The 230,686-nt window shown below is 60.1% G+C and carries 196 protein-coding genes (2 of these 196 running past the window's edge); 104 read left to right on the top strand and 92 right to left on the bottom strand.

Translation table 11 applies throughout. From position 1 onward, the window contains the following. Nucleotides 1-760, top strand: partial view of an ROK family protein gene (locus tag ACL2XG_RS07355; RefSeq protein WP_413722473.1) — the 3' portion only. 251 nt of this gene lie to the left of the window's left edge; only the last 760 of its 1,011 coding nucleotides appear in the window; its start codon lies beyond the left edge, outside the window; it ends in the stop codon at nucleotides 758-760. Here the strand turns inward: ACL2XG_RS07355 and ACL2XG_RS07350 are convergent. The 9 genes from ACL2XG_RS07350 to fdnG all read right to left on the bottom strand — a co-directional run bounded on the left by ACL2XG_RS07350 (nucleotide 727) and on the right by fdnG (nucleotide 14,575). Continuing rightward, nucleotides 727-1,575, bottom strand: a complete 849-nt coding sequence (locus ACL2XG_RS07350) for a glycosyltransferase family 8 protein (RefSeq protein WP_413722474.1) — start codon at nucleotides 1,573-1,575, stop codon at nucleotides 727-729. The two genes, ACL2XG_RS07355 and ACL2XG_RS07350, sit on opposite strands and share 34 nt — an antisense overlap. 27 nt (nucleotides 1,576-1,602) lie before the next feature. After that, nucleotides 1,603-2,991 (bottom strand): D-arabinono-1,4-lactone oxidase, encoded by a 1,389-nt coding sequence (locus tag ACL2XG_RS07345; protein WP_410015674.1) that lies wholly within the window; start codon nucleotides 2,989-2,991, stop codon nucleotides 1,603-1,605. 75 nt (nucleotides 2,992-3,066) lie between these two features. Then, the gene (locus ACL2XG_RS07340) at nucleotides 3,067-5,247 is read right to left on the bottom strand and encodes an ATP-dependent helicase (protein WP_413722475.1); all 2,181 of its coding nucleotides are present in this window, start codon (nucleotides 5,245-5,247) and stop codon (nucleotides 3,067-3,069) included. Then, nucleotides 5,231-6,508 carry a citrate synthase gene (locus ACL2XG_RS07335; RefSeq protein WP_413722476.1) on the bottom strand — a complete coding sequence of 426 codons (1,278 nt, stop codon included), beginning with the start codon at nucleotides 6,506-6,508 and terminating at the stop codon, nucleotides 5,231-5,233. The genes ACL2XG_RS07340 and ACL2XG_RS07335 overlap by 17 nt, the downstream gene beginning before the upstream one ends. A 286-nt stretch (nucleotides 6,509-6,794) precedes the next feature. Continuing rightward, a complete protein-coding gene (locus ACL2XG_RS07330) occupies nucleotides 6,795-8,843 on the bottom strand; it encodes an NAD(+) synthase (RefSeq protein WP_413722477.1) in 2,049 nt (682 codons plus the stop codon). Nucleotides 8,844-9,041: 198 nt separating this feature from the next. Further along, complete coding sequence (gene fdhE, locus ACL2XG_RS07325) at nucleotides 9,042-9,956, bottom strand: formate dehydrogenase accessory protein FdhE (protein WP_410015670.1); 915 nt, start codon at nucleotides 9,954-9,956, stop codon at nucleotides 9,042-9,044. Beyond that, nucleotides 9,956-10,609 carry a formate dehydrogenase cytochrome b556 subunit gene (gene fdoI / locus ACL2XG_RS07320; RefSeq protein WP_413722478.1) on the bottom strand — a complete coding sequence of 218 codons (654 nt, stop codon included), beginning with the start codon at nucleotides 10,607-10,609 and terminating at the stop codon, nucleotides 9,956-9,958. The genes fdhE and fdoI overlap by 1 nt, the downstream gene beginning before the upstream one ends. Next, nucleotides 10,606-11,517 carry a formate dehydrogenase subunit beta gene (fdxH, locus tag ACL2XG_RS07315; RefSeq protein ID WP_410015668.1) on the bottom strand — a complete coding sequence of 304 codons (912 nt, stop codon included), beginning with the start codon at nucleotides 11,515-11,517 and terminating at the stop codon, nucleotides 10,606-10,608. Before fdxH ends, fdoI begins: the two co-directional genes overlap by 4 nt. A gap of 10 nt (nucleotides 11,518-11,527) precedes the next feature. Further along, nucleotides 11,528-14,575 carry a formate dehydrogenase-N subunit alpha gene (gene fdnG / locus ACL2XG_RS07310; RefSeq protein WP_413722479.1) on the bottom strand — a complete coding sequence of 1,016 codons (3,048 nt, stop codon included), beginning with the start codon at nucleotides 14,573-14,575 and terminating at the stop codon, nucleotides 11,528-11,530. Nucleotides 14,576-14,902: 327 nt separating this feature from the next. Between fdnG and ACL2XG_RS07305 the strand changes: the two genes are divergently transcribed. Then, nucleotides 14,903-15,781 carry an NAD(P)-dependent oxidoreductase gene (locus ACL2XG_RS07305; protein WP_413722480.1) on the top strand — a complete coding sequence of 293 codons (879 nt, stop codon included), beginning with the start codon at nucleotides 14,903-14,905 and terminating at the stop codon, nucleotides 15,779-15,781. A 62-nt stretch (nucleotides 15,782-15,843) separates the two neighbouring features. Here ACL2XG_RS07305 and ACL2XG_RS07300 read toward each other — a convergent pair whose 3' ends face one another. Further along, entirely contained in the window at nucleotides 15,844-17,088 is a 1,245-nt protein-coding gene (locus tag ACL2XG_RS07300) for an MFS transporter (protein WP_413722481.1), read from the bottom strand. A 160-nt stretch (nucleotides 17,089-17,248) separates the two neighbouring features. Between ACL2XG_RS07300 and ACL2XG_RS07295 the strand changes: the two genes are divergently transcribed. From ACL2XG_RS07295 to ACL2XG_RS07255, 9 genes are all read left to right on the top strand, one after another. Then, nucleotides 17,249-17,821 (top strand): TetR/AcrR family transcriptional regulator, encoded by a 573-nt coding sequence (locus ACL2XG_RS07295; RefSeq protein ID WP_413722482.1) that lies wholly within the window; start codon nucleotides 17,249-17,251, stop codon nucleotides 17,819-17,821. Nucleotides 17,822-17,990: 169 nt separating this feature from the next. Then, nucleotides 17,991-20,141, top strand: a complete 2,151-nt coding sequence (locus ACL2XG_RS07290) for a carbon starvation CstA family protein (RefSeq protein ID WP_410015663.1) — start codon at nucleotides 17,991-17,993, stop codon at nucleotides 20,139-20,141. 68 nt (nucleotides 20,142-20,209) lie between these two features. Continuing rightward, entirely contained in the window at nucleotides 20,210-20,413 is a 204-nt protein-coding gene (locus tag ACL2XG_RS07285) for a YbdD/YjiX family protein (RefSeq protein WP_331120216.1), read from the top strand. 17 nt (nucleotides 20,414-20,430) lie between these two features. After that, nucleotides 20,431-21,390, top strand: coding sequence for a GTPase (yjiA, locus tag ACL2XG_RS07280; RefSeq protein WP_413722483.1), 960 nt, complete (start codon nucleotides 20,431-20,433; stop codon nucleotides 21,388-21,390). Between the two features lie 329 nt (nucleotides 21,391-21,719). Beyond that, complete coding sequence (gene otnK, locus ACL2XG_RS07275; protein WP_413722484.1) at nucleotides 21,720-22,979, top strand: 3-oxo-tetronate kinase; 1,260 nt, start codon at nucleotides 21,720-21,722, stop codon at nucleotides 22,977-22,979. Next, nucleotides 22,976-23,614, top strand: a complete 639-nt coding sequence (locus ACL2XG_RS07270; protein ID WP_410015660.1) for an aldolase — start codon at nucleotides 22,976-22,978, stop codon at nucleotides 23,612-23,614. The genes otnK and ACL2XG_RS07270 overlap by 4 nt, the downstream gene beginning before the upstream one ends. A 14-nt stretch (nucleotides 23,615-23,628) precedes the next feature. Continuing rightward, nucleotides 23,629-24,399 carry a DeoR/GlpR family DNA-binding transcription regulator gene (locus ACL2XG_RS07265; RefSeq protein ID WP_410015659.1) on the top strand — a complete coding sequence of 257 codons (771 nt, stop codon included), beginning with the start codon at nucleotides 23,629-23,631 and terminating at the stop codon, nucleotides 24,397-24,399. 129 nt (nucleotides 24,400-24,528) lie between these two features. Then, complete coding sequence (locus ACL2XG_RS07260; protein WP_413722485.1) at nucleotides 24,529-25,884, top strand: gluconate:H+ symporter; 1,356 nt, start codon at nucleotides 24,529-24,531, stop codon at nucleotides 25,882-25,884. A gap of 32 nt (nucleotides 25,885-25,916) precedes the next feature. Then, complete coding sequence (locus ACL2XG_RS07255; protein WP_413722486.1) at nucleotides 25,917-27,287, top strand: hypothetical protein; 1,371 nt, start codon at nucleotides 25,917-25,919, stop codon at nucleotides 27,285-27,287. Between the two features lie 79 nt (nucleotides 27,288-27,366). On the opposite strand, the gene ACL2XG_RS07250 is transcribed toward ACL2XG_RS07255, so the two are convergent. Continuing rightward, entirely contained in the window at nucleotides 27,367-27,933 is a 567-nt protein-coding gene (locus tag ACL2XG_RS07250) for a flavin reductase family protein (RefSeq protein WP_413722487.1), read from the bottom strand. A gap of 161 nt (nucleotides 27,934-28,094) precedes the next feature. Here ACL2XG_RS07250 and ACL2XG_RS07245 point away from each other — a divergent pair, with 161 nt between their 5' ends. From ACL2XG_RS07245 to ACL2XG_RS07225, 5 genes are all read left to right on the top strand, one after another. Beyond that, on the top strand, nucleotides 28,095-28,526 hold the full coding sequence (locus ACL2XG_RS07245) for an Rrf2 family transcriptional regulator (protein WP_410015655.1): 432 nt from the start codon (nucleotides 28,095-28,097) through the stop codon (nucleotides 28,524-28,526). Nucleotides 28,527-28,721: 195 nt separating this feature from the next. After that, nucleotides 28,722-30,374, top strand: a complete 1,653-nt coding sequence (gene hcp, locus ACL2XG_RS07240) for a hydroxylamine reductase (RefSeq protein ID WP_413722488.1) — start codon at nucleotides 28,722-28,724, stop codon at nucleotides 30,372-30,374. A 23-nt stretch (nucleotides 30,375-30,397) separates the two neighbouring features. After that, the gene (gene hcr, locus ACL2XG_RS07235) at nucleotides 30,398-31,387 is read left to right on the top strand and encodes an NADH oxidoreductase (RefSeq protein WP_413722489.1); all 990 of its coding nucleotides are present in this window, start codon (nucleotides 30,398-30,400) and stop codon (nucleotides 31,385-31,387) included. 1,696 nt (nucleotides 31,388-33,083) lie between these two features. After that, on the top strand, nucleotides 33,084-33,950 hold the full coding sequence (locus ACL2XG_RS07230) for a carbohydrate kinase family protein (RefSeq protein WP_410015652.1): 867 nt from the start codon (nucleotides 33,084-33,086) through the stop codon (nucleotides 33,948-33,950). A 146-nt stretch (nucleotides 33,951-34,096) separates the two neighbouring features. After that, nucleotides 34,097-34,633 carry a macro domain-containing protein gene (locus tag ACL2XG_RS07225; protein WP_413722490.1) on the top strand — a complete coding sequence of 179 codons (537 nt, stop codon included), beginning with the start codon at nucleotides 34,097-34,099 and terminating at the stop codon, nucleotides 34,631-34,633. A gap of 117 nt (nucleotides 34,634-34,750) precedes the next feature. Here ACL2XG_RS07225 and yiaK read toward each other — a convergent pair whose 3' ends face one another. Both yiaK and ACL2XG_RS07215 read right to left on the bottom strand, forming a co-directional pair. Next, on the bottom strand, nucleotides 34,751-35,767 hold the full coding sequence (gene yiaK, locus ACL2XG_RS07220) for a 3-dehydro-L-gulonate 2-dehydrogenase (protein ID WP_413722491.1): 1,017 nt from the start codon (nucleotides 35,765-35,767) through the stop codon (nucleotides 34,751-34,753). Between the two features lie 310 nt (nucleotides 35,768-36,077). Then, nucleotides 36,078-37,178 (bottom strand): NAD(P)/FAD-dependent oxidoreductase, encoded by a 1,101-nt coding sequence (locus ACL2XG_RS07215; RefSeq protein ID WP_413722492.1) that lies wholly within the window; start codon nucleotides 37,176-37,178, stop codon nucleotides 36,078-36,080. 337 nt (nucleotides 37,179-37,515) lie between these two features. Between ACL2XG_RS07215 and rpiB the strand changes: the two genes are divergently transcribed. Both rpiB and ACL2XG_RS07205 read left to right on the top strand, forming a co-directional pair. Next, nucleotides 37,516-37,989, top strand: coding sequence for a ribose 5-phosphate isomerase B (gene rpiB, locus ACL2XG_RS07210; RefSeq protein WP_410015648.1), 474 nt, complete (start codon nucleotides 37,516-37,518; stop codon nucleotides 37,987-37,989). 83 nt (nucleotides 37,990-38,072) lie between these two features. Further along, on the top strand, nucleotides 38,073-39,869 hold the full coding sequence (locus tag ACL2XG_RS07205; protein ID WP_413723421.1) for a thiamine pyrophosphate-requiring protein: 1,797 nt from the start codon (nucleotides 38,073-38,075) through the stop codon (nucleotides 39,867-39,869). 60 nt (nucleotides 39,870-39,929) lie between these two features. Here the strand turns inward: ACL2XG_RS07205 and ACL2XG_RS07200 are convergent, their stop codons facing one another. Next, nucleotides 39,930-40,421, bottom strand: coding sequence for a DUF1456 family protein (locus ACL2XG_RS07200; RefSeq protein ID WP_410015647.1), 492 nt, complete (start codon nucleotides 40,419-40,421; stop codon nucleotides 39,930-39,932). A 186-nt stretch (nucleotides 40,422-40,607) separates the two neighbouring features. Continuing rightward, a complete protein-coding gene (locus ACL2XG_RS07195; protein ID WP_410015646.1) occupies nucleotides 40,608-42,071 on the bottom strand; it encodes an AMP nucleosidase in 1,464 nt (487 codons plus the stop codon). A gap of 211 nt (nucleotides 42,072-42,282) precedes the next feature. On the opposite strand from ACL2XG_RS07195, the gene mltB reads away from it, so the two are divergent. Next, a complete protein-coding gene (mltB, locus tag ACL2XG_RS07190; RefSeq protein WP_413722493.1) occupies nucleotides 42,283-43,389 on the top strand; it encodes a lytic murein transglycosylase B in 1,107 nt (368 codons plus the stop codon). 24 nt (nucleotides 43,390-43,413) lie between these two features. Here the strand turns inward: mltB and ACL2XG_RS07185 are convergent, their stop codons facing one another. Further along, complete coding sequence (locus ACL2XG_RS07185) at nucleotides 43,414-44,247, bottom strand: oxidoreductase (protein WP_413722494.1); 834 nt, start codon at nucleotides 44,245-44,247, stop codon at nucleotides 43,414-43,416. Nucleotides 44,248-44,463: 216 nt separating this feature from the next. Here ACL2XG_RS07185 and ACL2XG_RS07180 point away from each other — a divergent pair, with 216 nt between their 5' ends. Next, nucleotides 44,464-45,420, top strand: a complete 957-nt coding sequence (locus ACL2XG_RS07180; RefSeq protein ID WP_413722495.1) for an AraC family transcriptional regulator N-terminal domain-containing protein — start codon at nucleotides 44,464-44,466, stop codon at nucleotides 45,418-45,420. Nucleotides 45,421-45,469: 49 nt separating this feature from the next. Here the strand turns inward: ACL2XG_RS07180 and ACL2XG_RS07175 are convergent, their stop codons facing one another. The 9 genes from ACL2XG_RS07175 to ACL2XG_RS07135 form a co-directional block, all read right to left on the bottom strand. Continuing rightward, on the bottom strand, nucleotides 45,470-47,203 hold the full coding sequence (locus ACL2XG_RS07175; RefSeq protein WP_413722496.1) for a nitrilase-related carbon-nitrogen hydrolase: 1,734 nt from the start codon (nucleotides 47,201-47,203) through the stop codon (nucleotides 45,470-45,472). Nucleotides 47,204-47,248: 45 nt separating this feature from the next. Continuing rightward, entirely contained in the window at nucleotides 47,249-47,884 is a 636-nt protein-coding gene (locus tag ACL2XG_RS07170) for an ANTAR domain-containing response regulator (RefSeq protein ID WP_413722497.1), read from the bottom strand. Then, nucleotides 47,874-49,040, bottom strand: coding sequence for a transporter substrate-binding domain-containing protein (locus ACL2XG_RS07165; protein ID WP_410015640.1), 1,167 nt, complete (start codon nucleotides 49,038-49,040; stop codon nucleotides 47,874-47,876). Before ACL2XG_RS07165 ends, ACL2XG_RS07170 begins: the two co-directional genes overlap by 11 nt. An 88-nt stretch (nucleotides 49,041-49,128) precedes the next feature. Further along, entirely contained in the window at nucleotides 49,129-50,115 is a 987-nt protein-coding gene (locus tag ACL2XG_RS07160; protein ID WP_410015639.1) for an acetamidase/formamidase family protein, read from the bottom strand. Nucleotides 50,116-50,164: 49 nt separating this feature from the next. Then, a complete protein-coding gene (locus ACL2XG_RS07155) occupies nucleotides 50,165-50,884 on the bottom strand; it encodes an ABC transporter ATP-binding protein (RefSeq protein WP_410015638.1) in 720 nt (239 codons plus the stop codon). Then, nucleotides 50,881-51,630 (bottom strand): ABC transporter ATP-binding protein, encoded by a 750-nt coding sequence (locus tag ACL2XG_RS07150; RefSeq protein WP_410016575.1) that lies wholly within the window; start codon nucleotides 51,628-51,630, stop codon nucleotides 50,881-50,883. Before ACL2XG_RS07150 ends, ACL2XG_RS07155 begins: the two co-directional genes overlap by 4 nt. Next, nucleotides 51,620-52,615: an ABC transporter permease subunit gene (locus ACL2XG_RS07145; protein WP_410016574.1), complete on the bottom strand. Its 996-nt coding sequence runs from the start codon at nucleotides 52,613-52,615 to the stop codon at nucleotides 51,620-51,622. The genes ACL2XG_RS07150 and ACL2XG_RS07145 overlap by 11 nt, the downstream gene beginning before the upstream one ends. Before the next feature lie 78 nt (nucleotides 52,616-52,693). Further along, the gene (locus ACL2XG_RS07140) at nucleotides 52,694-53,563 is read right to left on the bottom strand and encodes an ABC transporter permease subunit (RefSeq protein ID WP_410015637.1); all 870 of its coding nucleotides are present in this window, start codon (nucleotides 53,561-53,563) and stop codon (nucleotides 52,694-52,696) included. A gap of 78 nt (nucleotides 53,564-53,641) precedes the next feature. Continuing rightward, complete coding sequence (locus ACL2XG_RS07135; RefSeq protein ID WP_410015636.1) at nucleotides 53,642-54,886, bottom strand: urea ABC transporter substrate-binding protein; 1,245 nt, start codon at nucleotides 54,884-54,886, stop codon at nucleotides 53,642-53,644. A 533-nt stretch (nucleotides 54,887-55,419) separates the two neighbouring features. Between ACL2XG_RS07135 and pqqU the strand changes: the two genes are divergently transcribed. The 5 genes from pqqU (at nucleotide 55,420) to amyA (ending at nucleotide 65,098) form a co-directional block, all read left to right on the top strand. Next, nucleotides 55,420-57,606 carry a TonB-dependent receptor PqqU gene (pqqU, locus tag ACL2XG_RS07130; RefSeq protein ID WP_413722498.1) on the top strand — a complete coding sequence of 729 codons (2,187 nt, stop codon included), beginning with the start codon at nucleotides 55,420-55,422 and terminating at the stop codon, nucleotides 57,604-57,606. An 80-nt stretch (nucleotides 57,607-57,686) separates the two neighbouring features. After that, nucleotides 57,687-60,077 carry a glucose/quinate/shikimate family membrane-bound PQQ-dependent dehydrogenase gene (locus ACL2XG_RS07125; RefSeq protein WP_413722499.1) on the top strand — a complete coding sequence of 797 codons (2,391 nt, stop codon included), beginning with the start codon at nucleotides 57,687-57,689 and terminating at the stop codon, nucleotides 60,075-60,077. Between the two features lie 315 nt (nucleotides 60,078-60,392). Next, nucleotides 60,393-61,985: a methyl-accepting chemotaxis protein gene (locus tag ACL2XG_RS07120; RefSeq protein ID WP_413722500.1), complete on the top strand. Its 1,593-nt coding sequence runs from the start codon at nucleotides 60,393-60,395 to the stop codon at nucleotides 61,983-61,985. Between the two features lie 288 nt (nucleotides 61,986-62,273). Then, nucleotides 62,274-63,536: an MFS transporter gene (locus ACL2XG_RS07115; protein ID WP_410015632.1), complete on the top strand. Its 1,263-nt coding sequence runs from the start codon at nucleotides 62,274-62,276 to the stop codon at nucleotides 63,534-63,536. Nucleotides 63,537-63,616: 80 nt separating this feature from the next. Then, on the top strand, nucleotides 63,617-65,098 hold the full coding sequence (amyA, locus tag ACL2XG_RS07110) for an alpha-amylase (RefSeq protein WP_410015631.1): 1,482 nt from the start codon (nucleotides 63,617-63,619) through the stop codon (nucleotides 65,096-65,098). A gap of 56 nt (nucleotides 65,099-65,154) precedes the next feature. Here the strand turns inward: amyA and ACL2XG_RS07105 are convergent, their stop codons facing one another. The 10 genes from ACL2XG_RS07105 to ACL2XG_RS07060 all read right to left on the bottom strand — a co-directional run bounded on the left by ACL2XG_RS07105 (nucleotide 65,155) and on the right by ACL2XG_RS07060 (nucleotide 76,709). Beyond that, nucleotides 65,155-66,510 carry an MmgE/PrpD family protein gene (locus tag ACL2XG_RS07105; RefSeq protein WP_410015630.1) on the bottom strand — a complete coding sequence of 452 codons (1,356 nt, stop codon included), beginning with the start codon at nucleotides 66,508-66,510 and terminating at the stop codon, nucleotides 65,155-65,157. Further along, entirely contained in the window at nucleotides 66,507-67,457 is a 951-nt protein-coding gene (locus tag ACL2XG_RS07100) for a serine hydrolase domain-containing protein (protein WP_413722501.1), read from the bottom strand. Before ACL2XG_RS07100 ends, ACL2XG_RS07105 begins: the two co-directional genes overlap by 4 nt. A 19-nt stretch (nucleotides 67,458-67,476) precedes the next feature. Then, nucleotides 67,477-68,214 (bottom strand): ABC transporter ATP-binding protein, encoded by a 738-nt coding sequence (locus ACL2XG_RS07095; RefSeq protein ID WP_413723422.1) that lies wholly within the window; start codon nucleotides 68,212-68,214, stop codon nucleotides 67,477-67,479. Between the two features lie 80 nt (nucleotides 68,215-68,294). Beyond that, nucleotides 68,295-69,161 carry an ABC transporter ATP-binding protein gene (locus tag ACL2XG_RS07090; protein WP_410015628.1) on the bottom strand — a complete coding sequence of 289 codons (867 nt, stop codon included), beginning with the start codon at nucleotides 69,159-69,161 and terminating at the stop codon, nucleotides 68,295-68,297. Next, a complete protein-coding gene (locus tag ACL2XG_RS07085) occupies nucleotides 69,154-70,089 on the bottom strand; it encodes an ABC transporter permease (RefSeq protein ID WP_410015627.1) in 936 nt (311 codons plus the stop codon). Before ACL2XG_RS07085 ends, ACL2XG_RS07090 begins: the two co-directional genes overlap by 8 nt. Further along, entirely contained in the window at nucleotides 70,086-71,171 is a 1,086-nt protein-coding gene (locus ACL2XG_RS07080) for an ABC transporter permease (RefSeq protein WP_410015626.1), read from the bottom strand. The genes ACL2XG_RS07085 and ACL2XG_RS07080 overlap by 4 nt, the downstream gene beginning before the upstream one ends. 38 nt (nucleotides 71,172-71,209) lie before the next feature. Next, complete coding sequence (locus tag ACL2XG_RS07075; RefSeq protein WP_410015625.1) at nucleotides 71,210-72,820, bottom strand: ABC transporter substrate-binding protein; 1,611 nt, start codon at nucleotides 72,818-72,820, stop codon at nucleotides 71,210-71,212. Between the two features lie 80 nt (nucleotides 72,821-72,900). Further along, the gene (locus tag ACL2XG_RS07070; protein WP_413722502.1) at nucleotides 72,901-74,343 is read right to left on the bottom strand and encodes an amidohydrolase; all 1,443 of its coding nucleotides are present in this window, start codon (nucleotides 74,341-74,343) and stop codon (nucleotides 72,901-72,903) included. A gap of 290 nt (nucleotides 74,344-74,633) precedes the next feature. Beyond that, the gene (locus ACL2XG_RS07065) at nucleotides 74,634-75,569 is read right to left on the bottom strand and encodes a LysR family transcriptional regulator (RefSeq protein WP_410015623.1); all 936 of its coding nucleotides are present in this window, start codon (nucleotides 75,567-75,569) and stop codon (nucleotides 74,634-74,636) included. Nucleotides 75,570-75,815: 246 nt separating this feature from the next. Continuing rightward, on the bottom strand, nucleotides 75,816-76,709 hold the full coding sequence (locus tag ACL2XG_RS07060) for a LysR substrate-binding domain-containing protein (RefSeq protein WP_413722503.1): 894 nt from the start codon (nucleotides 76,707-76,709) through the stop codon (nucleotides 75,816-75,818). Between the two features lie 366 nt (nucleotides 76,710-77,075). Here ACL2XG_RS07060 and ACL2XG_RS07055 point away from each other — a divergent pair, with 366 nt between their 5' ends. Further along, the gene (locus ACL2XG_RS07055; RefSeq protein WP_413722504.1) at nucleotides 77,076-78,065 is read left to right on the top strand and encodes an aldo/keto reductase; all 990 of its coding nucleotides are present in this window, start codon (nucleotides 77,076-77,078) and stop codon (nucleotides 78,063-78,065) included. A gap of 65 nt (nucleotides 78,066-78,130) precedes the next feature. Here ACL2XG_RS07055 and ACL2XG_RS07050 read toward each other — a convergent pair whose 3' ends face one another. The 7 genes from ACL2XG_RS07050 to ACL2XG_RS07020 are packed head-to-tail and all read right to left on the bottom strand — an operon-like array spanning nucleotide 78,131 to nucleotide 85,912. Next, nucleotides 78,131-79,732 carry a gamma-glutamyltransferase family protein gene (locus ACL2XG_RS07050; RefSeq protein ID WP_413722505.1) on the bottom strand — a complete coding sequence of 534 codons (1,602 nt, stop codon included), beginning with the start codon at nucleotides 79,730-79,732 and terminating at the stop codon, nucleotides 78,131-78,133. An 18-nt stretch (nucleotides 79,733-79,750) separates the two neighbouring features. Continuing rightward, a complete protein-coding gene (locus tag ACL2XG_RS07045; RefSeq protein ID WP_413722506.1) occupies nucleotides 79,751-80,626 on the bottom strand; it encodes an ABC transporter permease in 876 nt (291 codons plus the stop codon). A gap of 1 nt (nucleotide 80,627) precedes the next feature. Continuing rightward, nucleotides 80,628-81,572 (bottom strand): ABC transporter permease, encoded by a 945-nt coding sequence (locus ACL2XG_RS07040; RefSeq protein ID WP_413723423.1) that lies wholly within the window; start codon nucleotides 81,570-81,572, stop codon nucleotides 80,628-80,630. A 24-nt stretch (nucleotides 81,573-81,596) separates the two neighbouring features. After that, nucleotides 81,597-83,114, bottom strand: coding sequence for an ABC transporter substrate-binding protein (locus ACL2XG_RS07035; RefSeq protein WP_410015618.1), 1,518 nt, complete (start codon nucleotides 83,112-83,114; stop codon nucleotides 81,597-81,599). Between the two features lie 22 nt (nucleotides 83,115-83,136). Beyond that, nucleotides 83,137-84,201 carry an ABC transporter ATP-binding protein gene (locus ACL2XG_RS07030; protein WP_410015617.1) on the bottom strand — a complete coding sequence of 355 codons (1,065 nt, stop codon included), beginning with the start codon at nucleotides 84,199-84,201 and terminating at the stop codon, nucleotides 83,137-83,139. Next, nucleotides 84,198-85,211 carry an ABC transporter ATP-binding protein gene (locus ACL2XG_RS07025; protein ID WP_413723424.1) on the bottom strand — a complete coding sequence of 338 codons (1,014 nt, stop codon included), beginning with the start codon at nucleotides 85,209-85,211 and terminating at the stop codon, nucleotides 84,198-84,200. The genes ACL2XG_RS07030 and ACL2XG_RS07025 overlap by 4 nt, the downstream gene beginning before the upstream one ends. Continuing rightward, entirely contained in the window at nucleotides 85,208-85,912 is a 705-nt protein-coding gene (locus tag ACL2XG_RS07020; RefSeq protein WP_410015616.1) for a FadR/GntR family transcriptional regulator, read from the bottom strand. Before ACL2XG_RS07020 ends, ACL2XG_RS07025 begins: the two co-directional genes overlap by 4 nt. On the opposite strand from ACL2XG_RS07020, the gene ACL2XG_RS07015 reads away from it, so the two are divergent. Then, entirely contained in the window at nucleotides 85,911-86,225 is a 315-nt protein-coding gene (locus tag ACL2XG_RS07015; RefSeq protein ID WP_413722507.1) for a hypothetical protein, read from the top strand. The genes ACL2XG_RS07020 and ACL2XG_RS07015 overlap by 2 nt on opposite strands. A gap of 38 nt (nucleotides 86,226-86,263) precedes the next feature. On the opposite strand, the gene ACL2XG_RS07010 is transcribed toward ACL2XG_RS07015, so the two are convergent. After that, on the bottom strand, nucleotides 86,264-87,352 hold the full coding sequence (locus ACL2XG_RS07010) for an NADH:flavin oxidoreductase/NADH oxidase (protein ID WP_413722508.1): 1,089 nt from the start codon (nucleotides 87,350-87,352) through the stop codon (nucleotides 86,264-86,266). 109 nt (nucleotides 87,353-87,461) lie between these two features. On the opposite strand from ACL2XG_RS07010, the gene ACL2XG_RS07005 reads away from it, so the two are divergent. The 8 genes from ACL2XG_RS07005 to ACL2XG_RS06970 all read left to right on the top strand — a co-directional run bounded on the left by ACL2XG_RS07005 (nucleotide 87,462) and on the right by ACL2XG_RS06970 (nucleotide 93,075). Then, nucleotides 87,462-87,761 (top strand): ArsR/SmtB family transcription factor, encoded by a 300-nt coding sequence (locus ACL2XG_RS07005; protein WP_410015614.1) that lies wholly within the window; start codon nucleotides 87,462-87,464, stop codon nucleotides 87,759-87,761. 189 nt (nucleotides 87,762-87,950) lie between these two features. After that, the gene (locus ACL2XG_RS07000; RefSeq protein WP_410015613.1) at nucleotides 87,951-88,700 is read left to right on the top strand and encodes a FadR/GntR family transcriptional regulator; all 750 of its coding nucleotides are present in this window, start codon (nucleotides 87,951-87,953) and stop codon (nucleotides 88,698-88,700) included. Between the two features lie 25 nt (nucleotides 88,701-88,725). Next, nucleotides 88,726-89,172: an RpiB/LacA/LacB family sugar-phosphate isomerase gene (locus tag ACL2XG_RS06995; RefSeq protein ID WP_410015612.1), complete on the top strand. Its 447-nt coding sequence runs from the start codon at nucleotides 88,726-88,728 to the stop codon at nucleotides 89,170-89,172. A gap of 19 nt (nucleotides 89,173-89,191) precedes the next feature. Beyond that, on the top strand, nucleotides 89,192-90,106 hold the full coding sequence (locus ACL2XG_RS06990) for an NAD(P)-dependent oxidoreductase (RefSeq protein ID WP_413722509.1): 915 nt from the start codon (nucleotides 89,192-89,194) through the stop codon (nucleotides 90,104-90,106). A gap of 10 nt (nucleotides 90,107-90,116) precedes the next feature. Further along, on the top strand, nucleotides 90,117-90,794 hold the full coding sequence (locus ACL2XG_RS06985) for an amino acid ABC transporter permease (RefSeq protein WP_410015610.1): 678 nt from the start codon (nucleotides 90,117-90,119) through the stop codon (nucleotides 90,792-90,794). Nucleotides 90,795-90,804: 10 nt separating this feature from the next. Beyond that, nucleotides 90,805-91,491 carry an amino acid ABC transporter permease gene (locus ACL2XG_RS06980; RefSeq protein WP_413722510.1) on the top strand — a complete coding sequence of 229 codons (687 nt, stop codon included), beginning with the start codon at nucleotides 90,805-90,807 and terminating at the stop codon, nucleotides 91,489-91,491. Between the two features lie 18 nt (nucleotides 91,492-91,509). Further along, nucleotides 91,510-92,235 (top strand): amino acid ABC transporter ATP-binding protein, encoded by a 726-nt coding sequence (locus ACL2XG_RS06975; protein ID WP_410015608.1) that lies wholly within the window; start codon nucleotides 91,510-91,512, stop codon nucleotides 92,233-92,235. A 48-nt stretch (nucleotides 92,236-92,283) separates the two neighbouring features. Beyond that, complete coding sequence (locus ACL2XG_RS06970) at nucleotides 92,284-93,075, top strand: transporter substrate-binding domain-containing protein (protein WP_413723588.1); 792 nt, start codon at nucleotides 92,284-92,286, stop codon at nucleotides 93,073-93,075. Here ACL2XG_RS06970 and lldD read toward each other — a convergent pair. From lldD to ACL2XG_RS06910, 12 genes are all read right to left on the bottom strand, one after another. Continuing rightward, nucleotides 93,065-94,210 (bottom strand): FMN-dependent L-lactate dehydrogenase LldD, encoded by a 1,146-nt coding sequence (gene lldD, locus ACL2XG_RS06965; RefSeq protein ID WP_413722511.1) that lies wholly within the window; start codon nucleotides 94,208-94,210, stop codon nucleotides 93,065-93,067. The genes ACL2XG_RS06970 and lldD overlap by 11 nt on opposite strands. Next, entirely contained in the window at nucleotides 94,207-95,004 is a 798-nt protein-coding gene (gene lldR / locus ACL2XG_RS06960) for a transcriptional regulator LldR (protein ID WP_413722512.1), read from the bottom strand. The genes lldD and lldR overlap by 4 nt, the downstream gene beginning before the upstream one ends. Then, a complete protein-coding gene (lldP, locus tag ACL2XG_RS06955; protein ID WP_410015604.1) occupies nucleotides 95,001-96,650 on the bottom strand; it encodes an L-lactate permease in 1,650 nt (549 codons plus the stop codon). The genes lldR and lldP overlap by 4 nt, the downstream gene beginning before the upstream one ends. A gap of 494 nt (nucleotides 96,651-97,144) precedes the next feature. After that, nucleotides 97,145-98,872 (bottom strand): non-ribosomal peptide synthetase, encoded by a 1,728-nt coding sequence (locus ACL2XG_RS06950; RefSeq protein WP_410015603.1) that lies wholly within the window; start codon nucleotides 98,870-98,872, stop codon nucleotides 97,145-97,147. 583 nt (nucleotides 98,873-99,455) lie between these two features. Further along, nucleotides 99,456-100,409 carry an ABC transporter substrate-binding protein gene (locus ACL2XG_RS06945; RefSeq protein ID WP_410015601.1) on the bottom strand — a complete coding sequence of 318 codons (954 nt, stop codon included), beginning with the start codon at nucleotides 100,407-100,409 and terminating at the stop codon, nucleotides 99,456-99,458. 180 nt (nucleotides 100,410-100,589) lie between these two features. Next, nucleotides 100,590-101,642 carry an ABC transporter permease gene (locus ACL2XG_RS06940; protein WP_413722513.1) on the bottom strand — a complete coding sequence of 351 codons (1,053 nt, stop codon included), beginning with the start codon at nucleotides 101,640-101,642 and terminating at the stop codon, nucleotides 100,590-100,592. Then, nucleotides 101,639-102,409 (bottom strand): ATP-binding cassette domain-containing protein, encoded by a 771-nt coding sequence (locus ACL2XG_RS06935; protein ID WP_413722514.1) that lies wholly within the window; start codon nucleotides 102,407-102,409, stop codon nucleotides 101,639-101,641. The genes ACL2XG_RS06940 and ACL2XG_RS06935 overlap by 4 nt, the downstream gene beginning before the upstream one ends. Next, on the bottom strand, nucleotides 102,390-102,713 hold the full coding sequence (locus tag ACL2XG_RS06930) for a hypothetical protein (protein ID WP_413722515.1): 324 nt from the start codon (nucleotides 102,711-102,713) through the stop codon (nucleotides 102,390-102,392). The genes ACL2XG_RS06935 and ACL2XG_RS06930 overlap by 20 nt, the downstream gene beginning before the upstream one ends. Nucleotides 102,714-102,722: 9 nt before the next feature. After that, a complete protein-coding gene (locus tag ACL2XG_RS06925) occupies nucleotides 102,723-103,460 on the bottom strand; it encodes a hypothetical protein (RefSeq protein WP_410015597.1) in 738 nt (245 codons plus the stop codon). Continuing rightward, nucleotides 103,457-104,308, bottom strand: coding sequence for a BtpA/SgcQ family protein (locus ACL2XG_RS06920; RefSeq protein WP_413722516.1), 852 nt, complete (start codon nucleotides 104,306-104,308; stop codon nucleotides 103,457-103,459). The genes ACL2XG_RS06925 and ACL2XG_RS06920 overlap by 4 nt, the downstream gene beginning before the upstream one ends. Before the next feature lies 1 nt (nucleotide 104,309). Beyond that, nucleotides 104,310-105,242 (bottom strand): carbohydrate kinase family protein, encoded by a 933-nt coding sequence (locus ACL2XG_RS06915; RefSeq protein ID WP_413722517.1) that lies wholly within the window; start codon nucleotides 105,240-105,242, stop codon nucleotides 104,310-104,312. Further along, on the bottom strand, nucleotides 105,239-105,994 hold the full coding sequence (locus tag ACL2XG_RS06910) for a GntR family transcriptional regulator (RefSeq protein ID WP_413722518.1): 756 nt from the start codon (nucleotides 105,992-105,994) through the stop codon (nucleotides 105,239-105,241). The genes ACL2XG_RS06915 and ACL2XG_RS06910 overlap by 4 nt, the downstream gene beginning before the upstream one ends. Nucleotides 105,995-106,384: 390 nt before the next feature. Between ACL2XG_RS06910 and ACL2XG_RS06905 the strand changes: the two genes are divergently transcribed. After that, nucleotides 106,385-107,548 (top strand): mandelate racemase/muconate lactonizing enzyme family protein, encoded by a 1,164-nt coding sequence (locus tag ACL2XG_RS06905; RefSeq protein ID WP_413722519.1) that lies wholly within the window; start codon nucleotides 106,385-106,387, stop codon nucleotides 107,546-107,548. Nucleotides 107,549-107,608: 60 nt separating this feature from the next. On the opposite strand, the gene ACL2XG_RS06900 is transcribed toward ACL2XG_RS06905, so the two are convergent. Continuing rightward, on the bottom strand, nucleotides 107,609-108,541 hold the full coding sequence (locus ACL2XG_RS06900) for a LysR family transcriptional regulator (RefSeq protein ID WP_413722520.1): 933 nt from the start codon (nucleotides 108,539-108,541) through the stop codon (nucleotides 107,609-107,611). 138 nt (nucleotides 108,542-108,679) lie between these two features. Between ACL2XG_RS06900 and ACL2XG_RS06895 the strand changes: the two genes are divergently transcribed. The 7 genes from ACL2XG_RS06895 (at nucleotide 108,680) to ACL2XG_RS06865 (ending at nucleotide 113,934) form a co-directional block, all read left to right on the top strand. Continuing rightward, complete coding sequence (locus ACL2XG_RS06895) at nucleotides 108,680-109,531, top strand: MurR/RpiR family transcriptional regulator (RefSeq protein WP_410015591.1); 852 nt, start codon at nucleotides 108,680-108,682, stop codon at nucleotides 109,529-109,531. 260 nt (nucleotides 109,532-109,791) lie between these two features. Continuing rightward, nucleotides 109,792-110,631 (top strand): transporter substrate-binding domain-containing protein, encoded by an 840-nt coding sequence (locus ACL2XG_RS06890; protein ID WP_413722521.1) that lies wholly within the window; start codon nucleotides 109,792-109,794, stop codon nucleotides 110,629-110,631. A gap of 3 nt (nucleotides 110,632-110,634) precedes the next feature. Further along, a complete protein-coding gene (locus ACL2XG_RS06885; RefSeq protein ID WP_410015589.1) occupies nucleotides 110,635-111,249 on the top strand; it encodes a DUF1989 domain-containing protein in 615 nt (204 codons plus the stop codon). A gap of 1 nt (nucleotide 111,250) precedes the next feature. Next, nucleotides 111,251-111,904, top strand: a complete 654-nt coding sequence (locus ACL2XG_RS06880; protein ID WP_410015588.1) for an urea carboxylase-associated family protein — start codon at nucleotides 111,251-111,253, stop codon at nucleotides 111,902-111,904. A gap of 7 nt (nucleotides 111,905-111,911) precedes the next feature. Continuing rightward, nucleotides 111,912-112,562: an amino acid ABC transporter permease gene (locus ACL2XG_RS06875; RefSeq protein ID WP_410015587.1), complete on the top strand. Its 651-nt coding sequence runs from the start codon at nucleotides 111,912-111,914 to the stop codon at nucleotides 112,560-112,562. Further along, complete coding sequence (locus ACL2XG_RS06870; RefSeq protein WP_410015586.1) at nucleotides 112,562-113,227, top strand: amino acid ABC transporter permease; 666 nt, start codon at nucleotides 112,562-112,564, stop codon at nucleotides 113,225-113,227. The genes ACL2XG_RS06875 and ACL2XG_RS06870 overlap by 1 nt, the downstream gene beginning before the upstream one ends. 14 nt (nucleotides 113,228-113,241) lie before the next feature. Further along, on the top strand, nucleotides 113,242-113,934 hold the full coding sequence (locus tag ACL2XG_RS06865) for a DUF1989 domain-containing protein (protein WP_413722522.1): 693 nt from the start codon (nucleotides 113,242-113,244) through the stop codon (nucleotides 113,932-113,934). A 60-nt stretch (nucleotides 113,935-113,994) separates the two neighbouring features. Here ACL2XG_RS06865 and ACL2XG_RS06860 read toward each other — a convergent pair whose 3' ends face one another. After that, a complete protein-coding gene (locus ACL2XG_RS06860; protein ID WP_413722523.1) occupies nucleotides 113,995-114,957 on the bottom strand; it encodes a LysR family transcriptional regulator in 963 nt (320 codons plus the stop codon). Nucleotides 114,958-115,314: 357 nt separating this feature from the next. Here ACL2XG_RS06860 and ACL2XG_RS06855 point away from each other — a divergent pair, with 357 nt between their 5' ends. From ACL2XG_RS06855 to ACL2XG_RS06825, 7 genes are all read left to right on the top strand, one after another. Further along, nucleotides 115,315-116,280 (top strand): agmatinase, encoded by a 966-nt coding sequence (locus tag ACL2XG_RS06855; RefSeq protein WP_410015583.1) that lies wholly within the window; start codon nucleotides 115,315-115,317, stop codon nucleotides 116,278-116,280. A gap of 33 nt (nucleotides 116,281-116,313) precedes the next feature. Continuing rightward, a complete protein-coding gene (locus tag ACL2XG_RS06850) occupies nucleotides 116,314-117,168 on the top strand; it encodes a transporter substrate-binding domain-containing protein (RefSeq protein WP_413722524.1) in 855 nt (284 codons plus the stop codon). Between the two features lie 31 nt (nucleotides 117,169-117,199). Next, nucleotides 117,200-117,859, top strand: coding sequence for an amino acid ABC transporter permease (locus tag ACL2XG_RS06845; protein WP_410015581.1), 660 nt, complete (start codon nucleotides 117,200-117,202; stop codon nucleotides 117,857-117,859). A gap of 3 nt (nucleotides 117,860-117,862) precedes the next feature. Continuing rightward, nucleotides 117,863-118,585: an amino acid ABC transporter permease gene (locus tag ACL2XG_RS06840; protein ID WP_410015580.1), complete on the top strand. Its 723-nt coding sequence runs from the start codon at nucleotides 117,863-117,865 to the stop codon at nucleotides 118,583-118,585. Beyond that, complete coding sequence (locus ACL2XG_RS06835; RefSeq protein ID WP_410015579.1) at nucleotides 118,582-119,382, top strand: amino acid ABC transporter ATP-binding protein; 801 nt, start codon at nucleotides 118,582-118,584, stop codon at nucleotides 119,380-119,382. Before ACL2XG_RS06840 ends, ACL2XG_RS06835 begins: the two co-directional genes overlap by 4 nt. A gap of 4 nt (nucleotides 119,383-119,386) precedes the next feature. Next, the gene (locus tag ACL2XG_RS06830; protein WP_410015578.1) at nucleotides 119,387-120,361 is read left to right on the top strand and encodes an arginase family protein; all 975 of its coding nucleotides are present in this window, start codon (nucleotides 119,387-119,389) and stop codon (nucleotides 120,359-120,361) included. A gap of 114 nt (nucleotides 120,362-120,475) precedes the next feature. Next, nucleotides 120,476-121,717: a pyridoxal phosphate-dependent aminotransferase gene (locus ACL2XG_RS06825; RefSeq protein WP_413722525.1), complete on the top strand. Its 1,242-nt coding sequence runs from the start codon at nucleotides 120,476-120,478 to the stop codon at nucleotides 121,715-121,717. Between the two features lie 179 nt (nucleotides 121,718-121,896). Here ACL2XG_RS06825 and cadR read toward each other — a convergent pair whose 3' ends face one another. After that, nucleotides 121,897-122,328, bottom strand: a complete 432-nt coding sequence (cadR, locus tag ACL2XG_RS06820; RefSeq protein WP_410015576.1) for a Cd(II)/Pb(II)-responsive transcriptional regulator — start codon at nucleotides 122,326-122,328, stop codon at nucleotides 121,897-121,899. Nucleotides 122,329-122,413: 85 nt separating this feature from the next. Between cadR and ACL2XG_RS06815 the strand changes: the two genes are divergently transcribed. Beyond that, nucleotides 122,414-124,669 (top strand): heavy metal translocating P-type ATPase, encoded by a 2,256-nt coding sequence (locus tag ACL2XG_RS06815; protein ID WP_413722526.1) that lies wholly within the window; start codon nucleotides 122,414-122,416, stop codon nucleotides 124,667-124,669. A 38-nt stretch (nucleotides 124,670-124,707) separates the two neighbouring features. On the opposite strand, the gene ACL2XG_RS06810 is transcribed toward ACL2XG_RS06815, so the two are convergent. Further along, nucleotides 124,708-125,940, bottom strand: coding sequence for an ROK family transcriptional regulator (locus ACL2XG_RS06810; RefSeq protein WP_413722527.1), 1,233 nt, complete (start codon nucleotides 125,938-125,940; stop codon nucleotides 124,708-124,710). Between the two features lie 112 nt (nucleotides 125,941-126,052). Between ACL2XG_RS06810 and ACL2XG_RS06805 the strand changes: the two genes are divergently transcribed. From ACL2XG_RS06805 to ACL2XG_RS06790, 4 genes are all read left to right on the top strand, one after another. Then, complete coding sequence (locus tag ACL2XG_RS06805; protein WP_413722528.1) at nucleotides 126,053-129,370, top strand: DUF5107 domain-containing protein; 3,318 nt, start codon at nucleotides 126,053-126,055, stop codon at nucleotides 129,368-129,370. A 10-nt stretch (nucleotides 129,371-129,380) separates the two neighbouring features. After that, complete coding sequence (locus ACL2XG_RS06800) at nucleotides 129,381-130,811, top strand: sugar porter family MFS transporter (protein ID WP_413722529.1); 1,431 nt, start codon at nucleotides 129,381-129,383, stop codon at nucleotides 130,809-130,811. Next, nucleotides 130,789-131,670: an aldose 1-epimerase gene (locus ACL2XG_RS06795; RefSeq protein ID WP_413722530.1), complete on the top strand. Its 882-nt coding sequence runs from the start codon at nucleotides 130,789-130,791 to the stop codon at nucleotides 131,668-131,670. Before ACL2XG_RS06800 ends, ACL2XG_RS06795 begins: the two co-directional genes overlap by 23 nt. Before the next feature lie 147 nt (nucleotides 131,671-131,817). Continuing rightward, nucleotides 131,818-133,200, top strand: coding sequence for an MFS transporter (locus ACL2XG_RS06790; RefSeq protein ID WP_413723425.1), 1,383 nt, complete (start codon nucleotides 131,818-131,820; stop codon nucleotides 133,198-133,200). Nucleotides 133,201-133,346: 146 nt separating this feature from the next. Here ACL2XG_RS06790 and araC read toward each other — a convergent pair whose 3' ends face one another. From araC to ACL2XG_RS06775, 3 genes are all read right to left on the bottom strand, one after another. Further along, a complete protein-coding gene (araC, locus tag ACL2XG_RS06785; RefSeq protein WP_413723426.1) occupies nucleotides 133,347-134,216 on the bottom strand; it encodes an arabinose operon transcriptional regulator AraC in 870 nt (289 codons plus the stop codon). 83 nt (nucleotides 134,217-134,299) lie between these two features. Next, nucleotides 134,300-135,673, bottom strand: a complete 1,374-nt coding sequence (locus ACL2XG_RS06780) for an MFS transporter (RefSeq protein WP_413722531.1) — start codon at nucleotides 135,671-135,673, stop codon at nucleotides 134,300-134,302. Beyond that, on the bottom strand, nucleotides 135,673-137,709 hold the full coding sequence (locus ACL2XG_RS06775) for a beta-galactosidase (protein ID WP_413722532.1): 2,037 nt from the start codon (nucleotides 137,707-137,709) through the stop codon (nucleotides 135,673-135,675). Before ACL2XG_RS06775 ends, ACL2XG_RS06780 begins: the two co-directional genes overlap by 1 nt. A gap of 467 nt (nucleotides 137,710-138,176) precedes the next feature. On the opposite strand from ACL2XG_RS06775, the gene ACL2XG_RS06770 reads away from it, so the two are divergent. After that, entirely contained in the window at nucleotides 138,177-142,913 is a 4,737-nt protein-coding gene (locus tag ACL2XG_RS06770; protein ID WP_413722533.1) for an ATP-dependent helicase, read from the top strand. A 123-nt stretch (nucleotides 142,914-143,036) separates the two neighbouring features. Here the strand turns inward: ACL2XG_RS06770 and ACL2XG_RS06765 are convergent, their stop codons facing one another. The 3 genes from ACL2XG_RS06765 to ACL2XG_RS06755 all read right to left on the bottom strand — a co-directional run bounded on the left by ACL2XG_RS06765 (nucleotide 143,037) and on the right by ACL2XG_RS06755 (nucleotide 145,153). Further along, nucleotides 143,037-143,687 carry an HAD-IA family hydrolase gene (locus ACL2XG_RS06765; RefSeq protein WP_413722534.1) on the bottom strand — a complete coding sequence of 217 codons (651 nt, stop codon included), beginning with the start codon at nucleotides 143,685-143,687 and terminating at the stop codon, nucleotides 143,037-143,039. A gap of 466 nt (nucleotides 143,688-144,153) precedes the next feature. Continuing rightward, nucleotides 144,154-144,891 carry an SDR family oxidoreductase gene (locus ACL2XG_RS06760; RefSeq protein ID WP_410015566.1) on the bottom strand — a complete coding sequence of 246 codons (738 nt, stop codon included), beginning with the start codon at nucleotides 144,889-144,891 and terminating at the stop codon, nucleotides 144,154-144,156. Between the two features lie 16 nt (nucleotides 144,892-144,907). Continuing rightward, nucleotides 144,908-145,153, bottom strand: coding sequence for an Atu4866 domain-containing protein (locus ACL2XG_RS06755; RefSeq protein ID WP_410015565.1), 246 nt, complete (start codon nucleotides 145,151-145,153; stop codon nucleotides 144,908-144,910). Nucleotides 145,154-145,343: 190 nt separating this feature from the next. Between ACL2XG_RS06755 and ACL2XG_RS06750 the strand changes: the two genes are divergently transcribed. The 11 genes from ACL2XG_RS06750 (at nucleotide 145,344) to ACL2XG_RS06700 (ending at nucleotide 156,566) form a co-directional block, all read left to right on the top strand. Beyond that, a complete protein-coding gene (locus ACL2XG_RS06750; RefSeq protein WP_413722535.1) occupies nucleotides 145,344-146,288 on the top strand; it encodes an AraC family transcriptional regulator in 945 nt (314 codons plus the stop codon). A gap of 166 nt (nucleotides 146,289-146,454) precedes the next feature. Next, the gene (locus ACL2XG_RS06745) at nucleotides 146,455-147,303 is read left to right on the top strand and encodes a VOC family protein (protein ID WP_413722536.1); all 849 of its coding nucleotides are present in this window, start codon (nucleotides 146,455-146,457) and stop codon (nucleotides 147,301-147,303) included. 27 nt (nucleotides 147,304-147,330) lie between these two features. After that, nucleotides 147,331-148,344 carry a zinc-binding dehydrogenase gene (locus ACL2XG_RS06740; protein ID WP_413722537.1) on the top strand — a complete coding sequence of 338 codons (1,014 nt, stop codon included), beginning with the start codon at nucleotides 147,331-147,333 and terminating at the stop codon, nucleotides 148,342-148,344. Next, nucleotides 148,341-148,778, top strand: coding sequence for a PaaI family thioesterase (locus ACL2XG_RS06735; RefSeq protein WP_410015561.1), 438 nt, complete (start codon nucleotides 148,341-148,343; stop codon nucleotides 148,776-148,778). Before ACL2XG_RS06740 ends, ACL2XG_RS06735 begins: the two co-directional genes overlap by 4 nt. Then, nucleotides 148,775-150,418 carry an ABC transporter substrate-binding protein gene (locus tag ACL2XG_RS06730; RefSeq protein ID WP_413722538.1) on the top strand — a complete coding sequence of 548 codons (1,644 nt, stop codon included), beginning with the start codon at nucleotides 148,775-148,777 and terminating at the stop codon, nucleotides 150,416-150,418. Before ACL2XG_RS06735 ends, ACL2XG_RS06730 begins: the two co-directional genes overlap by 4 nt. A 4-nt stretch (nucleotides 150,419-150,422) precedes the next feature. Further along, entirely contained in the window at nucleotides 150,423-151,388 is a 966-nt protein-coding gene (locus ACL2XG_RS06725; RefSeq protein WP_413722539.1) for an ABC transporter permease, read from the top strand. A 3-nt stretch (nucleotides 151,389-151,391) separates the two neighbouring features. Beyond that, complete coding sequence (locus ACL2XG_RS06720; RefSeq protein ID WP_413722540.1) at nucleotides 151,392-152,267, top strand: ABC transporter permease; 876 nt, start codon at nucleotides 151,392-151,394, stop codon at nucleotides 152,265-152,267. Then, nucleotides 152,264-153,277: an ABC transporter ATP-binding protein gene (locus ACL2XG_RS06715; RefSeq protein WP_413722541.1), complete on the top strand. Its 1,014-nt coding sequence runs from the start codon at nucleotides 152,264-152,266 to the stop codon at nucleotides 153,275-153,277. The genes ACL2XG_RS06720 and ACL2XG_RS06715 overlap by 4 nt, the downstream gene beginning before the upstream one ends. Beyond that, a complete protein-coding gene (locus ACL2XG_RS06710) occupies nucleotides 153,277-154,257 on the top strand; it encodes an ABC transporter ATP-binding protein (RefSeq protein WP_413722542.1) in 981 nt (326 codons plus the stop codon). The genes ACL2XG_RS06715 and ACL2XG_RS06710 overlap by 1 nt, the downstream gene beginning before the upstream one ends. Before the next feature lie 10 nt (nucleotides 154,258-154,267). Beyond that, a complete protein-coding gene (locus ACL2XG_RS06705) occupies nucleotides 154,268-155,824 on the top strand; it encodes a class I adenylate-forming enzyme family protein (protein WP_410015555.1) in 1,557 nt (518 codons plus the stop codon). Beyond that, on the top strand, nucleotides 155,817-156,566 hold the full coding sequence (locus tag ACL2XG_RS06700) for an SDR family oxidoreductase (RefSeq protein ID WP_413722543.1): 750 nt from the start codon (nucleotides 155,817-155,819) through the stop codon (nucleotides 156,564-156,566). The genes ACL2XG_RS06705 and ACL2XG_RS06700 overlap by 8 nt, the downstream gene beginning before the upstream one ends. A 54-nt stretch (nucleotides 156,567-156,620) precedes the next feature. Here ACL2XG_RS06700 and ACL2XG_RS06695 read toward each other — a convergent pair whose 3' ends face one another. Beyond that, the gene (locus ACL2XG_RS06695) at nucleotides 156,621-157,772 is read right to left on the bottom strand and encodes an amidohydrolase (RefSeq protein WP_410015553.1); all 1,152 of its coding nucleotides are present in this window, start codon (nucleotides 157,770-157,772) and stop codon (nucleotides 156,621-156,623) included. 375 nt (nucleotides 157,773-158,147) lie between these two features. Between ACL2XG_RS06695 and ACL2XG_RS06690 the strand changes: the two genes are divergently transcribed. From ACL2XG_RS06690 to ACL2XG_RS06630, 13 genes are all read left to right on the top strand, one after another. Further along, on the top strand, nucleotides 158,148-159,044 hold the full coding sequence (locus ACL2XG_RS06690; protein ID WP_413722544.1) for a LysR family transcriptional regulator: 897 nt from the start codon (nucleotides 158,148-158,150) through the stop codon (nucleotides 159,042-159,044). Between the two features lie 449 nt (nucleotides 159,045-159,493). Next, nucleotides 159,494-160,489: an enoyl-CoA hydratase/isomerase family protein gene (locus ACL2XG_RS06685; protein WP_413722545.1), complete on the top strand. Its 996-nt coding sequence runs from the start codon at nucleotides 159,494-159,496 to the stop codon at nucleotides 160,487-160,489. Between the two features lie 198 nt (nucleotides 160,490-160,687). After that, on the top strand, nucleotides 160,688-161,527 hold the full coding sequence (locus tag ACL2XG_RS06680) for a 3-keto-5-aminohexanoate cleavage protein (RefSeq protein WP_413722546.1): 840 nt from the start codon (nucleotides 160,688-160,690) through the stop codon (nucleotides 161,525-161,527). Between the two features lie 58 nt (nucleotides 161,528-161,585). Beyond that, complete coding sequence (locus ACL2XG_RS06675; protein ID WP_410015549.1) at nucleotides 161,586-162,755, top strand: thiolase family protein; 1,170 nt, start codon at nucleotides 161,586-161,588, stop codon at nucleotides 162,753-162,755. Nucleotides 162,756-162,757: 2 nt separating this feature from the next. Continuing rightward, on the top strand, nucleotides 162,758-163,423 hold the full coding sequence (locus tag ACL2XG_RS06670) for a 3-oxoacid CoA-transferase subunit A (protein WP_410015548.1): 666 nt from the start codon (nucleotides 162,758-162,760) through the stop codon (nucleotides 163,421-163,423). Continuing rightward, nucleotides 163,420-164,064, top strand: a complete 645-nt coding sequence (locus ACL2XG_RS06665; protein ID WP_413722547.1) for a CoA-transferase — start codon at nucleotides 163,420-163,422, stop codon at nucleotides 164,062-164,064. Before ACL2XG_RS06670 ends, ACL2XG_RS06665 begins: the two co-directional genes overlap by 4 nt. Before the next feature lie 170 nt (nucleotides 164,065-164,234). Next, nucleotides 164,235-165,593, top strand: coding sequence for an MFS transporter (locus tag ACL2XG_RS06660; protein ID WP_413722548.1), 1,359 nt, complete (start codon nucleotides 164,235-164,237; stop codon nucleotides 165,591-165,593). A 201-nt stretch (nucleotides 165,594-165,794) separates the two neighbouring features. Then, nucleotides 165,795-166,973 carry an acetyl-CoA C-acetyltransferase gene (locus ACL2XG_RS06655; protein WP_413722549.1) on the top strand — a complete coding sequence of 393 codons (1,179 nt, stop codon included), beginning with the start codon at nucleotides 165,795-165,797 and terminating at the stop codon, nucleotides 166,971-166,973. A 342-nt stretch (nucleotides 166,974-167,315) separates the two neighbouring features. Then, on the top strand, nucleotides 167,316-169,226 hold the full coding sequence (locus ACL2XG_RS06650; protein ID WP_413722550.1) for an FAD-dependent oxidoreductase: 1,911 nt from the start codon (nucleotides 167,316-167,318) through the stop codon (nucleotides 169,224-169,226). Nucleotides 169,227-169,378: 152 nt separating this feature from the next. Then, nucleotides 169,379-170,065 carry a 4Fe-4S dicluster domain-containing protein gene (locus ACL2XG_RS06645; RefSeq protein ID WP_410015543.1) on the top strand — a complete coding sequence of 229 codons (687 nt, stop codon included), beginning with the start codon at nucleotides 169,379-169,381 and terminating at the stop codon, nucleotides 170,063-170,065. Beyond that, entirely contained in the window at nucleotides 170,062-171,000 is a 939-nt protein-coding gene (gene nrfD / locus ACL2XG_RS06640) for a cytochrome c nitrite reductase subunit NrfD (RefSeq protein WP_413722551.1), read from the top strand. Before ACL2XG_RS06645 ends, nrfD begins: the two co-directional genes overlap by 4 nt. Beyond that, nucleotides 171,001-172,386, top strand: coding sequence for an MFS transporter (locus ACL2XG_RS06635; protein ID WP_413722552.1), 1,386 nt, complete (start codon nucleotides 171,001-171,003; stop codon nucleotides 172,384-172,386). A gap of 250 nt (nucleotides 172,387-172,636) precedes the next feature. Then, nucleotides 172,637-173,983: a carbohydrate porin gene (locus ACL2XG_RS06630; protein WP_410015540.1), complete on the top strand. Its 1,347-nt coding sequence runs from the start codon at nucleotides 172,637-172,639 to the stop codon at nucleotides 173,981-173,983. A gap of 61 nt (nucleotides 173,984-174,044) precedes the next feature. Here the strand turns inward: ACL2XG_RS06630 and ACL2XG_RS06625 are convergent, their stop codons facing one another. Then, on the bottom strand, nucleotides 174,045-175,538 hold the full coding sequence (locus ACL2XG_RS06625; protein WP_413722553.1) for a sigma-54 interaction domain-containing protein: 1,494 nt from the start codon (nucleotides 175,536-175,538) through the stop codon (nucleotides 174,045-174,047). Between the two features lie 312 nt (nucleotides 175,539-175,850). Then, nucleotides 175,851-177,017, bottom strand: coding sequence for a metallophosphoesterase (locus tag ACL2XG_RS06620; RefSeq protein ID WP_410015538.1), 1,167 nt, complete (start codon nucleotides 177,015-177,017; stop codon nucleotides 175,851-175,853). A gap of 351 nt (nucleotides 177,018-177,368) precedes the next feature. On the opposite strand from ACL2XG_RS06620, the gene ACL2XG_RS06615 reads away from it, so the two are divergent. The 10 genes from ACL2XG_RS06615 to ACL2XG_RS06570 all read left to right on the top strand — a co-directional run bounded on the left by ACL2XG_RS06615 (nucleotide 177,369) and on the right by ACL2XG_RS06570 (nucleotide 187,476). Then, nucleotides 177,369-179,975, top strand: coding sequence for a sigma 54-interacting transcriptional regulator (locus ACL2XG_RS06615; RefSeq protein WP_413722554.1), 2,607 nt, complete (start codon nucleotides 177,369-177,371; stop codon nucleotides 179,973-179,975). Between the two features lie 191 nt (nucleotides 179,976-180,166). Next, a complete protein-coding gene (locus tag ACL2XG_RS06610; RefSeq protein WP_410015536.1) occupies nucleotides 180,167-180,646 on the top strand; it encodes a PTS sugar transporter subunit IIA in 480 nt (159 codons plus the stop codon). Continuing rightward, nucleotides 180,643-181,818: a glycoside hydrolase family 88 protein gene (locus ACL2XG_RS06605; RefSeq protein WP_410015535.1), complete on the top strand. Its 1,176-nt coding sequence runs from the start codon at nucleotides 180,643-180,645 to the stop codon at nucleotides 181,816-181,818. Before ACL2XG_RS06610 ends, ACL2XG_RS06605 begins: the two co-directional genes overlap by 4 nt. A gap of 24 nt (nucleotides 181,819-181,842) precedes the next feature. After that, entirely contained in the window at nucleotides 181,843-182,334 is a 492-nt protein-coding gene (locus ACL2XG_RS06600) for a PTS system mannose/fructose/N-acetylgalactosamine-transporter subunit IIB (RefSeq protein ID WP_410015534.1), read from the top strand. Nucleotides 182,335-182,348: 14 nt separating this feature from the next. Next, nucleotides 182,349-183,152 (top strand): PTS mannose/fructose/sorbose/N-acetylgalactosamine transporter subunit IIC, encoded by an 804-nt coding sequence (locus ACL2XG_RS06595; protein WP_410015533.1) that lies wholly within the window; start codon nucleotides 182,349-182,351, stop codon nucleotides 183,150-183,152. After that, a complete protein-coding gene (locus tag ACL2XG_RS06590; protein WP_410015532.1) occupies nucleotides 183,145-183,984 on the top strand; it encodes a PTS system mannose/fructose/sorbose family transporter subunit IID in 840 nt (279 codons plus the stop codon). The genes ACL2XG_RS06595 and ACL2XG_RS06590 overlap by 8 nt, the downstream gene beginning before the upstream one ends. A 49-nt stretch (nucleotides 183,985-184,033) precedes the next feature. Then, a complete protein-coding gene (locus ACL2XG_RS06585) occupies nucleotides 184,034-184,993 on the top strand; it encodes a hydroxyacid dehydrogenase (protein WP_413722555.1) in 960 nt (319 codons plus the stop codon). Beyond that, entirely contained in the window at nucleotides 184,972-185,838 is an 867-nt protein-coding gene (locus tag ACL2XG_RS06580; protein WP_413722556.1) for a Cof-type HAD-IIB family hydrolase, read from the top strand. Before ACL2XG_RS06585 ends, ACL2XG_RS06580 begins: the two co-directional genes overlap by 22 nt. Before the next feature lie 329 nt (nucleotides 185,839-186,167). After that, on the top strand, nucleotides 186,168-186,866 hold the full coding sequence (locus ACL2XG_RS06575) for an oligogalacturonate-specific porin KdgM family protein (protein WP_413722557.1): 699 nt from the start codon (nucleotides 186,168-186,170) through the stop codon (nucleotides 186,864-186,866). 34 nt (nucleotides 186,867-186,900) lie between these two features. Further along, entirely contained in the window at nucleotides 186,901-187,476 is a 576-nt protein-coding gene (locus ACL2XG_RS06570) for a DJ-1/PfpI family protein (RefSeq protein ID WP_413722558.1), read from the top strand. Between the two features lie 31 nt (nucleotides 187,477-187,507). On the opposite strand, the gene ACL2XG_RS06565 is transcribed toward ACL2XG_RS06570, so the two are convergent. The 7 genes from ACL2XG_RS06565 to ACL2XG_RS06535 all read right to left on the bottom strand — a co-directional run bounded on the left by ACL2XG_RS06565 (nucleotide 187,508) and on the right by ACL2XG_RS06535 (nucleotide 194,519). Further along, the gene (locus ACL2XG_RS06565) at nucleotides 187,508-189,028 is read right to left on the bottom strand and encodes a glycoside hydrolase 43 family protein (protein WP_413722559.1); all 1,521 of its coding nucleotides are present in this window, start codon (nucleotides 189,026-189,028) and stop codon (nucleotides 187,508-187,510) included. A gap of 148 nt (nucleotides 189,029-189,176) precedes the next feature. Next, nucleotides 189,177-190,019: a VOC family protein gene (locus tag ACL2XG_RS06560; RefSeq protein WP_413722560.1), complete on the bottom strand. Its 843-nt coding sequence runs from the start codon at nucleotides 190,017-190,019 to the stop codon at nucleotides 189,177-189,179. 65 nt (nucleotides 190,020-190,084) lie between these two features. After that, nucleotides 190,085-190,804 carry an ABC transporter ATP-binding protein gene (locus ACL2XG_RS06555; RefSeq protein ID WP_413722561.1) on the bottom strand — a complete coding sequence of 240 codons (720 nt, stop codon included), beginning with the start codon at nucleotides 190,802-190,804 and terminating at the stop codon, nucleotides 190,085-190,087. Beyond that, a complete protein-coding gene (locus ACL2XG_RS06550; protein ID WP_413722562.1) occupies nucleotides 190,801-191,580 on the bottom strand; it encodes an ABC transporter ATP-binding protein in 780 nt (259 codons plus the stop codon). Before ACL2XG_RS06550 ends, ACL2XG_RS06555 begins: the two co-directional genes overlap by 4 nt. Beyond that, on the bottom strand, nucleotides 191,577-192,464 hold the full coding sequence (locus tag ACL2XG_RS06545; RefSeq protein WP_410015523.1) for a branched-chain amino acid ABC transporter permease: 888 nt from the start codon (nucleotides 192,462-192,464) through the stop codon (nucleotides 191,577-191,579). The genes ACL2XG_RS06550 and ACL2XG_RS06545 overlap by 4 nt, the downstream gene beginning before the upstream one ends. Further along, nucleotides 192,457-193,350, bottom strand: coding sequence for a branched-chain amino acid ABC transporter permease (locus tag ACL2XG_RS06540; protein WP_410015522.1), 894 nt, complete (start codon nucleotides 193,348-193,350; stop codon nucleotides 192,457-192,459). The genes ACL2XG_RS06545 and ACL2XG_RS06540 overlap by 8 nt, the downstream gene beginning before the upstream one ends. Nucleotides 193,351-193,400: 50 nt before the next feature. Beyond that, the gene (locus ACL2XG_RS06535) at nucleotides 193,401-194,519 is read right to left on the bottom strand and encodes an ABC transporter substrate-binding protein (RefSeq protein ID WP_410015521.1); all 1,119 of its coding nucleotides are present in this window, start codon (nucleotides 194,517-194,519) and stop codon (nucleotides 193,401-193,403) included. A 517-nt stretch (nucleotides 194,520-195,036) separates the two neighbouring features. On the opposite strand from ACL2XG_RS06535, the gene ACL2XG_RS06530 reads away from it, so the two are divergent. From ACL2XG_RS06530 to ACL2XG_RS06520, 3 genes are read left to right on the top strand one after another with little or no spacing between them, the layout of a single operon-like run. After that, nucleotides 195,037-195,750: a GntR family transcriptional regulator gene (locus tag ACL2XG_RS06530; RefSeq protein WP_410015520.1), complete on the top strand. Its 714-nt coding sequence runs from the start codon at nucleotides 195,037-195,039 to the stop codon at nucleotides 195,748-195,750. Nucleotides 195,751-195,809: 59 nt separating this feature from the next. Next, a complete protein-coding gene (locus ACL2XG_RS06525) occupies nucleotides 195,810-196,967 on the top strand; it encodes a M20 aminoacylase family protein (protein WP_410015519.1) in 1,158 nt (385 codons plus the stop codon). A 34-nt stretch (nucleotides 196,968-197,001) separates the two neighbouring features. Continuing rightward, nucleotides 197,002-197,802 (top strand): pyrroline-5-carboxylate reductase family protein, encoded by an 801-nt coding sequence (locus ACL2XG_RS06520; RefSeq protein WP_410015518.1) that lies wholly within the window; start codon nucleotides 197,002-197,004, stop codon nucleotides 197,800-197,802. 56 nt (nucleotides 197,803-197,858) lie between these two features. On the opposite strand, the gene fhuE is transcribed toward ACL2XG_RS06520, so the two are convergent. Beyond that, the gene (fhuE, locus tag ACL2XG_RS06515) at nucleotides 197,859-200,075 is read right to left on the bottom strand and encodes a ferric-rhodotorulic acid/ferric-coprogen receptor FhuE (RefSeq protein ID WP_413722563.1); all 2,217 of its coding nucleotides are present in this window, start codon (nucleotides 200,073-200,075) and stop codon (nucleotides 197,859-197,861) included. Between the two features lie 325 nt (nucleotides 200,076-200,400). Between fhuE and ACL2XG_RS06510 the strand changes: the two genes are divergently transcribed. Next, nucleotides 200,401-201,495 carry a hypothetical protein gene (locus tag ACL2XG_RS06510; protein WP_413722564.1) on the top strand — a complete coding sequence of 365 codons (1,095 nt, stop codon included), beginning with the start codon at nucleotides 200,401-200,403 and terminating at the stop codon, nucleotides 201,493-201,495. Nucleotides 201,496-201,585: 90 nt separating this feature from the next. Here the strand turns inward: ACL2XG_RS06510 and ACL2XG_RS06505 are convergent, their stop codons facing one another. The 13 genes from ACL2XG_RS06505 to ACL2XG_RS06445 all read right to left on the bottom strand — a co-directional run bounded on the left by ACL2XG_RS06505 (nucleotide 201,586) and on the right by ACL2XG_RS06445 (nucleotide 216,027). Next, nucleotides 201,586-203,166 carry a rhodanese-like domain-containing protein gene (locus tag ACL2XG_RS06505; RefSeq protein WP_413722565.1) on the bottom strand — a complete coding sequence of 527 codons (1,581 nt, stop codon included), beginning with the start codon at nucleotides 203,164-203,166 and terminating at the stop codon, nucleotides 201,586-201,588. A gap of 46 nt (nucleotides 203,167-203,212) precedes the next feature. Then, nucleotides 203,213-204,415, bottom strand: a complete 1,203-nt coding sequence (locus ACL2XG_RS06500; protein ID WP_413722566.1) for an acyl-CoA dehydrogenase family protein — start codon at nucleotides 204,413-204,415, stop codon at nucleotides 203,213-203,215. 1 nt (nucleotide 204,416) lies between these two features. Further along, nucleotides 204,417-206,066 (bottom strand): ABC transporter substrate-binding protein, encoded by a 1,650-nt coding sequence (locus ACL2XG_RS06495; protein WP_410015513.1) that lies wholly within the window; start codon nucleotides 206,064-206,066, stop codon nucleotides 204,417-204,419. 19 nt (nucleotides 206,067-206,085) lie between these two features. After that, nucleotides 206,086-207,354 carry an acyl-CoA dehydrogenase family protein gene (locus ACL2XG_RS06490; RefSeq protein WP_413722567.1) on the bottom strand — a complete coding sequence of 423 codons (1,269 nt, stop codon included), beginning with the start codon at nucleotides 207,352-207,354 and terminating at the stop codon, nucleotides 206,086-206,088. Continuing rightward, on the bottom strand, nucleotides 207,351-208,358 hold the full coding sequence (locus tag ACL2XG_RS06485; RefSeq protein WP_413722568.1) for an ABC transporter ATP-binding protein: 1,008 nt from the start codon (nucleotides 208,356-208,358) through the stop codon (nucleotides 207,351-207,353). The genes ACL2XG_RS06490 and ACL2XG_RS06485 overlap by 4 nt, the downstream gene beginning before the upstream one ends. Then, nucleotides 208,355-209,167 carry an ATP-binding cassette domain-containing protein gene (locus ACL2XG_RS06480; RefSeq protein ID WP_410015510.1) on the bottom strand — a complete coding sequence of 271 codons (813 nt, stop codon included), beginning with the start codon at nucleotides 209,165-209,167 and terminating at the stop codon, nucleotides 208,355-208,357. The genes ACL2XG_RS06485 and ACL2XG_RS06480 overlap by 4 nt, the downstream gene beginning before the upstream one ends. Further along, a complete protein-coding gene (locus tag ACL2XG_RS06475) occupies nucleotides 209,167-210,015 on the bottom strand; it encodes an ABC transporter permease (protein WP_413722569.1) in 849 nt (282 codons plus the stop codon). Before ACL2XG_RS06475 ends, ACL2XG_RS06480 begins: the two co-directional genes overlap by 1 nt. Beyond that, nucleotides 210,012-210,998, bottom strand: coding sequence for an ABC transporter permease (locus tag ACL2XG_RS06470; protein ID WP_410015508.1), 987 nt, complete (start codon nucleotides 210,996-210,998; stop codon nucleotides 210,012-210,014). The genes ACL2XG_RS06475 and ACL2XG_RS06470 overlap by 4 nt, the downstream gene beginning before the upstream one ends. 15 nt (nucleotides 210,999-211,013) lie before the next feature. Then, on the bottom strand, nucleotides 211,014-212,189 hold the full coding sequence (locus tag ACL2XG_RS06465) for an LLM class flavin-dependent oxidoreductase (RefSeq protein ID WP_410015507.1): 1,176 nt from the start codon (nucleotides 212,187-212,189) through the stop codon (nucleotides 211,014-211,016). 243 nt (nucleotides 212,190-212,432) lie between these two features. Beyond that, nucleotides 212,433-213,317 (bottom strand): LysR substrate-binding domain-containing protein, encoded by an 885-nt coding sequence (locus ACL2XG_RS06460; protein WP_410015506.1) that lies wholly within the window; start codon nucleotides 213,315-213,317, stop codon nucleotides 212,433-212,435. Between the two features lie 87 nt (nucleotides 213,318-213,404). Continuing rightward, on the bottom strand, nucleotides 213,405-213,833 hold the full coding sequence (locus ACL2XG_RS06455; RefSeq protein WP_413722570.1) for an SDR family NAD(P)-dependent oxidoreductase: 429 nt from the start codon (nucleotides 213,831-213,833) through the stop codon (nucleotides 213,405-213,407). 147 nt (nucleotides 213,834-213,980) lie between these two features. Then, nucleotides 213,981-214,466: an NAD(P)-binding domain-containing protein gene (locus tag ACL2XG_RS06450; RefSeq protein WP_413722571.1), complete on the bottom strand. Its 486-nt coding sequence runs from the start codon at nucleotides 214,464-214,466 to the stop codon at nucleotides 213,981-213,983. 103 nt (nucleotides 214,467-214,569) lie between these two features. Next, complete coding sequence (locus tag ACL2XG_RS06445; protein WP_413722572.1) at nucleotides 214,570-216,027, bottom strand: efflux transporter outer membrane subunit; 1,458 nt, start codon at nucleotides 216,025-216,027, stop codon at nucleotides 214,570-214,572. An 89-nt stretch (nucleotides 216,028-216,116) separates the two neighbouring features. Here ACL2XG_RS06445 and ACL2XG_RS06440 point away from each other — a divergent pair, with 89 nt between their 5' ends. The 3 genes from ACL2XG_RS06440 to ACL2XG_RS06430 all read left to right on the top strand — a co-directional run bounded on the left by ACL2XG_RS06440 (nucleotide 216,117) and on the right by ACL2XG_RS06430 (nucleotide 221,002). After that, nucleotides 216,117-216,731, top strand: a complete 615-nt coding sequence (locus ACL2XG_RS06440) for a TetR/AcrR family transcriptional regulator (protein WP_410015502.1) — start codon at nucleotides 216,117-216,119, stop codon at nucleotides 216,729-216,731. Between the two features lie 75 nt (nucleotides 216,732-216,806). After that, on the top strand, nucleotides 216,807-217,916 hold the full coding sequence (locus tag ACL2XG_RS06435) for an efflux RND transporter periplasmic adaptor subunit (protein WP_413722573.1): 1,110 nt from the start codon (nucleotides 216,807-216,809) through the stop codon (nucleotides 217,914-217,916). Then, nucleotides 217,913-221,002, top strand: coding sequence for an efflux RND transporter permease subunit (locus tag ACL2XG_RS06430; protein WP_413722574.1), 3,090 nt, complete (start codon nucleotides 217,913-217,915; stop codon nucleotides 221,000-221,002). The genes ACL2XG_RS06435 and ACL2XG_RS06430 overlap by 4 nt, the downstream gene beginning before the upstream one ends. Nucleotides 221,003-221,247: 245 nt before the next feature. On the opposite strand, the gene ACL2XG_RS06425 is transcribed toward ACL2XG_RS06430, so the two are convergent. The 3 genes from ACL2XG_RS06425 to ACL2XG_RS06415 are packed head-to-tail and all read right to left on the bottom strand — an operon-like array spanning nucleotide 221,248 to nucleotide 224,939. Beyond that, nucleotides 221,248-222,453, bottom strand: a complete 1,206-nt coding sequence (locus ACL2XG_RS06425; RefSeq protein ID WP_413722575.1) for an aminotransferase class I/II-fold pyridoxal phosphate-dependent enzyme — start codon at nucleotides 222,451-222,453, stop codon at nucleotides 221,248-221,250. Nucleotides 222,454-222,503: 50 nt separating this feature from the next. Further along, nucleotides 222,504-223,811: an LLM class flavin-dependent oxidoreductase gene (locus tag ACL2XG_RS06420; protein ID WP_410015498.1), complete on the bottom strand. Its 1,308-nt coding sequence runs from the start codon at nucleotides 223,809-223,811 to the stop codon at nucleotides 222,504-222,506. A 51-nt stretch (nucleotides 223,812-223,862) separates the two neighbouring features. Further along, the gene (locus ACL2XG_RS06415; RefSeq protein ID WP_410015497.1) at nucleotides 223,863-224,939 is read right to left on the bottom strand and encodes an iron-containing alcohol dehydrogenase family protein; all 1,077 of its coding nucleotides are present in this window, start codon (nucleotides 224,937-224,939) and stop codon (nucleotides 223,863-223,865) included. 167 nt (nucleotides 224,940-225,106) lie between these two features. Here ACL2XG_RS06415 and ACL2XG_RS06410 point away from each other — a divergent pair, with 167 nt between their 5' ends. The 7 genes from ACL2XG_RS06410 to ACL2XG_RS06380 all read left to right on the top strand — a co-directional run. Then, a complete protein-coding gene (locus ACL2XG_RS06410) occupies nucleotides 225,107-225,901 on the top strand; it encodes an amino acid ABC transporter substrate-binding protein (protein ID WP_410015496.1) in 795 nt (264 codons plus the stop codon). A 162-nt stretch (nucleotides 225,902-226,063) separates the two neighbouring features. Further along, entirely contained in the window at nucleotides 226,064-227,446 is a 1,383-nt protein-coding gene (purB, locus tag ACL2XG_RS06405) for an adenylosuccinate lyase (RefSeq protein WP_410015495.1), read from the top strand. Further along, nucleotides 227,443-227,985 (top strand): GNAT family N-acetyltransferase, encoded by a 543-nt coding sequence (locus ACL2XG_RS06400; RefSeq protein WP_410015494.1) that lies wholly within the window; start codon nucleotides 227,443-227,445, stop codon nucleotides 227,983-227,985. Before purB ends, ACL2XG_RS06400 begins: the two co-directional genes overlap by 4 nt. Further along, the gene (locus ACL2XG_RS06395; RefSeq protein WP_413722576.1) at nucleotides 227,982-228,782 is read left to right on the top strand and encodes an amino acid ABC transporter substrate-binding protein; all 801 of its coding nucleotides are present in this window, start codon (nucleotides 227,982-227,984) and stop codon (nucleotides 228,780-228,782) included. The genes ACL2XG_RS06400 and ACL2XG_RS06395 overlap by 4 nt, the downstream gene beginning before the upstream one ends. 63 nt (nucleotides 228,783-228,845) lie before the next feature. Then, nucleotides 228,846-229,517, top strand: coding sequence for an amino acid ABC transporter permease (locus ACL2XG_RS06390; protein ID WP_162364154.1), 672 nt, complete (start codon nucleotides 228,846-228,848; stop codon nucleotides 229,515-229,517). Nucleotides 229,518-229,526: 9 nt separating this feature from the next. Continuing rightward, a complete protein-coding gene (locus tag ACL2XG_RS06385; RefSeq protein ID WP_410015492.1) occupies nucleotides 229,527-230,288 on the top strand; it encodes an amino acid ABC transporter ATP-binding protein in 762 nt (253 codons plus the stop codon). Nucleotides 230,289-230,401: 113 nt separating this feature from the next. After that, on the top strand, nucleotides 230,402-230,686 hold the beginning of the coding sequence (locus ACL2XG_RS06380) for an amidohydrolase (RefSeq protein ID WP_410015491.1). 867 nt of this gene lie beyond the right edge of the window; only the first 285 of its 1,152 coding nucleotides appear in the window; it begins with the start codon at nucleotides 230,402-230,404; its stop codon lies off the right edge, out of view.

Genomic DNA, 230,686 nt, shown 5'->3' with positions numbered 1-230,686 from the left:
TGTGTTCAGCCTCGCGGTGGCGGGGGAGCATGGTCATTACGTCTACGGCTATACGCTGACCACGGCTATCGGCACCCTCGTCGCCGGCGGCCGTGAAACGCTGCCCAGCGCCGATACCGCCAGCGTTATCGCCTTTATCCACGGCAAAACGGCGCAATACAACGTGCGCGCCATAGGTATCGGCCTGCCCGGCGTGATAGTGGACGGGCGGGTGCTGACCTGCGATATCTCCGCCTTCGAGGATGTGGCGCTGCGCGATATCCTGGCGGCCAGGTTCGCCGCCTTTATCCGCATCGGCAACGATATGAATTTTACCGCCTACGGTTTTTATAAAAACCGGCGCCTGAGCAAAGACCAGCCCCTCGCGTACCTGATGTTTCCGGAAAAACACTGCCCCGGCTGCGGCATTATCGTCGGCGGCAAGGCGCTCGAAGGCGCCACGCAGTTTGCCGGCGAAATTGCCCATTTGCCCTGCCTCAACCGCCCCGGCGCCGGGCGGGCACTGGCGCGCACCGTGGCCGATACGGTTATTTCACTGATTTCCATTATTAACCCCGGCACCATCGCCGTGACCGGCGCGGGACTCGGGCCGCAGATGACGGCCGATATTTTTCGCCTGTGCCGGGAAACCATCCCCAGGCAGCATGTGCCGGACATCATCTACCGCGAAAGCATGGATGACGACTATCTCCGGGGCATCGCCGAAATGACCCTGGAAAGCGCCAATTACCAGCGACTGTTCGGCGCAAGCCGGCGATAGGTCATCCACCAACGCTCGATAAGGGGATAATACGGATCGTGCCGGGCGTCAGGCTGATCCGGGGCGTATTGCCAGGGTTTGTCCAAGATAAAATGCAGGTTTTTGACCTGCGGCATCCGCCACATGGCCGCGTGGTGAACCGATAGCGTTTTCAGGGCGTTATAGCCGTACGGCAGCGCCAGCCAGCGGCCCTGGAAATACGCGTTGAGCAAATCCTGCTCGGGAAAGGGATACGCGGCGAGATCGGTAATGGCGGCCACCTGGCCGGCCAGTTCGTCATAGGTTTTTTCCCCAGGCGTCAATACGATAATACCCGAATTAAAATACGGCGAAAAATCAGCGGGCAGCGCGGCGGGGTTGGCGCTGTAGGTATAATAACAGTTTGCGGGCACCCAGCTTTTGGGATAGGTGGCAATATGGTTGGGATTGCAGCGGCAGGCGTGGCAGGCGGCGATCCCGCCCGCCGGCAGGGGGATATCGAACAGCTCGTCCATGTTTTTCAGCGCCAGCATATCGGCGTCGAGCAGCACCAGCCGGCTGAACCCGGTCAGGCGCCAGGCGCACAGCTTGCTCCATACCTCGGCGAAACGGGCGTAGGCGTAGCCGCCGGCCACCCCGTCCCGCGGGCGGAGCGGGGTAACGGCGCGCACATCGCAGCCCTCGGCCGTCAGGTCGTCACGGATCTGTTGGCCAATCCCGGCGGTCACCATGACCACCAGCGGATAACGCGTATGCGTGTCCTGTAATGATTGATGCAGCGTCCTGACCCCGGCCAGGTAAGCGGGATCGGTCAATAAGGTTATCCAGGCTTTCATCGTCGTTCCTCGGGCCATATCACGCGGTCATGACGTGAAGAGATCCGCGATAAGCGCGTTAGTGAATTTTCCGTGCGGATCGAGGGCGGCTTTCACCTGGCGGAACTGTTCCCAGCGCGGATAGCGCTCGCGCCACTGATAAAGGGCGGGATGGTAATATTTTCCCCAATGCGGCCGTCCCCCTTCGTTTGCCAGCAATTTCTCCACTTCATTGAGAAAATGCACGCCGTCCCGCGACAGGGTGCCGTCCTCGGCGTAATACACCACAAAACCAAAAAAGCAGGTGGCTTCGCCATGTGCGGGACTGAGCCATGCGCTCGAGGGACCGGTACAGCGCAGGATCACCGGGTAATGCATATGGGGGTGCGTTTGCCGGTACCAGCGTTTTATCTTCTGGATCACCTCGCCCGCGCGGCGAAACGGGATGCCGATTTCAATATTGATTTGCGGTGTAGCGATACCGCGACAAAACAGCTGGTAGACATCGCCGGTAATGTCGGAAAAATCCTTGAAACGCGCCACGGTTTTAAACGGCGTGCCGTCCCGGCCGCGGATTTTGGTATCGGTACGCATATGGCCCAGCGTGCGCTCCACCGTGGCGTTCATCGATTGATCGCCGGCGGAGAGCGACAGGGTGCGGCAGCCGTTTTCCCGGTAGCGTTTTCCCTCGGCGTCATTGGCCTCGCGGGCGGACCAGACGTGGACTTTGTCCTCCTCGGGAAACCACCACGCCTTGCTGAGCGGATAGCCTTCATTCCAATCGTACAGCAGGGATTCAAGCTCGCCGGCGCCGCAGGCGCTTTTGAAACAGGTGAACAGCGTCGCCGGTATCGTGCGCAGCGTGACTTCGGTCACCACGCCCAGGGCGCCAAGCGCCAGTTGCGCGGCGCCGAAATAAGGGTGATCGCGATCAAAGCCGGCGATGCTGCCGTCGGCCAGCACCATGCGGATATGCAGCGCCTCATCGGCGATGGAGCTTTGCCCCAGTCCTTGCCCATGGGTGCCGGTGGCCATGGCGCCGGCCAGGGTTTGCAGGGCAATAACGCCGGGGGAGGAGGGCAGCATGCGGCCCATCGCCGTCAGGGTTTGATAAACCTGCTGCAGCGTGGTGGCCGCGGCGAAAGTGACCGTATCCGCGGTCGAGTGGATAAGCCCCTGCATTTGGCCGGCATCCAGCAGCATATCCTGCGGCCCGTCGGCGCGCAGCAGGCTGCCGGTGGACAGCCGGCTGCCCATGATCCTGATTTTACCGCGCGCATCGGCGACCAGCGTCTGCAGTTCCGCTTCGCTCCCCGGCCGGCGTACGTTCGCGCGCGGGCCTAGCGTGGCGTTTTGCGCCCAGTTCCAGACCTGCCGATCGCTCGCTACCGGTTGAGTGTGTCTTGGGGGAAATTGTTCTTCGGCGTAGTCCAACATTGCACTCCTTTTGCAATAAAAATCTATTTCATTATTCAGTGTAGCCCAGACCCTCTGGCCCGGCTTGCGCCGGCGTTATTCCAGCCGGATCAGCGGCGCGCCGAACTGGATGCTGCGCTCGGTGGGCAGTCCGTCGAATTTAATGGAATAGGCGCTTTCATACCCGTCCACCGCGATAACAGTGCCGCAGCCGAAGACGCCATGGGACACCCGATCACCCGCCCGAAAGCGGGACGCGCCGGCGGCGGGCAACGCCGCGTCCGCGGTCATCACATTGTGTCCGCCGCTCATCAGCGCCTGATCCAGCGGAACATCAAACGCCACGTTCTCGCTGCCGGCATCAAAGATAAACCGCGACGGATATTTGAAAATACCGTCATTGGCCACCCCTTCAGAGTCGCTCAGATACAGCCCGTCCATGGCGCGGGTCATGGCGACATAGGCCAGGCGGCGCTCCTCCTCCATCTCTTGCGCGGAGCTTATCTTGCGCCCGGGAAATACCCCTTCGTTCAGGCCGCAGACAAACACATACGGGAATTCCATACCCTTGGCGCCGTGAATGGTCATCAGCTTTACCGCGTCGGTCTTGCTTTCATTATCCAGACTGGTAAACAGCGCAATCCGCGCCAGGAAGTCCTCGAGCGTCGCCTCTTCGTCTTCGCCTGCGGCCTGCACCGCGCGTTTAAGCTCCGCCACGTTATCCAGCCGCTCCTGATCGCCCTGCAGGCGCAGGAAAGCCTCATAGCCGCTCAAATCCAGCAGCGTCTGCAGGGTATTGCCCAGCGACCACCCCGCGCGCTGCGCCCGTACCTGTTCGATGGCGGCCACATATTGCCTGACCCCGGTGCCCGTCAACAGCGCCGTGTCCAGGTTTTCCTTCAGCGCCTGGTACAGGGACAGGCTGCGGGCCTCGGCATAGGCGGCCAGCGTTTCCAGTCGTTTTTTACCGAATTTGCGCGCCGGCACGTTTACGGTGCGCAGAAAGGCCACGTCGTCGCCGGCGGTCACCATACGCAGATAGCAGATCACATCCTTGATTTCACGCCGGCCATAAAACTCGATACCGCTGAATATTTTGTAGGGCAGGCCGCGGTCGATAAACCGTTCCTCCAGGGCGCGCGTCAGGTAATGGGCGCGGTACAGGACGGCGATATGATTTGGCGGCACGCCGGTATTGCGCAGCCGGGTAATTTCGCCGGCTATCCATTCCGCTTCCAGCTTATCGCTTTTGGCATGAAAATACCGCGGCCGCCAGCCGCCGGGCTTCACCGCGCGCAGCGTCTTGGGAAACCTGACTTCATTCTTTTCAATCAGGCAGTTGGAGGCGGCCAGGATTTCCGGGGTGGAGCGATAGTTGGTGCCGAGCGCGATGGTTTCCGCCCCCGGATACGCCTTGTCGAAATCCAGGAACAGGCGCAGATGGGAACCGCGCCAGGAATAGATGGTCTGGTCGGGATCGCCGACGATAAACAGGTTGCCGTGCCTGCCCGCCAGCAGCCTGGCCAGCTTGTACTGCCGTTTACTGACATCCTGGAACTCGTCCACCATGACGTACTGCATCCGGTTTTGCCATTTTTGCCGCACGGCGGGAAATGTCTCCAGGATCCAGGTGGCGAAATTAATCAGATCGTTAAAATCGCAGCCAAAGCATTTCTTCTGCTCATACAGGTAGCGCAGGAAGATTTCCTCGTCGCGATCCCGGGCATCGGCAAAGCGCGCCTTCAGCTGTTCGTTGTTGAGCTGATAGATATCGTCGATATAGGTGGTGGCATACAGTTTTTTGGCTTCCAGCACCTCGTCCAGGGTGCGTTTCACGGTGGTGTCGCGCAGCGTCAGTCCCATATCGGCGAAAATCTTCAGCAGGATCTGCTTCAGGTCTTCCATGTCGAGGATAATAAAGTTGCGCGGATAGTTGAGCAGATGGATATCTTCTTTCAGCAGCTGTACGCAGAAGGCGTGGAAGGTGCAGATAGTGCCGAGATCCCGATCGCCCAGCACAGCGCGCACCCGCCGCTTCATCTCATTGGCCGCCCGGTTGGTGAAGGTCACGCACATGATATTCCTGGGCGCGATGCCAAGCGTCGAGACCAGGTAGCAGTAACGTTCCGTCAGGGTGCGGGTTTTGCCGGTGCCGGCGCCGGCGATGACCCGCAACGCGCCTTCGGTGGTGACCACCGCCTGGCGCTGTTCTGGATTCAGGGTAGCGAGGGCGCCGGCCACGGACGGCGCGTCGCCGGCGTCAGAGTTTGGAGACAAATTCACGGCGTTCCTCACCGGTATAGACCTGGCGTGGCCGGCAGGTTTTCAGCGGTTGGCTGTGCATTTCATTCCAATGAGCAATCCAGCCGGTGGTGCGTCCTACGGCGGTAATCACCGTAAACATGGACGACGGCAGCCCCATGGCCTTGAGGATCAGGGCGGTATAGAAATCCGCGCTGGGGTAAAGTTTGTTTTCCAGGAAAAAGGCATCGGTCAGCGCGATGTGCTCCAGCTCCATGGCCACCTGCAGCAGGTTGTCCTCCATGCCCAGCGCGTTGAGCACTTCATGACAGGTTTTGCGCAGGATGGCGGCCCGGGGATCGAAATGGTGATAGATGGAATTGCCGAAGCCCATCAGGCGAAAGGAGTCGTGGCGATCTTTCGCCCGGTTGACAAACGCCGGGATGCGGTCGACGGTGCTTATCTCCTCGAGCATGCGCATACAGGCTTCGTTCGCGCCGCCGTGCAGCGGTCCCCACATGGACGCCAGGGCCGCGGCGATGCAGGCGAAAGGATTGGCGCCGGAGGATCCCGCCGTTCTGACCGTGGTGGTGGACGGGCACTGGCCATGGTCGGCATGCAAAATCAGGATGCGGTTCATGGCCCGCTCAAGCACGGGATTCACCTCGTACTTTTCCGCCGGGATGGCGAACAGCATATGCAGGAAGTTACCGGTGTACGACAGCGCGTTGCGCGGATAGACCGACGGCTGCTCAATGGAATATTTATAACACATGGCCGCCACGGTGGGCATTTTCGACAGCAGCCGCAGCGCCGCCAGTTCCCGGTCCTCGGGCTTGCCCACATCCAGCGCATCGTGATAGAACGCCGCCAGCGCGCCCACCACCGCGCACATCAGCGCCATGGGATGCGAATCGCGGCGAAAGCCGCTCAGCATACGGGTCATCTGCTGATGAATCATGGTATGGCGCGTGATGGACTCGGTAAAGCGGTCATATTCGTCCCTGGACGGCGCCTGGCCGTGCAGCAGGATATAACAGACCTCGGGAAACGTGCAGTGCTCGGCCAACTGGTCGACCGGAAAACCCCGGTGCAGCAGGATGCTGTTGCGCGCATCGATATAGGTGATGGCCGACTCGCAGCCGGCGGTATTCACGAAACCCGGGTCGTAGGTGTAGAGATCTTCCTGGCGAAACGGGCTGATATCCAGGGCCGCGGGGCCATACGAACCGGCATTGAAATCCAGTTCGATGGAACGTTGCGCGTCAAGCGCGAGGGTGGCTTTGTTCTCGGTCATGTTTAAGTCTCCAGCCTGGATCTAATGGAAAAAAATAAATGCGATGCGCGCCCGTATACCAGCAGGGTCTAATGATTTCACATTACTCGCGTGGCGCGGACTTGACCAGAGCGGAGATAAGCGTAGCTGAATTAACGCATGGCGTCGCGTGAATGAGAAGGACGGCGCAAACCGGCGCCGACATGTTTTTATGCCGGCATAAGCCGGCATCGTGTTCAGGCGGATCCCCGTCGCTGACATGGCGGAAGATTGCCGGCCGTCAGTTGAGCCAAATCTTCTGGTCGTCTTATTGCTCCGGCACTTGCGCCTCCAGCTCCTCAATCCAAATTCGGGCGTTGCCGTCCGATGGCGCGCGCCAGTCGCCGCGCGGCGACAGGCTGCCCCCGGCGGTGACTTTCGGTCCGTTGGGCGAGGCCGAGCGCTTAAACTGGCTCAGGGTGAAAAAGCGCACCAGGAATACTTTCAGCCAGCGCCGTATTTCCGCCAGCGGATAGGCGCGGCGTTTCTCCTGCGGGAAACCCGGCGGCCAATCGCCGGCGGCGGCATCCCCCCAGGCGTGCAGCGCCAGAAAGGCGATTTTTGACGGCCGGAAGCCGTAGCGCAGGGTATAAAACAGGCTGAAATCCTGCAGATCGTAAGGGCCGATAAGGGATTCAGTGCTTTGCAACTCGCCGGCGTCGTCGGCGGGCACCAGCTCCGGCGAGATTTCCGTCGCCAGAATGGCCTCAAGCGTGGCCATGACCGGCGCCTCGAACTGGCCGGACGAGATAACCCAGCGAATCAGATGCTGGATCAGGGTTTTGGGCACGCCGGCGTTGACATGGTAATGGGACATCTGGTCGCCGACGCCGTAGGTGCACCAGCCGAGCGCCATTTCGGACAGGTCGCCGGTGCCCACCACCATGCCGTTTTCGTGATTGGCCAGGCGGAACAGGTAATCGGTGCGCAAACCCGCCTGTACGTTCTCAAATGTCACATCATAGACCTTTTCGCCCCGGGCAAAGGGATGGCCCAGATCCTCAAGCATGCGCTGCGCGGCGGGGCGGATATCGATTTCACGGTGGGTGACGCCGAGCGCGTTGATAAGGCTTGCGGCGTTGTTATGCGTGCCGGCGCTGGTACCGAAGCCGGGCAGGGCGCAGGCGATGATATTTTCGCGCGGCAGCCCGAGCCGGTCCGCCGCCCTGGCGATCACAATCAGCGCCTGGGTGGAATCCAGACCGCCGGAGACGCCGATCACCAGCCGTTTAATGCCGGTGGCGGTGATGCGCTGCGCCAGGGCGGCGACCTGGATGTTATAGGCCTCGTAACAGTCCTGGGCCAGCCGTTCCCGATCGGCGGGCACGAAGGGAAAACGCTCCACCCGCCGCTCGAAGCCGATATCGCGGGCGACGGGCGCCAGGTCGAATGAAATCCGCCGGAACGCGCCGACCCGCGCTTCGTGGGTACGGCGGTTATCGTCAAAGGTGCCCATGCGCATTCGTTCCTGGCGCAGCAAATCCAGATCGATATCCGCCACCGCGCTTTGCCCTGCCACGGCGAAGCGTTCGGTTTCCGCCAGCAGGCTGCCGTTTTCATAGATCACGCACTGGCCGTCCCACGCCACTTCGGTGGTGGATTCGCCGGTGCCCGCCGCGGCATACAAATAGGCGGCGAGACAGCGCATGGATTGTGAACGGCACAGCTGGCGGCGGGTATCCGCGCGCCCGATGGTGATCGGGCTGCCGGACAGATTGGCCAGCACGGTGGCGCCGGCCAGCGCCGCTTCGGCGCTCGGCGGGATCGGCACCCAGAAATCCTCGCAAATCTCCACGTGCAGCACGAAGCCGGGCACATCCCGCGCGCTGAATAGCAAATCGGGACCGAAAGGCACCTCCTGGCCGGCCAATGACAGGGTGCCGCGCGCCATATCCCCCGGCGCGCACTGCCGCCGTTCATAAAATTCCCGGTAGGTGGGCAGGTAGGATTTAGGCACCACCCCCAGCAGGCGGCCGCGGTGCAGCACCAGCGCGGTGTTATAGACGCGCCCGGCGTGGCGCAGCGGCGCGCCCACCACCAGCACCGGCGTCAGGCCGGCGGTAGCCGCGAGCAGTTCCGCCACCGCACGCTCCACCGCGTCCAGCAACACATCCTGCAACAGCAGGTCTTCAATGGAATAACCGCACAGTGATAATTCGGGGAAAATGGCCAGCGCCACGCCCCGGGCGTCAAGCCCATTGGCGGTCTCGGCTATGGCGCGGGCGTTGACCGACGGCTCGGTAAGGGCGCAGGGCAGGGTGCAGGCCGCCACGCGGGCAAAACCATGCTGGTAGAGGGAATGGAAGTTGTTTGACATAAGCGGCTCTTCTCACGTTGGACTGACGGTCATCGCAGAATAAACCCACTATAGCAGAAGGAGACGCCGGTTCGGCAACACCCGGCTGATTGCCCCGGCGCGCCAATTATTGTCGTCATGCGGTATCAAGGCGTCCGTCCCGTAAAGAACAGACACCCCGCGCGCGGCGCTAAAGCAACACGCGGGACGGGAGGCGTTTTAGCCGGCGGGGAATAAAAACGGATTAATGCCGCTGCGGCTAAAGCCTTTTTCTTCCAGTTTGGCATCCAGGATAACCGAGGCCAGATCGTCGGCCAGGCTTTCGGCGCAGGCCTCCTTATCCTGGCGGATCACTTTCAGGTAGCTGCGGCAATGACCGCAGCTTTCCGCGGTTACCGCCGCCTGGGTAGCGTCCAGCGACCAGTAGGCCAGGTCGTCGGTCTGCTCGCAGCTGCTGCACACCGCCCGCACCAGATGCCATTCGCTTTCGCACAATGCGCAGTGCAGGTAGCGCAGGCCGGGTACGCCGCCTTTGCCATGGATGACGCTTGCCGCCGGTGCGGTGCCGCAGAGCGGGCAATATTGCCGCCGGCCGCCGTCGGCCACGGCCTGGCCGCCGATCCGCCCGGCCAGCTGCGCCCAGTACAGCGACAGGGCCGCCCATACGAATGGCGCGCGGGCGCTGTCCGCCCGGGCAAAATCCCCGCTCAGCAGTGCCTGCGCCTCGGCCTCCAGCATACTGTCGGGCAGCGACGACAGAGTGTCCAGCGCCTGGCGCACGGCGGGCGCGGCGTCGGGCAGCAGCAGCGCGATGAGCGCCCGCAGCATGTCGCGCCACTGCGGCGTGCGCGCAAACGTCGCCGCATCCAGCGCAAGCGCGCCTTCAGCCGCAGCGGGCGGATTAACCCCGTCCGCCAGCGGCCGGGTCTCGAGCACCCGAAGCTGCGCCCGCGCCACGCCGGCGGCAAAACGCAGGTAATCACCGAACGGGTGATCCGCCGCCAACTGCAGCAGCCGATCGGCGCGCTGTTGATACAGACGCGGCAGGTCGGCCGCCAGCAGCGGCCTGATCGCCGATGTGGCGGCTATCTGGCGGGCGGATAAGCGGTGTTCGGGCACGATATGGATTGCCATCAGCGCCCCTCCTTGCGGCTGGCCGCCGCCAGGGCGTTTTTTTCCTGCAGCTCGCGATACCAGCGCGGATGGTGTTTTTTCGCCCAGGCCGCCGGCACCCAGCCCTCCACCATAGCGGTAATGGTGCCCTTGACCCACAGGGCGGCATAGATATGCACCATAATCACCATAATCAATCCCACCGCCGCCAGCGAATGCACCAGCAGGGCGGCGCGGATAAGCGGGATGGGGAAATACCCGGCAAACCAGGGCCGCCAGATCATCACGCCGCTTACCAGCAACAGCGCCAGGCTGATAATCGCCGCCCAAAACACGCATTTCTGGCCGAAATTATACCGCCCGGTGTCGCCGACTTCCTGGTTAAGGGCGATTTTATGAATGTTCTTTGCCCAGTAGATATCATCGCGATTGATCAGGTTATGCCGCCAGTAACGCAGGAACATCAGCATAAAGGCGCAAAACATCACCACCCCGGCAAACGGATGCAGGATCCTGGCCAACTGCGGCGTGCCGAAGATATTCATCAGCCAATTGAACGAGGGGAAAAAAAAGCCCAGGCCGCTGAGCGAGACCAGGACAAAGCAGAACGCCACGATCCAGTGATTGATCCGCTCCGGCGCGCTGTAGCGCACAATCCGCTGTTGCTGTTTCATTTTCGTGGCTCCTGTTCGTGATCAGGTTCGTCATGCTGATGGTTATCGTCATCTTCGGCGCGGTTCGGCCCCACCCCGACATAATGGAATACCGTGGCGGCGAAAATGGCGGCGAAGCCGACGGCGGCCAGCGGTTTCCATACCCCTTTCCAGAAGGTGACCGCGGGACTGATGGCCGGGTTGTCCGGCAGGCCGTGGTAAAGCTGCGGCCGGTCCGCGTGATGCAGCACATACATGACGTGGGTGCCGCCGACCCCGGCCGGATCATACAGGCCGGCATGATGAAAACCGCGGGTATTCAGCTCGGCCACCCGTTCCGCCGCCAGGGTGGTCATATCCTCTTTGCTGCCGAAATGGATGGCGCCGGTGGGGCAGGTCTTGACGCAGGCCGGCTCCTGGCCCACCGCCACGCGGTCAACGCACAGCGTGCATTTGTAGGCGCGGTTGTCCTGCTGATTGATACGCGGCACGTTGAACGGACAGCCGGCGATACAGTAGCCGCAGCCGATGCAGTGCTCGGACTGGAAATCCACGATGCCGTTGGCGTACTGGATGATAGCCCCTTCCGCCGGGCAGGCCTTCAGGCAGCCCGGGTCGGCGCAGTGCATGCAGCCGTCCTTGCGGATCAGCCATTCCAGCCGGCCGTCCTGTTCCACCTCGGAAAAGCGCATCACCGTCCAGGATTTTGCGCTCAGGTCGAGGGGATTGTCGTAGACGCCGACGTTGATGCCCACCTCGTCGCGCAGATCGTTCCATTCCGAACAGGCCACCTGGCAGGCTTTGCAGCCGATGCAGGTGGTGACGTCGATAAGCTTGGCCACCGGATCCTGGAAATCCCGCGCGCGCGGCGCGGGGGTTAAGCCGTTGGTGGCGGATTTACGGATAATATCCTGTGATTGCATTGCCATGTCCTATCCCCTATACCTTTTCCACATTGACCAGAAAGGCCTTATATTCCGGCGTCTGCGAATTGGCTTCGCCGACGTGGGGCGTTAGGGTATTGGCAAGGAATCCCTTTTTGGTGGTGCCCTCATAGCCCCAGTGACAGGGGATGCCGATGGTATCGATTTCCCGGCCGTCCACCAGCAGGGTGCGGATCCGTTTGGTCACCACCGCTTTGGCCTTGATAAAGCCGCGCTTGGAGGTAATCTTGACGCTGTCGCCGGCCTTGATGCCCTTGCTGGCCGCCAGCTTCTCGCCGATTTCGATAAATTGCTCCGGCTGGACGATGGCGTTGAGGCGCGCATGCTTGGTCCAGTGGCGGAACAGCTCGGTAATGGAATAGGTGGTGGCGACATACGGAAAATCGGCGGCCACGCCCAGGCGCAGGCGATCGGCGGCGAACAGGCGCGCCGCCGGGTTCATTATCACCGCGGCGTGCAGCGGATTGGTGCCGATGGGCGATTCCGCCGGTTCATAGTGTTCCGGGAAGGGGCCGTCCACCAGCTTATCGATGGCGTACAAACGGCCCATGCCCTCGGCCTGCATGATAAAAGGACCCACGCCGCTGCCCGGCGCGGCGTTGCCGTAGTCGGGAATATCAATCCCGGTCCAGCGGGCGCCGTCCCAGTGGATCAGTTCCCGTTTCGGATCCCACGGCTTGCCCTGGGCATCGGCCGAGGCGCGGTTATACAAAATGCGGCGATTTTGCGGCCATGCCCAGGCCCAGCCGGGCGTGCAGCCCAGCCCCGACGGATCGCTGTTATCGCGCCGCGCCATCTGGTTGCCCTGCTCGGTCCAGCTGCCGGCGAAAATCCAGCAGAAACTGGCGGTGGATCCGTCATCGCGCAGCTGCGAGAAATCGGCCAGCTGCTGGCCTTTTTTCAGGATAACCGTACCTTGGTCGTCCTTCAGATCCGCCAGCGCGCGGCCGTTGCTTTCGCGGGCCAGTTCCTCCGGCGTCGGGTCAGCGGGATCGTGATAATCCCAGGCCATATTCATCAGCGGCGCCGGATTGGCTCCGCCCTCGCGGGCGTACATCGCGCGCAGGCGCAGGAAAATCCCCGCCAGGATCACCCCGTCGTTACGGGCTTCTCCCGGCGGCTCGGCGCCTTTGAAATGCCATTGCAGCCAGCGCCCGGAGTTGACGATGGTGCCGTTCTCCTCGGCAAAACAGCTGGAGGGAAGCCGGAACACCTCGGTCTGGATGGCGGCCGGATCGACGTCGTTAAATTCGCCGTGGTGCTGCCAGAAACTGGAGGTTTCCGTCGCCAGGGGATCGATGATGACCAGGTATTTCAGTTTCGACAGCGCGCCGGAGGCTTTATTTTTATCGGCAAACGCCGCCACCGGATTAAAGCCCTGGGCGATATAACCGTTGACCTTGCCCTCGCTCATCATCTGCGTAAAGTTAAGGGCGTCGTAGCTTTGATCCCATTTCGGCAGCCAGTCGAAACCCCAGTCGTTGTCTTTGGTGGCGTTGGCGCCGTAAAAGCTTTTCATCAGGCTGACAAAAAACTTCGGCGTGTTTTTCCAGTAATTCACCTGATCCGGCAGCAGGGCCTTGGGCGTCGCCTGCGCCAGGTAGTCGGCGAGGGTGGTCTGTTTTTCCGAGGGCAGGTCCATATAACCGGGCAGGCGCAGGGACAGCAGGCCGAGATCGGTATACCCCTGGATATTGGAATGGCCGCGCAGCGCGTTGACGCCGCCGCCGGCCATGCCGATATTGCCCAGCAGCAGTTGAATCATGCCGGCGGTGCGGATAATCTGCGCGCCGGTGGTGTGTTGGGTCCAGCCCAGCGCGTACAGGATGGTGGCGGTTTTGTCCGGCGCGCTGGTTTCACCCAGAATGTGGCAAATCTTCAGGAAATCCGCCTGCGGAGTGCCGCAGATGCGCGCTACCATTGCGGGGGTGTAGCGGCTGACGTGCTCTTTAAGCATATTCCAGACGCAACGCGGATCGGTTAAGGTGGCGTCGCGCCGGGCAAAGCCGTTGTCATCCAGCTGGTACTGCCAGGAGGATTTATCATAGCGGTGCTTGTCGGCGTCGTAGCCGCTGAACAGGCCGTCGTCAAAACGGTACGCTTCGCCCACCAGCAGGCTGGCGTTGGTATAGGCTTTCACATACTCCATCTGAACTTTATTATTGCTCAGCAGATAGTTGATTACCCCCAGCAGGAAGGCGATATCGGCGCCGGCGCGGATGGGCGCGTAAAAATCGGCCACCGAGGCGGTGCGGTTAAAGCGCGGATCGACCACAACCACCTGGGCATGGTTCTTGGTTTTGGCTTCCATCACCCATTTAAAGCCGACCGGATGGGCCTCGGCCGGGTTGCCGCCCATCACCAGCACCACGTCGGCGTTTTTAATATCCACCCAGTTATTGGTCATGGCCCCCCGGCCGAAGGTCGGCGACAGGGCGGAGACGGTAGGGGCATGGCACAGCCGGGCCTGGGTATCAATGGCCAGCATGCCGAGCGCGCGGGTGATGCGCTGGTCAAGCATGCCGGTTTCATTGCTGGCGGCGGACGAGCACAGCATGCCGGTGGTCACCCAGCGGTTCACCGTCACCCCGGCGGCGTTTTTCTCGACGAAGTTGGCGTCCCGATCGGCCTTCATCAGGCGGGCGATGCGCTCGTAGGCGTCCTCCCAGCTGATGCGCTGCCAGGTATTCGAACCGGGCGCGCGGTATTCGGGATATTTCAGCCGCTGGTCGCTGTGGATAAAATCCACCAGGCCGGCGCCCTTGGGGCACAGCGATCCCCGGCTCACGGGATGGTCCGGGTCGCCCTCGATATGGAAAATCGCGGCTTTGGCGTTTTTGGCGCCGTCGCCCAGGCTATACATTAATATACCGCAGCCCACGGAACAGTAGGTGCAGTTATTCCGGGTTTCGTGCGCGCGCAATAACTTATATTGACGGGTCTCCGCCAGCGCGATATCCGGCGCAAAACCCAATGCGGCGGCGGTGGTGCCCGCCATTCCGCCCGCGCAGATTTTAAAGAATTGCCGTCTGCTGAATTGCATGAACGCTCCTGAATACGACATGTATCACATTATAATTCCGTGAAACAAAACCCGGATTTACAGTGACGGGCCGGGTTATGCACTGCGCTTAGAGAGAGTGCTTTACGCCTTATTTTTTGTGTGGGTATTATCATTCAAATTAACGGGGTTGCAAATGCTTTTCACGGTTGTTAAAGGAAATATTAAATTGTTATTGGCGGGAAAATAACCACCGCGCCGGTCCTCCCGCCGGACGTCCCGCCATGACCGTCGCGGCGCCGCCGTTTTTGCCGATAAGCGCTAACCTTGGTAAAGTTATGCTAAATCGCAGACAAAAGGATCGTTAACATGAACACGCTTCCCGTCGTTGCCGTGCTCGGCCTGGGCGCCATGGGCCATGCTTTTGCGGCCAATCTGGTTAAGAAAAACTTTACCGTCCGCGGCTGGAACCGCACCCCCGGGCGCGGCGAGGATCTGGCGGCAGCGGGCATGACGCTGTGCGATTGCGCGCGGGAGGCGGCCAGGAACGCCGACGTGGTTATCGTGATGCTTACGGACGCGGTGGCCACCGAAGCGGTGATCACCGGCGGGGACGGGATACTCGCCGCTCTGAAAGCGGGCGCGGTACTGGCGCAGATGGGCACCATCGGCGTCGAGTCCACCGACCAGCTTTACCGGGCCGTCACCGCGGCGCGTCCGGACGTGGTGTTTATCGACGCGCCGGTATCCGGCACCAAGGCCCCGGCCGAAAACGCGCAGATCACCGTGCTGGCCGGCGGCGATCGCGCGCGCGCCGCCGCCGTCGAGCCGGTATTCGCCGCCATCGCCAGGGGCACGCAATGGCTGGGGGCCGCCGGCGCCGGCGCGCGCATGAAACTGGTGGTCAACGCCTGGCTGATTGCCATGATGCAGGGCGTGGCGGAGAGCGTCGATCTGGCGCAGGCGCTGGGATTTTCACCGGATAATTTCTGGGATGCGCTGGAAGGCGGCCCGCTGGCGGCGCCCTATGTGAAAAACAAACTCGCGATGATCAAGGCCGACGACTATACGCCGCAAATGCAGCTGTCGCTGGCGCTCAAGGACGCCAATCTGGCCCTTGACGCCGCGGGGAACCGCGCCATGCCAGGCCTGCGCACTATCGCCGGCGTATGGCGCCAGGCGGTGGACGCGGGTCTTGGCGCCCAGGATATCGCGGTGGTGTACCGTTATCTGGGCACGAAAAAATAGCCCTTGCCGTCCTGCCGCCGGCAGGCGCCGGGACAAGGGCGCGCCGGTGGACGCGGGCGCAATCAGCTGTTTGCGGGGCACGACGGCCGCGCCATGATCCGGCTGCGCCGCCGGATGGCCAGCGCCAGCGCCATCGCCGCCAGCGATAAGGCGATGATGACCGTCCCGTAAATATTGGCCGTCGCCAGCAGGCCGGCGCGGCGCACCAGGAAGCCGGCGGCAATGGCCGGCAGGCTGTTGGCGAGATAGCATTCCACATAAAACGCGGCCATCAGTCCGGCCCGCTCGGCGGGGGCGGCCTGCGCCATCACCGTGCGCAGCGCGCCGAGAAAACCCGCGCCGAACCCCACGCCGGCGATAACCGATCCGGCCAGCAGCACCGATGCCATGCCATGGTTGGCCCCCAGCAGGATCGCCAGCACGCCCGCCACCAGCATCACGGCGCCCGCCAGCAACGAGGCGAAAGGGGTACGGCCACGGGCCGCCATAATCGCCGCGGCGCCGCTGAGCGTCAGCGCCGCCACCGCCAGTCCGCCCAACCAGACCGACGTAGAGTGGGTAACCTTGGCGATCAGAGACGGCATCAGCGACAGATAAAAACCGCCCAGCATCCAGATGGCGACATTGACCGGCGTTACCGCCAGCAGGGCGCCGCGCGCCTGCGCGGGAATAACCACGCTGGGCCGCAGCGAGGCCCAGGCCCCATGACGGCGCACGGCGGTTTCAGGCGTGCCCCAGGTCAGCGCCGCTTCGGCCGCGAAGACCAGCAGCAGCAGGGCATAGACCAGATGCAGCGGCGCGGGCGCGAACTGAAGCAGCGCGCAGGCGCCCAGCGCCCCCAGGGCCATGCCGGTCATCGGCGCAATGCTATTGGTCAACGCGCCGCGCTCATGATGCAGGTCCAGCAGCGCCGCGCCCAGGGCCGCCGACGCCAGTCCGGTGGCCAATCCCTGCAACGCCCGCGCGACGATAAGCCAGACGGGGCCGGCGGCGCCGAGGAACACCCCCATGGCCGACAGCTCCAGCAGCAGCGCCAGGCTGATGACCGGACGCCGGCCGATATAGTCGGACAGGGCGCCGGCGCTCAGCAGCGACGCCAGCAGGGCCAGGGCATAGGCGCTGTAGATAGTGGTCAGCAGCATCGGCGAGAATGCCCACGAGACCTGGTAAAGCCGGTAGAGCGGGGTAGGGGCGCTGGACGCGGCGTAAAAGGTTATCAGCGTGGCGGTATGTACCGCCGCGGCTAAATCAGGCTGGAAACGGCCCGGGACGGTGTGGTTTGACGCGGTAACGGTTGATTTGGGCATGGCGGTGCTCGTATAATAAACGCAAATTATTAGCTTTTATACATCCTAGAGGATACTCGGCACTAACGCAAATATTTTGCGTTAGTGCCGGGCGGCAGTACCCTGCGGCGCGCCTGGGACGCCGGCGGTCATCCTCTGGCAGGAACAGGAGTCATCAGCCATGGCTGACAAAAGCGGTGTCCGTCCCGGCGGCCGCAGCGCCCGCATACAGGCGGCGGTGCACCGGGCGGTACGGGAATTACAGCAACAGGAAGGGCCAGGCGAACTGACGGTGCCGGCCATCGCCGCCCGCGCCGGCGTGACGCCGTCCACCCTCTACCGGCGTTGGGGCGATCTGGCGCAATTATTATCCGATGTCGCGCTGGCGCGGGTGCGTCCCGATGGCGAGCCGCGTGATACGGGGTCGTATCGGGGAGATCTGCGCGCGTGGCTGGAACAATACATCGATGAATTGGCCTCCGAGACCGGCCGGGCCATGATGCGCGATATCCTCGGCTGCGCCGCGCCGGGCAACGCCGGGAAATGCGCGGAATTTATCCGCCAGCAGCTCGATGTTATCCGCGACCGCGCCCTGGCGCGCGGCGAGGCGATTGTGGATAGCGATACCTTGATTGACCTGGTGGTGGCGCCGGTGGTTTATCGCCTGCTGTTTTCGCTATCAGCGCCTTCCGTTGAACATGCCCTGGCGCTGATGGACCATACGCTGGGCGCCGCCCCCAGGCGCGTCGGGTGACTTTTCGCCGGCTCCGGGCGACCGCGCCGGGGGCTAAGCCCGACCGTTCGCCGGGCTATTTAACCGTTCGCCCGCGTATATGACCGCTTAATAATAATTTGCCTCTTTTTTCATCCATTCTGGCCTAGAGTACGCGCACATGTACCCTATAACAGAAGACCGCATCGAGATGAAAAATAATATCCTCAAGCATATCCCCTGGCTTATCATCGGCATTATCGGGGCCTGCTGCCTGGCCGTCGTGGCGTTGCGCCGGGGCGAGCATGTCAGCGCCCTGTGGATCGTGGTGTCGTCCGTGGCCGTTTATCTGGTGGCTTACCGCTACTACAGCCTGTATATCGCCACCCGGGTGATGGGGCTGGATCCCACCCGTTCGACGCCGGCGGTGGTCAATAACGACGGCCTGAACTACGTGCCGACCAACAGGAACGTCCTGTTCGGCCATCATTTCGCCGCCATTGCCGGCGCCGGTCCGCTGGTCGGACCGGTACTGGCCGCCCAGGTGGGCTACCTGCCGGGCACCATGTGGCTGCTGGCCGGGGTGGTTATCGCCGGCGCCGTGCAGGACTTTATGGTGCTGTTTATGTCCTCGCGCCGCAACGGCGTGTCGCTGGGCGAGATGATCAAGGAGGAAATGGGCCCGGTCCCCGGCACCATCGCCCTGTTCGGCTGTTTCCTGATTATGATTATTATCCTGGCGGTGCTGGCCCTGATCGTGGTGAAAGCGCTGGCCGAAAGCCCGTGGGGCGTGTTTACCGTCTGCTCGACGGTGCCCATCGCCCTGTTCATGGGCATTTATATGCGCTTCCTGCGCCCCGGACGGGTGGGCGAAGTGTCGGTTATCGGCGTGGTGGGGCTGCTGCTGGCCATTTGGTTTGGCGGCGTGATTGCCCACGACCCGTACTGGGGACCGGCGCTGACCTTTAAAGACACCACCATTACCTACACCCTGATTGGCTATGCCTTTGTTTCCGCCCTGCTGCCGGTATGGCTTATCCTGGCGCCGCGCGACTACCTGGCCACCTTCCTGAAAATCGGCGTGATTATCGGCCTGGCGGTGGGGATTGTCATCATCAATCCCGACCTGAAGATGCCGGCGATGACCCAGTTTATCGACGGCACCGGCCCGGTATGGAAAGGCGCGCTGTTCCCCTTCCTGTTTATTACCATCGCCTGCGGCGCCGTATCCGGTTTCCATGCCCTGATCGCCTCCGGTACCACGCCCAAGCTGCTGGCCAGCGAAAGCGATACCCGTTTTATCGGCTATGGCGCGATGTTGATGGAATCATTTGTCGCCATCATGGCGCTGGTGGCCGCGTCGATTATCGAACCCGGCCTGTACTTCGCCATGAACACCCCGCCGGCGGCGCTGGGCATCACCATGCCCGACCTGCATCGCCTCGGCACCTCGGACGCGCCGCTGATCCTGTCCTCGCTGCGCGATGTAACCACCCATGCGGCCGCCACCGTTAGCTCCTGGGGTTTTGTTATCTCCCCAGAGCAAATCATGCAAACCGCGCAGGATATCGGCGAGCCTTCGGTGCTTAACCGCGCAGGCGGCGCCCCGACGCTGGCGGTGGGCATTGCCCATGTCTTTAATAAGATCATCCCGGGCGCCGATATGGGCTTCTGGTATCATTTCGGCATTCTGTTCGAGGCCCTGTTTATCCTGACGGCGCTGGATGCCGGCACGCGTTCCGGCCGCTTTATGCTGCAGGACCTGCTGGGCAATTTTGTCCCGTTCCTGAAAAAAACCGACTCGCTGCTGGCCGGCATGGTGGGCACCGCGGGCTGCGTGGGCCTGTGGGGCTATCTGCTGTACCAGGGCGTGGTCGATCCGCTGGGCGGGGTAAAAAGCCTGTGGCCGCTGTTCGGCATCTCCAACCAGATGCTGGCCGCCGTCGCGCTGGTATTGGGCACCGTGGTGCTTATCAAGATGAAACGCACCCGCTATATCTGGGTAACGGTGGTGCCGGCGGTTTGGTTGCTGATCTGCACCACCTGGGCGCTGGGGCTTAAGCTGTTCAGCCAGAATCCGCAGCTCGAAGGGTTCCTGTACCAGGCCAGCCTGTACAAGCGCCGCATCGCCGAGCAGGGCGCCGGGCTAACGGAACAACAGATTAGCAACATGCATCACATAGTCGTCAATAACTACACCAATGCCGGCTTAAGCGTCCTGTTCCTGATTGTTGTCTACAGCATAATCTTCTATGGTATTAAAACGGCGCTGAAAGCCCGCGGCAACGCCGCGCGCACGGATAAGGAAACGGCGTATGTCGCCGTGCCGGAAGGGGGTATCATCACCTCAAGCAGCCACTGATACGGCATCATAAGCCCTGTCCCGCATAACCGGTGGTTATGCGGGCGTTTTTACACTGGAGATACCGCATGTTTGGAAATTTGGGTCAGGCAGGTAAGTATTTGGGACAGGCTGCCCGGATGTTGGTCGGTATTCCGGATTATGATTATTATGTCCAGCATATGAAGACCAATCATCCCGATCAGCCGGTCATGGACTACGAAGCGTTTTTCCGCGATCGTCAGGAAGCGCGCTACGGCGGTAACGGCAAGGGCGGTTTTCGCTGCTGTTGACACACGAGGATTCGAGCATGGACCAGCCGCTGCCGGCCACCATCCTGACCGGCTTTTTCGGCGCGGGGAAAACCACCCTGCTGCGCCATATACTGCATGCCGACCATGGCGAAAAGATCGCCGTGATAGAAAATGAATTCGGCGAAGTCCCCATCGACAATACCCTCCTGGGCGATCGCGCCACCCGCATTACCACCTTAAGCAACGGCTGTATTTGCTGCTCCAGCGCCAACGAGCTGGCGGATGCCCTGCTGGATTTACTGGCGGGCATCGATCGCGGCGAGGTCGATTTTACCCGCCTGGTGATTGAATGTACCGGCATGGCCGACCCGGGACCGGTGATCCAGACCTTTTTTTCCCATCCGGTTATCAGCGAGCGTTTCCTGCTTGACGGCGTGATCGCCCTGGTGGACGCGGTGCATGCCGACGGACAGCTGAACGAGTTCGCCCTGGCCCAGGCCCAGGTGGGATTTGCCGATCGCATCCTGCTCACCAAAACCGATATCGCCGGCGAGAGCGGCGATTTGATTGCGCGCCTGCAGCATATCAACGCCCGCGCGCCCGTGTACCGGGTGGTCAACGGCGAGATAGGGCTGGATCGGCTGTTTAACGTCGAGGGTTTTATCCTGAATGATAACCTGACCGTGGCCCGGCCGCGTTACCGGCCGCTTATCGAGCCGCAAAACGCCATCCGCTCCATCGTGGTGAACCTGGCGCGGCCGCTGGCGCTGCAGACGGTATCGGACATTATGGAAGGCCTGCTGGCGACTTATGCCGATAATCTATTACGCTATAAAGGCATTTTAGCCATCGAAGGCGACCCCCGGCGCCTGCTGTTCCAGGGGGTACAACGCCTGTATAACGCCGATTGGGACCGGGAATGGCGCGATGACGAGCAGCCGGCCAGCGTGCTGGTGTTTATCGGCGTCGGACTGCCGGAGTCCGAGATCCGGGACGCTTTCGCCGCGTTCAGGTAAGCCGGCGTTTAACGTGCAGGGTAAGAGTATTGCCGCCTGGCCATCGCCTCAGGCCCGCCCGTGAACCGGGCGGGCCTGATTGTTTTAAGGACCAGGCCTGGACAGCTGGGGCGCCGCACGGCAGGGGGATAAAAGGCGCTGTTCCGGCTGATGCGAAGATTCACACATTGTTGTGAAAAGCGGATAAATGATTAAATATACTATTATCAATTAGTTAATTCCAATTAAGCGCTATAATTCCGTTACGCTTTTGTGATGGCCATCATCTCAATGTGAAGCCAATACGTACAAAATTTCACACATGTTCACAACAACCCGGATGACAGGAAATGACGTTATCGTTAGGCGTTATTGCTGATGATTTTACCGGCGCCACCGACATCGCGAGTTTTATCGCGCTAGCCGGCTGGCGCGTGGTCCAGCTTAACGGTATCCCGCAGCAGCCGCTGCCGCTGGAAGACGTTGACGCGGTGGTGATTTCCCTGAAGACCCGCTCCTGCCCGGCGCCGGAAGCCATAAGCCAGTCGCTGGCGGCGTGCCGGTGGTTGCGGGTACAGGATTGCCGGAAGATCTACTTTAAATATTGCTCCACCTTCGATTCCACGCCGCACGGCAATATCGGCCCGGTTACCGATTCCCTGCTGGCCGAGACCGGGGCTGCGCTTGCCATCCTGTGCCCGGCGCTGCCGGTCAACGGCCGCACCGTGATCCACGGCTATCTGTTTGTCAACGGGCGGCTGCTGAACGAATCCGGCATGCAAAACCATCCCCTCACGCCGATGACCGACGCCAATCTGTTAAGGGTGATGGACGCCCAGGCCGCGGGTAAAACCGGGCTGCTCCCGCTCGCGACGCTGCGCCGGGGGACCCGGGCCGTGCGGGAGCGCCTGGAGGAACTGCGGCGCGAGGGGCGGCGCTATCTCGTTGCCGATGTGCTCGACGACGCTGATTTAACGCTTCTGGCGCAAAGCCTGCCGGACGACCTGCTGCTGACCGGTGGTTCGGGCCTGGCCGGCGCATTGGCCGCGCTTTCGCCCCGCCACCGCGACAGCGCGGCGGCGCAGGCCGTGCCGCCGGCCACGGGACGCGCCGTGGTGCTGTCGGGCAGTTGCTCGCGCATGACCAATGCGCAGGTTGAGCACTATCGCCGTCAGGCGCCCGCCCGGGCGATCGACGTCACACGCTGCCTGGAGAACGGCGCGCTGTATGCGCGGGAGCTGGCGCAATGGGTGATGGATCAACCCCCCCGGCCGGCGCCCATGCTGTTCGCCACCCAGGCCGCCGACGTGGTCAGGGCGGTACAGGCCCGCTACGGCGTCGCCGCCACCGGCGCCGCCATCGAACGATTGTTTGCCGATATCGCGCTGTCCCTGTTTCAGCAGGGTTTTAGTAAATTTATTATTGCCGGCGGCGAGACCTCCAGCCTTATCACGCAACGGCTCTGCGTGAGCGGCTTTGCCATTGGCCGGACTATCGCCCCCGGCGTGCCCTGGGTCAGGGATATCGAGCGGCCTTTATGGCTGGCGCTGAAGTCCGGCAATTTTGGCGAGACAGATTTTTTTAACCAGGCACAGGAGCTTTATCAATGACGGAAGCCGAATTACGCGCACAAATGGCGACGCTGGCCCATTCCATGTTTATGCGCGGCTACAGCAGCGGCGGGGCGGGAAATCTCAGCTGCCGCCTGCCCGACGGCGGTTTCCTGGTGACGCCCACCAACTCCAGCTTCGGCGCCCTGGACCCGGCGACGCTCAGCAAACTCAACGCCGCGGGAGAACATATCGCGGGCGCCAGGCCGTCCAAGGAGTCGGTAATGCACCTGAATTTCTACCGGCGACGCCCCGATATCGGCGGCGTGGTGCATCTGCATTCGCCCGCGCTGACCGCGCTGTCCTGTATGCCCGGCCTGAACGCCGAGAACTGCCTGCCGCCGATAACGCCCTATTACGTCATGCGCGTCGGCAAGCTGCCGCTGGTGCCGTATTTCCGCCCCGGGCATCCCGGCCTTGCCGAGGCGATTGGCGATCTCGCTCCGACGCATAACGCCATGCTGCTGGCTAACCACGGGCCGGTAATCGGCGGCGCCGGCCTGCTGGAAGCGGTGTTCAACGCGGAAGAACTTGAGGACACGGCGCGTCTGTATATTACACTGCTACCTTATGGCATGGTGACATTAACAGGTGAACAAGTTGCAGAGCTGGAACGGACCTTTAAAAAAGCCTAACGCGGGGCGTCGCGATGTTGCCCGATGAACGCCGTAATTTTATCTACAGCCACCTGCATCAATATGCCAGGGTGACCATCGGCGATCTGGCCAAATTGCTGGATGTGTCCCATATGACCATTCGCCGCGACGTGCAGTTTATGGAGAACGAGGGCAAGGTGACGGTGATAAGCGGCGGGGTTAAACTCAACGAGGCGCTGAAACAGGAACTGCCCTATGTGGAAAAAGCGTTATTGCATCACCGCAGCAAACGCCATATTGGCGCGGTGGCGGAAATACTGGTTGAGTCGGGGCAGGTTATATATCTGGACGCGGGTACCACCACCTTTGAAATTGCCCGCTGTATCGCGGCGAAATTAAAAAAGATAACCATTATTACTAATGATTTCACAATTAGTGATTTTTTAATGAAAATGCCGCACGTCAATTTATTTCATACCGGCGGCCAGGTGGATATGCGCAATCGATCCTGCGTCGGCAATAGCGCCGCGCAGTTTATTCGCGGCCTGAATATCGATATTGCGTTTATCAGCACCAGTTCCTGGGATATTGAACACGGCCTGTCCACGCCCGACGAAGGCAAAGCCCAGGTCAAGCAGGCGGTGCTGGCCTCCGCCAGGCGCAATATCCTGGTGACCGACAGCAGTAAATACGGCAAATATGGCATGTTCCATATATGCCCACTGGCGCAGCTGACCGATATTATTTATGACGATCAGCTGCCCGATGACATTGAAAACCGATTACGGCAGCTGCCGATCCGGTTACATAAAGCCATTAGTTAGGAGCATGCCGGAAAGCCTATGGGAAAAAGTCATATACCGTTAAGCCAATAATTTATAACACACCGCGCCAATCATTCTTGGGCGATTAAAAAATAATAATGATCTGTACTCTATCTGTCCGGAGGGGATATGCAATTCGATATTTCGCAATTTTTTGCTTTAATCAGCGCCATTGCCTTGTTAATTGTCCTTATTACCTATTTTAAATTTCATCCTTTTTTAGCCCTGATAATCACCGCCGGATTTTTAGGACTGGCGGCGGGCCTTAGCCCGACGGCCACGATCAAAAGCTTCGAAAAAGGCTTCGGCGGCGTATTGGGATCCACCGGGCTGGTGGTCGGGCTCGGCACCATGCTGGGCGGATTATTGCTGGAATCGGGCGGGGCGGACAAAATCGCCAATACCTTTATCCGCCTGGGGCCGGTGCGCGCCATACCGGCCACTATCTGCGTCGCGGCGTTAATCATCGGCCTGCCTCATCTGTTCGACGTCAGTTTCGTGATGCTGGTGCCGCTGGTGTACGCCATTGCCCGTCGCACCCATAGCCAGCTGCTGCGCATCGGCATTCCCATGGCCGCCGGTTTGTACGTGGCGCACGGTCTGTTGTTGCCGCACCCGGCGCCGACGCTGGCCATGACCACCTATCATGCCGATGCGGGCATGGCGATGTTTTTCGGCCTGATTATCGCGGTGCCCATGGCGGCCTTGTCCGGCCCGGTATTCACCCATTTCGCCATGAAATACTTTCCGGAGCTGGGGCGCCAGAGCTTCGGCGCCGGGGACGCGCAGGAAGAACAGCAGGCCGGCAAAACCACCCGCAGCCCGTCGTTCTGGCTGGCGATGCTGACCATTCTGCTGCCGCCGCTGTTAATGATGACGCGCTCGCTGTGCATCGGCTTTATCAGCAAGGAGAATCCGCTGTATGAAGCGGTTAACGCCATCGGCGACCCGATTGTTTCGCTGTTGATCGCAGTGCTGTTCGCCCTCTACGCCCTGGGGATACGCAGCGGTTTCACCATGGCGCAGTTGCAGAAGATGCTCGGCAAGTGCCTCGGCCCCTGCGCGGTGATTATCCTTATCCTGGGCGCCGGCGGCGGCCTGAAAGAGATGCTGCTGGCCACCCATGTCAGCACCCTGATCGCCGATTGGGCGGTACACTGGAATATTTCGCCGCTGATCCTGGCCTGGCTGGTGGCGGCGCTCATCCGCATCGCCATCGGCTCCGCGACGGTTGCGGTGGTCACCACCGCCGGGATTATCGCGCCGCTGGCCGCCAACAGCGGCGTCAACCTGGAACTGCTGGTCTTGGCCACCAGCACCGGCGGCCTGATGCTGTCGCACGTTAACGACTCTGGTTTCTGGCTGTTCAAAGAATATTTTCATCTCACCGTGGGCGAGACGCTGAAAAGCTGGACGTTGCTGGTTTCCTTCCAATCGGCGCTGGGACTGGCGTTTGTCCTGCTGCTTAACCTGATTGTCGGCTAACGCCGCCCTACATTTAATCCGAGGTAAGCGTAATGAACTACGAACTGTTATTTGACGAACTGAAAGGGCGCCGTATCCGGCTGGCCATTACCGGCGCCTGCGGCGGTTTCGGCCGCTCGCTGCTGGTCCAGTGCCGCAATATTCCGGCCATCGATATCGTGGCGCTGTGCGATATCAATACCCAGGGCACGCGGGATCTGCTCGGCGATCTGCGCTACCGCCATGATAAAAACCGGCTGTGCGGCACGCCGGCTGAAGCCGCGGCGGCCCAGGCCGCCGGGGAAACCGCCATTATCAGCGACTTCGCTCTGCTGGACGCCCTGGATCTGGATATGGTGGTCGAATCCACCGGTAAACCGGATATCAGCGTCAGCATCGCCGTCAGCGCGTTAAAACGCGGCGTCCACGTGGGTATGGTCAGTAAGGAAACCGATTCGGTCGCCGGCCCCTGGCTTAATCAACTGGCGCTTAAACACCACGCGGTCTATACCACGGTGGACGGCGATCAGCCCAGCAACCTGATTGGCCTGGTCACCTGGGCCAGGGTGCTGGGGCTTGAAATTATCGCCGCCGGCAAGTCCAGCGAATATGACTATATCTACCATCCGGCCACCGGCAGGCTGGATTATACCAGCACCCAGGTGGACGCCGCCGCGCTGGCCGATCTGTGGCAGCTGGATGAACAGGATATCAAAGGCACGCTGCGCCGGCGGGCCGAGGCCTTGGCGATGCTGCCGCAAAGCGCCACCCCCGACTATTGCGAAATGAACGTGGTGGCCAATTCCATCGGGTTCGTGCCCGCTACGCCGGCGCTGAATTATCCCCTTTGCCATATCGGCGAGCTGGCCGATATCTTTATCCCCGAGGAAGACGGCGGTATTTTGACCCGGACCGGCGTGGTGGATGTATTCAACTGTCTGCGGCGTGATGACGAGGTCAGCTTTGGCGGCGGGGTGTTTATCATCGTGCGCTGCCAGGACCCGGAGACCTGGCGCATGCTGGCGGATAAAGGTCATGTGGTCAGCAAGAATCTGAAGTACGCCTGTATTTACCTGCCGTACCATATTATGGGGCTGGAGTCGCCGCACAGCCTGTTTTCGGCCGTTCTGCACCGCCGGGCGTCCGGCGGCGTTAACCAGCAGGTCCATGCGGTAATGGCGGGCTTCGCCGAGCGTCCGCTGAAAAAAGGCGAAACCCTGAGCATGGGCGGCCACCATCACTCCATTGAGCATGTCAGCGCCCGCCTGCTGGCCAGGGCGGATGCCAAAGGCGTCGCGCCGTTCTACCTGCTGGCCAATAAAACCCTGACGGCGGATGTGGCCCAGGGGGAGCTTATCCCGCTGTCCGCGCTGCCGGCGGATGATTCGCTGCTATACCAGGCCTGGCAGCAGACCGGCCTGTGATTCCACGGCCGGCTGACAAGAACGCACGCCCGGGAAACCGGGCTTTTTTGGTTATGGCGTACACCCGCCCCGGCGGCCGTCAGGGGTATAACATATCCGGACGGAACAGCCCGCGCCGGCTGATAACCTTGCCGGCCACCATAAACACGCCGTCGCCGGTATAGTGCAAGGTTTCCGGGTGCTTTGGCGTCGCCGCGGCGTGCGCCTTGACTATCTCGAAAATAAAAAAATGATACCGGTCCACCATGGCGTCGTCATGCAGGCGGCATTCAAAATGCGCGTGGCATTCGCGGATAAGCGGCGCCTTCACCCGGCGCGCGGGCGCCGCCGTCAGGCCGAAATGGCTGAATTTATCAATATCCGCCCCGCTGGTATTGCCGATGCCCACGACGGTATCGGTCAGGGCGGTGGTGGGCAGGTTGATCACGCACTCGCCGCTTTGGCGGATCAGGTCAAAGCTATGATTGCCGCCGGAAATCATACAGCCGACCAGCGAGGGGGAGAATTCCAGCACCACGTGCCAGCCCAGGGTCATGATATTGGTTTTGCCCTGCCAGGCGGAGGTAATCAGGACAATGGGCCCTGGTTCCAGATAATATCGCGCCCGGCTGACCGGGAAATCGCTTTTACGGGGAAATGCGGTCATGTCAGCTCCTGTAGCAGTTTTGTTTGCGCCTGCTCTAAGGGTAACAGCTGATGGGCGGGAGGAAGAGATACTGTACCGCCGCTCACGGGACAGGGCATAAAAGGAGGCGATCCGGCGTGCCGATGTGATACCCTTTTATCCATTACATCGCAGGTACCGTTATGAAACTCACGCGTTATACCGATTATGCCGTCAGGGTGATTATTTATCTTGGCGCCCATCAGGGCCAATTGTCGTCCATTGCCGAAATTTCGCGCCAATACGCGATTTCGCATAATAACCTGATGAAAGTGGTGCAGGATCTGGCCCGGCTGGGTTATATCGACACCCTGCGCGGGCGCAACGGCGGCATCCGGCTGGGCCGCGCGCCGCAGGATATCAATATCGGCGCGCTGATCCGCCACACGGAGAAAGGCGACGCCCTTATCGACTGCGCCAACTGCGTTGTCGCGCCGGCTTGCGGCCTGCCGGGGGTGCTGGCCCGGGCCACCAATGCCTTTTACGCCGTGCTGGACGGCTATACCCTGGCGGACTTATTAAGCCGGCGGGGGCAAATCGAAGAACTGTTCACCCTGATCGATATCGAAGGCTAAACACGCTGCCATAATCTTATTTACCGTTAAAACAAGCGGTTGCTTCATCCCTGCGCCGTATCGTCTTTTTCCCGCGCCGCCAAATATTGCGTTATATCAAACAAGTGGTGGATAGCGGCAAAAGCCCTGTCATTCCCGTCCCTCCGCGTTTAACCTTAAACATGCATTTAAAATGAATAATATAAGGAAGCGATCATGTTTTGTGTGCAATGTGAACAAACCATCCGTACCCCGGCCGGCAACGGCTGCTCCTATAGCCAGGGTATGTGCGGCAAAACGGCGGAAACCTCGGATCTGCAGGATCTGCTGGTGGCCGCGCTGCAGGGCCTGTCCGCCTGGGCGGTCGCCGCGCGCGGGCTGGGGATTATCGTCCATCGCATAGACAGTTTTGCGCCGCGCGCCTTTTTTTCCACGCTGACCAATGTCAATTTCGACTCGCCGCGCATCGTGGCCTATATCCAGCAAACCCTGGCTCTGCGTGATGAGCTGAAAGCCCGCTGCCTGCGGGTTGAACCGACGGTTAACCCCGGGCATCCGCTGGCGGAACTGCAATGCCCCTCGCTGACGCTTGCCGATTTGCAGGCGCAGGCGCAGCGTTTCGCCCTGAATACGGATAAGGACGCGGTAGGCGAGGATATTCACGGCCTGCGTTTGCTGTGCCTCTACGGGCTGAAAGGCGCGGCGGCCTATATGGAACACGCCCATGTGCTGGGCCAGTACGATGAGGATATTTACCGCCAGTATCATGACATCATGGCGTGGCTGGGTACCCGGCCGGCCGATATGGGCGAGCTGCTGGCGCAGTCGATGCAGATCGGCAAAATGAACTTTGCCGTAATGGCCATTCTCGATCGCGGCGAGACCCAGGCCTACGGCAACCCCGTACCCACCAGCGTTAACGTGCGCCCTGTGGCGGGTAAAGCCATCCTGATTTCAGGCCATGACCTGAAGGATTTGCGCCTGCTGCTGGAGCAAACCGCGGGGCAGGGCATCAATATTTACACCCACGGGGAAATGCTGCCCGCCCACGGCTATCCGGAATTGAAAAAGTTCGCCCACCTGGCCGGCAATTACGGCAGCGGGTGGCAAAACCAGCAAACGGAATTCGCCCGTTTCCCGGGGCCGGTGGTGATGACGTCCAATTGTATTATCGATCCGAGCGTCGGCCACTATAACGACCGCATCTGGACGCGCAGCATTGTCGGCTGGCCGGGCGTTAAACATCTGGACGGCGAGGATTTCGCCCCGGTGATCGCCCAGGCCCAACAGATGGCCGGTTTTCCCTATGATGAAATCGAACACCTGATTACCGTCGGCTTTGGCCGCCAGACGCTGCTGGATGCGGCCGATACCGTTATCGACCTGGTGGCGCGCAAAAAACTGCGCCATGTGTTCCTGGTCGGCGGATGCGACGGCAGCCGCGATGAGCGCAGCTACTATACCGATTTTGCGCGCGACGTTCCCGATGACTGCCTGATCATGACGCTGGCCTGCGGCAAGTACCGCTTCAATAAGCTGGATTTCGGCACCCTTGAGGGCCTGCCGCGCCTGCTGGACGTCGGCCAGTGCAACGACGCCTACGCCGCCATTATGCTGGCGGTAAAACTGGCGGAAAAACTGGGCTGCGGAGTGAACGATCTGCCGCTGAGCCTGGTGCTGTCCTGGTTCGAGCAAAAGGCGATCGTTATCCTGCTGACCCTGCTTTCGCTGGGCGTCAAAAATATCTATACCGGACCGACGGCGCCCGGTTTCCTGACGGAAAACCTGATGGCGGTGCTTAACGAGCAGTTCGGCATGCGCTCGATTACCACCGCGACCCAGGATCTGCACACTATCCTGGCCGCCTGAGCCGGACATAAGGAGAGGCTTTCATGACGACGCCGTCATCGCTGTGCCCGTACCGCATGCAGGTACATCATATCATCCAGGAAACGCCCGATGTCTGGACGCTGGCGCTGATAAACCACGATTTTTATCCCTACCAGCCGGGACAGTACGCCCTGGTCGCCATCAACGACAGCGAGGAAGTGCGCGCCTACACGCTGTCCTCCGCGCCCGGCGCCAGCCGGTTTATCACCCTGACCGTGCGCAGGCTGGCGGACGGCGCGGGTTCAGGCTGGCTGACGCAGGACGTCAAGCCCGGCGATAACCTGTGGCTGTCGGCGGCGCAGGGCGATTTCAGCTGCCTGCGCCATGTCGATAACCGCTACCTGTTCCTGGCGGCGGGCTGTGGCGTCACCCCAATCCTGTCCATGTGCCGCTGGCTGGCGGCCAATCGCCCGCAAGCGGATGTGCGGGTTATCTACTGCGTCCGTTCGCCGCGGGATATCATCGCCGCGTCCACCTGGACGGCGTTAGGGAAATGGCTGCGGCTGACGGTGTTCGCCGAGCAGGGCGCCGCCGGAGATATCCTGCCCGGCCGGCTGGCGCGCGACGCGCTGCGCGAACTGGCGCCGGATATCGCCGCGCGTACGGTAATGGCCTGCGGCCCCGCGCCCTGGATGGCGCAGCAGGAGGCGGTCGCGCTGGCGCTGGGCGCAGGCCGCTTCCTGCAGGAGCGTTTTCATACGTCGCCTGCCGACGCCGGCGCGGGCGGTGGAGCCCGGCTGAAGATCACTCATCCCCGCCCCCTGCAAACGGTGGACGCGCCGGTGGGCGTGTCGCTGCTGGCGGCGCTGGAGTCCAACGGCATTAGGGTAAACGCCGCCTGCCGCGCCGGGGTGTGCGGCTGCTGCAAAACCCATATCGCGCAGGGGGACTACCGTACCACCAGCACCATGACGCTCAGCGAACAGGACATCGCCGCCGGCTATGTCCTGGCGTGCAGCTGCTATCCGCGGGGCGATATCGTTATTGCCTGAGTAACCGTCTTGCCGGGCCACGGTTTTGTCCGGTCATGGCCCCATTATTTTTGTTTTAGGGCTGCGGCGCGGGCAGCGTGCCATGGGCAAATGGCCAGGCATTGACTCCTGCATTTACATGTAAAGCGGCTGACTTGGCGGGGGGCGCCGGCGGCTTGCGTGGGGCTTATATTGTCGTGGGGAAGGTTTCGCTTGCCGTGCGTGAGGGTGCCATGCGTTAGGGTGCGCCAGGGCATATGTCGCCTTGGGGAAGATTTCGCTTGCGGTTTGCGGGGAGGCTTATGTTGCCTCGGGGAAGGTTTCGCTTGCGGCTTGCGGGGCGGCTTATGTTGCCTCGGGGGAAGGTTTCGCTTGCCGTGCGTGAGGTGTTCATAGGTATTGCCGGGCGCCGGCAAGCGACAATGAGGCCGTACCGCGACGGCCTCCTTGACCTCCGCGCGTCCGGCAGATCGTGCGCCGCTGCGCGGTTCCCGGCATCACCCATCCCGGCTTTTGGACCGCACGGGACGCGCTCCCGGCGCGGCCCTTAGCTTTCGCCGCTTCCGGCGGCTCATCCAGCCGCGATGGGCGCCGCCGGCGCACTCTATGCCGGCACCACGTCAACACCATCGCCTGTGAGCAAAACAGCGGTGTAAGGTACTTAGCGGTATGCACTCACCGGGAAAAACAGCGCTATAAATTTGGCCAATTTGGTATAAGTCTCGCAGCCTGCTAGCTATAGCTCACTGCCGCACGTTTATGCCTCACGCCTGTCTACAGGGTGGTATGACTATAATTGCCGGCAGCATGAAATACCGACTTCCTGACTTCCTAACTCAATGACTTAATGACTGCTGGCTGTGCGAATGCCGTCTGCATTGCATTACCATATGAATGCTGACGGCATGTAAAATGGTATGTATGACTTGCCTGTTGCTGTGCCTTTTGCATCCCGCGAAGATTAGCCGTTTCTTTGTCTACTATACCTTCGTCACTTTCGTCCTCCACTTAGCCCACAGCGGCGCCGATGCCCTATGCATCACATCGCTGACCGCGACCTATGTCCCGGCATAAAGCGCGCTGACGGCGCCTGTGCCCCCAGCATGAGCCGCCGGGAGCGGCGAAAGGCCCGGTTGCGCCGGGAGCGCTAACCGGGCCGGTGCATAACGGGGGAACTGGCGGCGGAAGGCATCGCGCAGCGACGCGCGACCTGCCGGGCGCGCGGAGGTCAAGGAGGCCGTCGCGGTACGGCCTCTTTGTCGCTTGCCGGCGCCCGGCAATACATATGAACACCTCACGCACGGCAAGCGAAACCTTCACCGTGGCAACATAAACCCTATCCCAAGCCAAAGCACGGCAAGCGAAACCTTCACCGTGGCAACATAAACCCTACCACAAGCCAAAGCCCTCAAGCGAAACCTTCCCCAAGGCGACATAAACCCTGCCCCAAGCCAAAGCACCGCAAACGACACCCCCGCCGCGGCAATGTCGCCCGCCCCCGGAACCACCATTCCCCTTTACGGCATGGCATCGCGCCATGATGGTTAAAAATACCGGCCCGGATGGGCAGGGGCGCGCCGGCGATCGTAAACGGTTTTGTTGCCATCATGTTGCGGAAAGTTATCAGTTTGCGAGGCACATCGCCTAACCGACCGGCTTCAGCGGCTATGCTTAGGTGAAAATCCGCTATGGATTGAAAACCGCAACGGAACAGAACATGAAAATAATCGCCCTGGGAGAATTGCTGTGGGATTGTTTTCCCGGCGGCCGCGAAATCGGCGGCGCCGCGGGAAACTTTGTCTATCACGCCACACAGGCAGGCGCCGACGCCCGGCTGATTTCCGCCGTGGGGCGGGACAAGGCGGGCGATGCGCTGGTGAGCGAACTGGCGGCGCGCGGCGTTCCCGGCCATATACAGCGCAGCGCCCGTTATCCCACCGGCACGGTGGAGGTGACGCTGGACAGGCGCGGCGTGCCGCACTACGACATTATCGGCCCGGTGGCCTGGGACGATATCCAATCGGACGTCACGCTCTTCAACCATCTGCGCACCGCGGATGTATTGTATTTCGGCAGCCTGGTGCAGCGCTACGGCCCCAACCAGCGGCTGCTGCGCCAGTTGCTGGGGCTGCTGTCGCCACAGGCGAAAATCCTGGTGGACATCAACCTGCGCGCCGGCCATTACCAGCCGCCCACCCTCGGTTTTTGCCTGCGTCACGCCCACCTGCTAAAGCTTAATGACGAGGAACTGCCGGTCATTGCCGCCCTGTTCGGCCTGCCGCGCGACCCCGAGGGGTTCTATCAGCATTTGCGGCGCCATGAACAGCTCGAGATGCTGATATATACCCGCGGCGATAAGGGCAGCCTGCTGCTGCGCGGCGATGACAGCCACCGTCATCCCGGCCTGAAAGTCACGCCGGTGGACACGGTCGGCGCCGGCGATGCCTTTACCGCCGTTGCCGCCGTCATGGCGCTGCGAGGCGCGCCGCTGGCGGACATTAACCAGGCGGCCAACACAGTGGCGGCATATGTCTGCACCAGACCGGGCGCCATGCCGACGATGCCCGCCCATTCCGGCGGGTAGGGCGCGCGCCGCAGTGTTATGGCGGTTATGCGCATGAAAAGCCGGGATCCCGTCGGAATGAGTTAAAATAGCAGCGTAGTTAAGGACGTGCAGGCTATTGGCTTGGGCGAAATAAGCCGCCGGCGCTATTGTAAGGATTCCAAACCATGATAAATAAAATTCACCTGTTGCAAGGCGATATCACCACAATCCCCGCGGACGCCATTGTTAACGCCGCCAATTCTTCCCTGCTCGGCGGTGGCGGCGTGGATGGCGCCATACACCGCGCCGGCGGGCCCGCGATCCTGGACGAATGTCGTGACATCAGAAACCGGCAGGGCGGTTGTAAGACCGGCTGCGCCGTGATTACCGGCGCGGGTAATTTGCCGGCAACGTATGTGATCCACGCGGTTGGCCCGCACTGGAGCGATGGTAAACACCAGGAAGCGGAATTATTGAAACATACCTACCTGAGCTGTTTTGCACTTATCGAACAATACCCGATCAAAACCGTTTCATTCCCCAATATCAGCACCGGCGTCTATCACTTCCCCAAGCGGTTAGCCGCTGAGATTTCGTTAGAGGCTACCGCCGCCTGGTTAGATACTTATCCGGTGATCGAAGCTATTCATCTCGTGTGTTTTGACCCGGAAAATTTCACCCTCTACAGTGATTTACTAAAAAATAAATATACTGATAATTAATCATTTTATAAGCGGCTGGTTGTCCTTGGCGCTGCTCATGTCCAGCCTCTCGTCGACCGCGGACGGTAGCGCAACGCCGGATTTTTTAAGGCGTAATATGACCCGTCATCATGACGGTTACCGTTGCGCCAGTTGCTGCACCTCAGCCCATACGCTGTCATCCGCGGGGATGCCGTTGGCGGTGAAATACGCCCGGTTTTTCATCGACGTTTCCCCTGGAAAGAACACCTCACGCTGATTTTCCGCCGGTTCCGACGTCTTGACGTACTGGGCGACGCTTGCAGCCATATTTTCGCTGAATTCCCTGCCGCCGAAATGGGTGGGATCAAATACCATAAAGACCTGGCTCGCGCCGGTGCAACTCCCTTGCTGAATGTTATCGATCTCATTGGTTGGCGCGCCCGCCGTCAGGAAAGCCGCCATCGTGTCCAGCAGCACCGCCATACCGGAGCCTTTCCAGTAACCGGTGGGCAGAATACGCATTGACTCTTCCACCGGCCCCGGTTCATCGGTGAGATTGCCGTCTTTATCAAATCCCCCCGGAAAAGGCAGTTTTTCCCCTTTCAGGCGCGTCACCTGCAGCTTGCCATAGGAATACTGCGACATCGCCATATCAAGGACCAGGGCGCCTTCTTTCATCGGCACCGCCATGACGAAGGGATTGTTGCCGAGACGTGGTTTCTTCGCCCCCCACGCGGGCATGCAGGATTCGGTATTGGTCCAGCACATTGCCGCATACCCATTCTCAGCGGCTTTCCAGCCATAGGTGCCGCCGCGCATCCAGTGCGTCGTGTTGCGTAGGCCCACAATGCCGGCGCCATGCTCGGCGGCCAGCGCCATCGCTCGTTCAACTGCAAACAGGGCGTTGGTGATGCCGATACCGCGCTGTCCGTCGTAAATTTCGATACTGCCGAGGGATTTGACTTTTTCAGGCGCGGCGTGGATATCAACCCACCCCTTGTTGACATAATCGATAAAACGCGCGACGCGGTTAAGGCCATGCGAAAAAATACCGTCACAGCTGGCTTGCGTATGAACCTGAGCGCAGGTATCCGCCTGTACTTCATTTAAACCGGCATTCAGGAACGCCTGTTTAACGGTGTGTTTCATTTCGTCAAATGTCACCAGTGGCATAGCATCTCCTGTTAACAACGAATCGGTTTCCAAGGCATGCCTGAGGGCTGCCCGTAAAGCTCAAATTACGTGCGCCGGTACTACCATACAAGTATGTGAAAGTAAAAATCAGCATGGCATCACAAAATTAATCGTCTATTGCATGGATTGCAGACGTGACCCTACCGGGGATTGATAGCCTTATTTCTTATAACGTCTGTAGCGAAAACAACAGGACGGCCCATCAGGCAGCAAGCGCCGGCGCTGTCGATAGGCGACAAACATGGCGGCCTGCTTTATCATTTCAGCTCAGCGTGAGGGCCAGCAAGGGCTATGGGGACTGGAATCTGCCGGGCCGGAACGGCGCCAGCATGGGGTGCAATTCACCGGTGGCGATTTCCCGGCCGAGCAGTTCGCCGATAATCAATGCCAGCGTGGCGCCTGAATGGGTAAAGGCGACATAGCACCCCGGGGCTTGCTCAAGCTCGCCGAGTACCGGGAAACCATCGGCGGGAACAGGTTTCCAGCCGGCTTTATAACCGGCAAGCTTAAGCGGTGAACCGGTATTCAGCACGTGATCACCCTCGGCTAACAGCTGTTGCAGGACATCGTCCGGCACGGTGCAAACCCCATGCTCATCTTCTTTGATATCATCGGTACACCAGCCGTGTTCCACCGCCAGCGTATTGCCGGGATTGGGCCGCATGGCCACCCTGGGGGTATTCAGCACCACGGCGGGGCGACTGTCCGCAGGCTGGGTAATGGCAAGCATCGATAACACCGACCCATCCGGCAGAGAGATGCCCATACCGGCCAACACCTGGACGGTGGAGGGGCCGCAGGCCAGCAAGACTTTGTCGCACGCATAGTCGCCTTTGCGCGCTGAGGTGACGCCGTTTGCCACCCCCCGCGCATCGATCAGCGGCACGGTTTTGCCCGCATCTTCGATAATGGCGCCACCACGTTCGCTAAATTCCGCCGCCATATGGGCAATCAGATCGGGCAGGCTGACCCAGCCTTCCCCGGCATTATAAATGCCATGGGTTTTGACCGCGCCGGGGACGATGGCGGCATCGAGCCGGTTAAGATCATCAGCCTGAATAAGCACGGAATCATAGCCGCGCCGTTGCTCAATCGCATGCCATGCCAGCACTTCATCTTCATCAGACCAGAATATCCCGCCATCGAATTTTAGCCAGTCTACCGCGGGATTGCTGCGGTACAGGGTGCGGTAGCGATCGATTCCCGCCATCCTGAGCCGGTAATAATGGTCAGGCCAGGGGCCCGCGGCGTTTAACCAGGAAAGTGAACGGCCCGAAGCGCCGGAAGCCAGCTTTTTTTCCGTCAATAAGCTGACCTGCATCCCGGCGCGCGCCAGGTGCAGCGCGCATGACATCCCGATCACTCCGCCACCGATAACGGCTATTTTCATTCTTACCTCCCTCCGGATGAGCCACTATGCATTCCCCTTAACCATAGCCGTAAAAAACCGCGCGCCGGTAATAACCTAAACTTATCCCGGAGGCAACGCTGGGCAAAATGACGGGTTAAATTCACGGAATAGTTTATTTTGAAAAGAATGATAACGGTATCTCCAAGGGAGGTTTTTAAAATGGCTGATTTATATGAATATAATAATTATCTTACTTATTTGACTGTTCTCACAAAATAAAAATATCACATAAATTAAAATTTTTGTAAAGTTTTCCGGCTGTGCCTTCCTCCAGCGCAGCGCGGCTGCGAACACCGTTTTAACCCAGAGGCGAAAAATGAAAATAGCGATTGGCTGTGATCACGTCGGGCTGATTCTCAAGCCGGATATCATTGAATTCCTGCAATCGGCATCGATTGAAGTGATTGATAAAGGAACGCATTCCTCCGATCGCACCGATTACCCCTTATATGCCGAACGGGTCGCCGGCGCCGTGCTGTCAAACGAGGCGGACCTGGGCATCCTGATCTGCGGCACGGGCATCGGCATTTCCATCGCGGCGAATAAAATCGACGGCATCCGCGCGGTGGCATGCAGCGAACCGTATTCCGCCAAACTGTCGCGTGAACATAACAATACCAATATCCTGGCTTTCGGCTCGCGTGTCGTTGGCAGCGAGCTGGCGAAGATGATCGTCGGGCAATGGCTGGCGGCGGAATTTGAGGGCGGGCGCCATCAACGGCGGATTGATTTGATTAAGAGCCTGGAGCGGGGCGCATCGCTGGATAAAAATGACCGCCACGACGGTTAGGAAAAACAGCGGCGCTTAATCACTCACGGCAGGGTCGTCTATCCTTAACAGTTCAGCGGCACATTCTGAACGCGAGGATTATGATGACCCAGTTAACCAGCGATTTTTTTGTCGAACGCCTGCAGGCATGGGGCGTGACGCGCATATATGGCTACCCTGGCGACGGTATCAACGGTGTGCTCGGCGCATTGCAGCGCGCCGGGAAAAACGGCCGGGGCATCGAATTTATCCAGGTGCGCCATGAGGAGATGGCCGCCTTTATGGCCTGCGCCCATGCCAAGTTTACCGGAGAGCTTGGCGTCTGCCTGTCCACCGGCGGCCCAGGCGCCACCCATCTGCTTACCGGGCTGTACGACGCCAAAATGGATCATATGCCGGTGCTGGCCATTTCCGGCCAGGCGGAAGCCACCGCCCGGGGTGCAAATTATCAGCAGGAGCTGAACCTCGATCGTGTTTTTGCCGATGTGGGCAATTTTGTGCAGGAAGCCGCTACCTCCGCTCAGCTGCGCCACCTGGTCGATCGCGGCGTGCGCATCGCCGTGGCCCAGAACGGTGTTACGGTGCTGATTTTACCGAAAGACGTACAGGACGAACCCTGGCAGGAGCCGCGGCAGGCGCACGGTTTTACCCGTTCCGGCCCCGGCTACCAGCGCCCGCGCGTCGTGCCTTATCCGGCTGATTTACAGCGCGCGGCCGACGTGCTGAACGCGGGCAAAAAAGTGGCGATCCTGATTGGCGCCGGCGCGCGCGCCGCCGCCGTGGAGGTGGTACAGGCCGCTAATCTTCTGGGCGCCGGGGTGGCGAAAGCCCTGCTCGGCAAGGACGTGCTGCCGGACGATGCGCCCTTCGTCACCGGCGCGATTGGGCTGCTTGGCACCAAACCGTCATGGGATATGATGCAGCAGTGCGATACGCTGCTGATGATAGGCACCGGTTTCCCCTGGGCGGAGTTCCTGCCCGGTGACGGCCAGGCGCGCGCGGTGCAAATTGATATCGACCCGTCCATGCTTGGGCTGCGTTATCCCGTGGAGGTAAACCTGCACGGCGATGCGGTGGAAACGTTGCACGCCCTGCTGCCGCTATTGACGCACAAAGCGGATCGCGGCTGGCAGGAAGATATTGCCCGTAATATCAAACAATGGTGGCAGACCCTGGAAGAACGCGCCATGGCCAAGGCTAACCCCGTCAATCCCCAGCGCGTGGTGTGGGAAATGTCGCCTTTATTACCCGATAACGCCATCGTCACCTCCGACTCGGGCTCCTGCGCCAACTGGTATGCCCGCGATTATCGGGTCAAGCAGGGACAGCGCTCCTCGCTGTCCGGGGGCCTTGCCTGCATGGGCGCCGCGGTGCCTTATGCCATCGCGGCGAAATTCGCCCATCCGGCGCGACCGGTGGTGGCCCTGATCGGGGATGGCGCGATGCAGATGAACAATATGGCCGAGCTGATTACCATCCAGAAATATTGGCAGGGCTGGCAGGATCCCCGGCTGGTGATTTGCGTCTTCAATAATGAGGATTTAAACCAGGTGACCTGGGAACAACGGGTGATGGAGGGCAATCCACGCTATCCGGCCACGCAGTCGGTGCCCAACGTCGGTTATGCGCAGTTCGCCGAGTCGCTGGGACTGAAAGGCCTGTATGTCGACGATCCCGACGCCCTGGCGCCGGCCTGGGCGGCGGCACTGGCCGCCGACCGGCCGGTGGTGCTGGAAGTGAAAACCGACCCCGAGGTGGCGCCGCTGCCGCCGCATATCACCTGGCAGCAGGCCAAGGCCTTTATGTCCTCGCTGGCAAAGGGCGATCGCGGCGCGGGGCAGGTGATTGCCGATACGGCGCATCAAATCTTCGACGGCATCCTGCCGGGTAAAAAAGCCTAGCGCCGGTGGCGTGGCGCTGCGGCAACGCCGCCGTCAAGGGTCCGGCAGGCAGCGTTGCCGCTAGGTGCCGGCGCCCGGCGCGGCCGCTCCGCTTTTACGCAGCCGGGCGGCCAGTCCTTTTAGGAAATAGCGCAGGAACTGGTCGCCGCACAAACGGAAATTTTTATGATCCGGCGCGCGCAGCATGGCGGTCAGCTCCGGTTGGGAAACCTTAAAATCCTGTGACTGCAGGATATCCCGGATATCGTCGGTCTTCAGCGCAAAGGCGACGCGCAGCTTTTTCAGGATAATATTATTATTGATTTTCCGTTCAATTTTCGGCGCCGGCCGGCTGTCGTCCTTGCCGCGTTTATGGATAATCAGGCCATGGAGAAAATACCCCATCACCACATCCGGACAGGGCAGGTAGCCCGGTTCGTCTTCTTTTTTCACAAACGCCGCGATTTCCTGCGGCGTAATCACTGTGTCCGCCAGGGCCAGAATGGCCAATAAGTGGTCATTATGCAGGTTCAGCATATAGCGCACGCTGCGCAGCACATCGTTGTTCATCATTACCGGATTTTTCCCGCGCTCCAAGGTGTATGGCCGGCAGTATAAAGGTATCCGCCGGCGAACGCGAAATTGTTGCGTCCGGCATGCCGGACGCCGGGAAAGCGCCCACCGCGACGTGTGTGACAATGTCACTTAAGCGGCGGGCGAGGTGGGGCGCCGGGCGGGGTGATTGTTACACCGTCACTACTAGCGAAACGGCGGTTCGTTAAAGGTGCGCAGCTTGCGTGAGTGCAGGCGATCGCCCTCGGCGCGCAGCTGTTCGATGGCGCAAATGCCGATTTGCAGATGCTCGGATATGGCGCCCTCATAGAAGCGGTTCGCCTGCCCCGGCAGCTTGATTTCGCCGTGCAGGGGTTTGTCGGACACGCACAGTAAGGTGCCGTAGGGCACCCGGAAGCGATAGCCCTGGGCGGCGATGGTGGCGCTTTCCATATCCACCGCGACCGCCCGGCTGAGATTAAAGCGCAGCGCCGAGGCGGAATAGCGCAGTTCCCAGTTGCGGTCATCGGTAGTCACCACCGTGCCGGTGCGCAAACGCTGCTTCACTTCTTCGCCCGGCATGCCGCTGACCATCTTGGTGGCGTCGTAGAGCGCGCGCTGCACTTCGGCGATGCTGGGGATGGGAATATCGGGGGGCAGCACCGCGTCCAGCACATGATCGTCGCGCAGGTACGCGTGGGCCAAGACGTAATCGCCGATGGTCTGGCTTTCGCGCAGGCCGCCGCAGTGGCCGATCATCAGCCAGGCATGCGGGCGTAGCACCGCCAGGTGATCGCAGATGGTTTTGGCGTTGGACGGGCCGACGCCGATATTGACAAGCGTAATCCCCCGGCCCTGGCGCGAGATCAGATGATACGCCGGCATTTGATGGTTTTTCCAGGCCAGGTCCGATACCGCCTGCTCGGGGTTGGCCGTATCGGCGGTGACAAAGGTGCCGCCGGCGCAGGACAGCGCCTCGTAGGGGCTGTCCGGATCGGCAATCTGGCTGCAGCCCCAGCGCACGAACTCATCGACATAACGCGTGTAATTGGTAAACAGCACAAAGGGCTGGAAATGCTCCACCGGCGTGCCGGTATAGTGCCGCAGGCGCGCCAGGGAAAAATCGGTGCGCAGCGCGTCGAAGTGGGACAGCGGATAGACATTGCCGGAGGTGAACAGCCCATCGGCGGTTTCATCGCCGATTTGCGCCAGCTCGGTGGTGGGGAAATGCTGCGCTATTCCGGCGCTCATCGAGCGGTCCAGGGCCAGGTCCGATCCGTCGATAACATACGGAAAGGGAATTTCCAGCCGCGACGGCACCACATCGATGGTGGCGGCATATTCCCCCGCCAGCAGCGCCAGTTGCTCCGCCAGATAGCGACGAAACAGCGCGGGACGGGTAATGGTGGTGCTGTAGCAGCCGGGATGGGTAAAGCGGCCGAAGGCCCGGGCCTTAGGATTGCCGGGCGTCACGCCGTCCCAGGTGACGCGCAGTTCGGGATAGCTGAACGCCCCCCCGGCGCGCGCCTGGGCGTCGGGCAATCGGCCCTGGGCGATATAGGCCTTGATGGCCTCGCGCAGCGCCGTCACCGCGCCGTCATACAGTTCATCGAGTTTATCAAGCGCCTGGGAGGCAGTGAGGTTTTTTCCTGCATCGTTATTGTTCACCATGACTCCTTTAGTTTCCAAATGCCCGCTCGGGAGCAATATTGTCCATCATAGCATCGCATGGCATTATTGCAGACCGTCGCGGCAGGAAGAAAAACGTAACGGAAAACGCATTTGCCCCTTTCATACGCCCGGGATTATTTTTCTGTTTGTTCGCGCCAGGCAATGGCTTACCATAGACACCAACTTAATTAGCGTGGTTTATGGATCTCCGATGCGTTACCTGGCGACACTGCTTCCCCTGCTCGCTTTACTTTCCGCCTGTAGCAGCAAGCCGAAGCCGGCGGAAAATCTTCCTATCGGCAGCCCCGCCCAAGGCGGATTCCTGCTGCGGCCGGAGCATACCGGCCCGCTCCTGGCCGGGGATTTTGCGTCTAACCCGGCCACCGAGGCTTTTATCGATAAAATGGTGCGCGAGCACGGCTTCGATCGCCAGCAGTTGCATGATGTCCTGGCGCAGACCCAGCGCCTTGACTGGGTGCTGCGGCTGATGGATCGCCAGGCGCCGGTCGGCCTGCCGCCGTCGGGCCCGAACGGCGCCTGGCTGCGCTACCGCAGTAAGTTCATTACCCCCGACAATGTGCAAAACGGCGTGGCGTTCTGGAACCAGTATAGCGATGCCCTGGAGCGTGCCCGCCAGGTCTACGGCGTGCCGCCGGAAATTATCGTCGGCATCATCGGCGTGGAGACCCGCTGGGGCCGGGTCATGGGCAAGACGCGCATTATCGACGCCCTGGCCACCCTGGCCTTTGCCTATCCGCGCCGCGCCGATTATTTTGCCTCCGAGCTGGAAACGTTTCTGCTGATGTCCCGCAGCGAAGGGGACGACCCGCTGGCGCTGCGCGGGTCCTATGCGGGCGCCATGGGCTACGGGCAGTTTATGCCCTCGTCGTTTAAAAGCTATGCGGTTGATTTTGACGGCGACGGCCATATCAACCTGTGGGATCCCGTGGACGCCATCGGCAGCGTCGCCAACTATTTCAAGGCCCACGGCTGGGTCGAGGGCGGCGCGGTGGCGGTGCCCGCCAGCGGCCAGGCGCCGTTCCTCGACCAGGGTTTCCAGACCCGTTATCCGGTAGCCACCCTGGCGGCCACCGGCCTGAGCCCGCAGGGATCCCTCGGCGGTTATCAGGAAGCCAGCCTGCTGCGCCTGGATTTCGGTACCCAATATCAATACTGGTATGGACTGCCCAATTTTTACACCATTACCCGCTACAACCACAGCACCCATTACGCCATGGCGGTATGGCAACTGGGTGAGGCGGTCGGGCGGGCGCGCCAGGGCGGCGCGGGCCCTCTGGTCACCCTGTCGTCCAGATAACCACCGCGTTGGCCAGGGGATGCGCTAGCCGTCCGTCGACCGCGTCACGTTTTCCCAGTCGTCGATCTGCGCCGCATAATCCTTAAGCTTGGCGCGCACCAGGGCCAGCGCGTCGCTGCCCAGCAGCAGATGCGCCGGCGGCCTGGCGCTGGCGATCAGCGCCAGGATGACATCGGCCGCTTTCAGCGGGTCCCCCAACTGGCGCCCGCTTTTCTCTTCCCGCGCCTTGCGCATGGGATCGAACAGCCCATCGTAATCGGCAATGCTCCTGGGCGAACGCACCATGGAGCGGCCGGCCCAATCGGTACGGAACGAACCGGGCGCCACGGCGGTGACCGCGATGGAAAACGGCGCCAGCTCTTTGCCGAGCGTCTCTGAAATCCCTTCCAGCGCAAACTTGCTGCCGCAATAGTAGGCAATGCCCGGCATGGTGATAAAACCGCCCATGGAGGTGATATTGATAAGGTGCCCGGCGCGCCGTTTACGCATATACGGCAGCACCGCCTTGATCATGGCGACGGCGCCGAACACGTTTACGTCGAACTGGCGGCGCATTTCCTCCAGCGGCGATTCCTCCAGGATGCCTTCATGGCCGTAACCCGCGTTGTTGACCAGCACGTCGATGGGGCCGACGGCGGATTCAATGTCATCCACCACGCGGTTAACCGCGGCAACATCCGTGACATCCAGGATGCGGCCCACGGCATGCGCCGGATCCCGCGCGATAAATTCCCGCCTGGCCGCGTCACCGCGCACGGTCCCGACGACGCGATGACCCGCCGCCATGGCCCGCCCGGCCAAGGCATGACCGAAGCCGCTGCTGACGCCGGTAATAAAAATTGTTTTTACATCACTCATAGCCTGCTCCCCTGATTGGATATTCAATCCGGCCGGCGCGGCAAGGATCATCGTCCCGAACCGGGAGAGGTCTTAACCGGCGCCGCCGGTGATTTGCATAGTAATAGGATTGGCAGCGAATGGAGATGCCCTTTAGTCGGCATATGTTGCCTGAAACTATAAATATGCTATTTTCTCAGGCTAGGGTATTCAATCAGCGCAGAGCGGACGGCGCCCATGACAATTGACCATTTTGCCGCGAATGACCGCCAGGATCGCATCGTGGCGTTACTGGCTAAACTTGCGCCCGCGGAGGGCTATACGCAGTCGCCGTTGCCGGATGTGCGTTTCCTGCGTTCCGACCGGCCGCTTAGCCGGGTGCCGGTGCTGTACGATCCGGGTATTGTTATCGTCTGCCAGGGCAGAAAGCGGGGATACCTTGGCGACAGGATCTACTGCTATGACGCCCGGCACTACCTGGCGGTGGCGGTGCCGGTGCCGTTTACCATGGAAACGGACGCCAGCGCGCAGGAGCCGCTGCTGGCCATCTATATGCACCTGAATTTTACCGTCGCCGCCGACCTGATGCTGCAGATTGACCAGCTGAAGACGGACGCCGGACCCCCGGCCAAACCGGAAAGCCTGATGTCGACGCCGATGGACGGCAAACTGCGCGACGCCGTGCTGCGCCTGCTGGAAGCCATGGACGATCGGATAGAGGCGGAAATCCTCGGTCCGGCGCTGATGCGGGAAATCTATTTCCGGGTGTTGAGCGGGCCGCAGGGCGGGGCGCTGCGATCGGCGCTGGCGATGCGCGGACAGTTCGGCAAGATTGCCCGGGCGATCCGCCGCATTCACGCCACCTTTAACCGGCAGTTAACGGTTGAGCAGTTGGCGAATGAAGCGGGCATGAGCGTGCCGGGGTTTTTTTCCCACTTCAGGGCGGTGACCCATACCTCGCCGAAGCAATACCAGAAATCCTTGCGCCTCCATCAGGCCCGCCTGCTGATGGTGCGCAACAATATGACCGCGGCGGCGGCATGTGTCGAGGTAGGCTACGAAAGCGCATCGCAGTTCAGCCGGGAATTCAAACGGCTGTTCGGCCTGAGTCCGGTGGACGAGGTCCGGCGCATGAAAACGCATTTTGCCGTGCCGCCGGCGCAGCCCGCCGGACTCTATATCTCGTCCCATTAATAGTAAGGGCTGACATCCTGCCGGCGGCGCAGGATTTTTCCCCACGGCGTTACTTGATCAACCCCAGATAATGGTGGGGTTGGCGCATCGCCACCAGGTCCTTGCGGCGCGTGACGTTGGTGGGATAAGCGCCGCCGGCGGCCGACGCGGTATCGATGGTTTGCGTCGCCGTTCCCTGTTCCCGCCACATCACGCGCTCCTGCCTGGGAAAGACGAAGGTTTCGGGTTGGAATACGCCGCTGAAGCCTCCCGCGTCGCCGGCCTCGTTAATGCTGTTGGCAAACGCGAGATAGACATTATTTTCACCGGCGCGGGTGCGCAGCAGATGCCAGTGGAGCGGATCTGCGCCGGTGGGGATCGGGTAATTTTGCCGCACCCGGCTGCCGGGATGCGCGCCGGTAAAGCCGTCTTTCAGCGCGGCCGAGCAGGCAATGATATCGCAGCCCATCAGCGCCAGGATCCTGCCCGGCTCCGGCAGCAGCGCGTCATTGCCCAGCAGCAGGCCGATACGGCCCAGGGGGGTGTCGAACGCCCGCCAGTCATCGCCGGCGTTGGCCCATGCGCGGTCCTCGGCGGACAGGTGCATCTGGCGGTAGCTGCCCACCATGCCCGCGGGACCGAGCAGAAGCTGGGTGTTGTAGCAGCCGTTGTCGTCCCGCTCCGCCATGCCGATCACCAGATGTACCCGCAGGGTCATCGCCAGGCGGATCAGCGCGCCGACCGCCGCATCGTCGAGCGGCAGCGCGCCGGCGCCGCCCGCCAGCGGCCCGGTCAGCGCACGCTGCGGGAAGACCACCAGTTCGCTGCCATGCCGCTCCGCCGCCTCCCGCGCCATGGCGCTGATGCAAGCCAGGTTGTCGGCCACCCGGGCGCCCGGTGAGAACTGGGCCACGCTGATGCGGCTGGTCTTACCGGCAGGCAGGGGACGGTGGCCGTACAGCCCGAAAAAATCCTGCGGATTCCACAGGAAGCTGTCGCTGAGCAATTGATGATAACAATCGGGGCGGCGCTGGCTGAACACCGGCTCGCCCAGCACCCGGCGCTCACGGCTGCGCGCCGGGTCTATTTCCCCCAGCGCGATGCCGTCGCCGTAATCCACCACCGCCGCAATGCGCCCGTCCGGTTCGATAAGGCAGCTGCCGCCGCTGAACTGCACGCCGCGCTCCAGTCCCCAGCGGTTGCTCTCCAGCAGATAGCAACTGTTTTCCATGGCGCGGCTGATCCAGTAAGGGGCCGGGGCGCGCTCCGCCAGCCAGTTGCTGATATGGCAGATAATATCGGCGCCGTCCAGGGCCAGCAGGCGCGCGGTTTCGGGAAAATGAATATCCATGCACACCAGCATGCCGATGCGGCCAAGGGGCGTATCGAAGACCTGATGCCCGCGATCGCCCGCCGCCGCCCACTTCGGTTCGGAAATATAGGGATGGCTTTTACGGTGGGTGCCGACGATCCCGTCCGGACCGATAAGCACCGCGCTGTTGTAATAAAGCGTGGTTTCCTCATCCACCTCCGGCATGCCCAGCACGATATAACACCGGTAGCGCGCCGCCAGCGCGGCGAACCGCGCCGTCGTGGCGCCCGGTACGGATTCCACCAGCGGCGCTATCTCCCGCCGGTCATACCAGCAGTAGCCGGTAGTGGCCATTTCCGGCGTGGTAATCAGCCGGGCGCCCCGTTGCGCGGCCTCTTCCACCAGTGCGAGCAGGCGTTGGATATTGTCTTCTTTGCACGCAAGCGTCGGCTCAAACTGAACGGCGGCGGCAAGATAAGGGTGTGCAGGCATGGTTATCCTCTTCATCAGTCAGTGTGTCGCCGTCATGACGGCGTGTTATTTCCGGCCGCCGGGCGTGCCGGGCGTCGTCCAGGAAAAGATATCGTTGGCCTGGATCAGGGCGCGGGCCATCTCTTCCACGGTGATGCGTTTATCCATGGCCTGATGGCGCAGGATCTCATACGCCTGCTCCTCGCCGATGCCGTGCATGCGCATCAAAATACCCTTGGCCTCGCCGACCTGGCGCAGGCCCAGCACTTTTTTCTCCAGGCGCTCGATACGGTCGGACATCTGCCGCCGCCGATGGGCGTGATGCAGCGCGAACACCATGGCCGAGAGCAGGCCGGTGGCGCGCACCGGCGTGGTGAGCGTGGTGCCGGCGCCCAGCCGCAGCGCGGTATCGATAAAAGTGGGGTTTTCGTACTCGATCACCGATATCAGCGCGTGTTTGCCCAGGTCCAGCCACGGCACTTCCGGCTCCGGCAGATCGGATCGCAGCGCCAGGAAAATCAGGTCGGTATCCGCGGGCAGGTGTTCCGGCACCGGCCAGAAGGCGCGCACCTTGAAACCCATGCGGCGCAGGTGATTGGTCAGGGTTTCGCCGTCCTCGTTATCCGGATGCAGCACCGTACAGCGGATGCCGCGGCTTAATAACAAGGCGTCCGCGCTGGTGCGCGACGTATTAAGGCGCATTGGGCGGCTCCATTTTCGTCTGTTTGGTGATCCAGTCGCCCTGGATCTGATGCGTCATATACGGGTCGGGCGCCACCCGGCGACGCGACTCCTGGAGAATGGTGAACTGGCCGGCCGCGTTCGCCTGGCCGATACGCGGGTAAAGGCTGGTGTGCTGGTTGAGCGGATCGATGCGCACGCGTCCCTGGGGGGCGTCGTATTCGCAGCCGCGCAGCGCCGGCATCAGGCGCGACAGCCGATCGCTGCGGCATTCCCTGGCCGCGCGCGCGAAAAGATGGACCTGGCTGTAGGACGCTTCCCAGTTCATATCGGTGGGAATATCCTCTCCGAACTTGGCGTGGAAACGGCGCAGCGCCGCGGTATTCGCCGCGCTCTCCACGCTTTGGAAATAGGTGGCCGAGGTAAAATGGCCGACGCCGAGCGCCGCGCCCATGATGGCGATTTCAGTTTCAGAGGTGTTCAGGCTGCCGATGGGCATGCGTTCGGGGTCGATGCCCGCGGCATGATAAGCCTGGTAAAGAAAAGGCACCGTCTGGCCGACCACGGTACTGAAGATAAAATCCGGCCGCTTGTGTTTTATCTCCGCCATGATGGGCGGAAAGGCGTCGTAACTGGCGTCCATCGGCAGATAGCGCTCGCCCACCACCGCGCCGTCCGGCCGCTGCAATATCAGCTCCTGCATATTGCGGTTGCATTCGTAGGGGTAGACATAACGCGAGCCAATCATATAAACCCGCGCGCCAAAACGGCTGGCCAGGTAGTCCGCCAGCTGCACGCAGTTCTGGTTGGGGGCGGCCCCGCCGTAAATGATATTCTCGGAAAATTCGAACCCCTCATAGAACTGCGGATAGAACAGCAGACGCTGGTATTTCTCCACGACCGGCGACATGGCTTTACGGCTGCTGGATGTGTAGCCGCCGAAAATCACGTTGACGTTGTGTTCGACAATCAGCTGCTCGGCCAACTGGCGGAACCGGCTGTCCTGCGAGTGGGGATCGAGATGGATGGCATTCAGCATCCGGCCGTGGATCCCCCCCTGCTGGTTGACTTCTTCGATGGCAAGCGTGGCGCCGCGCATTTGCGACTGCTCCTGCGCCGCCGTCACCCCGAGGGTGGAGTAGAGTAAGCCAATATTAATCGGTGTTGCTGAACCCATGTGCACCTGCTTGTTGGCCGGGACGGAACCCGGTGGAAAGGGTCGGAAGCCGTATCCCGGCACGCGCCCGCGCCGGGACGTAAAGAAACTACGCCAGCAGATGTTTATCGAGCATGGCGCCCACGGTGTATTTCGGATCCACCATATTGCCCAGGCGGACTTTGCCGCACTGGCTGAGCAGCATATAGGCGTCCCACTGCTCGAAGCCGAAATCTTCCACCAGCCAATAGATAAGGTCGCGATAGGCGATGCGGGTGGCGTCTTCCAGCGGGCGGGCGCTGCCGATGCTCATGATCGAGGTGGCATTTTCCATGCGCGGCCACGCCAGCCGCCAGCCTTTGATAAGATCGACCCGGATGGTGGTTACCGAGGCGTATTCCACCGCGGTGCCGCAGATTTCGCCGTCGCCCTGACAGGCGTGGGCATCGCCGATAAACAGGCGTCCGCCCGGCGAGCGTACCGGCAGATAGGTAATGCTGCCCGGACCGATATCCGGCACATCCATATTGCCGCCATGATTATCCGGCGTCAGCGAGTTGATGGAGTCGATTTCAGGCGAAACGCTCAGCGTGCCGATATGCGGTTTATAGGGCAGGGTGTGGCGTTGGCTCCAGTAGACTTTTTCCCCGTCGAGCTTAATCATGCGCACTTTTTCCGGCAGGGGATCGTTGAGCATGGCGGTAAGATCGGTGCCGGTCAGCCCGCCGAAATGCGGGATCATGGCGCAGATGCCATACGGGTTGGCGCCGCGCGGCAGCATGGATTCGATATGCACCGCCAGCACATCGCCTTTCTCCGCCCCGCTGACCATGATCGGGCCGTTTTGCGGATTCAGAAACGGCATCTTCAGCAGCTGGCTGGGGATATCCTGCTCCGAGCTGATGGCGCCCTCAAAGGCATCGCGCGTATCGACAATCACACGATCGCCCGGTTCTATGGTCAGCACCGGCGTGGAATAAGGTCCGATAGTGTAGTGAAATTCTTTCTGCATCTCTTCCGTCAGATGATGCGTGACGGGCGTGCGGCCGGAACCGACGCCGCGTTGGTACATAATTGAATCGTCAAGCCATTTCATCAGGTCGTCCTCTTCTCAATCATAATGGGCCCGGCGCGGGCCGTCGGGGTTAAAGCGCCAGGTGGCGCCGCATGATCTGGTCATCGCAGAGCTGGGCTTTATCCAGCGTGTCGACCACCCGGCCTTTATCCATCACGCAACAGCGCCGGGCCGCCCGCTGGATCATGGCGATATCCTGTTCCACCAGGATCACCGCCACCCGCAGCTCCTGCGCGATGCGCAGCAGCGTGTCGGCGATGATATGGACAATCGAGGGCTGTACGCCCTCGGAAGGCTCGTCGAGCAGCAGCACTTTCGGCGCGCCGACCAGGGCGCGCGCAATCGCCAACTGCTGCTGCTCGCCGCCGCTCATGGTGCCCGCTTTCTGCCGCAGCCGCTGGCGCAGGATCGGAAAGTAATCCAGCACCTGCTCCAGCAGGCCATCGGCCAGCTCGCGGTGCTCGCGCACGAACTGCATGCCGACGCGCAGATTTTCCGCCACCGTCAGGCCGGCGAAAACCTCGCGCCCCTGCGGCACATAGCCGATGCCCAGCCTGGCCCGACGCTGGGGGGCGGCGGCGGTGATATCCGTTTCCCCCAGGAATATGCTGCCCTGGCTGAGCGGCATCAGCCCTATCAGCGCGCGCATCAGCGTCGTTTTACCCACGCCATTGCGCCCGATAATGCCCAGCACCTCCGCCGGGTAAAGCGATAAACTCGCACCGTTCAACACCAGGCTGCCGCCGTAGCCGCCGCTGACCTGGTTGACTTGCAAAAGGACGTCATTCATCCGGCTTTCCCCAAATAGATATCCGCGACATCGTCGCGCGCCAGCACCGCCGCGGCGTCGCCGTCGGCGAACACCCTGCCGCCGTGCAGCACGGTCACCCGCGAGGCAATCTGGCGCACAAAGGTCATATCATGTTCCACCACCATCAGCGTCAGCCCGTCCCGCTGCATCTGCTTGATCAGTTCGCCGGTAAGATAGGTCTCCTCGATCGAGAGACCGGCCACCGGTTCATCCAGCATCAGCAGGCGCGGTTGCAGCGACACCGCCATGGCGATTTCCAGCCACTGCTTTTTGCCGTGGGAAAGATTACCCGCCGTCTGGCGGACTTCGGCGGTCAGCTTGAACCGCTCCAGCAGTTCGTCAACGCCGGCGGCATTCGGGCGCGCCTCCGGGCGCAGATGGCTTAGCGACAATTGCAGATGCTGCGCCACGGTAAGGTCGGCGAAGATGCCGGGAATCTGGAACTTAATACTCATTCCCATGCGTATGCGCTGGAAGGGGGCCAGCTTATCCAGGCGCCGCCGGAGAAAATGAATCTCGCCGTCGCTTGGGGCGTGCTCGCCGGTCAGCAGTTTAAAAAAGGTGCTTTTACCGGCGCCGTTCGGCCCGATAACACAGCGCACCTCGCCCTGGCGGATTTGCATATCCACGCCGTCGATGACCCGGATGCCGCCGAAGCGTTTGCTTAATCCCCGGCTTTCCAGGATGGGTTCCCGATCCGTTTGGTCCGCCCTATCAAGACTCATCATGCGTCTCCTTATCTCTGCCGGCGGCGCGCGTGATTTTCCCGCCCAGCCAGGGCAGCAGGCCGTTTGGCGCCGCCAGGACCACAAACAGCAGAATGGCGCCCAGCAAAATCATCGCGTATTCGCTGCCGTAGATGGCCAGCCATTGGGACAGCCATACCAACAGGGCGGTTATCACCACGGTGCCGAAAATATTCCTGCGCCCGGCGGTCGCCACCCAGATAACCGGCATGGCGGCCGCGGTCAGACCCATCGAAGAGGGGGTGATATACGACCCCCACAAGGTATAAAGCGCGCCGGACAGCCCCGACAACACGCCGCCCAGCACAAACACCAGCAGCTGATAGCGGCGGATGTCTATCCCCAGCATTTCCGCCCGCCGCGGATTCTCGCGGATCGACGCCAGCGTCAGGCCGAAGTTTGAGCGCAGCAGCCCGCGCACCGCGGCATACACCGCGGCCAGCAACAGGACCACCAGATAATAAAAGGCATTGTCCTCCAGCGGGAACGACGCGCCGTCAAACCACGGCAGCGCCAGCGGCGGCATGCCGGACATGCCGTTGAAGCCGTTGAGCCGCGCGGTGCCGATAGCCCATTGCGGCCCCGCGGTCTGCGACATAAAGGTTTCCATGACCAGCGTAAACGACAGGGTGACGATGCCGATAAAAATGCCGGTCACGCCGCCGTAAAACATCAGGTAGCCCAGCGCCGCCGCGACGGCGGCGGCCACCGCCAGCGCCACCGCCAGCCCCGCCCAGGTGGAGAGGGCGCCGTCGCCGAAATTTAGCGTCATGACGCCGTAGGTATAGCCGGCCAGTCCGAAGAACGCCGTCTGGCCGAAGGAGAGGATGCCCGCGTGGCCCCACATGGCGGCAAGGCCAATGGCGCAGAATGTCCACAGCAGGAAATAGGAAAAGTCACCGACGGTGGCGCCGTCGACCACCAGCGGCAGCGCTAATGCCGCCGCCAGCACCAGCAGGGCAATCGTTGCGCGCCGGCCGCAAGCCGGTCTTGTCGCGGCGTCGGCCGCGGGGGAGCGGGATAATAAGGTCAAGGTCAGCTCCTATCGGTTGCGGGTAAACAGGCTGCCGACGCCGTTGGGCAGCAGGCGGATAACCAGTACGGCGGTAACCAGCAGGCCGATTTGCCCGGCGAGCTGCCCGTACCATGAATTCAGGCCGGTTTGAATGGCCCCCAGCGCCACCGCTGCAGGAATGGTGCCAACCAGCACATTGGCCCCGCCCACCACCACCGATACGAACGCCTGCACGATAAAGCTGCTGCCCATGGTCGGGACGGCGGTCAGCGTCGGCGCGTAAATCGCCCCGGCCAGGCCGGCCAGGCCCGCGCCCAGGGCAAAGGTCAGCGTATAGATGCGGTCGGTTTCCAGTCCCAGGCAGGAGGCCATGCGGGCATTCTGGATCGTGGCCCGGGCGCAGACGCCGTAATTGGTATGGAAGAACAGGGCGTAGAGCAACAGCAGCACCGCGATGGCGATCAGCGGCAAAATGGCGCGGTAGGTGGCAAAGGAATAGTCGCCGAGCGTAAAGGAGCCGAGCGGGGTGGACAGCCCCTCGAGGGACGGGCCGGCGATCAGCAGCATGGCCTGCTGCACGATCAGGCTGATGGCCCAGGTCGCCACCACCGAATCATGTAGCCGGCCGTAAAGATGGCGCACCACCAGGCGCTCTATTACGCCGCCGGCAAACGCGGCCGCCAGCGTGCCGAGCAGCATCGATACCGGCAGGGGCAGACCGGCCTTGGTCATCAAGATGGTGACATAGGCCCCGCACATGATGAACTCGCCATGCGCGAGGTTAATCACCCCCATCATGCCGAAAATCACCGCCAGCCCCAGCGCCGCCAGCACCAGATAAGCAAAGTTATCGCCGAACTGATAAATCATTGAATAGATAAACGAGAGCGTGAACATCCGCTGGCCATCCTCATCAATAGGAATAACGTCGGGGAAGGCCGCGTCCCGCGGCGATTTCCCCGTTACAGTCCCGCGTTACGCCTTGGGCGGATTGGACGGGGTGTACTGGCTGGCGTCGGGTTTCACCGGCAGGTTGCAGCCCGCGTCCCCCAGCCAGTAAGGCTTGATATCGTTCCATACCTTCGGGATTTCGATGGAGTGATCGGCCTTCACATGCGCCAGGTAGATGGTATGGCTCAGATGGTGGCTCTTTGGATCGATGCAGACTTTGCCGGAAGGACCGTCGGTACAAATATCGCCGCTTTCCAGCGCCTTGCGCACCGCCGTCATATCGGTGCCGCCGGCTTTTTCCACCGCGGCCTTGTAGAGGTAAACGGCATCGTAGGCGTTGGCGGCCTCCTGATTGATATAAGGCTCGTTCGGGTATTTGGCGTGGAAGCGTTTTTTGAAATCGTTACTGGCGGGGCTGTCGACTTCCTCGATATAGTTGGCGGTGACATACATATCCTTCAGCGCCGGCGCTTTAAACCTCTTGTGTTCGTAAGCCTGGCCGACGTTCACCGAGCTGCCCATCGGCAGGTTGAGTTTGGCGGCCGCCGCCTGCTCGTAATAGGAGGATTGGTTGGCGCCGACCAGCAGCGTCATCACAAAGTCCGGCTTGGCTTTCTGGATGTTCTGGATGGTCTGGCCGAACTGCGATACGCTCAGCGGAATAAACTCTTCGCCCACCATGGTGCCGCCGTTTTCCTTAACGATCTTGCGCACCCATTCGGCGGAGATCTGCCCGAAATTATAGTCCGCCGCGATGGTGTACACTTTTTTGCCGTACTTCTCCATCATCCAGGGGATCAGGGTCGAGAACTGCTGTTCAGGCACCGCGCCGGTGACGAAGACGTTGCTGTCGCATACGCCGCCCTCGTACTGGTTGTTGTACCAGTAGAGCTGTTTTTCGCGGTCCATGATCGGCCTGATGGCTTCACGCGAGGCGCTGGAGAACGCGCCGAAAATCACATCCACCTTGTCGTTTTTAATCAGGCGGCGCGCCATTTGCTGAAAGCGCGTATTGTCCGATTGGGTGTCATATTTCACCAGTTCAACCGGGCGTCCCATGATACCGCCCTTGGCGTTGATTTCTTCCACCGCCAGCTCCGTGGCGTGGATCTTAGGAATAACGGGCAGGGCGAAGTTGCCCGACGCGTCTTCCAGCAAGCCGATTTTAATCGCTTTTTCCGCGGCGCCCGCCACACCCGGGCAGGTTATGGCCAATGCGGCCGCCAAGGCGAGTGAAAGCGTAGCGTAGTGACATTTCATTCTGGACATAGTTACCCCGGGCGTTGAAGGTCTGAAAAAAAAGCAAAAAAAAACCCAGCAACGTCACATGACATTGCAGGGCTCTATTGCCATAACCACAAGCCGACATCGTTGGCGTTCTTGCGGATAAGTCAGGCTCACTATAAGAAGGAAAATATGGCGTTGTCAACGCCGTTTTTTCAATAAAAAACAAGGGGTAAAATTATCTCTCCCTGCACCGCGACAGGGATGGCGCTGCACGGAAACCGCGCATTTTTCTCCCTATGTCCCGGCGCGCCTAACCTACTGGCGCCACAGGTAAAACCCGCCGCCGCCGCCAGGACGGCGCGCCGCGGTCGCCGCGGGCGCGGGCGGGGATGTTAATACCTTGCACCGTTATGGCGATTTTTGCTCCCGGACGCCGGCCCGCCGCCGGCTTAAGCCGGCCACAGGCGGCAAGCATTAACATTTCCTCAACATCTTTACATAGCTTGACACTAAGGCAAAATGGTAAAGTCGCTCTATACTTTTGACCTATAAACTTTTCTTACCGAATCACGCCATTGAACACGAAAACATCCGCGCTGCTCCTGACACCATTGTTTCTGTTACCGCCGGCGGCGGTATGTTTTGCGCAAGCCGCCGGCACCGGGACACCGGCTGGCGCCCCGAACGGCGGCGCGACCGCCGATCCGCCGTCCTCGACGCTGATGGTGGTGAAACCGCGCAGCGGCCTTTCCGAGCTGTATACCCCGGCGGCGGTCAGCGTCGTCGACGGCCAGGATTTGCGCAACGGCAGCCCTCAGGTAAACCTGTCGGAAGGACTGGGCAGCGTGCCCGGCCTGCAAATCCAAAACCGGCAAAACTATGCGCAGGATCTGCAGCTGTCGGTGCGCGGCTTCGGCAGCCGTTCGATGTACGGCGTGCGCGGGGTGCGGATTTATGTGGACGGCATTCCGGCCACCATGCCGGACGGGCAGGGACAGACCTCGAATATCGATCTTAACTCGGTGGATAAGGTGGAGGTGCTGCGCGGCCCGTATTCGGCGCTGTATGGCAACGCATCCGGCGGCGTGGTGAATATCGATACCCAGACCGGCGCCCAGCCGGCGACGCTTGAGGCCGGCACCTACTACGGCAGCTACGGCACCTGGCGCAACAGCGTCAAGGCCACCGGCGCCACCGGCGACGGCACCCAGGCCGGGGACGTGAACTACGCGGTATCCGCCTCGCGCTTTACCACCCACGGCTTTCGCGATCACAGCGCCACGCAGAAAAATCTGGGCAACGCCAAGGTGGGCGTGCGCCTGGATGACGTCAGCACGCTGACGCTGATGTTTAACAGCGTGTCCGTGGACGCCGGCGATCCGGGCGGCCTGACGGCGGACGAATGGCATGACAACCCGCGCCAGTCGCCGCGCGCGGACCAGTACAACACCCGCAAGACCCTGGACCAGACCCAGGCGGGGCTGCGCTATCAGCGCGAGATGGGCGCCAATGACCAATTGACCATGCTGGCGTACCATGGCGAGCGCCATACCACCCAGTACCAGTCCATTCCCCTGTCGGCGCAGCTCAACCCCAACCATGCCGGCGGCGTTATCGTGCTGGAGCGTAAATACCAGGGCATAGATACGCGCTGGCGCCACCAGGATAACCTGGGGCCGGTACCGGTCACGCTTACCGGCGGGCTGGATTATGAAACCATGACCGAGCGGCGCCAGGGGTTCGAAAACTATCTTGCCCGGGACGACGGCATCACCTACGGGGAAAAGGGCGCCCTGCGGCGCAACGAGAAAAACCGTATGTGGAATCTCGATCCCTACCTGCAAACCACCTGGAACCTGACCCCGCGCTGGACGCTGGATGCCGGGCTGCGCTACAGCACGGTCAGCTTTGATTCCCGCGATTACTACATCACCGGCGCCAACGGCGACGACAGCGGCAGCGCCCGCTATCATCGCCTGCTGCCGATGGGCTCGCTGAATTATGCCGTCAACCCCGCCTGGAACCTGTATTTCTCTGCCGGGCGCGGTTTTGAAACGCCCACCATTAATGAACTCTCCTACCGCCCCGACGGCCAGCCGGGCCTGAACACCGCGCTAAAGCCCGCCACCAGCGATACGTTTGAACTGGGCAGTAAGACGCGTATCGGCTACGGCTTGCTGACCGCCGCCGTGTTCCAGACCAATACCGACCACGAACTGGTGGTCGCCGAGAGCACCGGCGGGCGCACCAGCTACGCCAATGCCGGCAAAACCCGCCGCCGCGGCCTGGAGCTGGCGCTGGATCAGCAGTTTGCGCTGGACTGGCGGCTGAAAATGGCATGGACGCTGCTGGACGCCACCTACCGCAACGCCACCTGCGCGTCCGACGGCTGCACGCCGGATGAACGGGTGCCGGCGGGCAATCGCCTGCCGGGCATCGCCCGCAATATGGGTTATGCCGCGCTGGAATGGCGGCCCGAGGCGGGGTGGCATGCGGGGGCCGAGGTGCGTTATATGAGCGCTATCCAGGCCGATGACCAGAACAGCGCCCAGGCGCCGTCCTATACGGTCGCCAGCCTGAATACCGGCTACCGGGTGAACTGGCGTAAATGGTCGCTGGATGTGTTTGGCCGGGTGGATAACCTGTTCGATCGCCGCTACGTCGGCTCGGTGATCGTCAATGAAGGCAACGGGCGCTATTTCGAGCCGGCCGAGGGCCGCAACTGGGGCGGCGGCGCGACCCTAAGCTACGTTTTTGAATAATCATGGCATAACAAGAGCTATTTGACCTATCTAGCTTAATCTTTACATCATCGACATGACATTTTGGTAAGGTGCATCCTATGCAAAAACAGACAGTGTTATCACGGACACTCGTCATACTGACGGCATTATTCGCCGCGCTGAGCGGCCTCTACCTGCTGATCGGCGGCGTTTGGCTGGCCACGCTTCACGGCTCGCCGTATTACATCATCGCCGGCCTGGCGATGCTGCTTACCGCCTGGCTGCTGTACCGGCGCCGCCCCGCGGCGCTGTTGCTGTACGCCATTTTCCTGCTCGGCACCACGGTTTGGGCGCTCTGGGAGGTCGGCACCGATTTCTGGGCGCTGACGCCGCGCCTGGACGTGACGTTCTTTTTCGGCCTGTGGATCGCGCTGCCCTTTATCTACCGCCGCCTGGCGGCCAGGGACGCGCTGGCGCGCGGCTCCCTGCTGGCCTCGCTGCTGATTACCGTGCTGGTGCTGGTCTACGCGGTCTTTAACGACCCGCAGGAAATCAACGGTACCCTGAGCGCCGACCAGACGGCGTCCTCCGCCCAAAGCGCCAACGGTATCGCCAACGGCGACTGGCCCGCCTATGGCCGCACCCAGGAAGGGACGCGCTATTCGCCGCTCAACCAGATCAATGATAAAAACGTCGGCCAGCTGAAGGAGGCCTGGACGTTTCGCACCGGGGATATGAAAACCGCCGCCGATCCGGCGGAGCTGACCGATGAAGTGACGCCGATTAAAATCGGCGATCTGCTTTACCTGTGTACGCCGCACCAGAAGCTGTTTGCCCTGGACGCCGCCACCGGCAAAGAGAGATGGCGCTTCGACCCGCAGTTGAAAACCGATCCGTCGTTCCAGCATGTCACCTGCCGCGGCGTGTCCTACCATGAAACGCCGGATGCGGCGCAGGCCAACGCCGCGGGCCAGCCGCCGGCGCTTTGCGCCCGCCGCATCTTGCTGCCGGTCAACGACGGCCATCTGTATGCGCTGGATGCCCAGAGCGGCAAACTCTGTCCGGATTTCGCCGACAACGGCAAGCTGAACCTGCAAAACAATATGCCGTTTCCCAAAGCCGGCGGCTACGAGCCTACCTCGCCGCCGATCGTCACCGGTAATGTGATCGTGATTGCCGGCGCGGTGACCGATAACTATTCCACCCGCGAGCCGTCAGGGGTGATCCGCGGTTTTGACGTTAACAGCGGCAAGCTGCTGTGGGCGTTCGATCCCGGCAGCAAGGACCCCAACATCATTCCGGAAGGCGCGCAGCTCTATACCCCGAACTCGCCCAATTCCTGGGCCCCGGCCGCCTATGACGCCAAGCTGGATTTAGTCTATCTGCCGATTGGCGTCGCCACGCCCGATATCTGGGGCGGCAACCGTACGCCGGAAATGGAGCGGTTTGCCAGCGGCCTGCTGGCGCTGAACGCCACCACCGGCAAACTGGCCTGGTTCTACCAGACCGTGCATCACGATCTGTGGGATATGGACGTGCCGGCGCAGCCGACCCTGGCGGATATCACCGATGAAGGCGGCAATAAGATACCGGTAATTTATGTGCCGGCGAAAACCGGCAATATTTTTGTGCTGGACCGCCGTACCGGCAAAACGGTGGTGCCGGCGCCGGAAACCCCGGTGCCGCAGGGCCCGGCCAAAGGCGATCGCCTGTCGCCCACCCAGCCGTTCTCGGAATTGACCTACCGTCCCAAGCAAAACCTGAGCGGCAAGGATATGTGGGGCGCCACCATCTACGATCAGCTGATCTGCCGCGTGATGTTTCACCAGCTGCGCTATGAGGGGCCGTTTACGCCGCCTTCCGAGCAGGGCACCCTGGTGTTCCCCGGCAACCTCGGCATGTTTGAATGGGGCGGTATTTCGGTTGATACCGACCGTCAGATTGCCGTCGCCAACCCGATGGCGCTGCCCTTCGTCTCGAAGCTTATCCCGCGCGGTCCGGGCAATCCGATGGAGCCGGATGAGGCCAAGGGGGGGACGGGTTCCGAAGTCGGCATCCAGCCGCAATACGGCGTTCCCTACGGCGTGACGCTGAACCCCTTCCTCTCGCCGCTGGGTTTCCCCTGCAAACAGCCGGCGTGGGGATATATCTCCGCCCTGGACCTGAAGACCAATGAGGTTGTCTGGAAAAAACGCATCGGCACCGTACGCGACAGCTCGCCGCTGCCGCTGCCGTTCAAAATGGGCATGCCGATGCTGGGCGGCCCTATTTCCACCGCCGGCAATGTCGCCTTTATCGCCGCCACGGCGGATAACTACCTGCGCGCGTTTAACGTGGCCAATGGCCAGGCGCTATGGGAAGCGCGCCTGCCGGCGGGCGGCCAGGCCACGCCGATGACCTATGAGGCCAACGGCAGGCAGTACGTGGTGATAGCCGCCGGCGGCCACGGTTCATTCGGCACCAAGCTTGGCGATTATCTTATCGCCTATGCCTTGCCGGACGCGAAATAATATCCTCCGGGGGCCGGCTATTATATTAATAGCCGGCCCCCGCGCCGCAATGGCCCGTCATCGCTAAATAATGGTGGACCCCTGAGTATATTCTTAATAAACCCCGCCGCCGCTTTCATTATTTCCCGCCAGCGCAAGGCTATTATTTATTGCCGCAATGTTATTGATTTGTAATAATAAATATTAAAACCATTATTTAATGCCGCGTTAAGGATAAATAAGCCCATCGGCTGAAATAATAATAAAGTTTTTGCACCTCGGGCCGATTGAGCTGAAGCCCCCGCGTCTATTTATCCGCCTATTAATGAGGTGCAGATGAGAATTAACAATCCCGTTACTCTCAGTGAGTATAAGATTGACAGTGAAACAACATTACAATCCGCAACCGATCTCCAAGGTACTATTTTTTATGCCAATGCGGCGTTTGTCAGCGCGTCTGGATACCACTATCAGGATTTAGTTAATCAGCCTCATAATATTGTCCGCCACCCCGATATGCCGCCTGCGGCGTTTGCCGATATGTGGCATACGCTGCGGGCGGGGCATTCCTGGTCGGCGCTGGTCAAAAACCGCCGTAAGAACGGCGACTTCTATTGGGTACGCGCCAATGCGACGCCGACGGGCCATAACGGCCAGACCACGGGGTATCTCTCGGTGCGCATCGCCCCGACCGCCGAGGAGGTCAGACAGGCGTCGGCCTTATATCAGGATATGAATTCCGGCAGGGCCGGTCGCCGCCGCCTGGCGCTGTACCGGGGACTGCTGGTGCGCACCGGTTGGCTCGCGCCGCTGTCGCTGCTGCAAAAAATGCCCTTGCGCTGGCGTTTGCGCCTTGCGCTGTTGATGGCCGCCGCGCTGCCCGCGGTGGGCGCCGGCGTGTTCGCGCTCGGACCGGCGGCGCTTGGCGCCGTCACCCTGGGCGGATTGGCGGTGACCTCCGGCTGGCTGCACCGGCAGGTGGGAAAACCCATAGCCGTCATCCTGGCGCAGGCGCAAAGACTGTCGTCCTGCCAGAGAGGGGAATATGTCTATTTCAACCGGGTCGATGAAATCGGCTACCTGCTGCGCAGCGTTAACCAGATGGGCCTGAACCTGCGCTCCCTGACGGACGACGTCAGCGGCCAGATCAAGGATATCAGCAACGCCAGCGGTGAAATCGCCGCGGGGAACCGGCAGCTGAAAGTGCGTACGGAGCAGGCGGGCGATAACCTGCAGCAGATTATCAGCGCCACCGAGCAGCTGATGGCGAGCGTCGGCAACAGCGCCGACAGCGTTAATGAAACCCGGTCGCTGGCGGCAATGAGCAGCAGCGCCGCCGAAGAGGGCCGGGAAAGGATGACCGAGGTCATCAGTACCATGGGCGCCATCAGCGATTCCAGCCGCCGCATCGTGGATATTATCGCCGTTATCGAAGGGATTGCGTTCCAGACCAATATCCTGGCGCTTAACGCCGCGGTGGAAGCGGCCCGCGCTGGCGAGCAGGGCCGCGGGTTTGCGGTGGTGGCCGGCGAGGTCCGCCTGCTGGCGCAGCGATCGTCCTTGGCGGCCAGGGAAATCAAGGATCTGATTGAAACCAGCGTGGAGCGGATAACGGACGGGAGCAAACTGGTGCAAAACGCCGGCGACACCATGGATAATATCGTCCAGCAGGCGGGCCAGGTGGCGAGCCTTATCGGCGAGATCAGCACCTCCTCGCAAGAACAGACCATGGCCCTGACCCTGATAAGCCAGTCCATCGGCCAATTGGACCAGACCACGCAGCAAAACGCGGCCATGGTGGAGCAATATGCCCAATCCGCTGAAGAATTGTCCCATAGCACGGTACGCCTGGCGGCGGCGGTAAACGTCTATCGCCCCCATCAGGAACCGCGCGCGGCGTCGCCTTCCCTTGCGCGCGGCGGGTCCTGACGCCGCCGTTTTCCGCGCCGGCGCGGCGGCGGCCGGGCCACCGGCGCTGTTGCTAACCGCTTGATTAATTCGCCGCCGCCAGCGATATTGTTAGCGGTGGCGGCGGGTCTTCCCGCCGCCGCCACGTTTGGCGTTGCCGCTTTCGGTAGCGTCGCTATTGCGCCGGGCAAATTTATAACGCTGTTTTAGCAAACAATCGCTTATTAAACTCCCCGCATTAACCGGCCCGGCCGGGGGCATGTCCTTCGGCCGGATCAGTCTGTTCATTACCGGATAACAGGATTGGCCATGCATTCTTCCGCTTCCGCCAGCTCGGACTCGCTGCTGCGGCATCCGTCTTTTGTCGCATTCTGGCTGGCCCGCACCGGCTCCGCCTTCGGTTTCCAGATGCTGTCCATCGTGGTGAGCTGGCAAATCTATACCATGACCGGACGCGCGTTTGACCTCGGCCTGATTGGCCTGGCGCAGTTCCTGCCGTCGGTGCTGCTGGCGCTGCCCGCCGGCCATGCTGCCGACCAGTTCGATCGCCGGCGCATCGTATTATTCGGCCAGATAACCGAATGGCTGGCCATTGCCGCGCTGGCGGCGCTGACCCTGATGCATTATGCCAATGAGCTGGCTATCCTGGGCCTGGTGTTTTTTATCGCCGTGGCCAAAACCATGGAGGCGCCGGCACTGCAGTCGATGCTGCCGGCGCTGGTGCCGCCGTCGATGCTGGCGCGCGCCATGGCCGCCAATGCCGCCTCCGGCGAGGCCGCGATGATGGTGGGTCCGGCGCTGGGCGGTTTTCTTTATGTCGCCGGGGCCGGTACGGTGTATATCGCCATCGGCGCGCTGTACCTGGTGTCGATCTGGATGGTCGCCCGCCTGCGCTACGAGCAGGCGCCGCCCAAACGCGTACCGGCCAGTTTCGCCACCCTTTTCGCCGGGGTGCGCTTTATCCGCGCCCGCCCCGATGTGCTGGGGGTGATCTCGCTGGACCTGTTCGCCGTGCTGCTGGGCGGCGCCACCGCGCTGCTGCCGATTTTCGCCAAGGATATCCTGCATACCGGCCCCTGGGGGCTTGGGCTGCTGCGCGGCGCGCCGGCGCTGGGCGCGCTGCTGGTCGGTTTCTGGCTGAGCCGCCGGGCGCTTGAGCGGAACGTGGGCATGATCATGTTCCTGTCGGTGGCCGGGTTCGGTATCGCGACCCTGGTGTTTGCGCTGTCCACCGCGCTCTGGCTGTCGCTGCTGGCCTTGTTCGCCCTCGGCGGCTTCGATATGGTGAGCATGGTGATTCGCGGCGCGCTGGTCCAGCTGGATACCCCCGACGCCATGCGCGGCCGGGTCAGCGCGGTCAATTCGATATTTATCAATACCTCCAACCAACTGGGCGAATTCGAGTCCGGCCTGTTGGCGGCATGGCTGGGCGCGGTGCCGGCCGCGGCCCTGGGCGGTATCGGCACCCTGGTGGTGGTGGGACTGTGGATGGCCTGGTTCCCCAATCTGCGCCGGCGCCAGCGGCTGCATAACGAGGAAAGGATGCAGGAAGGGGCCGCCGATACCCTGTAGCGGGCGGGCGGAAAAATAAGTGCGGTGGTCGCCCGGGTTTCTTCCATACTGTCTTTATCCTGTTAATGATGGAGTCCCGGATGCACAACCCGACGCTGATGCAGTTTTTTCATTGGTATTATCCCGCCGGCGGTACCCTGTGGCATGAAGCCGCCGAACGGGCGGGCTGGCTGGCGGACATCGGCATCAGCCTGGTATGGCTGCCCCCGGCCTATAAAGCGGATACCGGCGCGCAGTCCGTCGGTTACGATACCTATGATTTGTTTGATCTGGGCGAGTTCGATCAAAAGGGCGGGCGGGCCACCAAATATGGCGACAAAGCGGCGCTGCTGGCGGCCATCGCGGCGCTGAAATCCCATCATATCGGCGTACTGCTTGACGTGGTGCTGAACCATAAAATGGGCGCCGACGAGCAGGAACGCATTCAGGTCAATCGCGTTGAAATCGAGGACCGGGAAGAAATAGAAGACCAGGCGATAGATGCCACCGCCTGGACCCGTTTCACCTTTCCCGCCCGGCAGGGCCAATATTCTCAGTTCGTTTGGGATCATAAGTGCTTTAGCGGCATCGACCTGATAGAGGATCCCGCGGAAAAAGGCATTTTCAAAATCGTCAATGACTATACCCGCGACGGCTGGAACGAAGAGGTGGACGACGAACTGGGTAATTACGATTATCTGATGGGCGCCAATATCGAATTCCGCAATCCGGCCGTCACGGCCGAACTGGCCCACTGGGGCCGGTGGGTGATGAATGAAACCCATTGCGACGGTTTTCGCCTGGATGCGGTCAAACATATCCCCGCCTGGTTTTACCGCGACTGGATCGACCAAATCCAGGCCGATGCCGCGCAGCCAATGCTGGTTATCGCCGAGTACTGGTCGCATAAAACGGCGATCTTGCTGCAGTATCTGGAGCAGGTGGCGGGGAAAACCATGCTGTTCGACGCGCCGCTGCAAATGAACTTCCATCATGCCTCGACGCAGGGCGCGGAATTTGATTTGCGGCAGGTGTTCAGCGATACCCTGGTGGCCGCCGACCCGGCCCATGCCGTCACCCTGGTGGACAATCACGATACCCAGCCGCTGCAAGCGCTGGAGGCGCCGGTGGCGCCCTGGTTCAAACCGCTGGCCTATGCGCTGATACTGCTGCGCGAGCAGGGCGTGCCGACGGTGTTTTATCCCGATCTGTTCGGCGCGTCCTATGAGGATAAAGACCAGGAGGGCAATGTCCGCGCCATCGAGCTGCCGGCGATCCCGGGGCTGGAGGCGTTAATCCGCGCGCGGCAGTTGTACGCGCACGGCCGGCAGACCGACTATTTCGACGATGCGCACTGCGTGGCCTTTCACCGCCACGGCACCGGCGAGCGGCCGGGCTGCGTGGTGATCATGTCCAACAGCGGCGAGGGCGAAAAACGCCTGCGGCTTGGCGCTGATTTTGCCCATGGGCGCCTGCGGGATTACCTCGGGCAGCATGAGGCGACGGTGACGCTGGATGAGACCGGCGCCGGTATCTTCAGATGCCGCGCCGCCGGCGTCAGCGTTTGGGTTGATGCGGGCTAAGCGGCTATCGGGTCCGCGGAAAACCGCGCTGTCATAGGGCGCATGGCGCCGCATCGTTATCCCATCATCAGCGCCTCCAGCGCGCCGAGATCCCTGGCGTTCCCCAGGTTTTTCAGCCCGTCGAACAGGGCGGCCGCGTGATCCAGGTCCGTGCAGCAGTCGATAAATTTTTGCCTGCGCTCGCCTTCGCTAAAAGGTTCCGCGTTGCTGCCTTTCGCCAGGCGGCGCTCAGCTTCCAGGCGGCGTCCGTCGCGCAGGGTGAGGGTAACGCGGTGCGGCAGCTTGTCGCCGGCCGGGACAGCGGCCTCTTGCTGCGCGCTGTAGGCGCGCATGCTGACGCGGGCCAGGCGCGCCGGATCGCTTTGCCGCGCTACCCGTGCGGGGGTAAAATCCTGTACGCTCAGCGCGCCGTGGCGCAGCCAGGTATCGACGCAATAGTGCATTGAGAAACGCGCCTGCATCTCATTTTCCGGTACGGTATAGGCCAGGTTGCGCCGGTTGGCGATGCCGACCAGCGTTTCTACCGAGACCACGTCGGCGTCGGTAAAATCATGGGCCTCCCGCAGGTCGGACAGCGTATCGACAATCATATGCGTCGAGCCGCAGCAGGGATGGCGCTTGGGCATTACCCCCACGCCGTCAATACTGTGCAGCCGGGTGCCGAGGATGGCCGGGATGTCCCAGCCGGCGGGCGCGGCGCCGCCGAACATTTCACCAAATCCCTGCGGCGCCTCGAGGATATCGATTCTGCCGCGCATGCCCTGTTGCGCCAATACGGCCGCGTCCACCGCGTTGCGGGCCGCCCAGCCCGCATGCAGCGGTTTGATGGGCGTGCCGAACTGGCCTTTGATGCCCGACGCAAAACTGACGGCGTTGCTTAAGGCGCGGGCAATGCCGTCCTGGTCCAGGCCCATCAGCCAGGCGACGCCCGCCGCCGTGCCGATGCAGCCGACCGTCGACGTGCCGTGCCAGCCGGCGGTGTAGTGCGCAGGCCCCACTCCCGCGCCGATAAACGCCTGCGCCTGCAGGCCGATCAGATAGGCGTCGATCAGTTGCCCGCCGCCGGCGTCGAGTTCATCCGCCACCGCCAGCAGCGCCGGCACCAGTACCGCCGAGGCGTGACTCATGCCCGGCCCGAAGTTGTCGTCATAGTCGATGGCGTGTGCCGACGTGCCGTTGATAAACGCGGCAATCGCCGCCGGGGCGCGGCCGCCGCCGATCACGCGCGCCCGGCCGCCGTGGCGCAGGTACATCTCGCCCGCCGCCCGCACGGCGAGCGCGGAAAAATCGCGCCGCCCGGCATAAAGACAGGCCAGCGTGTCGACAATCGCCAGGCGCGCCCGCTCCCGCGCCGTGTCGCTGAACCCGGTCTGGGCGCGGCTCCAGGCGGCAATGGCTTCAATCACGTTCATGTTTGTTCTCCCGAAAGTGCGGCCAGGAACGCCAGCACCGCATTGATTAACTGGCCGAATTGGAAACGGTTGACCTCGCGCCCCGCGATGTCGGTATTCACACGGTGGACCACCACGGCGTCCAGGGCGGGCAGTATCAGGCAGTAATGTCCCCCCGCGCCGTAGGCGAAATAGCTGCCGCTTGGGAGTAGGCATCCGGGCAATGCCACGCCGTCACGGGCCAGCCACCACATATAGCCGTAGGCACCGCGATCGCCGGCGTGGGAATAGGGCAGCAGGCTCTGGCGCACCCATTGCGCCGGGATAATCTGTTTGCCCCGCCAGTGGCCCTGTTGCAGAAACAATTGGCCGAAACGGGCCAGATCGCGGGTCGACAGGCGAAACGGATAGGCCGCGTGTCGCGAATGCGCTCCCGGTTCCATCCAGCCGTCCTGCGGCCTGAAGTCGGCCATACCGATCGGTTGGGCTATCTGCTCGAAAAACGCCCGGTGGATATCCATGCCGGCCAGCTGTCGGTAAGCGCTGCCCAGGGCGTTGAAATCCCAATTGTTATAACTCCACCGGCAGCCCGGCGGCTGGCTGTGGCGCGGGGGTTTGATCCGCGTCATCCACGGTGTTTCATAGTTGGCCGGGTGGTAGATACCCGATCGCGCCGTCAGCAGGTCATAAAGCGTGGCGCTGCGCTCAACGTCGCTCAGGGCGTTTATATCGTTGATATCGAGGGCGGCCAGCGTCAGCGATAAGTCGAAGCCGCCGCGCGCTACCTGGATGCCGATAAGCGCGCTGAGAAAGCTTTTGCGCATGGAATGGCAAAGAAAGCGCCGCCGCATGTCGCCATATTCCAGCAGGCTAACGCCGCCGCGCAGGATCAGCAGCGCGTCGCTGTCCAGGCTGTCGCAGCGCAGCAGCAGGGCGTCCCTGGCCTGATTTGCGTGAGTCGTCGTCATAATAACCGGCTCCTGGGCGCTAAAGGCTGCTGGCGGCGAGAAACTGCCGGGTGTAGGGCTCGGTCGCCTTGGCGCCCCGGATATCGTCGGCAGTCATCTCCTCGATCAGTTTGCCCTGGTGCATGATGGCCACCCGATCGCATAAATGGGCCACCACCGCCAGATTATGCGTGACCATCAAATAGGTCAGGTTGCGCTCGCGGCGCAGGGTTTTCAGCAGGTTGAGGATTTCCGCCTGCACCGACACATCCAGCGCCGATGTCGGCTCGTCCAGCAATAACACCTGCGGCTCGATAATCAGCGCCCGGGCCAGCGCCACGCGCTGCCGCTGGCCGCCTGAGAGCTGGTGCGGATAGCGATAGCGAAAGGCGTCGCCGAGGCCCAGGGCATGGAGCACGTCGGAGATACGCGCCTCGCGCCGATCCATGCCGTGAATCACCAGCGGCTCCAGCAGGGTGTGATACACCATCTTGCGTGGGTGCAAAGACGCGTAGGGATCCTGGAATACCATCTGGATCCGGCGGTAAAACGCCTTGTCGCGCACCGGATGCTGCTCGCGGTTCTGGTAGAGGATGGCGCCGGTATAATGGGCGTTCTGGCCGGTCAGTGCGCGCAACAGGGTGGATTTGCCGCAGCCGGATTCACCGATCAGGCCGTAGCTTTCGCCGCGCGCGATGCTGAAGGAAACGCCGTCCATCACCTGCTTGCGCAGGCGCCCCTTGCCGAAGGCGATGCCTAAATCGACGGTTTCGATCATCCGCTCGGCGGCAGGCGGCGGGGTATAGTCCTGCGCCTGGGCCGGCGCCGGGCGGGAAGGGTCGTTTATCGCGCAGGTCATCAGCATTGTTCTCCATAGCGATACACCGGGCCGGTCAGCCATGCCGGATCGCGCGCCGGGATCGCCAGCATATCCACCGGATGGCGCAGATCGGGCTGGCTGGCAAGCAGCGCCCGGGTATAGGGGTGCCGGGCGTTATGCAATTGATCGGCGGCGATTTCCTCCAGAATGCGCCCGCCGTACATGACCAGCGCCCGGTCACAGAACTTTTCCACCAGGCCCAGGTCGTGGGTAATAAACAACAGGCCGGTTTTACGCCTCTCCAGCAGGGCGTCAAGCACCCCCAGCACCTGCTGGCGCACGGTGACGTCCAGCGCCGATGTCGGCTCGTCGGCGATGATCAGATCCGGTTCGGGTATCAGCATCATGGCAATCATGATGCGCTGGCCCATGCCGCCGGAAATCTCATGCGGATAAAGCCTGAAAACCCGCTGCGGATCGCGGATGTTCACCGCGTCCAGCATCAGCAGCGTCTTGGCCCGCGCCTCGTGTTCGCCGACGTTAAAGTGGGTACGGTAGGCCTCGTTGATCTGCTGCCCGACGCGCATCAGCGGATTAAGTGAAAATTTAGGATCCTGCATTATCATCGAAATGCGTTTACCGCGGATTTTGCGCATCCCACGCTCGCCGGTAAGCAGGAGGTCGGTATCGCCCAGCCGCATTTTTTCGGCGCTGACGCGGGCGCCCCGCGGCGTGAGTTTCAGCAGTGCGCGCCCGGTCAGCGATTTACCGGAGCCGGATTCACCGACCAGGGCCACTTTTTCGCGGCCGATGGCGAACGAAATATCGCGTACGGCGTGGTGTTCCCGATGAGGGTCTTTAAACACCACGTTGAGGTGGCGCACTTCCAGCAGGGTATCAGTCATGGCGCAGATCCAGAACGTCGCGCAGGCCGTCGCCGAAGAGGTTAAAGGCCAGGCTGGTGAGAAGAATCGACAGGCCGGGAATGGCGGCAATCGTCCAGTTGGTCATCATGAACTGTCGCCCCGAAGACAGCATCGCCCCCCACTCGGGACTGGGCGCCTGCGCGCCTAGCCCCAGAAAACCAAGGCTTGCGGCAGTGAGGATAATCCCCGCCATGTTCAGCGTCAGGCGTACCACTACCGACGGCAGGCACATGGGGATGATATGGCGCAGGATAATGCGCATCTGCGATGCGCCCTGCAGGCGCACGGCGGCGACGTAATCCATTTTGCGGATCGACAGCGCTTCCGCGCGCGCCAGCCGGGCGATGGGCGGCCAGGCGGAGAGCGAAATGGCGATGATGGCGTTTTCGATGCCGGGTCCGAGCGCGGCGACAAACCCCAGCGCCAGGATAAGGCTCGGGAAGGCCAGGAAGATATCCACGATGCGCATCAAGAGGGTATCGGCCCAGCCGCCGAGGGTGCCGGCGATGGTGCCGACCAGCAGGCCTATCGGTCCGACGATCAGCGCCGACAGGAAGGTGATGTACAGCGTAATGCGCGCGCCGTAGATCAGGCGGCTGTAGATATCGCGCCCGAGTTCGTCAGTGCCGAGCCAGTAGCCGGCGCCGGGCGCGGCAAGGCGCAGCTGCAGGTTTTGCGCGTAGATATTATGGGTCGCCAGCCAGGGGGCGAACAGCGCGGCGACGGTAATGATCATCATCACCGCCAGGCCGAACAGCGCCGGGGTATTGCGGCAAAAACGGCGCCATTGATTGAGGCTCTGCTGCATACGCGCCTGCCAGGGCGTCGCGGGGACGGGGGCGTCCAGCCAGGCGCGCAGCGCGCGGCGCGACTGCCGGGTCAGCCGGGGTTTAGCCGAATCGGTCATGATTGCTCCTGACGGGTGCGCGGGTCGAAAATGCGGTAAAGCAGATCGCAAAGCAGGTTAATCCCCACGAAGATACTGCCGATCAACAGTGAACAGCCGACCACCGCGTTCATATCGCCGGCCAGCATGGCGTTGGTCAGATACCGGCCGAAACCGGGCCAGGCGAAGACGGTTTCGGTCAGCACCGCGCCTTCGAGCAAAAAGGCGTAGGAGAGCGCCACCACCGTCACCACCTGCACCGCCACGTTGCGAAACGCATGGACCCATACGCTGCGCGCCCATGACAGCCCCTTGACGCGGGCGGTGATGACATATTCCTGCGACAGTTGTTCAATCATAAAGCTGCGGGTCATGCGGCTGATGTAGGACAGGCCGCTGAGGCCGAGGATCGACGCCGGCAGGATCAGATGACTGAATACGTTGCCCAGCGCCGCCCAGTTGCCGGCAAGCAGGGTGTCCACCAGATAGAACCCGGTCACGCTCTTCACGTCGAATTCATAGATAAAGTCGATGCGCCCCGGCCCGCCGATCCAGCCGAGCGTGGCGTAGAACAGCACCAGTCCCATCAGCCCCAGCCAGAAATTCGGCGCGGAATGGCCGAGCAGGCCGATAAAACGGATGCAGTGATCAAACCAGGTATTGCGGTACATGGCGCTGAACACGCCGGCCGGAATACCCAGGCAGGTGCCGATGATCGCCCCCAGGCTCGCCAGCTCCAGGGTGGCGGGAAATACCCGGCCGATATCCTCGATGACCGGGCGTCCGGTGGTCAGGGCGTTGCCGAAATCCAGCCTGGCGACGTGTTGCAGATACAGTAAAAATTGCTGCCACAGCGGTTTATCCAGCCCCAGCAGGCGATACATTTTTTGGTAGGCTTCCTGACTGGCGTTATCGCCCAGCACCGCCACCACCGGATCAATGGGCAGCAGACGGCCGATAAAGAAAGTCAGCGCCGCCAGTCCCAACAGCGTGCAAAGCACGGAAACCAGCAGCTTGCCCAGCCGCGCGCCGTGCCCGCCCAGCCTGAGCCAGAGCGGGTCGGCCGGGTGTTCGGCCGTGGCGGCCGGATCGATTAGCGACATCGGTGACTCCTTGCGTGAAAACGACCCTATCGTCGTGGTTATTTAGCCGCCATGGCGTAATACACGCGAAAACCGTTCCAGGTCCAGTCCTTCACCTGTTTGGTCAGCCCGGCGGTGTTGTACATCTGGAACATGATCGCCATCGGGCCCTGCTGCATCTGCTCTTCCTGCAACTGGTGATAGCGCGCGATACGTTTTTGATCGTCCGGCTCCAGCAGGGCGTCGGTGACCTGCTGGTTCATCGCCGGGTCAAAATAGGCCGCGCGCCAGCTGGGATATTGCGTATTTTTGGCCTCCTTGCCGTTGTCCGGATTGAAAACCAGGCGCGAGGCGTTGCCATAGGCGTCCGGTACCGAGGTCTGCCACGCCATCATGGCGCTCTGGAACTCACGTCCGCGCACGCGGCTGAACAATTGGGCGTTGGCCATGCTTTCAATCGTGAGTTTCACGCCGATTTTCGAGGCGTTTTCCTGGGTGCTTTGCGCGATGGGGGCGGAGTGCGGCAGGGTGCCGATAATCAGTTTGGCGGTAAAGCCGTTGGGATAACCGGCTGCGGTTAACAGCTGCCTGGCTTTATCGAGATCGAGCCTGAACGGCTGTCCGGCGTCTTTATCCAGCGCGCCGTAGGCGCCGAGCTGGGCGAAGCTGGCGCGGGGCACGCCGAGGTACGGCATCACGGTGGACGCCAGCCCCTGGTAATCAATCAGGTAACGCATCGCCAGGCGCACCTGGGGATTTTTGAAAATGGGATCCTCATTGTTAAAGGTCCAGAAAAACAGCTGCGGCTTGAGCACCTTATCGATGTTCACCTGGCCGCCCTGGTCCAAATCACGCAGATCGTCCGGCGCAAGATCGCGCGCGATATCCACGTCGCCCTGGGTCAGCAGCAAACGCTGGGTGCCGGTTTCCGCCACATGACGGATCAGGATGCGCTGCAGTTTGGGGGCGGCGCCCCAATAGGGCTTATTCGCCTGCAGCATGACGCCTTCACCGGCGTTCCAGCGCATCAGCTGGTAGGGACCGACGCAGGCGGTATGGGTGGTCAGGTATTTATTGCCCATATCGCCGTTAACGGCGTTTTGCTCGACCAGCGCGCGATCAAGAGTGGTGGAGACGTTATTGGCCGCAATCGCCTGCAGCACCAGGTTGGCCGGATACGACCGGTCGAAGGTCATCACCAGCGTATTGTCGTCCGGTGCCGTGATACGCTGGGTAACGTTGTCTTTGTTAAAGCCGAATTCGGTCAGGGTGGCTGAATTGCCGAAGCCCAGCAGCACCACCCGCTGCAGCGACCAGGCCACATCCCGCGCCGTGGCTTTATTGCCTGACGGAAACGCCAGCCCGCTGTTGAGATGGAAGGTGATTTGCCTGTGGTCCGCCGCAATGTCCCAGCTTTTCGCCAGGCGGGGTATCACGTTGGCTTCATCTTTGGGGTCGAAATCGACCAGCGTATCGCAGGTGTTCTTAATGATTTCATTGGTGACCACCTCCCCGATCTGCGCCGGGTCAAAGGTACTGATGGCATCGATATTCCATGCCATCACCAGTGAATCCGGCGGCGTTTGCGCGTGCGCCGCCGGGGGCGGCAGGGCGTATCCCAGCGTCAGCGCGATCAGGGTGTTCAGGGTACGTCTGCGGGTAGTGCGCATAAATTCCGCTCCTGTGAAGAGAAATGGCGAATCGCCGAAAATGCGCCGCGGCATGACGGCGACGGGACAGACAAAAACCGTCATTCGGCCGGGCGCGGTTGCAGCGGCGGTTGCACGTCGGCGGGAATAGGGCAGACATAAGGCGTTTGCGCGGTGAGTTCGTAGTGCGCGGTTTTCGCCTGCGCCAGCAGGACCTTATCGGTCAGGGTATCGATGGCGGTGGCGGCCATCACCTTGGCGGCGTAGGCCAGCCCCTTATGCGCGGCGGGCATCATGCCCTGCGCGGTCAGTTGCCAAGAATGGCCCGGCGTGCCGATGGCGTAGGTGGGGACGTGGGCCTGTACGGTCGGCAGCACCCAACTGATGTCGCCAACGTCGGTGGAGCCGAGCATCAGTTCGCCGGCCGCGTCCAGGGGCACGATGAATTCGCACAGCGCGGCGGCCTGGGGCGGTGTTTTCATGCCGATGCGGCGATAGGCGCTCTGTATATCCTCCGGGGACAGGGTGGCCTGGATGTCGGCGGCAAAGGCTTTGTCGGCATCGTCGAAGGCGAGGGGACCCAGCAGGTCGAAATTACGCTGCATGGCGTCCTCCAGCGGTTCGTTGCCCAGCAGGTTGGCGACGGCGCTCATGATGCTGATATCCACCGTAGTCTCGGTCATCATCGCCGCGCCCGCCGCCACTTTTTTCACCCGTTCATTAAGGGCGAACATGGCATGGACGTCACGGGAGCGGATAGCGTAACGTACCGCCGCGCGCGCCTGCACCACGTTCGGCGCGATGCCGCCGGCGTCGAGCATGGCGTAGTGAATGCGCGAATCAGAGGGCACATGTTCACGCAGGTAGTTGACGCCGACGTTCATCAGTTCGACCGCGTCCAGCGCGCTGCGGCCCAGATGCGGCGACGCGGCGGCATGGGAGGCGCGGCCGTGGAAAACAAAGTCCATACGGGTATTGGCCAGGGATTCGGCGCGCGCCACTTCGCTGAAGGCCGACGGATGCCAGGTAATGGCGATATCCACGTCGTCAAACGCGCCGGCGCGGGCCATAAAGGATTTTGCCGCGCCGCCTTCCTCCGCCGGGCAGCCATAGTAACGTACACGGCCCGGCGCGCCGGTTTGCGCCAGCCAGTCCTTAATCGCCGTAGCGGCGAGCATGGCGGCGGAGCCGAGCAGGTTGTGACCGCAGCCATGGCCGTGGCCGTTGCCGGGAATCGGTTCCGGACGCGCGATGCCGGCGACCTGGCTCAGTCCCGGCAGCGCGTCGTATTCACCCAGTATGGCGATGATCGGACCGTCCTGGCCGGCTTCCCCCATGACGGCGGTGGGAATGCCGGCGACATTTTCCGTGACGCGAAAACCCTGGGTCTTGAGCATGTCGGTATGTTCGGCCACCGAACGGTATTCGGTATAGGCGATTTCAGGCATGCCCCAGATACGATCGCTCAGGGCGGTGAACAGGTTTTTCTTTACATCGACCAGGTTCCAGACCAATGCTTTCTGCTGCGCTGTTGCGTTATTCACCTGAATATCCTCGTGCCGGTGGATGGGGTTGTTGTTGATGTGTCGGGCCGGAAAAATAATGGGAACCCGTTCAGGATGTGGATATCGGCGGCAAAGATCCAATGAGACTTTCAACTGGCCTATTCCAAAATTGCATAGCGTGCCGCGGCATGGTTTTGTGGCGTCAGGGGAAATTATTTATTTGATATATAGTGTTTTTATCACGGAAATAATTGCCCGCCCCGGCCGTTGAAAGGCAGGGAAACAGTGGATCGCCAGGCTGATTAAACCGCCCGGCGCGTGGGCGCGGCTCAGGCTGCCGCGTGGGTCCGGTGCAGCAGGGCGGCCCGGTTCCACAGGCGCTCGGCCTGGATGTTGCGGAATTTTTCCAGCCGGTAAAGGCGAATGCCGGCCTGGATATCCCAACTGCGGTCGCCCGCGCGGATCAGGGTACCGGCGGCGAGTTCTTCATCGATCAAACTTGACGGCAACCAGGCGGTGCCGCAGCCGGAAATCGTCATGGCCTTCAGGCCGCTGGAGATTGAATTTTCATAAATGGTCTTCAGCGGCAGCGGGCGCGTGGCGAACAGCGCGCTCAGCGCATGGGCGAAAAATGAGCGTTTGCCATAGCTAAGATAGGGGATAGGCGCCGGGACGCCGTCGGCGGCCCGGCTCTCATCAATGGGATAAAGCGGCTTGCCGCCGCTGTCCGGCGCGCAGACGGCGATGGCCCGTTCCTCGCCCAGTTCGAGATAAGGAAAACGTTGCAACTGTTTCATCAACGGCACGGAGTCGTGCGCGTAGGTCAGCAAAAAATCGGTTTCACCGTCGAGCAGGAGGGAGATATTGCCGCTGAAGGAAGGTTGCTGATCGCATAAACGGATATAGCCGTATTGGTGGGAGGGTTCGACGGCGTTAATCCAGGACGGAAAAAACGTCAGCGACAACGTATTCAGCGTGGCGAAATGCACGATGGCGTGCTTATGCATATGACGCTCGCGGATATCGTTGCGTAGCCGGGTCATGGAAAACACCATTTCCGCCGCGGTTTGCAGAAAATCCTGCCCCTCGGCCGTCAGGCGGATCGGGTAGGCCTTGCGATCAAACAGCGGCACGCCGAGCCACTCTTCGAGCTGCTTGATCCGGCGGCTTAGCGCGGACTGGGTAATGTTTCTCTCATTAGCCGCCCGCGTAAAGCTATAGCACTGAGAAACGCTGAGAAAATCTTCCAACCATTTCAGTTCCATCGGATAACCCCTGGCTAGTTATGATCACCCTATCTATGGGAGAAAGCGCATTGCGCCCGGGTCGTTGCTTGAGAAGCCATATGGCGACTTAACCTGCAGCAAGATCCACGCCAACGGCAAAAAAGAATGAGTGTCTTTGTTTTTCAGGGGATTACGCGAACAGGCCGGCGTAATGCTTGTCATGGCCCGGCTTGGCGGCGGACGGGTTGTCGCGCGCTGCACCGTCAAGGGGCAGCGCGCGCGCGGTTATTGCTGAAAGCGTATCGCGTCGATAAACAGGGCAAAGGCGGTGGTATGCTGTTTACGGCTGGGATAATACAGGTAATATCCCGGGAACGCGGGGCACCAGTCTTCCAGCACCCGGATCAGCTGTCCGCTCGCCAGGGGTTCTTGCACCGTATCATCCGGTACGAATGCCAGACCGAATCCCGCGATGGCGGCATCAATCCGCTGACGCAGGCAGTTAAAGGTTAACTGGCCGTCGACGCGGACCTTTAGCTCATGGCCCGCTTTTTCAAATTCCCAGGCATATTTGCCCCCGAGTGTGGGCAGGCGCATATTAATGCAGCGGTGATGCTGTAATTCCTGCGGCGTCGCCGGTATGCCATACCGGTCCAAATACGTGCCCGCGCCGACCACCGCCATTCGCATCATCGGCCCGATACGCACGGCGACCATATCCTTGGCGACCTGTTCACCCAGGCGTATGCCGGCGTCATAACGCCCGCTGACGATATCCGTCAGGCTGTTATCCACGGTAATTTCCACATTGATATCCGGATACCCCGCCAGGAAGCGTTTCAGGACCGGCCACAGGACATAATCCATCGCATGTTCCCCGGCGCTTATCCTGATATTGCCCGCCGGCTGGTCACGCATTTCACCCAGGGCATCCAGCTCGCTCTCGATGTCGGCGAAGCGCGGACCCAGCGAATGGAGCAAGCGTTCGCCCGCTTCGGTCGGCGCCACGCTGCGCGTGGTGCGCGTTAACAGCCTGAGCCCCAGGCGTTCTTCCAGGCTGCGCATGGCGTGGCTTAGCGCCGACTGGGAAACCCCCAGTTTCGCCGCCGCTTTTGTGAAGCTGCGTTCCTTTGCCACCACCAGGAAAGAAATGAGGTCATTGAAGTTTTCTCGTAACATTACGCCGCCTGCGTTGTGCGCATCATTTGCATTGCCCTTATTCTATACATATATGCCTGGCTGCGTTCAGACCTCAGTCCGGGAGATTGCAACAACATTTATGAATCCATTTCATAAGCTCATTTCCTTCGCGCCGCTAACCCCGCCACCGTCCTTCTGCTAACGTTAACGGGCGATTGAAGATCACCCGGCGCAAAGCCGCCCCGCCTTAAGGTATTGAAAATAACCTATACCAGGGCTTTTCATGAACAGCACGCCATCCCCACGGTCTCGTTCGCCAGCGTCGTGGCGTTTGCCATCCGCCAGACGGGGATCTTAACGAAATCCTGTTCCGTCCGACCAGCCAGGAACTTTAAGGAGTAAAAAATGCAAAAGAGAAAACTCGGCAACAGCAATCTGGAAGTCTCGGCGCTGGGCCTGGGCTGCATGGGCCTGAGCCATGGCTATGGCCCGGCGAAAGACCGGCCTGAGGCCATCGCGCTTATCCGCGCCGCGGTTGAGCGCGGGGTGACCTTTTTCGATACCGCGGAAGTGTACGGTCCCTTTACCAATGAAGACGTGGTGGGGGAAGCGCTGGCGCCGTTTCGCCATCGGGTGGTGATTGCCACCAAATTCGGTTTCGACCTGCCGAGTCCGGACGGCAAACAGCACCTCAACAGCCGGCCGGAGCATATCCGGCAGGTGGTCGAGGCGTCGCTAAAGCGCCTGCGGACCGAGGTGATTGACCTGCTTTACCAACATCGCGTCGATCCGGACGTCCCCATCGAGGATGTCGCCGGCACGGTGAAACAGTTGATCCAGGAAGGCAAGGTGAAGCATTTCGGCCTGTCCGAGGCGGGCGCGCAGACTATCCGCCGGGCGCACGCGGTCCAGCCGGTTACCGCCCTGCAAAGCGAGTACTCCTTATGGTGGCGGGAGCCGGAGCAGGAGATTTTACCGACGCTTGAGGAGCTCGGCATCGGTTTTGTGCCCTTCAGCCCGCTCGGCAAGGGGTTTCTCACCGGCGCCATAAGCAAGGATACCGCCTTCGACGGCAACGACTTCCGTAATATCGTGCCACGCTTTACACCCGAGGCGCGTGCTGCCAACCAGGCGCTGGTGGACGTGCTCGGCGAGCTGGCGGCGGGCAAGCAGGCCACGCGCGCGCAGATAGCCATCGCCTGGCTGCTGGCGCGCAAACCCTGGATTGTGCCCATCCCGGGCACCACAAAACTGCACCGCCTGGAGGAAAACCTGGGCGCCGTCGAGGTGATTCTCACCCCCGATGATTTGCGCGCCATCGAAAGCGCCGTGGCGAATATCAGCGTACAGGGCGAGCGTTATCCGGCCGACATGCAAAAGAACGTCGGCCGCTGAATGCGCGGCCGGCGCCGCAACGGCTGCGCAATGTCGACATCCCCGCCGGAGGGGCGGGCTGTGGGTTAATATACCAGCGCCTGCCCGTCCTTGCGGCTTTCAGTGGCGGCGATATACACGCCCTGCGCGTCGCGCATAATGGCCTGGGCGCCGCCGAAGCTGTGGATCTGCATCGGGTCCTCGACGCTTATCTGGTGTCCCATGGCGCGCAGGGCCGCCAGGGTATTGCGGTCCAGCGACGGTTCCACCATCACCTCGCGTCCTCGCACCACCCGCCAGCGCGGCGCGTCAATGGCCGCCTGCGGGTTTTGCCGGTGCTGCATGATGCGCAGCGCCATCTGGACATGGCCCTGCGCCTGCATGGATCCCCCCATGACGCCGAACGACATCAGCGGCTGTCCGGCGCCGTCCAGGGCAAACGCCGGGATAATGGTATGGAAGGTGCGCTTGTTGCCGGCGAGGCAGTTGGGATGTCCCGGCTCCAGCACAAAACTGGCGCCGCGGTTTTGCAGGCTGATGCCGGTGTCCGGCACCACCACGCCGGACCCGAACCCCATATAATTAGACTGGATAAAGGATACCATCATGCCGCCGGCATCGGCGGCGGACAGATAGACCGTGCCGTTTTGCCGCGGCGCGCCGAAGACAAAATCCCCCGCCCGGGCGGGATCGATTAACGCGGCGCGCTGTTGCAGGTACGCATCGCTTAATAAATGCCTGGCCTCGAATTCCATATGATCGCTATCGGCCACATAACGCTCCAGGTCGGCCAGCGCCAGCTTCATCGCCTCAATGGACAGATGCAGCGCCGCCGCCGAGTCGGGAGGATAACGGCCGATCCCGCAGTGCTCCAGGATGCCCAGGGCTATCAGGGTGGCGATGCCCTGGCCGTTGGGCGGCAATTCATGTACCGATCCGCCGGCAAAGGGGCGCGAGAGCAGCTCGACCCATTCGGGCCGGTGGTTGTTTAGGTCCTCAAGCGTTAGGCCGGCGTTATGCTGGCGGGCGAAAGCGGCGATTTTCGCCGCCAATTCGCCGCGATAAAACGCTTCGCCCTCGGTTTGCGCGATCAGTTCCAATGTCCTGGCCTGGGCCGGATTACGGAACAGCTCGCCGATGGCCGGCGCGCGTCCTCCGGGCGCAAAACACGCCATAAATCCCGGCTGGCCGCCAAGACGCTCGACGCCGCGCTGCCATAACGCGCCAATCAGGGGCGATACCGGAAAACCGTCGCGGGCATATTCGACGGCCGGCTGCGCCAGCGTCGTCAGCGGCAGGGAGCCGAAGCGGCGGGCGAGTTCCACCCAGCCGGACACCGCACCGGGTAGGGTGACCGCGTCCCAGCCCAGTTCCGGCACGGCCGGCAGATGGGCGTAATCTTCATATTTCCAGGCGGCGGGAGAACGGCCGGAGGCGTTTAAGCCATGCAGTTGTTTGCCGTCCCAGACGATGGCGAACGCATCGCTGCCGATGCCGCAGCCGGTGGGTTCCACCACCGTCAGGGCCATGGCGGTGGCGACGGCGGCGTCCACGGCGTTGCCGCCTTGCAGCAGCATGCGCAACCCCGCCTGGGCCGCCAGCGGCTGGGAGGCGCAGACCGCGTTGCGACCCATCATCGGCGGCCGCAGGGAGGGGTAGGCTACCTGGAAATCCAGTGGTGATGTCATCGTGTAATCCTGTGTTGGTTAATTGTCGCGCGGATCCAGCGCATCGCGCAGCCCGTCACCCAGCAGGTTGAAACCCTGGACGGTAATAAAAATCGCCAGTCCGGGAAAAATCGACATCCATGGCGCTTGTTCAAGGTAATTTTTCGCGGTATTGAGCATGGCGCCCCAGGAGGGAGAGGGCGGCTGTTGCCCCAGTCCCAAAAACGACAGGCTGGCTTCGGTAATGATGGCCGAGGCGATGGCCAGCGTCGCCTGCACCATAATCGGCGACAACACGTTGGGCAGCACATAACGCAGTACGATCCAGCGGTCGGGCAAGCCGATGGCCCGGGCGCCCTCGATATACTCCTCGTTGCGGATGCTCATCACCTGCCCGCGCGTCAGGCGGGCGAAAATCGGCATCACCGACAGGCCGATGGCGATCATCGCATTGATAAGGCTCGGGCCGAGAAACGCCCCCAGCGCGATGGCCAGGATCAAAAACGGACAGGACAGCAACGCCTCGATAACACGGGAGATAACGCCATCCCATATTCCCTGCCAATAGCCGGCGACCAGCCCCAGCGGCACGCCGATAAATATGGCGATAATCACTGAAATACAGCCGGCCGTCAGCGAAGTGCGGGCGCCCCAGATAAGGCGGGACAGAATATCGCGGCCCAGTTCGTCGGTGCCGAGCCAGTAGAGCGCCGACGGCGGTTTGCGCACCGCCAGAAAGTTGGCCTTGATCGGGTCGAAGGGCGCCAGCCACGGCGCCAGCAGGGCGATGATGACAAAAACCAGCACGATGGCCGCCCCGATCACGGCGCTTTTATTGGCGATGAATTTTTTAATCGCCCGGCTGCCCGCCCTGGGCGTAGCCGGCGCGGCCGTGTCGGTAAGCACCTGCGACATATTATTCTCCCCTCATGCGCGGATTGATCAGCACGTACAACACGTCGGCCAGCAGATTAAGCAGCAGAAAGCCCATCGCCACCACCAACACCACCCCCTGAACCACCGCGTAATCGCGGTTGAACACCGAATCGACAATCATTTTGCCGAAACCCGGGATGGTGAAGATTTGCTCGGTAAGCACCGCGCCGCCGAGCAGTTCGCCAAACAGCAGCGTAGTGAGGGTGACGATGGGCACCAGCGCATTACGCAGCGCGTGTTTGAGGATCACCCGCTTGGGCAACAGGCCCTTGGCCTTGGCGGTGCGGATATAATCCGCCTTCAGCACCGCTATCATCGCCGCACGGGTATGGCGCATCAGCGTCGCCGCCAGCCCGGTGCCGAGCACCAACGCCGGCAGCAGCAGGGTGCGCAGGTTTTGCGCCAGGTCTTCGGTCAGCGGCACGAACCCCGAGGCCGGCAGCCACTGCAGCTTGACGGAAAACAGCAGGATCAGCAGCACCCCCAGCCAGAAGTTGGGGATGGAGATGCCGGACAAGGCGATAAAGTTGGCGCTGTAATCCACCCAGGTTCCCCGGCGCACCGCCGCGATAATGCCGCTGGTGATGCCAAGCGCCATGGCGATGATCATCGCCAGCAGCGTCAGTTCGACGGTCACGGGCAGCTTGCTGGCGATAAGCGTGGTCACCGGTTCCTGGGTGCGCAGCGAAATGCCCAGGTTGCCCTGCAGCGCGTCGCGCAGCCAGTAAAAATACTGGGCGGGAATGGGGTCGTCCAGGCGGTATTTAGCGCGCAGCATGGCGATTACCGCCGGGTCGCGCTCTTCGCCGGCCATGGCCACCACCGGGTCGCCCGGCAGCAGTTTTTGCAGCGAAAACACCATAATGCTGACTAAAAACAGGGTGGGTATCGCCAGCAATACGCGCTTGCCAATCAGTTCTAACATCATCGCTCCCGGATTCTCGATGCGCTACGGCGCCAGTTGCATACCCGCCAGGCGGATCAACCCGTCGGGATAGGGTTTGAATCCCGTTATTTTTTTCGTCATGCCGAAAATGCGCGGCTCGAAATACAGATAGGCCAGCGGCATATCCTGCTGCAACTGCGCCACCACCTGGCTATAAAGGACTTTGCGTTTGGCCTGGTCGGAGGTGGCGCGGGCTTGTTGCAGCCAGTCGTCCACTTGCGGGTTGCTGTAGCGCCCGTCGTTCAGGTTGCCTTTGCTGTGGATAAACGAATAGATGCTGCCGTCCGGATCCGGACGGCCGGACCAGCCCGACATGCTGACCTGGAAATCTCCCCGCTGCTGGCGATCCAGCAGCGTGGCGAATTCAGAGGTTTGCAAATGGACATTAAACCCGGCTTCGCCGGCCATGGCCTGGATGACCTGGCCCACCTGCTGGGCATCCGGTCTGTTGGCCACCAGGAGGGTGGTTTCCACCGGCGTGGCGACCCCGGCGGCGGCCAGCAGGGATTTGGCTTTCTCCACATCCCGCGCCGGCACCGGCAAATCCACATGGTAAGGGCTGACGGTGGAGAACGGCTGGTTAGCCGGGGTGTATTGCCCCTCGAAGGCCACCTGGTTAATGGCGTCGCGATCCAGAGACAGGGAGAACGCTTCGCGTACCCGCGCATCCTTGGCAAACGGATCGCTGGGATTGGCCTTGCCGTTGGCGATATTAAAGGTCAGCCCCATATACCCAAGCCCAGTCACCTTGGCCAGGGCGAGCGTGGGATTGGCCTCGACGGTTTTCACATCGCTGGCGGCAATGCCTTCGGTCAGATCCAGATCGCCGGCGCGCAGGTTGGCCAGGCGCACCGAGGAGTCGGGAATGGGCATAAAAATCACTTTATCGAAGTGGTAGGCCTGTTTATTCCAGTAATTACCATAGCGCGTCAGCACAATGCGGTCCTGCTGCACCCGGCTGTCAAACTGGTAGGGACCGGAGCATACCGGGTGCGCGGCGAAGTTCTCCTTTGCGGCGGCCTGGGGCGCCAGCATGGTGCCCGCCCGGTCGGTGAGCTGGGAGAGCAGCGCGGCGTCGGCGTTCTTCAGGTGAAACGTCACGCTATAGGGGCCGGTGGCCTCGACGGACGCCACCGAGGACAGTTCGCTTTTGCGCAGCGATCCCGGCAGGGTCAGTGCACGATCGATATTAAATTTCACCGCCTGCGCGTTAAAGGCTTCGCCATCCTGAAACGTCACGCCCTGGCGCAGGTTCATGGTCAGGGTTTTGCCGTCATCGCTGTACTGCCAGTCGGTGGCGAGGCCGGGCACCACCTGCAGCTTTTCATCCACATCCACCAGCCGGTCGCACATGGCGGCGAAGACAAATCGGCCATAATAGGTCCGGGCCAGGTGGGGATCGAGCATGTCGGGGTCGCTGCCCAGACCGATACGCAAAATGCTTTCGGCATACGGCTGGCCGCTGACGCCAAGCAACACCAAACCACTCAGCGCGGTATAAAGCTTGTGACGGGAGTTCATGAGCATAGATTCCTTGTGGCAGTTAGGGTTTACGGGCCGCGGCGTCGACAAACAGCGCGCGCCGCCGCAGGAAAGCCGCCGACGGCGGCGCCATGACGATAACGCTGCGATCGCTGTTCAGTTCCCGCCAGCGGTGACACGCCACCTGGCGCCGATCGCCGGCGGGTTCCAGCGGCGGTTCATGCTGCCGGCAGACGTCCCTGACATGGGGACAACGGGTATGGAAACGGCATCCCGACGGCGGCTGCGACGGGTTGGGCAAATCCCCCGTCAGCAGCGGTCCGGATTGCCGGCCGCCTGGGGTTAACTGGGGCGCTGAAGCAATCAGCGCCCGGGTATAGGGGTGCAGCGGCTGATCGAAAATATCATCGGCGGCGGCGATTTCGACGATTTGCCCCAGGTACATCACCGCGACGCGATCGCTCATATGGCGGATCACCGCCAGTCCGTGCGCCACCACGATCAGGGTCAGGCCGAACTGTTCTTTCAGGCTCTCAAGCAGGTTGACCACCTGCGCCTGTACCGACACGTCCAGCGCGGAAACCGGCTCATCCCCCAGCAGCAGCGTGGGTTTGGACGCCAGGGCGCGGGCGATGCCGATGCGCTGGCGCTGCCCGCCGGAAAATTCATGGGGAAAGCGCCGGGCGTACAGGGCCGGCAGCCCGACGGTGCGCAGCAGTTCGGCCACCCGTTCCCGCCGCTGCGCCCGGGAAATCCGCTCATGCAGCCAGATGGGCTCGCCGACAATCTCCTCCACCGTCATGCGCGGATTGAGGGAGGCGAACGGATCCTGGAAAATGATTTGCAGCTCGCGCCGCAGCTGGTTCAACTGCCCGGCGGGCAGCATGCCGATATCATTGCCCTGGTAGAAAACCCGCCCTTCGGTGGCCGTCAGCAGGCGCAGCAGCAGCCGGCCGAGGGTGGATTTGCCGGAGCCGGATTCACCGACAATAGCCAGGGTTTCGCCCGGCCAGACCTTCAGTGATACCCGATCCACCGCGTGCACCTGGCGCTGGCGGGTAAACAGGCCTTTAGGGCCCTGAAAGATTTTCGTCAATGCCACGCTTTCAAGGATCGGCTGGCTCATGCTCTGGCTCCCGGCGCGAAATGGTGTTCAAGCGGCGCGTAAAAACACGCGGCCTCATGGCCTGCGGCGACCGGACGCAGATCGGGCCGGGAACGGTGGCAGCGTTCGTCGGCGAACGGACAGCGGGTAGCGAAGCGGCAGCCGGCGGGCATGGCATCCGCGGTGGGCACCGACCCCGGAATGGTGGCCAATTTGCCGATGCGGGCCGACAGGCTGGGCATCGAGGCCATCAGTCCGATGGTGTAGGGATGCTGCGGGTCGCTGAAAATGTCGTCCACGCTGCCGGTTTCGACAATTTGGCCGGCGTACATGACCGCCACCTGCTGCGCCACTTCCGCCACCACGCCGAGATTGTGGGTAATCAGTAAAATGGCGGTGCCGGTGTCCTGCTTGATTTGGTTAAGCAGGCTGAGGATACCGGCCTGGATAGTGACATCCAGGGCGGTGGTGGGTTCGTCGGCAATCAGCAATTGCGGCCGGTTGATCAGCGCCATGGCGATCATCACCCGCTGGCGCATGCCGCCTGAAAGCTGGTGCGGATACGACTTCAGGCGCAGCTCCGGCGCCGGAATCTGCACCAAAGCCAGCATCTCCCCGGCGCGCGCCATGGCCTGGCGATAGCTGCCGCCCTGGTGCCGCATCACCGCCTCCGCCAATTGGTCGCCCAGGGTAAACGCCGGATTAAGGGACGTCATCGGCTCCTGGAAAATCATGGCCAGCTGATTGCCGCGCAGGTTGGCGTATTGCCGCGGCGACAGGGCGCGCAGGTCGTGTTGGTTAAAATACAGTTCCCCCTGGTCGATACGGGCGCTGTCGGGCAATAAGCCCATTAACGCCAGCGAGGTGACGCTTTTGCCGCAGCCGGATTCGCCCACCAGCGCCAGGGTCTCCCCCGGCTGGATATGTAGCGAGATATCGTCGAGCACGCTGGCCGGCGAGCCGTGGAAGCGCACCCGCAGATGGGCGATATTCAGCACCGGCGGCGCGGGGGATATGGGGATCGTCATCAGGCTTGAGGCTCCTTGTCGATGGACAGGACAGTGATCAGCGCCTGTTGCAGCGCCAGAAGATGTTCGGTCATGACGGCGGCGGCCTCCTCGGGCCGGCGGGCCTGGAGATAGCGGATCAGGCGCTGGTGCTGCCGGTTATAGTTGTCCAGCCGCGCCGGGTTGCGCGCCTTCTCGCGCTGATGGCGCCAGCTGTCGTCGCGGCGTATGGCGTCCAGCGCGTCAAACAGGCCGAGCAGCAGCCGGTTGCCGGCCGCTTCGGCCAGCGTCCGGTGGAAGGCGCTGTCCCACAGTTCGTGCTGATCGCTGTCATCGGTTGCCAGCACCTGCATCCGCTCCTGGAGGCGCGCCATCAGCGCCAGCTGTTCCGGCGTGGCGCGCAGGGCGGCCAGGCGCGCCAGCCCCGGCTCCAGCTGCAGACGGGCTTCCATCACCTCCAGCAGCGTCGATTGGCGCGGCAAGCCTTGCAGCACCAGCGGTTGCGATGGGGCATCGGGACCCAGGAAGGTGCCCTTGCCCTGTTTGCGCCACACCCTGCCTTCCATCTCCAGTACGTCCAGCGCGCGGCGGATCTCCCGGCGCCCGACCTGATAGCGTTGCGCCAGCTCCCGCTCGGTGGGCAGCGGCAGCTCAGGCGCGGGGTGTTGCAGGATCAGCGCGCGCAGCTGTTCCAGCGCGGAGAAGGACGACGGCTGTTTTGTCATGACTCACACCCTGATTTGCCATAATCGTGTCGATAACGCCCTGATGGCGCGCTGTTCCGCCGGAACGCACGCCATCACTCATTACCTTTCATCACCATCAAGCACAAATCGAACCAATTTTTTATTGGTTCGCTCTTTTTTTAATCGAACGTTGCAGATGACTGGAATTTCAGGGATTTGTTGCGGGCGTGCGAAGTGCCCGGCCGTCAATGCCGGGGATATCATTAAGGCAACCGCCATGGAGGGAGAGGATGCACCACGGGTGGGCACACCACGCACCGCGCTGCATCAGGAATTGCCGCTCTCAGGCTAACCGCCGCCCTGATGCCGGGACGACGGTTAGCGCCGGCGTCAGTATCTTTCCAGCCAGTGGGCGTAGGGGGCGGGCAGCGTCCAGGAGGGACGTTCAATCTTCAGTTCACGGGCGGCGTAATAACTCCAGTGGGGATTGGCCAGATGGGCCTTGCCCACCATGACCAGATCCAATTGCTGGTCCTGAACGGCTTTTTCGGCCAGGTCCGGCGTACCGAATCCCCAGGCGGAGGCGACCGGGATATCCGCGTCCCCGCGTACCCGCTTGGCGATCGGGCCCATAAAAGCCGGTCCCCAGGGAATAGTGGCGTCGGGGGTGGAGAACCCGATGCTGACGCTGAGCATATCCAGGCCGGCCTGTTTGAAGCGCGTGATCAGGTCAATGGATTCAGTCAGGGTCTGCTCGTCGCGCCCGTCGAACTCCAGCACGCCGAACCGGGCGGTCAGCGGCAAATGTTCCGGCCAGACTTCGCGTACCGCCGCCAGGGTTTCCAGCAGGAAACGGCCGCGGTTAACGGCGCTGCCGCCGTACTGGTCGTCGCGCTGGTTGGAATGGGTCGAGAAGAAGCTCTGGGCCAGGTAGCCGTGGGCGAAATGCAGCTCCAGCCATTCGAATCCGGCGTCGCGCGCCCGGCGGGCGGCGGCCACGAAATCATCACGCACCCGGGCGATATCGTCAAGCGTCATGGCCTTGGGCACTTTCGGCAAATTGGCGCCAAAAGCGATGGCGGACGGCGCAATGGTCTGCCAGCCGCGCGGGTCGCTCTCGGCGATATGGTCATCGCCCTCCCAGGGCCGGTTAGCGCTGGCCTTGCGGCCGGCATGGCCGATCTGGATGCCGGGCACCGCGCCCGCCGCTTTGATGGCCCGCACCACCGGCACAAAGGCCTGGGCCAGGGTATCGTTCCAGATGCCGGCGCAGCCTGGGGTGATACGCCCCTCGGGGGAGACCGCGGTGGCCTCGACGATCACCAGCCCGGCGCCGCCGCGGGCGAGGGCGGCCAGATGGACCTGGTGCCAGTCGTTGATCAGGCCTTCATCGGCGGAATACATGCACATGGGCGGCACCGCGATGCGGTTGCGCAGCGTAACATCCTTGAGTTTAAAGGGTTGAAAGAGTGCTGACATGGTTCGGGTTCCTGTATTTGTTGGCGCGATGATTTACTGTAGCCTTATTCTGTAATTCGATAATATTCGAATTATGGCTTTTTGACAAGCCGTTTGCTATAGTCGCCCCATGCGCCCCTTTAAACATCCGTCGATAAATGAATTCGCTCTCGAACGCGTGCTTTACGCCTTGAGCGACCCGTTGCGCCTGGACATCGTGCGCCGCCTGGCTCAGTTGGGCGAGGCCAGCTGCGGCGAACTGGACGGCGGCCGCCCCAAATCCAGCGTTTCCCATCATTTCCGCGTGCTGCGCGATGCCGGGCTGGTCTATACCCATAATGTCGGCACCACGCACATCAATACGCTGCGCAGCGATGATATGCAGGACCGCTTCCCCGGCCTGCTGACGACGATCCTGGCGCAGCATTAACCGCCCCCCGCTTCGCCAATATCGCCTAATGCGCCCCACCACGGCCTGAATTTCCCCTTTTCCGTTTTCGCGGCAAATCTGTGATCGCCATCTTATTGACCAAAAAGCAACTGTGAATAACATCACATTAATCTTTCATTAACATATCTACCATTGGTATTACCACTGGTTAAGGCTGATGAATGACAGATGACGATTAAACGCGGGAACGGGAAACAGGACACCGGCAACGGCTACGATCGGGTCGTCGGATTTCTGCGCGAGCAACTGCTGTCGGGGGAGCTCAAGGCGGGGGACTGCCTGCTGCCGGAGCGTGAGCTTTCCGCCCGGCTCGGCGTAAGCCGGCCGGTGCTGCGCGAGGCCTTGCGCGCCCTGGCGATGATTGGCGCGGTGGAGATCCGCCATGGTATCGGCACGGTGGTGAAAAAACCCAGCGTGTCGATTCTGGGTGAATTTTTCACTTTTGTACTGGCCCATCAGGCGGATGTGATTGACGACGTGATGCAGGCGCGTATTGCCATTGAACGGCAGGCGGTGCGCCTGGCATGCCGCCGGGCCACGCAAGGGGATTACGATCGGCTGGCCGAATGCCTGCGCGCCATCATCGACACTATCCATACCCCGGAAGTCGGCGGCCTGGCGGATTTCCACTTTCATGAAGCTATCGTGCTGGCGTCCGGCTCGGCGACGCTTATCAGTATTTACCAGTCCATCAGCGCGCTGATGATGCGTTCGCACCTGGACCGGCGTGAACAGATTATCCAGGTGGACGGCATCGAGGAGTTCCTGATCGATCACCACCGGCTTATTTTTGCCGCCATCGTCGGGCGCGACGAAGCGCGCGCCGACGAACTGCTGGCCCGCCATTTCGAGATCGGCGCGGACTTTCGCCGCCGCGCCACCATCCGCATGGCAGGCGCGGCGCCTTTTACCGACTAAACCACGACCGCAGAAGGAAACCCGAATGAATATCGTTATTGGCAGCGATCACGCCGGCTTCCGGCTGAAGCTGGAACTGGCCGACTGGCTGCGTGCCGCCGGCCATGAGGTGGACGACATCGGCAGCCACACGCCCGACCCGGTCGACTTTCCCGATATCGCCCATGCCTTGTGCGCTAAGGTGCGCCAGGACGCCGGGCGCCGAGGCCTCCTGGTGTGCGGCACCGGCGTGGGCGCGGTGATCGCCGCCAACAAAATCAACGGCATCCGCGCCGCCGTGTGCCACGACATCCATTCAGCGCACCAGGGGGTGGAGCACGATGATGTCAATGTGATGTGCATGGGCGCGCAAATCGTCGGATCGTGGCTGGCGCGCGATTTGGTCGACGCGTTTTTGCAGGCCCGGTTTGTCCGTGATGAGGACTTTGTCCGCCGGGTCGACAAACTTAACCGTCTTGAACAGCAGGACTGATCCTGGGGGAGGCAATCACATGAATGATTTAACACCAAAAGGCAACGTCGGTTTCCTCGGCCTGGGCGTCATGGGACGCGAGATGGCGCGTAACCTCGCCCAGGCCGGCTTTAGCGTGCGCGCCTATGATGTGCTGCCGGCGGCCGTTGCGGCGCTGGCGGCGTATGGGGTACAGCCGGCGCGGGATATGGCGCACGCCACCGCCGACGCCGATATCGTGATCTCCATGCTGCCCGACACGCCGCAGGTGGAAGCCGTGGTGCGCGGCGACGGGGGACTGTTGGCGTGCCCTCCGCGCGGCGGCCTCTACGTGGATATGAGTACTATCGCGCCGGAGGCGACGCGCGCCATGAGCCGGGCGCTGGCGGCGCAGGGCGTGATCATGCTGGACGCGCCGGTATCCGGCGGGCCGGCGGGGGCGAAAAACGCCGCCCTGAGCATTATGGTCGGCGGCGACGCCGCGGGATTCGCCCGCGCCGTACCCTTTCTGCGGGCAATGGGCACCACCATTAACCATGTCGGGCAATCCGGCGCCGGTCAAACGGTGAAACTGTGCAACCAGCTGATATGCGCCATCAATATCCAGGCCATTTGCGAGGCGCTGGCGCTGGGGCGCGCCTATGGCATCGATCTTGGCCAGATGCGCGAGGTACTGCTGGGGGGGTCGGCGGCGTCCTGGATGCTCGACAAACTGGGCACGGCCATGATCGGGGGCGATACCTCCGCCGGCTTTCGCATCGATTTGATGATGAAGGATTTGCGTCTGGTGCTGGACGCGGCGCGAGAGCGTCCGGTGCCGCTGCCGGCCACCGCGCTGGTGGCGACGCAATACCAGGACGCGCAGGCCCACGGCGAGGGATCTAACGGCAACCAGGCGCTGTTCAGGGTTTACGACCGGATCACCGGGCGGGAAACGGCGGCGGCGACAAAATAGGTAGCGGGTTATGAAGCTTGATTTCACGGCGATATTCACGCAATGGCAGATGCTGAGGGACGGCGCGCTGCTCACCGCCGAGCTGGCGGTCATCACCACCGTTTTCGGTTTTCTGATAGGCACCTTATGCGCGGTGGCGCGCCGTTCCGAGTGTGCCTGGTGTTCCCGTATCGCGGGGGTGTATATCGAAGCCATTCGCAATACGCCGTTTCTGGTGCAGATCTTCCTGGTGTATTTCGGGCTGTCCAGCCTGGGTTTTTCGTTTACGGCGTTCACCGTCTCGGTGATCGCGCTGACGATAAACGTCGGCGCCTATACGGCGGAGATCATGCGCGCCGGCTTTGAGTCCATCCATCCGGGGCAATGGGAAGCGGCGGAAACGCTGGGGTTATCCACCTGGCAGCAATATTGGCATGTGGCGCTGCGTCCGGCGATAGAACGGGTTTATCCGTCGCTGACCAGCCAGTTTATTCTGTTGATGCTGGCCTCGTCGGTGACGTCGCAGATTTCGACGGAGGAACTGACCGCCACGGCCAATTTTATCCAGTCGGAGACCTACCGGCCGTTTGAAACCTTTTTTGTCGTCGCCGGTATTTACCTGGCCCTGTCGTTCCTGATGCGATTTGCGTTCTGGCTGGTGGGGCTGGCGGCTTTTCCCCGCCGCCGTCGCCTTGGCACCCCGCTTTGAGGAGCGAGACATGAATTCTTCCCTTAATCCCGCGCATATCCAGTTCCTGCTGCAGGGCGCCTTCTGGACCCTGATCCTGTCGCTGATGGCCTTCGGCGGCGGCGGCCTGGTCGGTTTCCTGGTGGCCCTGGGGCGTATCGCGCCGCTGCGCGGCGTGCGTTTTCTGGTGAGCGCCTATGTCCAGCTTATCCAGGGCACGCCGCTGCTTATCATTATGTTTATGATTTATTTCGGCCTGCCGTCGCTGGGGTTCAGTATTTCCCCGTTGTTTGCCGCCGGGGTGTCGCTGACCCTGTACGCCAGCGCTTACCTGGGGGAAATCTGGCGCGGCTGCCTGCAGGCGGTGCCGCGCGCGCAGTGGGAAGCGGCGGAATGCCTGGCGCTGTCCCGCGCCCAGCGCCTGTTCAAGGTGATACTGCCGCAGGCCGTGCGGCTGGCGACGCCGCCCACCGTGGGATTTTCGGTGCAGATCATCAAAAATACCTCCCTGGCGTCGGTGGTGGGTTTTGTCGAGCTGGCGCGGGCCGGGCAGCTTATCAATAACTCGATCTTCGAGCCGTTTATTACCTATCTGATTGTCTCTTTGCTCTATTTTTGCCTGTGTTTTCCGGTGTCGGTATTAAGCCGCAGGCTTGAACGCCGCGCCATGGTTAAAAAAACGGCGCGGCAAAACGCGGCGCTGACCAGAATGGCCTAAGCGTTAAAGGAAATCATTATGTCGATTATCGTGCTTGATAAGGTGCAAAAAAGCTTTGGCGCGGTGCCGGTGCTTAACGATGTGTCTTTTTCCGTGGATCGGGGGCAGGTGGTGGCGTTGATTGGCGCCAGCGGGTCGGGGAAAAGCACCGCGCTGCGCTGTATCGATCGGCTGGAGAAGATTAACGGCGGCAGCATCGAGGTGTGCGGCCATCGCGTCGAGGATCCCCATCTTGACCTGCGTAAGCTGCGTCAGGATGTCGGCATTGTGTTCCAGAGTTATAACCTGTTTCCCCATCTCACCATTGAGCAAAATATCACGCTGGGGCCGATGTCGGTTAAAAAACAATCGAAAGCCGACGCGCGGCGCCTGGCGCATTCGGTGCTGGAGCAGGTGGGTCTGGCTGATAAGGCGGATAGCTATCCGGAGCAGCTTTCCGGCGGACAGCAGCAGCGCGCGGCCATCGCCCGGTCGCTGGCCATGAAGCCGAAGGTGATGCTGTTCGACGAGGTGACCTCCGCGCTCGATCCCAAGCTGACCGGAGAAGTGCTGCGTGTTATCGAACGGTTGGCGGGCAGCGGGATGACCATGATCATGGTGACGCACGAAATGAATTTTGCCCGGCGCATCGCCGACAAAGTGGTGTTTATGCACCAGGGCGCCGTGCATGAAAGCGGCGGCGCCGCCATTTTAAAACAGCCCGCCACCCCGGCGCTGCAGGATTTTATCGCCAACGAGCTGTAGCCGGCGGCGTTGGCCCGTCAGGTAACCCTGGAGAAAACTATGCGATATATGAAACGATTGGCTTTGTTGGGCACCCTGTTTTTGTGGCTGGCGTTTAATCCCGCCGCGGCGGCGACCAACGCCTGGCAGGAGATCAAGGAGCGGGGCACGCTGCGGGTGGCGACCGATTTGTCCATTCCCCCTTCCGGGATGCTGGACGCCAGCCTGAAGCCGATAGGGTCGGATGTGGAAACCGCGCAGTTGCTGGCGCAGGATTGGGGGTTGAAACTGCAGTTTATCGAGACCACCGGTCCGACGCGGATCCCCAATCTGCAAACGGGTAAGGCGGATATCGTCATATCAACCCTGTCGGTAACGCCGCAGCGGGCGCAGGTAATCGATTTTACACGCGCTTATGCCGGATTGCGGTCGGTTATCGGCGCGCCCGCGGCGACAAAAATCGGCGGCTGGGACGACCTGAAAGGTAAAGCGATTACCGTGACGCGCGGTACCACCCAGGATACGCAGCTGAGTACGGAAGCGGCAAAACGGGGTTTTACCGTGCAGCGTTATGACGACGACGCGACGCTTGTGACTGCCGCGGTGAGCGGGCAGGCTTTTGCGGTGGCGACGTCGGCCACCTTGGTTAACCAGATAAAAAAACAGAACCCGAAGCTGGCGTTTGAGCCGAAAATGACCCTGCAGGTGTTCGATTTGGCGATCGGGGTGCCGAAAGGGCAGCCGGAGCTGAAAGCCAAACTGGACGAGTGGATTGCCGCCAATCTGAAAAACGGCAAACTGAACGCTATTTATCAAAAATACCATGGCGAGCCGATCCCGCCGGAAATCATTAACCGATAGAATGCCGGACCAGCGACTCGCGCGTGATCTCGGCGATGGCGCGGGCGCCGGTGAGGGTCATGGCCACGCGCATTTCCTTGTCGATAAGCGTGAGCAGGTTGGCCACCCCCTGTTCCCCTGCCGTCGCCAGGGCATAGATATACGCGCGCCCCAGCAGCACGGTGTCGGCGCCCAGCGCAATCATGCGCACCACGTCGAGGCCGTTGCGAATACCGCTGTCGGCGAGGATAGCGATATCGCCTTTGACCGCGTCGGCGATGGCGGGCAACGCGCGGGTGGAGGAGAGCACGCCGTCGAGCTGGCGTCCGCCGTGGTTGGACACCACGATGCCGTCCGCGCCGAAGCGTACCGCGTCCCGGGCATCCTCCGGGTCAAGTATGCCTTTGATGATCATGGGGCCCTGCCAGAATTCCCGGATCCATTCCAGGTCGCTCCAGGAGATGGACGGATCGAAGTTTTTCGCCAGCCAGCCGATATAGTCTTCCAGGCCGGTGGGTTTGCCCACATACGCGGAGATATTGCCGAGCACGTGGGGACGTCCGCGCACCCCGACATCCCAGGCCCAGGCGGGATGGGTTATCGCCTGCAGATAGCGGCGCAGCGCCGCGTTCGGCCCGCTCATGCCCGAGTGGGCATCGCGGTAGCGGGCGCCGGGAACCGGCATGTCCACCGTGAACACCAGCGTCGAGCAACCCGCGGCCTTGGCGCGCTCCAGCGCGTTGCGCATAAAGCCGCGGTCCTTGAGCACATAGAGCTGGAACCACATCGGCTGTGTTATGGCGGAGGAGACCTCCTCGATGGTGCCGACCGAGACGGTGGACAGCGTAAAGGGGATGCCCTTGCTTGCGGCGGCCCTGGCGGCCTGGACCTCGCCGCGCCGGGCATACATGCCGCAAAGTCCGACCGGGGCGAGGGCGACCGGCATGGCGAGCCGCTGGCCGAACAGCGTCGTCTCCAGGCTCAGCTGCGACATATTCCTGAGCACCCGTTGCCTGAGCGCCACCTGCGCCAGGTCCTCGACATTGCGCCTTAAGGTGTATTCGGCGTAGGCGCCGCCGTCCAGGTAGTGAAACAAAAAGGGCGGCAGCTTACGTTGGGCCGCCGCGCGATAATCGGTTGCAGCTGAAATGATCATGTATCCTGTTCTCGCATCATGTCGGTGTCGGTATCCTGATAAGCCAGGCGGGTAACGCGCGCCTGCCGGGCTTCGTCTTCGTGCAGGGCTTTCAGCGTGGTATGGACGCACTCCAGATGCGTTATCGCCGCGCTGCGCGCGCGTTCGGGGTCGCCGGCCAGTATGGCCTGCAGCAATTCATGGTGTTGTTCGGTTAATTTGGCGAAAATCACCGGCACCGTATACATGCGCCGCCGGCTTTGCATTACCGAGGATTGCAGCAGCTCGAACAAACCGCGCATGGTTTGCAAAAGCACCAGGTTGTGCGAGGCCTCGGCAATGGCCAGGTGAAAACGCACGTCGGCCTGCGCGGCCAGATCGGGATCGTCGCTCTCGCTGACCCGCAGCGTGGCGTCAAAACACATCCGCAGCCGTTCCCTGTCGGTGTCGGTGGCGCGCCGCGCCGCGTGCCATGCGGTGCTGGCCTCGATAGCCAGCCGCGCTTCCAGTACGTCATAACGATAATCAGGATCCTCGGCCATCAGCATTTTCAGCGGCAGGACGATGCGCTGCCCGGACCATTGATGAAAATCATCCTGAACGTAGGTGCCGCCGCCGCGACGGCTGACCACCCACCCCTGGCTGCTGAGTTGCTGGATGGCCTCGCGTACCGATGAGCGCGATACGCCAAGCTGGGATGCCAGCTGGCGCTCGGCCGGCAGACGCATGCCCGCGGCCAGCCCGCGCTCCGCTATCAACTGCTTGAGACGCAGGGCGATATGGTCGGCCACGCGGATATCATCAGGTAAGGTCATGGGATCATCCAAGGCAAAATATACGCCTGCAGGGTAGTGATAGCCCCGACGATACTGCAAAAAATCAGGCTGTGCTTCACCGTAAAGCGAAATAAATCCGGCTCATGGCCCACCAGCCCCGCCGCCGCGCAGGCGATGGCGATGGACTGCGGCGAAATCATTTTGCCGGTGACGCCGCCGGTGGTATTGGCCGCCACCAGCAGCACGTCGGATACGCCGATCTGCTGCGCGGTGGTGGCCTGTAGCGCGGCGAACAAGGCGTTCGAGGCGGTGTCGGACCCGGTAAGGAATACGCCCAGCCAGCCGAGGAACGGCGAGAAAAAGGTAAACGCCCGGCCGGTATGCGCCAGGGCCAGGGCCAGCGTCGCGGACAGGCCGGAATAATTGGAAATAAAGGCAAAGGCCAGCACCATGCCGATGGAGTAGATAGGCAGCGCCAGATCCCGCAGGGTCTCTTTAAATGTCGCCAGCGCCGCGCGCGGCTTCATGCGCAGATAGGCGATCGAGATAAAGGCCGCCACCATAATGGCGGTGCCGGTGGCCGAGAGCCAGTCGAACTTATACACCGCCGGGTACGGCAGGAACGTCGCCACCACCGGCGGCGTTTTTGCCACCAGCTTATCCAGGAAGGGCACGGAAATGCTTACCACCCAGCTTTGCAGCGGGCCGCCGGCGGCAAACAGCGCTTTAAACGGCGGCACGCTCCAGAGGGTTACCGTGGCGGTCAGGAAAATAAACGGCATCCAGGCGCGGACGATTTGCCCGGCCGTATAGGTCACGGCCGGTGCCGGCTGGGCCGGCTGGCCGCCGTCGCTGAACCGGAAGATGTGCGCCGGATGCCAGACGCGCAGGAACAGGGTCAGGCATACCAGCGATACCAGCGAGGCGATAATATCCGGCAGCTCGGGCCCGATGAAATTCGAGCTCAGATACTGGGCCAGGGCGAAGGAGATCCCCGCCACCAGGACCGCGGGCCAGGTTTCCCGGATCCCGCGCCAGCCGTCCATGATCGCCATGATCCAAAACAGCACGATAATGGTCAGGAACGGCAACTGTCTGCCGACCATTTGCCCGATAGTAAAGGGGTCGATATTGGCCACTTGCCCGGCGACGATAATCGGCACGCCCATGGCGCCGAAGGCCACCGGCGCGGTATTGGCGATCAGGCATAAGCCGGCGGCGTACAGCGGCTTAAAACCCAGCCCCACCAGCAGCGCGGCGGTAATGGCCACCGGCGCGCCAAATCCGGCGGCCCCCTCCAGGAACGCGCCGAAACAAAAACCGACAATCATCATTTGCAGGCGCTGATCGGGGGTAACCGACAAAATAGAGGAGCGGATGATATCGAACTGGCCGGTCTTGACGGAAATCTTATAGACAAAAACGGCGGCGATGATAATCCATGCAATCGGCCATAAGCCGTAGAAAAAGCCGTAAACCACCGAGGCCAGCGCCCGATCGAGCGGCATGCGGAACAACAGCAGCGCCACCAGCAGGGCCAGGATGGTGGTAATAGTGCCCGCCAGGTAGCCTTTCAGGCGTAATTTAATCAGCGCAAAAAAGAAAAACGCGATGGGAATCACGGCGACCAGGCTCGATAGCCAGATATTGCCGAGCGGGTCGTAATTTTGTGGCCAGATTGGCATGTCATGCTCTCCTGTGACTCGATGTCCGTCGGTGGGTATGCGCCGGGCCGCCCGGGCGCGTCCTGCCCGGCGAATAGGGTTGGCGCAGACAGCAAACTTGGCCTTGGTCATGAAAAAAATGTGAATGAAATGGTCGCCAACGGGCTGGCTGTTACACAAAATTGGTCCTACCAAAACATTTAAGCAATTCTCTTGATACATAAAATTAATGAATCGATAACAAATAGCAACGCTTCATGGGCTTTTTTATTGATTTGCCTGCAATAGTCACAATTTTTTTGTTATTGGTCGGACCAAAAGGCGTGGCGTAGTGTTTCGCAGCGGTACATTTGGGCGAGGATAGGCGGGAGACCATCTTGACGCGGGCCGGTTGCCGCGCGGCGTGCGGGAGAGGCTGCGCGCATGATGCCGGCCGACCTGTTGCGAAGCTGCGCGTAATATCGCCCTATATCCGCGCTTTTCCACGTAGAATATAAGGCGGTGCGCGCTAGAAATTAATGATAAGGCGCCAGTAGTAAATTAATCGTTGGGCGCGCGCACAGGTCGTGCAAATTAATATCGGGATATAATTGTTTCAGCTCAAGATGGAAGGAGACCAATTGGATGGAGGACAGGCCGCGATGGAAAAAATTATCATTCAGCGACATACCGTCAATATTTATATAATGACCCAAAATATCTATTAATGGATGATTTAAGGCGTCTTTTCCCGGCGCGTTTTTTTGCCCCATCACAATGTGCTCCATTTCTTTGATCTTGGTTTTGGTCATGGTGATCAAGGCTTTTTTATCCAGCTTGCCGCTGATGGAATAAGGCAAATCGTCAATAGGATAAAAATAGCGCGGAATCATATAATGACCCAGCTCATTTTCAAGTTCCAGGCGAATGGCTCCCGTATCAATCCCTTGCCCTGGTTTGTCCATTTTCAGCCAGCCGACGATCACCGATTCATCATCCCCATCGCCTTCCAGGACAACGACAGCCGCCGCCGCGACGCCGGCACATTTCTCCAGGGCGTCCACCACTTCGGCGCAGTCGATACGGTACCCGCTGACCTTATAAAAATCGCCATCCCGGTACAGGTAATTCAGCACGCCTTCCGCATCGATTAGACCGATATCGCCGGTATCATAAAAACGCCCCTCTGTCTGCTCGCCGGGAAGAGCAATGAATTTTTCGGCGGTCAGGGCAGGGTTGTTAAGGTATTCCAACGCCACCCCGGCGCCGCCGATGAAAATATTACCTGGTTCCCCCGCCTTCATCTCGCGCCGCGCGTCATCCAGAATTTTTATCTGCGTATGGTCGATTGGACGACCGATGCGATTATCGCCGGCGCGGGTGATGACATGCGCCGTTGACCAGACAGTGGTTTCCGTCGGCCCGTAGAGGTTGCATAACCAGCGCGCGCGCGCCGACAGCCGGGCGGATAACTGCCGTCCCAAGGGTTCTCCTCCCACCAGGAGCCGGTTGAATCGCCAATCATCCTGCAGATAGGGTAAAAGACATTTGAGCATGGACGGCGTCGACTGGAAAATATCGGGCTGACAGCGCATTAACTGCCACGCAATCTCCTGGACTGAATGCGTTTGCGCATCGTCGAGCAGAAACAATGTCCCGCCGTTGGCCAGCGGCACGGCATACTCCAGGTAGAACATATCAAACGACACCGAGGTTGCCGACAGCCAGCGGGTCTCGCCGCCGGCCTCGAGCAACCGGCTGAAACTGTTGATCAGGTTACTGCACCCCCTATGCGCCACGCTGACCCCTTTCGGCTCGCCCGTGGAGCCGGAGGTATAAATACGATAAGCCGCCGGCGCCGGATTTTCCGCGGGAACGGGTTTTATCTGCGCAACGGCGCTAAAGGTCGCCACATCAGCCCCGTCCGCGCCGCCGATATGACCCGCGCGGCTGTCGTAGGTCAACAGGCAGGACGAGGCCGCCAAAATTTTCATCACGCGGCCTGGCGCGGTGCAAATATCCAGCGGGATGTAGGGTACCCCGAGGTAATGGCAGGCCAGCAAGGATGCCATCAGCTCCACACCTCGCGGCAGGCACAGGAGAATGCCGTCCGTTTTGGCGTCCATTTTATGCGCCAGCTGTTGCGCATAATGGCCGGCCATGTGCTGCAACCGGGCGTAGCTGATGGATTGGTCATTCACCACTAGGGCAATAGCCTGCGGAGTGCGCTTCGCCGCGGCCTCGAAGGCATGAATAAAATGCATGTTTCCAGCGCAAGGGGAATTACTCACCATTCTCGAATCTCCATTTCATAATAACGCAGTTAATATCAACGTGATTAACGTTGTCACACCGATAACGCCGGTTACAACGCTAATCAGCGCTATAATCAGCAATTATAATGTGCAGATTAATAATTATGCTTAATAAAAAATATCGCTGCCTCCTTAAATGCCCGCCTGCCGGATAAGGGCTATGACACCCTGGCTGCGGCAGGCGTTAATCAGTTATTCACTGAAAACTTAAATGTAAAATGCTATTTTCACAACCCGGCAGTGGCGGATCGGCCATAATAAATACAAGCTGCTAAAAAAACGTATTCCTGAAAATTTAACGCTAAAAAAATAAGTTAAATGGCGGAATAAACCAGCATATGGCAATATTTGTGCTTTTTAAAAAAACATATTAATTAATTAGTATTGGTTTTTATCCACTGCCGGGCTGGTAGTGGGCAAGGCAGGCTGATGGGCAACCGGCGGGCTTCCCGCCACGGGGCGCCGGATGCGCGGATCGATGATTATTCGTCGCGGCCAGGGCGCCGTTAAGCGGCGCCACCAGCGCCGGCGCTTATTGGCAGTCGGCTTTATATTCGTATTTATCGGCTTTTTGACGATCGTTTTCAGTAATGGTCACCAGATCGGTCAGCGTCTGTTTCGGCACCGGCTTGCCGGCCAGCAGCGCCAGCGCGGTGGTAATGACCGCTTCGCCTTCCTGTTTGGGGTTCTGCGCAATCAACACGTTGATGGTGCCGTTTTTCAGCGCGCTCACTTCGGCGGTGGCGGCGTCATAGGCCACCACCTTGACTTTTTTCGCCGCGCCCGCCTGGCGCAGGCCGGTTACGGCCCCGATGGCGCCCTGATCGTTGGTGGAAAATACGCCCGCCAGCCGAGGATGGGCGGAGAGGGTGGAGGTGATGATTTCCGCCGCCTTCTGCGGGTCGTCGCTTTGATACTGCGGGCCGAGGTAGGTGATACCGGGATAGGTTTTGATCTGTTCGGCAAAACCTTTTTCACGCGCGTCCTGGGCGCTTGAGCCCGGCGGCTGGGTAATAACCAGCACTTCGCCTTTGCCGCCGAGCAGCGTATTCATCGCCTCGGCGGCCATTTTACCGCCGCGCTCGTTGTCGGAGATGATTTCCGTCGCCAGGAAACCATTGTCATTGAGCGTCTGGTCGACGGTCAGCACTTTTGCCCCGCGCGCCGCCAGCTGTTTCATCGGCGCCACCAGGGCCTGCGCATCGGTCGGCACAATCGCGGCCACCGCCGGCGCGGTCGCCGTAACGGCGTTCACCACCGGGATCTGGCTGTCGGCGGCAAACTGATCGGGGGCGGAAACCTGCAGGGTAACGCCCATCTGCCGTGCTTTTTCCTGCGCGCCGCACTGTAATGCCTGATAAAAAGGACTCCCCTTCACCCCCAGGACCAGCGCGACGGTATGATCTTGTCCGGCGGCCAGGGCGGGAGGCGCCAGCGCCAGGGTTAAGGTCGATAAAACAGCGAATGCCATGGTGTTACGCATCATGATTTCCCCTTAGGAAGTGATTGAAACCTGAGTTGACTGATAATAAAACCGTGCCTGCGGGCGGAATGGCGAACCGCGTGGTGGCCATGCGCGCACGGCGCATGGCCATGGCGTGCGAAACCCCGGCCCTTCCTATTCGCGACGCAGGTCAGGCAAACGTGCCTGTAGCGTGACCTGCGGTTAACGTCGATCCCGGGCCCGGCGTTTGAGCTGATCAATCCAGACCGCCAGGATCAGTACCATGCCCATCGCCACGGTTTGCCAAAACGGCGGGATGCCGAGGATGACAAAACCGTTTAGCAGGATAATGGGGATAAACACCCCGATAATGGTTCCGGCGACGCTGCCGATGCCGCCGAACAGGCTGGTTCCGCCCAGCACCACGGCGGAGATGGTCGCCAGGTTATCCATGGCGTGGCCGCCGATGGTGGTGGTGGAAAAACGCGCGTTGGACATGATGGCGGCCACGCCCGCCAGCGCGCCGGAAATCATGTAAATGGCGACCAGGCGCGCTTTAACATTGATGCCCGCGCGCCGCAGCGCTTCCAGGTTGGAGCCGACGGCAAAGACATGCAGGCCGAAGCGGGTAAGGTGCAGTACAAAAGCGGCGACGGCCAGCACCGCCACCGCGATCAACACCAGCACCGGAATACCGGCGACGGCGCCGCCGCCGACCACATCCACCAGCTTTTCCGGCATGGCGCGCACATCGATGCCGCCGGAAAATACCTGCGCCAGCCCAAGCGCCATGCCGAAGGTGCCGAGGGTGACAATCAGCGCCGGGATTCTGGCCACGGCCACCAGGAAACCGTTGAGCGCGCCCCACAGCAGCCCGGCCGCCACCGCCACCAGGCTGCCGGCGGCAATCACGCCCCAGCCGGCGTCGGTGGTGCCGAAGGTATTGCCCGCCTGGCCTGAGAGAGACAGCATCGCCTGGGCGGAAACCACCGAGGAAAACACCAGAACCGCGCCCACGGATAAATCAATGCCGGCGGCGATGATGACGTAGGTTTGCCCCACCGACAGCACCAGCAAAATGGCGGCGTTAATGGCGATTTGCGCCAGGTTGTAGGCCGAGCCGAACTGTTCGGGGCGCAGCACGCCGAACAGCGCGATAAGCGCTATCAGCAGAATAAATATCCAGCCGCCGCCGATCAGCCGCGCCAGCGTATCACGCGCTCCGGCGGGGTGTTCAGCGCCAGGCGCCGGTTTATTTACTAAGGTTTTGTTCATGGCGCCGCCTCCGCGCTGCCGTAGGTGCCGCTGGTCATGGCCGACACCAGATCTTCCACCCGCAGGCCCTTGGTCGGCATCTGCGCCACGCTTTTGCCCAGGCGCAGCACCTCGACCCGGTCGGCGATTTCCAGGACCTGCGGCATATTGTGGCTGATCAAAACCACCGCCAGGCCGGCGTCGCGCACCTGGCGCACCAGCTGCAGCACCCGCTCGGTCTGGACGACGCCGAGCGCGGCGGTCGGTTCGTCCATAAAAATCACCCGTCCGGCCCACATGGCGGCGCGGGCAATGGCCACCGACTGGCGCTGGCCGCCGGACAGCGAGGAAACCGGCACCGACAGCGAGCGCAGATTGACGCCCAGGCGGGCGAACTGTTCCACCGCTTTGCGGCGCATGACGGCGCGGTTGAGCATGCCCAGCCTGCCCAGCGGGCCGCCGCGCAGTTCCTCGCGGCCTAAAAACAGGTTTTCCACCGGCGTCAGCTCCGGGGCCAGGGCCAGATCCTGATAGACCGTGGAGATGCCGCTGTCCTGGGCCGCCCCCGGCGAGGCGAACACCACCTCGCGGCCGTCGATTCTAATCACGCCCTCATCGGGCCGATCGGCGCCGGAGAGAATTTTCGTCAGCGTTGATTTCCCCGCGCCGTTATCGCCGATCAGGGCGCAGATTTCACCGGGATAGACGCGGAAATCCACGTGCTCCAGCGCCCTGACGCCGCCGAAGTGTCGGCTGATGGCCACGGCTTCAAGTACCGGGATGGTCATTTTCGTGTTTCTCCACCGCAAGACCAATGTTATTGGCAAACGCGAACCACTGGTTGTAGGCCGCGCCCGTCAGGCCGGACCAATACTGGAAGGCGGCTTCCGCGTCGGGAAAATTCCACACTTCGACGGTCTCGAAATCATGCTGGCCGCGAATATGGTAGCGGCCCATAAACCGCGCGCCGTCGGTCGCCGCCCGATCGGCAAGCGCTTGCCACCGGGCCCGCTTTTCCTGTTGTTCGGCATCGGTCAGTAAATACCAGCGCGAGCGCGGGCGGGCATAATGGATCCAAATACTCTCTGACATAGGGGCTCCTTAAGCGCCGGCGGGCAACAGCAGGTCGGCCAGCGGGCGAACCTTGCCGGTGACGTGGCGTGAGGTGGTGAATTTAAAATCCGCGGCGTCCTGATGGCCGGTAATGGCCCGGGAGACAGTGTCCAGGCTGTCGGTTTCCCAGATGCCGAGGTGATGCCAGCTATGCGCCCAGTCCAGGCGATGACGGCCGGCGATATTGATATTCAGCGCCAGATCGCCTTTAAACGCGACGTCGCATTCAGCGTCATATTCCGTGCGTTCGGCGGGCGTCGCCTCGCACCAGGCGTCGTTCCATTCCCACAGCGCCATAAACCCCCAGGGGCGCCGGATATCCGCACCGCCGCCGTTCACGGTGGCGAATTCACGCGGACCTAACAGCCACTGGGTGGCGAACAGCCGCGACCAGCCCGCCTGTTCAAGACGTACGGTTCCCGCCAGCGCGGCGTCAAGGGACGGCGCCTCAAAGGCGCCGGCCATATCCCATTCGTGCAGGGCGCCGCTGTCGAGCGCCGTCGCCGGGAGGGTCTGGTCGGCCGGCGTAAACATGGCGCGGAAAGACAACAGCCAGCCTTCGCCGCGCAGCTGATCCAGCAGCGTCATCAGCGCCTGATAATGTTGCCGCTGATACACCGCGTCGCCCGCGTCCGTCTGGCGTTTGGCCAAAAATGCCACCACGCAGCGCGCCGAGGTCGACGGCTGGGAAGAGAATACGTCGGTTTCACCGGTCAGCAGCGTCATTTGCCCTCCCGCACCAGCATCACCGCCTGCATTAACTGCGCCACGCGGCGGGCATCCACCGGTTTCCACCAGGCGCCGTCGTGTTTTAGCCATTGGCCGATAATGGCGCCGTCGGCCGCGCTGAACAGCGCGGGCACCTGGGCCGGCGACAGGCCGGAACCGACGATAACCGGTAAATTGGTGCCGTTGCGCACGTCGTTCACCTCGGTCGGTTCGGTGGGCGATCCGGTGCGGGTGCCGGTGGCGATCAGCACATCGGCGTCGAACCATTCCGCGTCGGTGGCCTGCTCGGCGATGCCGCGATCGGCGGTAATGGCATGGGCGCCAAACTTGACGTGCACGTCGGCGAAAATGGCGACATCGCGGGCGTCGATCATCGACCGGTAGCGCATCGCTTCCGGCGCGGGACCGTTGATAAAGCCCTCATTGGCCACATAGGCGTTGACCCATTGATTGACCCGTACCCAGCGCGCGCCGACCGCCTTGGCGATGGCCAGCGCGGGAATGGCGCCGTTGGCCACGCAGGTGATGCCGATGGGCGTCGCCACCGCGGCGCGCACTTCCATGCAGGCGGCGGTCAGCGCGGCCACCGTCTCCGGGCCGATATTTTCCGGCCGGCAAAAGGGCAGATCGCTGGCGTTTTCAATAATAATGCCGTCGATGCCGCCCTGCGCCAGGGTTTTGGCGTCGGCGACGGCGGCGGCGAAAATGTCTTTCATTGCCTGCCCGTTATAACGCGGCGCGCCGGGGAGGGCCTGCAAATGTATGACGCCTATTACCGGTTTTTTTACCGGGAACAGCGCGGCAAGCATGTCGGGTTTTTGGGGAAGTACCTGTGGTCCGGCCATCTTATCTCTCGTCTGTCGGGGCGCGGGCATCGCCATCGGGCGTGCCGGCGCGTTGATAATGCATAAGCTGTGCGTGGCTGGGGTAAGAGGGCTGCGCGCCCATGCCCCCGCAGCTGTAGGTGGCGGCAAAGACCGCCCGCGTAAGCGACTGGTGTAGGGATTCGCCCGCCAGGCGCCCGGCGATAAACCATCCGGCCAGGCAATCGCCCGCGCCGGTGGTGTCCACGATGACCGGGTCGAAGGGTACGCGGGCGCTCACGTCATGAACCGCGGAGACGTAGCGCGCGCCCTGCGGGCCAAGGGTGCACACCACGGCCGTTACGCCCAGCGCCAGCAGCCGCGCCACGGCGTTATCGCCCAGCTGGCGCAGCGCGCGCTGGTTGCAAAACACCACCTCGGCGCCGGACAGCAGGGGATAGAGGGGTTCCAGACCGCCGGCGAAGGTGGCGGGCTCCAGGTCAATCGACCACTTGCAGCCGGCCCGGCGGCACTGTTCAATCAGGGGCCACGCCCCCTCGCCGTACACGGCGGTATGCACCCAGTCGATACCGCGTAAATCGAGGGCCTGCACCCATGCCAGGCTGGGATACAGCGAGACGCCCGGCTCCAGCAGCAGCCGTTTTTCGCCGTGCGGCTCAAGGAGGATTACGGCGCGGCAGGTCCGTCCGGGCCTTTTGCGGCTGATAATCCGCAGGCCGGATTGTTGCAGGCCATGTAGCAGGGGATCCGCCACCAGGTCGTCGCCGGTTTCAACGGCGAGCGTGACGTCCGCGCCCGCCAGGCGGCAGGCCAGGGCGGCGTTGCTCACCACCCCGCCGGCGGACTCGCTGTTGATGCGCGCCAGGACTTTTTCGTCGGGCTGCGGGATATGATCCATGCCGAAGGTGGTATCCAGGCTGATATCGCCGACAAACAATCCTTTGCCGGCCATCATGATTTACGCACCAAATCGATGGTAAAGCTGTAGCGATCGGCGCGGTAATGCACCGTCACATATTCCACCGGGCGCTGGTCCGCGTCGTAGCTCAGGCGCCGGGCGACCAGGCAGGCGGATCCCCTGGCCACCTGGAGGGCGCGGGACAGTTCGCCGTTGAGCAGGGCGGCGCTGATGGTTTCCTGGCCGCCGACGATGCGGCAGCCGCACCGCTGTTCCAGCCAGACATACAGCGACTGGCGGTCAAGGTCGTCGGCCCCGGGCGTCGGGTGATGGACAAAAAGGGCGGGCGACAGCCAGCTGTGGGAATACGCCATCGGCATGTCATCGGCTTTTAACAGCCGGGTGGACATAAAGGCTTTTTCGTTGGGCTGCAGGCGCAGGGCGGCGGCAATATCGGCGGGAGGAACCGCCATGCGGGCGCCGAGGGTCTGGTAGCCGGCGCTGAAACCGCGCCGCTGCATATCTTCCGCGAAACTCGACATCTGGCTCAGCGGCTGGACCACCTGCGGCGGCAGCACGATGGAGCCTTTACCTGCGCGGCGGCTGATTAAGCCCTCCTGCTCAAGTTTATCCAGCGCGGTGCGCGCGGTGGTGCGGCTGACCCCGAACACCTGGTTAAGCAGGGTTTCCGAAGGCAGGGCCTCGCCGGGCTTAAATCCGCCGAATTCGATTTCACGGCGTAATCTGTCTGCGATTTGCCACCATAATGGCTGCGGGCCGGAAACAAGCCCATGCTGATCCCAATGCATGTTTATTCTTTCTGGTTGCCGATAGGTTGTCATGATAATTGAATGACATGACAATCCCTGTCAACCGGCTAATTCACAGAAAAATCATTAAAATCAATAGGGTTGACGCAACTGAAGGGTAGGTGCATTTGCTTTTTTATCGTCAGGAAACAGTGAATTAATACCAGACATTTGACCGTCGTCGGCGCGGATTTTACGGCGGCAATGCCGTCATAGGAAATTAGTATGATTGTGATCTCCGTGTTAAATCGGGCAATGCGCGCGGTCAACACGCGCCCATCCGTCATGCTTTGCGCGCATAGCGACAATAGCAACCGGCATTAGCCGCCGGCGCACCCCGGGGCTACAATCGCCGCGACATCCGAACCAGTATCCCCGGGGTAGATAATAATGAAAATTCTCGACGTGGTTGAAATCACCAAACCCATTGCCTCGCCTATCCGTAATGCCTATATCGATTTCAGCAAGATGACCACCAGCCTGGTGGCGGTGGTCACCGATGTGATTAAGGACGGCCGGCGCGTGGTGGGCTACGGCTTTAATTCCAATGGGCGCTATGGCCAGGGCGGCCTTATCCGTGAACGTTTCCGCGACCGTATCCTGCGGGCGGATGCCGACGCCGTGCTTAATCCTAACCGCGATAATCTCGATCCCCACCGGATTTGGGACCTGATGATGGCCAATGAAAAGCCGGGCGGCCACGGCGAGCGTTCCGTGGCCGTGGGCACGCTGGATATGGCGCTCTGGGACGCCACGGCGAAAATCGCCGGCCAGCCGCTGTTCCGGCTGCTGGCGGACACCCACGGCGTAGACGCCAATCCCCGCGTATTTGTCTACGCCGCCGGCGGTTATTATTATCCCGGCAAGGATCTTGTCGCGCTGCGCCGGGAGATGCGCGGCTATCTGGACCGCGGTTATACGGTGGTGAAGATGAAAATCGGCGGCGCGCCAATCGACGAGGATCGCCGCCGTATCGCCGCCGTACTGCATGAGATCGGCGACGACGCCCGTTTGGCGGTGGACGCCAACGGGCGCTTTGATCTGGAAACCGGCATCGCTTACGCCAAAATGCTGCGCGAGTATCCGCTGTTCTGGTTCGAGGAGGCCGGCGATCCGCTGGACTATGCCCTGCAGGCCGCCCTGGCCGGCTTTTACCCGGGCGCCATGGCGACGGGTGAAAATCTGTTTTCCCACCAGGATGCGCGTAACCTGCTGCGCTACGGCGCCATGCGCCCGGACCGGGATTATCTCCAGTTCGACTGCGCCTTGTCGTATGGCCTGGTGGAGTATCTGCGCACCCTGGCGGTGCTGAAGGAGTTCGGCTGGTCGGCGTCGCGCTGTATCCCGCACGGCGGTCACCAGATGTCGCTGAATATCGCGGCGGGGCTGGGGCTTGGCGGAAACGAAAGCTATCCGGATTTGTTCCAGCCCTACGGCGGTTTTCCGGATGCGGTGACCGTTGACAACGGCTATATCACGATGCCCGAGCTGCCGGGCATCGGATTCGAGGGGAAATCCGAGCTGATAAGCGTGATGCGCGCGCTGGCCGAATAATCGCCCGCGCGCCCGGTAACGCATGATACCGCGCCGGCATGGCTGTCCGCGCATCCCGCGTCAGCGCGGGCCCTGGCCGGCGATGGCCTGCCATAACCGCTCCGCCGCCCGGGTCATCGACGATGCTGGGCGGAACACCCTAATCTGCACCGGTACCTCGAGGCGCCGGTCCCGTACCGCCGCCGCGACCAACGCGCCGCTGAGCAGATCCGCCTGCGCCAGCGTCCTGGGCAGCCAGGCCACGCCGTCTCCGGCCCGGGCCATGGCGAGCAGGGTGGCGGCGAGATCGGAGGTAAAAACCCTGTCCATTTTTGCCAGCTGCGCGGTCATGTGCCGTTGGGTGGCGATTATCCGGCCCAGCCCTGAATCAGTGCTGTAGGACAGGTACGGTATCGGCCGGGCCATGTCGTCCAGGGACCATTTCGGCCGTTTGCCGGTGGCGTCGGGCGCGCAAAGCGGCAGCAGGATATCCTCGCCGACCTGGACGCTGGTAAAGTGCGCGTTCTCCAGCCCGCGGCCGGCATCCGAATGGGAATGGCACAGCAAGAATTGCGCATCGCCGCGCAGGAACAGGCGTTCGCAGGCCAGCAAGGTGTCCGACACCAGCTTTACCTGGCCATCCAAAGGGGTGATGCCGCTTTCACGCAGCCAGTGGGGGAAAAACAAAGAGGACAGCGAATGGGTTGCGCAAAAAATGATCATCTGCGCGCCTTTGCCCGCCGCTTCCAGCGTTTTCGCCCGCAGATCCTGAATCGCGCGCAGAAGAGCCACCGCCTGCGGGTGGAACACCTCACCGGCGGCCGTTAGCCTGACGCCGCCCCGGCTGCGTTCAAACAACGGCGTGCCGGCCCACTCCTCCAGCGCCTGAATGCGCCGGCTGAACGCCGGCTGCGTCACATGCCTCAGCTCCGCGGCCCGTGAAAAATTCAGGCTCTCGGCCAGGGCCGTGCAGTCTTCAAGCCACGCCAGCTCAATGTGGGGATGATTCATCATACCTCGGCTCCATGGCGTCCGACGCCTCTTGTCAGCATGCGCTGCCGCCATTATCGCACAGCCGGCGCGCACTTTCCTGATGACAAGTCGGCGCACTCTGTGCAGGATGAGATTTATTTATCCAGGGCAACAAATCTGATGAGTGTGAAAACCGCCTCCCTTGAGAACCGCATCCGTCAATGCTGGGAGCAGCTTTCCAGCCATGAGCAGCGGCTGGCTGACGTGATTCTGGCCGCGCCGGGCCAACTGGCGATGAATACCGCCACCGAGCTGGCGCGGAGCGCCGGCGTCTCAAAAGCCACCACCACGCGTTTTTTCCGCCATCTGGGCTATGACAATTACGACGCGGCCCGGCGGCAGGCGCGCGATATGCAAAACAGCGGCTCGCCCCTTTACCTGCAGCAATTTCAATCCGGCTCGCCGCTGGATGCGGTGATCCAAAACCATCTGGAGCGCGAGGTGGCCAACCTGGTCAATACCTACCGCTCGCTGGACGCGCAGCAACTGGGCGACATCACGCAAGCGGTCGCAGGCGCCCGCCGGGTGGTGGTGATGGGCTGGCGATTCAGCCAGACCATTGCCGCCATGCTCTATCGCGATCTGATCCATGTTCACCACGACGTGAGGCTGCTGCCGCGCGCCGGCGATTCGCTGGCGGAGCACCTTGCCGTGCTGGGGCCGCTGGACGTGGCGATCTGCGTCGGCCTGCGCCGCCGGATGCCCGCCCTGGAGGCGGCGATGAACGCCATGGCGGAGCTGCGGGTGCCGATGCTGTACCTCTCCGACGTCCTTTCCGGCAAACCCTCGAAACAGGCGACCTGGATTATTCGCTGCCACACCGAGGGCAGCCTGATCTTTGACAGCACCGCGTCGCTCTCGGGGGTATGCAACCTACTGTGTTCGCTGGTGGCGCGCGAGCGGGGCAAAGCCCGCAACGATCAGCTGGCGCTGATCGAATCCGTGCACCAGTGGCTTGATGAGCTGGAATAACCGATCGTCATGGTGCATTAGCGTAAGATTTTGCCCGGGGATGGTGCGCCGGCGGCGCGGCAACCGCCGGTCCGGCGCGGCTGTAAACGACCCTTAAGAAACAAAAGAAATAAAATATAATGATAAAGAAACAATAGTTTCACTCTGATTTTATACAGAAAAAAGGGTTTCTCTCCCGGCGCGGATAACGATGGCGGTAAAAAGTGGCATGAAAGCTGCCTAATTGTTAGACATCGCCACCACACCAGGATATGACCCTTATGAATAAAATCGCCTTTTTCGCCGCCGCGCTGCTGGCCTTAGGAGCTTACTGCGCCACGGCCCAGGCGGATACGCTGGCCGATATCAAATCCAGCGGCAAAATGACCGTCGGTATCGATCCCACCTTTCCCCCCTACGAATACACCAACGACCAGGGCGAGGTGGTCGGCTACAGCGCCGCCATTATGCAGTCGGTAGCCAAAGAACTGGGGGTGAAACTGGAGTTTCAGAAAACCGCCTTCAGCGGCATTATTCCCGGGCTGATCTCCGGCGCCTTCAACACCGAAGGTTCCTCCCTTAACGTCACCGCCGAGCGGGCGAAGAAGGTGCTGTTTACCGTGCCCTTCAGTAAAACCGTCAACGGTATCCTGGTACGCCAAGCCGACGCGGGCCATTTCAGCGCTAAGCCATTGAAAGTGGAAGACCTGGCGGGGCTGCGCGGCGCGGCAAAAAGCGCCAGCGTGCCGGAACAACTGCTGAAAACCTTTAATGACCAACTGGCAGGCAAAGGCCTTAAACCTATCATCATCATCAGCGTCGATACGCTGGACCAGACCGTCAGCACCCTGATGACCAAACGCGCCGACTTTGTGATTGACGATATCGCCGTGCTGGCGCCTGTCGCGAAAAAATATCCCGGCAAGGTGGCGCAGGTGGGCGAGATAGGCCCATCGCAGTGGATGGCGTGGGCCACCCGCAAAGAGGACGCCACGCTGAACAAGGTTATCAGCGACCGTATCCTGGCGATGCAGAAAACCGGCGAACTGGCACGGCTGCAAACCCAATACCTGGGCACCACCTTTACGGTGCCGGCCGATAATTTCATTCCGCAGGAGTAAGGCATGTGTCAGCAACAGGTTCATGTCCCCGCCGGGCACGGCCGGGCATTCACCGTCCGTAAAGGGCAATATCTCACCATTATCGACAGCGAGGGGCAGCAGGCGGCGGATTTTGTGGCGGTAAACGCGGCGAATCCCGCCGAGAAGCTGTCGCCGGTGCATACGCGCCAACACCTGCGCTCGCTGTTCTTTAAGCCGGGCGACGCGCTTTGGTCAAGCGATAACCGCGCCATGTTGCGTATTATCGACGACAGCATCGGCATTCACGACGCCAACGTGCCGGCCTGCGACCGTACTCGGTTCAGCGTGGACTTCGGCGTCGAGGGGCATCGCAATTGCGTCGATAACCTGCTGGAAGGCATGCGCGGCTTTGGCGTTACCTACTACAGCCTGCCGGAACCGTTCAACCTGTTCCAGAATGGCCCGGTCACCGCCGACGGCCGAATGGAGGTGACCGATCCGCATAGCCGGGCGGGGGACCGCATTACCTTCCTGGCATTGTGCGATCTGGTCTGCGCCGTGTCGTCCTGTCCGCAAGACATTATTCCCGGCAACGGGCTACAGGTGACCCCCATCGATATCCTTATCTCCGATCAACCCAACGCCGGCGAGGCCTGATATGTTACTGATGAAAGAGGATGTTGCCGCCCCAAAAACCACGCGTTCGCTGGCGGAGCCGGTCATGGTGATGCCGGGCGCGGCGGGTGCTATCCGCGTGGTGCGCGGACAGTTGCTGCGCATCACCGCGCTGGGCGACGGCGCGGTCGCCTCGCTATTTGGTTTCAGCGTCGACGATCCGGGGATCTGGCTGTCGGTGCATCACACGCGCGTCTTTAGCAACAGCTATCTGCTCGGCTCGGGCATGCGTTTGGTCAATAACCGCCGCCGGCCGGTTATGGTGCTCGGCAAGGATAGCGTGCGCCGCCACGATCTGCTGCTGCCGGGCTCCACCACGGCGTGGCTGGCCGGACGCGGTTACGCCGGGCAGCAGGGCTGTATGGACGCGGTGGCCGCCGAACTGGCGCGCCTGAAGATGCCTGTGCCGAAACTGCCCGACCCCGTCAATTTGTTTATGCATGTGGACCTGGAACGCAATGGCGCTATCGCGCCGCGGCCTAATGAGACCCGGGCCGGCGACAGCATCACCTGCCGGGTGGTGATGGATACGCTGTTTATCGTCAGCGCCTGCTGCACAGGGATCGAGGGTAATGACCGTCCGGCGCCGCTGCGGCTATCGGCGGCGGAAGCGTTGACCGATTTTCCGGCTCAGTGAGGTAGCCATGGGGCTGGATGCTGAGGTCAGCGCCGGATTGCCGGAGCTGGCGCGGGGCCTGTGGGTCACCCTGCAACTGACGATGCTGGCGGCGCTGCTGAGCCTGGCGCTGGGCCAGTTGGGCTGCTACCTGCAGTTGCGGCGGGGCGGGGTACCGCGTTTTGCCGGCCGGCTGTATGTCAGCCTGATGCGCGGCACGCCCGCCATCGTCCAGCTGTTCGTGGTGTTTTTTACCTTGCCCAGGCTCGGGCTGGGCGGGCAACCGCTGCTGGCGGCGACGATCGCCATCGGCATGAACAGCGGCGCCTATGTGGCGGAAATCCTGCGGGTCAACCGGCGCCTGGTCACGCCAGGACAGCTGGAGGCGGCGCGCACGCTCGGGCTTGGACGCTGGCTCACCTGGTGGTATGTGGTCAATCCGCAGGTGATGCGCGCCAGCCTGCCCATGCTGGTCAACGAATTTACCCTTTTGCTGAAAACCACGCCGCTGGCGTCGGTGGTGGCGCTGACCGAGCTGACCTACGCCGGGCAGATCGTCATCGCCCGCAGCTACGAGCCGGCCCAGGTGCTGCTGCTGGTGGCGCTCGGCTATCTGCTGATTGCCCTGCCGCTGCTGCGCGCGGCGCGTTATCTCGAAGGCAAAGGGAGACCGGTATAATGGACTGGCATGCCATTGCCTCGTCGGCTCCCGCGCTGTGGGCGGGGATGCAAATCACGCTGTTGCTGAGTCTTATCGCCGCATGGTGCGCGGGACTTGCCGGCGCGCTGCTGGCGTGGTGTCTGCTGCGCGCGCCGCCTTTCTGGCAGCCGCTGCTGCGCGCCTATCGCGCGCTGACCCTCGGCCTGCCGCTGCTGGTGGTGATTTATCTGCTGTATTTTGTGCTGCCTGAATATGGCATCACGTTCTCGTCGCCCACCGTGGGCGTGCTGGCGCTGACGCTCTATTACGCTCCCTATGTCGCGCAGGTGATCCTGGCCGCGATGGCGGCCCTGCCGCGCGGGCAGTGGGAAGCCACGCGGGTGCTGGGTTTAAGCCGGACCCGCGCCCTGGTGGACGTGGTGCTGCCGCAAACCCTGCCGCAGATGCTGTCGCCGCTGACGGGTCTGCTGATTGGCCTGATCAAGGACTCGGCGCTGCTGTCGATTGTCTCGGTGCGGGAATTTATGTACGCCGCCAAGCAGGCCATCTCGGCCACCTACGCCCCGCTGGAAATCTATCTGGCGGTGGCGCTGTGTTATTGGCTGCTTAACAATGTTATCGACATTCTGGCCCGGCGGGTGGAGCGGCGCATGACGCGCTATAGCCGCCGTACGGCGAATTAACCTGGAGAAGACCAATGGAAGCACAATTTACCTGCCGCGATGAGCGGCTGATCCCCGCCCGCCACGGCAAGGCGATCCGCCTGGCCGCGGGTGAAGCGGTGCAGTTGATTAACCTGCACGGCACCCAGGTGGCGGACTGCTGGGCTTATAACGCCCGCGACGTGGGCGAGTACATGTGCATGGAGGCGACGCGGGTCTGGAACCAGCGCCTGAATCCGGTGGTGGGCGACAGTTTTATCACCAATCAGCGCCATCCGATCCTGACCCTGGTGGCGGATACCTCCCCGGGCGTGCACGACACCTTTATGGCGGCCTGCGACGCGCGCCGCTATGAGCTGCTGGGCTGCACGGAGCCGCATCGCAACTGCCACGATAACCTGCATCAAGGACTGGCGGAACTGGGCGTTGCCCTGCCGCACGGCAATCTCGCCTCGTTTAATGTGTTTATGAATATTCGCGTGCAGCCGGACGGCATCACGCTCAGCACGCTGCCGACGGTGACGCGTCCGGGGGATTACATTATCCTGCGCGCCGAAATGGACTGCTACGTGGCGTTTTCCGCCTGTCCACAGGACATCGTCAGCATCCAGGGGCAGGGCGATAACACGCCGCGCGACATGCTGTTGCGTATTCTCACCGGCGATTTTCCCGGCGGGGAGGTGAAAGGGCCATGGATACCGGAGACGGCGGCGCCGAGCAACCGGTAATACGCGTGGCGTGGCTTGGCTCCGGCCGCGTCGCTGGCGGCGCGGCACGATAGGCGGGCGTTAGCTGGCCGCCTTCAGCGGGAACCCGCCGCGGGTATCCTGGTGCATTAAATTGAGCAATAAACGCATAAAACGCTGGCCGCTGGGGGGCAGGGGATGCCCCCGCAGCGACAGCAGCGAAAACGTCACTTCATAGGCGAACGTTTGCGCATCCGCGACTTCAACAAAACAATAGAACTGGGACAGCGTCTGCACGTAATGGGTCGGCAACAGTCCCACATAACCGCCGGCGGCAATCAGGGTGGCGACCGCCTCCAGTCCCGAGGCAACGGCCTTGCGTTTCATATTAAGCCGCTGGCTTAACCGGGAACTGTAGGGATCGCGATCGCGGGTGACCAGGACATAATTCTGGTCAATCAAATCCGCCATCCCGGGCGACGGCTGGCCGAAGGGGATGGCCACGTAGAGGCGGAACGCCTCGTTGAACAATGGCACGCTTTGCAACTGCCGGTTGGTCTCCGGCATGCCGCTGATGCCAATATGCAATTGCCGGTCAAGCATGTGCGTGAGCAGCGAATCATGCTGATGGATAGACAGATGCACGGTGACGTCCGGCGCGATGGAGCGGAATGCCGCCAGCGCCTCGGACACCTTGGAGCCGGAATTGGACAGGCAGTTATCGGCGATGCCGATAGTCAAATCGCCCGCCAGGATATTACGCGCGTCGTTCAGATCGTCACGTATTTTTTTCAGCGTATCGTCCGCCAGGCTGGATGCCCTTAAGACACTTTCACCGAATAGCGTCAGTTGAAAACCGGCCGGCCCGCGAAAGCAGAGTTTTTCACCCAGCCTGGCCTCCAGGTTCTGGAGATGGCGACTGATGGTGGACCGCTCGATGTTCAGCGCCTCCTCGGCCGCGGTCAGACCTCCGGCCTCGGCGACCATGCGGAAGATGCGCAGCAGTTTAAGATCGGCCTCCGTCAGAGGCGGCACGGGTTTAAGATTTTTGGCGGATTGATTCATGTTTCGCTGCCTAACGTCGGGGCTACATCGGAAGGCGCGCTTAACGTGCGCCCTGAGAGCGGTCAGAGTGGGTCTAACAATGGACCCTGCAACAAAAACGTGCGCAAAAAACGACGCGCAAAATACAACATGCAAGATAAATGCCATGCCGGGAGACGGCGGTGATGCGTCACCGCCGGCCACGGCTGCTCTTTATCTGAGCAGGCATGCCCCATCCTGGGGCTCGGGAGCGGGCCGGATGCATGTTGCCGGCGAAAAGGGTGTACGCCATACACGCATAGGTTCACCGGCGGTTACCAAGCGCGGCCGGCAACCGATCTATACTCCCAAGCGTTACCCATCCTTCAGGAGCAGCACATGTCGCAACCCCTTACCGTTCCGCCCTCCCACGGCCCCCAGGGCTTCCTGCGATCGCCGGTGTCCACCGATCTCGACCACCTGGACGCGCATATCGCCATTATCGGCCTGCCCTATGGCAATGCCTACGCCCCTCATGCCATCAGCAACGATCAGATCCATGCCCCCGACGCAGTGCGCGCCGTAAGCGACACCGTCAGCAAGGGCAAGGATCAGTATGATTTCGACGTCGGCGGCCCGATCCTGGATAACCGGCCGATCAAGCTGGTGGACGTGGGCAATGTGCTGGCGGATCCCGCCGATCTTAGCAGCCATACCCCGCGCGCCGAGCAGGCGATCCGTAAAATCCTCGCGGCCGGCGCCATGCCCATTACTCTGGGCGGCGACCACGGCATCCCCATTCCCATCCTGGCGGCGTTCGAGGGCCGGGGGCCGATTACCCTGATTCAGATCGATGCGCATATCGACTGGCGCAATGAGGTGAACGGCGTACGCAACGGTCTTTCCAGCCCCATCCGCCGCGCGTCAGAAATGGCCCATATCGGCGAAATCTTCCAGATCGGCATTCGCGCCCAGGGCAGCGCCCGCACCGAGGAAGTGGACGCGGCGCTGGCCTATGGCGCGCATATCATTCCCGCCTTTGAGGTCCACGACGCGGGCATCGACGCCGTTATCGACCGCATCCCCGACGGCGGTCAATTCTATATCACCATCGATGCGGACGGCCTGGATCCTACGGTGATGCCCGCGGTGGAAACCCCGGCGCCGGGCGGCCTCACCTTTCATCAGGTGCGCCGCCTGATCCATGCCCTGGTACGCAAGGGCAGAGTGGTGGGCATGGATATCGTCGAAATTACCCCCGCCAAAGATGTGAATCATATCAGCTGTATTACCGCCGCGCGCCTGATGGTGAATGTGATCGGCGCGGCGGTGCGGGCGGATTATTTTGTCACGGCGCAGTCTTGACGCCACCTTACCGGTCCTCAATGGGAGTTAATCATGCGTAAAACCCGTCACCTGTTTATTGTCCGGCTGGTACTGCTGTGCGCCGGCCTTGGGCTGCTTGCCGGCCAGGCCTCGGCTGAAACCGCGCTGGAAAAAATCAAACGCACCGGCACCGTTACCGTCGGCACCGAGGCGGCGTTTCCCCCCTTCGAGTTTGTGCAGGATGGCAAAATCGTCGGCTATGGGTCGGATATCCTGGTGGAAGTGGCCAAGACGCTGGGAGTGAAGGTAAAACAGCTGGATCTGCCCTGGCAGGGCATTTTGCCGGGGCTGCTGGCCGGTAAGTTTGATTTCGTCGCCACCACGGTTGGGATTAACGAAGAGCGCGCCAAGCGTTATGCCTACACCCTGCCCATTGCCAACGGCGCGCCGTATCTGCTCAAGCGCAAGGGTGACGCATTGGCCAAGCTGGCCGATCTTAACGGCAAGGTGGTGGCAACCCAGCTGGCGTCGTCCACCGAACCCGTGGCGCGCGCCCTGGACGCCAAACTGAAGGCCGACGGCGGCGCGGGGTATAAGCAGCTCAAGCTGTTTACCGATTTCCAGGGAGCGTATATGGCGCTGGCCAACGGCGAGGTGGACGCGGTGGTGCAATCGTTGCCGAGCCTGGCGGTATTGGTAAAACAGCGGCCGGATACCTTTGACCTGATGACGGCGATTCCCAACCAGGGCGGCTATGACTACCTGGCCTGGGTCACCCGCCCGGAAGATAAGGATTTGCGCGATGCTATCTCCGGCGTTATCCGCAGCATGCGTGATGACGGGCGCCTGGCGACACTTCAGCAAAAATGGTTCGATTTTACCATGGACATCCCGGATAGCGGCTATCTTCCCCCCGGCGCGCAATAATTTTCGTTAAACCGAACGCGGAGACCCGGCGATGAAATTCAGTTGGCAAACGTTATTTTCCAGTTTCCCGCCTTTACTGGAGGCGGCATGGGTCAACCTTAGCCTGGCCGTGATTATTTTTTTGCTGGTGCTGGCTTTCTCAACCGGGTTTACCCTGTTGCGGGCGAAAAAAATCGTCTGGCTGGGGAGGGCGTCCGCGGTGCTGATAAGCTTTGTGCGCGGCACGCCGCTGCTGATCCAGATTTTTATTTGTTATTACGTATTGCCGGCCCTGGGGTTGGACCTCAGCCCCGAGGCGGCGGGCATAATCGCCATTACCCTCAACAGTACCGTATTCCTGGCCGAAGCCATGCGCGGCGGCCTTGCCACCCTCGATCCGGGGCATATCGAAGCTGCCGCGGCGCTCGGTCTGCCCCCACGCGCCATATGGCAATGCGTGGTCTTACCGCAGCTGTTCCGGCGGATGATTCCGGTCATTGTCAACGAAGCCACGATTATCGTCAAAGGCACCGCCTTGCTATCGGTCATTACCGTGGTGGACGTGCTGCGCACCGCGCAGCAAATTGCCGGCGGTAATTACCGGCCGTTTGAAACGCTGCTTGGCGCGGCGCTGATTTTTCTGGCGATCAATCTGGCGTTCAGCGCCATCGGCAGCTACCTGGAGGCCAGGGCAGCGGACGCCCGGGTATAACGTATGCATATTGATTTCACCGTGCTTTATCCCTACTGGCCGCTATTATTGCAGGGCGCCGGCCTGACACTGAAAATCACGCTGATAGCCTTTGCCATCGGCTACCTGCTGGGCATGGCGGTGGCGCTACTCGGCCTGGTGCCGCTGCGGGTGGTGGCCGCGCCGATCGGTCTCTATATCGCCTGCCTGCGCAGCGCGCCGTTTATTATTTTTCTGTTCGTGGTGTATTACGGGTTGCCCTATACCGGCCTGCGTCTGCCGGCCGAGGTGGTGGGTACCCTGGCGCTGGCGCTCTATGCCAGCGCCTACTACGGCGAGATCCTGCGCGCCGGCATCCAAGCGCTGCCGCGCGGCCAGTTTGAGTCCGCCCGGGCGATAGGCATGTCGCCTGCGCAGGCCATGCGCCATATTATCGCGCCGCAGGTCCTGCGCGCGGTGGTGCCGCCCACCACCAATATGACGCTGACCATGATGAAGGAGTCGGCGGTGCTCAGTTCCATCACCGTGCCGGAACTCACCTATCAAGGCCTGGTGGTGCAGGGCGCCACCTTCGCGCCGTTCGAGGTGTTTATCGCCATTACCGCCCTGTACTGGCTTATCGCCGCGCTTGTCGCCGAGATTGCCCGCCGCGTGGAGCTGGGCGGCGGCCAACCCAGCCGCCATGCTATACAGCGCAGTGCTATTGCCCGGCGTTACCTCTCCCTTGACTGGCGGAACATGCCATGAATAATCCGCCCGCTCTGCGCGTCACCGCTGTCAGCAAACGCTTTCGCCAGGTCTGCGCCGTTAATCAGGTGTATCTGGATATTGCCCCGGGTGAAATTGTGGCGCTGATTGGCCCCAGCGGCTGTGGCAAAAGCACGCTGCTGCGCTGCGTGACCTGGCTGGAAACGCCGGATGAAGGTTTTATCGAGATCAACGGCGCCCCTTTCGGCCGGCGGCGGGAAGGGGAAATCATCCGCCACCAGTCCCGGCGCCAGATCGATATGTTGCGCCCCCGGCTGGGGATGGTATTCCAGCAGTTCAATTTGTGGCCGCACCTCACCGTACGCGAAAACATCGTCACGCCGCAACGGGTGGTATTGGGCCGCGGCGGTGAACAAGCCCACGCGCGCGCGGAACGGCAAATGGCGCAGTTTGCGCTGTCCCAGGTAGCCGACCGCTATCCCTGGCAGCTCTCCGGCGGGCAGAAGCAGCGCGCCGCGATTGCCCGGGCGCTGGTGATGGACCCGGCGGTGATGCTGTTCGACGAGCCCACCTCGGCGCTTGACCCGGAGCTGGTGGGCGAGGTGCAGACGCTGCTGCGCTCGCTGGCGCAGGGCGGCATGGCCATGCTGATTGTCACCCACGATATCCGTTTTGCGGTGAACGTTGCCGGACGCCTCGCGTTTATGTGCGAGGGCGGCATTGTCGAGGAAGGGCCGGTGTCACAGCTGGTCGGTTCCCCGCGCGATCCCCGCCTGCGGCAGTTTCTGACCCTGACCTATGCGTCGGGGCGCGATAATCCCTCTACCCAGGAGTAACATCATGTCCCGAGTCAACCGGCCGTTTGTCGGCATTCCTTCGTTTTTACGCGCCAGGATTGCGCCTGATATCACCCAACTGGACGCGGCCATCGCCATATTGGGCATTCCCTTCGACGAGGGCTCGCCCTTTATGCCCGGCACCCGTATGGCGCCGCGCTCCCTACGCGAGCACTCGCTGCGTTTTTGCAGCGAGCATCGCGGTTATTATTCCCCGGAGGAAAAGCGGGAATTCCTCGGCGAGGAGGTCCGCGGCGGGCTGATCGTGGACGCCGGCGATGTGGATATCCATCCCACCAATGTTGAAAAAACCTTTGAGCTTATCACCGACGCGGTTAAGCACATCCTGGACGGCGGCGCGCTGCCGGTGATCCTGGGCGGTGACCATTCGATTACCTACCCGGTGTTCCGTGCGTTTGACGGCGATATCCACGTACTGCATTTTGATGCCCATACGGATTACGGCACGCTGGAGCAGGATATGCAATACACCAACGGCCACGCTTTCCGCCATGTGGTGGAGCGCGCCAAGGCCAGCAGCCTGACGCAGATTGGCATCCGCAGCCTGCGCCACAGCGCGGAAATCGTTGAGCAGGTGATTGAGGGGGGAAACCGGGTGATTCCGATGGGCGAGTTCCGGCGCATCGGGCCGCAGGGTATCGGCGCGCTGCTGCCGGAAAACGCCAGGGTGTATGTCAGCATCGACGTGGATGTGCTGGATATGTCGCTGGTGCCGGGCTGCGTCTCGGCGGAGCCGGACGGCATGACCTACGCCGAATTGCGCGACAGCCTGAAGACGATAGCCGAACGCTATCAGGTGGTGGGTTTTGATTTTGTCGAGGTCAACCCGCTGCTGGATGTCGGCTCCGGCGTGACGTCTTACCTGGGCGCGCACGTGGTAATCGAGTTCCTTGGCAATATCTGCGACCAGCCGCGCTGGCGCGAGTCACGGCGCGCGCGGGAAGGCGCGGCGGAATAATATATTGCCGGCGGGATATCAGCGCGCCGGCCTCCCTTTTTCAGCCGAACGTTGTTAATCTGGGGCAATCCCGTGACGACGGTCACGGCCGTTCATCTTTTACAAGGCGAAGACATGTCACTGTCAGACGATGGCGCGCTGCCGCCCGGCCCCGATGATGCGCCGCTGATGCGGTCCGGCGTGCGCGATCTGCGTTTTTCCGCCATCCGCGAGGTGGCCAACGCCGCTATTGGCCGCGAGGATATCCTGCCGTTCTGGTTTGGCGAACCGGATCGCAGCACGCCGGAGTTTATCTGCGCCGCCGCGCAGGCGTCGCTGGCGGCGGGGGAGACGTTTTATACCCCCAACCTGGGCGAGCCGGCGCTGCGCGAGGCGCTGGCGCGTTATCTGTCGTCCTGGCACCGGCCGGTGGACGAAAACCGCATTGCCGTGACCAATTCCGGCGTGTCGGCGCTGATGCTGACGGCGCAGGCGCTTTACCGTCCCGGCGACCGGGTGGTGGTGGTGACGCCGGTGTGGCCGAACCTGGTTGAAATTCCGAAAATTCTCGGCGCGCGGGTGGCGGAAGTGCCGCTGCGGCTGCTGCGTGAACCGCAAAACGTCTCCCGCTGGCACCTGGATATGGAGACGCTGCTTGCCGCCCTGACGCCGGGCACGCGGGCGCTGGTGATTAACTCGCCGAATAATCCCAGCGGCTGGGTAATGTCGGCGGCGCAGCAGGCGATGGTGCTGGCGCATTGCCGCCGGCATGGTATCTGGATTGTCTCCGACGAGGTCTACGGCCGCATAGTGTTTGACATGCCCGCAAACCGCTGTGCGCCGTCGTTTCTTGATATTGCCGATGCGCGGGATCGACTGATCGTGATTAACAGCTTTTCCAAAAGTTGGATGATGACCGGCTGGCGGTTGGGATGGATGGTGGTGCCCGATACGCTGATAGAGGATATGGGTAAATTAATCGAATATAACAGCAGCTGCGCGCCGGCATTCGTGCAAAAGGCGGGCTTGGCGGCGGTCAGCCAGGGGGAGGCGGCGCTGCGCGACACCCTGTCCCGATTCCAGGCCTCGCGGGATTTTCTCCACCGCGAACTGAGCGCCTTTGCGCAGATAGAAACGCCCTTGCCCCAGGGCGCCATGTATCTTTTTTTCCGTGTGGCGGGGCTGCGGGACAGCCTGGCGCTGTGCAAGGCGCTGGTGGCCGACGCCGGGCTGGGGTTGGCGCCGGGCAGTGCGTTCGGCCCGGCGGGCGAGGGCTGTATCCGCTGGTGTTTCGCCAGTTCGCAGGACAGGCTCGCACAGGGGGTGGCAAGGCTGCGCGCGTTCCTGGCCACGGGCTTGGCAAAGCAACCACGCTGAGTGGCGCGGCATCCTGCCTCCCGGCGGAGCCAGGGTTTGCCCCTCATGTCGCCAACCGCGAGGGGTAAAGCGGCCGATGCCGGCCCCGGCAATGTCCTCGTCCTGCCGACGGCGTCAGGCGTCTAAGATAATTAGCGCTGGGCGGCGGGTTACCCCGTTCATCCGCCGAGATCGGACATTCAGCCCAAATGCGTATGCCGCTCCGGCGCCGGCCCGGTGTCCATTGCCGCAATGCCTTGCACAATGCCGCAGCCATCCACCCGCTGTTCCCGCTGGCAGCGCCGGCGCAGGTCGGTAAGCTGCCCCTTAAGCTGGGTAAGCTCTGCGATGCGCGCCTCCACGTGGGCGATATGCTCCTCAAGCAGATGGTTGACCGCGCCGCATCCGGCATCGGGCTTTTCAACCAGATCCAGCAACTGGCGAATTTCCCCGTGGGTCATATCCAGCACGCGGCAGTGGCGGATAAACCGCAGGCGCTCCACGTGCTGCGGCGTATAGCTGCGGTAATTGGCCGCGGTGCGCAGGGGGGCGGGCAGCAAACCCTGTTTTTCATAAAAACGCACGGTTTCCACCGTGCAATGCGCCGTTAACGCGACTTCACCGATTTTCATCACGGGCTCCTTTATTATATGGCTTGACTCTATAGTAGCTTCAGGGTGTGCAATACGCCATAACGGATGCTAACAGGAGCACAACATGGCTTTTCAGCGCATGACCCCCATCACCACTCCCCGCGACTGCTGTCGCGCCCGTGTTTCAGGGCCATTAGGCCAGGATAACCCGCCTCAGCCCTGCTGCCGGACGGATGCGGCGCACTCCGCCACCGCCAGTGCGGCCAGTCCGGGCGCGGCCGGCTTTCCCGCCGGCAGCCTGATCAGCCGCCTGTATATCGCCCAGATGGATTGCCCGACGGAAGAGGGCATGATCCGCAAGGCGCTGGGCGGTATGCCCGGCGTGCAGGGCATGGAGTTCAACCTGATGCGGCAGGTGCTGACCGTCGCTCATAGCGAAGGCGCCCTGCCCGCCGTCGAGGCGGCGATCCGCGCGCTGGGCATGGACAGCAGCCCGGTGGTGGACGCTCGGCCGCCGGAGACGCCGGCGGCTAAACCCTGGTGGCCGCTGGCGCTGGCGGGCGCGGCGGCGCTGGGCGCGGAAGCGTGCCACTGGGCGGGATGGCCCCAATGGGCGGGGGCGGTATTGGCGCTGGCGGCCATTGCCGTCTGCGGCCTGGAAACTTACCGGAAAGGCTGGATTGCGCTGCGCCACGGCAATCTGAATATCAATACGCTGATGAGTATCGCCGTCACGGGGGCGATGTTGATTGGCCAATGGCCGGAAGCGGCCATGGTGATGGTGCTGTTTACCCTGGCCGAGCTTATCGAGGCCAAATCCCTGGACCGGGCGCGCAACGCCATCCGCGGACTGGTGCAGCTCAGCCCTGAACTGGCGACGGTGCGGCTGCCGGACGGCGGCTGGGCCGACGTGGCCGCCGGGGATATTGCGCCGGGCCGGATCGTGCGGGTAAAACCCGGCGAGCGCATCGCTCTCGACGGCGTGATCACGGACGGCACCTCAAGCGTGGATCAGGCGCCCATCACCGGTGAGAGCCTGCCGGTGGAAAAAACCGCCGGCGATACGGTGTTCGCCGGCACGATTAACGGATCGGGCGCGTTTGAGTTCCGGGTGACGGCCGCCGCCACCCAATCCACCCTGGCGCGCATTATCCATGCGGTCGAGGAAGCGCAGGGCGCGCGCGCGCCCACCGCGCGCTTTATCGACCGGTTCGCGCGGATCTATACGCCGGCGGTGTTTGTCCTCGCCCTGGCCATCGCCCTGGGGGCGCCGCTGTTGTTCGGCGGCGGATGGTACGAATGGGCCTACCGGGCGCTGGTGATGCTGGTTATCGCCTGCCCGTGCGCCCTGGTGATCTCGACGCCGGTGACCATCGTCAGCGGCCTGGGCGCGGCCGCCCGCCACGGTATTCTGATCAAGGGCGGCGTCTATCTTGAGGAAGGCCACAAGCTCGCCTGGCTGGCGCTGGACAAGACGGGCACCATTACCCATGGCAAACCGGCGCTGACCGATACCGTGCCGCTGGCGCAGGGGGAGGGGCGGGACCCGGTGCTTGTCGCCGTCGCCATCGCCTCCCGCTCCGATCACCCGGTCTCCCGCGCCGTGGCGACGGCGGACCGGGGCAATGATGCGCCGCCGCCGGACGTCGCCGATTTCGGCGCGCTGCCGGGACGCGGCGTGCGCGGTACGGTGGATGGCGTACAGTACCAGCTTGGCAACCATCGGTTGATTCATGAGCTGGGGGTGTGTACGCCCGAGCTGGAGGCGCGGCTTGGCGCGCTTGAGGCGCAGGGCAAGACCGTTATAATGCTCAGCGACGGCGAACGGGTACTGGTGTTGTTCGCGGTGGCGGATACCGTAAAGGAAAGCAGCCGCGCCGCCATCAAGGCGCTGCAGGCCCTGGGCATCAAAACCGTGATGCTGACCGGCGATAACGCCCATACCGCCCGCGCCATCGCCAGCCAGGTCGGCATCGACGAGGCTCTGGGCGATCAACTGCCGGAGGACAAGCTGCGCGCGGTGGAGGAGTACGCGCGCCAGGGCAAGGTCGGCATGGTGGGCGACGGCATCAACGATGCCCCCGCCCTGGCCAGGGCCGATATCGGTTTTGCCATGGGGGCGGCGGGCACGGATACCGCCATTGAAACCGCCGATGTGGCGCTGATGGATGACGACCTGAATAAAATCGTGCGCTTCGTGCGCCTGTCGCGCACCACGCGCAGGGTGCTGGTGCAGAATATTACGCTGGCCCTGGGCATCAAGGCCGCCTTCCTGATCCTGGCCATGCTGGGCATGGCCACCATGTGGATGGCGGTGTTCGCCGATATGGGGGCCAGCCTGCTGGTGGTGGCGAACGGACTGCGCCTGACGCGCCAGTAGCGCCGGCGGCCGTTTTCCGCCGTTCGGGCGCAGCGCGGTCACTCCTGCCGCGCCTGGACCTCCGGCGCGGCGCGATCGAACAGTCCGTTTTTCAGGATGTCCTCGGCATAGAGAAAACCGATGCCCATCACCTGTTGTTGCCGGCTCAATCCGCCCACCAGAATCTGTGTCGCGTTGTCTATGGCGGTCTCGGCGTGATCGAAGGGATTATAGCGGGTTTGCTCATGGATGATCGCCAGCCAGTCGGCGCCGAATTGACAACTGCGGCCGTAGAGATAAATACGGTTGATATTCAGGATATTGAGGAAATTATACAGGCTCAGCCCGATCGCCCGCGCCGCGTTCTGCACCAGCAGGCGCACCGACGGGTTGCCGGCGTGGAATTCACTCAGCAGCCAGGCGGTGGTGATCTGCTGGTTTTCCAGGTCGTTGTCCGGGGTCATTTTTAACTGCATCCTGACCTTTTTCTTCAGGGAAGAGAGCGAGGCGATGGTCTCCAGGCAACCGTAGCGCCCGCACGAGCAGGCCGCCCCGTCGGGATCGATAATGGTATGGCCGATCTGGCCGCTGCCGAACAGCGTACCGCGATAGATGTCACGATCGATAACGAAGGATGAGCCGATGCCGTAATCGACGTTGATAACGCAAAAATCACCGGCGTTAGCCCGGTTCTGCCATTTCTCCGCCAGCGCCAGCATCACGCAATCATTGTCCATCAACAACCGGGTAGCCAGTTTCTCTTCCAGCAGATAACGCAGTTCAACGGGCTCGTGCCACAACGCCTGGGGCATTCTTTCCGACACGCCGGTGCGCGGATTGACCTGGCCGTGGATGGACAGCGCAATGCGCAGCGGCGTCTGTGGATCATGCTGGCGATATCCATGGTACTGCCGCTCGATTTCCTGCGCCAATTGCCCGGGCGTGGCAATCCGCGTCGGCTGCTGCCGCAGGGGCTGCAGCGGACGTACCAGACCATCCACCAGGACGCTTTCAATCAAAAAAGGCGAGATATTCAGGCACAGGATATTGCCCCGGGTGGCGATCTGGAAGCTGCCGCTGTTGTTGCCGCGCTTGTGCAAATTGCGTGCTGAACGGCACAAATAACCCTCCGCAAGCAATTCATCCAGAATATTGCTCACCGCCTGGATGCTCAATTGACTTAATCGTGCCAGCGTAGACTTGCTGGCGATTTTTTCGCGGTATAAGTGGCTGATTATTACTGCTTTATTATGACCGCGCATCATATGGCTGTTCATGCCGCAGAGGTTCATTCACTCAACTCACTTAACTGTATTGCGTGACCGCTTGACGAATATTGACCACAAACTGTCCTTTATACTGCCTCCTCTGATTTGTTTAATCAAAACTTTAATTGAGGCGGCTATGACAGGTACAGTGAAGATGTGGCGGGAAAGCGTGTCGATTCCCACTTACCTGACCGGTGGGCAGGATACGCATCCGATGTTTCTGGAACATCGGGTGTACCAGGGATCGTCCGGCGCGGTCTATCCCTACGGCGTAACGGATACCCTGACCGGGGAAAAAGCGCCGCGGGAGTATCAGGCGCTGTGGCTGGAAAACGATTATCTGCGGGTCATGCTGTTGCCGGAACTGGGCGGGCGTATCCAGCGCGCCTACGACAAGATCAAACAGCGCGATTTTGTCTATCACAACGAGGTGATTAAGCCCGCCCTGGTGGGCCTGCTCGGGCCGTGGATATCCGGCGGCATCGAATTCAACTGGCCGCAGCATCACCGGCCGACCACCTATATGCCGGTGGATTACCGGCTGCAGCAGCGCGAGGACGGCGCCTGCACGGTCTGGCTGGGTGAGTTGGAGCCTATGCGCGGCCTGCAGGTCATGACCGGGTTTACCCTGTATCCGGATCGGGCGTTAATCGAAATTTCGGCCAGGATCTTCAACGGCAACGATACGCCCCGTCATTTTTTATGGTGGGCGAATCCGGCGGTAAAAGGCGGCGACGATCACCAAAGCATCTTTCCGCCCGATGTCACCGCGGTATTTGATCACGGCAAACGCGATGTATCCACGTTTCCCATCGCCACCGGCACCTACTATAAAGTCGATTATTCCGCCGGGGTGGATATTTCCCGTTACAAGAATATCCCGGTGCCGACCTCGTATATGGCCTATAAGTCGGACTACGATTTTGTCGGCGCTTACAGCCATGATGAGCAGGGCGGCTTACTGCATATTGCCGATCATCATGTGTCGCCCGGGAAAAAACAGTGGACCTGGGGCAACGGCGAGTTCGGCCGCGCCTGGGACGCTAACCTGACCGACGCCAATGGCCCCTATATTGAATTGATGACCGGGGTATTTACCGATAACCAGCCGGATTTCAGCTGGCTGGATGCCGGGGAAGAAAAGCGCTTTGTGCAGAATTTCCTCCCTTACAATACCCTGGGCACGCTGCAAAACGCCAATACCACCGCCGCCCTGAAACTGGAAAGAACCGCGGCGGGATTGATATGGGGGCTCTACGCGGTGGCGATACTGCATGGGTATCGTTTGGTTATCCGCGACCAGCGCCTGCCGGCGCCGCTACTGGATATCACGGTGGACCTGACCCCCACCCAGGCGTTACAGGAAGAATTAGCGGGCGATTTTTCCGGCCGGTTGTCCATCGAACTCAGGGATACGCAGAATAACGTGGTCCTCAGCTACCTTGAGCACCAGCCCACGGACGCGCCTTTGCCGGCCCCGGCCCAGCCTCCGCGCCCGCCCGCCGATATCGACAGCGCCGACGAAGCCTGGTTTATCGGCCAGCACCTGGAACAATATAACCATGCCGGACAGGGCGCGGACGAGTATTACCGGCGAGGGCTGGCCCTGGACGCCGGCGACTACCGTTGCAACCTGGCGCTGGCGATAAAAGAGTATAACCGTGCCGGCTATGAGCAGGCGATCGCCTATGCCGATGCCGCTTTAGCCCGTAGCCATCGCCTGAATAAAAATCCGCAGGACGGCGGCGCCAGCCTGATACGCGCCTACGCCTGGGAACGCCTGCGGCAATGGGATCGCGCCTATGAAGATTTTTATCGCGCGACCTGGAGCGGCAACGGCAAGGAAGGGGGCTTTTTCGGTTTGGCGCGCATCGCCGCCCGCCGCCGGCAGTGGCGGGACGCGTTAGCCTTTGCCGACCAGAGCCTGCTGAGCAACGGCGCCAATTATCCGCTGCTGGCGCTGAGGGCCGTCCTGCTGCAACGCACCGGCCGGCCGGCTGAAAGCCTGGCGTATATTGAACGGCAACTGCAGGTCTATCCCCTGCATTATGTGCTGTTTGCCCTGCGTTATTTGTTTGATAACCAGGAAGCATCGCTTGCCGAGCTGCGCCGGGTCACCGGCGATCGGGGCGTTAACGCCCTGGGCATCGCCACTACCCTGCTATCGTTCGGCCTGCGTGACGAGGCCCTCGCCATCCTGACGCTGCTCGACAGCCGGGAAACCCTGCCGCTGTATTTACGCGCCGTCCTGGCAAAAGGGACGCTTTCGCCAGGGCAATACCTGGCGTTACTGCAGCAGGCGCGGGATAACTTCGGCCGCTTGGTGCGGTTCCCCAACCAACTGGCGGAAGTGGCGATGCTGGAACAACTGCCTGAGTGCTATTTCGCCCAGTATCTGCTGGGGTGCTTCCATTACAGCAAACGCAACTACCCGCGGGCGGTGGACTGCTGGCGGCGCAGTCTTGCGCTGCAGCCCGCTTTTGCCGGCGTCTGGCGCGACCTGGGGGTTTTCTATTTCAATAAACAACAGGATCGCCGGCTGGCCGCCCGCCATCTGGAACAGGCGTTCACCCTGGCCCCCACCGACGCGCGCCTGCTGTTTGAAGGGGATTGCCTGCGCAGGTTATGCGGGGTCAAACCGGCGGAACGCCTGGCCAAACTGACGGCGCATATGCCTGTGGTCCTCCGGCGCGACGACCTGATTGCCGAGCTGCTGAGTTTATATAATCAGCTCGGGCAAGTGGAAAAAGCGCTGTCGGTGCTGTTGTCCCATGTCTTCCACCCCTGGGAAGGCGGCGAGGGCAAAGTGACCGCCCAATACCTGATCGCGCAGCTTCGCCAGGCCCATGGCGCGCTTGCGGCGGGTAAGCCGCATACCGCGTCGTTAAGCCTGCAGGCGGCGCTGCGCTATCCGCCGAACCTGGGGGAAGGGCGGCTGGTAGGGCAAACCGACAACGATATTTACTTCTGGCTGGGCATTTGCGCGCAGCGCCTGGGGGACGACGTACAGGCGCGGGCGCATTTTCAACGGGCGGCACGGGGCAACGGCGAGATCAATGAAAGCCGTTATTACAACGATCAGCCGGTGGATTATGTGTTCTACCAGGGCGCGGCGCTGGCGCGCCTGGGCCGCGTCCGGGAGGCGCACGACCTCTTTACCGCCCTGCGGCACTGGTCCGACGCCGCCCTCGACCGGCCGGTGGCGACGGACTTCTTTGCGGTATCCCTGCCCGATTTAGTGGTGCTGGACAATGACCCGGCACAAAACCACCGTCAGCACTGCCTGTTTGTCGGCGCCCTGGCAGCCCTTGGGCTCGGCGATACCCTGCGCTGGCAACAGCAGCTCGACGCCTTGCTCGCCTGTAATCCCAACCATGATAAGGCGCAGTTATTCGCGGTGTTGGCCCCTACGCTGACCGGCGAATTGCAGGACTGCTCACAACAAAACCAATAGGGGTGGTCTCATGAAAAGCACAAGTCCGTTGAATTTACCCTACGTCTGGGCTATCTGCCTGGTGGCCGCCTGCGGCGGTCTGCTATTCGGTTATGATTGGGTGGTGATAGGCGGCGCCAAGCCGTTCTATGAAGCCTATTTTGGTATTACCAATCCGGCCCAGTCCGGCTGGGCGATGAGTTCCGCCCTGGCGGGCTGCGTGGCGGGCGCCATCGCCTCCGGCACCTTGTCCGAGCGCTTTGGCCGCAAGCTGCCCCTGCTGCTGGCGGCGGTGATGTTTACCCTGTCGGCCTGGGGCGCGGCGATGGCGCATAATTTCTCTTTATTCGTGGCGTTTCGCATTATCGGCGGGCTGGGCATCGGCCTGGCGTCGGCATTATCGCCGATGTATATCGCCGAAGTCAGCCCGGCGGAAAAACGCGGTATTTTTGTCGCGGTGAATCAGTTGACCATCGTTATCGGGGTGCTGGCCGCCCAATTGGTGAATCTGATGATCGCCGAGCCGGTGGCGGCGCATGCCGGCATGGCCGACATCGCCCAGTCCTGGAACGGCCAGATGGGCTGGCGCTGGATGTTCGGCTCCGGCGCGGTGCCGGCGGTGGCGTTTTTGCTGCTGCTGTTTATGGTGCCGGAGTCGCCGCGCTGGCTGGTGAAAGTGGGCCGTTTCGACCAGGCGGAAAAAGTGCTGGCCAAAATCGGCAACGCCCAATACGCCCGCACCATGCTGGCGGAGATCCGCCAGTCCATGGCCGGGGACGGTACCCGCCGGGTACGGTTGCCGCAGTTGTTCTCCCGCCGGGTAAGGCCGGTGATGATCATCGGCATCGTGTTGGCGGTATTCCAGCAATGGTGCGGCATTAATGTGATCTTCAATTATGCGCAGGAAATTTTCGCCTCCGCCGGATTCGATATCAACGATACGCTCAAATCCATTGTCGCCACCGGCCTTATCAACCTGATTTTCACCCTTATCGCCCTGCCGCTGGTGGATAAGCTGGGCCGCCGCAAGCTGATGCTGCTGGGGTCGCTGGGGCTGACCATTATCTACGGTTTAATCGCCGCCGCCTACGCCATGGGCATCCTGGGCCTGCCGGTACTGTTGCTGGTATTGGTGGCCATCGCCATTTACGCGTTGACCCTGGCGCCGGTCACCTGGGTGCTGCTGTCGGAAATCTTCCCCAACCGGGTACGGGGCATGGCGATGGCGGTCGGCACCTTTTCCCTGTGGGTGGCCTGTTTCCTGTTGACCTACACCTTCCCGCTGTTAAACGCCGCGCTGGGCGCGTCGGGCAGTTTCCTGCTCTACGGCGTTATCTGCCTGGCGGGTTTTACCTTTATCTGGCGCAAGGTGCCGGAAACCAAAGGCGTCACGCTGGAGGCGCTGGAACAACGCTTCGGCGACCAGGCGGAGCTGGATTATGAACAGCATCACGCTAAGTAACGAGGCGCTCGTCTTGCGGTGCCGGGCGCAGGGCGGCGCGGTATTAAGCCTGGCCACCCGCAGCGGGATCGCGATCCTGCGCCCGGCACGGGATCCCCTGGCGCCGCCGGGGGAGTGCACCTTATTCCCGATGCTGCCGCTGGCGAACCGGGTGGAGGGCAATGCGTTCAACTGGCGGGGGCGGACGATCACCTTTCCCCGCTCGCCCTGGGACGAACGGTTTTTTTTACATGGCGACGGCTGGCTGTCGGCCTGGACGGTGGCGGACTCTGCGCCCGACGCGGTGGCGTTTTCCCTCTCCCGCACGCTGACGGACATCTGCCGTTACCGTGCGCAGCTGAGCTATCAACTGCGGGACCATGCCCTGCTGGCCACCCTGAGCATCACCAATACCGATGCCCAGCCGTTTCCTTTCGGGCTGGGGTTTCATCCGTTTTTTTGCAAAACCCCGGCCATGACGCTGTGGTTTCAGGCGCGGGGCTACTGGCCGGAGCGCGCCCATCACCTGCCGGCGGACTGGCGGGAAGAGGTGCCCAGCGGCTGGGATTTCGCCACGCCCCGCTTGCCGGGGGCGGGCTGGATGAATAATGCCTTTTCCGGCTGGACCGGCAGGGCGGTATTGCATGATGCCGGCAGCGGCGCCACCGTTACCCTGGACAGCGCGACGGATATCCTGATGGTCTATCAGCCGCAAAACAGCGATTTTATCTGCCTGGAACCTCAAACCCATCCGGTGAACGCCCATAACCAGCCCGGCATGCCGGGACTGGCGGTGCTGGCGCCGGGCGGGACCCTGCGGCTTGCCATGCGCATCGGCTGGGCCGGGACGACGGCGCGGCGGCGGTCCTCCCCGGGCTAACCGGCGTCACGAAGGCAATCCGGGCAGCGGCGATACACTATCTTGCTAAAGGGAGTTGTTTCCCGCAGTAAAAAGCCATTAACATGCAAGCTTATGTTTGTTATGGCAGGGTTAACAATGAGTGACGCGTACGTTTCAAATGCCGAGATGGCGGCCCCATTAACCATTTATGAAGAAGATTTATCGGTTCGCATCGACGCCTTGCCGGCAACCGCCGGCCTGTGGCGGTTTATCATACTGCTGGCCCTGGGCGGTTTTTTTGAGCTGTATGATTTGTTCCAGACCGGCTATATCAGCGGCGGACTGGTGGCGGAAGGCATTTTCCATACCGGCGCGCAGGGGGTGACCGGCGTCTCCGATCAGGCAGCGTTCGCCTCGGCCACCTTCCTCGGCTTGTTTATCGGCGCCAGCCTGCTCAGTCCGTATGCCGACAGGTATGGCCGCCGGCTGACCTTTATGTTCGCCCTGGCCTGGTACGGCCTGTTTTCGTTATGCCTGGCTTTTCAGCATCAGGCGGAGTGGATTATTTTCCTGCGTTTTATGGTGGGCGTGGGGTTGGGCATCGAACTGGTGACCATCGACACCTACCTGGCGGAATGGACCCCGGCGGGTCTGCGCACCAAGGCGTTCGCCTTCTCGTTTTTCATCCAGTTCCTGTCGGTGCCCGCGGTGGCGCTGATGTCCTGGTGGCTGGTGCCGCAGACTATTTTCGGCTTGACCGGCTGGCGTTATGTGGTCATCGCCGGGGCCGTGGCGTCGCTGGTCATCTGGCTGGTGCGCAAGAAATTGCCGGAATCGCCGCGCTGGCTGGTGCAGCAGCGGCGCTACCGCGAGGCGCGCGAGGTGATGCTGGAGATGGAAAGACGCTGCGGCATTACTGCCGCCGTTGATTTCCCCCGGCGCGACCAGGCGCCGGCGACGGCGAAAGCCGGCACCTTCCGGGACATCTGGTCCGCGCCCTATCGCGGCCGGACCCTGATGCTGTCGGTGATGAATTTTTTCCAGGCCATCGGCTTTTTCGGTTTCGGCAATTGGCTGCCGGCGCTGCTGGCGGGCCGGGGCGCCACCATTACCCACAGTCTGCTGTACGCCTTTTTTATCACCCTGGCGTATCCGCTGGGTTCCCTGTTATGCAGCCTTTACGCTGATAAAATGGAAAATAAATGGCAAATCGTTTTATCCTGCCTGGTGACCGTTATTTTCGGCGCGCTGTTCGCGGTGCAGAATAATCCGCTGCTGCTTATCATATGCGGTTTTTTTGTCACCTGGTCCAACGCCTGGCTGACCTACAGCTACCATTCCTATCAGTCGGAGGTGTTTCCCACCTTTATCCGCGCCCGCGCCGTGGGGTTTTGTTATTCCTTCAGCCGGCTGTCGACGGTGTTCAGCAGCATCATTATCGGCCTGTTGCTGCAGCATGCGGGCGTGCAGGGCGTCATCGCGTTTATCGTGGTCAGCATGCTGATTGTGATGGGCGTGATTGCGGTGTTCGGCCCGAAAACGCGTGGTCTTGATCTGGAAGATATCTGATCTGATGCCGCCTCGTCACGGGCTATACGATCAATCCGCGGGTGTCGCTGCGGATCTTCGCCCAGTGGACGCTTTTTCAGAAATGATGTGTGCCTTGGGCGCCGGCGTGGCCGCGTCCCAGATAGCCGATAATCTGGTGGACGATGTCATATACTGGGCATCTTCTCGAACTTTTTGCGATAATCGCGTGGACTGACGGCCAGATGATGGCGAAATATGCGGGAAAAATAGAGCGGGTCGTCATAACCCACCGCCAGCGAAATCTGCGCAATGGACAGATGGGACTTCTGCAATAAATCGCAGGCGCGGGAAACGCGCTGCTTTTCCCGCCAGGCAAAGATGGTTTGTCCCATTTCGCGCTTAAACAGATGCGCCAGGCGCGACGGCGATAAAAATGTCATGCGCGCCAGATGATCGATGCGGATTTCTTCGTCAATATGTTCATTAACGTACTGGCAGAGCGACTTCACCCGGGGGTCGAGATTATGACGATTGCTTATGGGCTGCCGCTCGAAGCACATCAGGATAATGCGTTCCAGGGCATTCATCGCCAACGCGTCCGCCAGCGATTCGTTGGCCGCGTTGTGGTGGATGACCTCCTTAAACAGCAAGGTCATGTCCTCGACATTGTCATCCAGCCGCAATCTGCCGATGCCGTCCCCGGTTGCATCCCAATGCAGCCAGTCGATCCAATAGGGGCGGGGGATAAAGTAAATCCACAGATGGTCCCAGGCGGTGCTGCCCTCGGCCCGGCCGTAGTGATGAGGAATGCCGGGGGGGAACAGCAGCATATCATCCTGGCGACAGATAAAAGGCTCGGAAGGGGTATGGATCAATCCTTCGCCCTTCTGCGTCAGATGAAGCATATATCCTTTCATGCCGTTGGGCCGGTTTATGAAAAAGTCCAGCTTGCTGCCGGGTGAAATTGGCGTAAACCCCGATACCATATAGGCATTGAAGGTAAAACTTTTCATCAGCGGCGAAAAATTTACCATATCGGCATCATTCATCTTCACCATGGGTAATCCCCGATATCCTGTCTGTCCATTGCATTATGATAATAGCTACAATATCTGTTTATCTGTTTTTGCGCCCGGTATCAATCAGGGCGATAGCGCCCTGCCGATAAATCCACCGCCAGATGGTCATAGATAGCATCCAATTTATAAAAATACAAAATCAGTAAATTAATTGCCGCCAGGATAAGCGGGAAGAAAATAAACATAAACTCGATGGTATACACCACGCTTTGCGTTTGGGCGGCGGCGCCCCCGCTGACGAAACCGACGGCGCCGAGTATCCAGCCGACGCTGGCGGTGCCAAGCCCCATGCCGAGGGTCTGGCCTAGGGTGCCGGCGCTGAACAGGATCCCTTCCAGGCGCAGTTTGGTGGTCCATTCACCATAATCAATCGTATCCGCCAGAAAGGCGAACATGGTGGCGCCGATACCGCAAAAGCCCACGCTGCGCACCGCGGTGGAGATGATAATAAACAGCGAATCCTGCTTATTTAATAACGGGATCAGATAGGCGACGCAGCATATCACCAGTCCCAGCATGGCCAGTTTGCGCTTGCCCAGGTGCTTCATCAGCATGGGGATTACCAGCAAGGTAAGCAATCCTGGGATATATTGCGCCATGCTGATATAGGATATAAGCGTAACATCCTGCAGAATATATTTGGAATAATAAACGCTCACGGTCGTCAGCGCCGTCAGGCTGGTAAAGGTAACCAGCAGGTAACAGAAAATCATGATCCAGTAACGGTTGGCGCGCATCGAGCGCACTACCTGTCCCGCGGTAATATGGCGGGTATTGTCCTGGCGCACCGGCCGTATCCTTTCCCGGGTGCCCATACCGGTTATCAGCAAAAACAGCGCGGTAAAAAAACCGTAAATGCCGAATACGATGATCCATGACGTGGCCGAATTGCCAAAGAAAGCCACTAACGGCAGGGTACAGACGCCGACAGTCAGTGAACCGCAGGTGGAAAGCCCTTTGCGGAATACGCTGAGGATACCGCGTTCATAAGCGTCGCGGGTGATCAGCGCCAGCATGGATCCATAGGCGATGTTATTGGCGGTAAAAAAGATGTTGGCCAATAGGTAGGTAACGCAAACGTAAGCCACCTTGGCGCCGTAGCTAATATCCGGCACGGTCGACATCAGGAACGCCGACAGGCCGAAGGGCACCGCGGTCCATAACAACCAGGGGCGGGCTTTGCCGTAGCGGGTGTTGGTTTTATCAATACGAATACCGATAAATATACATATTACGCCGTCAAGAGCACGGGCGAAAAACATCAGCGAACCCACCACTACCGCGGAAACGCCGACAACATCAGTATAAAAATACGCCAGAAAGGTCACCATCAAGGTATACGTCAGATTGGTGCCATAATCGCCGATTCCAAAAGCCAGCCGTTCGGAAAACCTGATTTTCTCTAGGTCCTCGTTTTGAATTCTTTCGCGCATTACTCCTCCTCCACCAAAATAATGGCAACGTCCCAGTCATTGAGATTTATAATGTCGCCTTTTTTTACCGCATTATTATTCAACAACGTTGTTCCCCGGCGGCACGGCACGGAAAATTGCTGCGGTTGATGTGAATAGTTCAGATAGAACAGCACCGTTTCACCCCGGCGCGTCTCGGCGCGTTTGCGGATCACCGGGAAGCGATGTCCGGACAGTTCCGCCGCCAGCGGAAGATCGCCCAGCACATAAGCGTACAGTTGTTCCAACGCGGCCGGCGAAAGCGGACAGCCGATATACACGGCGGAACCTTTGCCGTATCGGTTGCGGGTAATTGCCGCATATTTACCCCAGTACTGATGCTGGTAGCGTGCGATCACTTCAACGCTTGGGGTGTCGGCTTCCAACAGCTCCATCCAGTCCTCTATCCTGGCGTCTGCGGCGTTTAATTGCAGCACATCGGAGCTGAGAGACACGCTTTCCGGCGCGGCAAACAGCTGATAGGTCACGCCGCAGGCCTCAGAAATAATGCCGGGTTGGGGTAGGGTCCTGACCTTCAGATGCTCGTTGGCAAAGCCGGATTTAAAGGAGTAAATCATGTGGCCGCCCGCGGCGACATATTGGTTCAGGCGGGTCAGCACCGCGTCCGATGCCGCGTAGAGTAGCGGGGCCACCAGTAAATCGTAGCGGTCGATGCGCGCATCGTCGGCGCTGAGAATATCCACTTCGATATTAAGACGGTATAAAGCGTCATAATATGCGCGGAACACATCGTTATACTGATGCTCCGTGGGTCGGCCAAACTGATGACCCCGGTAAGGATGCCAGTCAATAGCCGTCAGGCTATCATTACTGACCAGCAACGCCACGCGATTGGTTTTTTTCAGGCCCACAAGCGCCGGCGACAATTGCGCCAGCTCTCGCCCGATACGTTGCGCTTCATGATAAACCGGGTTGGGCCGCAGATCGTGGCTAAGCAACCCTTTCCAATAGGTTTCATAGGAATTGTGAATGGAGTGCCAGTGCCAGTAGCCCACCAGCCTGGCCCCGGAGGCGATATGGCTAAAGGCTTGCAACCGCAACTGGCCCGGATAAGGCGTCCATTCCTTGAAGGCCTGCGCCTGCGTTTCCAGCACCAGGTAATTATCGTCCTTTGTGGTACGGGCAATATCGCCGGCAAAGGCGATTTCCGCCCCGGTCAGGCGATCCTGGCTGGGATGATAAACATCAATGCCGGTAATAGTCAGCGTAGCGGCCGCCGCAAAATGGTCCACTTCACTTCGGATGCCAAAAGAATATGTGCGCCAGTCAAAATCGAAATTATGGGTAATAAACTGCGCGTCTGATTTATATTCTCCGACAATACCTGCCTGCCAGTGGAGAAATTCCGTAACCAGCCCGCGCTGGAACTTTTGAAATTCCGCTCCCAGGCTGGCATTGATGGTGCCTTCCACGGAAGGGAAATCCTCCCAGGCATCGACGCGGTTGCTCCAGTAATCAAGACCGAACGCTTTGTTTAACCGATCAAGATCGTTATTAAAAATTGATTTCAGATATTTAACGAAATCTTGCTGTACATGGCTGCCGGATGTTTCGTGATATTTTGTTTCATTATCGATTTGAAAGCCAATCACGGCGGGATGATGTGCTGTCGCCGCCATCAGCTTGCGAATAATTCTTTCCGCATATCGCAAATAAATAGGGCTGGTAATATCCATTTTTTGTCGAGGCCCGTATTTATTGATGCCATGAGGCGTCGTGGCCATTACGGAAGGATGTTTTTTTACCAGCCATGCCGGGATGGCGTAAGTGGGTGTTCCTATTATAACGGCAATGCCGTTTTTATGCATTTTATCCATTACTGTCAGTACAGATGAAAAATCAAATATGCCATCCTGTTTTTCGTAAGTACTCCAGGTGCTTTCCGCTATACGTACATAATTTATTCCAGCGTCTTTCATCATCTTGATATCATCATCAAGTCTTTCTTCTGGCATATATTCACGATAATAAGCGACGCCATATAAAAATTTATCCATTAATATCCCTTAGGGGCGGTGATTGCTAGGGCTAACATATCCCAATTGCTGCTGATAAAAATTAAATTAGCTGCCGCAGACATAGAGAAAACTGCTGCCGGGAATTTGTTATGATCCGCGTCACAAAACGCCAATGCCGGCCACGCGGCCGCCGCGCGCGCCTGGTCATGCCCAGTCCGTGCCGGGTCGGCTGGCTTTTCACTCTTGACTACAAAAATAGCGGGGGGTTTGGCTTAAGATTTTTGTAGAAGGTTATCAACGATATCACTGTAAAAAGACATGGCGCCGGCGGCAAGGTGCTAAGCTTTTATTTGTTGCCTGCCAAGTCCCGCCTCTACTTGCCCGCCCCGGGGGCGGGAAGGCGGTGGTGGTTGGCTTTACGGAGCTTAAAAGGAACGTCTTGCCATGTCTTTAACTCTTTATCCCCGCCATGGTTTCATTACTGCGCCGTCAGGCGCTGGCACGCGATGCTGACGTCAGGAGAGACAGCGCCCGATCCCCTAAGCCGGTTCCAGCCCGCCACCCGGGACTGGTTCGCGGCCACCTTCGACGCGGCCACGCCCGCGCAGCAGGCGGCCTGGACGGCGATTGGCGCCGGCGACAGCACGCTGGTCATCGCGCCCACCGGTTCGGGCAAGACGCTGGCGGCCTTTCTGCACGCCATCGATGGATTGTTCCGGGAGCGCGAACGCGACCCCGCGCGCGCGCGCCAGACCGCCACCCGGGTGGTTTACATTTCGCCCATTAAGGCGCTGGGCGCCGATGTGCGGCGCAACCTGAGCGTGCCTTTGGATGGCGTCAGCGCCAGGCGCCGGCGGCGCGGCGATCCCGAGGTGACGCTGACGGTGGGTATGCGCACCGGCGACACGCCCGCCGCTGAACGCGCCGGCCTGCAAAGACGGCCGCCGGATATCCTGATCACCACGCCCGAGTCGCTGTATCTGATGCTCACCTCCAGGGCGCGCGAGACCTTGCGCGGCGTGACCACGGTGATTATCGACGAGATCCACGCGGTGGCCGGCGGCAAACGCGGTTCGCATCTGGCGCTGAGCCTGGAGCGCCTGGATGCTTTGCTGCCCGCGCCGGCGCAGCGTATCGGCCTGTCGGCGACCGTGCGCCCGGTGGAACGCGTGGCCCGTTTCCTGGGCGGCGCGCTGCCGGTGACGGTGGTTAACCCTCAGTCCAGGCGGCCCCTTGCGATGCGCATCGTGGTGCCGGTGGAGGATATGACCGCGATACCGGCGCGCGACGACGCCGCGCCGGAGATGAGGGCTACCGGGCGCGCGGGGTCGATCTGGCCGCATGTGGAAGCCAGCATCCTCGAGCAAATCCTCGCCTGCCGTTCCACCATTGTCTTTACCAATTCCCGCGGCCTGGCCGAGAAACTGACGGCCAGGCTCAATGAACGCTATGCCGAGCGCGCCGCCGTCTCGCCATTGCAGCAGGAGACGGCCGCACATTATCTCTCTAATTCGGGTGGCACCGGCAAGCGCGCCGCCGGCGAACCGCCGACCGTCGCCCGGTCCCATCATGGCTCGGTGTCGAAAGAGCAGCGGGCGGAAATTGAAATGGCGCTTAAATCCGGCGAGCTGCGCTGCGTGGTCGCCACCTCCAGCCTGGAACTCGGTATCGACATGGGACTGGTGGATCAGGTTATCCAGGTCGGCGTGCCGCCAACGGTCGCCAGCGCGCTGCAGCGGGTGGGGCGCGCCGGCCATCAGGTGGGCGGCATTTCTTCCGGGGTGGTTTATCCGCGTACCCGCCGTGATGTGATCGATGCCGCCGTGACGGTGGAGCGCATGCTGGCCGGACGGCTGGAATCCGTGGCCCCGCCGCGTAACCCGCTCGATGTGCTGGCGCAGCAGACCGTGGCCGCGGTGGCCATGGAACCGCTGAATATCGAGGAGTGGTTCGTGCGGGTGCGGCGCGCGGATCCGTTTCGCGCCCTGCCGCGCAGCGCCTTCGACGCCACCCTGGATATGCTGGCCGGCCGCTATCCGTCGGAGGCGTTCGGCGAGTTTCGCCCGCGGCTGGTCTGGGATCGGGCGAGCGGTTTGCTTACCGCCCGCCCGGGGGCGCAGCAATTGGCGGTGATCAGCGGCGGCACCATTCCCGATCGCGGCATGTTCAGCGTCGTCTTGCCGCAAGGCGAGGAAAAAAGCGGCGCGCGTCGGGTCGGCGAGCTTGACGAGGAGATGGTCTACGAGTCGCGGGTCAACGATGTGATAACCCTGGGCGCCACCTCCTGGCGCATCCAGCAGATTACCCACGATCAGGTGGTGGTGGTCCCGGCGCCGGGCCGCTCCGCCCGCCTGCCGTTTTGGCACGGCGACAATGCCGGCCGGCCGGCCGAACTGGGGGAGGCCATCGGCGTCTTCCTGCGCGAGGCGGAGGCGGCGACGGCGGGCATCCGCGGCCCGTTGGCGCAGGACCACCCGCTGACGGCGCGGCTTAAGGCCGCGGGTCTGGATGATAACGCCATCACTAATCTGGTCGAACTGGTGGCGGAGCAACGCGACGCCACCGAGGTGCTGCCCACCGATCAAACGCTGGTGATTGAGCGCTGCCGCGACGAGAGCGGCGACTGGCGGGTCATGCTGCACTCGCCTTATGGCCAGCGCGTGCACGGCCCCTGGGCGCTGGCCATCGCCGCGCGCGTCCACCAGCGTTTAAAAGTCGATCCCGCCGTCGTCGCCAGCGACGACGGTATTATTGTCCGCATACCGGACAGCGTCGGCCGACTTCCCGGCGCGGAACTCTTTGTGTTCGATCCCCACACGCTGCCGCAAATCGTCACCGATGCGGTGGGACAGTCGGCGCTGTTTATCGCCCGCTTTCGCGAATGCGCGGCGCGCGCCTTGCTGCTGCCGCGCCGGCGCCCCGGCAAACGCTCGCCGTTGTGGCAGCAGCGCTTGCGCGCAGGTCAGCTGCTGGAAATTGCCCGGGAGCATGACGATTTTCCGCTGATCATCGAGACCGCCAGGGAATGTTTGCAGGACGTATATGATCTGGGGGCATTGCAGGCGCTGATGCAGCGCATCAATGACGGCGCGGTGCGCATGCGGGAGGTTACCACCGAGATCCCCTCGCCGTTTGCGGCTAATCTGCTGTTCGGCTATGTCATTGAGTTTATGTACCAGGGCGATGCGCCGCTGGCGGAACGACGGGCGTCCGTACTGTCGCTGGACAGCGGCCTGCTCGGCGAACTGCTGGGTCAGGTGGAGCTTGGCGAGCTGCTCGACCCCCGGGTGGTGGAACGGGTCGGTCAGGAATTGCAGCGCACCGCCGCCGCTCGGCGCGCAAAGGGCGCTGAAGGGGTGGCCGACCTGTTGCGCGAGCTCGGTCCCCTGTCGCGCGCGGAAATCGCCGCGCGCCTGGCCGATGGCGACGGTGCCGGCGATTATCTGGCGCAGCTGGAGGCGGCGGCGCGGATTATTCCCGTGCGCATCGCGGGCGAGGCGCGCTGGGCCGGCATAGAAGATGCCGCCCGCCTGCGCGATGCGCTGGGGATAGCTTTACCGCCGGGCATTCCGGCTGCGTTTTTGCAGGCGGCCGGCGATCCCCTGCGCGAGTTGCTCAGCCGCTATGCGCGCACGCACGCGCCTTTTACCGCGGCGCAGGCGGCGGCGCACTTTGGGCTGGGCGTGGCCATTGTGAATGAGCAACTGGAGCGCCTGCGCGATCAGGGCAGGGTGTTACCCTGCAACGTCGCGGGCGGGCCCGGACCGGACACCGACTCCGGCGCGCCCGCCGACGGCGGCCAGCAGCGTCGGTGGGTGTGGGATGAGGTATTCCGCCGTTTGCGGGCGCGCTCTTTGCAGGCGGCGCGCGAGGCGACCCGGCCGGTGCCGCGCGAGGCCGTGGTGCGGCTGGTGCTGGAGCGCCAGGGCGTACTGACCGACGCCGCCGCGCCGGCGTCGGATCCCGACCCGTCCGCCGCGCTCGGCGCATTTGAAGGCGTCGAGGGCGTCGCCCGGGTCATCGAGCAACTGGCGGGGGTCGCGTTGCCGGCTTCACTGTGGGAACGCCAGATTTTGCCCGCCAGGGTCCATGACTATCATCCGTCGATGCTGGATGAGCTGATTGCCGCCGGCGAGGTGGTTTGGGCCGGCCATGGCACGCTTGGCGACGACGATGGACTGGTCTCCCTGCATCTGCGCGAAAACGCCGGCGCAACGCTGCCGCGGGTGAATGATGAGGCCGGCGCGTCAACCGCCTCCGCGCTGCAACAGTCCATTCTCGCCGTGCTGGCCGATGGCGGCGCCTATTTTGTCCGTCAGCTGGCGCCGCTCGTCCAGACGCGCCTGGAGGCCGGGGCGGAAATATCGCCCGCTGAAATGGCGGAAAACGTTTGGGATCTCGTCTGGCAAGGCCGTCTCACCAGCGACACCTGGTCGCCGCTGCGCGCGCTGACGGGGATACGCCCGCCCACCCGTTCGCGCCCGGCCCGCGTCCCACGGCACCGGCGCCAGGTGGCGGGCTGGGTACCGGTGTGGGCGCCGGCCAAACCGATATCGGCGCGGAACGCCCGGTTCGGCGATGCGGTCCTGGCCGGCCGCTGGTCATTGCTGGCCGGCGAGGCGGCCAGCCCGACCCTCAGGATGCTGACCCAGGTCGAGAATCTGTTCGACCGCTATGGCGTGGTAAGCCGCGGCGTGGCGATGGCCGAGCAGGTGCCGGGAGGCTTTCCCGCGCTGATGCCGGTGCTGCGGCGGATGGAAGAGGCGGGCCGCGTGCTGCGTGGGCGCTTTATCACCGGCCTGGGCGCCGCGCAGTTTGCCGATAAGGACTGTATAGAACGCCTGCGTGAATTGGCGCAAACGGATGCGGCGTCCGGCGAACCGGTGGCGCTGTCGGCCAGCGATCCGGCCAATCCCTTCGGCTGGCTGTTGCCCTGGCCGTCCAACCCGGCAGACCTGCGTCCGGCCCGGCGCGTCGGCGCCATGGTGGTGATCTGCAACGGCAGGCTGGCATACTATCTGGCGCAAAGCGGCCGCCAGCTGTTAACCTTTATCGATAACGACGACATCGGATGGCGGGCCAGCGGTTTGCGCGCGCTGGCCGCCGCGCTGCAGCGCGAGAAACGCCGCGTGTTTACGCTTGAGGATGTCGACGGCCGGCCGGCGCATGGCAGCCCGGTCGCGCACGCTTTGTCCGCGGCCGGCTTCTCGCGCGTGCCCAGGGGATATGCCTGGTACGGGTGAACCGGGCGCGCGGGGAGGGCCACGGCGCGGTATAGCGCCTGTGGCGCCCCAGCCCAGGTTCCGCAGGAAGGGTTGGCAAGGCTTGCCGCACCCGACCTGGCCTTGCCATGCCGCCGCCCTGATTTACCGCCGCGCCAGTATCAGCCCGCCGGTATCCGCCGCTGCCCGGTATTCGCCATAATCCGCCAGGGCAAGGTGGCGAACCCGCATCGGATGGCGGTGCGTCGCCGTGATGACCACCACCCTGGCCCCCGCCGCTTCAGCCGCGGCAATCCCGGCCGGCGCGTCTTCGAATACCAGGCACCGGCCGGCGTCGACCCCCAGCCGATCGGCGGCCATCAGGTAGCAGTCAGGCGCGGGTTTGCCGCGGACCACGTCTTCGGCGCTTATCAGCAGCGCAGGCACCCTCAGTCCGGCGGCCCGCAGGCGGCGCAAGGCCAGTTCCCGCGGGGCGGATGTAACGATAGCCCAGCGGTCCGGTGGCAGCACGGCCAGGAAATCCGGGGCATGGGCAATCGGGACGATGCCGTCGGTATCCTCGATCTCCGCCTGGGTGATTGCCCGGGCCTCGGCCTCGGGGTCGACGCCCGGCAGGTTCAGGCGGCGAATGGTTTCGACACTGCGCACCCCGTGGATGGTGGGCAGAAACGTCGCCACGTCCAGCCCGTGCCGCGCGGCCCAGCGCGACCAGACGCGTTCGGCCGAGGCAATGGAGTTGAGCAGGGTGCCGTCCATATCGAACAGGAAAGCGGCAAAGCGCTGGTCTGTGTACATAGTCTCTCCGGGATAGGTTTGCGGCGCCCCGCCTATGGCGCCGTTGCGGGCGGGACAATCCGGGCGTATGCCAGTATCAACGACAGTCTCGGCAAGATCAACGGCCGCAATAGCCGACATGCCAGCGCCGCAATATCAGGCGGCCGTCTTTTACCTCATTCCCCCCCGGGCCCGTTAAATGGCGCGCGCAGGCGGTCAATCGGTGAAGTCGGTCGCTTGCGCCGTTCCCTGCCAGGCATCAATGTCTGCACGCACATCCTGCATCTTCTGCAATGCCAGTTCATTGGCGATGCCTTACGACGCACCCGTAATGAACCCTATTTTCTCAGTTGTTTTCATGATATGTCCCTTGATTAAGGTCATGGCCACCGCGCCGACGGGATAGCCTGCTTTGTCCATGCTGGACGTTTTGCGTGATATTCCGGATATCCCGCGCACCCCTTGCAACTGCGAAGGGTTGATAAAATCAGTAGGGACTGGCCGTGGGTCGAACGACGATTTCGCTAACGTCGACATCGTCGGGCTGCGCGATCGCATAGGCTATGGCGCGCGCGACGGCATCCGGCGTTAATGCGATGCGGCGGAATTCGCGCATGGCGTTGCGGGCCGTTTCGTCGGAAATCTGGTCGGCCAGTTCCGATTCGACCACGCCCGGGCAGATAACCGTTACGCGGATCGCGTCGGACTCTTGGCGCAGGCCGTCGGAGATGGCGCGTACCGCGTATTTGGTTGCGCAGTACACCGCCGCCGTGGGCGATACCGACAGCCCGCCGATGGAAGACACGTTGATCACCTGGCCATGGCCCTGCTGCGTCATGACGGGCAGCACCGCCGCGATGCCGTGCAGGACGCCGCGGATATTCACGTCGATCATCCGATCCCACTCGTCCACCTTGCGCGCGGCCAGAGGCGAAAGCGGCATGACGCCCGCATTGTTGACGATGACGTCGATGCGGCCAAAGGTCTCTTGGGCAAACCTGGCAAAGTCATCGACGTCCTTTGCCGATGTGACGTCGAGCGCCCGAAAGCAGACCGAGCCGCCGCCGGCCTGGATCTCCCCGGCCAGTGCGGCCAGCCGCTCCGTGCGGCGGGCGCCGATGACGAGCTGGTGTTTCTGGCTGGCGAGAAGCCGCGCGGTGGCCTCGCCGATGCCGCTGCTGGCGCCGGTAATAAGGATGACTTTGGATTCTGTAGCTACGGTCATAATGGTTAACTCCTTTTCAGTGGGTTATCTCGCGGCGCAGCACCATGCCGGCGTGGTATAAAACGCCGTCACGGAAGTCGCCGTCGGCGGAAAAGCCGGTATCGTCGCAATACAGGATATGATCGCCTTCAATGCGGTAGCTGCCCCGATAGGCGCTTTTGCGCGTGCCCCGGGCCTCGTCGTAGCGGCCGTTGGCAAGCAGCTCATGGCGAATGTAGCCATCGGCTGTCACCCAAACGCCGACGTACCTGTTGTGATTCATGACGGGTGCCTCCTGTGTCCTGGCAACAATAACGGGCCGAAGGCCTATAGTAGGAGCGGGGCGCCGTTGCGGGAATAGCCATGGCTATTGCATCATTGCCTATTCCTATTGCGCTGGTGATTTATTTCCCTTAAGGTTGGCGAAACGATGGCTGATTCCTCTGAACGGCCGCAACGGGAGACGATGGCATATGGCGGCAATCGAGGACACCACCACCCAGCGGATGTCGGCGCTGCTGATGCAATTGGCGCCCAATGAGGGCTACACGCTGTCCGCGCTGGATGCCGTTCGCTTTATGCGCTCGGACCGGCCTTTGGGACGAACGCCCGTTTTATACGAACCGAGCATCGTGATTGTTTGTCAGGGACGTAAGCGCGGCTTTCTTGGCAGCGATGTCTATGTTTATGACGCCCAGCATTACCTGGTATTGTCGGTGCCCTTGCCCTTTTCCACCCAAACCGAGGCGAGCGCATCCGAGCCGATGCTGGCCGTCGCCATAAGCTTAGATCTGACGCAAGTGGCCGATTTGATGTTGCAAATAAATCATTCTGGCCCACAGGCCTTGCCCGGCATGCCCTTGGGTATCGCCTCAACCCCGCTGAGCGGCGCATTGGCCGATGCCACGCTGCGATTGCTTGAAATCATGACCTGTCCGCGCGACGCGCACATATTGGGCCCCGCGGTGGTGAGGGAGATTTATTACCGCGTACTGGTCGGGGAACAAGGGGGCGCCATGCGGGCGGCTTTGGCGCATCAGGGCCAGTTCGGCCGCGTTGCCAAGGCATTGCGCCGGATCCATGCCGATTATGCGCAGTCATTGGATGTCGCGCATTTAGCCGGCGAAGCCGGCATGAGCGTGCCTGCCTTTCATGCCCATTTCAAGACGGTGACCCAAACATCGCCCATCCAGTACATCAAGTCGACGCGATTGCACCAGGCCCGGCTACTGATGATCCGTGATGGCCTGACCGCGGCATCCGCTTCGTCCCGGGTCGGCTATGACAGCCCCTCGCAGTTCAGTCGCGAATTCAAGCGATTCTTTGGCCGCAGCCCCATGGAAGAGGTTCGCGATATGAAGGCGTCGTTTTCGTTGTCCCCCGCAAAGCCCCTTTCCGAGTTTACCCTGGCGCACTGAGCGCCGTTCCCGACGTCCAGCAATACCCTGACGCATCCACCCGACTGGCGGCGATTCGGTTAGCCGGTTTCCGGTTAACCTTTACCGGATTTGTACTTTTGCATCCGTCCATGCCTTGGTTAGAGTTATACCTCTGTTTAGTTATTGGATAGTCAGGTAAAAGTTAATGGATGCCTTAATTCCGGTAGTGGATCACGCGGTGATTAACGTCGCGGGCAAGCTTGATGAAACGCAGCGATTATTTACGCTTTTAGGGTTCCAGTTGACGCCGCGCGGTCACCATTCCCTGGGCTCCAGCAACCATCTGGCCATTTTTGGCGAAAACTATTTTGAGCTGCTGGGGTTTGAGGCGGGCAACGCCGATAAACGCCAGGACCTATGGAACGCGCCCCTCGGGCTCACCGGCCTGGTGTGGAAAACCACTGACGCCGATGCGGTCTACCGCCATCTGCAATCCGTCGGCCTGGCCGGCGATCCCCCCGCCTCGTTTTTCCGTCCCGTGACGCTGCCCGACGGCAGCCGGCCTGAAGCCCGTTTTCGTACCGTCAGGCTGGCCGCCGGGCGGGTAAAAAACGGCCGCAGTTTTTTTTGCCAGCATGAAACGCCGGAACTGGTCTGGCGCGCCCCATGGCGCCGGCATCCCAACGGCGTCGTCGATATCAGCGCCTTTGTGATTGCCGCGGCCGACCCCGCGGCGGTGGCCGGCCTTTACGGCACGCTGTTTGGTCATAAGGCTATTCATGACGACGGCCAGGGCGGCTATTGGCTGCAGGCGGGCAAAACCCGGGTGCGATTTATCACCCCGCAGCGGGCCGCCGGGCTGTATGGGCCGGTCCCGGCAGGCGAAAACGGCGCCGAGCGCATGGTGGCGCTGGAATTTGCGGTCTCATCGCTGAGCGCCACCACCGACTATTTTCAGCGCAGCGGCATCCAGGCCTTATCCCCGGCGCCGGATACCTTGCTGGTTAGCGCCGACCGCGCCTTCAATGTCGCCCTGCTGTTCGCAGCCTCTTGATTTTCTTTATTTTAAGGTCCGTTAAGCATGAAAGCCATCGTATTACGTGAACATGGCGGTAACGAGAAGCTGCGGTTGGAAAATGCTTTTCCCGATCCCATCGCCGGCAGGGGGGATGTGGTGCTGCGCGTGCGCGCCTCCTCACTCAATTACCATGATGTGTTTACCCGGCGCGGCATGCCGGGCATTACGCTGCCCCTGCCGCTGATTATCGGCCTGGATGTGGCCGGCGAGATCGTCGCCCTGGGCGAAGGGGTGACCGGTTGGCATATCGGCGACCGCGTGGTGGTGGACCCGATAAACCGGGTTGACGGCGGACTGGTGGGCGAGACCACCCACGGCGGCCTGGCCGAACTATGCCGGGTGCCGGCCCATCAGCTGATCGCTTTGCCCGATGAAATCAGCTTCGTGGAAGCGGCGGCGCTGCCGGTGGCCTACGGCACCGCCCGGCGCATGATGGTGACTATCGGCCAGATACAGGCCGGGGAAAAGGTCTTGATCCTCGGCGCCAGCGGCGGCGTCGGGGTCTGTTGCGTGCAATTGGCGAAGCTGGCCGGCGCGCAGGTGATTGCCTGCGCCGGCAGCGAGGAGAAAGCCGAACGCCTGCGCGCCGTCGGCGCCGACCATATCATCCGCTACACCGAACAGGACTTTGCCAAAGAAGTGTTCCAGCGCTTCGGCAAGCCCGCGCGGTCGCGCCACGCCGCCGTGCCGGGCGGCGTGGATGTGGTGGTCAATTTTACCGGCGGCGATACCTGGGTTAAATCCCTGCGCTGCCTGCGCGTGGGGGGGCGGCTGCTGACCTGCGGCGCCACCGCCGGTTTTAATCCCGTCGAGGATTTGCGCTACATCTGGACCTATGAATTGCAGATCCGCGGCGCCAATGGCTGGGAGCGCGATGACCTGCATCAGTTGCTGGATCAGGTGCGCGACAAACGGCTTAACGTCCTGATCGATCGCCAATGGCCGCTGGAGCAGGGCGCGCAGGCGCTGGCCTCGCTGGAGCAACGCCAGGTGATCGGCAAGGTGGTGGTGGTATGAGCGCGCGGCTGAGCAAAACGCAAATCGAGGAAAAGTTCCGATTATCGCCGTTTATCGCCTGGCTGCAGCTGCGCGTGGAGGCGGTGGATTACGATCAGCAGACCCTGACGGTAACGGTGCCGATGCGGGCGGAGTTCGAGCGCAGCGCCGGCAGCGGCCAGTGGCATGGCGGACCGCTGGCCTCGATTATCGATACCGTCGGCGACTTCGCGCTGGCGATGATGGTCGGAACCGGTTTGCCCACCATCAATTTTCGTGTCGATTACCTGCGCCCGGCGGTGAATACCTCCCTGCGGGTGGTGGCCCGCGTCAGGCGCTCAGGCCGTACCGTCGGCGTCGCCGACGTGGACGTATTTAACGGACAACAACAATTACTGGCTATCGGCCGCGCAAGCTACGCCACCGGCGTTGCACAACCGGGAGTTTCATCATGAACGGACATTTTTCACGGCGTAAATTCCTCGGCATCCTGGGGGTGGGGGGATCGCTTGCGGCGTTGTCCAGCGGCATCCCCGGCCTGGGGCTGGCGACCAACGCCAGCGCCGCCGAGGTGGCGGGCGGCGCGGCGCGCCGCGGCGGTACCCTGGTCATCTCCTGGGGGGGACTTGAGCCTCAGGCGCTGTTTGTGCCGGGCGGCGGCGGTTCATCGCCTTTCCAGACGTCAACCAAAATACTGGAGCGTTTGCTGAAGCTCGACAATACGCTGCATTTTCAGCCGGCGCTGGCCGAATCGGTGGTGCCTGCCGCCGACTATAAAAGTTATGACATCACCCTGCGCCAGGGAGTGAAATGGCATGACGGCGCCGATTTTACCGCGGACGACGTCGTCTACAACGTTGTCGAGCATTGGAAGGCCATTTCAGCCGGTATCGCCCTGAAAGCCCTGAACGCCGCCACCGCCCTGGATGCCCATCACGTACGGCTGAGTTTTGATCATCCGGTACCTGAATTTTTCCTCAAATCCATACTGGCGGGCCAATACCAACTGCTGCTGCCGAAACATTTATACGCGGGCAGGGACATTCTGACCCATCCGCTGAATAACCAGCCGGTAGGCACCGGCCCATGGATTTTCGATAAATGGACGCGCGGCAGCTATGTGCAATACCGCCGCAACGATAGCTATTGGTCGCCCGGCCAGCCCTATCTCGACAAACTGCTGGTCAGGTGGTGGAGCGACGCGGCGTCGCGTACCGCCGCCCTGGAAACCGGGGAACTGGGACTCGGCTATTCGAACCCCGTGCCCGCCAGGGAAATCGACCGCTTGCTGAAAACCGGCCAGGTGGTGCTTGATACCAGCGGGTATGAAAACAGCGCCTGGACGGTAACGGTGGAGTTTAACCAGCGGCGCGAGGTGGTTAAGCGCCGTGAAGTGCGCCAGGCGATCCTGCATGGCATCGACCGTGATTTCATCGTCAACACGATCTATTTTGGTTGGGGGAAACCGGCGGTGGCGCCGATTTTCAGCAGCAACAGCCTGTTTTTCACCGACGACGTGCCCCGCTATGAATTTGACGTTAAAAAAGCGGCCGCCCTGCTGGATGCCGCCGGCCTGCCGGTGAAAAACGGCAGCCGGTTTACCGTCAACCTGCTGGCGGCGGCCTGGTTCGAGGAGAACGCCAAGCTGGGCCAATACCTGAAACAGGCCCTGGAAGATCTCAATATCACCGTGCGGCTCGATTCGGTGGATCGCGCCACGGCGCTGAAACGCATTTACAGCGATTACGATTATGATATCGCTATTTCCAACTTTACCGCCCCGCTGGAGCCGGTACCGACGGTAACCCAGTTTTTTACCAGCGACGGCATCGTTAAAGGCGCCGCTTTCCGCAACGCCACCGGCTATAGCAATCCGGCGATGGACGACTTGGTAAGCGCTATCACAGTGGAGGTGGACGAGGCCAAACGCCGCGCATTGATCCAGCAATTTTCCCGGCTGGCCAGCACCGACGTGCCCATCGTGCCTCTGGTGGAAATGCAGTCCTACACCCTGGCGCGCGCCAACGTCCGCAACTTCACCACTGATGCCAATGTCCAGGGCACGTCCCTGAACGACGTCTGGCTGGCGGGGTAGCGGCATGATGCGCATTATTCTGCGCCGCCTGTTGCAAGCGGTGCCGCTGCTGCTCGGGGTGGTCATCATCAATTTCGTATTGATGAAATGCGTGCCCGGCAGCCTGCTGGACGTGATGACCGCAGAACAGCAGGTTACCGACCCGGCGATGATCGAGCGGCTGCGCGCGTTATACGGGCTGGATCAGCCGGCCTGGCTGCAGTTGCTGAAGTATATCGGCGCGGTGGCCCGGCTGGATCTGGGTTTTTCCTACCGGCACAACCTGCCGGTGCTGGACGTCATCTTATCGCACCTGCCCGCCACGTTGCTGCTGATGCTGGCAAGCATCGCGGTGGCCCTGATGGTGGGCGTCGGCGCCGGCGTGCTGGCCGCCATAAAAGTCAACAGCGCCTGGGACACACTGATATCGGCGCTGGCGGTGCTGTGTTTCGCCGCGCCGGGTTTCTGGCTCGGCATCATGATGATTATTCTGTTCTCGGTAAAACTCGGCTGGTTTCCGGTGGGCGGGATGGAAACCATCGGCGCCGATGAGCGGCCCTGGGGACGGGTGGCGGATATCGTCCATCATCTGGTGCTGCCGGCGCTGACCCTGGGCCTGTTTTATGCCGCGACCTACGCGCGGGTGATGCGCGCCTCGATGCTGGAAATCGCCCAGCTGGATTTTGTGCGCGCCGCCAGGGCCAGGGGCCTGAGCCGGCTGCGGGTAATAACCGGGCATATGATGCGCAATGCCCTGTTGCCGGTGGTAACCCTGTTCGGCCTGCAACTGGGCACCGTGCTGGGCGGCAGCGTCGTGGTGGAATCCGTGTTCAGCTGGCCCGGCATCGGCCAGGTCCTGTTCGACAGCGTGATGAGCCGCAATTTTCCCGTGGTGATGGGGGTGCTGGTGCTTAGCTCGCTGGTGGTGATCGTGGTGAATATCCTGGTGGACGTGGCGTATTCCCGCCTGGACCCGCGGATTGGGAGCTGAAATATGTCTGTAGTCGTCCCCCTGTTGCCCGCCGCCGCGCCGCGCCTGGCGCTGCTGCGCCGGTTTTGCCGCCATCGCGGCGCGGTATGCGGCGCGCTGATTGTGTTGGTCATCGCCGCCGCCGCGCTGCTGGCGGGCTGGCTTTATCCCGTCGACCCGCTGCGCATTGTGGCCATGCCGGAGATTTGGCCCTTTACCGATTGGCGCTATCCGCTGGGCACCGACTCCCTGGGTCGCGACATCATGGCGCTTATCGTCCACGGCGCGCGCGCCACCCTGCTTATCGGGCTGGTGGCCAGCCTGGTGGCCACCACGCTCGGCGTGGCCGTGGGAGCCGCCGCCGCCTGGTTTGGCGGCTGGATCGACGAAGTGCTGATGCGCATCGCCGAGCTGTTCCAGATCATTCCCAACGTGGTGTTTGTGCTGACCGTGGTGGCGGTGCTGGGCCCGCGGATAGAAAACATTATTATCGCCGTCGGCCTGGTTTCCTGGCAGCCCATTGCCCGGCTGACCCGGGCCGAATTCCTGTCCTTCAAGGATCGCGAGTTCGTGCTCGCGTGCCGGGCCTGCGGCATGGGCAATCTGCGCATCGCCCTGGGCGAAATCCTGCCCAATGTCATGCCGCCGGTGATCGTGCTGTCGTCGCTGGTGGTTGCCGGGGCGATCTTGTACGAATCCGTTATCTCCTTCCTCGGCCTTGGCGATCCCAATCTGGCCAGTTGGGGCCGGCTGGTGGGGGAAGGGCGCACGCTTATCCGCTCCTCTTGGTATATCTGCGCGGTGCCGGGCGTGGCGATTATGCTGGCGGTGCTGGCGCTGAACCTGATTGGCGACGGGCTGAACGATGCCCTGAACCCGAAGCTCAGGGATCGCCTATGAGCAGCGTGCTGGAGGTCAGCGACCTGCGCGTCGAACTGCGCGGGCGCCAGGGCAGCGTGACCGCGCTGGACGGTATCTCCCTGACCCTCGCGGCTGGCGAAACCCTGGCGGTGGTGGGCGAGTCGGGCTGCGGAAAATCCCTTACCGCGCTGGCGCTGATGGGGCTGCTGCCCACCCCCCCGGCGCATTTGAGCGGCGGAGAAATACGGTTTGAAGGACAAAATCTGGTGGCGCTGGGCGAAAGGCGGATGCGGCAACTGCGCGGCAATCGGCTGGCGATGATTTTTCAGGACCCGATGAGCTCGCTTAATCCGGTGAAAACCGTCGGCGATCAGCTGGGCGAGGTCTTGCGGGTGCATTTAGGCCTGTCGCGGCGCGAAGCCTGGCGCCGCGGCGTCGCCCTGTTGGAGCAGGTACATATTACCGACCCGGCCAGGCGCATGGATGAATATCCGCATCGATTATCGGGCGGCATGGCGCAGCGGGTCATGATCGCCATGGCCATCGCCTGCAAGCCGGCGGTATTGATCGCCGACGAACCCACAACCGCCCTGGATGTGACCATACAGGCGCAAATACTGGCGCTGCTGCGGGAGCTGCAGGCGGATACCGGCATGGCGCTGATGCTTATCACCCACGATTTGGGCGTGGTCGCGGCCATGGCCCAGCGTGTGGCGGTGATGTATGCCGGCAAAATCGTCGAGGAAGCGCCGGTGCTGGAACTGTTCGACTATCCGCTGCATCCCTATACGCAGGGACTCTTGCGCGCCACGCCGACCCCGGGACGGCCGGATGAGCGGCTGGTGGATATCCCGGGACGGGTGCCGGCCCTGGCGGAATTACCCGCGGGCTGCGCTTTTGCGGCGCGCTGCCGGCAGGCAACGCCCGCGTGCGCCCTGCAGCGGCCGGAGCTGACGCCTCTGCGTCCGGCGCACCGGGCCGCCTGCCTGGTGACGCAAGCGCAGGCGCAGCCCGCGCCGCTACGCTGGATCAACGGAGGCCGGCACTGATGAAACCATTGCTTAGCGTAAACAATCTGCAGGTTGGTTATCCCACCCGCGACGGGCGGGTATTCGCCCTGTCTGGGGTGGATCTGACCCTCAGCCGCGGTGAAACCGTCGGGCTGGTGGGGGAGTCGGGCTGCGGCAAATCCACCCTGGGCAAGGCGGTGATGCGGTTAATTCCCAGTACCGGCGGCAGCATACATATCGGCGATGCCGACATTACCCATTTAGGCCGCAAAGCCTTGCTACCCTATCGGGCGGATATGCAGATGATGTTCCAGGACCCGCAGGGGTCGCTTAATCCGCGCCAAAGCGTGGGAAAAAGCATCGGCCGGCCGCTTGAGGCGGCGGGCTGGCAGGGGGCGGCAATCCGGCGGCGGGTCGGCGAGCTGCTGGAACTGGTGGGATTGCCCGCGGCGGCGTCCTCACGGTTTCCCCATGAGTTTTCCGGCGGCCAGCGTCAGCGCATCGGCATTGCCCGGGCGTTAATCCTGGAGCCTAAGGTTATCATCTGTGATGAGCCGGTCTCCGCCCTGGACGTATCGGTGCGGGCGCAGGTGATTAACTTGATGCGCGATATCCAGCAGCGCACCGGCGTGGCCTACCTGTTCATTTCCCACGATCTTTCCGTAGTGGAATATATCGCCGACCGGCTGCTGGTCATGTACCTGGGACGCATCGTTGAGAGCGGTCCCACGCGCCAGGTGTGGGCCAAACCCGCCCATCCTTATACTTCCGCGCTGCTGGCGGCGGCGCCGGTGGCGGATCCCCGCGCAGCGCGCAGCCGCAACCTGCTGACGGGCGAATTGCCCAGCCCCATTTCCCCGCCGCCCGGCTGCCCGTTTCACACCCGCTGCCCGCGCGCCAAAGAACATTGCCGGGTGGAGCGTCCGCCGCTGCGCGCCGGCGGCGACCAACGACAGGTCGCCTGCCATTTTCCCTTATTTGACGTTGACGCCGCGCAATTACCGCCACCGGCGTTATAAAGGAGTCGCTATGCCGTTTCATCACCACAACCTGGGCGATCTGATCGTCCGCCGCGGGGATTTACAGCGTGATGCGCTGATTGACCTGGGCGATCCCGCCCGCCCGCGCCATTGGAGCCATCGGCAGATTGATGAGCTGGCCGGCGGCGTCGCCCGCTACCTGAGCGATCTTGGCCTGCCCCGGGGCAGTACCGTCGCCATCGCCTCGCTTAACAGCGCGCAATACATTGCCGCGTATTTCGGCATTATGCGGGCGGGGCTGGTCGCGGTGCCGCTCAATATCAAAGTACCGATCGAGACGCTGGAATACCTGGTGGCCGACGCGCAAATTCGCCTGGCGTTTGTGGACGAGGCGCGTTACGCGCTTTTAAAAGGCAAACTGCCGCTGGTGAACTTTGACGGCGACGGCGAGGACGCTTTCCGGCGGCGTATCAAGCCGCAGGCTTTCGACACCGTGCAACCCCTGCCGGGGGAGGTGGCGATGATTCTTTACACCTCCGGCTCCACCGGCCGGCCGAAAGGCGTGCCGCTGACCCACCAGGGGCAGCTGTGGGCGCTGGAGGCCACCCGCAGCGGCGGCGTGGAGCCGGACGCGCCGCAGGCGCGTTACCTGTTGGCGCAGCCCTTGTTTCATATGAACGGCTTATTTCTCACCAAACGGGTCTTTGCGGTTAACGGCTTGCTGGTGGTGCTGCCGGCATTCGACGCCCAGCGCTATGCCGCCGCCCTTGCCGATTACCGTATCAATATCGTCACCGCCGTGCCGACCATGTTCGCCCGGCTGTTGCGCGATCCGCGCCTGCTGGCCGGGCGGGATTACTCCGCCCTCAACCGCCTGATGCTCGGGTCCGCCCCCATGTCGCTCTCGTTGCTCAACCGTATCCAGCAGGCGTTTCCCACGGCGACCATCACCCACGGTTATGGCACCACCGAGGCGGGGCCGGCGGTGTTCGGTCCTCATCCCGACGGGTTGCCCACTCCGCCGCTGGCGCTGGGATACCCGCTTGCGGCGGGAGAAGTGAAGCTGGTGGACGGGGAAACGGAAAACGACGGCGTGCTCTGCATGCGCAACCCGGCGGTGACCCCGGGTTATCTCGGCCTGCCGGAAAAAAGCAGCCAGGTGTTTCGCGGGGGCTGGTATTACAGCGGTGATGTCATGCGACGCGATGAACAGGGATTTTATTATTTTACCGGCCGCGCGGATGATATGTTTGTCTGCTCTGGCGAGAATATTTTTCCGGTGGAGGTGGAGAAAACGCTTGAGTCCCATCCCCATGTGCGTCAGGTCTGCGTGGTACCGCTGCCCGATGAGGAGCGCAGTCAGGTGCCGGTGGCGTTTGTGGTGCTACAGCCCGACAGCGCCCTGAGCCCGGATGCCTTAAAGCAGTATGCCCTCGCGCACGGCCCGGCCTACCAGCATCCGCGGCGTATCGCCTTCCTGGCCGAATTGCCCTGGGCGGGCACCAATAAAGTGGACCGCCATGCGCTGACGCAACTGGCGCGCCTGCTGGAGGCGCGCCAGGGGTGGGATAACCCCCTGGCAGCGACGGAGCCGGACCATGCCTAAAATAGCCCTGGTCACCGGCGCCAGCCGCGGTATCGGCCGGTCCATTGCGCTGGCGCTGGCCCGACAGGGCGTGGCGGTGGCCGTGCATTATCGCCGTGCGCGGGAGGACGCGGCGCGCGTGGCCGATGACATTGAACGGGCGGGCGGCCGCGCCTTTATCCTGCAGGCATCGCTGGAAGAGAGCACGGGCGCGCAGCTGCTGATGGACCGCCTGCAGGCTGAGTTGACCCGGCTTTTCGGCGCGCCGCGGTTTGATATCCTGGTCAATAACGCCGGGCAGGGAGGACGGGCGGCTATCGCGGAAGTCACGCCGCAGCGGCTGGCCGATACGCTGCAGGTCAATTTTATTTCGCCGTTTTTCATTATCCAGCGCGCCATCCCGCTGCTGCGGGACGGCGGGCGGATAATCAATATTTCCTCCATGAGTACCCGGGCCGCTTTCCCGGAAATGGCGGCCTATGCGCCCGCAAAAGCGGCGCTGGAAAGCCTCGGCGTGTTGCTGGCGGCTGAGTTGGGAAGCCGGGCCATCACGGTGAATGCCGTATTGCCGGGCGCGACCGCCACGGCGATGAACCCGCGCGCCGCCGATCCGCAGTCCGCGGCGGTGATCGGCCAAAGCGTGGCGCTGGGCCGGGTGGGCCAGCCGGAAGATATCGCGGAAGTGGTGGCGTTTCTGGCCGGCGAGGGCGGCCGCTGGATAACCGGGCAGCGCATCGACGCCAGCGGAGGCCAGCGATTGTAGCCGGCCCCCGGCGCCGCGCCTGAGCGCCGGCCGCGCGCTATCGGCTCCCGACGCTCAGCGCCGCAGCTTATGCAGCGTCTCATGCGCCAGGCGCGTGAAATAGCGCGCCGCCGGGGCGATGAGCGCTTCCGCGGGATCGAAACGCGGATGATGCAGGCCGAAGGCGCTGGCCGAACCGATATTGACGAACGCGCCGGGCAAGCGGTGCAGATAAAAGGCAAAGTCTTCGCCGCCCATCAGCGGCGGCAGATCGTGGACCCGATAACCCTCCCGGGCCGCCACGTCCTTGGTGAAATCCGCCCATTCAGCGCTGTTTACCAGTACCGGCGGCCCGGCGTGCCAGCGCAATTCGGCATGGGCGCCGAAGCCGGCGGCGATATGTTCAATCAGGCGGGTGATTTTTTCCGGCATCCTGGCCCGGACCGCCGTATTATGAGTGCGCACCGTGCCCTCAAGTTCCACCTGCTGCGGCAGCACATTCCAGGTATTGCCGCCGTTGATGCGCGTGACGCTTAACACCACCGATTCCAGGGCGCTAAAGGCGCGGCTGGGCAAGGTTTGCAACGCGGTGATGATATGCGCCGCCAGCACGATGCTGTCGACGCCTTCCTCGGGACGGGCGGCATGGGCGCCTTTACCGTTAACCAGGATTTCAAAGCGGTCGACGTTGGCATGCAGCGGCCCGGAACGGGTGCCGAATTCGCCCACCGGTAAATCGGGGGCGTTATGGCCGCCGAAGATCACGCTCACGCCCTCCAGCGCGCCGGCGTCGATAAGTTGCCGGGCGCCGTCGAAGGTTTCCTCGGCCGGCTGGAACAGGATCCGGACTTTACCGGCCAGATCGGCCTCCCGCTCCTTCAGCAGCAGCGCGGCGCCCAGCATAATCGAGGTGTGGATATCATGACCGCAGGCATGCATGACGCCGGGGTTACGTGAACTGAACGGCCGGTCCGATTGCTCATCAATGGGCAGGGCGTCGATATCGGCGCGCAAGGCGACGATCGGCCCGTCGCGACGGCCGATTTCCGCGACCACGCCGGTGTTCAGCGCGAGCGGCAGGAGAGGGATGTCCGCTTCGCTTAACCATTGCCTGATTTTTTGCGTCGTCTGGAATTCGTGATTGGATAATTCCGGATATTGATGCAGCTCCCTGCGCCAACCCACCAGCTTCTCCCCTAAAATATCCGTTAAAACCTCAGATGTCATGGTCTGTCATCCCGCAAAGGCTATTTCTTTTGTCAGACAAAAAAGCTAACAACCCCGCCAGCGCGGGTCAAAGATTAAATATGGCTGAGCTTAGGCATGAAATGGAAAAGCAAGGACGGGCGTCACCCGGTAACAGGGCGAATATTTGGCCGCGCATCCTACCCTGGCCCTATCACGCAACCTGCGCCCGGCAGTACACATTTAACTCACATTTTAATTACATCTGTCTGACTTATGCCGTCGTTTAATGGCGATTATGCGAAAACTTCATAACGAAAGCCCTGGCGGAGTAAAGCCTTTGATGAGTCTCACGGTTTAGCCGGTGGCTCTCCAGTAGGATAAGGATATGTATTATTCAGTGGCTAGAGAACTATCATGGAAACACAACTTTTACATGAATTCGTTTTATTATCGAAAACACTGAATTTTAGTAAAGCCGCGCAGAAAATGAATATCACCCAGCCGGTATTAAGCCGGCATATGAAATACTTGGAAGAATATTTTGGCGCTAGTTTTTTTAAACGCGATACACATAAAGTCGAACTGACCACCGCGGGGAAATTATTTACCGAAGAAGCAGGGAAAATATTATTACAGTATGAGACGTCCATATCGGCGATCCATTCTTTTACCGGCAAAAGCCGCCGCCGGCTTGCCGTGACGTTTCTGGGGGAAGCCATCCAGAAATTCTTGATTACTTTCCTGACGCAGTTCCGCGCCACCCATAACGATATCCTTATAGAATGCCGCGACAGCGAGCTGGATGAGGCCCTCGCGTTACTGGATAATCACGCCAGCGACATGGGATTTCTTATCAGGCCTAATTTTATGGCCAATGAATCGAGATTTTGCACGCTGCCTTTTCAAACCGATCCGCTGTGCGCGGTGGTCAATAAATGCCATCCCCTGGCCGGACGCGGCAGCGTTTCCCTGCGTGAGGTCAGCGAATGGCCGATAATGCGCATTGATCCCCGGGAATTTTCCTTGTCCGATGAATACAGCACCCGTTTCTTGACCATTCGTAACATTGATTTCACCCTGGATAAAGAATACCCCAATCTTAAGACCTGCTGCTTTAACCTGGAATTTAGCGACCGCGCGGTGCTCCTGATGCCCAGGCACCGCGGATACCTGACCGGCCAGAACTGCGTTATGCTGGACATTGCCGAACAGGACTGCTGGTTTAACCTGGAACTGGTGTGGGACAGCAAAAATACCAATCCCTCGGTGGCCATATTTTTGAAAGAGTTTAAATCTTTCTTAAAACAGTAAATTAAGATGCCATCCCGCTTACCCTCCCCAATGCGCTATATCAAACCTTCATTGCATTTTATCATATAGCTATATATCTCTTTATGGTCCTCTTGCGCGTAATATTTAGCCTCCTCTTTCCGCCTGTGAAAGAATTTAATTTCCTATTGATAAATATGCTGAATATAGTCCAGTTCCCTTAATGGCAATCGGCATGCGCAATACGCTATTTTCTTGTTTTTTATGATGCGGGTCACCTATGTTCTTCAGGCAAAATCTGCGCCTGCGGTAACATCGCCACAATGGTTATGTCGAAAATGCATAGCCGGAAAAATAAAAAGAATTTCCACCATTTGTACAGCGATGGTACGTTTTTATTGCCCGAAAGCACCGGACCTAAAATGTATATCACATCATTTAAACCTGTGTTGCTTCCAAGAGATTCTAATAAAGCTATAAAGGAGTAAACCATGGCAATTAAAGCCAATTACGAGTCTGATCACGGAAAACGAAAAGAAATGTCCCATAAGGAATTGGGAACAATTCCCCATATGCGTTTCGAAGAGTATGCGGAGAAACTGAAACACTGCTTCACCATGAAACGGGAAAACGGCATTCTCGAAGCCCGACTGCATACCAACGGCGACAGCCTGCAATGGGGGGCGCCCGCGCACCAGGCTCTTCATTACTTTTTCGACTGGGCCGGCAGGGATCCCGATAACGAGGTCATCATCCTGGGCGGGACGGGAAAGGACTTTATGAAGGGCATCGGCCGGCTTGACGATAAGGGCAACTGGGGCCCGGCAACCGAGTTCAACTCCGCGCCGGAAGAAGCCTGGAAGATGTACGAGTATCAATACTATGACGGTACCAACGATATCGAAGGCCAGGTATTCGATGTGGAAGTGCCCACCATCGGCGTATGGAACGGCGCCGCTTTCCATACCGATCTGGTGCTTTTCAGCGATCTTACCCTTTGCACCGAAGATGCGTGGACCACGGATATGCACTTTCGCGTCAACATGGTGCCCGGTGACGGCATCGGCATCGCCTGGCGGGAACTGATGGGCCGCAAGAGATATGCCTATGCGGAACTGACCGGCGAGATCATCACGGCCCGCAAGGCCCTGGCCCTGGGGATGGTTAACGAGATCTGTCCGGATACGGAATCCTGCTACGCGCGGGCGCAGGAAATCGCCGAACTTATTATGCGTACCGGCAGCCGCGTCACCCGCCGCATTACCACTCAGCAGCTCAGAAAAGCATGGAAAGAAGATATCGCCAATGAGCTGCGCAACGCCTTCTCCACCGAAATGTTCGTCACCGCCACCGAACACAGCCCCCACGAAGTCAATTACTGGCACTGGGCGCACGAAGAGGCTGAGCTGGTCAAGGCGGCCGAGAAGAAAGGCAAGGTCATACGTCCGCGCGTCAACGGCGGCCAGGAAGAAGACGAAATCAAGTAACGGGGCATCCGGTGAGGGATGAACCGCCATTGCCAGTCGCCGGGTCGCCATACCGGAAAACGACACGGCGCATTTGATTATTGTCGCCGCGGCACCGTTGCCGGCGGCGCGCGTACCGGCACGTCACGTTGCCTGCCGGTGCGTCCGGGCATCCTTTTGCCGGCAAAAATTCCTACCAATCGCAAGCGGGGCAGGTCCATGAATACAGGGAACGACGTCATCATATCCGCCGCATTGACCGGCGCGGTGACACCAAAAGACATCAATGAAAATATTCCGCTGACGCCCGAAGAAATTGCCGCGGACGCGTACCGCTGCTGGCAGCGGGGCGCCGCCATCGTCCATCTCCATATGCGCGACGATCGGGGGCTGGGTACGATGGACAGCGGAAAATTTGCCGAAACCATCCGTCTGCTGCGCGCCCGCCATGACTGCGATGTGATTATCAACTGCACCACCTCCGGCGACCATCGGGCCAGCGATAAGCAGCGGCAGGAGCATGTGGCCAACCTGAACGGGATAGAAATGGCGTCCTGGGACGCGGGTTCCTTTAACTGGATGCCCGGCGGCGTGTTTATCAATTCCCCGCAGTTTTTAGGCGCTCTCGGCGAGGTGCTGACCGCCCGGGGCATCAAACCCGAAGTGGAGATTTTCGATGCCGGCATGCTGGGCATCGCCGGGTATTTTGTCGAACAGGGCAAGCTGGCCGGGCCGCTGCATTATCAATTCTGCCTCGGCGTGCCGGGGGGAATGCCCGCCACGGTAGAGAACCTGCTTTATCTCCGTGAGCACATCCCTCCCGAGGCCACCTGGTCGGCATTTGGCGTCGGCAAGGCGCATATGTCCATGCTGTACGCCGCCATAGCGTTGGGCGGGCATGTCCGCGTGGGGCTGGAAGACAACGTCTATTTCCGCAAGGGCGTAAAAGCGTCCAATGCGCAGTTGGTGGAGCGCGCCGCACAGGCAATCCGCTTGTTCGGCAAAGAGGTGGCCACACCCGAACAGGCAAGAAAACTGCTGGGGCTCCGGCCGTTATAAACCAGGCCTTACCCGGGCCCGCCCAGCGGGTCCTGCAGGCATGCAAAAGAAGGTTGTTATGAGAGACGCAGTCATAGTATCGGCGGTTCGTACCCCGGTGGGTAAATGCCGCGGCGTGTTGGCGGCGGTACCGGCGCATATCCTGGGCGCACTTACCGTCAGGGAAGCGGTGGCCCGCGCGAACATCGAGCCGGAAAGCATTGATGATGTGATATTCGCCAACCTGATGAATAACGAAATCAATAACATGGGCCGCATGGTGGCGTTGGAGGCCGGGCTGCCGGTTTCCGTACCGGGGATAACCCTGGACCGTCAGTGCGCCGCGTCGCTGAACGCGCTGGCCTACGGCGCTATCCAGATCGCGGCCGGTTTCGCCGACGTTATTGTCGCCGGCGGGGTGGAAAGCGATTCCCGCCGCACCTGGCAGCTGGAAAAAACCGACAGCGCCTATGCGGTACAGCCGCCGCGCTTTGTCGATATCCATACGTCGCCGGATAGTCTGGGCAACCCGCCCATGGGCATCACCGCCGAAAATGTGGCCGCCAGGTACGGTTTGTCCCGCCGCCAGCTTGACGAGTTCGCGTTGCGCAGCCACCGGCTGGCCGGCGCCGCCTGGCAGGCGGGCCGGTTTGAGGAGCAGATTGTGCCGGTGCCCGTAACCGACAAAAAAGGCCGGCAAACCCAGGTGTCGCGCGATGAGCCGCTGCGCACCGATTGTTCCCTGGACGCCCTGGCTTCCCTGCGGCCCAGTTTCAAACAAGACGGCGTGGTGACCGCCGGCAACAGCTCGCCCATGAGCGACGGCGCCGGTGCCATGGTGCTGATGGAACGTTCGCTGGCGGAAAAAAACGGCCACGCGATCCTGGGCGTCTTTCGCGGCTACGCGGCGGCGGGAGTGGATCCCAACCTGATGGGACTGGGACCGGTTCCCGCCACCGCCAAACTGCTAAAGCAGGCGGGACTGGCGGTAGGCGATATCGATTTATGGGAGCTGAACGAGGCGTTCGCCGCTCAATCGCTGGCCTGCATCCGGGAAATCGGTATGGACCCCGCACGGGTCAATCCCAATGGCGGCGCCATCGCCCTGGGACATCCCCTGGCGGGCACCGGGGCAATCCTCACCGCGAAAACCCTGTATGAAATGAAGCGCCGCAACCTGGACAAGGCCGTTATCGCCTTCTGTGTCGGTGGCGGCCAGGGCGTGGCGGTTTTGCTGACGAGGAATTAATCATGCCGGGAAAATATGCCTTAGCCGATGACATCACCCGTCTTTTTCAAGACGGCCAGACGCTGATTTGCGGCGGGTTCGCCAATTGCGGCGTACCCAATCACCTGATCCAATGCGTGATAGACAGCGGCGCCAGGCACTTCACGCTGATTGCCAACGATTCGGGCGACGCCGACCTCACCATCGGCCGCCTGATTCATCACGGTCTGGTGGATAAGCTTATCGCCTCCCATATCGGCCGCAATACCGAAACCGTGGCGCTGGTGGCGGCGGGAAAACTCCAACTGGAACTGGTGCCCCAGGGCAGCCTGGCGGAGCGGATCCGCTGCGGCGGTTCGGGATTGGGGGGCGTTCTGACCAAAACCGGCCTGGGTACCGTAGTCGAGGAAGGGAAACACCGGGTGGTGGTAAACGGAGAACTGTATTTGCTGGAAACCGCGTTGCGGGCGGATATCGCCCTGGTGCGCGCCCGTACCGCCGACCCGCTGGGCAACCTGACCTATCGCGGCACCATGCGCAACTTCAATCCACTGGTGGCCAAGGCGGCGAGGGTAACCCTGGTGGATGCGGACATGCTGGTGGACCTGGAGGAATACGGCATGGATCGCATCGTGACCCCGGGCGTCTATGTGGACAAGATCCTGACAACGCGAGGAGAAAGACAATGAATGCCCGTGAAAGGATAGCAAAGCGTGCCGCAGGGTATTTTTCCGCCGGCGATGTGGTCAACCTGGGCATCGGCATTCCCAGCCTGTGCGGCGACTACGCGCAGCCCGGCGTAATGTTCCATACCGAAAACGGCCTGGTGGGCATGGGTCTGCTCACTTCGGGCATGCTGGCGACGGAAGGATTCTGCAATGCCACCGGCATGCGTTTTGCGCCGGTGCCCGGCGCCAGTTCATTCGACAGCGCGGAGTCCTTCGGCCTGGTCCGTTCCGGCAAACTGGCGGCGTCGGTGCTGGGCGCCCTGCAAGTGGCGCAAAACGGCGATCTGGCCAATTGGGCCCAGCCCGGCCGGGTGTTCGGCATGGGCGGGGCGATGGACCTGGTGAACGGCGCCCGCAAGGTCATTATCACCATGGAGCTTTGCGCTAAAGATGGCGCACGCAAAATCGTCAACGCCTGCAGTTATCCCCTGACGGGCAAACGCTGTGTCAATCATATCGTTACCGAACAGTGCGTGATTGACGTTACCCCGGACGGGCTGGTGCTGGTGGAACTCCTGGCGGGATTGACCCCACAGGACATCCAGCGTCAGGTCGAGCCGCGGCTGATTGTGGCCGATGTCTTGAAAACCATGGAAATATAGCGTCCGGAGGACACCGTGATAAAAAGCGCTCCAGGTAGATTTGCGCCAGATCACGACACGGGCGATGACGTCGAAACCGGGGCGGAAAACCGGCAACCGTGCGCAACATCCCGATAAACCCACTACGCATCCCCGGGCGCGGCCCGACTGCGTACAACGAGCTGACCATTATGACTGGGCAAGAAAAACACCTGGCGCTGCCACAGAAGACTGTCGATCTTACTACCCGGGGGGACGATCATCTTTCCGCCACCAAAAGCAGTTTCGGCTTCCATGGATGGACCATTATCTGTTTCCAGGCCCTGATGTTCTGGCTGGCCGCGGGCGCCGTAACGCATGGCTTGAATGTGATCCTGCCCGCCTTATCCAACACCTTTAACCTGGAGTACAACGCGCTGCTGGCGCTGGCGACCCCGGCCTCCTGGGCTTCAATCCTGGCGGGGCCCCTGTGCGCCAAGCTGTGTGAAAAGAAGGGACCGAAATTTAATATCGTTTTCTGCCTTATCGCCTGCGGCTTGTGTTTCGGCCTGCTGGGCTACTGGGGGACGCTAACCGGTTTTACCGTACTGTTTGCCGGGGTCTGTTTTTTCGGCACCGGTTTCGCCTATCTGGGCGGAACCGCTCTTATCGCCAACTGGTTTATCCGTAAACAGGGCCTGGCGCTGGGCTGGTGCACCATGGGGCAAACCTTTTCCAGCGCCTTTTTCGTGCCGGTGCTGGCCGGGTGTTTCTCATGGTTTGGCGTGCATAACGGCTTTTGGGGCGTCTCGCTGCTGATGTTCGCCACCGCGCTGCTGGTGGCGCTATTTGCCGCCAACAAACCGGAAGACATCGGCTGCGCGCCGGACAATGCGCCCATTACCGCCGAGGAACTGGCCGAACGGATTCGCGCGCATTCAGACTACATTTGCCCGGTCACCACCGGTCAATTGCTTCGCATGAAGGACGTCTGGTTCATGGGCATCGCCACCGGCGGTATCTATATCATGCTGGTGGGGGTGGTGAGCCAGATTGTGCCCCGCCTGATGGGCATGGGATTTGAACTGGGCACCGCCATCTTCTATATGACCCTGGCGGCGCTGTTCGGCACCTTCGGCGCCTATGGCTGGGGCTGGCTAAACCAAAAGGTGGGCATTAAAGCGGCCATCTCCATTTACACCTTGTGGTGGATGGTATCGGTGGTTATCAACATCGTCCAATTTAATACGCTGACCCTGTGGATTTCTCTGCTGATGATCGGTTTTAGCCTGGCGGGCGCCACCAATTTAAGTACCGCGCTGATTGCCACTAAATTTCCGCGCAGAGCCTATATCCGGGCCATCGGCATTATCGCGCCCATCCAGTCCATTGTACGCTGCTTCGCATTTTCCATTCTGGCGCTGGGATTGACCTATCTGGGGGGATATACCGGCGCTTATCTCCTCTTGGTAGGGGTCGGCGCCGTGACATTGATTTTGATTTGGCAAACCGATGTGACGCCGATAGGAACATTGACGCCAACATCCGGCGAACACCCCGGCCTTCGTTAATGGCGAAAAGAGAATCAAATAGGTTTTTACCCGAACCTGAATAGGATGAATTTATCAAAAACAACCGCCGGCAATGTGCCGGAAATAATAATTGCCGCGATTATTCATCGGGATAAAGCGGACGCTGATTAAATCGTAACAGGCATTCTAATAAGACAGGGTTTCCTGGAGAAATATAATGAGATTCAGCAGGAGGTCAATATGACGGGAATTGTTATTGCCAGTGCCGTGCGTACCGCAATCGGCAGCTTTGGCGGCAGTCTGGCGTCGCTGGCCGCCCCCCGGTTGGGCGCGCTGGTGGCGCTGGAAAGCCTCAGGCGCGCCGGTATCCCGCCCGATATTATCGACGAGGTTTTCCTGGGTAATGTCCTGCAGGCGGGATTGGGCCAAAACCCGGCCCGTCAGGCGATGCTGCATGCCGGCATTAATGAAAAGACCCCGGCGACCACCGTCAATGTCGTCTGCGGGTCCGGCTTGAAAAGCGTCATCCTGGCGTCCCAGGCTATCGCCGCGGGCGATGCGCAGATTGTCCTGGCCGGCGGGATGGAAAATATGTCGGCGGCGCCTTATCTGTTGGATAAAGCCCGCTGGGGCTACCGGATGGGGGAAGGCGCCATTATCGACAGCATGGTGCATGACGGACTGTTTTGCAGTGTTAATCAATACCATATGGGCATCACCGCGGAAAATGTCGCCGTCCGGTATAACATCAGCCGGCTGGAGCAGGATCAGATTGCCCTGCGCTCGCAGCAGCGGGCGGTGGCGGCCATTGGCAACGGCGCGTTCCGTAATGAGATTCTGCCCGTGATCTTGCCCGGCAAAAAAGGCGACATTATTTTCGATACGGATGAACATCCGCGCGGGGATGTCAGCGCCGAGGGCCTGGCCAGGCTGCGTCCGGCCTTTGCGCCTGAGGGCAGCGTCACGGCGGGGAATGCCTCCGGCATCAATGACGGCGCGGCCGCGCTGGTGGTAATGAACGAAGCCCGGGCCCGCGCACTCGATATCAGGCCGTTGGCGCGGATCCGCGGTTATGCCACCTGCGGCGTCGACCCGGCGTTTATGGGTATCGGGCCGGTGCCGGCGGTGCGCGCGGCACTGAATAGGGCCGGTCTGGGTATCGGTGATATTGACCTGTTCGAGGCCAATGAAGCCTTTGCCGCGCAGTTCGCCGCGGTGGGCCATGAGCTGGGGCTGGATGAAGACAAAACCAACGTCAATGGCGGCGCCATCGCCCTGGGCCATCCCATCGGCGCCTCCGGCGCCAGGATATTGGTAACGCTGCTCTATGCCCTGGCGGCCCGGGACAAAACCTTCGGCGTGGCAACCCTGTGTGTCGGCGGGGGATTAGGGGTGGCGATCGTGGTGGAACGCTTGTGACATATGTCTTACCGTCAGGGGGAAAATAGGGGCTTAAAAAATAAAAACGGGAATAATTTAAGGCCGAGTACAGGTCTTAATTCATAAATGCATTAAAAATACAAAAATGGATGATTACTGTTTTTACGGGCTGGTTTTATATCCCGGCTTTGACGATATTTTTTATAGCCAGGATTGAAAACCGACATAATAAGTGCGGCGAAGTTGGAAATGACGCGTAATAAAGCCAATTGCAATCATTTTAGGTCATGTGCCCGATAAATTCGGACGTGGATTAATATTGGCACTAACTTTGCTCAATATCGCGGGTAGATAAAACCTATATAAGCGGAACGATATTCTATGAAAAACGATTACGTGAAAAAAAGCTTATCAGCACTGGTTGCGCTCATTCTGGGCTGCTCTGCGGGTCTGTCGGCCAACGCGGCTGTTACCGCCGGCGATTATACGGCTGCGGCCAAAGGCAAGGAAAGTGATGTCAGGGTCACGGTTTCCATTGATCAAGCGGGAACGATTAAAAACGTCGTCGCTGACGCCTCCGGAGAAACCCCTGAACTGGGGGGCGTGGCGGGTCCCCAGGTCGCCAAGGCCATCGTTGACCGCCAAAGCCTGGACGTCGACGGCATGACCGGCGCCACCGAAACCAGCGATGCCGTTAAACAAGCCGCCAAGGCGGCCTTGCAGCAGGCCGGTGCGGATATCGGCAAATATACCAGCGTATCGGCTAAAACCGCCGTCCCTGTCGCCGATGAGGAAAAAACAGTGGATGTGGTGGTCATGGGGGGCGGCACTTCCGGCACCGCCGCCGCGCTGGCCGCGGCGGAAAAAGGCGCTAAGGTGCTGGTGATTGAGAAATCCGCGGTGGTGGGCGGCAGCGGCAATATGGCCAGCGGCTTTTTTGCCGTGGGATCGGCGCTGCAAAAATCCTTAGGGATGAAATATACCCCGCAGGACCTGACGCACCGGCTGCTGGATTATAACCACTTTTTATCCAATGGCCCGCTGACTAAAGCCATTGTGTATAAGTCCGGTTCAACGGCTGACTGGATGGAAAAACATGGCGTGAAGCTGGAGATTAAGACCGCCGCCAAAGACACCAACCAATTACAGCAGGCGCACATGGATGATCCTATCAAGTCTGATATTTACCACCATTATCTCAATACCAATGCCGCCTATAAAAGTCTCTATGCCGACTTCCAGCAATATGGCGGAGAATTGCTCAAAAGTACCGCTGTGACATCATTGATTCAGGAACAAGACGGCAAAGTCACCGGCGTCATTGCGCAAAAGGCGGACGGTGGCAAATTACTCGTCCACGCCAAGGCGGTTATCATCGCCAGCGGCGGGTTCGGCGGTAATGAAAAATTAATACGGGACGTGATGGATACACCGAATATTCATATCCTGGCCTGGCCGAATCAGGGCGAAGGCCTCAAAATGGCCTGGGCCGCCGGCGGGGCGGAGTGGAACTTTCATTCCGCATTGATTCACGCCTGTAAACTGGTGGGAATTACTTCGTCAGCTTCCGCCGATAAAGGCAATGCCGAAAATGATAGTCCCCTTATTTGGTTATTGAAATCACCATTATTATGGGTGGACGCCAACGGTGAGCGATTTGGCGATGAAGGCCTGGTGTATGATTCGGCGTACTGGGCAAATGTGTCTTATTCGGTGGGCGGTAAATATTACATAATTCTCGATAATCAGACTTTGAATGCCTATACCAAAAAAACATTCCCCTTTCCTTTATCCGGCGCCGGTCCGGCCAATCCTCCCAAGGGCGGCGATTTCACGGCGCTGGCGGATACCGCTGTCGATGGGGGTAAAAGTAAAAATATTTTCAAAGGACAGACACTGGAAGAACTGGCAAAAAATATGGGTGTGGAAGCCGGCCAATTGGAGAAAACCGTTTCCCGTTATAACGATCTGATCAAAGCCAAAGTTGACGCGGACTTTGGCAAAAAACCGGATTATCTGATTTATCCGGTGAAAACCGGACCCTTCTATGCGTTTGAAACCCAGGTGGTGAGTTTAAGCAGCATCGGTGGGGTAAGGGTTAACGCCAAATTACAGGTCACCGATATTAACGCCAAACCTGTCCCGGGATTATATGCGGTGGGCAATGTCGCCGGAGGTTTTTACAGCGGACCCTCTTATCCGCCTTATGAAGGCTTAGCTAATGGCTTTGCTCTGAATTCAGGCCGCATTGCCGGGGAAAGCGCGGCGGAAACCATCGCGGCCGCTCATTAATATCAGCAGGGCGAGAGGGCTAAACAGTGTCTTCAAACTGTACCCTATACAGTCAAATGGGCTGGTGAAATACAGGAGCATAATACCTTGCTTCAGGATACCGGCAAGGGATGAAGCATTGCTCGCGCATTATATTTAAATAAGGGGTCGTTATGGGCGTGTCGCGTCGCGGGTTTATTATGGGAATAGGCGGAGCCGTGCTGGCGGCCAATTCAATTAACCGTATTCTGGCGGAGGTCATTAATCCGCAAACTCTCATTGTGGGTAATATCCGCTACGGCATGATCCATGACGAAACCCGCTGCATTGGCTGTCGTGCCTGTGTCCGGGCCTGCCACAAAGTCAATAATGTTCCGGAGGAAGTCACACGGCTGGATATTCTGGATAACGGCACGTACCGGGAGATGGATAAAACCTCGCGGCAGTTCAAGCGTAAATCCTGCCAGCATTGCGATAACCCGCCGTGCGTTGCGGTTTGCCCTACCGGCGCTTCTTATAAAGACGCTACAACGGGCATTGTTGATGTCCACCACGATCGGTGCGTTGGCTGCCGGTACTGTATCGCCGCCTGTCCCTATCACGTGCGCTTTATCCATCCGCTGACGAAGACGGCGGATAAGTGCAATTTTTGCCGTGATACCAATCTGGCCGCCGGCAAGCCCCCCGCCTGCGTGGCGATCTGCCCGGTGAAGGCGCTGACCTTCGGTAATCTGGACGATCCCGACAGCGATATCGCCAAACTCATCGCCAGCAAAACGGTATACCGTGAAAAAGTATATTTAGGCACTCACCCCAAGCTCTATCATATCGCCGGCAAATTTGGAGAGATACGAGGATGAACACTGCGTTTCATTTCGCTACCCTGGTCTGGGATTGGCCCATTGCCATTTACTTATTATTAATAGGTATTTCATCAGGCATGGTTATCATAGCCGTTTTGCTTAAAAGGCAACTCCTCGTGGCAAATGCCGGCAGCGACGGCATTATCAAGGCGACGGTAGTTATTGCGCCTTTAACGGTTGTTCTTGGGCTGGTGATCCTTATTTTCCATTTGGCGCGTTCGTGGACTTTTTGGTATTTGATGGTGTTTTATAATCCCCATTCGGTTATGTCGCTGGGGGTAATGTTATTCCAGGTTTATATGGCGGTGCTCATACTCTGGATTATCGCCATCTATCAGCAATACCTCCTTGATATGATTAAATCAAGATGGCTGAAACGGATTATTTTTTTCATCGCGGGATGGGAACGCCGGCTTGATATGGCGGTATTTTTGTTGGCCATTCTGCTCGGGGTCTATACCGGCTTCCTCTTGCTGGCCCTGAAATCCTATCCGTTATTGAATAACCCGGTATTGCCTCTGCTTTTCCTGGTCTCCGGCCTGACATCCGGGGTGGCCATGGCGATATTTTGCGGACTGGCGTTCTGTAAACAATCGGTTTATTCGCCGTCCCTGGCTTTTATTCATCGACTGGAACCGCCGCTTATCTTGACCGAGCTTGGCCTGCTGGCGGTTTTCTTTATCGGCCTGATTTTTGGCGGCGGGCAAAAGGAAGCCGCGGCGTTAAATGCCCTGAGCGGTTTTTGGGGGGCCGTGTTTTGGCTTGGCGTGGTGGGACTGGGTATGGTATTGCCTATGGCTTTAAGGTTGCTGTGCGCAGGCCGTATCACCTCCCATAAAGTTTATTGGCTATCGATGTCGGGCGTCGCATTGGGCAGCGTGTTTATGCTGCGCATGTTTATATTGTATGCGGGACAGATGGTAATGGCATAAATGAACAACTTAACCTGGCTTGTGAGCGTTGCATCATTAACTTTTTTTATGCAATCTTTGGATACCACCATGTTATATCTGGCTATCCCCTCCATGGCGCAGGCATTACATCAGTCCTCCCTTAGCATGGGGATGGTGGTGGTGTCTTATATGCTGACAGTGATGGTTTTTACGCCGGTATGCGGCTGGCTGGCGGATACATACGGCTATCGGCGAATCTATCTCTTAGCGTTGGGCTTATTTAGCCTTGGCTCGTTTTTGTGCGCCGCGGCGGATACGTTAACCGCCATTATCCTGGCGCGTTTTTTACAGGGCATTGGGGGAGCGCTAATGCTGCCGGTGACGCGCGTGGTCATTTTAAAAACGACCCTCCCGGCGGATAAATTATCCGCCTTAAATAAGATCACGTTATTGGGGTTGGGCGGAACGCTGCTGGGACCGCCGCTAAGCGGACTGCTGATAACCACATGCTCCTGGCGCATGATTTTTCTGGTAAATATTCCTCTATGCCTGATCTGTGTCGTCCTGGCAAAAAAATATATGCCCGAACAGCTAACATCAAGTATGCGGGGAAAATTCGATACCATAGGATTTATGCTGGTGGTACCGGCATTGTTATTAATCTTGCTTGGCTTGTTGGGCATCGGTAAACACTATTTTACCGGAATGTGGGTAATTATATTCTTCCTAATAGCAATGCTGTTGTTATATCGCTATAAAAACCACCAAGATAATACCAATGATCCGCTATTCACTCTTTCGCTGTTTCGTCACAGAACCTTTGCCGTAGGCATAGCCAGTAATATTTGCGTGCGGATTTTTATAGCGTCGGTACCTTTAGTCCTGTCGCTGATGCTGCAACGGGAATTTAACTATTCACCGAGGGGTGTCAGTATCATTATGCTGTCGCTGGCGTCGGGTTCGATAAGCGCCCGGTTCCTGCTGCGCCCGGCATTGATATGGTGCGGCTACCGGTGTTTGTTGCTTATCGCGACGACGGTAAGTGCTGCGTTAATCTATTCTTTGACTCTTCCTGGGTTGAACGGCTCGCTGGATAGCGTCGTTATATTGATATTTATTCTGGGGGTGTTTACTTCTGTCCTGTATGCCACCATGAATACTCTGACGTTCAGCGAGTTAACTGATGAGACCTATCACGCCGGCAACAGCTTGCTGATACTGAGCCAGCTGCTTTCAATCATAATAAGCGTTACGTTAACATTTACGGTGCTTCATTATGTTAACTACGCCGCTAACGCCAGGGGGCTGGAAAATTACCATGTGTCATTTTTATTGATGAGTTTTGGTTTGTTTTTATGTTGCTTTATTTTTTTACGCCTGGATAAAAACGATGGCGATGTTTTTGTGCAGGAAACGCAGAAGTAATAACGCGGTTATTTAAAGAATAATCCTGACTGCCAGTAATATTAGGTAGTTATGACATCTGATGTTTTAACAAAATGTAATTATCGATGATAACCAGAGCCGGAAAAACAACGCGCTGATAGCGCGCCCGGAATAGGGCATGCTATCGCGGTTGGGCCGTCATTGAATATATTCGTGGCCGGCCGTTTCCGTCCTATTACCTCAATGGGATAGAACAATGAAAATAACGCCTCATAATATATGGAATAGAATGCTATGTTCCGGCGCGATCGCCTGCGGCATAGCGCTGACGAGCAGCGCGGCGTTTGCCGCCAGCGACGCGGAATCTTCAGGACGGCCGCTGTCCGATGCCGGGGGATGGCTGTCGGAGCACGGCGTTACCCCACATATCATGGCCTCTCAGCTTTGGCTGGGCAACCCCAGCGCGGGGACTTCCACCGACGAGCAGCAGGCCTACACGATGTTTTTTGCCGGCGCGGATTTCGATCTCGATCGTATGGGATTCATACCCGGCGGCACGGTCCACTTTATGCAACTATGGGTGCCCTTCGCCCATAATACTCTCTATGGCAATAACGCCGGCGGCATGTTGGCCGGCGATCCGCCGCCCTATATCCCCAAGGTCTCGCATTTGCTGCGTTTCGGTTATGAACAGCAACTGTTTAACGATCGGCTCTCCATTGAACTGGGCAAGAGCAATCCCGGCCAGTTTGTCGGTTTCAGCAACTGTAACGTGCCGTCGTCCTGTATAAATACCGTACTGAATAAAACCGCGGGGTTCGCCCCCGCGCCTTACGCCGGCTGGGGCGCACGCGCCAGCTATCACTTTACGCCGGCGCTGGAGTCCAATATCGGTGTCTGGCGTACCTACCAGGCGTTTCCGTTCACCAACGGCTGGGAACGGTGGGACGACGACTTAGATACCGGCAGTACCCTGCTGGTCGCTAATTTAGCGCGGCGCGCCAGCTGGCGGCAGGAGCCCTATCCCTTCAACTGGGAGGTCCTGGCGTTCCACAATAATTTGCAATACAACGATGCCTACGCCACGGTGAACGGCACCTCGAAGGTATACGACGGCAGCTCGGCGGTGATTACCCATAAAGGGGTTTCCGGCTTTTATCTTACGGCAAAAAAAGCCTTATGGCGGCGTGATGGCGGGGCCGATCCCCACAATCCCGCGCCCAGCGCCGTAAGTCTGCACGGCAGCTGGTCGCAAACCCTGCAATCGGATGCCTACACGGGAATAGCCACGTTGGCTGATGTCGGGCTTATCTGGTCGGGCCCCTGGCAGAGCCGTCCCGATGACAGCTACGGCCTGACTTTCCGCTGGGGCAGGCTGACGGATGGCGAACACCGTTATTTGCAGGATATGTACGATTCCCTGGGCGGAACGGGGTGGCAGGTGCCGCGTAACGAACAGCAGTTAAGTATCGACGCTTCCTTTATGCTCACGCCGGAGGTCAATTTAACGATGACCGGGTCTCGGGTCTGGAACAACACCAATTACCAGTATGCCTATACCAACGTCAAACCAGAGGATGGCTACACATTCTGGATCCAGGTCAACGTCATGCTGGAAAAACTGCTTGGTCTGTGAGGGCTGCGAACAGGGAAAACTGCCGGCCCGTCCTGGCGCCGGCAAAATGTGTTTACGGTTATCATTGCTGATGGCAAATCATATTCGTATCCGTACCGAACCTTCTGCGTCCCAGCCCCAGGGATTGCATTTTCCTGACGATGGTGGGCTGGGATACGCCCAGGGCGGTAGCGATATGATAGGTGGTTTTATATTTATCCTGGGCCAGCGCCAATACAGTCCTTTCAATTTGCGACAGAATATCCGGCAGGGTATGGTTAAGGCGCAGTTGCCTGGCGCAAAAATTCAATGCTTCGTCATCCAGATGGTCAGGTTGCGGATGCTGTTCATTCTTGCATAGCAGCGGAGAGATGATTTCTTCGGTAATGAAATTTTCCTCGGAACAAATATACAAATATTCAATGATGTTTTCCAGTTCGCGGATATTGCCCGGCCAGGCGTAATTGACTAACAGTGTCAACGTCGGGGCGGGGAATCTGATTATTCTGTTATAAAGAGCATCAAATTTATGCAGGAAATATTCAGTCAGTAACGGAATGTCGCTTTTTCTTTCCCGTAAAGGGACGAGATGAATCGGAATAAGGTTAATGCGGTAAAAAAGATCTTCACGGAATTTTCTCTCGGCGACTTTTTTATCCAGATCGGCATTGGTGGCGGCAATGACGCGCACATTCAGTTTGACAGGTTTAGTTCCGCCTAAGCGGACGATTTCTTTTTGCTGCAAGACGCGTAACAATTTCGCCTGGGCCTCGAAGGGTAAATCGCCGATTTCATCCAGGAATATTGTTCCGCCGTTGGCCTGCTCAAAAAAACCGGCTCTTCCTGAACCGGCGCCGGTGAATGCGCCTTTTTCATAACCGAAAAGCTCACTTTCTATAAGGCTGACCGGTATTGCCGCACAATTAAGCTTGATAAAAGGCCGGTCTGCCCGCGCGCTTAGTTTTTGGATATTCTCAGCCACCACTTCTTTACCTGTGCCGGATTCTCCGCGTATTAAAACGGATGCATCCGTTTTTGCGACCCGCAGCATAATCCGCTTCAGTTCTTCCATCGGTCTGCTGACGCCGATAAAATTAGCGAAAGGTGGGGAAGCCGGCCCTGCTATTTTTTCCAATGGTTCATGATAGGATTCGAATGAATAAATCGGATAGTTGAATTTGGCATGCAGTTTCTGGAAAAAAGATTGCGCATACAAGATAGACACCACATGTTCAATCTCGTTTTCTTCATCAAGCACCGGCATACCTGACACAAAAGCCATTTTTTCCGGTAACAGATGATGAACAAAAAACGCCATGGCCTCTTTCTTTTGTTTGAGGACTTCGGTGGTAATCGCGCTTTTGAAATATTTTCCTTCTTTAATAATATCGTCAATGCTCCGGCCAAGGATGGCATCAGCCTCTATGATGGGGTTTTCCCGCAGGTAAGCCAGGTTGATATATTCCGTTACGCCGCTGGAGTTGGTTATATAGATAGGGCATTCCAGGGTATCGACGATTTTCTTGAAATCTATCCCAGCCTCGTTAGCCGTTTGGAGAAAATTTGCGCTGGACATGATGGGCCTCTTGAAAACCGGTGATGGTAAAACAGACTATACCGGCTCAAGGAACCAGCGAATGTTAGATCAAGTTATAAATAAATTTGATGGCTGGATATGTGAAATAAATCACATATCGATCCGGTCTTAAGCAGCATTTTTATTTATGTTAAGAAGTAATAGATTTCAGGTAAAGATAATGAAAGAAGATCACTTATATTAGGCGAAAGGGCCTCATGGTCTCTTATATTGGCCATCGCCCGCGCTTCAAACCGTCTCCACGGGCGAGGGAGGGTGGCGCATCGCCGTACCCCATCACGGCGCCCACCATCAACCGGCAGGCGGATGCGCCACTAAGCGCAGGAGCGTGACTTCAGAGGGTGCGGCCAGTCGTATCGGCGGTCCCCAATAGCCCGTGCCGCGGCTGGTGTATACCCAAAGATCGTTGAGCTTGTCCAGCCCGTGTACGAACGGCTGCTGCAAACGGACAAAGAACTGCCACGGCAGGAACTGGCCTCCGTGCGTGTGGCCGGACAATTGCAGCGTGAAGCCCGCTTCCGAGGCGGCCGTCGCAGAGCGTGGCTGGTGGGCAAGCAAAAGCCGGAACAGGATATCGCCAGGGGCGCCGCGCATGGCTTTCTGCGGATCGCTTGCGTGCGCCGGGTCGAAGTTGCCGCCGCTGTAATCCGTCACGCCCGCCACGATGGCGCGCGCGCCGCCGTGGTTAACCACCACATGTTCGTTCATCAACACCTGGAAGCCAAGCCGGCGAAACTCAGCGATCCAGGTATCCGCGCCGGCATAATATTCATGATTGCCGGTGACGAAGAAGGTCCCGTGCCGCGCCGATAACGCGCCAAGGGGGCGGGTATCCGCCTCGAGCTGCGGCACGGATCCATCGACGACATCGCCCGTCACAGCAATCAGGTCCGCTTCAAGCGCATTCACGGTTGCGACGATTTTCTCGACATAACCGCGTTTAATGGTCGGGCCGATGTGGATGTCGCTGATCTGCACGATGCGAAAGCCGTCCAGCCCCGCCGCCAGTCCCGCGATAGGGATGTCGATATTTTTCACCGGCGCGTTCCGGCGCGCGTTGTAAACGCCCAACAGCGTGAGGAGTATGGCAACGAGCGGTACGCACAGCGCGCTGACGGCGGTGAACTCCGCCGTCGCCGCGGTGACGCCCGGCAAACTGTCCACGGCATGCAGCAAAAGCAACACTATATCGCGCAGCGCTGTCAGCACCAGCAGCGACGAGAAGAAGCCCATCGTGAGTAATCCCGCCCACGCCAGCCGGTCCGACAGCGGCTGTTTTTTTATATTGCGCGCGGCCATGCCGACCGGGATCAGCACAGCAGACATCGCCAGCAGCAGCGCCGCGAGCCATTTGAATGGCGTGCCGACAGGCAAGGCGGCAATGAGCCGCACGCCGATATACACATGCAACAGCGTGACTATGCTGATGAGGCGAATGAAAAATGCGGAGCGGAGCATAGATAATCTTTCCTTGTTACATGATATCACCTCTCTCAGGATAGCCGAATTCACTCTCCCGCGTCAGCGTCTGACGTTATCCCCCAGCGGGCGGCGGGGCACTGCTGACGCTGTATAAGGACGTGCAGATGCCTGACGGCATAGCAGGTTATGACGGCACAGAGACGGCCGGCGGGCATAGGCCTAGCCGCCGCAGGAGGGCAATGGTATTGTGAAGGAGATCAAATAATAGTTAAAACACGGTTTCATTTTTTTATAGTTCGGTGGAGAGTGCTCAGTGTTTAACGGGAAAAATAGTGTCTAGTGTCTAACTATTCCTTCCGGGCATCGTTTCTCTTACGGATTGTCACCATGACCATGTCAGCAAAAGATAAACTGTACCAGTCCATATTGACCCATTATTCGGGCAATCACAGCGGTTTTACCGCGCTGGATTGCGCGAATTTAGTGCCGATCGGCCGCAGTGTAATCAGTCATTATCTCAATCGGTTATGCGATGATGGGAAATTAATCAAAGAAAACACCCGGCCCGTACGTTTTTTTGTCAATACGGCACAAACACGATCCGTGCTGGCGCGGGTGGAAAAAAAAGCACTGGATGCCTTCAGCCGTCTGATTGGCGTTGAGGGAAGTCTGGCGCAAGCGGTATTAATGTGCCGCTCGGCGGTAGATTACCCCACCGGCGGCCTGCCGGTGCTGCTGGCCGGTGAAAGCGGGGTGGGTAAAAGCCATCTCGCCAGCGTGATATATGACTACGCGCTGGAACGGGGCGTCATCGCGGCGGATAAACCGCTTATCGAGCTGAATTGCGCCGATTATGCCAATAATCCTGAGCTATTGTCCGGCACATTATTTGGTTATATTAAGGGGGCGTTCACCGGCGCCGACCGGGAGAAGCGCGGCGCCTTCGATGAGGCGGACGGCGGTTTTTTATTTCTTGATGAAGTCCACCGGCTCTCCGCCGAAAACCAGGAAAAGCTGTTCCTGTTTATGGATAAAGGCTATTTCTACCGCCTCGGTGATAATCGTACCCGTCGTCCGGCCAGTATTCGGTTTATTTTCGCCACCACAGAAAATATTGATACCGTGTTGCTCAATACTTTCCGCCGCCGCATCCCGGTGCGCGTCACGCTGCCGAATTTCATCTCACGTCCGCTCACTGAACGGGTGGCGCAGGTCGAGTATTTTCTGCATTGCGAGGCACGCAGCCTGGCAAGGGATATTCATCTGGATGCCGCCCTTATGCATCAACTGGTCATGTCGCCGATCAGGGGCAATATCGGCGAATTGAAAAACCAAATTAAGGTGATGTGCGCCAGCGCATGGAGCGACGGGGATAACGCGAAATTTATCACCCTGAATTCGCCGCACCTCCATTCCGGCGGTGGTGAAATGCTGTTGATTTCCCACCGTGACCGGGCCGGTGACGTTGATGTGTCGATGTTGCTGCCTAAAGCGATGCGCGATGACGTCATTTTCAAAGAGTTCTGCCACAGCGGCAATACGCTGTTGCTCAATCGCAAGCTGGAACAATTGCTGACGACGATCGGCGGCGTTCTGAATCCGGCCTCGCCTTACAGCGGTTATGTCTGGCAAAACACCATGCATGCCATCAATGAGCTGGAGAACTTAACCGGCCTGACGTTCAGTCAGGATCACCGCAAAGCTGTCTGGCTGTGCCTGAATTACGCTTTACATCATGCCGGCGGCGCAGCACAGGCCGATGAGCTGCGGGCGATAACCGATTATGTTTCCAGCAAGGCGCGGTTGCTGGCCGGTGAGTGCGTAGACCTGTTGCGACAGCACGTCGTTAACGAGGCTTTTTTACTGTTGCCGCCGCTGCTCGGCAGCGCATTTAACACCCTGGCCGGTGACGATGACCTCATCCAGGGGGTGATTGTTTCCCACGGACGCTCCACGGCGTCCAGTCTGGCGGGTATCGCCAATCAGCTGACCGGCGGTTATATATTTAAAGCTTTCGATATGCCCAACGCGACCTCGACACGCGAGATCATTGATATGCTGATCAAGCACCTGGACGCCATCAAGCAGAGCGCCGGATTGATAATCCTGGTGGATATGGGGTCGCTGAAGGCGATTTATGAGGAAATAAAACTCCATCTGCATGGCGAACTGCTGGTGATCAATAACGTCAGCACTGCCATGGCGCTGGATATTGCCTCAAAGATCCAGTCACGCCTGGCGATGAAGGACATTATCGACAGCGTCAAAGGCGCCTATGAAGTGGAAACCCGCTACTATGCCGGCGTGCTGCCGGGAAATAAAATTATCATTACCTGTATTTCCGGCGAAGGCATCTCGCACAAACTCAAAGATATCGTGCAGCGTTATCTGGCCTGCGATCAGATTGATATCGTCACTATGGAATATGACGATGTGAAATGGAAAATCGCCCGCTCTGACCCGGCGCTGAACGGCACGCGGCTTATTATCACTACCACCGATCTGGATGCGGGCTATATTCCGCTGTTAAGCGTGGAACAACTGATTAAAGAGAAAACCGCCGTATTGCGCCGCGACTATTTTACCGATCTGCTGACCTCGGACGGACTGGAAACAATGATTGACGAGGTGGTTAAATTATTTACTGTGGAAGGCGTTGCCGGCAGGCTTAACTTTCTCAATCCGGTGGTGATCATTGATGAGGTGGACGCGGTCATTAAGCAGTACGAATCCTTTTATAAAATACATTTCGAAAGTTATCTGCGCATTAATTTATTTATGCATCTTGCCCTAATGATTGAACGCGTCATGGTCAATGCCGGGATGCGTAACCGTGATGACGCGCAGCTAACCGCTGACCAACACGCCTTTGTCGCAGGGCATGACACCTTTTTCCTGGCGCTGAACCGCAAATATCACATCGCGCTGCCCGTCACCGAGGTTCTGATGATTTATGAAATCATGGAGCCCTGGATCGCCCCACAGCCGGCGTGACCCTGTCCTTTGGCCTTGCGGCATACTTTACCGTCGGGCACATGTTTCCACACTCGGTTTTCCAGTGCTTTAAACAGAAATATTAGTGTGGAAAACAATAATTAATCCTTTGTTTTTAAACAAAATTTATTTAATGGCATAGCTCTTGCATTGCCAGGGCGGGTTATCAGTAATCATTTAAGGAAAGCGGAATGCGAGAGGTCTTTATCGCCAGTCATGGCCAGTATGCTAAAGGCATTATTTCCGGGCTTGATTTACTTATCGGCAACGATCATGGCGTCACTCCCATATGCGCTTACTGTGGCGACATTGGCTCCACGGCTGATTTGACACGGCGCTTCAACGCTATCGCGTTGGAAGCGGCGCGGCGCGGCAATGAGCTGGTGCTGTTTACCGATATGAAAGGCGGTAGCGTTAATAATACGGCGATTCAAGTGATGATGAATTTTCCCCATATGCATGTGATTAGCGGCGCTAACCTGATCATGCTGATGGAGTTCTGCATGTCGGAACTCGCGGAAACGGCGGCGCGCATCGCGGAAGCTATCCATATGGCCACCCAGGCCATGCAGTATATGAATACGCTGCCGGAAATTGTCAGCGCGCGCCAGAATCTGGGCGGCGCTAACCGCGATGACGATGATTTCTTCGCCGCGGAGGAAAAGCAATGAGCGTCGTGCTTGAATCCCTGGACCCGCGTTACGCTGCGGGGCAATCCTATTTGACGCCGGCATGGCTGCAGGCCGCGATTGGCGACGTGCTGAAAAGCATCGATGCCATGTTGCCGCGTTTTACCGCCACGTTCCCAGCGGCCAGCGCGCGGGACGGGCGTTACCCGGCGGTAGAGAAAGTGGACTGGACCGAGGGCTTTTGGACCGGCCTTCTATGGCTGGCCTGGGAGGTCACCGGTGACGACAAATACCGCCGCTGCGCGCAAGGGCTGCTGGTAAGCTTCGAGGAGCGTCTCGACCGGCTGATCAAAGTGGATACTCACGACCTGGGTTTTCTGTATCTGCTTTCCTGCGTCAATGCCTGGACGCTGACCGGCAATGAACGTGCACGCGACCTGGCGTTACGCGCCGCGGAATTGCTGTACCGCCGCTTTAACCCCACCGCAGGCGTTATCCAGGCGTGGGGGGATTTAAGCGATCCGGCGCGCCAGGGGCGCATGATTATCGACTGTAATCTGAATGTGCCGTTGCTGTTCTGGGCGGCGAACGAAACCGGCATCCGGCAGTGGCGGGAGGCGGCCCGATGCCATTTGGCGCAGGCTTCACGTTATCTGGTGCGCGACGACGCCTCCACCTTTCATACCTTCTACCTGGATATCCACAACGGGCAACCGTTGCGCGGCGATACCCATCAGGGGGTCAGCAATGATTCCTGCTGGTCGCGCGGGCAGGCTTGGGGGATGTACGGCTTTGCGCTCGGCTTTAATCACACCGGCGATGCCGCCTATACCGAGCTGTCGCGCAAGCTGAGCCACTACTTTCTTAACCGTTTGCCTGATGACTATGTCTGTTATTGGGATTTGATATTCAAGCCGCAGGACCACGCATTCCGTGATACCTCCGCCGCCGCGATCGCGGTGTGCGGGCTGGCCGAATTACTGAAACAACTGCCGCTCAGCGATCCGCTGCGCCCCGCTTATATCAACGCTATCGGCCTGATGATGCGCAATCTGCACCAGCATTATTTCGCGCATCATGAAGACGGCCTGCTGCGCGAGGGGGTATACAACCATGGCCGCAATATGGGCATTAATGTGCCTAATCTCTGGGGCGATTATTTTTATTTCGAAGCGCTGGTGCGCCTATCCCGTATCTGGACACCCTACTGGTAAAGACGAATAACAGGAGAAAAAAACATGATTTCATTGGTTCGTATTGACGATCGATTAATCCACGGCCAGGTGGCGGTGGTATGGACTAAGCACCTGGGCGTGAACCGCATTCTCGTGGCGAACGACCAGATCGTGGCCAACGACGTGCAGAAAATGTCGCTGCGCATGGCGGCGCCGGATACGGCGAAATGCGCCATCATGTCGGTTAAGGACGCCGGGGATACCCTTAACGATCCGCGCTCCGCGGACATGAAAATCCTGGTGATCGTCAACAATGTGGCCGATGCCCGCCGCCTGATTGAGCAAGTACCCGCCATCAAGCACCTGAACGTCGCCAATTACGGACGTATCACCGATAACCTGGCGGCTAAAACCAAAATCAGCGACACCGTTTATGTGACGCCGCAAGACGTGGCGGATTTCCTCGCCATTGCCGGGTGCGGCGTAAAAGTGGACTACCAGGTGTTGCCTTCCCACCCGGTGAAAAATCTCATTGAGATGCTTAATAACGCCTGAAAAGCGAGGACAGTATGTTAACTCCGGCATTACTTGTTGCTCTGGTGATGTATATCGCCAAATTCTTCGACCACACCCTCGGCCAGCCGTTAATCGAACGTCCGCTGGTCTGCGGCGCCATGGTGGGATTGGTGTTGGGCGATTTTCAGCAGGGCATCATTATCGGCGCCAGCCTGGAACTGATTTTCCTCGGCACCATCACTATCGGCGGCTCGGTGCCCGCCGATCTGGCGGTGGGTTCGGTGCTGGCCACCGCCTTTACCATCCTGACCCATGCCGAACCGGCGGTGGCCGTGGCGCTGGCATTGCCGATAAGCCTGCTGGCGGTGTTTGTCTACCAGGTGCTGAAGCTGGTGTACACCGCGCTGGTGGAAAAATATGACGCCCTGCTTGAACAGGGCCATGATCGCGCGGCGCTGGGCCTGACCTTTGGCATGACGATGTTTTATGGCGTGCCGTTTGCGATCATCGCCTTTTTCGGCGTGCTGTTCGGCACCGACGTTATCCGCAGCCTGGTGGAGAACATCCCCGATACCGTGATGCGCGGCATGACCGCGGTGGGCGGCATCCTGCCGGCGCTGGGGTTCGCCATCCTGCTTAGAGCGCTTTGGCATCGCAATATCGCCGCCTTCTTTTTTATTGGTTTTGCGCTGGCGGCGTATTTGAAACTGCCGATCATGGGTATCGCCATTATCGCCGCCTCCATAGCGGTTTACCTGTGCTTTAACGAATTCAATCAACTCAAATTAAACAAACAAAACGCCGGCAATGCGCATGCGGTTTCCGTCGACGATAAGGATGGGTTCTTTAATGACTGATATCCAGATAAGAGACACTGTCGCCTATAGCAGCGATAAAGACGAAAAGAAAATGTTCCGCCAGTTATTTATCCGCCAATTCCAATTGCTGGGGGCGATGAATTTTACCCGCATGGAGGGCTTGAACTATGGCTGGGCGCTGGCGCCGATGCTGCGCAAAATCTATCCAGAGCCTCATCGCTATCTGGATGCGCTTAAGCGCAATAGCCAATTTTTCAATACTAACCAGCATCTGGCGCCGTTTATTATGGGTTTGACGTTATCGATGGAAAAGGAGAATGCCGGTAATCCGGTATTTGATACCTCGAGTATTAACGGCATTAAAGTGGCGCTGATGGGTCCATTTGCCGGTGTAGGCGACTCATTTTTTTACGGCGTGCTGCGTATTATCGCCACCGGCATAGCCATTGGCTTGTCTTCGCAGGGTAACCCTCTCGGGCCGCTGTTGTTCCTGCTGATATACAACATTCCCAGCTATTTGATTCGATATTACGGCGGGGTCATGGGCTACCGGCTCGGGTCGAAATATATCGCCGAGGCCACCCAATCTGGGCTGCTGGGGTGCATCACTAAGGCGTCCTCCATCATGGGGTTGATGATGGTAGGGGCGATGAGCGCCTCGATGGTAAAGTTCACCACCACGTATAAAACCACCATTGCCGGGCAGCCGTTCGTGTTGCAGGAGATCCTCGATAAAATTTGCGTTGGGTTGATTCCGCTCCTGCTGGTGCTGGTTTGCCTGCGTCTGCTGAATAAAAAGGTCAGCCCGAACAAAGTGCTTATTGTGCTGATTGTGCTTGGCTTCGCCGCCGCCGGCATCGGCATTGTCTAACCCCCATCCCCTTTTCATGCGAAGAGGGGATGACTTATGGACTCAGGATATGCTTTGTCACGCCGCCTGCTTTTCCAACCAGCCTGAAAAATTTTTGCACGTTTTCTCCCGTGGCCGTTGGCAACGGCTTTCCGCGCTATGCCGGCTTTACCCGCGTATCGTGACGCAGGATATGCTGGCGCAGGAATTACCAAAGCTGGCGCAGGTTGAGGTGATCTTCTCAAGTTGGGGAATGTTTCCACTGAGCGAACGGCAGCTCGATCAATTACCAAAACTGAAAGCGGTGTTTTACGCCGCCGGGACGACGCAAACGTTCTCAGCGCCATTGCTGTCGCGGGGGATAACCGTGGTCAGCGCCTGGCGGGCCAACGCCGTGTCGGTGGCGGAATTTTGTCTGGCGCAGATCCTGCTGGCTTGCAAAGGCTATTTCCGTAATCATCGCGACTATGGCGCTCCCGCGGTATTTGATGACCTGAGTAACCGGCATCCTGCGCCCGGCGCTTATGGGGAACAGGTGGCATTGCTCGGCGCCGGAGCGATAGCACAAACGTTAACCGGCTTGCTGGCGCCATTCGAGCTTGACGTCGTCAGCGTGCCGTCGCGCGCTGCGCGCCGGACGGTGTCGCTGGAGCAGGTGTTTGAAACGGCGTTCGTTATCAGCAACCATCTGCCGAATCGTCCCGATAATGTCGGCGTGCTGAATGGGAGTTTGTTTCGCCGCATGCGCCCTGGGGCGGTGTTTATCAATACCGGGCGCGGCTTACAGGTGAATGAGCCGGAGCTGATTGAGGTATTCAGCCGGCGCCCGGACCTTACCGCGTTGCTGGATGTCACCAAACCGGAACCACCCGTGGCCGATTCGCCACTCTACCAACTGCCGAATATCCAATTAAGCAGCCACATCGCCGGCGCGTTGAATCATGAAACCCAGCGCCTGGCTGACTGTGTACTGGCGGAATTCAGTCGTTGGCTACAAGGAGAAGCCCTTTGCCATCAGATAATGACATAACCGCTGCTGCGAGAGGTAGCTGCTATCGCCTGGTCGTTTTTGATCTGGATGGTACGGCGTTGACCCCGCAAAAAAAACTCACCCCGCGGTTCAAAGACGCGGTACAGCGCGCAGCCAAGCTTGGCGTCACGATCGCCCTGGCCTCGGGACGTTCATTGGACAGCGTGCGCAATGTGCTGCGGCAATTACCGTTGGGCGATATGCCTGGTTACGTCATCGCCTGTAACGGCGCTATTATCTGGAGCCAGCAACAAAGACAGTGTATTGCCGAGGAATGTCTCGACCACCGCGATGTCCTGATATTGAGTCAGCTCGGCCGGCGGTTGGGGTATGCCTGCTATATGCTCGAAAATAATCAGCTACTGACTGATTTTCCGCTCACCTCAGACGCGGGCGGGCATCTGTTTAGTCAACTGCCGGTGATGACATTGCCAGACGGTTGGCAGAATACGCCGCGCCGCCCGCCAAAAATGATGTTTATCGAGCAAAAGGAAAAAATCGACGCGTTACCGATATTGATCCCTGCGGATATCGCCGGATGCTATCATTTTGTTCGCAGTGAGCCTAACTATTATGAAGTGATGAAAAAGGGCGTACATAAAGGTTCCGCCTGCCGAACTTTGGCCGCACGTCTGGATATTCCAGCGAGGCATATTATCGCAGTGGGCGATGAACAAAATGATAAAGAAATGCTTTTCTTTGCCGGCGTAGGGGTGGCAATGGGCAATGCTGCGCCAGAAATAAAATCACTGGCCGATTGGGTGACGGATAATAACGAACATGATGGGGCAGCAAAGGTTCTTGAGCATTTTGTTATTAACAGTAAATTATTTGAGTGTGATTAGGTTCAAATTTAGTGTTGATGATTGCCCTGAGTTTTTTAAACACAATGTTATAGCGGGCGTATTATTTTTGGAGTGTAGAAAAAATAACGATATATACAAATAACCCATTGTAAATAAAGAAATTAATAATCTGGCATAACAATTGCTTTATTGTCATGTCGGCGAAAAGTTTTAACTTTATTTCTTTTAGCCGATAAGGATAAGGTAATGAATTTTTTGATGAGATAAACAATATCGTTGTCATTTAATAAGCTGATACACGGAATGGCTGTTTCCGTGGGTCCCTGTTTATCACAAATGATCAAACAAAAATAAGAGCAGGATAGAATATGAAAAAAATAACTTTTCTGGCCATAGGTCTGCCTGTGGCCTGCTGTACCCTGAACGCCATGGCATCCGCTACCTGGATCGACAACCGTTATGCACATACCACCGCATCAGAGAAAAACCAGTATAAAATTGGCGCCGGTCATATTTTTGATAATGGGGCTGGTGTGCTGGTCTCGTCAATGTATGATTTGGGCCAGGATTTCGGTCAGTTGAGAAGTTCTTTTCAGGAATATGAGGGATGGTATCCGGTACCTTTAGCCGATAAATGGAGTATTACCCCAGGTGGCTTAACGGATATTGATAGTGGCGGCACCAAACTGGCGCCCTATGTCAGCCTGGATTATAAATTCAGTAAAGTTTTTAATGTATCAACGCGTTATCGTTATAATCACATGACCCACCAGGAAAGGGACTATAATAATGAAATGGATTATAATGATAGTCATCAAATTGATCTGTTCCTGAACTATCAGGCCACGGATAAATTATGGCTACAGCTTAATCCTGAGTTTTTCATTAATACCGGCGATTATTATGCTTCCAATGGTAAAAAAACCCATTGGGAACCGAGCATTGTCGCCCGTTACCGTGTTAATCAGCATTGGATGCCCTATGCGGAAGTGGCATGGCTGGACCAGGATCAAAATAATGATAATCAGGTGCGGTTCCGTTTAGGAATTCGCTATTATTTATTCTGATAAAGGGGGTGGGTGAGCGGCCCACCCAAACGCTATGAGAGTAAAACAGGTGGCGCTATTATTGGCGCCGGGATTTGAAGAGGCCGAGGCGATTATTATCCTTGATGTGCTAAAGCGGCTTGATATAGCGGTAACCATGCTGGCCTGCTGTGCCACTCGCACGCTGGTCAGCTACCACGGCCTGCATGTAACGGCTGATGCGTTAATCAGCGAAAGTCCAACGGCGCTGTACGACGCGGTCGTGATCCCAGGCGGCCCCCTCGGGGCGCAAAACCTCGCTGAGAACCAGGCCGCGATCGATTTTATTCGTCGCCATGATAATGCGGGAAAATGGCTTTGCCCGCTATGCTCAGCGGCCGCACGCGTCCTTGCCCCGCATAAGCTGTTAAAAGGACGCCGTTATGTCTGTTCCGGCACTTTGTCGGCTACCGTTACTGACGGCGTGTATGTCGACGCCCCGGTAGTGGAAGACGGTAATTTATTAAGTGGACGGGGGCTGGGGACGGCGTTCGATTTTGCCTTTTCCATTGCAATGCGTTTAACCGGCGATGAGGCGCGGATACGCCGGCAGTCCGAACATATTTACCATCGCTTATCCCTTGGGCTGTAGCGTCTGTGGGGCGGATTTACCGCCCCCGGCGTTATTTTTTCTTAACTGTAAAATAGTCAAAGTGGATATTTCCGTTGGAATGGTGATTCGTTGAAGCCGCATAGATACCCATTTTAGCGCCGACCCATTTTCCCGCGCCGGCGGAAAACCGTGGCGATACCGTTGCCCAGGCCTGCCCTGCGGCGTGATAGCGGAAATGGCAAATCCCGTCATCGCCGACATCGCAGGCCAGCGCCAAAAGCCGATAATCGGTGACATCAGCGACCGGCACCCTGTGCTCCGTCAAGATACCGCGCTCGCTTATCCAGCCATGGCGCAAGCCAAGCCATAGGCGCTTTTGTTCTAGATACAGCGTCAGCGCGGCGTAGCGTTCTCCATAAACCATCAGCCCGCCTTCATCCCCGGGTTGCAGAAAGTGCGGGGTAACGCCGCAGCACACGGAAAAACGGACGGCTGGAAATTTCTGCAGCAGGAGCTGTGGCGTCGTATATAACGCCGGTACGCCATTCCAGGCAGCTAAGGGCGCGCAGCGCAGCCGTAGCCCCGGCCGGCCGGGGCTTATCCAGTCGTCAGCGGGATTGGCCTGCCATTGCCACTGCTTACCGGGGCGGCCGTCGGCAAAATCATCGCTGGACTGGATTTCGCCGGGGCAGTAAGGCAAATCGGGTATCGGATGTATGAGCACCGGTTGCCCTTTGCCGGGTTCGTCGCTGGTCTCGCCGATCAGCGGCCAGCCGTCGTCGAGCCAACGCAGCGGCTGCAAATGAACTATCCGGCCATACAGGCCTTTATCCTGAAAATGGAGAAACCAATCCTCGCCATTCTCCAGCGCCACCCAGCCCCCCTGATGTGGACCGTTAACAGAGGTGTCGCCCTGGTGCAGTACATCGCGACTTTCCCACGGCCCCTGAAGGCGGGCGGCGCGCAGCACGGTTTGCCAGCCGCGTTTTACTCCGCCGGCCGGAGCGAATATCCAGTATTCGCCTGCGCGTTTGTACAGCTTTGGCCCCTCAAGCGTCGGATGGGAGGGCGTGCCGTCAAAAATAATCTGCCCGTCATCCAGCAAACGCGAGGCATCTGGCGTCATCTCGATTAACTGAAGCTTATTTTTGATGCCGCTGCGGCTATAGGCGAAGGCATGGACCAGCCATGCGCGGCCGTCGTCATCCCAGAACGGGCAGGGATCGATCCAGCCGGACACTTTTTGCAGGCAATGCGGCGCGCTCCATTCCCCCAGCGGATCGGTGCTGTGACAGACAAAAATACCCTCGTCCGGGGTACTGAAAAAAACCCAATAGCGCCCGGCATGATAACGAATACTGGGGGCCCAGATGCCCTTGCCGGGTTGCACTGCGTTATAGCTGGCAAACGGCAGCCGCGGCACCACATGGTTGACCAGCGTCCAGTGGATCAAGTCGCGCGAGTGCAGCAGGGGCAGGCCGGGAACGTGATTAAAACTGGACGACACCAGCCAAAAATCGCCGCCGGTCCTGATGATATCCGGGTCGGCATAGTCGGCGTGGATAATGGGATTTTTATAAAATAAAGACATTGGCCTGTTCGCAGTTGTGTAGAACCTGACAGGATGATAAGCAATTTTTACGCCAAGAATTAAAATTCATACATATCAATATATTGATATTTGTCATGACCAGTAATCGCCCTGGGCGGCCTTGTGTTGAATGCCTGCGCCTTACAACTTATTCGCGAAAACTCAGTGTGACCTTAAATGCCGCGGCCGGGGAAACAACAACCCTGTTATGGGTTGCGCTGAACCGGATATCTCCTTTCTCCAGGACGGCTCTTACCTGTGCCAGGGACGATACCCGAAACTCCAGTGCGCTCATTCTCGTTTCCCCGGCGTAATCCTCCGGCAGGGCGATAAACGCCTGTCTGGCTTGCTCGGGAGTGATAAACCGCAGCCGGGTTTTCCCCGCCTGCAGGAAATATTCCCCGCCCATTTTGCTGAACGCATGTTGCGGCCCGAACAGCTGCGCATAGATCTGCATGGCGTTTTCCGTATCGTCCGCCACCATCACAAACCCGCAAAGATCCTGCACGCCATTCGGATGTTGCCGCCACGCTGGCTGCCATACCGCATCGGGCGTCAGATGCTGGCAGAAAAAACTGAAACCGTTGGGAATCCGGCGGGCATCGATACGGGTGATGCAAAACCGGGCTTCAACAATGCGGCTATCGGGCAGGGTAACCCGGCGGGAAAAAGCGGTCGGCGGCTCGGCTGCCAACCGGCAGGCTTGTAACTGCCGAAAGGCCGCACCGGCATCGCCCGTTTTCCAGACCAGACCGGCTAAGCCCAACGGCGGTTGCCACAAACCTTTAGCGGCGCCGGTGTTATCTTGTTCATAGCCCAGCAGTTCCAGGTAGTTTTCGCCAAAAATCGCCAGATGATTACTCGAACCCATCGAGTGATGCCCGCGTGCGGTCAACTGAAATCCCAGGCGGAGAAATAACGCCCGCGCGTCGTCAAGATGATCGTCAACATTGATCACCGCGTGATCGATCACCGGGGTTAACTGAGACATAGCCTATTCTCCCAATCTGTTTGTATTGGCGTCGTTGAACATGGGGTGGAGGATAAAAGCATGGTTTACGCGGTGCGCCCTCCAAAGTAGAGTTCGCTCATGCGCGTATCGCTAAGTAAATCACGGGCATTGCCGGTCAGCGCGACGTTGCCGAGCGCAAGAATATAGGCGCGGTCGGAGATATGCAGGGCTTCCATCGCATTTTGCTCGACCATCAGAATAGTGACTTTTTCCAGCTGGCGGATGGCCTGAATCGCGCTGAATACTTCGTCGAGCATTTTCGGTGACAGCCCGGCTGAAGGCTCATCCAGCAGCAAAATGGCCGGTTCGGGCATCAGCGCGCGGGTGAGGGCCAGAATCTGCCGTTCGCCGCCGGACAGCGCCGAGGCCGGCGCCTGCCATTTTTTCCGCAACAAAGGATACATTTCGCAGAGTTGTTCCATGCGCCGTTTACGTTTGGCCGGCGGCAAAAACTGGCCGCCGGTTTGCAGATTTTCCGCCACGCTCAGGCTGTTGAACACATTATCGAGCTGCGGAACAAAACCCAGCGAGCATTCGCGGACTTTGCGGTGGATCGGGATGGTGCCGGTTTCCTCGCCGTTAAGGCGAACTTCGCCATGGCGCGGCGTCAGAAACCCGGCGATGCATTTGAGCAGGGTGGATTTCCCACAGCCGTTCGGCCCGAGCAGGGTGACGATTTCCGCCTGGGAAACGTCCAGCGAAATGCCCTGCAGAATATCCACGCCCGGGGTGTAACCGGCGACGACATCATGAATTCTGATCATACGGCCTCCTTCAGGGCTCGGCTTGCGCCGCCGAGATAGGCATCCAGCACTTCCTGGTTTTTAGATAAATCATCAGGATGGCAACTGGCGACGATATGCCCGCGATCCAGCACAATGCAACGCTCGCAAAGCGATGTTATAAAGTGCATATCATGCTCGATGATAACCAGTGAAATACCGTTGCCGCTAAGGGTTTGCAGCGTCGCCACCAACTCCTGACGCAGTGTCGGGTGTACGCCGGCCATCGGTTCGTCAAGCATCAGGATGTCCGGATCGCCCATCAGCGCACAGGCAATGCCCAGCAGTTTTTTCTGGCCGCCGGAAAGCGCCGCAGCGGGCAGATCCCGTACTTTGGTCAATAGCAGTGTGTCGAGCAATCCGGTGGCTTTCATCTGATCTTTCCTCTCAGCCCGCCGCCCGGAAGGCAGTGAAAATAGCCCGTTCCAGATACCGTGATGACGGGTGCCGGCGGCCATCACCACCTCCATGACCGTCATTTTCGCCGGCATGGCCGGGAGCTGGAAGGTGCGCGCAATGCCTGCCCTGATGATGCGGTGTGGGGGCATTTTGTCGATGCGCTCTGCGCCGGCGGTAATCGTGCCGCTGTCGATGGCGGTAAACCCGGAGATCGCGTTGAGCAGGGTGCTTTTTCCGGAACCGTTCGGCCCCAGCAGCCCCAGGATCTCGCCTTTTTGCAGGCTAAACGTGACCGATTTCAGCACCTGATTGCCCCCGAAGGCTTTGCTGATGTTGTCCACGAACAGAGATATCGTCATGGCATGATCCTCAGCTTTTCAGGCAGAATACCGCCCGGACGCAGTAACAATCCGATCAGCATCACCAGCCCCACCAGCCCGAGGCGCAGCGCGCCGGTCAGATCAGAACTCATCTGCAGCCAGTCTTTGGCGAAGGGAATAAAGTTGTATAACCCTTCGACCACCACCACCCCAGCCAGCACCCCGCGCACATTGCCGATGCCGCCGATCATCACCATGCTCCAGATAAGGAAGGTTTCGGAAGAAAGCAGGTAATCCGGGCTGACGTAGTTGGTGTACCAGGCAAGCAACATCCCTGCGATAGCGCACATTACCGCGCTGCACATCAGTGCCCGGCATTTGAGCCACAGCAGTGAATATCCCAGGCACATCGCCAGTTGCGGCTGTTCGCGCATCAGCCGTAAAGCACGCCCGAACCGGCTGTTGCCCACGCGTACAGAGATAACAGTACAAAGCGCGATACACAGCAGGACCAGCACGGTGAAGATCAGTACATCCTGTTGTTGCAGACCCGTAGACCACGGCGCAGAAATGTTGCCGATCCCCTGGCCGCCGCCGGTCAGTCCTTCTTCGTTGATCACCGCAATACGGATGATTTCCGCCAGCGCCAGCGTGGCGATCCCCCAGTAATCGGCGGAAAGCTGACGCCCGAGCAGCGCCATGACGGCGCAGACCATCATGGCCAGCACGATCCCGGCCGGGATCACCAGCCATAAAGGCAAGGAAAACTGGCTGCCGATCCCGATGGCGTAAGCCCCGATACCGACAAACGCGATATGACCGAAGTTGAGCAAACCGGCATAACCGGCCTGCAGGTTAAGCGCCAGCGCAATCATCGCGTAAATGCCGGCGATGCAGAAAATATGCAACAGAAATTCAGACACGGCGCACCTCCCGGTTGAATAAGCCATAAGGGCGTAGCAGCAGGGCCAGCAGCAGCATCACGAACGACGCCGCGTTAATCCAGGTAGTTGGCATAAACACCATTTCCTCGCCATACAGCCATCCCCAGTTAATGTTGGTGACCAGTGTTTCCGTCACGGCAATCAGCAGCGCGCCGAAAATGGCGCCCATCGGGTTGCCCAGCCCGCCGAGAATGGCGGCTGCCAGTACCGGTAGCATCAGGTCATTTCCCTGGTTGATATAGGCGCTGCCGTTCATGGCGATCAACGCGCCGCCGACGGCGGCGATCATGCCGGCGATCATATTGACGGTGTGGATGATGGCTTTGGCATTCAGACCGGATGCCGCCGCCAGCTCGCGGTTACTGGCCAGCGCGCGAATGGAACGCCCCTGCGGGGTGAAAAACAGTAAAAAGTTGAAGATAAGAATGATGGCGACCGTGGCGACGAGGCTCCAGCATTCGTCAGCGGAAATGCGGATTTCGCCCCACTGCCAGGTATTGCCGATCGGCAGGTGATAGCTGACGGGCGCCGATCCCTCGACGCCTAATATCAGTGCAATCATGACCATCGAGACGGCGAGGGAGCCTATCATGGCATTCGCCGCCCCGGCGTTAAGCAGGCGCTGAAACACCCAGTGATGCAGCAGCACGGCTAAAATGCCGCACGACAGCGCTGAAAACAACACCGCCAGCGAAAAAGGCATGCCCATTTTCATGCCGCCGGCGGTCAGGAAGGCCCCGACCATGGCGTACTGTACATGGGCGATATTGGCAAACCGTACCAAACCGTAGACCAGGCTCAGCCCGAGCGCGACCAGGGACAAATCGGCGGTGCGGATTAGCGTATCAACAATAAACTGCAACATGATGCTTTCCTGAACAAAATGACACAAGGAAACGATCGCGGCCGGTGACCTTAGCGCGCTACGGGTTCGCCGTTAAAGGCTTTCACCTTCAGGTAAGGTTGGGTCTGGCGCTGATTATCAGCGTCCAGATTCAGCGTGCCGGTTATGCCGGTAAATGTCGGCGCGACCGTTTTCATGGCGGCGATCAGCGCCGCCGGGCTGGCGTCGTGGGCTTTATCGATGGCCGCCGCAGCCAGCATGATGCTGTCATAGGCGTAGCTGCCGTAGACGGAACGGGGTTTTTCGTGGAAACGCTGCTGATAGTTGTCGCCGTAACTCTGGCCGTCGGTTTTTTGCGCCATGCCGGACACTTCCATGCCGATCTGCCCGTTGGTGTATTGCGCCGGTGAATCGGCAATCGCCATGGTCAGATACATGCCATACCACGGCGTTTTGCCCATGCCCAGTTCCCAGGCTTCACGGTTCAGGACGATGGCGTCCTGGCCGTAGCTGGTGTAGACATAGGCGTCAGGTTTGGCGCGGGATAGTTGCTCCAGTTCGCGGCGGTAGGAAGGCTGGCCGCTGGCGTACAGCACTTTCGCCGTCACTTTACCGCCCAGCTTTTCAAACGCCTGCCTGAACTGCTGCGCCATGCCCTGGCCGTAAGCGCCATCCGGCGCGATAAAAGCGACATTGTGATAACCCTGTTTCCACACGTCATCGGCGGAAAAACGGGCGGAAAGATCATCCAGGCCGATCACGCTGTAAGAGGATTGGCCAATTTTTCGTACATCCGCGCTGGTGCCGGAAATGTTGATGTGGACCAGATTGTTCTTCACCAGATACTGGCCGATGGGAATGGTGACGCTTGAGGAAAAATCGCCCACGACCAAGGGCACTTTATCCACCTGGGTGAGTTTCCTGACCGCATTCAGCCCTGTTACCGGGCTTCCCGCCGAGTCTTCCACCACCACATCCAGCTTTTGTCCCGCGACGCCGCCTTTGGCATTGAGCTTCTCAACGGCCAGTTCAATACCACGACGCTGATCTTCACCAATGCTGGCGCTGGTACCGGTTAAGGGCAGGATGGCGCCCAGTTTGATATCGGCTAAAGCGGGAGGAACGGCGCTCAGCAACGGCAGGCTGGTCAACGCAGACAGAATAACGATACGGCGAAAGCGGGTTTTCATTAGGGTTCTCCGGAGCTTTTAGTACTACGATAAAGTGAATAAACAAGTGAATACACTTATGTTCAAAGGCAAGTTTTATGCCATGTGTACACTTATTAAAAAAACAACGCGTGAAGGGTGGGGCAAAAAGATCAAATAATGAAGGAAAACAACGGAAAAAGGTGTAATAAAAAAGGTTAAACCGGGCAGGGCGCTATGATTCATTTATCCAGATTTAAAATATCTCTTTCCGCGACAGGACTATTTCTTCACTTTTTTAGAGCAACAGTCGCACTGCAATAGTGCAACTTGATAATTAATGGATAAATAATAGGCTTAAATAACATATTGTTATTAATTACCTGATATATAAGTATTAATTAAAGTGAACGCAAAAGTGTATGCAATCATGTGTTGAGTGAAGTTTATTCCTGTGATATCACTTTAAACATTACCTATTATTGAATATCTGCTGCAATGTTAAATATTGAGTATTAGCACGGTGTCAGCAAAAAAATTAAGCGCAACAGGAGACTCAGTGATTGTTCCAAAGAAAAAGCCCCGCAGTGCCGACAGCGTTGAGAAGGTTTACGAGAAGGTCAAACTACTGGCTATCGACTACCACTTCCGACCGGGCGAACGTGTTAATGAGGTCGAGCTGTCCGGCCAGCTCGGTGTGTCAAGAACACCCGTACGGGAAGCGCTGAACCGCCTGTCGAAAGAGGGTTTTATGCGTTTTGTCCCCAATCGCGGATTTTATGCCCGTGACATTACGCCGGAAGGCGTGCGCGAATTATATGAAGTACGCATGGTGATTGAGCAGGCGACATTCCGCTTTGCCTGCCAGCGCGCGACGGATGAAGAAATCGCCGTGACCGCCGCTATCTGGGAAGCGATCAGCGACAAACAGCCGGACGCCGGTGAGATCACTGACTGGACGGAAATAGCCAAAGCCGATGAGAAGTTCCATATGGAAATTGCCCGCATCTCGCATAACTCGCGTCTGTACGAGATGCTCGACAGCCTCAACTCACTCATCCGTTTCTTCCGCCGTATCGATCTGGAAACGCCAAGTCGCCGGATTAACGCCTACGATGAACATGTCGACATTATCTCCGCGCTGCGTCACCGCGATGCTGTCAAAGGCGCGCAGTTAATTGAACGGCACGTCTCGCTCAGCGCGGAACATGCGGTTGAAGTGACGAAAGAAGGGCTGGCACGTATTTACTTCGGTAAAAAACAGACGCTGTGACGTTGTCGCCGGATTTGTGAAAAAACCGATATATCAATGCAGATCACCACAGAGGATCTATGGTCGTCATTTCCCAACACATTATCGACCAGGCAAAACAGTTGCGCCGTGAATTCCACGCCCGGCCTGAGCTGGGTCTGAAAGAACACGGTACCGCCAGGAAAATCAGCGAGCGTCTGTTGTCCTTCGGCCTGGAAGTACACAGCGGCATTGCCGAAACCGGTATTGTGGCGACGCTGCGCAACGGCGCAGGGCCATCGATTGGCTTACGCGCGGATATCGATGCGCTGCCGATTCAGGAACTGAATGATTTTGCTCATATCTCGCAAAACCCTGCCCTGATGCACGCCTGCGGTCACGACGGACATACCGCCATTTTGCTTGGCGCGGCGCGTCATCTGAGTGAAAACCGTCATTTCCGCGGCACGGTGCATTTCATTTTCCAGCCTGCTGAAGAAAATGCCGGCGGCGGGAAGATGATGGTGGATGAAGGGCTGTTTGAACGCTTTCCGATGAGCAGTGTTTACGCGCTGCACAACTGGCCGGGTTTGCCGGTCGGCGACGTCGCCGTTAGCCAGGGGCCGATGATGGCCTCCCAGGATAATTTCTATATCACGCTGACCGGAAAAGGCTGCCATGCCGCCATGCCGGAGCTAGGCGCCGATCCGGTGGTTGCCGGCGCGCAACTTATTTTGTCGCTGCAAAGCCTGATTTCACGCCGCTTATCGCCGCTGGAACAAACGGTGATCAGCCTGACGCAGCTTCAGGCGGGGGAGGCTATCAACGTGATTCCCGAAACGCTGCATATGTCCGGTACATTGCGCTGCCTGAGCAACGAAACGCGCGTCACCTGCTGGCGGCTGATTGAAGAGTACGTCAACGCCGTGCCGTTGCCCTATGGCGTGCGAGGCGAGGTCCGCTGGGAATGGGGTTATCCGGTGACAAAAAATCATCCGGAGCAGGCGGAAGCGGTGCGCGCGGCGGCGCTGCATTCCCCCGGCGTGACGCGGGTGCATTTCAATAATGCGCCGTCGATGGCGGCGGAGGATTTCGGCTATCTGCTTGAGCGATGTCCCGGCGCGTATTTCTGGCTGGGCGCCGATGGCGCAACCCCTTCTGCTTCCCTGCATAACGCGCGTTATGACTTTAACGACGATCTTATCCCGCTGGGCATCGGTATATGGGCAACGCTGGTGAACAGATTGCTGAAAGACTAATTCTCACACTGTTTTCATTTTTACGGAGTCAATTATGAGTCAGATTCATTTTGTCGGCGCCGGTCAGATGGCGGAAGCGATTATTCGCGCAGCCCTGAGCCGCCAGGCCGTTTCGGCCAGCCAGATTACGCTTATGGATATTGATGCCGGGCGCATTGCCGCGCTGCGCGAGCGTTATCAGCTTGCTTCGCCGCTGAATGACGGCGAAGCGCTGGCGGCGGCGGAATACATCGTGCTTGGCGTCCGTCCGCAGGACGATATTGCCGGCGTGGCGAAGCATATCTGCCAGCTCGCCTCGCCGCAGGCGACCATCATTTCGATCATTGCGGGCGTTACCCTTGAACGCCTGGGCACATTGTTCGGGGCTACCCGCCCGATTGTGCGCACCATTCCCAACACCCTGACTGACACGGGTTTTGGCTACAGTGGCGTGGTGTTCAACCCGCACGTGCAACCCGAGCCGCTGATGCCGTTTCTGGAAAGTTTCGGCAAAGTGATGCTGCTCGAGGAACGGCTCATTGACGCCTTTACCGGTTTTGCCGTCGCCGGGGTGAATTATGTGTATTACTTTATTGAATCGCTGACGGATGCCGGTGTGTTGAGCGGATTGTCGCGGCCGCAGGCCAGTAAAGTGGTTTGGGAGAATCTGATCGGCGGCGTGGAAATGCTGAAAGCCAGCGGGAGGCATCCGCGTCAACTGATGGACATCAACAATTCGCCTGCCGGTGTGGGAATCAACGGATTGTACGAACTCAACAACAGCGATTTTGCCGCGGGGTTGCAGCGCAGCGTGATGACCGCAGTCAGAAGAACGACGGAGCTTTCTAAAGGTTAGACCGACTATAAATAAAGCTACCGGGCCCTGTTAAGCCAGGGCCCGGTGGTTCTGCATCAGAATTGATAAGACGCGCTGACCGAGAAATTACGCGGCTCGCCGTAAACGTAGTTGTTCATATAGGTGTAGTAGGTACGGTCAAACAGATTATTAACGTTTGCCTGTATAGCTACCTGTTTGGTGACCTGGTAGCGTGCAAACAGGTTCGCCAACGGGTAGCTGCTCTGATAAACGCGCCGGGTGCTGCCATCCGGCCCGGTCACATCTTCAAACACGCGGTTCTGCCAGTTGATGCCGCCGCCAATGGCCAGGTCCGGCAACATGGGCATTTGATAACGCGTAAACAATTTGAAATCGGTTTGCGGCTGGTCCGGATTATAACGGCCCTCTTTATCGCGCGCGACATAACGCGTCGCGCCAAACGTCAACTGCAGATTATCGGTGAGCGCGCCGTTCAGCTCAAATTCCGCCCCTTTGCTCCGTGCTCCCTTGGTTGCCTTGTAGGCCTGCTCACTGCTGTTATTGACATAAACACCATTCTGTTCAGTACCGACGCTGTTCTGCTCGATACGGAACACCGCGACCGAGGCGGTCAGGCGCCCATCCAACCAGGCGGATTTCAGGCCGGTTTCATAGCTTTTACCGGTAACCGGCGACAGATAGCGGCCGGCGCTGTCGCGATAGGTCTGCGGCTGGAAGATCGAGGTATAGCTGGCGTAGGCCGACCAGGTATCGTTAATGTCATACACCAGGCCCGCGTACGGCGTGATGTTGTTTTTTTCCATATCGCCGCTGCTGCCATTGGTGCTCCATTGGGTATAACGCGCACCCACAATCAGCGCCAGCGGGTCCGCCAGAGAGAAGCGCGCGGCGGTATACGCTGATTTCTGGCGGATCACATCATCCGCGTTCAGATACCAGCCCTGCCATTCCGGCTCGGCGATATTGCCATTCCAGCCATTGTTAAACGCGCCCATATCGCTGGCGGCGATGTTGTAATTGTCGGGATCGGTAATGCCGTCCTGGCTGTAGGTGGCGTTATGCTGGCGGCTGTAGCTGATTCCGGCCATCAACTGATGCCGGCGACCAAACGCCTTGAACGGACCGCTGGCGTAGCCATCCACGGAGGTCAGTTCACGCTTGCCTCGGTCCATGCTGCCGTAACCGGTCACACCTTCGCCGGTGCTCTGGTCCGGATAATCCATGACATAGAGCAGATTATCGCTAAAAGTGTTCTGGGCGTGGGTACCATTAACGTGGACGTTCCAGCCGTTATCAAAGCTATGTACCAGGTCGGCATACGCTTTGCGCGCGTTGGTGTGATAAGACGTCCAGTCGGCGGAGGAGTTCAGGCTGCGGTTGTAGTGCGTCAGTGAACCATTGCTGTAAAACATCGGCAGGCCGCCCCAGGTGGGGTTTGCGGTGTCGGCGTCCTCATAGTCGTAGCCAAGCGATAGGGTGGTGTGATCAGTGATATCCGCATCCACCACGCCATAGAGAAATTTTTTGTTTTTCTGATATCGGTCCAGCCAGCTGTCCTGATCCTGGTAGCCTGTCACCACACGACCTCGCACCGATCCATCATCATTCAGCGGGCCGGCAACATCGGCAACATAGCGTTGTTTGTTCCAACTGCCATAGCTGGCGCTTACCGTGCCGGTGGGCTCTTTACTGTCCGCATGCTTACGTACCATGTTAACGGACGCCGATGGGCTGCCTGCGCCGGTTATCAGGCCGGTGGCGCCGCGTACCACTTCAATACGGTCATAAATCGCCGTATCTGAAGCGGCGTCGCCGTAGTTCCACGCATCGCCAACCGAAGTGGGAATGCCGTCAAAGGTGAAGTTGGTGATTTTGAAGCCGCGGGAAAAATACTCGGAGCGTTCGCTGTCAACCAGGTTGCTGGTGATACCTGTGGTGTTATTTAGCACATCGGTAACGGTTTGCAACTGCTGATCCTGCATACGCTGCTGAGTTATCACGCTGACGGACTGCGGCACATCGCGTGGCGTCAGCAGCAGTTTGGTCCCAGCGCGCGTGGTGGGTACCTGGTAGTCCTGTTTCTCTTCTGCAACCTTGTTGTCGGGGCTTGCGTACACCACCAGCTTCTGCTGGTCATCGCCGGTGGTTGTCGTGTTGTCTGTTTCGGTTGCCTGCGCCGGCATTGGGTTGAGCAGGGCATGTACCACCATTGCCAGCAACGACATCGTGAATGTTTTACGGATGTCGGACGCGCGTGATTCGGCGCGAGTTTCCTTGCGATTCAAAGACATAACCTTACCCGTCAGAAATAAGCGTGACCCGCTGTCATACTGCTTTTGTTGTTTTAGGTGGTGACCCCGAAATAGCGGGAAAAGATTGCCATTGCGAAGCACGGAAAGTAAAAATGCGCACCAGTTGAGAATACCAATGATAATCATTTGCTTTAATAATTATTAATAAGTTTCATTTCTAAATGTAAATGGACGCGGCGTTGCGCGTCATCGCTCGAATGGATTTGCTTAGTTTTCGCGAATGTGTATTATTCTCATTCATTCTTTGACCTGTCCGCGCGGCGATAGCCCGCCGGAAACCGTTCATCCATTGATGGAGTACAGAATGAAATCGTTTTTCAGTCCGGGCAAAGCCGCGGTTGCTGCTGCGGTCGTTGCCTCTTTAAGTCTGACTGCTTGCCAGATGCCGGCCAAAAAAGCGGAAAGTCCGGTGGCTGCTGCTGCGGCAACACCGGTTGATCAGACAGTTAAACAGCGTGTATTAGGCGATGGGCTGTATGAACTGGCGTATTCCGCGGCCGCCAACGCATTGTATGTTGCCAGTGCGCAGAGTTTTAAGGACGTGAACGGCGGCATACTGTATCGCCTCGACCCGGCTACCCTGGCGACTAAAGGCGAGACCCATACCGATCTGAAAAACTTCGGCATGGCCATCGATGGCGAGGGTAGCCTGTTCTATACCACCAATTCACTGGATGGTAGCCTGTCCAAAGTGGATGCGCAGAGCGGCAAAGTGCTGCAACGCTTGATGCTGGGTGGCGGTAAAGATAAAGACGGCGATGCGGTAGGCGCACGTGAGATATTCCTGCACGGCGACGAGTTGTATGTCGGTCGTGTGGCTGATCCGGGCTTCATTACCGTGATCGACACCCACGCTTTCAAAGTAAAAACCACCATCAAAAACGCAGGGAAATGGGTGACCGGCATTATCTATTCGCCGCTGACCGATCGCATTTATGCCGCCAATGGCGCGGGTGAGATTGTGGTTATCAATCCGCGCAGCCACAAAATTGAGCAGCGCTGGAGGCCGGATAATGGCCAAGAGTATCTGTTTCTCAATATGGCGGAAGACCCGGCCACCGGCCGCCTGTTCGTCACCGATGACTCGAAAGCCAAAACCACGCTGGTGCTTGATGAGCGCACCGGCAAAGTGATCAAACGTATTGAAGGTGATGCGTTGGGGATTAAATTCAACGCCAAACGCAATGAGATCTACATCAGTCAGCGTGGGTCGAAGAAAGTGTTGCAACTGGATGCCACCAGTTATGCGCTGAAAAAGAGCTGGTCGTTCGACACCCATCCGAACAGCCTGTTGGTATCAGCGGACGGTGAAACGCTGTATGTTTCTTTAAAACAGGCGTTTAACAAAGATAATTCTACCCAAGGGCCGGATAGTGTCGCCCGTATTGCGCTGAATTAAATCCGCCAGAGGAGGCCTGAGGGCCTCCTTGGGGTTGCGCCTCGATCCCTACAGTGGCGCGGTGAATAAATCTAACCCGGCCGGGCATTATTACCCGGGCAGGGGTTTAAATACCGCCCGTTCCCGGGCGTGTAATCTATCCCATAAGCCCTGTTCCCAGGCCAGGTATTGCCTGGCGGCGTCTTTATTGCCCGCGTGGCGGTCATGGGTGAAAAACAGATAATCAATGCGTTCGGCGTCAGCGGGCGCGTCGGGGGTGACGGCCACCGGCAGGCCGCCGTCCCGCCAGGCCGCAAATCCCCCGGCCAGCAAATATACCCGGGCCTGCAATGGCGCGGGGATATCGGCGGCGGCCCAGGCGGCCAGGGCCGCATCCTCCGCCAGCAGGACGATTTTTGCCGGCCCGGCGGCGGGCAAGCGATCCAGCAGCGGGCGGATCGACCAGCGGCTGCCGGGGATATGGCCATTGCGGTAGTGCTGGCTGGCGCGCAGGTCCAGTATTTCCACCGGCTGCCCCCGGTCCAGCTCGCCGGCGAGTTCGCGCGCGCTCACCGTTGGCCAGGCGGGGACCCCGACGGGTTGCGGCCGGGGCAGGGACACCCCGTCGGCCAGCCCTTGCGCCAGTCCGCCTTTCAGCACAAAGGCCTGATGCCCCAATTGGCGCAGCCAGCTCGCGGTGACCGGCGCCCGGACGCCGTCATTATCGAATAACACCACTTTGGCGTTTCGGACCCCCAGGTATTGATCGGTGGCCTGTTGCAACTGTCCGCCCGGCGCATGGCGGGCGCCGGGCAAACTTCCGCTGGCAAATTCCTCGGCGGTGCGCACATCCAGTAAAAAGACGGTATGGTTTTTTTGCCGCCATTGCCGGATATCGCGCGCGCCGATCCACGCCGCGCCGGCCCGGGCCGCCAGGCGTTCCGCGGCCCGGACCCGGGCGTTATCCGCGTGCAGCGCGTCGGGATAACGCCGCTGCTGCCCATGTTCCAGCGGCCGGTCCGCCAGCATCCAGCCTTGGGTGCCGTTTTCCAGCGCCAACACCGGATTGGCGATCCCCAGATCGATCAGGGTCTGGGCTCCAATGATGCTGCGGGTGCGCCCGGCGCAATTAATCACAATGGTGGTGGCCCGATCCGCCACCAGGGCGTCGACCCTGACGCCCAGTTCGCCGTTCGGACAGCAAATGCTGCCCGGAATGCTCATTTGCCGGTATTCTTCAAACGGGCGGCCGTCGAGCACGATCAACGGGTCGCCGGCGGCCTGCCGGCGCGCCAATTCGTCGGCGCTCAGGTGGGGGGTGGCGCGCCGTGTTTCCACCCATTCGCCAAAGGTTTTGGACGGCAGGTTAACCCCCTGGAACAATGTGTAGCCCGCCGCGGCCCAGGCCTGGGCGCCGCCGGCCAGCACATGCACCGCGCTGTAGCCCAGTTGCCGCAAACGGCGGGCGGCCCGCTGCGCCACGCCTTCGCCCGCATCGTACACCACCACTCTTACCGACGGGTTGGGCGCCAGCTTCGCCGCCTCGGGTTCCAGCCGGCTGTAAGGCAATGATGCGGCGAAAAACAGATGCCCTTCGCCGAATTGTCCATGTTCGCGCACATCAAACAGCGCCAGTTCGCCGCTGTCGTCCAGCCATTGTTCAAGGGTGCTGGCAGTTATAGTGGTAATCATAGGGTCTCTGAATTGTCTGGAAACGGGTTATCCCACCATAACGGCATCAATAGCCATAACCGATGGGGGGCGCCCGGTGGTTCAGCCGATAATCGCCGATCGCCCGGTATTTATAGGCCACGGGATCGTGGGTGGTATGGGTGCGGGCATTGCGCCAGTGCCGGTCGAAATCATGCTTACGCAGCGTGGTGGACGCGCCGCCCACGTCGAATAAGGTCTGGCCGGCGAACAGGGCGGCCTCGGTGGCGATAACTTTCGCCTCGGCGGTGGCGATGGAGGCTTCCACGGCCAGCCGCTCTATCTCTTGCGCGCCGGCGCCGGCGAAACGCGCCCGGGCGGCCAGCTCGATTTGCGCCGCCGCCGCCAGCACCAATGCATGCGCTCCGTGGGTTTGAGCGGCGATTTGCCCGACATAATGCAGCAGATAAGGATCGTCCCGGCCGCGGCTGACGCCGCTTTCCTTCACCGGCCGCACGCCGCCGCGCGCCCAGGCGGCCGCATCATCCAGCGCCGCCATGGCGATGCCCACTTCGATGGCGCAATGGAGGATTTGCGAAGCGGCGCCGGTGTGATGCCGTTCGGTTTGCCAACGCTGCGCCCGCATGACTTCCGCTTCATCCACCAGCACGTCATTTAGTTCGGTGCGGCCGCTCAGGGTGCCGCGCTGGCCCATGCCCTGCCAGTCATCGTGGCGGATAATGCCGGGGCGATCCGCCGGCACCACTGCCAGCACCGTCTCGCCCTGTTCATCCACCGCCAGCACTTTCAGCAGGTCGCCCATCAGCGCGCCGGTGCTGTAATGTTTCAGGCCATTGAGGCGATACGCATCACCGTGCCGGCTTAGCAGCGTGCGCACCTCGCCGCGGAACGCGCCGCCCAATTCCGCCGATGCGCCGCCCACCAGTTTCCCCTGCGCTACCTGGTCAAGATAAGCAGTGATTTGCGCCGGCGTACCCATCAACAGCGTGCGCTCGACAAACACAAAATGCGGCAGCAGGGATTGCGCCACCGACGGGTCGCCTTTGGCCAGCGCAATCATCAGCGCCACCACATCGCCGATCTCGCCGTTGGCCCCGCCATAGCGGCGGGGAACGCGCATCGCGCCAAGGCGCAGCCGGCGGATATGCTCGAACGCGGGCATATTGGCCTTGGCCAGGCGGTCATGCTCCGCCGCCTGGCAGGCCAGCTCCTGGCCCAGTTCGCGGGCCCGGGCCATTAATAATGGGGGTGTCAGGGACGTCGTCGGCATGTTATTTCTCCAGCCAGGCGTCGGCCAGGCTTGAATAGAACAGCATGGGCCCTTTGCGCAGGCCCTGGAGTTTTTTGGAATAAAACCCGAAGAACTTCAGCTCCAGTAAATTGATCGATGCGGCATCGGTTTGCACCAATTCCTGCATCTGATCGATATACTGTTTGCGTTTGGTCACATCCCCTTCCTCCTGGATGCCTTCAATGATGCGATCCATTTCCGGATTGGAGTAACCGGAGCTGTTGCTCGACGGGGTGCCGGGTTTGATATTCTTGGTCCAGAAACGGCGGGTGACCCCGATTTGCGGGTCTGGATAGGCGGAATACCATTGGGAAAACGTATCGAAATCATATTCCCCGAAGACCCGGCGGATCATGGCCGCCAGCTCCAGATTGACCAACTCCATTTCGACGCCGATATGTTTGAGCTGCTGCTGCATATATTCCGCGGCGCGCAGGTAGACCTGCCCGTAAGAGACCTCGGTAATATGGTTAATCCGCAGCCGCACCCCGTCGGCGCCGCGTTTCAGCCCGGCCGCATCCAGCAATTGCTCGGCTTTTTTCGGATCGAATTCATACTGCGGCAAGCCGGGCTTGAAGAATTGTTTCTGGAAGCTCGGCACGCAACTTTCCGCGACGTTGGCCAGGCCATACCAGACAATCTCCGCCAGCCCCTGCCTGTTGATGGCGTGGGCGAAGGCCTGCCGGACGCGGATATCCTGGAAGGTTTTGCGCCTGAAATTAAAATCGAAAAAGAAAATCGGCGCGGGGACTTCCCAGCCGCGGGTATCCAATTGCAGCGCCGGGTTTTGGCTCAGGCGCGCCACGTCGCTTTCGGCCACTGGATTATTGGGCGCGTATTGGATCTCATTGCTCTCCAAGGCTACGCCCCTGGCGCCGGCGTCCGGCAACATTTTAAAGATAATGCGATCCAGATAGGGTTTGCCGGTATCCCAGTAATCCGGGTTGCGCTCCAAAACGATATGACTGCCGCGCACCCATTCCTTGAATTTGAAGGCGCCGGTACCGATGGGCTTGGCGTTCCAGGGGTTGGTCAGCGGATTGGTGCCTTCATATAAATGTTTGGGCACAATCTGGGTTTCTGTGCCGAACAGCACCGACCAGAGCACCGGCGCGGGGCCGCTGAGCCGGAAAATTACCGTATAATCGTCGGGCGTTTCCACGGCGGTGACTTTGGCGAAGTTGGAGGCGCCGCGGGGATGGGTTTTCTTCACCACGTTCAGAATGGAATAGTGCACATCGGCGGACGTAAAGGGATGGCCGTCGTGCCATTTGACGCCCTGGCGCAGCTTGAAGGTGATGGTTTTGCCATCGGCCGATTGTTCCCAGGATTCGGCCAACTGCGGCTGGGGCCGGTAGTTATTGTCATAGCTTACCAGCCCGTCGAAAATGCTGGACGAGACCACGACCGCCGGGCTGGAAATATTAATGCCCGCCACCAGGCCGGCGGGCTCGGGGTTTACGTTGGCAAACAGCGTTCCCCCTTTGATGATGCCCTCCCCGGAGGCGGCGGCGGACACCTGGGCCGCCAGCGCCGACGGCAGGAATCCCGAGGCCGCCATGGTGCCTGCGCCAATCGCCATCAGCTCCAAAACCTGACGGCGGCTAAACTTGCGTGGATCGGTTGTCATAGGTTTTCATCCCGGATGATTAATAAGAAAAAGTCAGCGGCGGCAAGGTGCCGTTAACGTAGAAATCTCCCAGCGCGCGGTATTTGTAGGCAATGGGATCGTGCGTGGTATGGGTGCGGGCGTTACGCCAATGGCGATCGAAATTGTGCGTGCGCAAGGTCGTGGAGGCGCCGCCGATGTCAAACAGCATTTGCGCCACTTCCAGCGACACGGTGGTCGACCATATCTTGGCCTCGGCCACCGCCAGCGAGGCATGGCCGGCAGCCGCTTCGCAGGCGGCCAAAGAGGATTCGCCCGCGGCGCCGAAGCGGAGCGCGGCGGCGGTTTCCAGCAGATCGGCGGCGCTGAGCACTATCGCTTCGGCGGCGCGGGCGCGGGCCGACATGCGTCCCAGCGCATGCAGGATATACGGGTCGTCGGCGGCCTGCTGCACGCCGCTCTCTTTCACCGGCCTGACCCCCCGGCGCGCCCAGGCAACCGCATCGTCCAGCGCCGCCAGCGCGATGCCTGCGTCGATGGCGCAATGAATGATCTGGGCGCTGGCCCCGCCGTGATGGCGCTGGGTTTTCCAGGCCTCCATCGGTAGGATTTCCCCGGCGAAGACCGCCACATCCCGCAGCTCGGTCGTGCCGCTGGCGGTGCAGCGCTGCCCCATGCCGTCCCAGTCGTCCAAACGCACGATGCCCGGGCGATCCGCCGGCACCAGCGCCGAGATCATGGCGCCGTCCCCGTCAATACAGCGGATTTTCAGCAGGTCGGCATACCATGCGCCGGTACAATACTGCTTGGTGCCGTTGAGCCGGTACTGCTCGCCGTGCCGGGTCAGGCGCGTGGCCAATTCGCCGCGGTACTGCCCGCCGCGTTCCGCTGTCGCCGCGCCGAACAGTAAGCCCGCCGCGGCCTGCGGCAGATATGCCTGCCGCTGCGCTTCGCTGCCCATCAGTCGTATGCGTTCCACCGCCACGAAATGGGAAAGAAAGGCCTGGGCGATATTGGCGTCGCCGGCGGCCAGACGGAGAAACAGGCGCGCCACGTCATGCCAGGTGCCGCCGGCGCCGCCGTAGGCGACGGGGACGCGCAATGCCCCCAGGCGCAGCCGGCGGATTTGCGCGAAAACCGCCACCGGCAGTTCGCGGTTGGCGTCGCGTCCGGCTGATGTTTCGGCCAGTTGCGCGGCCAGGCGATCCGCTGCGGCCAGCAGGGCGTCGACGGTGGGCGGACCATCCTGGCCGGCGGGGGTCGCAGGCGATCCCGGCACGCTGTCCGGGGCATGATGAAGGGGGTTCACGATAGGCTACTCCTGATAATGATATGGGCGGGCTCCGGAGGGATAATCGCCGGATTGTGCAAATGGCAGGCCACCGACTGCGTCTTATCAAGGGGAAGCAGCTGCGGGGCGAGCGCACGGCAAACCGGCTGCACCAGCGGGCAACGTTGCTGGAAACGGCAGCCCGGCGGCAGGGCGTACGGGCTGGGCGGCTCCCTATCTTCCGGCGGGATGGCCTGCAGCCGTCGCGTATCCGGGCTGGCGCCGGGGATGGAATTGAGCAGCAGGCGGGTGTACGGATGCGCCGCCCGGGTCCACAGGCGATCTTTGGGCAGGATCTCGACGATCTGGCCAAGATACATCACCGCGATCCGCCCGGCGATATGCGCCACCACCGACAGGTCATGGCTGATAAATAAAAACGACACGCCGGTGCGCTGTTGCAGGGAACCGAGCAGCGCGACGATTTGCGCCTGCAGGCTGACATCCAGTGCCGAAACCGGCTCATCGCAGACAATCAGCTCCGGCGCGGGGGCCAGCGCGCGGGCGATATTTAACCGCTGGCGCTGGCCCCCGGATAACTGATGGGGAAATCGCTGTAATAATGCGGTCTCCAGCCCCACTTGATCGAATAATTCGCGAATGCGGGCCTGCCGGCCGGCGCGGTCGAGCCTGGTGTGCAGCCGCAGGGGCAAATCGACGGCTTTATACGCGCGCTGGCGCGGATCGAGCGCCGACAGCGGATCTTGGAACACCATCTGGATCGCCTGGCGCCAGGGACGTAATTTGCGCCGCGACAGCGGGGCCAGATTAACCTCGTGGAACAGGATTTTCCCGCTGTCGGCCTTCTGCAGGCCCACCAGGGTTTTGCCCAGCGACGTTTTACCGCAGCCGGATTCGCCGATCAGCGCCAGCGTTTCGCCGTAGCCGATATGAAAACTGACGGCATCGACGGCGATCAGGGTGCCGCTGGCGGTATGATGGCGCACATTGAGATCCCGGACATCGAGCAAAACAGGATTCATGGCCGGCCTCCCACCGGCGGCCGGGCCGCCAGCAATTGCCGGGTATAGGGGTGACGTGGCGCGCGGTACAGCGCGGACGCGCTCTGGAGCTCCAGGCATTCGCCGTAGCGCAGCACCGCCACCCGGTCGGCCATTTCCGCCACCACCCCCAGGTCGTGGGTAATGAGCAAAATAGCCATCCCCAGTTCCCGTTGCAGCGTCAGCAGCAAACTGACGATTTGCGCCTGGATGGTGACGTCCAGCGCCGTGGTGGGTTCGTCGGCGATAAGCAACGAGGGATTGCCGGCCAGCGCCATGGCGATCACCACGCGCTGGCGCATGCCGCCGGAAAGGCGGTGCGGATAATCGTCCAGCCGGCTTTCTGCCTGGGGAATACGCACTTTTTGCAGCAGTGCCAGCGCCTGCTGGCGGGCGGCGCGCCGGTTGACGCGCTGGTGTATCCGCACCGCTTCGGAAATTTGATCGCCCACGCTCATCAGCGGGTTAAGGGCGGAAAGCGCATCCTGAAAAATCATGCCGATCCGTCCGCCGCGGATCTGCTGCAACCGGCGTTCGTCCGCCCGCAGCAAATCGGTGCCTTCAAAACCCAGGCGCCGGGCTTCGACGGCCGCCGCCGCGGGCAACAGGCCAAGCAGGGCATAGCCGGTGGTGGTTTTGCCGCTGCCGGATTCGCCGACCAGCGCCAGCGTTTCGCCCGCGGCCAGTTCAAAGCTCAGATCCTTGACCGCGGGGGCGGCGGGTTCGCTGCCAGGGGCGCGATAAGTCACCCGCAGGCCTTCCACCTGCAGCAGGGGTGTGGTTAACGTCATTATGGCAATCTCCCGCGCTGCGGATTAATCCAGTCATTAATGGCGCCGCCCAGCAGGCTCAGCGATGCCACGGTAAAGAAAATCGCCACGCCGGGGATGGCGCTCATATACCAGGCGCTTCGCAGGACATCCCGCCCCTGGCCGATCATGCTGCCCCAGGACACGACGTTCGGATCGCCAAGTCCCAGGAACGATAACGCGGCTTCGGTTAGGATTGCGTGGCCCACCAGCATCGCCAGCATGGCCACCACCGGCATCAGGGCGTTGGGCAGGATATGGACAATCAAGATGCGATAATCGCTCATCCCCATCACGTGGGCGGCTTGAATAAAGTCGCTGTTGCGCAGGCGACGGGCTTCCCCCCGGGCCAGGCGCGCCACGTTCGGCCAGGACGTGGCGGCGATGCCCAGCGTCAGGGTATTGACGGTCGGGCCCAGGATAATCACCAGCACCAGGGTAAAAATCAGCGACGGCATAATTTGAAACAGTTCAGTGAGCCGCATAAGCTGATTGTCAACCCAGCCGCCGAAATAGCCGGCGACCGCGCCGATCAACAACCCGACCAGCGCGGTGAGCAAGCCGGTGGTTAAACCGATCCGCAGCGATAGCCGTGCGCCGTAGGCGATGCCGGCCCAGATATCCCGCCCCAGGGTATCGGTGCCCAAAACATGGGCGATATCCTGACCGGGGAACAGATAAGGGCGCGCCACCATGGCCTGCGGATCGTCCCCGGCCAGCAGCGGGGCGAACACCGCGATAGCGACCACCAGCAACAGGCTCAATCCCCCCAGCCAGGCGCGGGGCCGTTTGAGTAATGCGCCGGGCAGGGCGCTCAACAATTCAGTCATCGGCTACCCGCCAATCCGGTGCGGGGGTCCAGCGCGGCGTGCACCACCTCTGTGAGCACATTCACCATCACCACAAACAGGGAGGTGACGAACAAAATGCCCAGCAGCAAATTGACATCCCGAGTCGTGACGGCGGACAGCGCCAGCTGACCAAGGCCAGGCCAGGCAAACACGGTTTCAATGGTCACCGAGCCGCTGAGCATGGCGCCGAATTGCAGGCCGGTCAGAGTGACGATGGGCAGCAGGGCATTGGGCACGATATGCCGCCAAATCAAGCGCCGGCGGCTACAGCCTTTCGCCTTGGCTGTGCGGATGAAATCCTGCAGCGCCACGGTAAGTACGGATTCCTGCATCAGCCGGATATAAAGCGCCAGATAGCTGAAGGTCAGGCAGCCGGCAGGCATCGCCAAATGTTTTACGGTATCGGTAATGCGGGCGAAGCCGCGGTGATCGGCCCCCATTTCGCTCATGCCGCTGGACGGCAGCCAGCCCAGGTGCACGGTGAACAGTACGACAATCATCAGGCCCAGCCAGAATACCGGCATGGAAAACCCTAGGGTCTCCAACAGCGCGATCAGTCGTTCAACATACGGGCGTTTGGTGACCGCCGATATCACCCCCAGTATCATGCCCAGGATCACCGCCAGCACCAGCGATACTCCCATTAGCAGCAGCGTGGCGGGCAGCCGTTCCAGGATCAACTGGCTGACCGACGCGCTATAGCGGAACGACCAGCCTAAATCAAACTGCGCGATGTGTTTTAAATATGAAACGAACTGCACGGCCAGGGGCTGATCGCTGCCGAACTGCGCGCGCAACTGGGCCATAAACTCGGGCGTCGCCGCGCCGGCCTCGCCGGCGATAACATCCGCCAGATCGCCCGGTACGCTTTTTAGCAGGAAAAAATTGAGCACCACCACCATCAGGGCGATGGGAACGGCCTGCAGTATCCGCCGAGCTATGAAATATAATACTGTCATCATGGTTACCCAGCCGGTTCAGCGCCGTAAACCCGCGTCTTTAAGCAGGGGGAGTACCGCCTCGCCGAAATACGCCAGGTCAGGTTCGAAATCATAAAACGTCAGCTGCGCGCCATCGCACCCGGCGGCTTTCAGGCGCTGGAGATAACGGGCGATTTGCGCGGGGTCGCCCACCAGTTGGATATTGCCGCCGACGGCTTTTTGATCGCGCTGGTGGCCGAGGAAGGCCTGGCTGTCGCGCTTTTTCAATGAGGCGAAAAAGTTGTCCACCGCCACGTGGTCCTGTGCGGCGACAATGGCGTCGTGGTACTCCCAGGCTTCCCGCTCCGTCGGCCGGCAAATCACCATAGGGTTGATTAACGTGCGCAGGGTGCGGTTGCGGGCGGCGGCGGCGGCCCGGATTTTGGCGGTATGGGCGGGCAGCGCGGCCAGGGAGGCTTCGATCTCCGCTCCCGCCGGGCTGGTGATAAACACCAGATCGGAATGGCGCGCCGCATATTCTATGCCCGCCGCCGAGCCGGTGGCGTTAACCAGCAGCGGCCGTCCGTATTTGGGCTGCGGTGAAATATACGCCTGTTCGGTGGACCAGAATTCCCCGGTAAGGGTGATATTGTCCTCGCTGCTCCAGTAAGCTTTGAGGAAGCCGATAAATTCTTCCGCCATGCGGTAGCGGGTATCATGTTCAATCTGCGGACTGCCGAACATTCTGGCATAGCTGTCCTGGTTGCCGGTCACCATATTCAGTCCCCAGCGGCCGCCGGTAATACTGTCAAGGGTGGCGCCAAAGCGCGCCAGATGCAGGGGATGCCATGGCCCATAAAGGATATGCAGGGTGGATATCAGCAGGATGCGGCTGGTTACCGCCCCCAGGGCCGCGGTGGTGATAAACGGGTCCAGGCTGTTGGCCCGGTAGCCGATCTCGCCGCCATAGCCGCCTTTTTGATTCCACTCCGCCAGGCCGAACACCAGATCCAGCCCTAGCGCTTCGGCTTTCAGGGTCAGGGCTTTGTTGTATTCAAAGTGCCAGTCGGTGGTGCGGGGCAGCGTCGACGGGCTCCAGCCGCCGCTTTGGATGGGTAGAAATAACCCCAGCAGGAAAGGCTGTTTAAGCACTTCATAAAGCGGACTGCCCGGGATCTCCGCGGGTGTCCTGGCGCGGGTTGCACGTTCTGCGCCGGATAAGTGTCTGTTCATACCGCTCCACACGGCCAACATGGGCCTTTTTTAAGGTGAAGCAATACTAGAGGCGGCCGGGAAAAGCGGAAAATGCGAATAACGGATATATTTATGCGTTTTTACCGCTTAAAGGGCCAGCAATGCAGAGAGGACTTAATAACATTCTGTTTTTAATAAATAAAAATAAAATCGTTTTGAGCGATCATGACGGATATACATCCGGAATGCTAATAGATAAATTTATTTCCCTTAACCATTCCTTTAACGGTTGGCATGCAGCCGTTTTTGCCCCGACAGGCTGTTGGCCAGCACGTCGAATGCTTGCCGCACCAGGGTATTACCGCTGCCCGGCCGGCACCACAGATAAAACTGCGTGTCCGGCAAGCGCGGCAAACCATCCCCTTCGCCGAGTACGCGCATATCGCCGTCCAGCATCTCGATGCTGCGCGCGGTGATGCCCAGCCGCGCTTTGATTGCCGCCTTGATGCCCAGCAAATTGGAGGTGGTGTAAGCCTGGTGCCAGCGCACCTGGGCCGCATCCAGCGCCTCCACCGCCACCCGGCGAAAAATGCTGGGATAATCCGCCAGCACCAGCGGCAGCGGCTCCTGCGGCACATGCACATACTGGGCGGCGCACACCCAGACGGTGGGGGAGGTGCGCAGCAAAATCCCGTCCAGCGCCGGGTCCAGCCGGGTGGAAATGGTCATGTCGATTTCGCCCCGGTGCAGCGCTTCCATTAAAAACGGACTGCGCCCGACGTCCAGTTGCAAACTCAGCTTCGGCGCCCAGCGGGCAATATGGCTTAACAGCGGGGGCAGCAGCGTTTCCGATACATCGTGCGGGGAGCCGATGCGCAGCACGCCGGAAAAACGGCTGTCTTTCAGCGATCGGAAGGCGTCATCGTTGAGGATCAACAGATCCCGGGCGTAGCTTAATAATTGCCGGCCCTGCTGGGTGAGCTGCTTATTGCGCCCTTCTTTTTGAAACAAGGTGGTGCCCACCAGCGTTTCCAGCCGCTGCATTTGCTGGGTGACGGCCCCCTGGGTACGGCCGACCTGGGTACCCGCCCGGGAAAAGGTTTGTAAATCGGCCACCGCGACAAAGGTTCGTAACAATTCAATATCCAGATTTTCAGTATTCGTCATGTTCAGGATCGGCCATTGTTTTTCGCGGGTTGCAATCCGCCCGGGGAGATTGTCGTCGGGTAAGGTAAAAGATGTCAAAGAACATAATTAACTAACTAATGTTGCACTACTGACTCTGTTTTCGTGTTCTGCTATCTGATTACAAGGCCGCAGGGCAGTCACACTCACGATATCCAGATTAATCATGTCCAGCGTCTCATTGAGTGGTTGATCCCGAAAGCTGCCCTGTAAACCTTGGCCAGCATTATTAATAAGAGTATCAACCACAATATTTCGTTGCTTTAATCGACTGTGCAGATCGCTGATAGCAAACATATCGGATAGATCTACCTGTTCAACGATCACTTCAGTTTTGTCACTTTCGCGTAATTCCTGTGCCATAGATTCAAGCTTAGTCAGTCGCCGTGCCACCAGAATGAGCGATTTTTCCTGAGCGGTAAACTGACGCGCACACTCTTCACCAAATCCGCCAGAGGCTCCGGTAATAAGTACCCATCCCTTATTGATGGTTGTCATATTAATCACTCAAGTTGTGTCGTGTAAGGTGTGCCGGAAGCTGTTGCGTTCACCGCGTACGGTTACGTCATTGGCCGGTGTTATTTTCTTTGATAAAGGCTGTACTTTGTCATTGCCGTGAAACCCTACCTATCCCTCACTGGTCATCTACGGCTGAATACCGGCCAAAAAATCAAATTCCGCATCGGTAGTCATTACGCAGGCCTGGCCCAGCAGGGAACAAAAACGCTGTGTTTTTTCACTGGCGTTTGTCAGGAGCACTATCGGTTTATCGATGTCTAAGCCATAAGCCAGCTTTATCCTGACGCAGTCAGAGTGCCGGAACAAAATGCGCAGGGTCTGACAGGAAACATCCGGTACCAGAGAAATTAATGTCTGTGTACTGCGCATTTTCAGCTGCTTTGCCATATCCGCTAAGGCGTGGGGGGCAACGCTGAGAATGATGATTTCAACTTCATCAGTTACCGCCTGATGATCGTCCAATGTCCAGCATGGGAATGCCCTTGCCAGCCTTTGAGCCCGCTCACCGTTTCCGGGCGAGAGAAATACCTGCAGGTCGGGCACGGCCAGAAATAATGCTGTTATTATTTTTTCGGATAACGCATCTACACCAAGAATCCCTATCCTGCTCATGACGCCCCCGGCTATCAGTATCTTTCCGCTGTGTTATCAGCGGTAAAAGTGGGCCACCTCTGCGACGGTAAATGCACTCGGGTCCCTGAAAATAGGCTGCATCTCATGGCGTCTCCGTTTGGGTTGCTGGCGGCTGCCAGCCTCCTCCGAGCGCCCTGAACGCGGCGACAGCGGCGCGGGCAGACTCAGTCTGAGCCTGCGCACGGGTGTCGGAAGCCTGCAGCAGAGTTTCATCATCATGGAGAACATCAATCAGACTCGCCGTCCCTTGCTGGTAGGCGATAAAAGACGACTGGCGAGCGCTTGCCAGGGCGTTTTCACCGCTCATCAGCAAGGCGGTCTGCGTTTCATGGTTGACCAGAGCGGAGAAGGCATTTTCAACATCTTCAGTGGCGCGTAACACCGAAAGACGGTAGGCGGCGAGCGCCTCCGCTTCCTGGCCTTTCGCCTGGTCTATCTGGGCGTTGATACGGCCAAAGTCGAAGAGCCGCCAGCGTAGTCCCAGTATTCCTGCCGACTGGCTGGCGCCGCTGGAGAACAGATTGTCGCCGGAAACCGCCGTCGCGCTGCCGAGTAATGCGCTGAGAGAAAACGTCGGGTAATACTCGCTGACGGCGGCGCCTATACGTGCATTGGCGGCCGCCAGATGGCGCTCCGCCACGATAATATCGGGTCTGCGGCGCAGCAGGTCGGCAGGTGTGCCCGTTGCGGTGATCTGCGGGGCCTGCGGGATGGCCTCCTGCGTAGCCAACTGGGTGCGATGGGTGCCGGGCGGGGTGCCAAGCATAACGTCTAATGCATTCATCGCGGCATCGATGCCTGTCCGCAGAACCGGCACGGTGGCCTGAACCTGTGCCAGCGCCCCTTCGGTCTGGCGCACCTGATACTCGGGAGCCAGTCCTTTATAGTGGAGCAGTCGCACTTTCTCCAGCAGCGCCTGTTGCGTACTGATCTGCTTATTCGCGATGGCCAGCCGGGCCTGTAACCCGCGCAGGGTGATATAGATATCGGCAGTCTGGGCCGCAACGGCAAGGCGGACCGCGGAAACGCCTGCCTCGGAGGCCTGATAATCAGCCAGTGCGGCCTGGCGATCGCGTCTCAGTCCCCCGAAAATGTCAATCTCCCAGCTGGCATTCAAATCGGTTTCATAGCTGTTGCCGTAGCGATTATAATCCGGCGTTGAGCTGAGGACCTGGCCCAGCGGCGTTTCGACCGACTGATACGCCCGCGCGGCCTGTCCGCTGACGTTACCGGAAGGCAGGAGGGCAGCGGTTGCCGCGCCAAGCCCGGCGCGGGCCTGTGCCATTCTGGCCGTTGCCTGAGCGAGATCGAGATTCTGGGCGAGCGCGTCAGACACGAACGTACTTAACCGGGGGTCGTTAAAACCCTCCCACCAGACAGCAAAACTGGCGGGGCGGGATACCTCTCTCTGCGTCACGGCGGGCTGAGAAAGATATTGCTTTGAAAGCGGTGCATCGGGACGATGATAATCCGGCCCGACGGCACAACCTGCCAGTAAGCCGGTACTTACCGCCAGGGCAAGAGTACGCAGGAGGAACATTGGTAAGCCTTGAGTCAATTTTGTATTGTGACTACATTACCAAATGGTCACGTGTTGTCAATCGGGTGCTATTGAGCTAAGCTGGAAAAATGACAAAACACACAACGGTACATCCCCCACGGGGACCTTCGGACCACAGCGTTCGGGATCAGGTCGTGGAAGCCGCCACGGAGCACTTCGGGCATTTCGGCTATGAGAAAACCACCGTGTCAGACCTGGCTAAAGCAATTGGTTTTTCAAAGGCTTATATTTATAAGTTTTTTGATTCCAAGCAGGCAATCGGCGAGGTGATCTGCTCTAACCGGCTGGACATGATCATGGCGATTGTCAATTCAGCGATCGCCGGGGCGCCGACGGCATCCGAAAAGTTAAGGCGCCTGTTCAGGGCGCTCACTGAAGCCGGCAGCGATTTATTTTTTCACGATCGCAAGCTTTATGACATCGCGGCTGTGGCAGCGCAGGATAAATGGCCTTCCGCTCAAATACATGAAGAACGTTTGCGGCAACTCATTCAACAGATCATTCAGGAAGGGCGGCTTACGGGCGAATTTGAGCGGAAAACGCCGCTCGATGAGGCTACCCATGCCATATATCTGGTCATGCGACCTTATATCAGTCCGGTACAACTGCAATACAACCTGGAGACGGCCCCGGCGGCCGCTGCACTTTTGTCCTCACTCATACTGAGAAGCCTATCGCCCTAGAATGTGACTATTGACATTATTAGTCACTAGTCTGAGAATGAGGTTACTGTCCAGTTGACTTCATTAAGGGAACCCATGCTCAGGCTTAAACCCGCCACCTTAGCTGTTTGCCTGCTGCCGCTTGCCCTGGCGGCATGCGGCGACACTACCGGCACCGACGATCCACGGACTCAGCCTCCTCTGGTCAGGGCTGCGACCGTAGTGAGCGCTGTCGACGTCTCCCGCGCATTCACCGGCGTTGTTGTCGCCCGTATTCAAAGCGATCTCGGCTTCAGGGTACAGGGTAAAATTCTCGAACGTCTGGTGGATACCGGTCAGGCCGTTAAACGCGGTCAGCCGCTGATGCGTCTGGATCCCGTGGACCTGGGCCTGCAGGCGCAGGCGCAGCAACAGGCTGTCGCGGCGGCGCGCGCGCGCGCCAGACAAACGGCTGATGACGCAGCCCGTTACCGTGGTCTGGTCGCTGCCGGTGCCGTTTCCGCATCGGCCTACGATCAGATAAAGGCCGCGGCAGATACGGCTAAAGCTGAGCTCAGCGCTGCCCAGGCTCAGGCTAATGTGGCGCAAAACGCGACGGGCTATGCCGTGCTGCTGGCCGACGCCGATGGTGTGGTCATGGATACGCTGGCTGAACCGGGTCAGGTGGTCAGCGCCGGGCAGCCTGTCATCCGGCTGGCCAGGGCGGGCCAGCGCGAGGCCGACGTACAGTTACCTGAGACGCTAAGACCTGCGCCGGGCAGCGAGGCTCAGGCAACGCTCTACGGCACCGGTAATCAGCAGGTTGCGGCAAAACTTCGCCTTCTTTCCGATGCGGCTGACCCGGTGACGCGCACCTTTGAGGCGAGATATGTGCTGGAGGGCGCGCTGGCTAATGCCCCGCTGGGGTCTACCGTGACGCTTCACATTGCCGAAGACAAAACAACGCTGCCGGTCTTGCAGGTGCCCTTAGCGGCACTCTATGATCCTGGTAAAGGGCCGGGCGTCTGGGGCATTTCCGGTCAGCCCGCAAGGGTGTCCTGGCGACCGGTTCAGGTGCTCGGCCTTGGGGATGACGCTGCAAGGGTGACCGGGAGTCTGAAGCCGGGTGAACAGGTCATCGCTCTGGGGGCGCACTTGCTGCATGACGGTGAAACCGTACGCACGGCGCAGCAAGGCGATGACAGCGTTGCGGGGAGTAAGCCATGAGTAGCGGGCGCTTTAATCTCTCGGCGCTGGCCGTTCGCGAGCGATCCATTACCTTATTCCTGATTATCCTGATTACGATCGCCGGTATTCTGTCGTTCTTTGCACTGGGGCGGGCGGAGGATCCCCCGTTTACCGTAAAACAGATGACGATTATTTCCGCCTGGCCGGGTGCGACAGCGCAGGAAATGCAGGATCAGGTGGCCGAACCGCTTGAAAAACGTATGCAGGAGCTCAAGTGGTATGACCGTAGTGAGACTTACACGCGTCCGGGTCTGGCGTTTACCATGCTGTCGCTGCAGGACAGCACGCCGCCTTCACAGGTTCAGGAAGAATTTTATCAGGCGCGTAAGAAGCTCGGCGATGAAACAAAGAACCTGCCGGCAGGCGTGATCGGGCCGATGGTCAATGATGAATTTTCCGACGTGACCTTCGCACTCTTTGCGCTGAAGGCGAAAGGGGAGCCGCAGCGGCTGCTGGTCCGCGATGCGGAATCGTTGCGCCAGCGTCTTCTGCATGTGCCGGGGGTTAAGAAGGTCAATATTATTGGCGAGCAGGCCGAGCGCATCTTTGTCTCCTTCTCGCATGACCGTCTGGCTACGCTGGGCATTTCTCCTCAGGATATTTTCGCCGCCCTTAACAGCCAGAACGTACTGACGCCAGCCGGTTCCATTGACACCAGCGGACCGCAGGTCTTTATCCGTCTGGATGGCGCCTTTGACAAACTGGAGAAAATCCGCAAAACGCCCATCGTCGTTCAGGGCAGGACGCTGCAGCTTTCGGACGTGGCAACCGTTGAACGGGGTTACGAAGATCCGGCGACCTTCATGGTCAGAAACCAGGGCGAGCCGGCCCTACTGCTGGGTATCGTTATGCGTGAGGGGTGGAACGGTCTGGATCTGGGTAAGGCGCTGGATGCGGAAACGGCTAACATCAATAAGGGCATGCCACTGGGCATGACGCTGACGAAGGTGACCGATCAGTCAGTCAACATCAGCTCCGCCGTTGACGAGTTCATGATCAAATTCTTTGTCGCGCTGCTCGTGGTGATGGTGGTCTGTTTCGTCAGCATGGGCTGGCGGGTGGGGGTGGTGGTCGCCGCTGCGGTGCCGCTGACGCTGGCTGTGGTTTTTGTGGTGATGGAGGCTTCCGGCAAAAACTTTGACCGTATTACGCTGGGTTCCCTGATCCTGGCGCTGGGATTACTGGTGGATGATGCCATCATCGCCATTGAAATGATGGTGGTGAAAATGGAGGAGGGCTACGACCGCATCAAAGCTTCGGCCTATGCCTGGAGCCATACGGCCGCCCCCATGCTTGCCGGCACGCTGGTCACGGCCGTCGGGTTTATGCCCAATGGGTTTGCACAGTCCACCGCCGGTGAATACACCAGCAATATGTTCTGGATAGTGGGTATCGCCCTGATTGCTTCCTGGGTGGTGGCGGTGGTGTTTACGCCTTATCTGGGCGTGAAAATGCTGCCAGAGATCAAAACGGTCGAGGGCGGACACGCGGCCATCTACGACACGCGTCATTACAACCGCTTTCGCCGCGTGCTGACTCGCGTCATCGCGCGAAAATGGCTCGTGGCTGGTACCGTTATCGCCGTCTTTACTGTCGCTATCCTCGGTATGGGGCTGGTAAAAAAACAATTCTTTCCCACCTCTGATCGACCGGAGGTGCTGGTAGAAGTGCAGATGCCTTATGGCACCTCTATTGAGCAGACCAGTGCCGCAACGGCGAAAATCGAAAGCTGGCTGAAACAACAGAAAGAGGCAAAAATCGTTACGTCCTACATAGGGCAGGGTTCGCCGCGTTTTTATCTGGCCATGGCGCCAGAGCTGCCCGATCCGTCGTTTGCGAAAATTGTCGTGCTGACGGACAGTCAGGAGGCGCGTGAGACGCTCAAGTTTCGACTCCGTGACGCGGCCGCCGGCGGGTTGGCTCCTGCGGCGCGCGTGCGCGTGACTCAGTTGGTGTTCGGTCCGTATTCACCTTATCCGGTAGCTTACCGTGTCATGGGGCCTGATCCCGCCACACTGCGCGAAATCGCAGACCAGGTGGAAAGGGTGATGCAGGCCAGCCCGATGATGAGGACCGTCAACACCGACTGGGGGCCGCGGGTGCCGACGCTGCATTTTACGCTCAATCAGGACCGTCTCCAGGCGGTAGGGCTGACATCAAATGCCGTTGCTCAGCAGCTGCAGTTCCTGCTCTCCGGCGTACCCATCACGTCGGTGCGTGAAGATATCCGTTCGGTGCAGGTTATGGGACGTGCGGCAGGAGATATAAGGCTCGATCCGGCAAAAATAGCCGGTTTTACCCTGGTGGGGTCATCAGGTCAGCGTATCCCGTTGTCTCAGATTGGTCATGTGGACGTGCAAATGGAAGATCCCATTCTGCGTCGTCGTGATCGTACCCCGACCATTACCGTACGGGGGGATATTGCTGAAAACCTGCAGCCGCCGGATGTCTCCACGGTAATCATGAAGGCATTGCAGCCTGTCATCGCTACGCTTCCGGCAGGATACCGGATAGAGCAGGCCGGCCCGATAGAAGAATCAGGCAAAGCCACCAAAGCGATGGCGCCGTTGTTCCCTATCATGATGGCCATGACGCTGTTGATTATTATCCTGCAGGTGCGGTCAATGTCGGCAATGGTGATGGTATTTCTCACCGCGCCCCTGGGGCTGATTGGGGTGGTGCCAACGCTGTTGCTGTTCAACCAGCCTTTTGGCATCAATGCGCTGGTGGGGTTGATCGCGCTGTCGGGCATCCTGATGCGTAACACCCTGATCCTGATAGGGCAGATCCATCACAACGAGCAGGAAGGGTTGGCGCCATTCCATGCGGTAGTCGAGGCGACGGTGCAGCGAGCCCGACCGGTATTGCTGACGGCGATGGCGGCCATTCTGGCGTTTATACCCCTGACGCACTCGGTGTTCTGGGGAACGCTGGCGTATACCCTGATTGGCGGGACGCTTGGCGGCACCATTATCACGCTGGTCTTCCTGCCCGCAATGTATACCATCTGGTTCAGAATACGTCCCGATCAACAGGCGTCCGCTGAAAACAAATCTACGACGTAATACCGACTGCATGGGGCCGCTGGCATGATGGGAAATAGATGAAATGATGGGGATCCAAGCGGTTTATTCTCCTCAAAGAACGCAAGAAAACCAGCGGCTTGAGGTGCCGCCGCAGGCGGACAGGCCGGCTCGTGCGGCCCCAGGCAGCGCTCTTCGCGCGGCAGGTGGGCCGGACGGGGCGACGGGCCGGAGAGTGGCGTTAAGGCCGCCCTGTAACGACGCGATGGAGGCCTGGGTAGCAGGGCTTAGCTTTTAAGCGCGGCGCAGGCGGCGGCTATACGGCGCCCCGCCTCGGCAACGGTGGCATCATCGGTGGCGATGGAAAGGCGGAAATAAGGTGACAAGCCATAAGCGCTGCCGCCAATGCCTGATACGCCGCGCTCCAGCAGGTAATCAAGCACATCCGCCTCGTTTTCCAGCCGGCGGCCGTCCGGTCGCCGTTGTTCCAACAACCCCGCGCAACGGCAAAATACAAAAAAACTGCCTTGGGGCGGCAGCAGTTCCAGTCCATCCACGGCGCTAAGATATTCCACCAGCGTATCCCGGCGCCGCTGATAGCTGGCCACCTGCGGCGGCAGGAAATCCAGGCCGCCTTCAAACGCCGCCAGGGCCGCCGCCTGGCTCACCGAGCTGGCGCCCGAGGAGATCTGCGACTGGGTGACCACCATGGCCTGCGTCAACGTGGCCGGACCGGCGCCGTAGCCGATGCGCCAGCCGGTCATGGCATAGGTTTTCGACACGCCGCCCACCAGCAGCGCGCGGTCGCGCAAATCCGGCGCGACGTTCAGCAGCCCGATATGCCGGCGGCCGTCGAACAGGATATGTTCGTACAGTTCATCCAGCATCACCAGTACCTGGGGATGGCGGCGCAGCACCGCCGCCAGCGCCTCCAGCTCCTGGTGGGTATAGACCGCGCCGCTGGGATTGCCCGGGGTATTCAGCACCAGCCAGCGGGTACGCGGCCCGATGGCCTGTTCCAGCTGCGCCGGCAGCAGCTTGTAGCCCTGCTCCAAAGGGCAGGGCAGGAAACGCGGCTCGCCACCGTTAAAACGCACGCTGTCGGGGAAGGTGGGCCAGTATGGGGTAGGTACCAGCACGTCATCCCCATCATCCAGGGTGGCGGCGAATGCGTTGAAAATGATTTGCTTGGCGCCGTTGGCGATAACCACTTCCGCCAGGGGATAGATCAGCCGGTTTTCCCGCGCCAGCTTGCGCACAACGGCTTCCCGCAGTGCGCGCACCCCGGGGGTGGCGGTGTATTTGGTTTCACCTTTGGCGATGGCCCGGTAAGCCGCCTGCTTGATGGCGTCGGGAGTATCGAAATCCGGTTCGCCGGTTGTCAGGTCAAGGATATCCACCCCGGCGCTTTTCAATTCATTGGTACGTTGCTTGGCGGCGGCGTTGGCGGAGAGGGTCACCCGCTGGACACGGCGCGAAAGTTGGATACTCATTGTGGTTCCTCTGAAAAACGTTCTTTACGGGCGGGGCTCTTGGGCCGCGCTCAGGTCGCCGCCGGTAGCCCCAGGTTCTCGCGCAGAGTGGCGAAAGGGTAGGCGGTACGGAACAATCCGCGGCGCTGAAGTTCCGGGATCACCAGTTCAATAAACAGATCCAGCTGTTCCGGCATGATCGCGGGCATCACGTTAAAGCCGTCCGCCGCGTCCGCCTCCAGCCACTGCTGGAAGTCGTCGGCGATATCCCCGGCGCAGCCCACCACCACCCGGTGTCCACGGGAACCGGCGGCCACCGCCGCCAGCTCGCGCAGGGTCAAGCCATCGCGCGCCGCCAAATCGGTCAACAGCTTGATGCGACTTTGATTTCCCTCGCCGTCCGGCACCGGCGGTACCGGCCCGTCCAGCGGGTAGGCGCGCAGATCCAGACCAAAGCGGGCGGAGAGCTGGTCAAGCCCGTTGTCGATATCCACCAGCGCGTTAAGCTGACGCCAGGTTTCCCGGGCCTCCTCACGGCTGCGGCCGACGATCGGCATCACCCCCGGCAAGATCAGCACTGCTTTGGGATCGCGTCCGGCGGCCGCCACCGCCTGTTTCTGGCTGCGATAAAACGCCCGTCCTTCCTCCAGGGAGGCGCTGGCGGTGAACACCACCTCGGCGGTCTGCGCCGCCAGCGTCTGGCCATCGGCCGAGGACCCGGCTTCAATAATCACCGGCCGCCCCTGGGGGGAGCGGGAAATGTTCAGCGGTCCCTGCACTGAAAAATGTTCGCCGTGATGGTTGATCGGCTGGATCTTGTCGTCGTCGAAATAGCGGCCGCTGGCCCGATCGGCCACCACCGCCCCATCCCGCCAGCCGTTCCACAGCTTAAAGGCTACCTCGAGGAATTCACGCGCACGGGCGTAGCGCGTCGCGTGGTCGGGCATATCTTCCCGGCTGAAGTTGCGCGCCACATCAGTGGAATACGAGGTCACCACGTTCCAGGCGATCCGGCCCCGGCTGATATGATCCAGTGATGAAAATGCGCGGGCCAGCGTAAAGGGATCGCTGAAAGTGGTGGAGGCGGTAGCCGCCAGACCGATATGACGGGTGGAGACCGCCAGGGCGGCCAGCAGCGTCAGCGGCTCCAGCCGCGCCATGGTGGACGGCAGGCGGTGTACGCTGGTGGCCAGCGCGTCACCGACAAAAAACAGGTCAAATTTGGCGTCTTCGGCCTTACGCGCGATGCGCGTCAACCAGGCGATATCCGTGGGCGAACCAAGGTCGCCGGTGGCGCGCCAGCCGCCGACATGATGGCCAAGCGGCTGGACAAACAGTCCCAGCCTCAGTTGACGCGGCGGGGAAAGTTGAGATGACATACACACTCCTGTAAGGTCAGGTTCGGCCGGCGTATCCGCCGGCCGCCCTCGTCAGAACGTCTGGTCGGCGGCGGTGATAACAGCCCGTTCGATGGCCGCGGGCGCAAGCGAAAAGGGCAACAACGCCGCGCTGGCGGACGGAAACTTAAAACTGGCGGCAATATAGCGCGCCGCTTCGGTAAGACGATCGCCCAGGGGGATAAGATGCAGCGGCGCGTCATAGCGGCGCAGTTGTGTCAGCAGTTCGGCATCCGGCCCGTCGTTGCCCCGCGCCAGCAAGGATTGCACCAGCAGGCCGAACCCGACTTTTTCGCCGTGCAACCATCCGTGCAGTTCCGGCAGATGGGTCATCCGGTTGTGAATGGCATGAGCAACTCCCGGCGACGGGCTGTCGTCGCGCATGCTGTTGGCCAGGCCTGCCCCGGCGATATTGGCGTCGATCACTTTTTGCAGCGCGGGCGTTACCTGTTGGCGGGCGTTGGCCGCCAACGCCTGCTCGCCCCAGGTGTTAAAGATATCGCGCGCAAAGGCCGCCGCGTGGATTTTAAAATTGAGCGCCAGGCTGTCACCGTTTTTCGCCTGGTAGGGCTGGAATTCATACCATTTGGCCAACGCGTCGACAATGCCGGCTTTGAGGTAACGCACATCGCTGCGCGCGATGATTTCGCTGTCCACCAGCACCAGCGCCGGCATGCGTTTAAGTGCCAGGGTTCCTTCATGGCCGCCGCGTTCGTTATACATAATACTGATCGGGGACCAGGCCGCGCAGGTCGCGGCGATGGTGGGCATGGTGGCGACATTGCCGCCCTCCAGGCCGTCCGCCACCGCTTTCGCGCAGTCCAGCACGCGTCCGCCGCCGATGCCAATCACAAACGGCGCCGGCTGCCCGGCCAGCCGCGCCTGATGTTCAGCCACAGCAGCCCGGGTACATTCGCCTTGCAGATAACTCACGTCATAACCGATGCCGCTGGCCTCAAGACTGGCGGCGACCTGCGACGCCACCGCCTGCCAGGCGCGCGGGCTGGTAATGATGGCGACCCGGTCGGCAAAGGGCGCGATAAGGCCGCCCACACCGGCGCACAGTCCCGGTCGGGAGTAATAGGTTTGGGGCGATTTAATTGCGAGCACGGTATTACCTTAGTCGATTTCTTAGGAGTGCTTACCATAAGTCAGCAAGAAATAATAAAATCTCCTCACTCATTTGTAACCTTATTAGAAGATATAACTTATAGCGGGTGAATATAAAAGCGCCCGGCGCGACATGGTATATTCCCGGCCATTCTTCATACAGGACAATGAAAATGGCTTTTAATACGCGATGGGCCGCGCTGGCGCTGGTTATGGGCGTGGTTACTATGCTGATAGGCTGCGATAATTCGGGTTCGGCGGGGCAGGATAAGGTGATCCGCATCGGCGCCACGGGACAAAGTTTCCCCAGTTCCTATAAAGAAAACGATAAACTGGTGGGCTACGATGTGGAAGTGGCGGAAACCATCGCGCACGACCTGGGCTATAAAGTCGTCTGGACCACGGCCGATTTCAGCGGCCTGCTGGGACAATTGGAAGCAGGCAAGCTGGATAGCATCGCCAATAATTTCGTGGTAACGGCCAAACGCCAGGAAAAATATAATTTTTCCACTTCCTACCTGACCTACTCGTCGCAGATCGTCACCAGCACGCAGAATAAAGATATCAACTCGCTGGACGACCTGAAGGGCAAGACGGTGGCCGGGGTGCTGGGGTCGAATCATATTACCAACCTGCGCGCGGCGTTCCCGGACAATAGCATTGTAATACGTACTTATGAAACCCGCGACGGCGCCATGAGCGATACGCTGAATAACCGGGTGCAGGGCTATGTTAACTCCAAGCCGGTGCTGCTGGCAGAAATCAACAAGCATCAGCTGCCGCTGAAGCTAGTGGGCCCGGCGCTGACGGACGAAGGCGTCAGCTTCCCGTTTGCCAAAACGCCGCAAGGCGATCGGCTGCTGGGCCTGTATAACCAAGAACTGGATAAAATGCGCCAGGACGGCCGGTTGAAGGCGCTGTCGGAAAAGTATTTCGGCGACGATTTGAGCCAGGTGAAATAACGCCACATTCCTTAGGATTATATCCCAGGCTAATGCGCCACCGGCTCCCCGGCCGGTGTTGCTATATCCCGTTGGGATTAGGATATATATTTCTGTTATAAGGCGCATTATTCTTCCGTGCTATAGTCCCACACTTAAAAAATTATTTAATCCGAGAAGTGTATGGCGTCCCATTTGATTGACTTTGTCCTGATTGGTAATAACTTTGGCACCCCGGAAATGCGCGAGGTGTGGTCGGAAAACAGCCGCCTGGCCCGGCAAATCGAGGTAGAAGTCGCCCTCGCCCTGGCGGAAGGCGAGCTGGGTGTGATCCCCGAGGCCGCGGCCCAAGCCATCGCCCGGCGCGCCGATGCCAGCCAGCTCAATCTTGACGACATTGCCCAATCCGCCGCCGAGATGAAACATTCCCTGATGCCGACCCTCGCCGCCCTGCAAAAACAGTGCGGCGACGCCGGTGAATATATTCATTATGGCGCCACCACCCAGGATATCGTCGATACCGCCACCGTGCTGCAACTGCGCCAGGCGTTTGGCATCATCGAACGCGATGCGACGTTGCTGGCGGTGGAACTCAGGCGCCTGGCAAAAAAATACCAGCACACCCCCATGACCGGCCGTACCCACGGCATGCAGGCGTTGCCAACAACGTTTGGCTTTAAGGTCGCGGTATGGCTGGATGAGTTTGTCCGCCACCTGACGCGCCTGCAGGAAATCAAAGCGCGCGCGCTGACCGGTAATATCAGCGGCGCGATCTGTACCTACGCCTCTTTCGGCCCGCAGGGTCCGGCGATTGAGCGGCTCACGCTCGACAAGCTGGGGTTGAACACCCCCAATATCGGCTGGCAGGCGGCGCGCGACCGTTTTTCCGAGTTTGCCTCGGTGGCGGTGCTGATCAGCGGAACGCTGGGTAAGATAGGCAATGAGTTCTATAACCTGATGCGTTCCGAGATCAATGAAATCGAAGAGGCGTTCTCCGCCGGTAAAATCGGTTCCACCACCATGCCGCATAAACGCAACCCGGCGGCGCTGGAAGGTCTCGCCAGCCTGACGGCGCCGGTGCTGAAAAGCGCCGCCCTGATCTATGAGTCGATGCATGTGGAACATGAGCGTGACGCCATGAGCTGGCGCGCGGAATGGATCGCCCTGCCGGAAATCTGCATTTACCTGTCCGCCCAGTTGCAGAACGCGCTGGGCATCCTACGCGGCATTACCGTCAATGAAGCGCAAATGCTGGCTAACCTGCATCTGCAGGGCGGGCTGCTGCTGTCGGAAAAGGTGATGTTTGAACTCGGCAAGACGCTCGGCAAACAAACCGCCCATCACCTGGTTTATGAATGCTCGATGCAGGCCTATGAACAAAAACGCCCGTTTAAAGAGGTGCTGCTGGCGCACCCGACGCTGCGCGCCACGGTGACGGAAAACCAGCTGGACCATTGGCTCGACCCGACTAATTATCTCGGTAGCGCGCCGGAGAAGGTCGACGAGGTGATCCTGGCCGCCAACGCGTCTGGCCTGCTGCCGGCTGCGGACCTGGAGGCCAGATGAGCGCGGGGTATCGCCAACTCACGGTGGCGGACGCGGAGCCATTTCTGGCGCTGATGCACGCCGCCTATGCGCCTATCCGCGAGTTGGGCATCCACTTCGACGCCGCCACGGCGGATCTGGCGCGGGTCAGCCGTCATCTGGATGAGCATGGCGTCTACGGCATGTTTCTCGACGGTAAGCTGGTGGCCTCGGCGACGCTGCGCTATCCGTGGGGACCTTTGCCCGGTCCGTTCGGCCTGCCGCATATCGGCTGGTTCGGCGCCGATCCGGATTATCGCGGCCAGCGCCTGGGCAGCCAGATGCTGCAATGGCTGGAGCAGGCTATACTGTTGGGCCAGCTCAGGGCGCCGGCGGTCTCGCTGGGCACGGCCGAGAGTCACCCCTGGCTGGCCGAGATGTATCAGGCGCGCGGTTTCAAACCGATGCACAAGACGGATTTAGGCAAAGGTCATATCACCCTTTATATGAAAAAAATACTTGATGAAACACGCCATGCGATATGGCTGCAACGCACAGCGGCACAAGAGGCGGTAAAATGAAAACAGGTTCTATGGTATTAACCGCGCTGCTGGCCGCCACCCTGCTGTCAGGCTGTGACAAGCCGGGCGACGGCGGGAGTTCCGACGCCAAAACCATCCGCGTAGGCGCCACCGGGCTGAGTTTCCCCACCGCCTATAAAAAAGACGGTAAGCTGGTGGGCTTTGATGTGGAGTTAACCGAACAAATCGCCAAAGACCTCCATTATCGCGTCGAATGGGTCAACGCTGATTTCAGCGGTCTGATGGGGCAACTGGAAGGCGGCAAGCTTGATACGGTGGCTAACGCCGTCGCCATCACGCCGGCGCGCCGGGAGAAATATGATTTCTCCGGTCCGTACAGTTATTACGGCAGCCAACTGGTCACCAGCAGTACCAACACCAATATCAATACCCTCGACGATCTGAAAGGCAAAACCGTGGCCGGGGTGTTGGGTTCCAACCACGTGGCCAACCTCAAGAAGGCGTTCGGGGACAATACCATCACCATTCGCACGTATGAAAATCGCGACGGGGCCATGACCGACACCATGAATAAGCGCGTCGACGCCTATGTCAATGCGCGGCCGATACTGCTGGCGGAGATCAAGGAAAAGAGCCTGCCGCTGAAACTGGTCGGCGCGCCGCTGGTGGTCGAGCCGGTGGGGTATCCGTTCCATAAGGATGATAGCGGCCGGGCGCTTAAATCGGCGTTTGATCGGCAAATTGACGCCATGCGCGCGGATGGTCGTCTCAAGACGCTGTCAATTAAGTATTTTGGCGAGGATATCACCACTCCTCCAGCCGGCGCGGCTCACTAGGCCGGTTCTCGTTTTCACGCCCGCCAAGGTATCAGACGGCGGGCGTTATCTGAGTGCTTCTGCATGAATATCGATATCAGCTATTTGCTTAAAGTCTTCCCGCTCATCATCAGCTATTTGCCGATGACGATGTTTCTGGCGGTGGTATCCATGATCATCGCCATGGTTGTCGGCCTGATGCTGTCGCTGTTGCGCACCAGTAAAATCTGGCTGCTCAGTAAAGCGGTCGAGCTGTATATTTCCCTGTTTCGCGGCATGCCGGCGCTGGTGCAGCTGTTTATAATCTACTTTGGCTTACCGCAGCTTATTCCCTCGCTGACCGGCCTGACGGCCACTGCGGCGGCCATCATCGGCTTTAGCCTCAAGACGTCGGCGTATATGGCGGAAATCTATCGCGCGGGGCTGGCCTCTGTAGATCCGACCCAAACCGAGGCCGGGCTGTCGATTGGCATGCGCAAGGGGCAAATTTATCGTCGCATCGTGCTGCCGCAGGCGATGCTCAATGCGCTGCCGGCCACCGGCAACACTTTTATCTCGCTGATCAAAGAAACGTCGGTGGCGTTTGCCCTGGGCGTGTCCGAACTGTTTGCGGAAGGCAAAATGATCGCGGCCGAGTCCCTGCGCTATTTTGAAACCTTCCTGGTGGTGGGTCTGGTGTACTGGCTGGTAATCATCTGCTACGCTCGTCTGCAGGCCCTGCTTGAGAAAAAACTTAGCCACTCGCTGCAACGCTAGGATGACATTATGATCACAGCCAAAAATCTCTATAAACGTTTTGGTGACCAGGTAGTGTTGGACAATATCAGCATCGACATCGCCGCCGGCGAAGTGGTTGCCATTATCGGACCTTCGGGCTCGGGGAAATCAACGCTGCTGCGCTGCCTGAACCTGCTGGAAAAACCCGAATCCGGCATCATCCAGATTGACGACGTCACTCTTGATACCGAGCATTATACCACCCGGGAAGAGTACGCCCTGCGCAGCCAGACGGCGATGGTGTTCCAGAACTACAGCCTGTTTAAAAACAAAACCGCACTGGAAAATATCACCGAAGGCCTGTTGGTGGTGAAAAAGCTGCCCCGCAGGCAGGCGGTGGAAATGGGCATGTCGCTGCTGGAGCAGGTCGGCCTGGCGGATCAGGCGCATCAGTATCCGGTGACCCTGTCCGGCGGCCAGCAACAGCGGGTCAGCATCGCGCGGGCGCTGGCGGTCAACCCGAAAGCGATTTTGTTTGACGAACCCACCTCGGCGCTGGATCCTGAACGGGTGCATGAGGTCTTGCAGGTGATTCAGACGCTCGCCAAGCGCAAGACCACCATGGTGATTGTCACCCATGAAATGCAGTTTGCCAAAGAGGTGGCCGACCGGGTGATCTTTATGGCGGACGGACACATTATTGAACAGGGGCCGGCGGAACAGATCATCAATTTTTCCGACAATCCGCAGACCCGGCGCTTCCTGAGGCAGTTGATCAATATCGAAACCCCCAGCGAGTTTTCTATTTAGGTGATTTACCGGCGCAGCGCCCGCATCCCCCCGGCGGTATGCTGGCAGGCCGCGTCCGGCCAGCGCCCGCCAGGCTGCGGGCCAATACGCGTTTTGACTGATGGAGTAACGCAATGACCATCCCTCCCGAGTATCAGGACCTGGCGCAACAGATCCAGGACTTTCGCCACCACCTGCACCGGCACCCCGAACTGTCCAACCAGGAATTTGAAACCACCGCGAAAATCCGCGCCGCGCTCGAGCGTGAGGGCATCCGCATTCTCGACTTGCCGTTAAAAACCGGCCTGGTGGCGGAAATCGGCGGCCTGCAGCCCGGCCCGCTGGTAGTACTGCGCGCCGATATCGACGCGTTGCCAATCAACGAGGAATCCGGCGTCGAGTACACCTCCGAAAACCCC

Source organism: Sodalis sp. RH24, assembly GCF_047324145.1.
Taxonomy (GTDB): domain Bacteria; phylum Pseudomonadota; class Gammaproteobacteria; order Enterobacterales; family Enterobacteriaceae; genus Acerihabitans.
This window is presented reverse-complemented; position numbering and strand designations above follow the sequence as displayed.

What these genes read in the sequence shown, in the direction of transcription:
- ACL2XG_RS07350 (WP_413722474.1), bottom strand. Translation starts at nt 1,575, where the DNA reads ATGAAAGCCTGGATAACCTTATTGACCGATCCCGCTTACCTGGCCGGG.
- ACL2XG_RS07345 (WP_410015674.1), bottom strand. Translation starts at nt 2,991, where the DNA reads ATGTTGGACTACGCCGAAGAACAATTTCCCCCAAGACACACTCAACCG.
- ACL2XG_RS07335 (WP_413722476.1), bottom strand. Translation starts at nt 6,508, where the DNA reads ATGACCGAGAACAAAGCCACCCTCGCGCTTGACGCGCAACGTTCCATC.
- ACL2XG_RS07330 (WP_413722477.1), bottom strand. Translation starts at nt 8,843, where the DNA reads ATGTCAAACAACTTCCATTCCCTCTACCAGCATGGTTTTGCCCGCGTG.
- fdhE (WP_410015670.1), bottom strand. Translation starts at nt 9,956, where the DNA reads ATGGCAATCCATATCGTGCCCGAACACCGCTTATCCGCCCGCCAGATA.
- fdoI (WP_413722478.1), bottom strand. Translation starts at nt 10,609, where the DNA reads ATGAAACAGCAACAGCGGATTGTGCGCTACAGCGCGCCGGAGCGGATC.
- fdxH (WP_410015668.1), bottom strand. Translation starts at nt 11,517, where the DNA reads ATGGCAATGCAATCACAGGATATTATCCGTAAATCCGCCACCAACGGC.
- fdnG (WP_413722479.1), bottom strand. Translation starts at nt 14,575, where the DNA reads ATGCAATTCAGCAGACGGCAATTCTTTAAAATCTGCGCGGGCGGAATG.
- ACL2XG_RS07305 (WP_413722480.1), top strand. Translation starts at nt 14,903, where the DNA reads ATGAACACGCTTCCCGTCGTTGCCGTGCTCGGCCTGGGCGCCATGGGC.
- ACL2XG_RS07300 (WP_413722481.1), bottom strand. Translation starts at nt 17,088, where the DNA reads ATGCCCAAATCAACCGTTACCGCGTCAAACCACACCGTCCCGGGCCGT.
- ACL2XG_RS07295 (WP_413722482.1), top strand. Translation starts at nt 17,249, where the DNA reads ATGGCTGACAAAAGCGGTGTCCGTCCCGGCGGCCGCAGCGCCCGCATA.
- ACL2XG_RS07290 (WP_410015663.1), top strand. Translation starts at nt 17,991, where the DNA reads ATGAAAAATAATATCCTCAAGCATATCCCCTGGCTTATCATCGGCATT.
- ACL2XG_RS07285 (WP_331120216.1), top strand. Translation starts at nt 20,210, where the DNA reads ATGTTTGGAAATTTGGGTCAGGCAGGTAAGTATTTGGGACAGGCTGCC.
- yjiA (WP_413722483.1), top strand. Translation starts at nt 20,431, where the DNA reads ATGGACCAGCCGCTGCCGGCCACCATCCTGACCGGCTTTTTCGGCGCG.
- otnK (WP_413722484.1), top strand. Translation starts at nt 21,720, where the DNA reads ATGACGTTATCGTTAGGCGTTATTGCTGATGATTTTACCGGCGCCACC.
- ACL2XG_RS07270 (WP_410015660.1), top strand. Translation starts at nt 22,976, where the DNA reads ATGACGGAAGCCGAATTACGCGCACAAATGGCGACGCTGGCCCATTCC.
- ACL2XG_RS07265 (WP_410015659.1), top strand. Translation starts at nt 23,629, where the DNA reads ATGTTGCCCGATGAACGCCGTAATTTTATCTACAGCCACCTGCATCAA.
- ACL2XG_RS07260 (WP_413722485.1), top strand. Translation starts at nt 24,529, where the DNA reads ATGCAATTCGATATTTCGCAATTTTTTGCTTTAATCAGCGCCATTGCC.
- ACL2XG_RS07255 (WP_413722486.1), top strand. Translation starts at nt 25,917, where the DNA reads ATGAACTACGAACTGTTATTTGACGAACTGAAAGGGCGCCGTATCCGG.
- ACL2XG_RS07250 (WP_413722487.1), bottom strand. Translation starts at nt 27,933, where the DNA reads ATGACCGCATTTCCCCGTAAAAGCGATTTCCCGGTCAGCCGGGCGCGA.
- ACL2XG_RS07245 (WP_410015655.1), top strand. Translation starts at nt 28,095, where the DNA reads ATGAAACTCACGCGTTATACCGATTATGCCGTCAGGGTGATTATTTAT.
- hcp (WP_413722488.1), top strand. Translation starts at nt 28,722, where the DNA reads ATGTTTTGTGTGCAATGTGAACAAACCATCCGTACCCCGGCCGGCAAC.
- hcr (WP_413722489.1), top strand. Translation starts at nt 30,398, where the DNA reads ATGACGACGCCGTCATCGCTGTGCCCGTACCGCATGCAGGTACATCAT.
- ACL2XG_RS07230 (WP_410015652.1), top strand. Translation starts at nt 33,084, where the DNA reads ATGAAAATAATCGCCCTGGGAGAATTGCTGTGGGATTGTTTTCCCGGC.
- ACL2XG_RS07225 (WP_413722490.1), top strand. Translation starts at nt 34,097, where the DNA reads ATGATAAATAAAATTCACCTGTTGCAAGGCGATATCACCACAATCCCC.
- yiaK (WP_413722491.1), bottom strand. Translation starts at nt 35,767, where the DNA reads ATGCCACTGGTGACATTTGACGAAATGAAACACACCGTTAAACAGGCG.
- ACL2XG_RS07215 (WP_413722492.1), bottom strand. Translation starts at nt 37,178, where the DNA reads ATGAAAATAGCCGTTATCGGTGGCGGAGTGATCGGGATGTCATGCGCG.
- rpiB (WP_410015648.1), top strand. Translation starts at nt 37,516, where the DNA reads ATGAAAATAGCGATTGGCTGTGATCACGTCGGGCTGATTCTCAAGCCG.
- ACL2XG_RS07205 (WP_413723421.1), top strand. Translation starts at nt 38,073, where the DNA reads ATGACCCAGTTAACCAGCGATTTTTTTGTCGAACGCCTGCAGGCATGG.
- ACL2XG_RS07200 (WP_410015647.1), bottom strand. Translation starts at nt 40,421, where the DNA reads ATGATGAACAACGATGTGCTGCGCAGCGTGCGCTATATGCTGAACCTG.
- ACL2XG_RS07195 (WP_410015646.1), bottom strand. Translation starts at nt 42,071, where the DNA reads ATGGTGAACAATAACGATGCAGGAAAAAACCTCACTGCCTCCCAGGCG.
- mltB (WP_413722493.1), top strand. Translation starts at nt 42,283, where the DNA reads ATGCGTTACCTGGCGACACTGCTTCCCCTGCTCGCTTTACTTTCCGCC.
- ACL2XG_RS07185 (WP_413722494.1), bottom strand. Translation starts at nt 44,247, where the DNA reads ATGAGTGATGTAAAAACAATTTTTATTACCGGCGTCAGCAGCGGCTTC.
- ACL2XG_RS07180 (WP_413722495.1), top strand. Translation starts at nt 44,464, where the DNA reads ATGACAATTGACCATTTTGCCGCGAATGACCGCCAGGATCGCATCGTG.
- ACL2XG_RS07175 (WP_413722496.1), bottom strand. Translation starts at nt 47,203, where the DNA reads ATGCCTGCACACCCTTATCTTGCCGCCGCCGTTCAGTTTGAGCCGACG.
- ACL2XG_RS07170 (WP_413722497.1), bottom strand. Translation starts at nt 47,884, where the DNA reads ATGCGCCTTAATACGTCGCGCACCAGCGCGGACGCCTTGTTATTAAGC.
- ACL2XG_RS07165 (WP_410015640.1), bottom strand. Translation starts at nt 49,040, where the DNA reads ATGGGTTCAGCAACACCGATTAATATTGGCTTACTCTACTCCACCCTC.
- ACL2XG_RS07160 (WP_410015639.1), bottom strand. Translation starts at nt 50,115, where the DNA reads ATGAAATGGCTTGACGATTCAATTATGTACCAACGCGGCGTCGGTTCC.
- ACL2XG_RS07155 (WP_410015638.1), bottom strand. Translation starts at nt 50,884, where the DNA reads ATGAATGACGTCCTTTTGCAAGTCAACCAGGTCAGCGGCGGCTACGGC.
- ACL2XG_RS07150 (WP_410016575.1), bottom strand. Translation starts at nt 51,630, where the DNA reads ATGAGTCTTGATAGGGCGGACCAAACGGATCGGGAACCCATCCTGGAA.
- ACL2XG_RS07140 (WP_410015637.1), bottom strand. Translation starts at nt 53,563, where the DNA reads ATGTTCACGCTCTCGTTTATCTATTCAATGATTTATCAGTTCGGCGAT.
- ACL2XG_RS07135 (WP_410015636.1), bottom strand. Translation starts at nt 54,886, where the DNA reads ATGTCCAGAATGAAATGTCACTACGCTACGCTTTCACTCGCCTTGGCG.
- ACL2XG_RS07125 (WP_413722499.1), top strand. Translation starts at nt 57,687, where the DNA reads ATGCAAAAACAGACAGTGTTATCACGGACACTCGTCATACTGACGGCA.
- ACL2XG_RS07120 (WP_413722500.1), top strand. Translation starts at nt 60,393, where the DNA reads ATGAGAATTAACAATCCCGTTACTCTCAGTGAGTATAAGATTGACAGT.
- ACL2XG_RS07115 (WP_410015632.1), top strand. Translation starts at nt 62,274, where the DNA reads ATGCATTCTTCCGCTTCCGCCAGCTCGGACTCGCTGCTGCGGCATCCG.
- amyA (WP_410015631.1), top strand. Translation starts at nt 63,617, where the DNA reads ATGCACAACCCGACGCTGATGCAGTTTTTTCATTGGTATTATCCCGCC.
- ACL2XG_RS07105 (WP_410015630.1), bottom strand. Translation starts at nt 66,510, where the DNA reads ATGAACGTGATTGAAGCCATTGCCGCCTGGAGCCGCGCCCAGACCGGG.
- ACL2XG_RS07100 (WP_413722501.1), bottom strand. Translation starts at nt 67,457, where the DNA reads ATGACGACGACTCACGCAAATCAGGCCAGGGACGCCCTGCTGCTGCGC.
- ACL2XG_RS07095 (WP_413723422.1), bottom strand. Translation starts at nt 68,214, where the DNA reads ATGATCGAAACCGTCGATTTAGGCATCGCCTTCGGCAAGGGGCGCCTG.
- ACL2XG_RS07090 (WP_410015628.1), bottom strand. Translation starts at nt 69,161, where the DNA reads ATGACTGATACCCTGCTGGAAGTGCGCCACCTCAACGTGGTGTTTAAA.
- ACL2XG_RS07085 (WP_410015627.1), bottom strand. Translation starts at nt 70,089, where the DNA reads ATGACCGATTCGGCTAAACCCCGGCTGACCCGGCAGTCGCGCCGCGCG.
- ACL2XG_RS07080 (WP_410015626.1), bottom strand. Translation starts at nt 71,171, where the DNA reads ATGTCGCTAATCGATCCGGCCGCCACGGCCGAACACCCGGCCGACCCG.
- ACL2XG_RS07075 (WP_410015625.1), bottom strand. Translation starts at nt 72,820, where the DNA reads ATGCGCACTACCCGCAGACGTACCCTGAACACCCTGATCGCGCTGACG.
- ACL2XG_RS07065 (WP_410015623.1), bottom strand. Translation starts at nt 75,569, where the DNA reads ATGGAACTGAAATGGTTGGAAGATTTTCTCAGCGTTTCTCAGTGCTAT.
- ACL2XG_RS07060 (WP_413722503.1), bottom strand. Translation starts at nt 76,709, where the DNA reads ATGTTACGAGAAAACTTCAATGACCTCATTTCTTTCCTGGTGGTGGCA.
- ACL2XG_RS07055 (WP_413722504.1), top strand. Translation starts at nt 77,076, where the DNA reads ATGCAAAAGAGAAAACTCGGCAACAGCAATCTGGAAGTCTCGGCGCTG.
- ACL2XG_RS07050 (WP_413722505.1), bottom strand. Translation starts at nt 79,732, where the DNA reads ATGACATCACCACTGGATTTCCAGGTAGCCTACCCCTCCCTGCGGCCG.
- ACL2XG_RS07045 (WP_413722506.1), bottom strand. Translation starts at nt 80,626, where the DNA reads ATGTCGCAGGTGCTTACCGACACGGCCGCGCCGGCTACGCCCAGGGCG.
- ACL2XG_RS07040 (WP_413723423.1), bottom strand. Translation starts at nt 81,572, where the DNA reads ATGTTAGAACTGATTGGCAAGCGCGTATTGCTGGCGATACCCACCCTG.
- ACL2XG_RS07035 (WP_410015618.1), bottom strand. Translation starts at nt 83,114, where the DNA reads ATGAACTCCCGTCACAAGCTTTATACCGCGCTGAGTGGTTTGGTGTTG.
- ACL2XG_RS07030 (WP_410015617.1), bottom strand. Translation starts at nt 84,201, where the DNA reads ATGAGCCAGCCGATCCTTGAAAGCGTGGCATTGACGAAAATCTTTCAG.
- ACL2XG_RS07015 (WP_413722507.1), top strand. Translation starts at nt 85,911, where the DNA reads ATGACTCACACCCTGATTTGCCATAATCGTGTCGATAACGCCCTGATG.
- ACL2XG_RS07020 (WP_410015616.1), bottom strand. Translation starts at nt 85,912, where the DNA reads ATGACAAAACAGCCGTCGTCCTTCTCCGCGCTGGAACAGCTGCGCGCG.
- ACL2XG_RS07010 (WP_413722508.1), bottom strand. Translation starts at nt 87,352, where the DNA reads ATGTCAGCACTCTTTCAACCCTTTAAACTCAAGGATGTTACGCTGCGC.
- ACL2XG_RS07005 (WP_410015614.1), top strand. Translation starts at nt 87,462, where the DNA reads ATGCGCCCCTTTAAACATCCGTCGATAAATGAATTCGCTCTCGAACGC.
- ACL2XG_RS07000 (WP_410015613.1), top strand. Translation starts at nt 87,951, where the DNA reads ATGACGATTAAACGCGGGAACGGGAAACAGGACACCGGCAACGGCTAC.
- ACL2XG_RS06995 (WP_410015612.1), top strand. Translation starts at nt 88,726, where the DNA reads ATGAATATCGTTATTGGCAGCGATCACGCCGGCTTCCGGCTGAAGCTG.
- ACL2XG_RS06990 (WP_413722509.1), top strand. Translation starts at nt 89,192, where the DNA reads ATGAATGATTTAACACCAAAAGGCAACGTCGGTTTCCTCGGCCTGGGC.
- ACL2XG_RS06985 (WP_410015610.1), top strand. Translation starts at nt 90,117, where the DNA reads ATGAAGCTTGATTTCACGGCGATATTCACGCAATGGCAGATGCTGAGG.
- ACL2XG_RS06980 (WP_413722510.1), top strand. Translation starts at nt 90,805, where the DNA reads ATGAATTCTTCCCTTAATCCCGCGCATATCCAGTTCCTGCTGCAGGGC.
- ACL2XG_RS06975 (WP_410015608.1), top strand. Translation starts at nt 91,510, where the DNA reads ATGTCGATTATCGTGCTTGATAAGGTGCAAAAAAGCTTTGGCGCGGTG.
- ACL2XG_RS06970 (WP_413723588.1), top strand. Translation starts at nt 92,284, where the DNA reads ATGAAACGATTGGCTTTGTTGGGCACCCTGTTTTTGTGGCTGGCGTTT.
- lldD (WP_413722511.1), bottom strand. Translation starts at nt 94,210, where the DNA reads ATGATCATTTCAGCTGCAACCGATTATCGCGCGGCGGCCCAACGTAAG.
- lldR (WP_413722512.1), bottom strand. Translation starts at nt 95,004, where the DNA reads ATGACCTTACCTGATGATATCCGCGTGGCCGACCATATCGCCCTGCGT.
- lldP (WP_410015604.1), bottom strand. Translation starts at nt 96,650, where the DNA reads ATGCCAATCTGGCCACAAAATTACGACCCGCTCGGCAATATCTGGCTA.
- ACL2XG_RS06950 (WP_410015603.1), bottom strand. Translation starts at nt 98,872, where the DNA reads ATGCATTTTATTCATGCCTTCGAGGCCGCGGCGAAGCGCACTCCGCAG.
- ACL2XG_RS06945 (WP_410015601.1), bottom strand. Translation starts at nt 100,409, where the DNA reads ATGATGCGTAACACCATGGCATTCGCTGTTTTATCGACCTTAACCCTG.
- ACL2XG_RS06940 (WP_413722513.1), bottom strand. Translation starts at nt 101,642, where the DNA reads ATGAACAAAACCTTAGTAAATAAACCGGCGCCTGGCGCTGAACACCCC.
- ACL2XG_RS06935 (WP_413722514.1), bottom strand. Translation starts at nt 102,409, where the DNA reads ATGACCATCCCGGTACTTGAAGCCGTGGCCATCAGCCGACACTTCGGC.
- ACL2XG_RS06930 (WP_413722515.1), bottom strand. Translation starts at nt 102,713, where the DNA reads ATGTCAGAGAGTATTTGGATCCATTATGCCCGCCCGCGCTCGCGCTGG.
- ACL2XG_RS06925 (WP_410015597.1), bottom strand. Translation starts at nt 103,460, where the DNA reads ATGACGCTGCTGACCGGTGAAACCGACGTATTCTCTTCCCAGCCGTCG.
- ACL2XG_RS06920 (WP_413722516.1), bottom strand. Translation starts at nt 104,308, where the DNA reads ATGGCCGGACCACAGGTACTTCCCCAAAAACCCGACATGCTTGCCGCG.
- ACL2XG_RS06915 (WP_413722517.1), bottom strand. Translation starts at nt 105,242, where the DNA reads ATGATGGCCGGCAAAGGATTGTTTGTCGGCGATATCAGCCTGGATACC.
- ACL2XG_RS06910 (WP_413722518.1), bottom strand. Translation starts at nt 105,994, where the DNA reads ATGCATTGGGATCAGCATGGGCTTGTTTCCGGCCCGCAGCCATTATGG.
- ACL2XG_RS06905 (WP_413722519.1), top strand. Translation starts at nt 106,385, where the DNA reads ATGAAAATTCTCGACGTGGTTGAAATCACCAAACCCATTGCCTCGCCT.
- ACL2XG_RS06900 (WP_413722520.1), bottom strand. Translation starts at nt 108,541, where the DNA reads ATGATGAATCATCCCCACATTGAGCTGGCGTGGCTTGAAGACTGCACG.
- ACL2XG_RS06895 (WP_410015591.1), top strand. Translation starts at nt 108,680, where the DNA reads ATGAGTGTGAAAACCGCCTCCCTTGAGAACCGCATCCGTCAATGCTGG.
- ACL2XG_RS06890 (WP_413722521.1), top strand. Translation starts at nt 109,792, where the DNA reads ATGAATAAAATCGCCTTTTTCGCCGCCGCGCTGCTGGCCTTAGGAGCT.
- ACL2XG_RS06885 (WP_410015589.1), top strand. Translation starts at nt 110,635, where the DNA reads ATGTGTCAGCAACAGGTTCATGTCCCCGCCGGGCACGGCCGGGCATTC.
- ACL2XG_RS06880 (WP_410015588.1), top strand. Translation starts at nt 111,251, where the DNA reads ATGTTACTGATGAAAGAGGATGTTGCCGCCCCAAAAACCACGCGTTCG.
- ACL2XG_RS06875 (WP_410015587.1), top strand. Translation starts at nt 111,912, where the DNA reads ATGGGGCTGGATGCTGAGGTCAGCGCCGGATTGCCGGAGCTGGCGCGG.
- ACL2XG_RS06870 (WP_410015586.1), top strand. Translation starts at nt 112,562, where the DNA reads ATGGACTGGCATGCCATTGCCTCGTCGGCTCCCGCGCTGTGGGCGGGG.
- ACL2XG_RS06865 (WP_413722522.1), top strand. Translation starts at nt 113,242, where the DNA reads ATGGAAGCACAATTTACCTGCCGCGATGAGCGGCTGATCCCCGCCCGC.
- ACL2XG_RS06860 (WP_413722523.1), bottom strand. Translation starts at nt 114,957, where the DNA reads ATGAATCAATCCGCCAAAAATCTTAAACCCGTGCCGCCTCTGACGGAG.
- ACL2XG_RS06855 (WP_410015583.1), top strand. Translation starts at nt 115,315, where the DNA reads ATGTCGCAACCCCTTACCGTTCCGCCCTCCCACGGCCCCCAGGGCTTC.
- ACL2XG_RS06850 (WP_413722524.1), top strand. Translation starts at nt 116,314, where the DNA reads ATGCGTAAAACCCGTCACCTGTTTATTGTCCGGCTGGTACTGCTGTGC.
- ACL2XG_RS06845 (WP_410015581.1), top strand. Translation starts at nt 117,200, where the DNA reads ATGAAATTCAGTTGGCAAACGTTATTTTCCAGTTTCCCGCCTTTACTG.
- ACL2XG_RS06840 (WP_410015580.1), top strand. Translation starts at nt 117,863, where the DNA reads ATGCATATTGATTTCACCGTGCTTTATCCCTACTGGCCGCTATTATTG.
- ACL2XG_RS06835 (WP_410015579.1), top strand. Translation starts at nt 118,582, where the DNA reads ATGAATAATCCGCCCGCTCTGCGCGTCACCGCTGTCAGCAAACGCTTT.
- ACL2XG_RS06830 (WP_410015578.1), top strand. Translation starts at nt 119,387, where the DNA reads ATGTCCCGAGTCAACCGGCCGTTTGTCGGCATTCCTTCGTTTTTACGC.
- ACL2XG_RS06825 (WP_413722525.1), top strand. Translation starts at nt 120,476, where the DNA reads ATGTCACTGTCAGACGATGGCGCGCTGCCGCCCGGCCCCGATGATGCG.
- cadR (WP_410015576.1), bottom strand. Translation starts at nt 122,328, where the DNA reads ATGAAAATCGGTGAAGTCGCGTTAACGGCGCATTGCACGGTGGAAACC.
- ACL2XG_RS06815 (WP_413722526.1), top strand. Translation starts at nt 122,414, where the DNA reads ATGGCTTTTCAGCGCATGACCCCCATCACCACTCCCCGCGACTGCTGT.
- ACL2XG_RS06810 (WP_413722527.1), bottom strand. Translation starts at nt 125,940, where the DNA reads ATGAACCTCTGCGGCATGAACAGCCATATGATGCGCGGTCATAATAAA.
- ACL2XG_RS06805 (WP_413722528.1), top strand. Translation starts at nt 126,053, where the DNA reads ATGACAGGTACAGTGAAGATGTGGCGGGAAAGCGTGTCGATTCCCACT.
- ACL2XG_RS06800 (WP_413722529.1), top strand. Translation starts at nt 129,381, where the DNA reads ATGAAAAGCACAAGTCCGTTGAATTTACCCTACGTCTGGGCTATCTGC.
- ACL2XG_RS06795 (WP_413722530.1), top strand. Translation starts at nt 130,789, where the DNA reads ATGAACAGCATCACGCTAAGTAACGAGGCGCTCGTCTTGCGGTGCCGG.
- ACL2XG_RS06790 (WP_413723425.1), top strand. Translation starts at nt 131,818, where the DNA reads ATGGCGGCCCCATTAACCATTTATGAAGAAGATTTATCGGTTCGCATC.
- ACL2XG_RS06780 (WP_413722531.1), bottom strand. Translation starts at nt 135,673, where the DNA reads ATGCGCGAAAGAATTCAAAACGAGGACCTAGAGAAAATCAGGTTTTCC.
- ACL2XG_RS06775 (WP_413722532.1), bottom strand. Translation starts at nt 137,709, where the DNA reads ATGGATAAATTTTTATATGGCGTCGCTTATTATCGTGAATATATGCCA.
- ACL2XG_RS06770 (WP_413722533.1), top strand. Translation starts at nt 138,177, where the DNA reads ATGCTGACGTCAGGAGAGACAGCGCCCGATCCCCTAAGCCGGTTCCAG.
- ACL2XG_RS06765 (WP_413722534.1), bottom strand. Translation starts at nt 143,687, where the DNA reads ATGTACACAGACCAGCGCTTTGCCGCTTTCCTGTTCGATATGGACGGC.
- ACL2XG_RS06760 (WP_410015566.1), bottom strand. Translation starts at nt 144,891, where the DNA reads ATGACCGTAGCTACAGAATCCAAAGTCATCCTTATTACCGGCGCCAGC.
- ACL2XG_RS06755 (WP_410015565.1), bottom strand. Translation starts at nt 145,153, where the DNA reads ATGAATCACAACAGGTACGTCGGCGTTTGGGTGACAGCCGATGGCTAC.
- ACL2XG_RS06750 (WP_413722535.1), top strand. Translation starts at nt 145,344, where the DNA reads ATGGCGGCAATCGAGGACACCACCACCCAGCGGATGTCGGCGCTGCTG.
- ACL2XG_RS06745 (WP_413722536.1), top strand. Translation starts at nt 146,455, where the DNA reads ATGGATGCCTTAATTCCGGTAGTGGATCACGCGGTGATTAACGTCGCG.
- ACL2XG_RS06740 (WP_413722537.1), top strand. Translation starts at nt 147,331, where the DNA reads ATGAAAGCCATCGTATTACGTGAACATGGCGGTAACGAGAAGCTGCGG.
- ACL2XG_RS06735 (WP_410015561.1), top strand. Translation starts at nt 148,341, where the DNA reads ATGAGCGCGCGGCTGAGCAAAACGCAAATCGAGGAAAAGTTCCGATTA.
- ACL2XG_RS06730 (WP_413722538.1), top strand. Translation starts at nt 148,775, where the DNA reads ATGAACGGACATTTTTCACGGCGTAAATTCCTCGGCATCCTGGGGGTG.
- ACL2XG_RS06725 (WP_413722539.1), top strand. Translation starts at nt 150,423, where the DNA reads ATGATGCGCATTATTCTGCGCCGCCTGTTGCAAGCGGTGCCGCTGCTG.
- ACL2XG_RS06720 (WP_413722540.1), top strand. Translation starts at nt 151,392, where the DNA reads ATGTCTGTAGTCGTCCCCCTGTTGCCCGCCGCCGCGCCGCGCCTGGCG.
- ACL2XG_RS06715 (WP_413722541.1), top strand. Translation starts at nt 152,264, where the DNA reads ATGAGCAGCGTGCTGGAGGTCAGCGACCTGCGCGTCGAACTGCGCGGG.
- ACL2XG_RS06710 (WP_413722542.1), top strand. Translation starts at nt 153,277, where the DNA reads ATGAAACCATTGCTTAGCGTAAACAATCTGCAGGTTGGTTATCCCACC.
- ACL2XG_RS06705 (WP_410015555.1), top strand. Translation starts at nt 154,268, where the DNA reads ATGCCGTTTCATCACCACAACCTGGGCGATCTGATCGTCCGCCGCGGG.
- ACL2XG_RS06700 (WP_413722543.1), top strand. Translation starts at nt 155,817, where the DNA reads ATGCCTAAAATAGCCCTGGTCACCGGCGCCAGCCGCGGTATCGGCCGG.
- ACL2XG_RS06695 (WP_410015553.1), bottom strand. Translation starts at nt 157,772, where the DNA reads ATGACATCTGAGGTTTTAACGGATATTTTAGGGGAGAAGCTGGTGGGT.
- ACL2XG_RS06690 (WP_413722544.1), top strand. Translation starts at nt 158,148, where the DNA reads ATGGAAACACAACTTTTACATGAATTCGTTTTATTATCGAAAACACTG.
- ACL2XG_RS06685 (WP_413722545.1), top strand. Translation starts at nt 159,494, where the DNA reads ATGGCAATTAAAGCCAATTACGAGTCTGATCACGGAAAACGAAAAGAA.
- ACL2XG_RS06680 (WP_413722546.1), top strand. Translation starts at nt 160,688, where the DNA reads ATGAATACAGGGAACGACGTCATCATATCCGCCGCATTGACCGGCGCG.
- ACL2XG_RS06675 (WP_410015549.1), top strand. Translation starts at nt 161,586, where the DNA reads ATGAGAGACGCAGTCATAGTATCGGCGGTTCGTACCCCGGTGGGTAAA.
- ACL2XG_RS06670 (WP_410015548.1), top strand. Translation starts at nt 162,758, where the DNA reads ATGCCGGGAAAATATGCCTTAGCCGATGACATCACCCGTCTTTTTCAA.
- ACL2XG_RS06665 (WP_413722547.1), top strand. Translation starts at nt 163,420, where the DNA reads ATGAATGCCCGTGAAAGGATAGCAAAGCGTGCCGCAGGGTATTTTTCC.
- ACL2XG_RS06660 (WP_413722548.1), top strand. Translation starts at nt 164,235, where the DNA reads ATGACTGGGCAAGAAAAACACCTGGCGCTGCCACAGAAGACTGTCGAT.
- ACL2XG_RS06655 (WP_413722549.1), top strand. Translation starts at nt 165,795, where the DNA reads ATGACGGGAATTGTTATTGCCAGTGCCGTGCGTACCGCAATCGGCAGC.
- ACL2XG_RS06650 (WP_413722550.1), top strand. Translation starts at nt 167,316, where the DNA reads ATGAAAAACGATTACGTGAAAAAAAGCTTATCAGCACTGGTTGCGCTC.
- ACL2XG_RS06645 (WP_410015543.1), top strand. Translation starts at nt 169,379, where the DNA reads ATGGGCGTGTCGCGTCGCGGGTTTATTATGGGAATAGGCGGAGCCGTG.
- nrfD (WP_413722551.1), top strand. Translation starts at nt 170,062, where the DNA reads ATGAACACTGCGTTTCATTTCGCTACCCTGGTCTGGGATTGGCCCATT.
- ACL2XG_RS06635 (WP_413722552.1), top strand. Translation starts at nt 171,001, where the DNA reads ATGAACAACTTAACCTGGCTTGTGAGCGTTGCATCATTAACTTTTTTT.
- ACL2XG_RS06630 (WP_410015540.1), top strand. Translation starts at nt 172,637, where the DNA reads ATGCTATGTTCCGGCGCGATCGCCTGCGGCATAGCGCTGACGAGCAGC.
- ACL2XG_RS06625 (WP_413722553.1), bottom strand. Translation starts at nt 175,538, where the DNA reads ATGTCCAGCGCAAATTTTCTCCAAACGGCTAACGAGGCTGGGATAGAT.
- ACL2XG_RS06620 (WP_410015538.1), bottom strand. Translation starts at nt 177,017, where the DNA reads ATGCTCCGCTCCGCATTTTTCATTCGCCTCATCAGCATAGTCACGCTG.
- ACL2XG_RS06615 (WP_413722554.1), top strand. Translation starts at nt 177,369, where the DNA reads ATGACCATGTCAGCAAAAGATAAACTGTACCAGTCCATATTGACCCAT.
- ACL2XG_RS06610 (WP_410015536.1), top strand. Translation starts at nt 180,167, where the DNA reads ATGCGAGAGGTCTTTATCGCCAGTCATGGCCAGTATGCTAAAGGCATT.
- ACL2XG_RS06605 (WP_410015535.1), top strand. Translation starts at nt 180,643, where the DNA reads ATGAGCGTCGTGCTTGAATCCCTGGACCCGCGTTACGCTGCGGGGCAA.
- ACL2XG_RS06600 (WP_410015534.1), top strand. Translation starts at nt 181,843, where the DNA reads ATGATTTCATTGGTTCGTATTGACGATCGATTAATCCACGGCCAGGTG.
- ACL2XG_RS06595 (WP_410015533.1), top strand. Translation starts at nt 182,349, where the DNA reads ATGTTAACTCCGGCATTACTTGTTGCTCTGGTGATGTATATCGCCAAA.
- ACL2XG_RS06590 (WP_410015532.1), top strand. Translation starts at nt 183,145, where the DNA reads ATGACTGATATCCAGATAAGAGACACTGTCGCCTATAGCAGCGATAAA.
- ACL2XG_RS06585 (WP_413722555.1), top strand. Translation starts at nt 184,034, where the DNA reads ATGCTTTGTCACGCCGCCTGCTTTTCCAACCAGCCTGAAAAATTTTTG.
- ACL2XG_RS06575 (WP_413722557.1), top strand. Translation starts at nt 186,168, where the DNA reads ATGAAAAAAATAACTTTTCTGGCCATAGGTCTGCCTGTGGCCTGCTGT.
- ACL2XG_RS06570 (WP_413722558.1), top strand. Translation starts at nt 186,901, where the DNA reads ATGAGAGTAAAACAGGTGGCGCTATTATTGGCGCCGGGATTTGAAGAG.
- ACL2XG_RS06565 (WP_413722559.1), bottom strand. Translation starts at nt 189,028, where the DNA reads ATGTCTTTATTTTATAAAAATCCCATTATCCACGCCGACTATGCCGAC.
- ACL2XG_RS06560 (WP_413722560.1), bottom strand. Translation starts at nt 190,019, where the DNA reads ATGTCTCAGTTAACCCCGGTGATCGATCACGCGGTGATCAATGTTGAC.
- ACL2XG_RS06555 (WP_413722561.1), bottom strand. Translation starts at nt 190,804, where the DNA reads ATGATCAGAATTCATGATGTCGTCGCCGGTTACACCCCGGGCGTGGAT.
- ACL2XG_RS06550 (WP_413722562.1), bottom strand. Translation starts at nt 191,580, where the DNA reads ATGACGATATCTCTGTTCGTGGACAACATCAGCAAAGCCTTCGGGGGC.
- ACL2XG_RS06540 (WP_410015522.1), bottom strand. Translation starts at nt 193,350, where the DNA reads ATGTTGCAGTTTATTGTTGATACGCTAATCCGCACCGCCGATTTGTCC.
- ACL2XG_RS06535 (WP_410015521.1), bottom strand. Translation starts at nt 194,519, where the DNA reads ATGAAAACCCGCTTTCGCCGTATCGTTATTCTGTCTGCGTTGACCAGC.
- ACL2XG_RS06525 (WP_410015519.1), top strand. Translation starts at nt 195,810, where the DNA reads ATGGTCGTCATTTCCCAACACATTATCGACCAGGCAAAACAGTTGCGC.
- ACL2XG_RS06520 (WP_410015518.1), top strand. Translation starts at nt 197,002, where the DNA reads ATGAGTCAGATTCATTTTGTCGGCGCCGGTCAGATGGCGGAAGCGATT.
- fhuE (WP_413722563.1), bottom strand. Translation starts at nt 200,075, where the DNA reads ATGTCTTTGAATCGCAAGGAAACTCGCGCCGAATCACGCGCGTCCGAC.
- ACL2XG_RS06510 (WP_413722564.1), top strand. Translation starts at nt 200,401, where the DNA reads ATGAAATCGTTTTTCAGTCCGGGCAAAGCCGCGGTTGCTGCTGCGGTC.
- ACL2XG_RS06505 (WP_413722565.1), bottom strand. Translation starts at nt 203,166, where the DNA reads ATGATTACCACTATAACTGCCAGCACCCTTGAACAATGGCTGGACGAC.
- ACL2XG_RS06500 (WP_413722566.1), bottom strand. Translation starts at nt 204,415, where the DNA reads ATGCCGACGACGTCCCTGACACCCCCATTATTAATGGCCCGGGCCCGC.
- ACL2XG_RS06495 (WP_410015513.1), bottom strand. Translation starts at nt 206,066, where the DNA reads ATGACAACCGATCCACGCAAGTTTAGCCGCCGTCAGGTTTTGGAGCTG.
- ACL2XG_RS06485 (WP_413722568.1), bottom strand. Translation starts at nt 208,358, where the DNA reads ATGAATCCTGTTTTGCTCGATGTCCGGGATCTCAATGTGCGCCATCAT.
- ACL2XG_RS06480 (WP_410015510.1), bottom strand. Translation starts at nt 209,167, where the DNA reads ATGACGTTAACCACACCCCTGCTGCAGGTGGAAGGCCTGCGGGTGACT.
- ACL2XG_RS06475 (WP_413722569.1), bottom strand. Translation starts at nt 210,015, where the DNA reads ATGACTGAATTGTTGAGCGCCCTGCCCGGCGCATTACTCAAACGGCCC.
- ACL2XG_RS06470 (WP_410015508.1), bottom strand. Translation starts at nt 210,998, where the DNA reads ATGATGACAGTATTATATTTCATAGCTCGGCGGATACTGCAGGCCGTT.
- ACL2XG_RS06465 (WP_410015507.1), bottom strand. Translation starts at nt 212,189, where the DNA reads ATGAACAGACACTTATCCGGCGCAGAACGTGCAACCCGCGCCAGGACA.
- ACL2XG_RS06460 (WP_410015506.1), bottom strand. Translation starts at nt 213,317, where the DNA reads ATGACGAATACTGAAAATCTGGATATTGAATTGTTACGAACCTTTGTC.
- ACL2XG_RS06455 (WP_413722570.1), bottom strand. Translation starts at nt 213,833, where the DNA reads ATGACAACCATCAATAAGGGATGGGTACTTATTACCGGAGCCTCTGGC.
- ACL2XG_RS06450 (WP_413722571.1), bottom strand. Translation starts at nt 214,466, where the DNA reads ATGAGCAGGATAGGGATTCTTGGTGTAGATGCGTTATCCGAAAAAATA.
- ACL2XG_RS06445 (WP_413722572.1), bottom strand. Translation starts at nt 216,027, where the DNA reads ATGTTCCTCCTGCGTACTCTTGCCCTGGCGGTAAGTACCGGCTTACTG.
- ACL2XG_RS06440 (WP_410015502.1), top strand. Translation starts at nt 216,117, where the DNA reads ATGACAAAACACACAACGGTACATCCCCCACGGGGACCTTCGGACCAC.
- ACL2XG_RS06435 (WP_413722573.1), top strand. Translation starts at nt 216,807, where the DNA reads ATGCTCAGGCTTAAACCCGCCACCTTAGCTGTTTGCCTGCTGCCGCTT.
- ACL2XG_RS06430 (WP_413722574.1), top strand. Translation starts at nt 217,913, where the DNA reads ATGAGTAGCGGGCGCTTTAATCTCTCGGCGCTGGCCGTTCGCGAGCGA.
- ACL2XG_RS06425 (WP_413722575.1), bottom strand. Translation starts at nt 222,453, where the DNA reads ATGAGTATCCAACTTTCGCGCCGTGTCCAGCGGGTGACCCTCTCCGCC.
- ACL2XG_RS06420 (WP_410015498.1), bottom strand. Translation starts at nt 223,811, where the DNA reads ATGTCATCTCAACTTTCCCCGCCGCGTCAACTGAGGCTGGGACTGTTT.
- ACL2XG_RS06410 (WP_410015496.1), top strand. Translation starts at nt 225,107, where the DNA reads ATGAAAATGGCTTTTAATACGCGATGGGCCGCGCTGGCGCTGGTTATG.
- purB (WP_410015495.1), top strand. Translation starts at nt 226,064, where the DNA reads ATGGCGTCCCATTTGATTGACTTTGTCCTGATTGGTAATAACTTTGGC.
- ACL2XG_RS06400 (WP_410015494.1), top strand. Translation starts at nt 227,443, where the DNA reads ATGAGCGCGGGGTATCGCCAACTCACGGTGGCGGACGCGGAGCCATTT.
- ACL2XG_RS06395 (WP_413722576.1), top strand. Translation starts at nt 227,982, where the DNA reads ATGAAAACAGGTTCTATGGTATTAACCGCGCTGCTGGCCGCCACCCTG.
- ACL2XG_RS06390 (WP_162364154.1), top strand. Translation starts at nt 228,846, where the DNA reads ATGAATATCGATATCAGCTATTTGCTTAAAGTCTTCCCGCTCATCATC.
- ACL2XG_RS06385 (WP_410015492.1), top strand. Translation starts at nt 229,527, where the DNA reads ATGATCACAGCCAAAAATCTCTATAAACGTTTTGGTGACCAGGTAGTG.